Raw genomic sequence first — 226,872 nt, forward strand, 5'->3', positions numbered from 1 at the left:
TCTCGATCTCGGTGAGGAAGTCGCGCGCTCGCGCGCCCCGCAGCACCGTGGCTGTCACGCCGTGGTGTCGGATCACGACGTCGTCGCCGCGCACCACGAAGTCGAATCCGGACGGCGCAGGCATGCAGGAGATCGTATCCCCTGCGGCGCCCGGCGCAAGGCAACGTGTATCAAGGAGTTGACACACAGATGATGCCCTGTGTACCGTTCGAGTGGTACACAAGTGGGAGGTGATCATGGCGGGGATCATGATGGTGGCGTATGCGCTGGGGATCGTGGCTGCGGCGGTCGTGGTGTGGCTCGCGGTGCATCGGCGGCGGGAAGATGCGCCGTCCGCGCGGCTCCTCCCGGTTCTCCGCGCTGCGCGTCGTCGCGCCGTGATCGCCGTGGTGTTCGCGACCGCCGTGTTCATCGCGGGCGCGCTGGCGGGTATCGCGTTGCCCGAGATGCTCGGGCAGCCGTTCGCGGTCGCTCCGCTGGTCGCCGGTGCGGCGGGCATGCTGCTCTACAGTGCCACCCCTCCGCGTCAGGTCGTGCTGCGCGACGACGAGCCGCGGGCCGCACAACTGGTACCGCGCTCCGCCCTCTCCGCCGTGCCCGCGCGATGGGCCGCGGCGTTCCTCCTCTCGGCCGTGGCCTTCCTCGTGCTCGTGCTCTTCTGCGGGATGACGGCCGCGCTCGATGAGCAGGGGCGCTCGCGCACCATCGGCTTCGAGTCGGAGGAGTTCTCCTCATGGTCGAGCCCGTACCCCGGCTGGTTCTACGGCGTACCGGCACTCATCGCCCTCGTCCTCCTGGCGGCGTGCACGCTGATCGCGCTGCAGCGCATCAGTGCCACGCCGGCCTTCCCACGACAGGCCGATGCGCTGCTCGACGGGTTGTGGCGGCGGCGCTCGGTCGAGGTGATCCTGAAGCTCGGTATCGGTGCCGTCCTCTTCTCGTTCGGAGGCATCGCGGCGACGGCCGGGATGGCCATGGGCAACGCGATGATCGCCGGCAGCACGCCGATGGTGTGGTCGATCGCGTCGGGTGCGCTCTGGATCTCGGGTGTCGTGGCGCTGGTGCTCAGTATCGTGAGTGTCACCCTCGCCGGTCTGACCGCCGTGACGATCGGAGAGGCGGCGACCAGGATGGAGAGCGTTCGATGATCACGGTCGACCCGGCCGGCCCCGTCGCCCCGTTCGAGCAGGTGCGCTCGCAGATCGCCGACGGCATCCGCTCGGGCGCACTGGCGGAGGGATTCCGTCTGCCGTCGATCCGGCAGCTCGCCGCCGACCTGCGCGTCGCCGCCGGAACGGTCGCGAAGGCGTACTCGGCCCTCGAGTCCGAGGGACTGATCGAGAGCAGTCGTGCCCGCGGCACACGGGTGCGGGGCGGCAACGCCCATGGGGTGCGCGTGCGCGAGGCGGCTCAGGCCTTCGTGGATGCGACCGACGGCATCACTCTCGACGAGGCGCTCGGCGCCGTGCGTGCGGCATGGGCGACGCGCCGCCACTCCGGCTGAGTGCGCGCTCCAGCTGGACAGTCTGCACAGCGGATGGCGCGCTGCTCGCGTCGGACTGCGCGTGATGCGCACCTTTCGCTGCACCGATTGCCCAGCTGTCGGCATCCGGTCTACTGTTGCGCGACAGCAGGCGTCGCCGCCTGCGCCGCCAGGATCACAGCAAGGATGCTCTGCCGATGCCCCTCCCCACCCGCCGCGGACTCGATGCCGTGCCCGCCTACCGACAGGGGCGTTCGGCTCCGGCCGGTGCGTCCAAGCTCTCCTCGAACGAGTCTCCACATCCGCCGCTTCCCTCGGTGATCGACGCCGTGCACGATCGGCTCGGATCGATCCACCGCTACCCCGACATGAGCGCGGCGGCCCTGCGGGGTCGACTCGCCGAGCGCTACGACGTCGATCCCTCCCTGGTCACGGTCGGCGCCGGATCCGTGGAGATCGCCGCGCAGCTGATCCACGCGGTCGCCGGTGACGGTGACGAGGTCATGTTCGCCTGGCGGTCGTTCGAGGCCTATCCGTCGCTCGTGCGGATCGCCGGTGCCACTCCGGTCGCCGTGCCGCTGACCTCGGAGCATGTGCACGATCTCGACGCCATGCTCGCCGCGATCACCCCGCGCACGCGCCTGATCTTCATCTGCAACCCCAACAATCCGACCGGAACCGTGGTCGGCGCCGACGAGCTCGAGCGCTTCGTGGCCGCGGTCCCGCAGGACGTGCTCGTGGTGATCGACGAGGCCTACGTGCACTTCGATCGCACGATGTACTACTCCGGTGGGACCGAGGGCGCGGGAATCGAACTCTTCCGCCGCCACCCGCACGTGGCCGTGCTGCACACCTTCTCGAAGGCCTACGGTCTGGCGGGTCTGCGCATCGGCTACGCCATCGCGCCGGCGGAGATCGCCGAGAACCAGCGCAAGGTCGCCGTCCCGTTCGGCGTCACCGATCTCGCCCAGATCGCGGCGAGTGCGTCGCTGGATGCCGAAGACGAGCTCGCCATCCGCATCGACGAGGTCGTGCGACAGCGCGACCGGCTGCACACGCTGCTCACCGCGGCCGGATGGCCGGCGGTCCGCTCGCAGGCGAACTTGGTCTGGGTGCCCGCGGGGGAGCGCACCGAGGAGCTCGAGACGCTGCTGCGCGAGGGCGGCGTCATCACGCGTGCCTTCGCGGGCGAGGGCGTGCGCATCTCCTCGGGGTCCGCCGAGGACATCGACCGGGTGGAGGCCGCGCTGGCGGCATCCGCCGCGAACCCCGATCTTTCCGCTCGCAAGGAGGCGACCGTATGACCGAAGTGCCCGTCACCACGACGACGACCAAGGGACTGCGCCCGGGACTCACGCGCCGACAGATCTCGATGATGGGGCTCGGGGGAGCCATCGGAGCCGGGCTGTTCGTCGGCTCCGGCCAGGCGATCGGCCTTGCCGGTCCCGCCGTGCTGATCTCGTATCTGGTCGCCGGCGGGATCGTGATCCTCGTGATGGCGATGCTCGCCGAGATGGTGGCCGCTCGTCCCAGTTCCGGTGCCTTCAGCTCCTACGCGCAGAAGGCGATGGGTCGCAGCGCCGGCAGCGCGGTCGGATGGCTGTACTGGATCCAGCTCGTCGTGGTGATCGCCGCCGAGGCGACGGGGGCCGCGGGTATCGTCGCCGGCTGGGTGCCCGGTGTCCCCGCATGGCTGTGGGTGCTGATCTTCGTGGTCGCCCTCACCGCGGTCAACCTGTTCGGCGTGAGCAACTACGGCCGCTTCGAGTTCTGGTTCGCCGCCATCAAGGTCGCCGCGATCATCGCGTTCCTCGTGGTCGGCGTGTGCGCGATCGTCGGGCTGATCCCGGGGGTGCCGGCGACCGGCATCAGCAACCTCTTCGACAACGGCGGATTCGCCCCGAACGGCATCACGGGCATCGCCGCGGCTCTGCTCATCGTGGTCTTCGCGTTCGGAGGCACCGAGGTCGTCGCGATCGCGGCCGCCGAATCCGATGACCCGGCGCGCAACATCCGCCGCATCGTCCGCGAGGTGCTGGTGCGCATCCTGATCTTCTACATCGGCTCGATCTTCGTGATCGTCGCGGTGCTGCCGTGGGATTCCCCCGCGGTGCTCGACGGACCGTTCTCCGCCGTGCTGGCGACGCTGCACGTGCCCGGCGTCGACCTCGTGATGTCGCTCATCGTGGTGGTGGCGCTGCTCTCGGCCATGAACGCGAACATCTACGGCGCCTCGCGCATGGCGTTCTCGCTCGGTGAACGCGGCCTCGCTCCGCAGGGGATCACGCGCACGAGCCTGAAGGGCGTGCCGTTCGTCGCCGTGCTCTCCTCGGTGGCCTTCGGGTTCGTGACGGTGGGGCTGAACTGGGCGTTCCCCGACGTGGTGCTGCCGGCGCTGCTCAACGTGGTGGGTTCCACACTGCTGGTCATCTGGACCGCGACGGCGCTCGCGCAGATCATCCTGCGCCGTCGGGCCGACCGCGACGGCACTCCGATGCCGATGCGGATGTGGGGCTTCCCGTGGTTGTCGTGGCTGTGCCTCGTGCTGCTCGCCGGAGTCATCGCGTTGGCGATGATCGATGAGGCCGCTCGCATCCAGCTGCTGCTGACGCTCGGCCTCACCGCCGTGCTGCTCATCGTCGCCCGCCTCACGCGGGGCATGGCGCGCGCCGGCGTGGTCAAGGAATAGGCGCGGGCATGCGCATCGATCGCCTCGACGCGGAGCTCATCCGGCTGCTCACCGAGTCGCCCCAGCTGCCGCTGCTGGAGTGCGCGCGGCGGCTGGGGATCGCCCGGGGCACGGCCACGAGCCGACTCGCCCGCCTGCACGAGGGAGGGGTGATCGAGGCGATCGTGCCGCGCATCGATCCGAGCGGCTTCGGCTACGGTGTCGTCGCGTTCTGCCTGGTCGAGATCGATCAGAAGGTCGGGCACGACGAGGTCGCCACAGCCCTCGCCGACGCGGTGCCCGAGATCGTCGACATGCACACCGTCACCGGAGCCAGCGACATGCAGCTGCGCCTGGTCGCGCGCGACGCCACGCAGCTGCAGGAGGTTCTCGACCGCGTGGCACTCGTGCCGGGCGTGGCCAGGACGGCATCGTCGATCGCGATGCGCACGCACCTGTCCGGGCGGGTGCTGCCATTGGTCGAGCACGTCGCCGGGGATGAGCCCGTCACGCGGTGACGCGGATCGAGGCGACGCGGCTCAGACCCAGCCGGGCAGCCAGTTGTGCAGGCGCCAGAACTCGTATGGCACGCTGATGCCCGCCCACAGCGGGTAGAAGAAGGCCGAGACCAGCACCACGAACGCCAGGAAGATGATGACGGTCCGCTCGCCGGATTGACGCCGGTACAGCGGATCCTCCCGGCGTCCGGCGATGACCCGCAACGTCATGGCGAGTGCGATCACCAGGAACGGCACCATGACCACGGTGTAGAACTGGAAGATCGTGCGCTCGGGGAACAACAGCCACGGGATGTACGTCGCAGCGAGGCCCACGAGGGGCACGCTGATCTCCGGTCCGACCGGCTGACGGCGTATCCAGCCGCGCACCAGGAGGAACAGCAGGAACACGGCTGCGGCGACCCCGGCGTACCAGATGAGCGGGTTCGGCACGGCGGAGATCACCGCCATGCAGTGGTCGACGCCGCAGGAGGCCGGATCCGTGCCCACCCACACGGCGGTGGGGCGCAGCAGGAAAGTCCACTCCCACGCGGGGCTCGCGTAGGGGTGCCCGCGGTTCAACCCCACGTGGAAGCCGAGCATCGACTGGTGGTACTTCCACAGCGCGACCAGCGGATTCGCATCGCTCTGCCTGTCGTACCCGCCCGCCGTCACGAACCAACCGGTCCAGCTGATCAGATACACCGCGAGCGCGGGGAACACGAGCAGCAGGAACGACACCGGTCCCTGGCGGAACGCCGCATCCGAGGGCCAGAGGACCACACCGGCGCGGCGGCGGGCGAGGGCGTCCGTCACCACCACGTACAGGCCGAACGCGGCGAGCACGTACAGGCCCGACCACTTCACGGCGCAGGCCGCACCCAGGGCGAGACCCGCGGCGATCAGCCACGGACGGCGCCACAGGATCGGACCCCAGAACGGGTCGGGGGCGTCGGGGTCCGCGCGCTCCAGGAGCGGTATCGTCCGGCGGCGATCGAGCAGGACGAACAGCACCCCGAGCAGCACGAAGAACGTCAGGATGCCGTCGAGCAGGGCGATCCGGCTCAGCACGATGCTGAGACCGTCGAGCGCGATCAAGGTGCCCGCGACGGTGGCGACCACGATCGATCCGCTCAGCAGCCGCGCGATCAGGTACACCAGCAGCACGGAGGCCGTGCCCAGGAGCGCGGTGGCCAGTCGCCATCCGGCGCTGTTGTCCGGTCCGCCGATCGCCATGCCCAGCGCGATCAGCCATTTGCCCAGCGGCGGATGCACGATGAACGAGCCCTGCTCCGACAGCGGCAGCTGCTGCAACGTGACGAAGGCGTCGTTCGCCCCCTCGCCCCAGGTGCCCTCGTAGCCGAGGGTCCATAGCGACCAGGCGTCCTTGACGTAATAGGTCTCATCGAATGCGAGCTGGTGCGGATGGCCGATGTTGATCAGCCGCAGCACGGCCGCGATCGCCGTGACCACGAGCGGGGCGAGCCAACGTACAGAGCGGCGCCAGTCAGGATCGAGCAGGACGCGGTCGCGCAGCTGCCCGTATCGTGTCAGCCGCTCCTCGGGAGCAGGCAGCAGGGGCACGGGCGCGGTCACCGGTCCAGCCTAGACAACGCGCCTATGCTGAGCGGGTGATCATCCTCGCTGCCACGCCGATCGGAAACCTCGGCGACGCCTCGCGCCGCCTGATCGAGGTCCTCGAGAACGCGGAGGTCGTGGTCGCCGAAGACACGCGCACCACCGGACGCCTGCTGCAGGCGCTGCAGATCGCCAATCGGCCGCGGCTGATCGCGCTGCACGACCACAACGAGAAGCAGAAGGCCGCCGAGCTCGCCGCCCTCGCGGTCGAGACCGATGTCGTCGTGATGAGCGACGCGGGAATGCCGACGGTCAGCGACCCCGGCTATGGACTGGTCGCCGAGGCGGTCGCACAGGGGGTCACCGTGACGGCGATCCCCGGGCCGAGCGCCGTGCTGATGGCCCTTGCGATCTCAGGACTCCCCACGGATCGGTTCACGTTCGAGGGTTTCCTCCCGCGCAAGCCGGGGGAGCGGCGCTCGACGCTGCGCGCGCTGGCTGCCGAGCCGCGCACCATGGTGTTCTTCGAGTCGCCGGCCCGACTCGCCTCCTCGCTCGCCGACATGGGCGGCGCCTTCGGCGACGAGCGCCGGATCGCGGTGTGCCGGGAGCTGACGAAGTTCTACGAGGAGGTGCGTCGGGGCACCGCCTCCGAGCTCGTCTCCTGGGCGAAGGACGGCGTCAAGGGTGAGATCGTCGTGGTCGTCGAGGGCGCTCCGCACCGCGACGCCTCTCCGGAGGATGCGCTCGCGCAGGTGCAGCAGCTCGTCGCCGATGGCATCCGCTTGAAGGAGGCGGCCTCCGAGGTCGCCGCGCTCTCCGGGCTCTCCTCGCGCGACCTGTACCAGGCCGCGCTCGCCGCCCGCGTGAAGTGACTGATCCTCTGCGGAGCCGCGCGCAGCGCCGGAAGACGTCGCACGGGTAGCCTGGGTCGACACGCACGGAGGGAGGATGCGATCGTGCCCAAGACAGCCACGGTGTACGACGTCGCCGACCATGCCGGCGTGTCGATCGCGACCGTGTCGCGCGTGCTGCGCTCGCCGGATGCCGTGCGTCCGGCCACGCGCGAGCGGGTGCTGGATGCCGTCACGGCGCTGGGCTACGTGCCCAGCGGCAGCGCGCGCGGGCTCGCGGAGCGGCGCACGGGCGTGCTCGGTCTGTACTTCCCCGGTTTCGACGCCGCGGAAGAGGCCCCGCCGCTCGATGTGCTGACCTCCGGCGCCGCGGCCGCGAAGCCGTTCACGGTCGTGCAGGACGCCGCGGAGCCGGGCGAGGAGCACCACACCCTGCTCTTCCTCGACGAGGTGCTGCGCGGCGCGGAGCTGGAGGCGTGGAAGCAGGGCTTCGTGCTGATGATCGGCGTCGGACGCGATGACCCCTCCCGTGCCACGGTGCGCGACATGGCCGGCAAGGTCGACGGACTGATGGTGCTGGCGGAGAGCGTGCCGGAGGAGGAGCTCGCCGGGCTCTCCCGCCGCATTCCGGTCGTGGTGCTGTCCGGCCCGCCTCGCGGCGACCACTACGACCACGTGACGGTCAGCAACACCGAGGCGATGGCGGAGCTGACGCGCCACGTGCTGGCGCAGATCGGCGACGGCGCGCTCGCGTTCGTCGCCGGCCCTGAGGACTCTCCGGACGGTGCCCAACGCTGGGACGGCTTCGCCGCCGCGCTCGCAGAGGCGGGCAGATCTCTCGATGCCGTGACGGTCGCCAGAGGCGATTTCACCCGCGCCTCGGGTCGGCGTGCGGCCGAGGAGATCCTCGCGCGGACGACACCCTCCGCGCTCGTCGCCGCCAACGACCAGATGGCGCTCGGCGCGCTCGAGGTGTTCCGTTCCGTGGGCCTCCGGGTTCCGGATGACGTGGTGGTGACGGGCTTCGACGGCATCGAGGCGGCGACGCTCTCACGGCCTCCGCTGACCACGATCCGCCAGCCGATGATCGATCTCGGTCGCGCGGCCGTGCAGGTGCTCGCCCGCCGTCTGGAGCGTCCGGACGCCGAGCCGCTCGTGGTGCATCTGCCGCTGCAGATCCTGCTGAGAGAGAGCTCGCAGAGGCCGGATTAGGGGCGCCGTGGCACCGTTCCCACGCCAGTGATGGCAAGGGGACAGGAGGCATCGGCCCGTTGTCAAGGGGTTGCGAGGCAGAAATGTATGCGCTTACACTCGCTCATGCGGCACGGTCCGCAGGGCGTCCCGACCACGTGACGCCCTTCATGACAGAGACGACATGAGGTGGCAGGGTGTCGAAGAAGCACACGCTCCGGCGTTGGCGCAGAGCCGCGATCGTAGGTCTGGCGGCCGCGGCCGTCGTGCTCAGCGGATGCAGCATCCAGATCACATCGCAGCCCGATCCCTCGATCGGCGCCGACACGATGCTCATCAACGCCGACAAGGGCAATCCGTTCTTCACGAAGAACTTCAACCCGTACCTGACGAACACGCGGACGGCCTCGCGGTGGATCTACGAACCGCTGATCCTGGTCAACCCGCTCGACGGCACGCTCAACCCCTGGCTGGCGACCGAGTGGTCGCAGCCCGATGCCCGCACGATCGTGATGACGATCCGCGACGACGTGCAGTGGAGCGACGGCGAGGACCTCACCCCCGGTGATGTGGCGTTCACCTTCCAGCTGCTCAAGGACAATCCGTCGCTCGACATCAAGGGCGCGTGGCAGCACCTGGAGAGCGTCGAGACCGACGGGAACGACGTCATCCTGCACCTGCAGAGCGAGGACGCCCCCTCGCTCTCGATCCTCGGACTGACCATGATCGTGCCGGAGCACCTGTGGGCCGATGTGAAGGACCCGAGCACCTATCGCAACGAGAACCCCGTCGGCACCGGGCCGTTCGTGCTGGGCAACTACAACGACCAGCAGTACTCGATGGACAAGAACCCCGATTACTGGCAGGCGGACTCGATCGAGATCGAGCACATCATCCTCCCGGCGACCAACTCGCAGCTCGACACCGTCAGCCGCGGCTACGACTGGGCCTACGCGTTCATCTCCGACGTCGAGGGCACGTGGGGAGCGGCGAGCGAGCACAACGCCTGGTGGTTCCCGCCGGGTGGCGTGATCGCCCTGATGCCGAACCTCGAGGTCGCCCCGTTCGACGACGTGAACGTGCGCCGCGGCATCGCTCTCTCCCTCGACCGTGAGGAGATCGCCGAAACCGCCTCCGAGGGATACATGAAGCCCGCCGGTCAGACCGGACTCATCCTCCCCAACCAGGAGCAGTATCTCGATCCGAGCATCCCCGATCAGGGCATGATCACTCAGGACGAGGACGCCGCGCTCGCGGCCTTCGCCGAGGCCGGATACACGCTCGACGGCGACCGTCTCGTGAACGCCGACGGCGAGCAGCTCGAGTTCGCGCTCACTACCGCCAACGGCTTCACCGACTGGACCAGGGCCGCGCAGACCGTCCGCAGCCAGCTCGCCGAGGTCGGGGTGAAGGTCACGCTCAAGCTCCCACAGCCGGCGGGATACCAGAGCGCGATCAGCAACGGCGACTTCGAGATGGCGATCGGCGGCATGGGCAACGGCGACGTCTACCAGGCCTACAACAACCTCCTCTCCAGCGAGTTCTACGTGCCGTCGGGAGAGCCCACCGCCAACAACTTCGAGCGCTACAAGTCGGAGAAGGTGGACGGGCTGCTGGCCGAGTACCGCGAGACCGTCGACACCACCCGTCAGGCCGAGATCGTGAAGGAGCTGCAGGGCGTCGTCTACGACGAACTCCCCGTGATCGGGCTCTACTACGGCGGCATCTGGGGGCTGTTCAACGACGCGAAGTTCACCGGGTGGCCCACCGCGGACGATCCGTACATGATCCCGCAGAACTACGACTCGGCGCCGTTGATGATCTTCACGAAGCTCGAGCGAGTGAACGGAGACGACAAGTGAAGTACCTCCTCCAGAAGTTCGGCCTGTTCGTGCTCACCCTGTGGGCCGCGATCACTCTGAACTTCTTCCTCCCGCGGCTCATGCCCGGCTCTCCGGCGGACGCCGCGATCGCGAAGCTCTCGCAGAACGGTCCGGTCTCCGACGCCACCCGCGCGGCCATCGAGGCGCAGCTCGGCGTGCCGACCGGTTCCGTCTGGGATCAGTACGTCACCTACCTCGGTCAGGTCGCCCGGTTGGACTTCGGCGTCTCTTACACCTTCTATCCGCAGTCGGTCGCGAGCATGGTCTCCACCGCACTGCCGTACACGATCGGCCTGGTCGGGATCGTCACGATCCTCGCCTTCGTGATCGGCACGCTGATCGGTGTGGCGGCCGCCTGGCGGCGCGGGACCTGGCTCGACAGCCTGCCCACGCTGACCGGTTCCTTCCTCAGCACCTTCCCGTACTTCTGGACCGCGCTGCTGCTGCTGTTCTTCCTCGGCTACGTGCTCCACTGGTTCCCGACGACCGGCGCCTACTCCGCGACCACGACACCGGGCTTCACGTGGGAGTTCATCTCCGACCTCGCCATACACGCGGTGCTCCCCGCGCTGACGATCCTGCTCACCTCGCTGGGCGGCTGGATCATCGGCATGCGCAACGCGATGATCAACACGCTCGGTCAGGACTACGTGACCTTCGCCGAGGCGAACGGACTGCGCGGGCGCACGATCGCCCTGCGCTACGCCGCGCGGAACGCGATCCTCCCCAACCTCACCGGCTTCGGGCTCACGCTCGGCGGCGTGGTGGGCGGATCCATCCTCGTCGAGCAGGTGTTCGGCTATCCCGGCATCGGATATCTGCTGTTCAACGCCGTGATCGGGCAGGACTACCCGCTCATGCAGGCGCTCTTCCTGATGATCACCGTGAGCGTGCTCATCGCCAACTTCCTCGTCGACATCCTGTACGGCGTACTGGACCCAAGGACCCGCCGATGACTTCCACCATGAACGTCAAGCTTCCTGCCGACCGCATCGCCTCCCCGAGTCCGTGGCGCGCCTTCGGGCGCATGATCGGAACCCTCTGGGGCAACGGCAAGGCCCGACTCGGGCTGTGCCTGCTCGCCTTCTTCGTGCTCGTGGCCGTGTTCGCCCCGGTGATCGCGCCCTACGGAGCCAAGGACAACGGCTTCGAGCGCAATGCCGACGCCTCGGCCGCCCACTGGCTGGGCACCACGGCTGCGGGGGAGGACGTGCTGAGCCAGCTCATCTACGGGGCGCAGATCAGCCTGCTGGTCGGTTTCGCCGCCGGCATCCTCTCCACGATCGTCGCCGTGCTCATCGGACTCAGCTGGGGCTACATGCGCGGCTTCGCCGGTGAGGTGGTCGGCTTCGTGGTCAACCTCTTCCTGGTGATCCCCGGCCTGCCGCTCATGATCGTGATCGCCGCGTACCTGCAGAACGGCGGCATCCTGATGATCATCGCGGTGATCGTCGTCACCGGGTGGGCGTGGGGTGCACGCGTGCTGCGCAGCCAGACGCAGTCGCTGCGCGGCAACGACTTCGTCGCCTCGGCCCAGTTCTCGGGAGACAGTGCGGCGCGCATCGTGTTCCGCGAGATCCTCCCGAACATGACCTCGATCATCGCCGGCACGCTCTTCGGCGCCGCCACCGCGGCGATCCTCGCCGAGGCGGGGCTCGAGTTCCTGGGCCTCGGAGACTCCAGCATCGTCAGCTGGGGCACCATGCTCTACTGGGCGCAGAACTCCAACTCGCTGCTGACCGGGCAGTGGCTGCTGCTGTTCGCCCCCGGTCTGTGCATCGCACTGCTGGCCCTGAGCCTGACACTGATCAACTTCGGCGTGGATGGCATCTCCAATCCGCGCCTGCGAGAGGGGAAGGGCCGATGAACGCCATGAATGCGGATGACGTGCTGCTGGAGGTCGATTCGCTCTCGGTCGAATACGCCTCGCCCGGCGCCGTGCCGGTGACCGCGGTCGAGGACGTCTCCTTCACGCTCCGTCGCGGAGAGTTCGTGGGGCTGGTCGGCGAGTCCGGATCGGGCAAGTCCACGCTCGGCTTCGCGCTCACGCGACTGCAGAAGCCGCCGGCGCGGATCAGCGGAGGCCGCATCCTGTTCGGCGGTCGCGACATCCGCGAGCTGGATGCGGAGGAGCTGCGTCGCCAGCGTCAGGGCGGTTTCGCGATGGTGCTGCAGTCCGGCATGAACGCGCTCAACCCGGTGCGCACGGTCGGTGCGCACTTCCAGGACATCTTCGCCGCGCACGGTCATGTGCCCCGCGACGCCCGTGACGCCAGGGCCCGCGAGCTGATCGGCAAGGTCGGCCTCGATCCCGAGGTGCTCGCCCGTTACCCCGGTGAGCTCTCCGGCGGCATGCGGCAGCGCGCGTCGATCGCGCTCGCCCTGTCGCTGGAACCGCAGCTCATGGTGTTCGACGAACCGACCACCGCGCTCGACGTGCTCGTGCAGCACGCGGTGATGGACACGATCCGCGACCTGCAGAAGGCCGAGCAGTTCACCGCCATCCTCATCAGTCACGATCTCGGGATCGTGCTGGAGGCGACCGACCGCGTGATGGTGATGCATGAGGGGCGCATCGTGGAAGATGCCCGCAGTGAGGACATCCTGCGCGCTCCGAAGGACGAGTACACGCGGATGCTGCTCAGCCACTACGCGGATCCGCGCGCCGAGACCATCTCGATCCCCGGTTTCGTCGACCTCGGCACCCGCCGACGGGAGGGACGGGTCCGCACGGATCTCACCGAGACGCTGCCGACCGTGTCGCAACGCGATCTGCGCCGGGCCGATGCCGCGATCGTGGTGGAGGGCGTGTCGAAGCGCTACCCGGCACCACGCCGCGGTCAGGAGGCCGTGGTCGCTGTGGATGACGTGTCGTTCCGCCTGGAGCCCGGCGAGGCGCTCGCGCTGGTCGGTGCATCCGGCTCGGGCAAATCGACCATCGCGAAGCTGATCACCGGGGTCGAGAAGCCCACCGCCGGCACCGTGAAGTTCGGCGACGTCGACGTGGCCACACTGCGCCGCGGCGGTCTGCGCGACCTGCGCAAGGACGTGCAGATGGTGTTCCAGGACCCCTATGCGGCGCTGAACCCCCTGCACACCGTCGAGTACGCGCTCTCCCGACCGGTGCGCAACTACACGCCGCTGCGCGGGCAGGAGGCCAGGGCGCGCGTCCTCGAGCTGCTGGAGACCGTGGGGCTCACCCCGGTCGAGCAGTTCGCGGCGAAGCTGCCGCATCAACTCTCGGGCGGGCAGCGTCAGCGCGTCGTGATCGCCAGGGCGCTCGCGAGCGATCCTCAAGTGCTCATCGCCGATGAGCCGGTCTCGATGCTCGACGTCTCGTTGCGCGCCGGCGTGCTCGCCCTGCTCGAGGATCTGCGCGAACGCTGGGGCATCAGCATGCTCTACATCACGCACGATCTGCTCAGCGCGCGACTCGTGACCGAGAACATCCTCGTGCTCAACAGCGGGCGGGTGGTCGAACGCGGCGAGACCTCCCAGGTCCTGCAGCATCCGCAGGATCCGTACACGGTCGAACTGCTCGACGCGGTGCCGAACCCCGCCCGCGCCGCACGCTGACTCCCACACCCCGAATAGAAAGGAGCCTCCGTGCTCTCATTCCCTGAAGGCTTCCTCTGGGGCGCCGCGACCGCAGCCCACCAGGTGGAGGGGAACAACACCACCAGCAACTGGTGGGCGATGGAGCATGCGCCCGGCTCGCCCATGGTGGAGCCGTCCGGCGATGCCGCCGACCACTTCCACCGCTACCCGGAGGACATGCGCCTGCTCGCGGAGGCGGGACTCAACTCCTACCGGTTCTCGGTGGAATGGGCGCGCATCGAGCCCGAGCGCGGGTTCGTCTCACGCGCCATGCTCGACCACTACCGCCGCATGATCGACACGGCGCGCGAGAACGGCCTCGACCCGACGGTCACCCTGATGCACTTCACGGTGCCGCAGTGGTTCCAGAAGGACGGATTCTGGCGGGCGGATGACGCGGTCGACCTGTTCGCCCGCTACGTCGAGACGGTGCTGCCGATCCTCGACGGCGTCCGTTACGTCTGCACCATCAACGAGCCGAACATCGCCGCGATGCTCGCCGGGGGAGAGGACGCGGCGAACCTCGTCGCCTTCGGCCTTCCGAATCCGGACCTCGCGGTCGCCGACACCCTGCTCGACGCGCATCACCGGGCATCGGAGATCGTGCACAGCGTCGCCGGAGCACAGGCCGGGTGGACGATCGCCACGCAGGCGTTCCACTCGACGGGGGAGCCGGGTGCGGACGAGATGCTCGCCGAGTACGGCGACCCGCGCGACCACTGGTACCTGGAGCAGTCGGCCGGCGACGACTTCGTCGGCGTGCAGGCCTACACGCGCACCTTCATCGGACCCGAGGGGCCCCGTCCGGTCAGCCCCGACGTGGAGACGACCCTCACCGGCTGGGAGTTCTATCCGGAGGCCCTCGAGCTCGGCGTCCGCAGCGCCTGGGAGCGCAGCGGAGGAGTGCCGGTGCTCGTGACCGAGAACGGCATCGCCACCGCCGACGACACCCGCCGCATCGCCTACACGCAGGGCGCGCTCGAGGGGCTGCACCGCGCGATCTCTGATGGCATCGAGGTGCGCGCCTACCAGCACTGGAGCGCACTGGACAACTACGAGTGGGCGAGCGGATTCGCGCCGACCTTCGGCCTGATCGGCTTCGATCGCGAGACGTTCGTGCGCGCGCCGAAGCCCTCTCTGGCCTGGCTGGGCGAGGTCGCACGGCGCAACGCGCTCTGAACCGGATGCTCCCGCGGCACCTCGCGCGGGGATGTGCGCTTCCCTCGGCCGGATCTCCGCGATTCGGCCGAGGGAAGCGCACAAGGCCGAGCGAAGCGCGCAGGCCGAGTGGGCAACTCCGATGAAACGGGCGCGAACGGAGCCGGGACCACGCGCCGGGGTTACTCTCGGATGATGACGCACGCGATCCGCACGACGCGCGGGGACCGGCTGCGGTCGGCCGCCGCCGGCCTCAGTGCGGCGGTCGTCGCCGTCGGGCTGGCCGAGCTCGTCGCGGCCGTGGTCGAGCCGAGCGCGAGCCCCTTCGCCGTGATCGGGAGCGGGCTGATCGACCTCGCGCCGAGCTGGGCGAAGGACACCGCGATCGCGCTGTTCGGAACCGGTGACAAGGCGGCGCTGATCACGGGGATCGCGCTCGTGCTCGCGGCCCTTGCGGCGGCCGCCGGCATCCTGGAGTCCTGGCGATCCGGCGTGGGCGCCGTCATCGTGGGCGGCCTCGGTGCGCTGACACTGGTTGCGGCGATGATCCGCCCGGGTGCTGGACCCTTCGCGTGGCTGCCGGGCCTCGTCGCCGCCGTCGTCGCGGTCGTCGCACTGCGACTGCTCACCCGCAGGCTGCGCCCGATCGCGGGGTTCGCCCCCGACCACGAGGACCGCCGCCGGTTCCTGCTCTGGACGGCCGGCACGGCGGCCGCGGGACTCATCGCGCTCGCGGTCGGCAATGTTGCGCGCGGCGCGACGCGGTCGATCGACGCGGTGCGCGAGGCGCTGCACCTGCCGAAGGCGGCGGCACCCGCGGCGGCGGTGCCGAGCGCGGCGGAGCTGGCCATCCCCGGGCTCGCCCCTGTCGTCACCCCGAACACGGACTTCTACCGGATCGACACCGCGCTGATCGTCCCTCGAGTCGACCCGGCCGACTGGTCGCTGCGCATCCACGGCATGGTCGATCACGAGGTGACGGTCACGTGGGACGAGCTGCTGGCGCTGCCGATGACCGAGTCGTTCGTCACACTCGCCTGCGTGTCGAACGAGGTGGGCGGCTCCCTGATCGGCAACGCGCGCTGGTTGGGCCATCCGGTGCGTGAGCTCCTCGCGCGGGCCGGAGTGCGATCGGATGCCGACATGGTGCTCTCGACCTCCATCGACGGATTCACCGCGTCCACTCCGCTGGAGGCGCTCACGGACGATCGTGACGCGCTGCTGGCGATCGGCATGAACGGCGAGCCGCTGCCCATCGAGCACGGATTCCCGGTGCGGATGGTCGTGCCGGGGCTCTACGGCTACGTGTCGGCGACGAAGTGGGTGACCGAGCTCGAGGTCACACGCTTCGACCGTGCGATGGGGTACTGGACCCCACGAGGGTGGTCCGATCACGGCCCGATCAAGCTGCAGTCGCGCATCGACGTCCCCCGAGGCGGCCGCGTGATCGAGGCCGGCGATTCCGTGATCGCGGGGATGGCCTGGCAGCAGCACGTCGGCATCGCCGGCGTCGAGGTCCGTGTCGACGGCGGGCCGTGGCGCTCCGCCGATCTCGCGGCGCCGATCTCGGCCGACACGTGGGTGCAGTGGAGCATGCCGTGGGCGGCCGAGAGCGGCAGCCACACGATCGAGTGCCGCGCCCTGAGCGTCGACGGCGACACGCAGGTCGAGCAGCAGGCGCCTCCGGCTCCCGATGGTGCGCAGGGCTGGCACCGCGTCGACGTGACCGTGGACTGAGTGCCGGTCGTGATCGTTTCCGGGCGGCGTAACCAGTCCCTCCATCCCACCTAGAATTGTCCCCATGCCCGCAGGCGAATCGTTCTACATCACCACGCCCATCTACTACCCCTCCGATGTGCCGCACATCGGTCACGGGTACACGACGGTGGCCGTCGACACGCTCGCGCGTTGGCACCGCCAGGCGGGCGATGACACCTGGATGCTGACGGGCACCGACGAGCACGGTCAGAAGATGCTGCGGGCCGCGGCGGCGAACGGCGTGACCCCGCAGGAGTGGGTCGACAAGCTCGTCACCGAGAGCTGGTTCCCCCAGCTGGAGACCCTCGACGTCGCCAACGACGATTTCATCCGCACCACGCAGGAGCGCCACGAGACGAACGTGCAGACGTTCTTCCAGCGGCTCTACGACCGCGGCTACATCTACGCGGGCGAGTACGAGGCGCTCTACTGTGTGGGCTGCGAGGAGTTCAAGCCGGAGTCCGAGATCGTCGACGGCACCGGACCCTTCGAAGGCCTCAAGGTGTGCGCGATCCACTCCAAGCCACTCGAGCTGCTGCAGGAGAAGAACTACTTCTTCAAGCTCAGCGAGTTCCAGGACCGCCTGCTCGAGCTCTACAAGACCCAGCCCGATTTCGTGCGCCCCGATTCGGCGCGCAACGAGGTCGTCTCCTTCGTGAGCCAGGGTCTCAAGGACCTCTCCATCTCGCGCTCCACCTTCGACTGGGGCATCCCGCTGCCGTGGGACGAGTCGCACGTCATCTACGTGTGGGTCGACGCACTGCTGAACTACGCCACCGCGGTCGGCTACGGCTCCGACGAGGAGACCTTCGCGCGCCGGTGGCCCGCCTACCATGTGGTGGGCAAGGACATCCTGCGCTTCCACGCCGTCATCTGGCCGGCACTGCTGATGGCCGCAGGTCTCGATGTGCCCAAGGGCGTCTTCGCGCATGGCTGGCTGCTGGTCGGCGGCGAGAAGATGTCGAAGTCGAAGCTCACCGGCATCGCGCCGACCGAGATCACCGACGTCTTCGGCTCGGATGCCTACCGCTTCTACTTCCTCTCGGCGATCGCCTTCGGGCAGGACGGCTCCTTCTCCTGGGAGGACCTCTCCGCGCGGTATCAGGCGGAGCTCGCCAACGGCTTCGGCAACCTCGCATCCCGGACCACCGCGATGATCGAGAAGTACTTCGAGGGCATCGTGCCCCCGGCCGCCGAGTACACCGAGCAGGACCTCGCGATCCAGAAGATCGTGGCGGATGCCGCAGCGAACGCGGATGCCGCCGTCGAGCAGTTCCGCATCGACGAGGCCATCGCCGCGATCTGGAAGATCGTCGATGCGCTCAACGGCTACATCACCGAGAACGAGCCGTGGGCTCTGGCGCGCGACGAGGACAACCGCGCGCGCCTCGGGACCGTGCTGTACACGTGCGCGGAGGGACTGCGCGCGCTCGCCGTGCTGCTGTCGCCCGTGATGCCGCAGGCCACCGAGAAGCTGTGGCACGCGCTCGGCGCCGTCGCGAGCCTCGGGCGTCTGCAGGACCAGCCGATCCGCGAGGCCGGAGCCTGGGGTGCGCTGCGCCCTGGTGCCAGCGTCAACGGACTCGCTCCGCTGTTCCCGCGGGTGGAGTCCGCCGTCTGAGCCATGGCGGACACCTACGTGCGTGAGCGTTCGGGCGACGGACGCAAGGATCTGCGCTACCCGGCGGCTCCCGAGCCGTTGCGTGTGCCGGTCTACGACAATCACGCGCATCTGGAGATCCTCGACGGTGACGATCCGCTCTCCCTGACCGAGCAGCTCGACCGGGCCGCGGAGGTGGGCATCGCGGGCGTCATCCAGGCATCCGGTGACATCGAGTCGTCGCGCTGGGCCGTGGAGGCGGCAGCGTCGGATTCGCGGGTGCTCGCCGCCGTGGCGATCCATCCCAACGACGCGCCGACCTACGCCGAGGCGGGACGGCTCGACGAAGCGATCGCCGTGATCGACGAGCTCGCCGCGCACCCGCGCGCCCGGGCGATCGGTGAGACCGGTCTCGACTTCTTCCGCACGGAGCCCGAACGGCGGGCACCGCAGTTCGAGTCGTTCGAAGCGCACATCGCGCTGGCGAAGAAGCACGGCATCGCCATGCAGATCCACGACCGCGACGCGCATGAGGCGGTGCTGGAGACCCTGACGCGTGTCGGAGCGCCCGAGCGCACCGTGTTCCACTGCTTCTCCGGAGACGACGTGATGGCGCGTCTCTGCGCGGATGCCGGATATCACCTGTCCTTCGCCGGCAACGTGACGTTCAAGAACGCGCAGAACCTGCGTGATGCCCTGCAGGTCACGCCGCTGGACCGCATCCTGGTCGAGACCGACGCGCCGTTCCTCACGCCGGTTCCGCTGCGAGGACGGCCGAACGCACCCTACCTGGTGCCGATCACGGTGCGGTTCATGGCGGCGGAGCTCGGGATCGAGGTCGACGAGCTCGCGGCACAGATCGCCGCGAACACGCTGCGGGTCTACGGTTCCTTCGACGCCTGACTCTCGTCGGGCATCGGTTCGCTGACGGGTGCCGCACTCACGATCTGCGAGATCGGCTTCCAGACGAAGAGCAGGGTCAGCGCCGCGCCGACGAAGGCGAACCACCACGGGCCGGTGAGGCCCCACACTTCGGCGATCACATCGCCCTACGCCTTCGGCATCCGTCCACAGCAGTAGCGGCCTCGGACACGGCGGTGCCGAGCGGGTCGCCGCGCATAGGCGAGAATGGGGGGATGACCGTCACCCTGCTCGGCGCCACCGAGATCCGCCGCCTCGCCGCCGAGCTCGACGTCACCCCCACCAAGAAGCTCGGCCAGAACTTCGTGGTCGACGCGAACACCGTGCGCAAGATCGTGCATGCGGCCCGGGTGCAGCCGGGGGAGCGCGTGGTCGAGGTCGGACCAGGGCTCGGATCGCTCACGCTCGCGATCCTGGAGGCCGGGGCCGCGGTCACCGCCGTCGAGATCGATCATCGCCTGGCCGCACGCCTCGCGCAGACCGTGGTCGAGCACGGCGTCGCGCCCGAGATGCTGACGGTCGTCGATGCCGACGCGCTGCGCATCACTGAGCTCCCCGGCGAGCCCACGGTGCTGGTCGCGAACCTCCCGTACAACGTCTCCGTCCCGGTGCTGCTCCACTTCCTCGAGAACTTCGACTACCTGCAGCGCGGTGTGGTGATGGTGCAGGCGGAGGTCGCCGAACGCCTCGCCGCGAAGCCCGGCTCGAAGATCTACGGCTCTCCGAGTGTGAAGGCCGCGTGGTACGGAGAGTGGAAGCTCTCCGGCACCGTGTCCCGTCAGGTGTTCTGGCCGGTGCCGAACGTCGACAGCCTGCTGGTCGGGTTCGATCGATCAGAGGGCGAGCGCGGCAGTGAGGACGAGCGTCGCCGCACGTTCCGGATCGTCGATGCCGCCTTCAACCAGCGTCGCAAGATGCTCCGTCAGGCGCTGTCCGGCATCTTCGGCAGCTCGGCGGCGGCATCCGAAGTGCTGATCGCGGCGGGCGTGGCACCCACTGCGCGCGGCGAAGACCTCACGGTCGAGGACTATCAGCGCATCGCCCAGCACGCCGGATCGATCGATGAGGTGGGCATCACCGGCTAATCTGGCACGGTGACCGAGTCTTCGCGCTTCAGCCCCGATGTCCCCGAGCTGCACCGTCCGTACACCGCGGACGAGAGCCGCTACCAGCAGTTCGCCTATCGCCAGGTCGGCTCGTCGGGCCTGTATCTGCCGCCGATCTCGCTCGGACTGTGGTGGAACTTCGGCGACAACATCCCGCTCGACAACCAGCGCGCACTGTTGCGCCACGCCTTCGACCATGGCATCACGCACTTCGATCTGGCGAACAACTACGGTCCGCCCTACGGGTCGGCGGAGAAGAACTTCGGACGCATCTTCGCGGAGGACTTCCGTCCCTATCGCGACGAGCTCATCATCTCGTCGAAGGCCGGCTGGGACATGTGGCCCGGTCCCTACGGCGACTTCGCCAGCCGCAAGTACATCCTCGCGAGCGCGGAGCAGTCGCTGACCCGCATGGGCCTGGACTACGTCGACATCTTCTACTCCCACCGGGTCGACCCCGTGACCCCGATCGCCGAGACCGTGGCAGCGCTCGACGCCCTGGTCCGCCAGGGCAAGGCCCTCTATGTCGGGATCTCCTCGTACAGCGCGGAGCGTACGGAAGAGGCCGTCGCGGTCGCCGAGGAGCTCGGAACGCCGCTCATCATCCACCAGCCCGCGTATTCGATCCTCAACCGCTGGGTCGAGGACGGGCTGACCGACACCCTGCAGGCGCACGGTCTGGGCGCCATCGCCTTCACTCCGCTGGCGCAGGGGCTGCTGACCGACAAGTACCTCGGCGACGGCACCGCCGACCGCGCACAGCAGCGCGGATCGCTGCCGGACGGACCGCTGACCGATGAGGCCGTGCAGACGCTGCGATCGCTCAACGAGGTCGCCCGCGAGCGCGGGCAGTCCCTCGCGCAGCTCGCGCTGCAGTGGACGCTGCGCAACCCGGTCGTCGCCTCGGCGTTGATCGGTGCCTCGCGTCCCGCGCAGCTGGACGAGAACATCGCGGCGGTCGACGGACCCGCGTTCACGAGCGAGGAGCTCGCCCGCATCGATGAGCTCTCGGGGGCCATCGACGTGAACCTGTGGGCGAAGTCCTCGGAGCTGTGACGGGCATCCGATCATGAGCCTCGCCGCGTCGACCGAGTCCGTGCATGTGCGCGCGCCGGGCAAGATCAATGTCTATCTGGGAGTGGGCGGTCGTCACGACGACGGCTATCACGCGCTCGCGACGGTCTTCCAGGCGGTGTCGCTCTACGAGGATGTGATCGCACGCCATGCGGATGACTTCTCGCTCACGGTCTCCGGCGCCGACGATGTCGACGACGTGCCCTTGGACGACCGCAATCTCGCGATGCGCGCCGCGAAGCTCCTGGCCGCGGCGACCGAGTATCCCGGCGGCGTCGCGCTCGAGATCCGCAAGAGGGTCCCGGTCGCCGGGGGCATGGGCGGTGGCTCGGCGGATGCCGCGGCGGCGCTCGTCGCGTGCGATGCGCTGTGGGGCACCGGCCTGTCGGCCGCGCGGATGCATGAGCTCGCTTCTCGGCTCGGCGCGGATGTGCCGTTCGCGCTGCACGGCGGCACAGCCGTCGGAACGGGACGGGGCGATCAGCTCAACCCTGCCCTGGCGCGTGGGCGGTTCGACTGGGTGCTCGTGACGAGCGAACACGGCCTCTCGACGCCGGTGGTCTACGGGCGGCTGGATACGTTGCGCGAGGAGGAGGGCGCACTCGCCGACGATCCGCCGCTGTCGCTCGACGTGCCGATCCCCGTGCTTCAGGCGCTGCGCTCCGGCGACCCTGGGCAATTGGCGGAAACTCTCTACAACGACCTGCAGGCGGCCGCGCTGTTCGAGCGGCCCGACCTGGCACAGACGATCGACATCGGAATCCGCGCCGGCGCTCTGCAGGGCATCGTCTCGGGCTCCGGCCCCACGATCGCGCTCCTGTGCGCCGATCCCGAAGTCGCGCAGGATGTGCAGACGGCACTGCGGCGGTCCGGGCAGGAAGCGCTGCATGTGCACGGCCCGGTGCCGGGCGCTCGCATCATCGTGTGACGCACGACGGGAGTCGAAGCGGGCAGCCCCTCTCGAGTCATCCGGTTCCCCAACCGGTACTCGAGAGGGTGCTCACCACAAGGGACGTGGCTGCTCTGCCTCACTGCGTTCGGCTTCGCACCCCAGATGCTCTGCCTTGTAGCCCCAGCTACTGAATCGACAATAGCGCCACTTTGCTTGTCCCCCAAATGGGGGACAAAGAAAGTCGCTGTGAGTTTGCTGAAGGTTTCCAGCCGAAGGCCGGAGCGAGGCTCCTGAGCTGCACTTCGAGCAGGTGCACCCACGTCAGGATGACCGTGAAACCGATCGCCTCGAACAGGGTGAGGTTGATCCAGCCGAGCGTCATCGCCGCCATGCTGGCGACCATGGTCACGCCGGCGATGGCCGCGAGGCGCGTGAGTCGAGGCGAGAGCTGGCGCAGGAAGATGCGGTGCACGATCAGCAGGCAGGCGAACGAGGAGAGCATGAGGAGCGAGGAATTGTCATGCGCGGCCTTGTCGACCGACAGCGGGAACACGCCGATCGCCCCGAGGCTCATCCCCAGCGTCGCCACGAAGAACGGCACCACGCGGGCCGCGTGACGGTACTTCGCCTCGGCGATCAGCGGCGTGCTGATGAGCCAGATCCGCATCATCACCGCTGATGCCGTGATGACCACTCCTGCGGCGATCAGGCCGCCGTTGAAGAGGGTCGCCGACAGATCGTCGGTCATGCCGAGACGGCTGAAGTACAGTTCCCACCATTCGGGGTCGGTGGTGGTGAGGGTGGCCGCGAGAATGCCTGCGCAGAGGATCATTCCGGCGGTGAGAGTCATAGACGCTCTTCTGGGGGAGCTCATGGCTTTGTCCTGTCGCCATACGCTCGACGGCCGGCCAGGACGAAGTTGAGTCCCTCCTCAGGCGAGCGTTCATCGGGTGCGGAGCTGTGAAAGCCCGCTGGGTAATTGTCATTCTAGCGACAACAGCCGGGTCACGCCGGGTTTCTCTTTTCGATGTGCTAGTCGAGGCCGATTCGCGCCATTCGAGTCCCCGGCGTGCGGTCCACGGCGCCTGCGTACATAATGAAGTAACGATGTGACCGTGCACACGCAAGGAGGCTGCGATGTCCAGCGCCTCTGAGCGTGCCCGGTTGCCGAGCATCCGCGACGTCGCACGGCTTGCCGGGGTGTCTCATCAGACCGTCTCGCGAGTGCTGAACGATCATGCCAGCATCCGTCCCGAGACCAAGGCCAAGGTCCTCGATGCGATCGCCGTGCTGGACTATCGCCCGAATCTCGCGGCCCGAGCGCTGGTGACGAGCAAGTCCAACATGCTCGGCATCCTGTCGGCGACGATCGGCGAGTTCGGCCCCACGTCGTCGATCGCGAGCATCGAGGATGCCGCACGTGAGGAGGGCTACTCGGTCTCGACCCTCAACCTCGCCGCGACCACGCCCGAGGCGATTGGCAGTGCGGTCCGCCAACTGGCCAGGGAGCAGGTCGACGGGATCGTGGTGCTGGCGCCGCAGGTGCGCGTCTTCCATGTGCTGCGGGGGATGGCCGTCTCGCTGCCCTTCGTCAGCCTGCAGACTGCATCGGGGTCGGACGGCGTGAGCCTCTCCGCAGATCAGGTCGCGGGGGCGCGGGCGGCCACCGAGCATCTGATCGGACTCGGGCACAGCGACATCCTGCACCTGGCGGGTCCGCAGGACTGGATCGAGGCGGAGTCGCGGATGCGGGGCTATCTCGACGCGCTGCGCGAGGCCGACCTGCCCACGTTCCCGCCGATCCGTGGCGACTGGTCCGCGGACTTCGGGTACTTCGCCGGCCAGGAGCTCTCCCGAAGACGCGACTTCACCGCGGTGTTCGCGGCGAACGATCTGATGGCGATCGGCCTGCTGCACGGCTTCCGCGACACGGGCATCCGCGTGCCGGAGGACGTCAGCGTCGTCGGGTTCGACGACGTGCCCGTCGCCGCTCACGTCGCGCCGACCCTCACGACCGTGCACCAGGACTTCCCCGAGCTCGGGCGCAGGGCGGTCAAGATCCTGCTCGCGCAGATCCGGGGTGAGCAGGTGCCGTCGTTCGGTCCGTTGCAGACGACTCTGCGCCTGCGCGAGTCGTCCGGGTCACGGTAACGACACGAAATCGCCGCCCGGACTTGACAGCGTCCCGTCCACATTGGACGATGTTACAAATGTGAACGGTCACATCGAAGGTGACCGCACGTCGCGAGGAAGATCCGTGAGCACCACAGCAACGTTGCCGACCGTGTCAGGCCCGATCCTGGAGATGCGCAGCATCACCAAGGAGTTCCCGGGAGTGAAGGCCCTCTCCGAGGTGTCGATCACCGTGCGCGCCGGCGAGATCCACGCCATCTGCGGCGAGAACGGCGCAGGCAAGTCGACCCTGATGAAGGTCCTGTCCGGCGTCTACCCGTACGGGAGCTACGACGGCGAGATCCTGCTCTACGGCGAGGAGCAGCGCTTCCGCGACATCGCGGCCAGCGAGCAGGCCGGCATCGCGATCATCCACCAGGAGCTCGCGCTGATCCCCGAGCTCTCGGTCACCGAGAACATCTTCCTCGGCAACGAGATCCGTCACTTCGGCCGCATCGACTGGCAGGCGCAGAAGGCGCGGGCGATCGAACTCCTCGCCCGCGTCGGCCTGAGCGAAGACCCCGACGCGCAGGTGAAGACGCTCGGCGTCGGCAAGCAGCAGCTGATCGAGATCGCCAAGGCGCTGAACAAGGACGTCAAGCTCCTCATCCTCGACGAGCCGACCGCCGCCCTCAACGAGAACGACTCGCAGCACCTGCTGGACCTGATCCTCGGCCTGAAGGCCAAGGGCATCGCGTCGATCATGATCAGCCACAAGCTCAACGAGATCGAGCAGATCGCCGATGAGATCACGATCATCCGCGACGGCCGCACGGTCGAGACGCTCGACATCTCCCGCGGCGAGATCAACGAGGACCGCATCATCCGCGGCATGGTCGGCCGCTCGCTCGAGAGCCGCTACCCGGACCGCACCCCCGAGATCGGCGAGGTGTTCTTCGAGGTCAAGGACTGGTGGGTCCAGCACCCGACCGTGACCGAGCGCATGGTCGTGAAGGGATCGAACCTCAACGTCCGTCGCGGCGAGGTCGTCGGCATCGCCGGCCTGATGGGCGCGGGACGCACCGAGTTCGCGATGAGCATCTTCGGCCGCTCCTACGGCACATACCTGTCGGGAACCATGATCAAGGACGGTCAGGAGATCGCGCTGCCGGACGTCGCCGCGGCGATCAAGCACGGGCTGGCGTACGTGAGCGAGGACCGCAAGGTGCTCGGTCTCAACCTCCTCGACACCATCAAGCGCGCGACGGTCTCGGCGAAGCTCTCGAAGATCGCGCGACGCGGCGTCGTCGACCCCCGCGCCGAGTATGCCGTCGCCGAGCAGTATCGCAAGGCCCTGCGCATCAAGACCCCTTCCGTGGAAGAGGGCGTCGGCAAGCTCTCGGGTGGCAACCAGCAGAAGGTCGTGCTGGCGAAGTGGATGTTCACGGATCCCGACCTGCTCATCCTCGATGAGCCGACGCGTGGCATCGACGTCGGAGCCAAGTACGAGATCTACGCGATCATCAACGAGCTCGCGTCACAGGGCAAGGGCGTCATCGTCATCTCCAGCGAGCTGCCCGAGCTGCTCGGCATCTCCGACCGCATCTACACCGTCTTCGAAGGTCGGGTCACCGACTGCATCCCGGCCGAACAGGCGACACCCGAGGCACTCATGCGCAGCATGACCTCCGCGACCCAGAAAGCATCCGCATGACCACCGATCTCACGACCGCGAAGCGCGGCTTCCACTTCAAGGACATCACCAAGATGTTCGGCGGCGGACAGTCGACGCTCCGCCAGTTCGGCATCCTCGGCAGCCTCGTCGTCATCCTGGTCGTCTTCCAGCTGCTGACCTGGATCTTCAAGGGCCAGGGACTCACGCTGTCCTCGGGCAACCTGATCAACGTCGTCAACCAGTACTCCTACATCCTGATCCTCGCGATCGGCATGGTGATGGTCATCATCATGGGGCACATCGACCTGTCGGTCGGATCCGTCGCGGCGTTCACGGGCATCATCGTCGCCAAGGCGATGGCGGACTGGAACCTTCCTTGGCCGCTGGCCATCCTCCTCGGTCTCGGGGTGGGCGTGCTCGTCGGCGCCTGGCAGGGGTTCTGGGTCGCCTATGTGGGCGTACCCGCGTTCATCGTGACGCTGGCGGGCATGCTGTTCTTCCGCGGCGCGAACCAGTGGGTCGGCGACTCGCAGTCGATCCCGGTTCCGCAGGGGTTCAAGATCATCGGTGCCGGCTACCTGCCGGAGCTGTCGTTCATCCCCGTTCCGTTCAACGTGCTGACCATGGTCCTCGCCCTGATCGGTGTCGCCTGGATCGTCGTCTCGGAGATCCGCACCCGGCGCGCGCAGGCCAAGATGGGCTCCGATATGGCGCCCGGCTGGGTGAGCGTCACCAAGGTCGTGCTGATCTCGATCGTCATCCTCGTCGCCGGATGGTTGTTCGCGACCGGACGTGAGGGCACCAGCTTCCCGATCTCGGGCGTGATCCTCCTGCTGCTCGTGATCCTCTACACCTTCATCACGAACAACACCGTGTTCGGTCGCCACATCTACGCCGTCGGCGGCAATCGCCAGGCCGCACGTCTGTCGGGCGTGAAGGACCGCTGGGTCGACTTCTTCGTCATGATGAACATGTCGGTCCTCGCTTCGCTCGCCGGAATGATCTACGTCGCCCGTGCCACGGCCTCCGGCCCGCAGGACGGCAACGGCTGGGAGCTCGACGCGATCGCCTCGGTCTTCATCGGTGGCGCCGCCGTCTCGGGTGGTATCGGTACCGTCATCGGATCGATCATCGGTGGTCTCGTGATGGCGTTCCTCAACAACGGACTCGCGCTGCTGGGCGCAGGAGCCGACGTGGTCTCGATGATCAAGGGCCTCGTGCTCCTGTTCGCGGTCGGCGTCGACGTCTGGAACAAGCAGCAGGGTCGCCCGTCGATCATCGGATTCCTCACGCGCCGCTTCGGCCGCAAGGAGGATCCGGCGCTCGCCACCTTCGACCCGAAGGCGAACTACCCCACAGGTCAGAAGTACGAAGCCCCCGCCGTCGACGAGACGCGCGGAAAGTAGGGGTCGAGCCGCGTGCCGCACGCGCGACGAGACCTTCACACACCAGAGAAAGAGATCACATGAAGAAGATTCTTCTGTCGGCGACAGCGCTTGTCGTCGCGGGCGCATTCGCCCTCACCGGCTGCTCCTCGGAGCGTGGCGGTGACGCCGGTACCGGGTCGGGGGAGGAGACCACCAAGGGCTTCGCCGCTGACGCCACGATCGGTGTCGCGCTTCCGGACAAGACCTCGGAGAACTGGGTCCTCGCCGGCCAGCTGTTCACGGACGGTCTCAAGGAAGCCGGCTTCAAGGCCGACGTCCAGTACGCGCCTGCCAGCAACACGGTCGCGGAGCAGCAGAACCAGATCCAGGCCATGGTCACCGGTGGTGCCAAGGTCATCATCATCGGCGCGAAGGACGGCAAGCAGCTCGCGACGCAGGTCGAGGCAGCCCGCGACGCCGGCGTCACCGTCATCGCCTACGACCGTCTGATCGAGAACACCGACGCGGTCGACTACTACGTCGCGTTCGACAACTTCAAGGTCGGTGAGCTTCAGGGCCAGGCTCTGCTCGACGGTCTCGCCGAGCGTGCCGGTCACGACGCTCCGTACAACATCGAGCTGTTCTCCGGTTCCCCGGATGACGCGAACTCGGCCGTGTTCTTCGACGGCGCGATGAGCATCCTCCAGCCGAAGATCGACGACGGCACGCTGAAGGTCGTCTCCGGCCAGACCGAGATCGCCCAGACGGCGACCGAGGGCTGGAAGGCTGAGAACGCTCAGCGTCGCATGGACTCCCTGCTGACGTCGACGTACAGCTCGGAGACGCTCGACGGCGTCCTCTCCCCGAACGACACTCTCGCTCGCGCCATCATCACCTCGGTGCAGGGTGCGGGCAAGGACGTACCGGTCGTCACCGGTCAGGACTCCGAGGTCGAGTCGGTCAAGTCGATCATGGAGGGCATCCAGTACTCCACGATCAACAAGGACACCACGCTCCTCGTCCAGCAGTCCATCAAGATGGTCGGACAGCTCCAGAAGGGCGAAGAGGTCGATGTCAACGACACCGAGTCGTACGACAACGGCGTCAAGGTCGTTCCGGCGTACCTGCTCGACCCGATCATCGTCACGAAGGAGAACGCACTCGAGGCTTACGCCAACGTGCCCAGCCTCCTCGAGATCGTGAAGTCGTACCAGTAAGCAGCATCAGCCCTCGCTGAGGGCACAGTACGAGCCGTCCGGACCTTCGGGTTCCGGGCGGCTCGTCTGCGTTCGGGGCAGAGCGAAAAACCGAGGTGCGGCAGGTCTGAGGGGAGGTCTTCCGGATGCGGTGCGCTAGTTCCAGACCGGGTCGTCGGGGTCGGGGGAGTCCGTGCCGTCGGCATCGGTCATGATGCGCGCCTCAGCGATCCACGACGTCAGTGCGCTGTCGTGGAGAAAAGAAGGGCGCGGCGTGCCGAGGAGATCGGGGGTCGCCACGATGTCCAGCGGCTCATCGCTCGCGAAGATGACGACGTTGCCGAGCGGCCCTTCATCATCTTCCGGCTCTGCGTCGAGAACGACGGCGACGTGGTCGAACACGGAGCGCAGGGTGGCCGCCTGTCGCCGTGAGTACTCGAAAGGATGCCCGTCGAGCAGGTTCACGGCGACGACTCCGGCTGCGGCGGAGCGCGCGGCGACCCGGCGGTAGAACTCCTGGCTGGCCACGCGATGCCGGATGACGGCTGCGTCCCAGAGATCGACGACGGTGAAGCGCGCATCCGCCCAGTCGGTGTCGACCGCAGGGCGACCAGTGGCTGCGGCACCGAGCGTCGGGGCAGGGGACGGCGGCGCCGGCGATCGCTTCTCGCCCGGAAGCTCCGCGTCCGCGACCGTTCGAGCATCGCCGAAGATGACGCGTACGTCAGAGCCGGCAGGGAGGGGCAGCGCGGCGGTCACTGCGGCATAGAGCGTGGGCTCGAATTCGACCACGAGTTGGGGTGATCCGGCGCGGGTTGCCTCGACGTAGCGGGCCAGGGTGAGTGCTCCGGCTCCCAGGTGCACGGTGAACAGCGGCGCACCGGGTTCGGCGGCGGCATCCATTGCGCGGGCGATGTGCTGGGTGTAGGCGTATTCGAGCATGGTGGGCTCGGTCATCGAGACGACGGACTGCGCGATTCCATCCACGCTGAGCTCGTAGCGACCGGGGTGCCGCCTCGACTGCACCAGCTTGGCCTTGCGATTGTCTAGCGAGAGGGAGAACACCCGGCGATTCCATGCCACCCGTCGAGTTTAGGTCGGACGGAAGCCGCCGGAGACCGCACACCCGTGCGTTCTCAGAACGGCACGAGCGCCGATTCGGCCGTCTCGAACTCGACGGGCGTGGACTCGGCGGTTCCGAACGCGGCCGCCTCGAACTCGGCGGGCGTGGACTCGGCGGGCGTGAACCGCGCCGTGTTCTGTGCAGGCGCGTGGTCGATGTACACGTCGCCCGTCGGGCTTCTCCACTCGAGAACCCCGCCGACCCTTTGCTCCACCTGCCAGGGGGAGTGGTGCTTCATCATGTGATGTCGACGGCAGAAGTGCGCGAGGTTGTCTTCGCAGGTCGGCCCGCCTTCGGCCGCGGCATGGGTGTGGTCTATGTCGCACCTGCGCGCCGCAAGACCGCACGTCGGGAATCGGCAGCGCTGATCCCTCGCCCGGAGATGTCTCTTCAACTGATCGCCCGGTCGATATCGGTCGACGGCCAGCAACGCTCCGCTGATCGGGTGGGTCAGAACCCGATCCCACCCGATCGCCGCCCCGGCGATCCTGCGCGCGGTGGCGGCGTCGATCGGGCAGCGACCGTCGAGCTCGGCCGCTGGCAGGTCGGTTCGCGATCCGCACTCGTCCATCAACGTCATGACCGGCACGGTCACCTCCACGCGCGCATGGATCGCATCGAGCAGCGCGTCCTCCGAGTGGTGCCCGGTCGGTGCGCCCGTGAGCACGAGATCTGCGAGCAGGTCCGCGCGCAGCTGGTCGACCGTGCGGTCGTCACTGGGCTCGTCGGAAGAATCGACGGAGGGATCGTCGGAGGCAGGGCGAGCGTCCCTCGCCTTCCGCTCTTTCGCGGCACGGGCGTTCTCCTCGCGCACGCGGTGCGCCATCTGCGACAGACGGTCGTACATGCCGTGGATGAGCGTCGACGGCCCCTGCACGCCCAGCTCGGACATCCCGTCATCGAGGTCGTTCACCCAGACGCGTCGGTTGTCGCGCGCGTCGCGATGACGCTCCGTCAGCGACCGTGCCTGGAATCGTTCAGCGATCCGGCGCGCATGGCGACGCAGGCGGTTCGGCGACTCGGCTTCTGCGATCACGAGGACCGCGGCCGCGTATGCCGCGCGATCGCGGGGATCATCGAGATGTGCCCCCGCCTCGACGATGACTCGCGTGTGCGCGGCGGTGATGCGCCCGGCACCCTGCGCGGCCCATACGTCGGGGAGATCCGTCACGAGACGCGATGCTGCCGCCATCCGACGTTCGATCGTGCGATCGTTCACGCGTTGTGCGGCACCGATCTCGGCGGCCACTGCGCGCGTCGCCATGTCGCCGTAGTCGGGATGATTCGCCTGCCTGGCGATGTCGATGGCCAGCCGAGACGCCATCGCGAGCATGCCGTCTCGGGCGGCCAGCATTCCGCTGATGGTCTCTTTCCGCAGCCTGCAGACCGGCGACCAGATCGGCGAGCATCGCCATCTGGGAGTCGTTCGCATCGAGCAGATCGGGCATGGACACAGTCCACCACCGACCACCGACATTCGAACATAAATGCGACGACGATCGCTCCCGTGACCGTGCGCCCGCGCAGGCTATCCGCACATCGCGGCCCTTCGCTGATGGGGTGAGCGCACATGGGACGGCCCCGCCGCCCGTCCTACCGTGAGGACCACTGATCGACCGACGAGAGGGATGTCTCATGCCGTACGACTTTCGGGGAGGGCGCGGCGTCCGGACCCTCGTCTCTCTCGCAGCAGCCACGACGCTGATCACCGCCGGTTGGGCCGGCACCCACGCGAGTGGAGAGGGTGCCTCTGCGGTCCCCGCTCCTGTCTCTGCATCCGCTCACACCGCCGTCGTCGCGGATGAGCCGGACTCGTTCATCCGCGACGTGAGGACGTGGCTGATGACCTCGGAAGATGGCCGTACATACAAGATCTCGGTGGCGCTCCCGGCCGGCTACACCGAGAGCGGGTCCGCGTACCGCGCGCTCTACGTCACCGATGCCAACGCCGAGTTCGGAATCGCGGTGGAGACCGCGCGGTTGAACGCTCCCGGCACGGTCGTCGTCGGGATCGGATATGACAACCCTGGTCAGGGCTTCGCCGCTTCAGGCGTTCCACGAACCCTCGATCTGACTCCGACCGACATCGGCGCGGCGACTCCTTCCGGCGGTGCACCGGAGTTCCTCTCGTTCCTTCGAGAGGAACTGGTCCCGCGAGTCGAGCGGGACTTCCACGTCGACGCGGGCGACCGCGCGCTGATGGGGCATTCCTTCGGCGGTCTCTTCGCGACCTACACACTGCTGCACAACGAAGGACTGTTCCAGCGCTTCGTGATCGCGAGCCCGTCGCTCTGGTGGGATGAACACACGATCCTCGACGTCGAAAGCGAGTACGCCGCCGCGAACGACGCACTCGACGCACGCGTATTCCTCTCTGTCGGATCGCTGGAGGAGACCACGACCGGTTTTCCGATGACGAGCGATATGACGCGCTTCGCGACGACGCTGTCTGACCGTGCGTATACGGGTTTGGAGCTCGGCGGGCATGTCTTCGAGGACGAGACACACCTGTCGGTGATCGGGGCATCCTTCAGTCGTGGGCTCCGGTTCATCTACGCCGCGCCCGGGACGACGATCCCGGGTACCGAACTGCCTGCAGATCCGGTGGCGGCGGCGCCCCAGATCAGCTCGCATCCCGTCGATGTGCGCGTCGACGAAGGGGAGGACGCGAGATTCACCGCGACTGCGACAGGTGTCCCCGCCCCCACCGTGCACTGGCAATCGCGACTCTCGAGCTCCGGGGACTGGGTCTCGATCCCGGATGCGACGGCCACAGCGTACGTCGTGAGCGGCGCACGCGCGTCGGCGACCGGCACGGAGTACCGAGCGGTGTTCCGGAACACGTCCGGCGAAGCGATCACGGACGCCGCCACCCTCACCGTCGCTGCGACGGGGGAGGAGCCCGGACAGGGGATCCCGTCCGAAGCCGACCTGACGGATGAGATGCGGGGGACCGTGAGCGTTCCCGACTCCGTCGTACGGGGTGAGACGGTCCCGGTGACGGTGGGGGACGAGTTCGCCGGCGAGCAGGTGGACGTGTACCTGTTCTCCACCCCCGTTCCGCTCGGCACGCACACCGTGTCGGCAGATGGCGTCGTCAGCGTCGTGATCCCGGAGGATGCGGCACTCGGCGCGCACCGGATCGCCGTCTCCGCGGCAGGGGGAGCGCTCCTCGGCTGGGACACCACCACGGTCGTCGCCCCGTCCGCAGGAGCGGGGACGGCGGCGCCGGCGACGTTGCCGGACACGGGTGCCGAGATCGACCCGGCGCTCGTCGCCGGAGCGCTGCTGCTCCTGGGCGCGGGTGTCGGACTGGTGGTGACGGCTCGCGCACGCCGCGCCCGGCAGCGTTCCTGACGGGCGCGGGACCGCTTGGATTCGATCCGGCTCCCTCCGAGACGAACGCCCAGTCCGGCGCGACTACCCTGGGGAGTGACATGGCACATCTTCTCGGGGCAGAGTCCCTTCATCTCGAATATCCGACCAGGGTCGTCTTCGACTCCGTGACCCTCGGGATCGAGGAGGGGGATCGGATCGGCATCGTCGGCCGCAACGGCGACGGCAAGTCGAGCCTGCTCGGGATGCTCGCAGGTCTCAAGGAGCCTAATGCGGGACGAGTGACCGTACGCGGCGGCACCACGATCGGTGTGCTGTCCCAGGCCGACACCCTCAGTGACGACCTCACGATCAGCGCGGCGGTCGTCGGTGACACCCCGGAGTACGAGTGGGCGGGGGATCCGCGCGTCCGTGACGTGATCGACGGTCTGCTCAGGGACCTGCCGTGGGATGCCGAGATCGGCTCGCTCAGCGGTGGCCAGCGCCGTCGCGTCTCGCTCGCCAAGCTGCTCACCGGGGACTGGGATGTGATCGCGCTCGACGAGCCGACCAACCACCTCGATGTCGAAGCCATCACCTGGCTCGCCGGCCACCTGAAGAAGCGCTGGTCGCCGAACTCGGGCGCGCTCCTGGTCGTCACCCACGATCGCTGGTTCCTCGACGAGATCTGCACCGAGACGTGGGAGGTGCACGATCGCATCGTCGAGCCCTTCGAGGGCGGGTACGCGGCGTACATCCTGCAGCGCGTCGAGCGCGACCGCATGGCATCGGCCACCGAGGCGAAGCGTCAGAACCTCGCCAAGAAGGAGCTCGCCTGGTTGCGCCGCGGCGCCCCGGCGCGCACGGCCAAGCCCAAGTTCCGCATCGATGCGGCCAACGAGCTCATCGCCGACGTCCCGGAGATCCGCGACAAGGTGTCCCTGCAGTCCCTCGCGGTCTCCCGCCTGGGCAAGGACGTCGTCGATCTGCTCGACGTCGGGGTGACCTACCCGACGCCCGAGGGCGGCGAGAAGACCGTGCTCCGCGATGTCGAGTGGCGCATCGCCCCCGGTGAGCGCACCGGCATCCTCGGCGTCAACGGTGCAGGCAAGTCCACGCTTCTCGGGCTGATCTCGGGCACCGTCGAGCCCACGGTCGGACGCGTCAAGCGGGGCACGACCGTGAAGGTCAAGACCCTCACCCAGCGTCTCGACGAGCTCGAGGACGTGCGGCGCGAGCCCGTGCGCGTCGTGATCTCGCGGCTGCGCACCTCGTACACGATGGGCACGGGTTCCAAGGCGCAGGAGCTCACGCCCGGTCAGCTCCTCGAGCGACTCGGCTTCGACTCCGCGCAGCTCTCCACCCCTGTCAAGGACCTGTCGGGTGGACAGCAGCGGCGTCTGCAGCTGCTGCTGGTGCTGCTGGACCAGCCGAACGTGCTGATCCTCGACGAGCCCACCAACGACCTCGATACCGACATGCTCTCCGCGATCGAGGATCTCCTCGACTCCTGGTCGGGCACGCTGCTCGTGGTCAGCCACGACCGCTACTTCCTCGAGCGGGTCACGGATCAGCAGTACGCGATCCTCGACGGGCGGCTGCGCCACCTTCCCGGCGGCGTCGACGAGTACCTGCGGTTGCGTCAGCTGCAGGATGCTGCTCCGGCGAAGTCGCAGACGGCCGTGAACACTGCCAAGTCCGCAGGGCTCGACGGTGCGGCGCTGCGCTCGGCGCAGAAGGAGATCTCCTCGCTGGAGCGCCGCATCGAGAAGCTCACGCAGCAGGTCGACAAGGCCAAGCACGCTCTCGCAGAGCACGACCAGGCGGACTTCGAAGGCCTGGGCGTGCGGATGAAGGAGATCAGCGCGCAGCAGGACGAGATCGGCGAGCTCGAACTGCGCTGGTTCGAACTGACCGAAGAGCTCGGCTGACCGTCTTTCCCCCGAGAGGGGGTCTGTTGTTCCCCCCTTCCTGGGAATACGGTGGCAGTGCGATGCGCTGTGCTCTGGGCGGGGCCTGACGCCATCCGGTGTCGCACGGCACGATCCTGCGGCATCCGGGAGGTACACATGGAAGGTCTCGAGGTCACGGTCCTGCTCGGGCTGACGATTCTCGCGGGAGCGCTGCTGGCACCCCGCATCCGGCTCGCGCTGCCTCTGGTGCTGGTCATCTTCGGACTCGCGCTCGGCTTCGTCCCCGCGCTCCGCGAGGTGCAGCTGCCCCCGGAGACGGTGCTGCTGCTGTTCCTCCCGGTGATGCTGTTCTGGGAGAGCCTGACCACGTCTCTGCGCGCGATCCGCCGCGATTTCCGCTACATCCTGCCGATGAGCACGCTACTGGTCGTCGCGTCGGCCTTCGCGGTCGCGGGCATCGGCGTGCTGTTCGGGATGCCGTGGGAGATCGCCCTCATCCTCGGAGCCGCCGTCGCGCCGCCGGATGCCACCGCTGTGGCCGCTCTCGGGCGACTGCTGCCCCGGCGCATGTTCATGAAGCTGAAGGCGGAGAGCCTCACCAACGACGGCACCGCCCTGGTCCTCTACGCGATCGCGGTGTCACTGGCCGTCGGCGGCCAGATCACGCCCTGGTCGGTCACCTGGACCGTGCTGGTCTCGTACATCGGCGGCATCGCGGCCGGCACCGTGATCGCCGCGCTGGGCTACCTGCTGCTCAGCCGTGTCTCGTCGACGATGGTGATCAACGTCACGCTCCTGCTGATCCCGTTCAGCGCGTTCCTGCTCGCCGAGATCGTGCATGCCTCCGGCGTGCTGGCGGTCGTCGTGGCCGGACTCATCGTGGCCTACGTCTCGCCCCGTGTCACCACCGCATCCTCGCGGCGGCAGACCGATGCGGCGTGGCCGTTCGGGGTCTTCCTGCTCAACGGCGCGCTGTTCGTGCTGATCGGCCTCGAGGTCCAGTACGTCGTGCACGAGATCTCGGCGGCCGCGATCGGACGTCTGGTGCTGGTGACACTGGCGGTGTGGGCGACCCTCCTCGTCGTCCGCTACATGTTCCAGCTGCTCAGCGTGCCGTTCCAGCGGTCCTCCGCGCCCGCGCCGCCGCGAGGCGTGCGCTCCCGTGCGCGCCTCGTCTCCACCGTCGCCGGAATGCGCGGCGCGGTGTCTCTCGCGATCGCCCTGTCGGTGCCCGCGACGATCGCCGACGGGCCGGATGCCGCGGGGCGCGACGAGGTCGTGTTCGTCACCGCCGGTGTCATCCTGCTCAGCCTGCTCGTGCAGGGACCGCTCCTGCCCGCCCTCGTGCGGTGGGCGCGCGTTCCGGTCGATCACGCCGACGACGAGGAGTACGAGCTGGCCGAACGCGCCATCTCCGGCGCGGCGCTCGCCGCGCTCGACGACCTCGCCGCCGAACACGGCATCGGTCAGGAGGTGCGCGATCGGGTGCGGACCGAGGGCTACATGATGCTCGAGTTCGCGAACGCGAGGGCCCTTGCCCGTGAGCAGGCGATCGTCGACGCGGAAGCGGATGCGCTCGACGAGATGCTCGACGAGCCCGATCCGCTCGCTACGGGCGGCGCGATCGAGGAGAACCTCGGCAGCGGTGCGTCCCTGCCCTCGACGTCGGACAGCGGCGACGGGAACACCCTCCAGATGATCGCCACCTCGGCCGATGTCGACGTGATGCAGCGGTCGCCGCTGATCCGTCACGAGGAGCACACGCGCCTGAAGCTCGCCATGCTCGACCGCAAGCGCGAGGTGCTGCTCGGCCTGCGCCGCTCCGGCACCGTGGATGATCTGGTCGTGCGCAGGATCTCGGCGCGCCTCGACCTCGAACAGGTGCGGCTGCAGGGGATCGAAGAGTTCGACTGAGCGCACGCCGCCACCGGTTTTCCGGGCTGTGACGCTGTGTGACGGCTCGATTCCGCGCCTGCGCCCGAGCCTGTCTAACGTATTCGAGTCCCTGAGAGAGGAACCCGCATCACTATGTCCCGCCGTACCACGTCCATCATCGCCGCGCTCGCCGCGGTCCCGCTCTTCGTCGCCCTCGCAGGCTGCGCCACGGCATCGCCCGAGGCCGGCTCCGGCAGCGGAGAATCGACCACGCCCGAGGTCGTCAAGATCGGCGTCGTCAACAAGGGCGACGACCAGTGGGCGCCGTTCGTCGACGCCGCTGCGGAAGAGGGCATCACGGTCGAGCTCGTCGACTTCGGCTCGTACGAGCAGCCCAACCCGGCGCTGACCGAGGGCGAGATCGACCTCAACCAGTTCCAGCACATCGCCTACCTCGCGGACTACAACGTGAACGCGGGTGCCGACCTCACCCCGATCGGCTCCACCGCGATCTACCCGCTCGGTCTGTACTCGACCAAGTACGACGACGTCGACAGCATCCCCGAGGGCGAGACCGTCGCCGTCCCCGACGACGCGACGAACCAGGCTCGTGGCCTCCTCGTGCTGCAGACGGCCGGTCTGATCGAGCTCAAGAGCGGCGGGTCGATCTTCTCCGACCTCGCGGACGTCGACACCGCGAAGTCCAAGGTGAAGGTCACCGCGCTCGAGGCGGCCCTGATCCCGACGTCGCTGCCCGATGTCGCTGCCGCGATCATCAACAACGACTTCATCGAAGACGCCGGTCTCACTTCCGATGACGCCATCGCGCAGGATGACCCGGAGGACCCGAACGCCCTGCCGTACGTCAACATCTTCGCGGCTCGCGCCGAGGACGCCGACAACCCCACCTACCTGAAGCTCGTCGAGATCTTCCAGACCAACGAGGCCGTCCAGGCCGGGCTGCTCGCGTCTTCGGGTGACACTGCGGTGTCGCTGCAGACGCCGGTCGCCGACCTGGTCGCCTCGCTGAAGAAGGTCCAGGAGGACACCGAAGCACAGAAGTGAGCGCAGGCGGGAGGAATCCCGCCTGATGCGAGAGAATCGGGTGGCGCGTCGCGCGTCACCCGATTCGTCTTTCCCCCGAGATCCAGACCGGAGCAGCACATGCCGATCGTGAGCCTGACGAACGTGTCGAAGGCCTACCCGTCCCGCACGCCGGGTGACGGCGAGGTCGTCGCCGTCGACGACGTGACCCTCTCGATCGAGAAGGGCGACGTCTTCGGCATCATCGGCTACTCCGGCGCCGGCAAGTCCACGCTCGTGCGCCTGATCAACGCCCTCGAGCCGGCGACCAGCGGCACGATCCTGGTCGACGGCGTCGACATCACCGCGCTCCGCGAGAGCGAGCTGCGCAAGGTCCGCGGCGGCATCGGCATGATCTTCCAGCAGTTCAACCTCTTCTCCTCGCGGAACGTGCGGGCGAACATCGCCTACCCGCTCACGCTCGCGGGGTGGAAGAAGCCCGACATCGAGGCGCGCGTCACCGAGCTGCTCTCGTTCGTCGGGCTCTCCGACAAAGCCAAGGCGTACCCTGAGCAGCTCTCCGGCGGGCAGAAGCAGCGCGTCGGCATCGCCCGGGCGCTCGCGACGGGGCCGGCGATCCTGCTCGCGGATGAGGCCACCAGCGCGCTGGACCCGCAGACCACGCACGAGGTGCTCGATCTGCTCAAGCGCGTCAACGAGGAGCAGGGCATCACGATCGTCGTGATCACCCACGAGATGGACGTGATCCAGACCATCGCCACCAAGGTCGCGGTGATGGAGCGCGGCCGGGTGATCGAGCAGGGCGACGTCTTCGACGTGTTCTCCGCCCCGCAGAATCCCGCGTCGCAGCGGTTCGTCGGCACCGTCGTCAAGGGCGTGCCCTCGCCTGCCGAGCTGTCCGTCCTGCGCGAGCGGCACCAGGGCCGCCTCGTCACGTTCTCGTTCCGCGACGGCGACTCGTCGCAGGCGCAGGTCTTCCTCGATCTCGCCTCCGCCGGGCTCGACTTCGAGCTGGTCTACGGCGGGATCAACGACATCCGCGGACGGGCGTTCGGCCATCTCACCCTGGCGATCCGGGGCGAGAGCGCGGCGATCGACAGGGCCCTCGCGGCCATCGGGGAACGCGTCCAGGTGACCGAGATCGCGCAAGAGGAGGCCCGCTGATGGATCGTCTGATCGAACTCTGGCCCGAGTTCTGGGCGGCGGCGCTCGAGACCCTGTACATGACCTCCTTCGCTCTTGTGCTCGGCGGCATCCTCGGTCTCGTGATCGGTGTGATCCTCTACGTGACCCGCCCCGGTGGACTGGCGCAGAACGTCGTCGTCTCGGCGATCGCGAACCTCATCGTCAACTTCTTCCGGCCGATCCCGTTCGTGATCTTCATGGCCGTCGCCCAGCCGCTGGCGCGGGCCGTGATCGGCGTCGGCATCGGCACGACGGCCGGTGCGTTCATCATCGGACTCGCCGCGGCGTTCGCGATCGGACGCATCGTCGAGCAGCACCTCGTGTCGGTCTCACCGGGCGTCATCGAGGCCGCGCGCGCCATGGGCGCGGGCCCGTGGCGCATCCTGTTCACGGTGGCGATCCCCGAGTCGCTGGGACCGCTCATCCTCGGCTACACGTTCATCGTGGTGGCGTTGATCGACATGACGGCCATGGCCGGCCTCGTGGGTGGTGGTGGCCTCGGTGCCTTCGCCCAGATCTACGGCTTCCGCAAGTTCGAGCCGGTCGTGATGTGGGCGGCGATCATCCTGATCGTGGTGTTCGTGCACTTCATGCAGCTGCTCGGCACGCGCCTCGCCCGCAAGGTCATGCGCCGCTGACGGGAGCGTCCTGCAGGGAGCGCGTGGTGGTGAACACGCGCTCCTCTCCGCTGATCGGGTCGACGAAGCGCAGCTCCCGCGCGAGGAGCTGCAGGGGCCGGTCGTGGTCGTCGGGGAGCTCTCCCCGCAGCCTCGGGTAGAACGGGTCGTTCAGGATGCCGATGCCGAGCGCGGCCAGATGCACGCGCAGCTGGTGCATCTTGCCGGTGTGCGGACGCAGCAGCGTGTGCACGACCCGGTCGTCGCTGCCGATCAGCTCGATCAGCGTCTCGGCGTTCGGCTCGCGGACGTCATCGACCTGCACGAGCAGCTCGCCGCGATCCTTGCGGATGTGGTTCCGGTACACGAGCGGGAACGACTGCCCGCGCAGCATCGGGGCCGCGGGATCCCAGCCCTCGGGCACGGCCGACACCGCTTCGTAGACCTTCTCCACCTGACGGTTCTGGAGCATCAGCTGGTAGGGACCACGGCTCTGCGGTCGCGTCGAGAACATCAACAGCCCGGCGGTGGCGCGGTCGAGCCGGTGCACCGGCGCCAGGTCCGGGATGTCGAGCAGGTTGCGCAGACGCACGAGCGCCGAGTTCTGCAGGTATTTGCCGCCCGGGGTGGTCGGCAGGAAATGCGGCTTGTCGACCACCAGCAGATCGTCGTCCTGATACAGCACCTCGACCGCGAACGGGATCTCGGTCTCGACCGGGGGCTTGCGGTAGTACCAGATGAACTCCTCGGCACCCAAGGGGGTGTCCCTGGCGAGCGGGCGACCGTCTCGGGCGACGATCTCCCCGAGGTCGAACCGCTCGTACACCTGCTCAGGTTCGAGGTGGAAGAAGCGCTCGATCATGTAGTCGGCGACCGTCGGCCACTCGCCGCTCATCGGCAGGTGCAGTCGGGTGGCACCCACGCCGTCGCGCATCGGCAGCGGGGAGAGCATGGCCATCAGCGGTCGCCGTTCACGCGTCGAAGCTCAGGCTGAGCTTGCGCAGCAGCCCGGCGAGCCGATCGCGGTCTCCGCGCGACAGCGCCTGCAGCAGGTCGGCTTCGACGTCGACCAGGCGGGTGATCGCGGCATCCACGCGGATGCGCCCGTCGTCGGTCAGGATCACCAACACGCTGCGTCCGTCACCCGGATCGGCCTCGCGGCGCACGAAGCGGCGACCGACGAGGCGGTCGATCCGGTTGGTCATGGTGCCGCTGGAGACGAGCGTCTGCTGCAGCAGCTGCTTGGGGGAGAGCTGGAAGGGAGCTCCGGCGCGGCGCAGCGCCGACAGCACGTCCCATTCCCACGGCTCGAGATCGCTGCGACGGAAGACATCGCGGCGGGCGCGATCCAGGTGTCGCGACAGGCGGTCCATGCGGGACAGCACCTCGAGGGGGGAGAAGTCGAGGTCGGGCCGTTGCGTGTTCCACGCGCCGACGATCCGATCGACCTCGTCCGTTGCGCTCATCCCTCCATTATCGCGCGCGCTCGCCCCGTGGCTCGCCGCCGGTGCCCTCCAGTGACAGCGTCATGAACGTGCTGTGCGGATCGGGGAGGTAGCCGCCGAACGGCGCGCACTCCACGAACCCGGCGCGTGCGTACAGCGCGCGGGCCGGCAGGAAGAAGTCCTGGCTGCCCGTCTCGAGCGAGATCCGGCGGATGCCGCGGGCGGCGGCATCCGCCTGCAGGAACGAGAGCATCGCCGTCGCGAGCCCTCGCCCGCGCTGCGCGGGATCCGTGCGCATCGACTTGAGCTCCTCGTGCTGCTCGTCGATCGTCGCGAGCGCGCCGGTCGCGATCGGATGCCCGTCCTCCACCACGGCGAAGAGTCGCACGCCCGGCGCCAGCAGACCCGTGAGCGGCAGCGCGTGCTGGCTCTCCGGCGGCGCTGTGCCGTCCATGTCCCGGTGGTGGGCGAGCAGGAATGCCGCGAGCTCGGGGGTGGCGGTCTCGATGCGTTCGATCACGATGTTCACGGAGAAATCATCGCGGGGTCGTGTTTCGCGCGGATGACGACCCGCGCGCTCGTTTCGCCGGTGCGCCGGGTCGGAGAGCCCGGGCGTGGCAGAATTGACCCGTGGCGTCCCTCGCGGACGGCACGGTCCGCCGTGGTGTAATGGCAGCACGACAGCCTTTGGAGCTGTTAGGTCTAGGTTCGAGTCCTGGCGGCGGAGCATGACAGAGAACAATCTCGCCATCATCATCCTCGCAGCGGGCCAAGGCACTCGCATGAAGTCCCGCCTGCCGAAGGTGCTCCACGCGATCGGCGGACGCCCGCTGGTCGGGCACGTCCTCACCACCGCCGCCGTGCTGCAGGCCGACCACATCGAGGTCGTGGTGCGTCATGAGCGCGACCAGGTCGTCGCCGCCCTGAGCAAGGACTATCCGGACGCGATCTTCATCGATCAGGATGACGTCCCCGGCACCGGTCGCGCCGTGCAGGTCGCGATCGACGCGCTCCCGGCGGATTTCGACGGTGACGTGCTCGTGCTCTCGGGCGATGTCCCGCTCCTCGAGGCGAGCACGCTCCAGGCGCTCGTCGCCGGGCACCGGGCCGCTGCTGCCGCCGCCACGCTGCTGAGCGCCCTGGTCGATGACCCGAGCGGATACGGCCGCGTGATCCGCGACGCCGACGGCACCGTGCAGCGGATCGTCGAGCAGAAGGATGCCACGGCCGAAGAGGCCGCGGTCACCGAGATCAACGCCGGCGTCTACGTGTTCCGCGCGCCGGAGCTGCGCACCTACCTCGCGCAGGTCGGACAGGACAACGCCCAGGGCGAGATGTACCTCACGACCGTGATCGAGCTGCTCCGCGGTGCCGAGCAGCGTGTCGCCGCCGAGATCGCGCTCGACACCGCCTCGACCTTCGGGATCAACGACCGCGTCCAGCTCGCCGAGGCCGGCCGTGTGCTCAACGACCGCATCGTGCGCAAGTGGCAGCGCGAGGGCGTCACCGTCATCGACCCGGCGACCACCTGGATCGATGACGACGCGACGCTGGCCCCCGACGTCACGATCCTCCCGAACACCCACATCCTGCGCGCCACGATCGTCGGTGCCGGGGCGATCATCGGACCGGACACCACCCTCGTCACGTGCGAGGTCGGCGAGGATGCGAGCGTCCGTCGCACCGACGCCACGCTGTCCGTGATCGGCGCGGGGGCCACGGTCGGTCCGTTCTCGTACCTGCGTGCCGGCACGGTGCTGGGGGCGAACGGCAAGATCGGCGCCTACGTCGAGACGAAGAACTCCGAGATCGGCGAGGGCAGCAAGGTCCCGCATCTCTCCTACGTCGGAGACGCGACGATCGGCCGCGGCGTCAACCTCGGCGCGAGCACCATCACCGCCAACTACGACGATGTGAACAAGCACCGCACGGTGATCGAGGATGAGGTTCACACCGGCTCGCACACGGTGCTCGTCGCGCCCGTTAGGCTGGGAGCTGGCGCGAAGACCGGCGCCGGTGCCGTCGTCCGCAAGGACGTCCCCGCCGGAGCTCTGGCCATGACCGTCGCGCCTCAGCGCAACATCGATGGCTGGGTCGAGAAGAACAGGGCAGGCACGGGTGCGGCGGACGCCGCAGCCCGGGAACGATCGGCGGAATAGGCGAACATGGCGCGCAAGAAGAAGACGGTCGAACTGGATCGCGACAACGGGATCGCTCCGGGTCTGGTCGCCAAGACCAAGAAGCGGCTGGTGGTCGCCGGAGGCCGCTCGCATCCGCAGCTGCTCGCCGATGTCGCCGCATCGCTCGGCACCGAGATCGCTCCGACCGAGCACCGCACGTTCGCGTCGGGTGAGATCTACGCGCGCTTCGAGGTCTCGATCCGTGGCTGCGACCTCTTCCTGATCCAGACGTTCGGTGAGCCGGTCAACGAGTGGCTCATGGAGACCCTGATCATGATCGATGCCGCCAAGCGCGCATCGGCCAAGCGCATCACCGTCGTCGCGCCCTACTATCCGTATTCGCGTCAGGACAAGAAGGGTCGCGGTCGCGAGCCGATCAGCGCCCGCCTCGTCGCCGACCTGCTGAAGACCGCAGGCGCCGACCGCGTCATGAGCGTGGACCTGCACGCCGCGCAGATCCAGGGCTTCTTCGACGGCCCCGTCGACCACCTGTTCGCCAAGCCCGTGCTGCTGGACTACTTCAAGCGCACGCTGAGCCCGGCGGACCGCGAGATCCTCACGGTCGTCTCCCCGGACATGGGCCGCGTCCGCGTGGCCGACACCTGGTCGGACAGTCTCGGTGCGCCCCTCGCCATCATCCACAAGCGTCGTGACCCGAAGGTCGCCAACCAGGTCTCGGTGCACGAGATCGTGGGAACGGTCGAAGGCCGCACCTGTCTGCTCGTCGACGACATGATCGACACCGGTGGCACGATCGTCAAGGCCGCGCAGGCCCTCAAGGCGGCGGGCGCCCACCGCGTCATCGTCGCGGCGACCCACGCGATCTTCAGCGACCCGGCATCCGAGCGCCTGCAGGACTCGTCCATCGACGAGGTCGTCATCACCGACACCATCCCGCTGACCGAGTCCCGCCGCTGGGACGGCCTCACGATCCTTCCGATCGCCCCGCTGCTCGCGCGCGCGATCCATGAGGTCTTCGAAGACGGTTCCGTCACGAGCATGTTCGGCGGCGACGCCTAGCACGCGCATCGTCCTCCCACAGCCCGCGCATAGGCCGGCTGCCTACGGTCGATTCACAGGCATACAGTTGTCTCTCATCGAGCCGGGAGGACCATCATGATCCGCACGACCGTACCGACCTCTGTCCGCAAGGGTTCCGCCCTCGTCGGAATCGCAGGGCTCTTCGTCTTGGCAGGCTGCTCCGGCACCCCGGCCGCAGAGGACACCTCGAACTCCGGCGACAGCAGCGCCGCGCCCTCCAGCTCCAGCACCGGTTCCGACAGCGCCTCGGGCACCTACGCCGACGGCACGTACACCGCAGACGGCTCCTACCAGACGCCCGAGACGGTCGAGAAGATCTCGGTGACGCTCACGCTCGCCGACGGCGTGGTGACCGACGTCGAGGTGACCGGCGACCCGCAGGCGCGCGAGACCGAGCAGTACCAGGGCGCGTTCATCGACGGCATCGCCGCAGAGGTCGAGGGCAAGTCGATCGACGAGCTGAACGTCAGCCGCGTGGCCGGGTCCTCGCTCACCAGCGGCGGCTTCAACGACGCCGTGGAGTCCATCAAGGAGCAGGCGTCCGCCTGACCCGGTGACCGGCGTCCCCTCATGGCGATCTGGCAGTTCGACGCGATCGGCACCCGCTGGGAGATCGAGACGGCCCAGGAGCTGACGGCGCATTCCCGCTCCGTGGTCTCCGCCGAGATCGAGCGGTTCGACCGCGAGTGGTCTCGCTTCCGCGCAGACTCCGATGTGACCCGGCTGGGGTCCGAGGGCGGAGAACTCGCCTCGGCCGATGCCGGCGACATGCTCGACGCCTATCGCGAGCTCTCGCGTGCCACGCACGGCGCGGTCAACCCGCTGGTGGCACGGAGTCTCGACGCGCTCGGCTACGACGCGGGCTACTCGCTGACGGCAGGAGCGCCGCGACCGGCACCCGAGGCATGGCAGGAGCGGATCAGCTGGACCGATCGCACGGTCCGAGCCTCCGCTCCTGCTCTCCTCGACGTCGGAGCCCTCGGGAAAGGGCGACTGGTCGACCTCGTGCTGGCCGCGCTGGCACCCGTCGCCGGCCCTGTGGTCGTCGATGCCGGCGGTGACATGCGGGCGCGCGGCGCGGCCACGCGCGTCGCGCTGGAGCATCCCTACGATGCGACCAAGGCGATCGGGGTGGTCACCATCACCGACGGCGCATTGTGCGCATCGGCCGTCAACCGACGTGCCTGGGGCGATGGCCTGCATCACGTGCTCGACGCGCGGACCGGGATACCCATGCGCACATGGGCGGCGACCTGGGCGCTCGCGACGGACGCGATGACAGCGGATGCCGTCGCCACCGCCCTGTTCTTCGACGGCGGACCCGAGCTCGCCTCGGAGTGGGGAGCGGAGTGGGTGCGCATGAGCACGGACGGGCGCGTCCAGCGCTCGCCCGGCTGCGATGCCGAACTGTTCCTCACGGGCGTCACGAACGCCCCTGCACCCCCGAACTAGGGAAGAGTGGACCACGTGATCACCTCATTCACCGCCGCCCGACAGCGGGTCCTCGCACTGCTGGGCGCTCTGTCGATGTACCGTCTGGTGCTGTTCGCCCTGGTCGCGCTGGCCGTGATCGCCTTCCTGCTCTCGCTCGCGGGGGTGATCGTCTCGCCCACGCCTCTCGAGATGCTCGCGTCGTTCGTCGTGCTCGCGGTGGTCATCTCCGGGGTGGACGCCGCGGCGCAGCGCATCATCCGACTTCCCTGGCGCATCGAGTCGTCGCTGGTCACGGCACTCATCCTGCTGTTCGTCCTGCGCCCGGGACTCGAGCTCACCACACTGCTGGGGCTCGCCGTCGCCGGCGCCCTCGCGAGCCTGTCGAAGTACCTGATCGCCTGGCGTGGCCGGCACATCCTGAACCCGGCGGCGTTCGGAGCCGCAGTCGTCTCCATCGTGGGATCGTTCGGCGCCTTCGAGTGGTTGGGCACATCCGCGTCCTGGTGGGTCGGCACGCCGTCGCTCGCCCTCCCCGTGGCGCTGCTCGGGCTCGCCGTGCTGTGGCGCACCGAGAAGGTGAGGGTGGTGCTGCTCTTCCTCGTGGTCGCCCTCGTGACCTCTCTCGTGCGGCAGATCGTGCAGGCGCAGCAGTTCGACGTCGCGTTCGACTTCGCGACCGCGCTGCAGTTCGCGCTGCTGCAGTCGCCGTTCCTGTTCCTCGGCGCCTTCATGCTCTCCGAGCCGCTGACACTGCCGCCGCGGCGGTGGCAGCAGTTCTCGGTCGCCGTGCTCGTCGGGCTGCTGGCCGGATGGCCGATCTCCGTCGCGGGACTGTTCACGCTCGGGCAGGAACGCGCGCTGCTGATCGGCAACCTGTTGGCGTTCGCGTTCGCACTCCGCGGTTCGGTGCGGCTGGTTCTCGAACGCCGGGCCTTCATCACCCCCACTGCGCAGGAGCTCACCTTCCGCGCGAAGGGCAAGCTGGCGTTCCTCCCCGGGCAGTACCTCGAACTGGATGTGCCGCACCACCGGCCCGATGCCCGCGGCACCCGTCGCGAGTTCAGCATCGTGTCGGCGCCGGCGGACCTGCCCACACTGCGCATCGCCTACAAGAACGGCGATCAGAAGCATCCGTCCAGCTACAAGCGGGCACTCGCCGAGGCTGAGCCCGGCGCGGTGCTCGCGGTCACGGGTACCTGGGGCGACTTCATCCTGCCTCGCGGCGACACACCGGTGCTCATGCTCGCCGCCGGGATCGGCGTGACCCCGTTCGTCTCGCAGCTGCGGCAGCTGCAGGCGACGGGGGAGCGGCGTGACGTGGTGCTGGTGTACGTCGCGGCCGAGGCGGCGGAGCTCGCCTTCCGCGACGAGCTCGCGGCGACCGGTGTGCGCACGATCGTGTTCACGAAGGACGAACCCGCCGATCTGCCCGCGCACTGGACCTGGGCGCACGGCGCCCGTCTGGATGCCGAGGGCCTCGAGCGCGCGGTGGGAGATCTCGCTGCCCGCCACGCCTTCATCTCGGGCCCGCCGCGTCTGATCGCCGACCTCGCACCGGCGCTGCAGAAGGCCCACAGCCTCACCACCGACGCCTTCGCCGGCTACTGAGGCGGGCGCGGGGCGGCTCCGCGCGGGGCGGCTCCGCCTGCCGCGGCGCCAGTGCCTGCCTGCTGCCGCACGATGCACGCGATACGCTCGCTCGACGCGAAGGAGATCTCGCGGAATGAAGGACGGATCCTCCGCATTCCTCCTTCATTCCGCGCGATCTCCTGCATTCCGCGAGATCTCCTGCATTCTGCGAGATCTCCTGCATTCCGCGCGAGCTCCGGAAGGTCGGGAGAGAGACGGCCGACCGCGTGATGCGCCGAGTCAGGACTCGGTGTCGGATGCCGTTCCGCGTGCGGGGTTCACCGGGATCCGTACCGTGAAGGTGGTGTCGCCCGGCTCGCTGGCGACGGTGATGTGACCGCCGTGGCCCTCCACGATCGCCTTCGCGATGGCGAGCCCGAGTCCGGTGCCGCCGGTCTGCCTGGCCCGGGAGCTGTCGCCGCGGGCGAAGCGTGCGAACAGTTCATCGCGCACGCCCGGGTCGATTCCCGGTCCGTTGTCGTGCACGCGCAGCACGGCCTCGTCATCCTCCTGGGCGACGCTCAAGGTGATCACGGTTCCCGCGGGGGTGTGCGTTCGCGCATTCGCCAGCAGGTTCGCGACGACCTGGTGCATGCGTCCGGCGTCGCCGACGATGACGACCGGTTCCTCGGGAACCTCGATGCTCCACTCGTGATCGATCGCCGTGGGGCGCGCGTCGGAGAGGCCTTCGAGCGCGAGCTGGGCGAGGTCGACCGTGCCGTAGACGAGTTCTCGTCCTTCGTCGAGGCGTGCGAGCAGCAGCAGATCCTCGACGAGTCGGGTCATCCGCAGGGACTGCGCCTGGATACGCTCGAGCGACGAGGTGGTGCCCTCGATCGCCTCTTCCGGCGACTGCTTGCTCAGCGCCCGGAGCGAGAGCTCGGAGTATCCGCGGATGGATGCCAGTGGCGTGCGCAGCTCGTGACTCGCATCCGCGACGAAGCGCCGCATCCGCTCCTCGTTCTTCTGCCGCGCCGCGAGCGAGGCGTCGACGTGGTCCAGCAACGTGTTCAGGGAGGCGCCCACGAGTCCGGTCTCTGTGCGGGGGTCCGCTTCGGATGCCGGGATGCGCTCCGTGATGGTCACCGCGCCGCGGTCGAGCGGTTGGTTCGCGACCCGCATCGCTGTAGCGGCCACCGCCCGCAGCGGTCGGAGGCTGACCCGGATCGTGATGGCGGTCGTCAGCGCGAGCAGGATGAGTCCGCCGAGCGTCGCCAGCGCGATCACCGTGAGCAGTGTCGCGAGCTGGTTCTGGATCTCGTCGCGGGGGAGTCCGGTCACGATCAGGACGCCACTGGGCGTCGTGCTGACGGCGACCCGATACGACCCCACGTTCTCGATCGTGGCGTTCGCGATGTGATCAGAGCCCAGAGCTGCGGCGATCTGCGCGAGCTGTGCGTTGGTCAGCGTGGTCGCTGTACCGGTGACGGCCCCCTCATCGGTCGAGATGATCACGCCGCTCGCTCCGGTCACCTGGCTGAAGACCGCGAACAGCAGGCCCGGCGCCACGGGCGGGATCTGTGCAGGGAGGACGTTGTCGACCGTCGCCTGGCTCGGAGCGACCTTCTCCACCCACGTGCTGAGGCCGCGGGCGTTCGTGTAGAGCTTCTCATCGAGCTGACGCTCCATGGTGGTGGTCAACAGCGCGCTGGTGATCACGGCCACGATCACGAGGATGAGCGAGACGAACCCGATCACGGCGGTCATGAGTCGCGTCTGCAGGCTCATCGGGCGTCGCATCATCCCCGTCCTGCTCACTGCGGGGCCTTGATCATGTAGCCGACGCCGCGGACGGTGTGCAGCAGCGGAGTGCGTCCCGCATCGATCTTCTTGCGCAGGTACGAGATGTAAAGCTCGACGACGGATGACTTGCCGCCGAAGTCGTAGCTCCACACGCGGTCGAGGATCTGCGCCTTCGACAGCACGCGGCGCTCGTTGCGCATCAGATACCGGAGCAGCTCGAACTCGGTCGCGGTGAGGTCGATCTCGGTGCCGTCGCGCATGACCTCGTGGCTGTCCTCGTTGAGGGTGAGGTCGGCGACGCGCAGGATCGACTGGCCGTCGTCGGCGGTGGCGTGACCGGTGCGACGGATGATGGCGCGCAGGCGTGCGATGACCTCTTCCAGGCTGAAGGGTTTGGTGACGTAGTCGTCGCCACCGGCCGTCAGGCCCGCGACGCGGTCGCCGACGGCATCCTTCGCGGTCAGGAACAGCACAGGGACCAGGCTGCCGGACTCGCGGAGCCGCTTGAGCACGGCCATGCCGTCGAGGTCGGGCATCATGATGTCGAGCACCAGGGCGTCCGGCTCGAATTCACGGGCGACCTGGAGCGCCTCGAGGCCGGAGGATGCCGTGCGCACCTCCCACCCCTCCATCCGCAGCGCCATCGCGAGAAGGTCGGTGAGCATCTGCTCGTCGTCGACGGCGAGGATGCGCAGGGGGGAGCCGTCGGGGCGGCGCAGTTCGGGGAGGTCGTTGCTCATGCGACCATTCTGCGGAATCTCCTATGTGATTTCTATGGAGACTCCTATGTCTTGTCTGTGAGTACGCTCGCGGGAGATGATCGAACACCTGAGGTGGGGCTCAGGCGAGACGTTCGTCCGGCAGCGCGAGGAAGTCGATGCCGTCCTGCAGTGCCAGCCGATCCGACAGGAGTCCCGTCGCGCCGTCGAGATGTCCGGCAGCGCGCACGCTGAGTCGTCGCGGCCCGGCGAGCGCGTGGTAGACGGCGAACTGTCCGCGCGGGTCGACCGCGGGATCGAGCACGGCCGCACTCACGAGGGTGGGGATGCGCACGCGCCGGGCCGCGCTCGCCGCGTCGTAGTAGCCCAACACGGGCCGGACCTGGGGATGGGCGCGAAGGTGGAGGCGCACCGCCTCTCCGCTCCCGGTGCACGGACGGGTGAGTCGGACTCCGTGGTCGCCGAAGCTCGGTACGTCGAGCACGGCGCGGCGGAAGCGCGCATCCCAGGGGAGGGCCATCGCGCCGATCCCGCCGCCGAAGCTCCCTCCGCTGAAGTCGAGCGTGTCGGACGCGGACGGCGCGATCTCCAGGAGGACCGTGGCGGCCCGCCAGATGTCCGCGGCCGCGAACCGGTGCGAATAGGTGTCGCGGTGCGCGATGCCGGCGAGGACGTGCTCGTCGGGAGGGGAGGGGAAGCGGCTGGGAGTCCCCGCGTGGGTGCCGGGAGCGCAGGGGAAGATGGCTGCGGTGTCGGCCGGCACGCGGTCGAGGTCGGGTCCGCTGCGTCCTCCATACCCGTGCCCGACCACGAGGCCGCGCCGCGCGGATGACGGCGCGTGCGGCACCAGGAGATAGGCGACCGCCTGCTCCCCGGCCGACGAGTCGAAGTGGACTTCGCTGACGTGATGCGTAGCGGTGGCGTCCAGCTCGCGGGTACGTCGCCAGGGCACTGCCCCCGTGCCGAACTCGGCGAACGTCGCGTGCCAGAAGTCATCGAAGTCCGCGGGTTCCTCCGGCGCGGGCGGCGCCGCCATCAACGCGCTGAGGGAGTACTCGGTCAACTCCTCCGGCCGATCCTCGGTCATCGCGCGACTTCCTTCCGTGTTGAGTGTCTGCCTGACGACGCTACCGGCAGGCGCGAGGGCATCCGTCGCTCATTGACATGCTCGCATATAGATTGCATTATGTGCATCATGGATTCAAAGATGAATGCCGAGCCCGAAGACGGTTCCCTCCTGTGGAGCCGACGGTCCGTGTTGCGCATGCTCGTGATCGCGGGTGTCCTTCCTCCCGTCGTGGGGGCGCCGTTCGCGGCCGGGGCGCCCGCGTCGGCGACCACGACGACAACCGGGGCCTACCCCGATGCCCTCCGCCGGTTGGCGAAGCCGAACCTGGCGCTGTCGCAGATCGCACAGCTCGTGGGGGAGAACCATCGGATGACGTTCTACCGAGCCCAGTGGGACGGCGGGGAGACGATCGTCCGCGACCTCGAGGTCGCGCATGACGGCGGATGGCTGCTCCTGACCGATCCTGCGCACCGCTTCGACGAGCAGTGGATCGTCTTCGAAGGCACGCTGCCCGCCGGGAGCGCGCCCGAGCTCTACGGCCCGTTGCAGCCGAGCTGGCTGGGCTTCACCTCGCACGAGGTTCTCGGTGCGCAGGCGATCGAGCTGCGCACGAGCACGGATGACATCGACCTCGTCGTCCGCTGGCGGCTGGAAGGCCCCAACCCGGAGGCGCACTACGTGCTCACGGCCAAGACGGCCGGCGACTACATCGTCGGGTACCAGAGCCAGGACGCGAAGGCGCTCGACGATCTCGAGGAAGTGCTCTGCGGGTCCTACCAGCACGCCCTCTCCGTGCTCGACGGCTCGGCGCCGCTCGGGGCCTGGGAGCTCTTCGCGCCCATGGCCCTGACCCAGTACGCGGTCGGGAACGTACCCGTCACCTCCGGCGTCTACCTTCCGTCCGAGGTCGCGGAGTTCGTGCATGAACGTCAGCTGATGTCGGATCGGCAGCCGTACGGGATGAGTCTGCGCAGCGACAGCCTCGACATCGTGCCGTGCATGTACTCGCCGCAGCCGGGTCTGCGCACCACGATGACCGCCGGGCAGCAGCGCGGCTTCGCCTTCGGGCTGGCAGCCCGTGCCGACACCCTCTACGGCACGTACACGCAGCTGTGCCGGGGCGAGTACGGGCTCACGGCGTATCGACACAACGTCTACGATCGCTCCCTAACCGATGCGGTGCATGCCATGGCCGAGCTGATCGCGGTCGAGCCGGACGGCGACGACTCCGTCGACTACATCCCCTCGTACTCCGGATGGTGGAACCGGGCGAAAGGATTCGTCGATGTCGAGAACGAGGATGCCGTGCGCGCCGCAGCGAGCGGAGTGGTGCTCTCCGCGCACTACCTCACCGGCACGGCGGACAGCACACTCTACGACCGCCGCGCTCGCCCGCTCATCGAGTACCAGCTGTCGCGCAAGGGGATCGGCCACTCGCCCGTGATCGGCAGTCCGGTCTACAACGACACCACGCAGTACCGCATCGGGCGCATTCCCACGGATGCGGTGAACCTGACGGCCCTGTATCAGCTCACACACGGCCGGAACGCGGGGATACAGCGCCTCGCCGTGCAGGCGACCAAGGCCGGAACGGTGGGGCAGAGCAGGGCTCCCTTCGCCAACGCCCTGGCGACCTACCGGGCAACGGGCGATCCCGCCTACCTCGCCGAGGCGAAACTCATCGGCTCGCGCTACGTGCAGGAGCAGATCCTCACCCCGTACCGCGGCAACGGGCAGCCTCCAGGGGGCTTCGCCTACAGCTTCTCGAAGTACTGGGTGGATCTGCTGGAGCTGTTCGAGGTCACCGGGGAGGAGGAGTTCCTCGAGGGCGCGTACCGCGAGGTGCAGCGCTTCCTCACGCAGACCACGGTGCGACCGGTGCCGGATGAGACCGTGACCGTGCCGTCCGGTGCCGTGATCAAGCAGCAGTACGACTGGGAGTCGCGCAGCTCACTGCCCGGCTATCCCACGACGACCGTTCCGACCGAGACCGTGCCCGCCTGGTACGTGTCGCCGTCGGGGCTCACCTTCGAGGCCCTCTCCTCCTTCAAGCTCGGGCTCAGCACGCTGGCCAACCCCGGCGGCGGCTATGTCTTCAACCCGTGCTGGGCCGGGGCGCTGCTGCGTCTGGCCCATCACACCGGCGACTCCCTGATCGCGGACGTCGCCCACAACATGGTGATCGGGCGCTTCACGACCTACCCCGGCTATTACGGGCGACAGTTCCAGGTCGCGCACATGAAGCCGGGCTTCGCCACCAGCGGACCTGTCGGGATCACCGGGTACTACTTCCACCACGCTCCCGCCCAGCTCGGCCTCGCGATGGACTACCTCATCAGCGAGAGCTTCTATCGCAGTGCGGGCAGCATCGACTTCCCTCATGTGTTCGAAGCGGACTTCGCGTACTTCAAGTTCTTCGCGTACGGCCACGCTCCCGGTACCTTCTTCGGCGAGGACGGCGTATGGCCGTACTTCCCCGCCGGACTGGTCGCTCTCGACAACCCGCTCGTCAACTGGTTGGCCGGAGTCGGGAACGATTCCCTCTATGTCAGCCTCACCAATTCCGCCGCGAGTGCGCAGCAGGTGGTGGTCGATCTCTCGAGTGATCTGACCGGACTGCCCCGCAACTCGGCCCCGGCCGTCGAGGTGGTCGCCGCCGACGGCAGCCGCTCCACGCAGACCGCGCACGACGGGCGGATCACGGTCAGCGTGCCGGCGCGCGGGCTGGTCGCGCTGGTCGTGCGCGATGTGGAGGTGCAGAAGCCCGCTCTGCCGTCGGACGACATCGCCGATCACGGTCCCGACACCTTCCACGAGGTGGATTCCGACCCGGCGACCGATTACGGTCTCGCGCGAGGCATGCTGCTGATGCGCCCCGGTGGCGACGGCTATGACGCGTATGTCCAGATCGACACCGAGCAGACGGCGACGCTGCGCTATCGGATCGGCGACCAGGCCGTGCAGCAGGCGCCGGCGAAGGGGTACCCCTACGAGTGGACGATCCCGGTCGACGACCTGACCCAGACCTTCCGCTACACGATCACCGCCGGTGGTGTCACGACCTCGGAGGTCACGCTGCGTGTACCCGCGCGCATCAGCGGGCAGAACGCCGCGATCGTCGGAGACGTGGTCGCGCAGGCGACGGGCACCGCGGGCGACCGCGTGCCGCTCGTGATCGAGGTGCGCAACGCCACGGATGAGGCGATCGCGGGCACGGTGGCGCTCACTCTGCCCGGTGGATGGCAGGTGGATGGTGCCGTGCCGGCGGTCTCGGTCGCCGCGGGGGCCTCGGGCAGAGTGGAGACGGCCGTCGTGATCGCGGCGAACGCGACACTCGGCGAGGTCGAGGTGAAGGGATCGCTCTCGATCCCGGGGGAGCCCGCCGTGGCGCTCCGAGCGGCGACGATCGAGGTCATCGACCGGCGCCGGCTGGTGTCGCTGTCGACGGACACCGCGATCGTCAGCGGCCCGGGTGCCGTCGCGAAGCTGACCGCCGTCGTCATCAACACCGGTGTGACCCCGCTGCAGGGCACGCTCGCCCTCTACGGCACGACGGGGTGGATCGTCGGCCCGCAGAGCGCCACCATCACGGTGCCGCCCCGATCCGATCTGACCCACACCTGGACGGTGACGGCCGGCTCCGGTGTCGCGCCCGGCTCATCGACCCGCTTCGAGGCGCGGCTGGACCAGACGCTGCGCCGCGGGGTGCTGGTCCGCATCGCCGACGAGGGCGTGATCACGCACACCCAGTCGCCGTGGCCGGGGTATCTCGAGGCCGGGAACTGGTATCCCAGCGGACTGTCGGGCTGGAACGGCACTCGCACGCGGTACAGCGACAACGACTCCGTCGGCAGCACCGTGACCTGGAACGCGGATCTTCCGCAGGCCGGGTTGTACAGCGTCTCGGTCTGGTATCCGACGAATGCCACCACGACGACCTCCGCCGCGTACATCGTCACGCACAAGAGCGGAGACACCGAGGTGATCGTGAACCAGACGCAGGGTGCCGCGGCATGGCGATCGCTCGGCACCTACCGGTACGACGCCGACGCGGTCGGCACGGTGCGTCTCGAGGTGCGCAACACCAGCATCCATCGGGTGAGTGCTGCGCAGTTCGTGCGTATCGGCGACTGACCCGACCGCATCGGGGCGGACGACAGAACGGGTGGTAGGGCCGGAACGGATCCGGCCCCACCACCCGTTCCTGGTCGCGGGCGAGGGGGGCAGCTCAGTGCCGTACGTACTCCTGGATCGCGGCCTCGTCGACCGTCACGCCCAGGCCAGGGCCGGTCGGGACGAGGAAGCCGCCGTCCGGCTGGACCTCGAGCGGGGTGGTGAGCAGACGGTTGGCAACCGGCAGCGTGAAGGGCTGGTACTCGAAGGCCAGGAGCGAGGTGGCGCTCGCCGCCACATGCACGCCCGCCGCCATCGCGATGCCGAACGCCGCGGAATGGTGCGGGGCCACCGGCACGTGGAAGGCATCCGACACGGCGGCGATCGCGAGTCCCTCGGTGATGCCCGTGCGCCCGATGTCGGGCTGCGTGAGCCCGACGGCGCGACGGGTGAGCCAGTCGGTGAACTCGAAGCGACTCCGCATCGCCTCGCCGATCGCGACCGGCGTGGAGAGCGAGGCGGCCAGGTCGCGGTGGCCCTCGACGTCTTCCGGCGCGAGCGGGGCCTCGAAGAACCAGGCGTGGCGGTCGTCGAGCTCTCGGCCGAGCGTCTTGGCCTCGCCCAGGCGGTACGTCCAGTGCGCATCGAGCGCCAGGTCCAGGTCGGGGTGCACCGCGCGGATCGCGTCGTAGGTCGCGAGGTCCGTGCGGATGTCGACGCCGAGGTGCAGCTTGATGCGACGAACACCGGCCTCGACCAGCTCCGCTGCCTTGTCGGCACGTTCGGCGTCGTCGACACCCCGGATGCCGGAGACGTAGGTCGGGAGGACCTCGGTGAAGCGCCCGCCGGCGAGCTCGGAGACGGAGAGCCCCGTCGCGTGGCCCCACAGATCCCAGAGTGCGATGTCGACCGCGGCCATGGCATCGGCCTGGTGACCGGTGAGGTGTCCGCGCTCGCGCATCGACTCCGACATCCGATGCCACAGGGTGCGCACCGAGCGGGGGTCCTCGCCCAGGATCAACGGCGTGAGCAGGTTGTCGACGATCGCGGCGGCGACCACGGGCGCGACGGGGGCGAGGGCTTCGCCCCAGCCGACGAGGCCGTCATCGGTCTCGATCTTCACCAGCAGCGTCTCGTAGCCGGGGGAGTACAGGCTGCGCCACGGCGGTCGGATGACGTAGCCGCGGTGCTCGACCGCGGTGTCACCCGCGTAGGAGTTGTCGGCATCCTCCTTCGAGAGGTAGAGCGGGAAGGTCTGTACGCGCGCGATTCTCACAAGGGTCTCCAAAGACAGAGCGGGGCGAGCTGCCTACGGCCGGTGCCGCAGCAGTGTGGTCGAGCTGCCGCGTGCGCCGCGGCAGGGGGCTCAGAGGGTCGCGAACGAGCTCGCGGTGCGGGAGGGGCTGTAGCCGAGGGCGACGGAGATCTCGTCGGCGGCCTCGATCAGCTGCAGCGCGAGCTCCTGGTGGGGGGCGTGCAGGTCCAGCACCGAGAGCGGACCGCTGGCCGAGAGGCCGGCGACGATCTCGCCGGCGCGGTTGTGGATCGGCGCGGCGATGCAGGCGCGACCGAAGGCGAGTTCCTCGATCTCGGTCGCGTATCCGCGGCTGCGGGTCTCTTCCAGGGCGATCTCCATCGCGTCGCGGTCGACGATCGTGTGCGGGGTGAACCGTTGCGGAGTCTGGGCGAAGTACTCATCGACCATGGCGCTGGGCATGCCCGACAGCAGGGCCTTGCCCAGGCCCGTGGCGTGCAGCGGTCCGGTGCGACCGGCCATCGCGAACGACTTGGGAGCGAGGGCGCCCTCGAAGTTGCAGAGGTAGGTGAAGGTGAAGCCGCTGAGCTCGGCGACGTTGACGCCGATCTCGATCTTGCGCGCGAGGTTCTGGGCGATCTGACGCGAGGCGCGGAAGATCGGCGAGCCGTTGATCGCGATCGTGCCCAGGGAGACGGCGGCGGGACCGAGTCGGTACAGACCGGTGCGGCCGTCCTGCACCACGAACTTCATGCGGTCGAGCGCGGACATCATGCGGGAGACGGTGGACTGGCCGAGACCGGTCAGGGTGCACAGTTCCGAGACCCGGAGTTCCCCCGACTCCTCGGTGAAGCACGCGAGCAACGACATCGCCCGTTCGACCGTCTGCGTGCCGCCCACGGATTCCGATGCCATCGCGTCTGCTCCTCCACTCTGCCGCCGCTTGTGCGACGCTGCGGCTCCTCGCCGCTGCCAGTCATCCTAATGAGAGAAATGATGCGGAGCAACACAAATGTGGGTGTCTTATGCATTTTGTGGATTTCGCATCCGCATTGTGGTTGACTAAGCGCACGTCACCGCCGACGACTGCGACGACGACGTGCAGGGCCCCACGCGGGGTCTTCCCTTATTCGGAAAGTGAATGCAATGCCACAAGCCACCCTTGAGCGGCCTGCGATTCGCGAGCAGGTCGAGCAACGCTCCGGGCGTCGTTCCACGCTGGGTGCGAAGGATCGCACCTTCGGATTCATGATCGCACTTCCCGCGGTCCTGTTGTTCCTCGTGATCGCGATCTTCCCCCTCGTGTCGAGCATCGGAACGAGCCTCTACGACCAATCGCTGCTGCGTCCGGAGCGCACGTTCGTCGGCTTCGACAACTACGTGGCGATCTGGGACGAGTTCTTCGCACGCCTGGGCACCACCCTCGTGTTCGCCTCGCTCTCGACGGTCTTCCCGCTCGTGCTCGGCGTCGCCCTCGCCCTCCTGCTCAATGCGCGCATGCGGGGACGCAACATCCTGCGGGGCGCGCTGATGCTGCCCTGGCTCCTCCCCGGCGTCGTCGTCTCCTTCCTGTGGGCCTGGATCTTCAACGACAGCTACGGCGTCGTCAACCATGTGCTCTCCACGTTCGGGCTCCCGGAGGTCAGCATGCTGGGTCAGCCCGTCGGTGCGATGGCCGCCGTCGTCATCGCCAAGACCTGGCACTCGTTCCCCTGGATCATGGTCGTCGCGCTCGCGGTGCTCCAGACCCTGCCCAGCGAGCAGATCGAGGCGGCGACCATCGACGGTGCGACCAGGGCCCAGCGCTTCCGCTACATCTCCCTCCCGCACATCGCCGGCCCGGTCACGCTCGTGGCGGTGCTCGAGTTCATCTACAACTTCGGCAACTTCGACACGATCTTCGTCATGACCGGCGGAGGACCGGGCAACTCGACCACCACGCTCGCGGTCAGCCTGTACCACCTCGCGTTCGGCAGCTACGAGCTCGGCAAGGCCTCCGCGATGGGCGCCCTCTGGCTCGTCCTGCTTGCGATCATCTCGAGCGGCTACCTGCTCCTCAACCGACGACTGGAGAAGTGATGCGCCGTTCGCGCGACATCGGCGAGTCGATCATCCGCCCGCATCTGTCCATCCCCGGCCGTGTCCTGCTCCTGCTGCTGGCGCTCTTCGGTCTGCTCCCCATCTACTGGCTGACCGCGACCGCCTTCACCAAGAAGGAGGACGTCTTCGCCCTCGATCGCCCGTTCTTCCCGGTCGACCCGACCATCGAGAACTTCGTCGGGTTCTTCCAGAACGACGCGCTGCTCAGGAATCTCCTCAACAGCGTGATCGTCTCGACGGGCACCGCGGTGCTCGCCGTGCTGGTCGGAGGGCTCATGGCCTACTCGCTGTCGAAGTTCCGCTACCGCGGACGCAACGCGATCATGTTCATGTTCCTGATCGGGCAGCTGATCCCCGGGGCGCTGCTGCTCATCTCCCTGTACCTGATGCTGAGCTCCGCCGGACTGCTCTACACCTACACGGCGCTGATCATCTCGTTCACGACGTTCACGCTGCCGCTCGCGGTGTTCCTGCTGAAGGGCATCATCGACGCCCTCCCCGATGACATCCTCGAGGCGGCGAAGGTCGACGGACTCTCGCGCACAGGGACGATGTTCCGCATCGTGTTCCCGCTCGTGGTGCCCGGTCTCATCACGGCAGGGATGTTCGCGTTCATGCGCGGCTGGAGCGACCTGCTCTTCGCACTGACGCTCGCCGGACCAGACAAGCAGACGCTTCCGGCCGGCCTCACCCAGGCGTTCATCCGCGAAGGCACGGCCGACTGGCCGGCGCTCATGGCAGCCTCGCTGATCACGTCCTTGCCGCTCGTCATCATCTTCATCCTCCTGCAGCGCTACTTCGTCTCCGGCCTCGCCGCCGGAGCCGTCAAGGGGTAGCGATGCGCCGCCCGAATGCACGTACCCCACATCACGAAGGAGCAGTCTCCATGAACCTCTCGAACTCGCAGCTGAGTCGCCGGGCCTTCCTCGGCGGCGGCAGCGCCCTGGCCGCGTTCGGCCTGCTCGCCCTCACCGGTTGCGCCACGCCGACCGCGACAGGCGTCGGCACCGGTGCCGGCGTGAACGCCGCGACCAAGGCCAAGACCATCAACTTCTACGGCAACTCGCTCGGCGAGGAGGCGCTGAAGTCCGCCTGGCAGGGGATCCTTGACGGGTTCTCGAAGGAGGCGGGGGTGAAGGTCGCCCCCGTCATCTACCCCTACGACCAGGCCGCCACGCAGCTCGCCCTCACCGGGCGCTCCGGCAAGCTCCTCGGCGTCGGACAGTCCGGCGGATGGCAGGTGCTCACGCCCATGGACGTGCTGGCCGACCTCACCGATCTCGCGAAGGGGCTGGGCATCCCGCAGGGCGTGCTCGACTCGTACACGATGGACGGCAAGCTGCTGGTGCTCCCGCTGACGGCGGCCGGTATCGGCATGATCACGAACGGCGAGATCGCCCAGAGCGTCGGCATCAAATCGGGCATGAGCGTGGAGCAGTTCGCCACGGCGCTCGAGAAGATCAAGAAGCAGGACTCCTCGCTGATCCCGTACGCCGCGGTCACGAAGAACCCCGACCTCAAGGACGCTGTGCACTGGATGTGGGGCTTCGGCAGCGACGTCGTCACGGACGATTTCACCTGCACCATCGGTGACGCGGAGAGCGTCAAGGCCATCACCTGGTACAAGTCGCTGCAGGACGCGGGGCTGACGCAGACGAACGTGGCCCGCAGCGATGCGCGCATCCTGTTCGCGAGCGGCCGCGCCGCGATCTACGATGACGCACCTCTCGCCTCGACCTTCGTGAAGACGAACGGTGCCGCGCAGAACATCATCGACAACATCGGTGCGATCTCGCGGCCGACCTCCGGTGGCAAGGACTCGTTCAACCGGGCATGGGGCAGCGGTCTGTTCGCGAGTGCCGGCGAGGGCGAGCTCACGAGTCGCGAGTTCATCTCGTACGCCGCGACCAACGTCGAGGCCGCGACGGCGCTCTACGAGAACTCCGCCGTCGCTCCGGCCGCCAAGAGCGTGGCCGACCAGATCCCCGCGCTCGCCGCCGACAAGTTCCAGCAGGCGTTCCGCACCGAGGTCTCGGAGCACGCTCGCGGTGCCGCGTGGGACCGTGTGGCCGTCACGGCGCAGATCGACGCCGCGATCGGTGGCGGTGTCGCCACGATCCTCGCGGGTCAGGTCGACGTGCAGGCGGGCCTCAATGCGCTGAAGAAGGAAGTCCAGGGGCTGCTCGACTCGAACACCTGAGTTCCTGACACACGAAGAAGGCCGCGTCCCTCTGGGCGCGGCCTTCTTCGTGTGTCAGCGACCGAGGTCAGAGCCAGCGCTCGCGCAGCACGGGTTTGAGCCAGGCGGCGGGTGAGGAGATCGACAGGCCGCCGTCCACCGCGAGGGAGGTGCCGGTGACGAACGATGCGGCGTCCGAGGCGAGGAACGCCACGACCGCGGCGACCTCTTCCGGGCGGCCGATCCGACCGAGCGGGTACCCCTCGGTCTCGCCGGTGTCGCTCGCGGAGATGCTGCCGGGCTGTACGGCGTTCACCCGGATGCCACGGGGGCCGTAGTCGAGCGCGAGCTGGCGCACGAGGCCCTCGACGCCTGCCTTGGCGGCCGCGTAGGCGGCGAGGGCGGGGGCAGCGAGCGTCGCATTTACCGAGGTGACGGCGACGATCGAGGAGCCGGGCGCGAGGTGGGGGAGTGCGGCACGCGCCACGAAGAACGCCGAGTCCAGCGTGGCACCGAAGGCGCCGCGCCAGTCGTCGTCGCTCGTCGCATCGGCGCGCGCGATCGGCATCCGACCGGCTGCGAGGACCACCACGTCGATGCTGCCGAGGGTCTGCCGCGCGTCGGCCACCGTGAGCTCGGCGGTCTCGGGCATGCTGCAGTCGGCGGTGACGTACTTCGTGAACACCGCGTCCGTGCACTCCTCGATCCCGACGCCGACGACCGAGTCACCACCGTCGACGAAGGCGCGGGCGATCGCGATGCCGATATCGGAACTGCCGCCGATCAGCAGCACACCGCGGCCGGTCACACGCGCACCGCGACCGGGAGCGGCGGGAGGGCGAGCTCGTCGAGGACCACGTGCACGGCGGCACGGCTGCCGGCGTCGAGGCCGGCAGCGGGGTAGCGGACGGTGGCGTGCTCGATGATGCCGCGCGCGACCAGGATCTCCTTGTGCACCGCCCACGCGATGCCACCCTGCAGTCCGATCAGCACGAGAGGGAGCATACGACGGAACGCGGCGCGCGCATCGTCGACGCGCCCCGCGACGAAGTCCGCGAGCACGGGGCCGAGCAGGTCGGGGAACTCGCACGCCGGCATGGTGCCCACGGCACCCCGCGCGTACTCCTCGAGGCAGAACTGGGCATTCTGCCCGCCGAGAACGGCGAACGCCGGATCGGTGATCGCGTCCACCACGGCGCCCACCTTCGGGGCCGTGGGTGGGGACTCGACCTTGACCGAGTCGACGCCGTCGAGGAGGGCGAGCTCGGCGATGAGCGCGGGGGTCATGGCGACACCGGTGACGCCGGGAGCGTCCTGGACCATCACCGACAGGGAGGTGGCGTCGGCGACATCTCCGTAGAAGTCGATCAATGATGCGGCCGGAGGCTTCACCATGAACGGGGGGAGGACCATGAGTGCGTCCGCGCCGCCGTCCTGCGCGAGCAGCGCCTGCTCGATCGACGTGGCCGTCGAGGTGCCGTTGACGCCGGCGATGACGGGCACGTGGCCGTCGACCACCTCCACCACGTCATCGAGGATCATCCTGCGCTCCTCGGTGGTGAGGGCGAATCCCTCGCTCGCCATCCCGAAGACGGCCACGCCGTCCACGCCGGAGGCGAGCTCGAACTCGACCAGTCGGCGAAGTCCCGCACGGTCGAGGGCCCCCGTACTGTCGAAGGGGGTCGCCAGAATCGGCATCAGGCCGTGGAGTTTCAGAGCCATGGGCTACTTTCCCTGCTTCCGCATTGTCGGTTCGCATTTCTCGCAAGTGTTATGCATATTGTGAGATAGTCTGCCACATAACGGTTATCCGCTACCACTGAAAGCTGTCAACGATGTCGCGTTCCTCGCTCTCACGCACCGTCGAGATCCTCTCCGATGCGCGCTACGTCCAAGCGGAGTCCCCGCGCTGGGACGGACGCGACGGGACGCTCGCGTGGATCGATATGGCGACAGGCGCGTTCCACCGGGGTCGGTTCGCAGACGGCCGGGTCGTCCCCGAGGCGGCGGTCGTCGTCGGCGCCCAAATCGGCGCGCCGGTGCCGCTCGTCGCCGAAGGAGCGGGATGGGCGGTCGCCGTCGACCAGGGGCTTGTGCATGTGAGCGACGCCGGTACGGTCTCTCCGCTCGCGACCGACGTCGCCCGCACAGGTGACTACATGAACGACGGCGGGGCGGATCCGTTCGGCCGCTTCTGGGTGGGCAGCCAGGCGATGCCCCGCGATCCGCACTGCTCCCTGTGGAGCTTCGACTCCCGGGGAGTGCCGACCGAGAGGCTGAGCGGAGTGACCGTGTCCAACGGGCTGTCCTTCGATCGCAGCGGCTCCACCCTCTACTACATCGACACGCTGCCGCACCGGAGCATCGAGGCCTTCGATGTCGCGCCGGACGGTCGGCTCTCGAATCGTCGCACGGTGTGCCGGGTCGATGGCGGCAATCCCGACGGCATGACGATCGATCAGGAGGGCCTGCTCTGGGTGGCCGTCTGGGATGCCGGGGAGGTGCGCCGGTACTCTCCCGACGGTGCGCTCGTGGAGACCATCGCGCTCCCGGCGACCCGCCCGACGGCCGTCGCCCTGGTCGACCGACTGCTGGTGGTCACGACGGCGAGCGTCGGGCTCGCGCACCCCGCCGAAGCGGACGGCGCGCTGCTGGGCGTGGAGGTCGAGGTCGGCGGGTCTCCGGCTCTGCCCTGGGCCGGTACGCCTCCCACCACGGATACGGCCCACTCCGCGGCGGCCGGCGAGGTGGCGCGATGAGCACGGTGGACAACACGCAGCTCCAGCTCCGCCTGGCGTCGAGCAGGATCGTCGCCATCCTCCGTGGGACGGACGTCGATGCCACGGTCGCCGCCGCACGCACGCTGCTGGACGTCGGCATCCTGACCCTCGAGATCACCCTGACCCTGCGTGATGCGGAGGAGGCGATCGCACAGCTGGTGCAGGACGCGCCCGCTGACGCGCTGATCGGGGCGGGTACCGTGCTCGACGAGGGCGACGTCGATCGGGCCGTCTCCGCGGGCGCGCAGTTCCTGGTCACTCCCACCCTCAACGACTCCGTCCCCTACGCCGTGGCGCAGAGCATCGGCATCCTTCCGGGCGTCTACACGCCCACCGAGATCCAGCGCGGCCACGATCTGGGCAGCGCAGCCGTGAAGCTGTTCCCGGCTGCGACCCTGGGGGCGGGGTTCATCCGCGCGGTGCGCGACCCCTTCCCCGGTGCGCGGATCATCCCGGTCGGAGGAGTGACCGCCGCCACCGTCGGCGACTACCTCGCGGCGGGGGCCTTCGGCGTCGGAGTCGGCGGCCCGCTCGTCGGCGATGCGGCCTCACCGGGCGGAGACCTCGACGCGCTGGCGGTGCGTGCGCGGTCGTTCCTCGACGCGCTGCGGGTCGACTGACCGGCAGCGTCATGCGTCCATAGCCTTCTCATCATCCGTCCCTCGAATCCGCATAGCGCTGCTCCTTAACGTCGATCTCGCCCCGCGATGTCCGCGGCAGAAGGAGAGAGATGTACGGAACATATCTGCGGCGCGAACTCGCCGGCCGCAAGAAGCAGACCATGATCGTCGCGATCGGATTGGCGATCGCGATCGCACTCGTGATCATCGTGAACGCGCTCACGGCCGGCGTACGGGATGCCCAGGCGCAGGCCCTGGAGTCCGTGTACGGCGTCGGCACCGACCTCACCGTCACGGGTGCCGCGACGGAACCCGGTGAGGGCGGCGGGCCGCGATTCGAGTTCGACGCGGAATCCGGTGAGACGGACGGTGACACCACGACGCTCAACCAGTCCCGGCTGAGCACCGATGTCATGCGCGGCACCCTGGACGCCTCGGTGCTCGACACGGTCGCCTCCACCGACGGGGTGGCAGGGGCGACCGGTGCGTTGAGCCTCACGAACTCCACGTTCTCCGGCGAGCTCCCCAGCGGTGGCTTCGGCCCGCAGGACGGCGGAGACGGGGGAGAGGGCGCGCCCGCAGAGGGCCAGGCACCCCCGGCGGGAGGAGCGGATGGTGCGGGCGGAGGCGCCTTCGGCGTCGATTCGTTCTCGGTGCTCGGCATCGACCCCGCAGCGACCGCCGTCGGCCCGCTCGCATCCGTCGAGGTCAGCGACGGACGCGCTTTCGACGGCGATGACAGCGGAGCTCTCGTCGCCCTCGTCGACAGCACCTACGCCACCACGAACGAGATCGCCGTCGGAGACACCATCGACGTCGCCGGCTCCGATGTCGAGGTCGTCGGCATCCTCTCCTCCACGTCGGATGCCGCCGACACGGCCGCGAACGTCTACCTCCCGCTCGACACGGCACAGCAGCTCGCCGGCGTCGACGATGTCATCTCCACCGTCTACGTGCAGGCGGACTCGGCCGCATCGATCGATTCCGTGCAGGCGGTGCTCGCCGATGAACTGCCGGATGCGACCATCACCTCCCAGGCGGAACTGGCCTCCAGCGTCTCCGGTTCCCTCTCCAGTGCGACCTCGCTCATCACGAACCTCGGCACCTGGCTCTCGATCATCGTGCTCGCCGTCGCGGTGCTCCTGTCGGTGCTGCTCACCCTGTCCGGCGTCGGACGACGCACGCGCGAGTTCGGCACACTCAAGGCGATCGGCTGGTCGAACGGCCGCGTCGTGCGACAGGTGGCCGGGGAATCCATGGTGCAGGGCCTGATCGGCGGCGCCGTCGGACTCGTGCTCGGCATCGCGGGCATCGTCGCGATCAACATCATCCGCCCGACGGTCGCCGCGACGACCGCGAGCGCAGGACAGGGCGGCCCAGGAGGCATGGGTGGCGGACCCACCGGCGGAGGTGCCGGGGGCCCGATGTTCCAGTCGACCCAGGCGGCAGACATCGTGCTGCAGGCACCGTTCACCCCCTGGGTGCTGGTGGCGGCCGTCGGGCTCGCCGTGCTCGGCGGACTGATCGCCGGGGCGTTCGGCGGATGGCGCGCGGCGCGACTCAGCCCGGCCGAGGCGCTCCGCTCCGTGGCCTGAACATCGCGGACCACGCTCGACACTTCAGACACTCGAATCCAAGGAGACAGACATGACCATCGCAGACCTGGCGCCCACGGCGCCGACGACGGAGGAGAACCGACCGCTGTACCGCGCGACGGGTGTGACCCGCACCTACGCGCAGAAGGGAAGGACGGTGAAGGCGCTGACCGGGGTGGATCTGGAGATCATGCCCGGCGAGTTCGTGACGATCCAGGGGCCGACCGGGGGCGGCAAGTCGACACTGCTGCAGCTCCTGGGCGCGCTCGACTCGCCGTCGGCGGGCTCGCTCCTGCTGAACGGCACAGAGCTCGCGACCGCCTCGGCGAAGGAGCTCGGACGCATCCGGGCCGAGGAGATCGGCTTCGTCTTCCAGGGCTTCAACCTCATCCCCACGCTCACGGCGGCGGAGAACGTCAACATGGCGTTGGAGCCGATGAACCTCGACAGGGCGGAGCGGTCGCGGCGTGTGGCCGAGGCGCTCGCGCACGTCGGACTCGACGACCGTGGTGATCATCTGCCCACTGAACTCTCCGGCGGCCAGCAGCAGCGCGTGGCGATCGCACGGGCGATCGTGAAGCGTCCACGCGTGCTGCTCGCCGACGAGCCGACGGGCAACCTCGATGAGAGCATGCGCGATGAGATCCTCGCGCTGCTCGAATCGCTGTGCGCCGAGGGCATCACCATGATCGTGGTCACCCACGACTCGGCGGTCGCGCGCCGTGCGACGCGCCGCCTCCGCCTCTCGAAGGGCACGGTGCAGGACATCACGCGCTGACGAGCGCCGCAAAAAGGGGGCCCGGCGTCAGCGGGGCCCCCTTCGTGCTGTCCGTGATGGCGTCAGTGGGTGTCTTCTGCTTCGATCTCGGTGCGGTCGCCGGACCACTGGGTGTGGAAGGTTCCGGGCTTGTCGATGCGCTTGTAGGTGTGTGCACCGAAGAAGTCGCGTTGTCCCTGCACGAGCGCGGCGGGGAGCCGGTCGGCGCGGATGCCGTCGTAGTACGACAGCGAGGACGAGAACGCGGGGGCGGGGATGCCGGCCTGGGCGGCGGCGACCACGACGCGGCGCCAGGCGGCCTGGGCGCGGGTGATCGCTTCGGTGAAGTACGGGGCGGTGAGCAGCACGGGCAGTGCGGGCTCGGCGGCGTAGGCGTCGGCGATGCGGTTCAGGAACTGGGCGCGGATGATGCATCCGCCGCGCCAGATCTTGCTGATGGCGCCGAGATCGATGTTCCAGTCGTATTCGGCGGCACCGGCACGGATCTCGTCGAAGCCCTGCGAGTACGCGACGATCTTCGACGCGTACAGGGCCAGGCGCACGTCCTCGATGAACGCGTCCGGGTCGGCGACCGTGAACGCCTCGTCGGGGCCGGGAAGGGCTCCGGCGACGGCGCGCTGTTCCGGGTGGGACGACAGCGAGCGGGCGAAGGTGGCCTCGGCGATGCCGGAGACGGGCACGCCGAGGGCGAGCGCGGTCTGCACGGTCCATGCGCCGGTGCCCTTGGCGCCGGCCTGGTCCAGGATCACGTCGACCAGCGGCTCGCCGGTGGACGCGTCGACCTGGCGGAGCACCTCGGCGGTGATCTCGATCAGGTAGGACTCCAGCTCGCCCCGGTTCCATTCGGCGAAGATCTCTGCGATCTCGGCGGGGGTCTTGCCGGTGCCGCGACGGATCAGGTCGTACGCCTCGGCGATCAGCTGCATGTCGGCGTACTCGATGCCGTTGTGGACCATCTTCACGAAGTGTCCGGCACCGTCGTGACCGACGTGGGTGACGCACGGCTCGCCTTCGGCGACCGCCGCGATGGACTTCAGGATCGGGCCGAGCGTGACCCAGGACTCGTCCGAGCCGCCGGGCATGATCGAGGGGCCGAGCAGAGCACCCTCCTCGCCACCGGAGATCCCGGCGCCGACGAAGTTGATGCCCGTCTCACGCACCGCCTTCTCGCGGCGGATCGTGTCGGGGAAGTACGCGTTGCCACCGTCGACGATGATGTCGCCGGGCTCGAACACCTCGACCAGCGAGTCGATCACGGCGTCGGTGGGACCGCCGGCCTTGACCATGATGATCGCGGTGCGCGGCTTCTGCAGGCTGTCCGCGAACTCCTGGTAGGTCTGCGCGGGCGCGAACCCGGCCTCCGGGTGCGCGTCGAGAAGCGACTGCGTCTTCTCATAGCTGCGGTTGAAGATCGCCACGGTGTTGCCCTCGCGGCTCGCGAGGTTGCGGGCGAGGTTCGACCCCATGACGGCGAGTCCGACGACTCCGATGTTCGCTGATGCTTCGGGCACAGATGGCTCCTCGATCGTGAAGAAGGGTTGCTTTCAGCGTATCGCTGTGTGCGGGGTTCGAGCGCCCCTATGTCACCGAATGCGTCGTCGGGGTCGGGTCGCGGGTTCCGAGCAGACACCCGGGGGCCTCTACGCTGGAAGCGTCCATCGACGTTCCGAGGAGGAATCAGCGTGGCCGAGTCCCAGAACAGGGTGAGAGCGGTCGTGGCGGTACCGCTGCGCGAGGAGCTCTGCCGGCTCATCGAGGAACGCGAACCGCGTCTGCAGGTGATCCGCGATCACACCCTCGTTCCGCCGATGCGAGGCCCAGCGGACTGGTCGGGCGATCCCGCTTTCACGCGGACACCCGCGCAGCAGGCGGCCTTCGACGAGATGGTCGACTCCGCCGACGTGCTCTTCGGCATCCCGGACGTCGATCCGCAGGCGCTCGCCCGCACCGTCTCCGCCAATCCGCGACTGCGGTGGGTCATGACGACCGCGGCCGGCGGCGGCAGCACGATCAAGGCCGCCGGGCTCGCGCGCGCGGACCTCGACCGCATCCTCTTCACGACCAGCGCCGGCGTGCACGGTGGGACTCTGGCCGAGTTCGCGGTCTTCGGTGTCATGGCCGGGGCGAAGGAGCTCCCTCGTCTGCTCGCGGACCAGCATGATCGGGTCTGGCCCGACCGTTGGGAGATGCGGCAGATCGACGAGATGACCGTGCTCATCGTCGGGCTCGGCGGCATCGGCTCGGAGTGCGCGCGACGCTTCCATGCGCTCGGTGCGCAGGTGTGGGGCACGACCCGCTCCGGAGAGCCTGTCGACGGCGTGGATCGTCTGGTTCCGCTCGACGCGCTCGTCGACGCGGTGCGGGAAGTCGACGCGGTCGTGGTGACTCTGCCGGGTACCGCGCAGACGCACCACCTCATCGGTGAGGAGGTGCTCGCCGCGATCAAGCCCGGAGCGATCCTCGCGAACGTCGGGCGCGGCAGCGTGATCGACGAGAAGGCGCTGCTCCCCGCGCTCGACGACGGGCGGGTGGCCTTCGCCGCCCTCGACGTGTTCGAGCACGAGCCCCTGGATGCCGGATCGCCGCTGTGGGGGCATCCGCGCGTGCTGGTGAGCCCGCACACGGCCGCGCTCAGCTCGCGCGAGGAGGAACGCATCGCGCGACGTTTCGCGGAGAGTGCGACCCGACTGCTCGACGGAGAGCCGCTGCGCGCCGTCGTCGACACGGTCGAGTTCTATTGAGTACCGCGTGAGTGCCGCGCGTCACGCGCAGGCGAAGACATTCATCGGAGAGCAGGGAGCAGGATGACACGCATCGTCGTGATGGGGCCGAGTGGTTCGGGGAAGTCCACGGTCGGTCGCGCCCTCGCCGATCGCCTCGCCGTGCGCTTCATCGACGCCGACGATCTGCACCCGCAGGCCAATGTCGAGAAGATGGCCGCCGGTGTTCCGCTCGACGACACGGACCGCATGCCCTGGCTCGCCCTCGTGGGCACCGCGCTGAATGAGGCGGACGACATCGTGATCGCGTGCTCCGCCCTCAAGCGCGCCTATCGCGATGCGATCCGCAGCCAGGCCCCCGATGCGTTCTTCGCGGAGCTGTCCGTCAGCCGAGCCGTGCTGCAAGCGAGGGTCAGCTCTCGAGGGGATCACTTCATGCCCACGTCACTGGTCGACTCGCAGCTGCAGACGTGGGAACCGCTGGAGCACGACGAGGCCGGAGTCCGTGTCGACGAGTCGGCTGACGTGGATCAGGCGACGGCGATCATCCGCGACGCCCTGGAGACGCGCACCGTCTGACGATGCGCGTGTGCGCTCAGTCCTTGCGGTAGCCCGATCGGCCGAGCGAGAACAGCGCGATGAACGACGTCACCGCAGCGCATACCGTCATGGCTCCGATGACCCAGAGGAGTACGTGCGAGAGGAAGGCGCCGTCGAGCATGAGGTCTCCGTGATCTGCAGAAGGGAACGGTGTTCTCAGCCTATCGGGTCATCCGGTACCATTGAGTCTGTACCTCGGCGAGGGATGCTTCAGCGCGTGCGCTGTCATCCGTTATCGACGCGGCGAAGCAAGCCCGGTGGCTTTCCTCACGCGTCCGCGTTCGAGATCACTATTCACAGACCACCGCGCGGCATCTTCGCTGCGTGTCCCGAAGGAGAACCACATGTCTGAAGACACCAAGGTCCACGCCGAGCTCCGCGCGAGCTTCGGCAAGGGCTTCGCCCGTCGCCTGCGCGCTGCCGGCAAGATCCCCGCCGTCATCTACGGTCACGGCACCGAGCCCGTGCACGTCGCACTCCCGGGCCACCAGGTCTCGCTGCTCCTGCGTCGCGCGAACGCGCTGCTCGAGCTCGACATCGAGGGCACGCCGCAGCTCGCGCTGGTCAAGGACGTCCAGAAGGACCCCGTGCACCAGATCATCGAGCACATCGACCTGCTCGTCGTGAAGAAGGGCGAGAAGGTCGCCATCGACGTGCCGATCATCGTCACCGGCGAGTCCGCTCCCGGAACGATCGTCAACCAGGACGCGAACACGATCTCGATCGAGGCCGAAGCGACCCACATCCCGCAGAACGTCGAGGTCTCGGTCGACGGTCTCGAAGACGGTGCGCACATCACCGCCGCCGACGTCAAGCTCCCCAAGGGCTCGTCGCTGCTGACCGACGCCGACGTGCTCGTCATCGCGATCTCGATCCCTGCCGAGCAGGACCTCGGTGAAGAGGGCGAAGCCGCCGCTGACGACGAGGCAGCCGAGGAGGCCGCCGCGGAGTGATCCCCGACAGTTTCACCGCAGAGGGGGCGCGATCCGATCGCGTCCCCTCTGTCGTATCCTGACCGGGTCGTGGAGACGGCCCGGGCCGAGAGGACGAGAACAGCATGACATCGACCTGGATCGTGGTCGGACTCGGAAATCCGGGTCCCCGCTACGAGGCGACACGGCACAACATCGGCCAGATGGTCGTGGACGAGCTCGCCGCTCGCCGCGGCGAGAGCTTCCGTGAGCACAAGGGAGGCGCGCGCGTCGTCGAGACCTGGTTGCGCCCCGGCGCCGACAAGCTCGTGCTGGCGAAGCCCAACACCTTCATGAACGTCTCCGGTACCCCGGTCGCCGCCCTCGCGCGCTTCTACTCCGTCCCGCCGGAGCAGATCGTGGTCGTGCACGACGAGCTCGACATCCCCTTCGACACGATCAAGCTCAAGATCGGGGGAGGCCACGGTGGTCACAACGGCGTCCGCGACATCGCACGGGCGATTACGACCCCCGACTTCCCGCGGGTGCGTGTCGGCATCGGTCGCCCGGTCGGACGCCAGGATCCCGCGGACTGGGTGCTCTCCCCGTTCGGCAAGGACGAGCGGGCGAACCTGCCGATCCTGATCGACGATGCCGCGGATGCGGTGGAGCTCCTCGTCGCCGAGGGACTGGTCGCCGCACAGCAGAAGCACCACGCGCCGCGCTGAGCGCGACACGGGGCGTCTGATCAGCTGTAGAGGCCGGCCGCTCCGGCTGCGCCGCCGAGCGTGAGCGCGATCAGAACCACGAGGAAGAAGATCACCGGGCCGACGCCGGAGATGATCAGGGCGGCGATGCCCTGTCCACGACCCTGCCGGCGGACGATGGCGAGGATGCCGACGACGATCGCCACGATGCCCAGGATCGTGCCCGTCCAGAACGACAGCTCCGCCCACAGGACCTGATCGCGCGCGGGCGACAGCCAGGCGAGCGAATCGAAGTCGTCGACGCGCGTGGCCGCCTCGGGAATGCGGCGACCGATCTCGTACGAGGCGACGCCGACGACGATGGGCGTGACCACGGCCGCGACGAGCGAGAAGATCAGTGCCAGAACCCCGAGCAGTCCCGACCTGCGTGGAGTGGTGTCCGGCACGGAGTACGCACCGGCCGGCTGTGCGTAGCCGCCGACCGGCACCTGGTAGGCCCCGGGAGGAGCCGAATAGGGGGTCGGCGCGACGGCAGAGCCCTGAGCGGGCGCCACCGGATACGCCGGGCCGCTCGGAGGCGTCGGGTACGGCGGTGCGACAGGAGGCGGCGGAACCGCACCGGACGGCGCAGGAGGAACAGGGGGTACGGCGCCGGACGGAGAGGGCAGCTGCGGATCGGTCACGACCCCATCCTAGGGGCGGTGCTCTCAGACGCGGCGGAGCAGACCGACGCGGTCGTAGACGTCGGAGAGCGTCGCGTCGGCGACGGCATCCGCCTTGCCGGCGTTCGCGGCGAGGATGCGATCGAGCTCTGCGGGATCGTCCAGCAGCTCCAGTGCGCGCGCACGGACCGGCTCGAACTCGTGCACGACGACCTCGGCGAGAGCCTTCTTGAAGTCCCCGTATCCACGTCCCGCGTACTCGTTCTCGATCGAGGAGACCTGCTGACCGGTGAGCGCCGCGTAGATCGTGAGGAGGTTGGAGACGCCGGGCTTGTTCTCCCGATCGAAGCGCACAGAGCCCTCCGTATCGGTCACCGCCCGCATGATCTTCTTCGCGGACTTCGCCGGATCGTCGAGCATCCAGATCACGCCGGCGTCGCTCTCCGCGGACTTCGACATCTTGGACGTCGGGTTCTGCAGGTCGTAGATCCGGGCCGTCTCCTTCTGGATCACCGGCATCGGCACCGTGAACGTCTCGCCGAAGCGGGAGTTGAATCGCTCGGCGAGCGTGCGGGTGAGCTCGACGTGCTGCTTCTGGTCGTCGCCGACGGGCACCACATCGGTCTGGTAGAGCAGGATGTCGGCGGCCATCAGCACCGGGTAGGTGAACAGGCCCACGCTGGTGCCGTCCTGCCCGTAGCGGGACGACTTGTCCTTGAACTGGGTCATGCGACCCGCTTCGCCGAAGCCCGTGATCGTGCTGAGGATCCACGCGAGCTCGGCGTGCGCCCGCACGTGCGACTGCACGTACAGCGTGGACAGCGACGGCTCGATCCCCGCGGCGATGTACTGCGCGGCGGTCCGACGGGTCTTCTCGCGCAGCACGGAAGGATCCTGCGCGACCGTGAGCGCGTGCAGGTCGACCACGGAGAAGTACGCGTCATACGAGCTCTGGAGGTCTCGCCACTGCAGGAGCGCGCCGATGTAGTTGCCGATCTGGAGAGAATCGGCGGAGGGCTGCATTCCGGAGTAGAGGCGAGGTTTGGTCACGAGGTCAATCCTATGGTCATCCGAGCGGCCGCTCCTCCCGGGCCGACGGCACGGTTCGTCTAGGCTGACGGGATGTCGGCTCCGTCCCGCCACGAAGGTCGTGCTCCTGTCCGCAGGGATCGCGCGTTGTACGTGGAGATACTCATCGAGGCGCCGCTGGACACCGTGTGGCGCCTGACGCAGGACCCGGTCGCGCATGTGCGCTGGGATGCGCGCTTCACCGATATCCGGCCCGTGCGGCTGCGGCCGGACGGCGCTCAGGAGTTCGACTACGAGCTCGACCTGTTCGTGCAGAGGATCCGCGGCACCGGAGTGTCCCTGGGCACCCGCGAGGGCCCGCGGGGCGAGCGCACCTCGGCGTTGATCTTCGACGCGGCCGATCGGGTCTCTCCGCTAAAGGCGGGGCGCGGCTACTGGCGCTACCTCCCGACCGAGACCGGTGTGCGCTTCATCACGGGCTACGACTACGAGCCGGGGTGGGGACGTCTCGGCAAGGTTCTCGACCGGTTGGTGATCAGACGGTTCGTGTGGTGGCTGACCGCACGCAGCTTCGATCGGCTCAGGATCTGGGCCGAGAGCGACATCGCCCCCGAAAGACTCAGCGGATGGCGTTCGTTGCGCCCTGGAGGACCGCGGGCGCGGCGTTGCCTGTCGCGTCCGCCGCTCCGCAGTCGGCGCACGATCATGCAGGACGCCCCCGAGTCCCTCGAGGTGATCAGCGCATGACGGCGGACGGCGTGTTCGCGCGCGCGCTCGGTGCGGACTTCGCACGTCTGCACCCGCAGCTGCAGCGGCGGTTCGGTGTCGGAGTGGCCTCGGGGTACGGCTGCGTCGGCCGCGGAGTGATGTCCGAGGTGCGGCGCGGTCCGTGGTGGACGCTGCCGTTCCTCGCGATCGGCACGATGCGCAACATCATGTTCCCCGAGCGCGGCACCGACATCCCGTTCCAGATCGACAACCACGCCTACATCGACAGCCTCGGCCGTGAGACCGTCACGTTCGTGCGCACCATGACCGTGCGTCCCGGACGCCGCCGACGCTTCGATGCGACCATGATCTATAGCGAGGCGCGGGGGAGGATCGTCGACTATCTCGGCACGCACCAGCATCTCGCGGTCGACCTGGAGCTCGCGGTGACCGACGACGGCGGTCTGCGTCTCACCTCGGGCGCGCAGCGCTTCTACGAGGGGCCGTTCGCCTTCCGCTTTCCGATGCTGTTCAGTGGGCGGGCGCATCTGACCGAGCGCTTCGATGACGAGCGAGGACGTTTCGTGATCGACCTCGAGGTGCGCAACGATCTGCTCGGCTTCCTGTTCGGATATCGCGGCTCCTTCGAGTGCGAGTTCCCGGCCGACGCCGTGGTGCCGGAGACCGTGAAGCCGTATCGCGAGGAGGCGCGCGAGTGACCGCCAGGGGAGAGGTGTTCCTGCAGGCCCTCGGCGCGGAAGCGGAACGCCTGCATCCACAGCTCCTGGCGCAGATGCGCGCCGTCGCACCGGCGAGGGACCGGGCGGAAGGCGTCTTCGAGGTCGCCGGCAGCCGTTTCGGGCGTCTGTCCGCGCTCGGTCGGCCGGTCGTGGGACCGCGCATGCTGGTGACGCGCTTCGGACGCGAGGTGCCCTTCACCCTGACCCTGCGCTGCGGGGTGACCGCGTCAGGGCGAGCCACGCTCGACACGACCCGGGAGTTCCGATTCCGTGGATCGACGCAGTACATCACGGACCGCCTGACCACGACGGTCCGTCCGGGGATCGTGCACAACGTGCTGGGCGCCCGCGGCCGCGTGGAGATGCTCGAGCACTGCAGCGTCACCGACGACGGCGCCCTGCGCATGCGCACACGCCGCGTCGCTCTTCGTCTCGCGGGACGGCGTATCCCGCTCGGTGGCGTCTTCGGAGTCGACGTCGACCTCGAGGACGGATGGGACGAGAGTCGCTGCCGCCGCACGATCAGGATGCGCGCGACGAATCCGCTGTTCGGCACGGTCCTCGAGTATCGCGGCTGGTACCGGTACGTCGACCGGGAGGACGGCGTGGACCACGCTCCCGGTCGATCGGCGGCTCAGTAGGTGTAGTCGACGACCACGGGGGCGTGATCGCTCCAGCGCTGGTCGTAGGCTGCCGCGCGCGCGACGTGATAGGCGGTGGCACGCTCGGCGAGGGCTGGCGTGGCCAGGTGGTAGTCGATGCGCCATCCGGAGTCGTTGTCGAACGCCTGACCGCGCATGGACCACCAGGTGTACGGCCCGTCGACCTCGCCGTGGAAGCGGCGGCCCACATCGACCCAGCCGAGTCCCGTTCCCACCGTGCCGTCGACGCCGGTGACCTCGGTGCCGGCTTCACCGAGGAAGCGGTCGAAGTAGGCGCGCTCGCGGGGCAGGAAGCCGGCCTTCTTGCGGTTTCCGCGCCAGTTCTTGATGTCCAGTTCACGGTGGCCCACATTCAGGTCACCCGTGACGAGCGCGAGCGCATCGTCGGCCCCGAGCGCGGCGAGCCGCGGGCCGAACGCGTCGAGGAACTTCCACTTCTCCTCCTGCTTCGGGGTGTCGGCCTCGCCCGAGTGCACGTAGGCGCTGACCACTGTGAGGGGACGATCGCCGATCAGGAAGTCGGCCTCGATCCAGCGGCCCTTGGAGTCGAACTCGGCGTCGCCGAAGTCCGTGCGGGAGGCGATCGCCGGGATTCGGCTCGCGATCGCGACGCCGGCGCGGCCCTTGGCCGTGGCCTCGTCGTGCACGAACGTCCAGCCGGGGAGTGCCGCTTCGAGGTGCTCGTCCTGCCCCCGGACCTCCTGCATCGTCAGGATGTCGACGTCGGCGGCATCGAGCCACCCGCTCATCCCGTTGCGGGCCGCCGCCCGGATTCCGTTGACATTGACCGAGGCGATACGCAGATGAGGCATGTGGACAAGCCTAACGAGAGCCGCCGACATCCTTCACGCCACCGGTGTCCCGAGCGCCACGGTTCAGCTCCGACAGGAGGCGCTGCGCGAGCGGCGTGCTCGTGTCGGCGGGAGGGGGCGGCGTCGCTTCCAGATCGGCGAGCTCCGCCTCCGCCGCACGCACGGCCCTTCCTGCCGCCCACGCGCGATGCCAGGGGGCGGTGTCGCGGGCGGCGTGGGCCTCCCGTACCCGGATGCGCGCGGCCGTGAGCAGCGCCTGGTACTCGGCCAGGCGTCGCTCCGCCTCGGTCTGATGGAGCAGCGGGACATCGCGATCCTTCGCGGCGACCGCGATCCAGGAGGAGGCGACGAGCATCACGACGCCGTTGATCCGGAACCACAGCAGGAGACCGATGAAGATCGCGAACGTGGCGAGCAGGGGGTTCGAGGGGGTGTAGCTCAGCAGGAATCCCGCACCGAACTGGAGGATCGTCATCGCTCCGCCGCCGAGGAGCGCGCCGGGCCAGATGATGCGCCAGTGCAGCGATGTGCCCGTGAGGAAGCGGACCATGGCAGCCAGCGCGGCCGACATCAACACGAACGACACCAGCACGGTGCCGATGTGGATGCTGAGATTCAGGCCGTCGGAGCCGGTATCCCACCCCAGCTGGGCCAGCACCCAGCTGAGCACCCCGGCACTCGCCGAGCTGAGGATGGATCCGATGATCAGCGAGATGCCGAAGATCAGTGCCGCCAGCAGGTCGCGCGCCTTCAGGAGCACGTAGCTGCGCCGGTCGGGCGGCAGTCCGAAGATGTCCCTGGTCGCGCGTCGCGAGAACGTCACCCACCCGATGGCGGTCCAGATCACGGTGCCGAGCGCGATCAGACCGGTGATGCTCAGCACCCCTGTCGTGTTGGCGGCGATCTCCTGCACCTGATCGGGCGTGACGACGCCGCCCTCGGGGAGGATCAGATTGGGGATGTAGCTGTTGATCATGTCGATCAGCCCGTTGACGGCCTCTTCACTGCCGCCGAGCCAGAGCCCGGCGATCGCGAAGGCGAGGTAGATCGCCGCGAAGATCGCGAAGAGAGCCTGATAGCTCACGCCCGCCGCGAGGAGGAACCCGTTGTGCTGCAGGAAGTGTCGCCAGACACGGACGGGGAACAGGCCGAGCGTGCGCTGGGTCAGAGCCGTCGCGCGCTCGACGGCGACATCGAGGCGACCGGCTTCGGGCGCAGCGCCATCGGAATCAGACACGCCTCCACCCTATCCAAGGGCGGAGGCGTGTCGAACAGCGGGAGGCGCTCAGCGGCGGCCGCGCAGCACGGCCTGCTTGACCTCGGCGATGGCCTTGGTGACCTCGATGCCGCGGGGGCATGCCTCGGAGCAGTTGAAGGTCGTGCGGCAGCGCCAGACGCCTTCCTTGTCGTTGAGGATGTCGAGGCGCACGGCGGCGTTGTCGTCGCGCGAGTCGAAGATGAAGCGGTGCGCGTTCACGATCGCGGCCGGGCCGAAGTACTGTCCGTCGGTCCAGAACACGGGGCAAGACGAGGTGCACGCGGCGCACAGGATGCACTTGGTGGTGTCGTCGAAGATCTCGCGGTCGGCGATCGTCTGGACGCGCTCCTTGCCCTTCTCCGGCACGGAGTTGGCGACGAGGAAGGGCTGGACCTCGCGGTAGGAGGCGAAGAACGGCTCCATGTCCACGACGAGGTCCTTCTCGAGCGGGAGGCCCTTGATGGCTTCGACGTAGATCGGCTTGGAGATGTCCAGGTCCTTGATCAGCGTCTTGCAGGCGAGCCGATTGCGGCCGTTGATGCGCATCGCATCCGAGCCGCAGATGCCGTGCGCGCAGGAACGGCGGAAGGTCAGCGAGCCGTCGACCTCCCACTTGATCTTGTGCAGGGCGTCGAGCACGCGGTCGGTGGAGTACAGCTCCACGTCGTAGTCGACCCAGTGCGGCTCCGCGTCGACCTCGGGGTCGAACCGGCGGATGTTGAACGTCACGATGAAGGACTGGATCGCAGCCTCTTGGGTCGTGTCGGCAGGTGCTTCTGCGATGGCGGTGGACATGCTCAGTACTTCCTCTCCATCGGCGGGTAGTTGAACTCGCCCTGCTCGTTCTTGGTGAAAACGACGGGCTTCCAGTCGAGCTTGATGTGGTCGCCCGGGTCGGACGAGTGCGCATCTCCGGTCAGGTACGCCATCGTGTGCTGCATGTACTTCTCGTCGTTGCGCTTCGGGAAGTCGTCGCGCATGTGGCCGCCGCGGCTCTCCTCGCGGTTCTGCGCGGCGTAGACGACGACCTCGGCGATGTCGAGGAGGAAGCCCAGCTCGACGGCTTCGAGCAGGTCGGTGTTGAACCGCTGGCCCTTGTCGTCGACGTGCACGTTCTTGTAGCGCTCGCGCAGCTCGGCGATGACGCCGAGCACGTGCTGGAGGGAGTCGTGCGTGCGGAACACCTGCGCGCCCTTGTCCATCTCGTCCTGCAGCGTCTTGCGCAGCACGGCGATGCGCTCGGTGCCCTGGTTGTTGCGCAGGCCCTCGAGCATGTCCGACACGAAGGCGGCCGGGTTCTCGGGCAGCGGGACGAAGTCGGCGGTCTGGACGTACTCCACCGCGTTGCGGCCGGCGCGCTTGCCGAACACGTTGATGTCGAGCAGCGAGTTGGTGCCGAGACGGTTGGCGCCGTGCACCGAGACGCACGCGCACTCGCCCGCGGCGTAGAGGCCGGGGACGACGGTGGTGTTGTCCGCGAGGACCTCGCCGTCGTTGTTGGTCGGGATGCCGCCCATGGCGTAGTGCGCGGTCGGCATCACGGGGACGGGCTCGACGACCGGGTCGACACCCAGGTACGTGCGGGCGAACTCCGTGATGTCGGGGAGCTTGGTCTCGAGGACCTCGGCGCCGAGGTGCGTGCAGTCGAGCAGCACGTAGTCCTTGTGGGGACCGGCGCCACGCCCGTCGAGCACTTCCTGCACCATGCAGCGCGCGACGATGTCACGCGGGGCGAGGTCCTTGATGGTCGGGGCGTAGCGCTCCATGAAGCGCTCACCCGAGGCGTTGCGCAGGATCGCTCCCTCGCCTCGTGCGCCTTCGGTGAGGAGGATGCCGAGCCCGGCGAGCCCCGTCGGGTGGAACTGGAAGAACTCCAGGTCCTCGAGGGGGAGGCCCTTGCGCCACACGATGCCGACGCCGTCACCGGTGAGGGTGTGCGCGTTGGAGGTGGTCTTGAAGATCTTTCCGAAGCCGCCGGTCGCGAAGATCACGGCCTTGGCCTGGAAGACGTGCAGCTCGCCGGTGGACAGGTCGTACGCGACGACGCCGGAGACCTGGGTCTTGCCGTCAGCGTCCTTCACCGTCAGCAGGTCGAGCACATAGAACTCGTTGAAGAAGTTGATGCCGAGCTTGACGCAGTTCTGGAACAGCGTCTGCAGGATCATGTGACCCGTGCGGTCAGCGGCGTAGCACGCGCGACGGACCGGCGTCTTGCCGTGCTCCGCCGTGTGACCGCCGAAGCGACGCTGGTCGATCTTGCCCTCGGGGGTGCGGTTGAAGGGAAGGCCCATGTTCTCGAGGTCGATGACCGCGTCGATGGCCTCCTTCGCGAGGATCTCCGCCGCGTCCTGGTCGACGAGATAGTCGCCGCCCTTGACGGTGTCGAAGGTGTGCCACTCCCAGGAGTCCTCCTCGACGTTCGCGAGCGCCGCCGCCATGCCGCCCTGCGCCGCTCCGGTGTGGGAGCGCGTGGGGTACAGCTTCGAGATCACGGCGGTCTTCGCGCCGGGGCCGGCCTCGATCGCGGCGCGCATGCCGGCGCCGCCTGCACCCACGATCACGATGTCGAACTGGTGGTAGTGCACGCCGTCACGGACGACGGAATCCTGCGTCTGGGTAGTCACTTCTTCTTTAGCCTTCTTCTCAGTTTCCGACCAGTGCGGCGCATTCGGTCCACAGGACGCTGTCCGGCTGCACGCCCAGGCACGGGTCGAAGGTGAACACCACGAGGGTGCCGAGGATGATCAGGAGACCGGCCGCGAGACCGAGCGCCCAGACCAGCGCCTTGCGGGCCTTCTCGGTGGTGACGTAGTCGTTCACGATGGTGCGCATGCCGTTGGCGCCGTGGATCAGCGCGAGCCACAGCATCAGCACGTCCCACCACTGCCAGAACGGCGTGGCGAACTTGCCGGCGATGAAGGCGAAGTCGAGGGCGTGGATGCCCTCGCCGACCATCAGGTTGATGAAGAGGTGGCCGAAGATCAGCACGACGAGCACGATGCCCGAGGCGCGCATGAAGATCCATCCCCACTTCTCGAGGTTGAATCCGCGCTGGCGGCGGACGGGGGCGACGACGGTCTGCGCGGTCATCAGTGACCCCCTCCGAATCCGGCGAATGCGAGCATGAGGTGGCGGGGTACGAAACCGGCCATGATGACGACCCACACTGCGAGAACGCCCCAGAAGAGCTGACGCTGGTACTTGGCGCCCTTCGACCAGAAGTCGACCGCGATGATGCGCAGGCCGTTCATGGCGTGGAACACGATGCCGGCGACCAGCACGACCTCGCCGAGCGCCATGATCGGGTTCTTGTACGTGCCGATGACGGCGTTGTACGCCTCAGGCGAGACCCTGATCAGCGCTGTGTCGAGCACATGCACCAACAGGAAGAAGAAGATGGCGACTCCGGTGATGCGATGAAGCACCCACGACCACATGCCTTCGCGTCCCCGGTAAAGGGTGCCGCGGGGGGTCTTGGACGTGGTTTCCGAAATCGACGGTGTCAAGCGAGCGCTTGTGGACACGGTCGTCCTCCCTGGATCGATGAGCGTCGGTCGCGTGCGCTGCGCTCGTCCAAGAGTGATCCTGTCGAAAGTCAGGCATGCCCGATCGTCGTCCATCCTATTCCTGTCAGATGACTGGGAGCGACGAAGGGGAGCCTAACTCTCGATCTCCGACGGCCACGAGAGCTCGGATGACACGGATGCGTCTCCGATGCGAAGGATGCGCGCAGGGAGCGACGGCGACTCAGCCGATCTGCGCCATCGTGCTCCAGCCCTGACCGACGACCTTGCCGGCGAGGAATCCGCCGCGGCCCGTGCCGCCGTAGAGGACGAGTTTCCCGTTCGCATCGCGGGCGATCACGTCCTGCGTGCCGTTCCCGTCGAAGTCGCCTGCCCCGAAGATCGCCGTCAGAGAGTTCCAGCCCTGCCCGATCTGCACGGGAGCGGCCCAGCCGCCCTTCCCGGTGCTGGGGTACAGCCAGAGCGTGCCGTTGCTGCGGCGCGCGACGAGGTCTCCGCGTGCGTCGCCGTTCATGTCCCCGACGTACGAGACCGCGGTCATGATCTGCCAGCCGCTGCCGATCTTGGCGCCACCGCCGCTCGCGAGCCAGCCGCCGCGGCCGTTGCCGCGGTAGAGATGGAGTTCCCCACCCGCCGTGCGGGCGATGATGTCGGTGAGTCCGTCGCCGTCGAAGTCGATGCCGCCGATGAGCTGCGAGAACTTCGACCAGCCCGTGCCGATCTGGGTCGGTGTCCCGAAGCCCCCGCGTCCGTTCCCGGAGAACAGCATCAGCCTGCCGTCCGCCTCCGTGCGGGCGATGTCGGGGATGCCGTCACCGGTGAAGTCGCCGAGTGTGACGAAAGGTCGGTTCCCCCATCCCTGCAACGCCGTGACGGCGGGACGGAAGGCACCAGATCCGGTGCCGGGGTAGACGAGGAGGTCTCCGTTCGCGGACCGTGCCAGGACGTCGGCTGCACGATCGCTGGTGAGGTCCCCCGCGCCCCCGGGGAGGGCCTTGCGCGGTGTGCCGATGCCGAAGATCTGCACCCAGTAGGTGCGATAGCAGGAGCCGGTCGCATAGCCGACGCCGAGCCCGGTGTACCGCTTGTCGAGGATGTTCGCCTTGTGGCCGGGCGAGTTCATCCAGCTGGTGACGACGGCCGTGGCGTCCGGTTGGCCGGCCGCGATGTTCTCGCCGGTCGCGATCCATCCGGATGCCGACACCCGCGAACTCCGCCACGTCGACGAGCTGTGCGCGAACGTGCAGGACGACGCCAGGTGCCGCGCCCATTCCGCGGCGGCGGCGTCGAGCGCCGGATCCGAGACGAGCGCGGGGAGCCCTGCCTGGTAACGCTGCGCATTGGTCTGCGTGAAGACGCTTCCGGCCGGTCCGCCCGCTGCGGAGGCGGTCGTCGGTGCGAGTGCGGCGGCGGCCACGGCCACGGCGAGAGCGAGTGCTGCGGCTGTGGCGCGCCAACGAGCGGCGGAGCGACCATGGGGGGAGTGGCGCATGGCATCGACCATAGCGGTAGCCGAGTGGCTGCCGAGCGCGCAGGTACGCTGGCAGCATGATCGAGCCGATTCAGGATTTCTACGCTGTGATCCCCGCGGGTGGCATCGGAAGCAGGCTCTGGCCACTCTCTCGTGCCGACGCGCCGAAGTTCCTCCACGACCTCACCGGATCGGGACACTCGCTGCTGCGCGACACATGGGACCGGTTGGAGCCGCTCGCGGGTCCCGATCGCATCGCCGTCGTCACCGGTCGTGCGCACCGCGCCGCCGTGGAGGCGGAACTCCCCGGCATCGACGACCTGAACGTCTTCCTGGAGTCGGAGCCGCGCGAGTCCGCTGCGGCGATCGGACTCGCCGCGGCGATCCTGCACCGCCGCGACCCCGAGGTGATCATCGGCTCGTTCAGCGCCGACCATGTCATCCGCGGCACCCAGGTGTTCGAGTGGGCCGTGCAGCAGGCCGTGCAGGTCGCCCGCGAGGGGTACATCTGCACGATCGGCATCCCCCCGACCGAACCGTCCGTCGGGTTCGGCTACATCCGCAAGGCGGGAGAGCTCGTCGTCGACGGTGCTCCCGAGGCGGCTCTGGTCGAGCGCTTCGTCGAGAAGCCCGACCTCGAGACCGCGAAGGAGTACGTCGCCGACCGCAGCTATCTGTGGAACGCCGGCATGTTCATCGCGAAGGCGAGCGTTCTCCTCGGAGAGCTGGCCGCCAACGAGCCGGAACTCTACGCCGGGCTGTCGGAGCTCGCCGAGGCCTGGGACGACCGCGAGCGCCGGGGCCCGGCCGTCGACCGGATCTGGCCGAAGCTGAAGAAGATCGCCATCGACTACGCCGTGGCAGAGCCGGCCGCGGAGCGCGGGCGGCTGGCGGTCATCCCCGGCCACTTCGACTGGGACGATGTGGGGGACTTCGCCTCCCTCACCAAGCTCATCACGCACGGACGCAAGAACGACCTCGCCGTGCTCGGCCCGAACGCCCGCGTGCTGTCGGACGCCGCCAGCGGAATCCTGGTGAGCCAGACCAATCGTGTGATCAGTCTGGTCGGCGTGCAGGACATCGTGGTGGTCGATACCCCGGACGCGCTCCTCGTCACGACGGTCGAGCACGCGCAGCGCGTCAAGGGTGTCGTGGAGTCGCTCAAGCTGACCGGCCAGGGCGACGTGCTCTGATGAGCAGGCCCTCACGCTCATCGGCTGGCTTGATTTCAGCTTGGTAACCATTCGTTCGCACACGGGTCGCCGGTGTGCGCAAACGTTGAAACACTAGGTAACTTTGATCGATCCGCGATGGCCGCGGTTTCGTTGAGGGAGGCATGAGTTGACCATCTCCACCACCAAGAAGCTGCTCGGCGCGACAATCGCCGCGGGCGTCGTCTTCGCACTCGCCGGCTGTGGCCAGGCACCGACCGACAAGCCTGCAGGCTCAGAGAAGCCGGTCGACTCCGACTTCCTTCCCTGCCTCGTCTCCGACGCCGGCGGATGGAACGACAAGTCGTTCAACCAGTCCGCCAAGGAGGGTATGGACAGCGCCGCGAAGGAGCTGGACATCAAGCCGCTCGAGTTCGAGTCGGCGAACGACAACGACTACGCGCCGAACCTGGAGACCGCTGTCTCCGAGGGCTGCTCGCTCATCGTCTCGGTCGGCTTCAAGCTGTCCGCCGCGACCGTCGAGTCGGCACTGGCGAACCCTGAGATCGACTACGCGATCATCGACGACTGGGCCGACAACGACTTCGACGGCAACGTCGATGCGCCGAACGTCAAGCCCCTCGTCTTCGACACGGCTCAGGCTGCCTACCTCGGTGGCTACGCCGCTGCGGCATGGTCGGCTCAGAGCGGTGTGAACAAGGTCGGCACCTTCGGTGGAATGCAGATCCCGTCCGTCGCCGTGTTCATGGACGGCTACCAGCTCGGCGTCGAGAAGTACAACGAGGACAAGTCGGCGTCGGTCGAGGTCTTCGGTTGGGACGCGGGCACGCAGAAGGGCTCCTTCACCGGCGGCTTCGATGCGAACGACACCGCAAAGCAGACCGCTCAGGGCGTGCTCGACCAGGGTGTCGACGTGATCCTCCCGGTCGGTGGACCGGTCTACCAGAGCGCAGCTGCGGCGATCGCCGACAGCGGCAAGGACACCCTGATGCTCGGTGTCGACAGCGACCTCGCCGTGGCAGACCCGAGCGTGGCCGACGTCACGCTGGTCTCGATCATGAAGGCGATCGACGTGGCCGTCCACGACGCGACCATCTCGGCCGCCGCGGGCGAGTTCGACCCGGCTCCGTACATCGGCACGCTCGAGAACGAGGGCGTCAAGCTCTCCGGCTTCGGCAGCTTCGAGTCGCAGCTCCCGGACGGACTGCTCGACGAGATCGCCGAACTGCAGAAGCAGATCATCGCCGGCGACATCACGGTGGAGTCGAAGAACTCGCCGTGATCTGACGCAGGTCCAAGCGCGGGGCGAGTGGTGAGCAATTCTGCCACTCGCCCCGTGCCGTGGACGGACGATGATTCTCCTGGATGACTCTTCTGGATAAGGTGCAGATATGAAGCTCGAACTTCGCGGCATCACCAAGCGATTCGGTAGCCTCGTGGCGAACGACCACATCGATCTGGTGGTCGCGCCGGGGGAGATCCACGCGCTCCTCGGCGAGAACGGCGCGGGCAAGTCCACGCTGATGAATGTGCTCTACGGCCTCTATCAGGCTGATGAGGGCGAGATCCTCCTCGATGACGAGGTGCAGCATTTCCGCGGTCCCGGTGACGCGATGGCTGCGGGGATCGGCATGGTCCACCAACACTTCATGCTCGTCCCGGTCTTCACCGTGGCCGAGAACGTCATGCTCGGTCACGAGCAGACCAAGGCCCTCGGCACGCTCGACATCGCGAAGGCGCGAGAGCACGTGCGGTCGGTCGCCGCCCGGTTCGGTTTCGACATCGACCCGGATGCGCTGGTGGGGGATCTCCCTGTCGGCGTGCAGCAGCGCGTCGAGATCATCAAGGCGCTCTCGCGTGACGCGAAGGTGCTCGTGTTCGACGAGCCGACGGCCGTGCTCACGCCCCAGGAGACGGACGAGCTGATGGCCATCATGCGCCAGCTCCGCGACGAGGGCACCGCGATCGTCTTCATCACTCACAAGCTGCGCGAGGTGCGCGAGGTCGCCGACAAGATCACCATCGTCCGGCTCGGCCGCGTCGTCGGTGAGGCATCGCCGACCGCCACGAACTCCGAGCTCGCCTCGCTCATGGTCGGCAGGGCCGTCGAGCTCACCGTGCACAAGGAGGCGCCGCGCCTCGGCGAGGGCGGCCTCGAAGTGGCGGGACTGCGTGTCCTCACTCCCACGGGAGCGATCGTCGTCGACGGCATCGACTTCGCCGTGCGCCCGGGGGAGGTCCTCGCGATCGCCGGTGTGCAGGGCAACGGCCAGACGGAGCTCGTCGAGGCCATCGTCGGCCTCGCCGCCCGCGTCGAGGGATCCATCGTGCTCGACGGCAAGGAGCTCGTCGGCAAGAGCGTGCGGGCGATCCTCGATGCCGGTGTCGGATTCGTGCCGGAGGATCGTACCGAGGACGGGCTGGTCGCCGGGTTCTCGGTGGCGGAGAACCTCATCCTCGACCGCTCCGACGATCCCGCCTTCAGTCGCGCGGGCACACTGCGCCGGGCCGCACTCGAGGAGTTCGCGCGTGAGCGCATCCGCGAGTACGACATCCGGACCCAGGGACCGCACACGCCCGCCGGGACGCTCTCGGGCGGAAACCAGCAGAAGGTCGTGATCGCGCGCGAGATGAGCCGCGAGCTGCGACTGCTGGTGGCCGCGCAGCCGACCCGAGGGGTGGACGTCGGCTCGATCGAGTTCATCCACAAGCGGATCATCGAGACGCGCGATTCTGGCATCCCGGTGATCGTCGTGTCGACCGAGCTCGACGAGGTCGCGGCTCTCGCGGATCGGATCGCGGTCATGTACCGCGGCGCGATCGTCGGCATCGTGCCCGGCGACACACCCAGAGAGACACTCGGACTCATGATGGCCGGAGCGGCCGAAGGGGAGGTGGCCGCGTGAGCGGAGCGACGCCCGGCGCGGGAGACGTGACCAAGGGGCTGCCGCCCGAGCAGCTCGCCACCAGCACCGGCACGGTTCCCCGTGACCCGTCCGATGTGCCGCCGCCTCCGCGCGGCAACGTCGTCCTCAAGGAGATGCTCCGCGGCAACGCCGTGACGACGGTCCTCGCGATCGTGCTGGCGCTGATCGTGGGCGGCGTCCTCATCGCATTGACGAACGAGGACGTGCAGGCGGCATCCGGCTACTTCTTCGCGCAGCCCGGCGACACCTTCGTCGCGGCGTGGAACGCCGTGTACAACGGATACGAGGCGCTGTTCCGCGGCGCGATCTTCAACGCCCGCGGCGCGGACTTCGCCGCCCAGATCCGTCCGCTGACGAACACGCTCGGCTTCGCCGCGCCGCTGATCGCGGCCGGTCTCGGTGTCGCGCTGGCGTTCCGCGTCGGCCTGTTCAACATCGGTGCCCGCGGCCAGATGCTCATCGGTGTCGCTGTCGCGGCCCTGCTGACCTTCTCGCTCGACCTGCCGATCTGGCTGCACATCCCGGTGACGCTGATCGCCGGTATCGCGGGCGGTGCTCTCTGGGGCGCGATCGCCGGACTCATCAAGGCGCGCACCGGCGCGCACGAGGTGATCCTGACGATCATGCTCAACTACATCGCGTACTACCTGCTGCTGTGGATGATCCGCACCCCCGGCCTGCTCCAGAAGCCGGGCACGAATCAGGCGCTCGGGTCGGCCACGCCGGAGAGCGCGCAGTTCCCGACGTTGCTGGGACCGCAGTTCCCGCTGCTCGATTTCGGCTTCGTGGTCGTGATCGTGGCGACGCTGTTCGTCTGGTGGCTCATCGAACGCTCGGCGCTCGGCATGCGCATGCGCGCGGTGGGCGAGAACCCGCACGCCGCACGCGCCGCCGGCATCAGCGTGCAGCGCATCTACGTCTACGCGATGCTGTTCGCGGGAGGACTTGCGGGTCTCGCCGGAATGAACCAGCTCCAGGGTGCCGTCACCACGGGTGTCACCGAGACCATCGACGCCGGCATCGGTTTCGACGCGATCACCGTCGCGCTCCTCGGTCGCAGCCGCGCATGGGGCACGTTCGCCGCCGGCATCCTGTTCGGCGCGCTCAAGGCGGGTTCGTTCTCGATGCAGGCGCAGGACATCCCGGTCGACATCGTGCTCGTGGTGCAGTCCCTCGTGGTGCTGTTCATCGCCGCACCGCCACTGCTGCGCACGGTGTTCTTCCTCCCGAAGACCGATATCGAGAAGGCTGCCAGGCTCAGAGCCAAGGCCGCGAAGAAGGCGGTGGCGGCATGATGTCCCTCGTGCAGACCCAGGCCGCTGACGGCACGGTGCAGCTCGCGACCGTGAAGCAGCGGCACCTCAAGGCGCCGATCGTGCTGGCGGGTGCCACGGTCCTCCTCGCCCTGCTGTTCCTGCTCGTGCCGCGTGACGGCATCAGCACCTTCCGGCTCTCCGACCAGTCGTCCGCGTTCGCGCTGCCCGACGTCGCACTGCCGACGGCCTCGACCTTCTGGGTCGTGTTCGGCATCCTGGTGGTGCTCACGGTCGGAGCGTTCCTCGGCGCATGGACCTACCGGAAGCCGTCGCTGTGGCTGGTCGTCGCCTACGGCGTCCTCGCCGTCTTCGCGTTCCTCGTGTGGGCGGCCGCCGGCGGGCTCGTGCCCGTCACCAGCCTCCTGTTCGGTGCGGTGTCGTTGTCGGTGCCGCTGGTGTTCGGTGCGCTCGGCGGTGTGATCGGCGAGCGCGCCGGTGTCGTGAACGTCGCGATCGAGGGCCAGCTGCTCCTCGGCGCGTTCTCTGCCGCCCTGCTCTCCAGCATCACCGGCAACCCGTTCGTCGGACTGGTCGGCGCCATGATCGGCGGCGTCCTGGTCGCCAGCGTGCTCGCGGCGTTCGCGATCAAGTACCTCGTCGAGCAGGTCATCGTCGGTGTCGTGCTCAACGTACTGGTCACCGGTCTCACCGGTTTCCTCTACGGTGCGCTGCTCGCGCCGAACGAGGCCGCGCTGAACACCCCTGTGCGCTTCCCTCGCGTCGAGATCCCGCTGCTGAGCGACATCCCGATCATCGGACCGGTGCTCTTCAACCAGACCTTCATCGGGTACCTGATGTTCATCACCGTCGCCGTCGTCGCGTGGGGCCTGTACCGCACGCGATGGGGACTGCGGCTGCGCGCCGTGGGTGAGCACCCGCAGGCGGCGGACACCGTGGGCATCAAGGTCAATCCCACCCGGTTCTGGAACGTGCTGCTGGCCGGTGCGATCGCCGGCATGGGCGGTGCGTACTTCACGCTCGTCTCCGTGCCGCAGTTCGGCAAGGACATGACCGCCGGCCTCGGATTCATCGCCCTCGCGGCCGTGATCTTCGGTCGGTGGGACCCGATCCGTGCGACGCTCGCCGCGTTGCTGTTCGGGTTCGCGACCAACCTCCAGAATCTGCTCTCGATCCTGAAGACGCCGATCCCCGGCGAGTTCATGCTCATGCTGCCGTACGTCGTGACGTTGCTCGCTGTCGCCGGATTCGCGGGACAGATCAAGGCGCCTGCCGCCGACGGCAAGCCGTACATCAAGTCGTAGGAGAGACATGACTGACATCGACTGGGACGAGCTCCGTCAGGTCGCGACCGAGGCGATGGCCAAGGCGTATGCGCCGTACTCGCGGTACAAGGTCGGAGCCGCCGCGCTCGTCGGCGATGGCCGCATCGTGGCCGGCTGCAACGTGGAGAACGCCTCGTACGGTGTGACGCTGTGCGCCGAATGCGCACTCGTCGGCGATCTGCACATGTCCGGCGGAGGAAAGCTCGTCGCATTCGTGTGCGTGAACAACGACGGACAGACGATCATGCCGTGCGGGCGGTGTCGTCAGCTGCTCTTCGAGCACGCGATGCCCGGGATGCTGTTGGAGACCGTCTCCGGCATCCGCACGATCGACGAGGTGCTGCCCGATGCGTTCGGGCCGCGTGACCTGGAGGATGCACGATGACCGTTGAGCCTTACGACGCGGTGGACGTCATCCGCTCCAAGCGCGATGGCGGCGTCGTCGCCGAACCTGCCCTGCGCTGGATGGTCGACGCCTACACGCGCGGATACGTCTCGGATGCGCAGATGGCCTCGTTCGCGATGGCGATCTTCCAGCGCGGCATGGAGCGCGACGAGATCCGCGTGCTCACCGACGCGATGATCGCCTCGGGAGAGCGGATGAGCTTCGCCTCGCTGGGCAAGAAGACCGTCGACAAGCACTCCACCGGTGGCGTCGGCGACAAGATCACGCTCCCTCTGGCCCCGCTCGTCGCGGTCTTCGGCGTCGCGGTCCCGCAGCTCAGCGGTCGCGGCCTGGGTCACACCGGCGGCACGCTCGACAAGCTCGAGTCGATCCCCGGCTGGCGTGCGGCACTCAGCAACGAGGAGATGTTCGCGCAGATGCAGGGCGACGTGGGCGCGGTCATCTGCGCCGCGGGCTCCGGTCTCGCTCCCGCCGACAAGAAGCTGTACGCGCTGCGTGATGTCACGGGGACCGTCGAGGCGATCCCGCTGATCGCATCCAGCATCATGTCGAAGAAGATCGCCGAGGGCACGGACGCCCTGGTGCTCGATGTGAAGTTCGGCTCCGGCGCCTTCATGCAGGACATCGACCGTGCCCGCGAGCTCGCCCGCACCATGGTCGCGCTGGGCACGGACTCCGGCGTCGCCACCACCGCGCTGCTGACCGACATGAACGTGCCGCTCGGACGTGCGATCGGCAACGCGAACGAGGTACGCGAATCCGTCGAGATCCTGGCCGGAGGCGGGCCCGCCGACGTCCGCGAGCTCACGGTCGCGCTCGCCAGGGAGATGCTCGCCCTTGCGGGGCAGCCGGATGCCGAGGTGGAGGCCGCACTCGACGACGGTCGTGCCATGGACGGATGGAAGGCCATGATCCGTGCACAGGACGGCGACCCCGACGCGGCGCTGCCGACGGCTCGGGAGACGCATGTCGTCACCGCGACCTCCGACGGTGTGATCTCGCGTCTGGACGCTCTCCCGTTCGGTGTCGCCGCCTGGCGTCTCGGCGCCGGTCGTGCCCGCGCGGAAGACCCGGTGATCCTCGAGGCGGGGATCGACCTGCACGCGAAGCCGGGCGACCGTGTGGTCGCAGGCCAGCCTCTCTTCACGCTGTCGGCCGCCGACGAGGCGCGCTTCCCGCGTGCACTCGAGGCTCTCGAGGGTGCGTGGGAGATCGGTGCGGAGGCGCCTGCGGCCGGTCCGATCGTGCGCGAGCGCATCACGGCCTAGGCTGAGGCTGCCGATCCTGCACCACTTCTGAGAGGACCACCATGTCGATCGATCCGAACGGCGACGTCACGATCCAGGGCGTGTCCCTGCGAAGCCTGCCCAAGGTGTCGCTGCACGACCACCTCGACGGCGCCCTGCGACCGGCGACGATCCTCGAGCTCGCGGATGCGGAGGGACTGGCGGTTCCTGCGAAGGACGCGGCGGCTCTCGGGCGCTGGTTCACCAGCCAGAGCGATTCGGGTTCGCTGGTCGACTACCTCAAGACCTTCGACGTCGCGATCGGCGTGATGCAGACCTCGGCCGGTCTGACGCGTGTGGCTCGTGAGTTCGTGCAGGATCTGGCTGCCGACGGCGTGATCTACGGTGAGGTCCGCTGGGCCCCGGAGCAGCACCTCACGCGCGGCCTGACCCTCGAGCAGACGGTCGCGGCTGTGCAGCAGGGGATCGAAGAGGGCGAGGAGGCCGCAGACCGTGACGGCCACAGCATCCGCGTCGGTCAGCTGATCACCGCCATGCGACAGACCGACCGTGCGCGGGAGATCGCCGAACTGGCCGTCGCCTTCCGTGGCCGTGGCGTCGTGGGCTTCGACATCGCCGGCCCCGAAGACGGATTCCCGCCTTCCAACCACCGCGCGGCCTTCGACTATCTCGCCGAGAACTTCTTCCCCGTGACCGTCCATGCCGGCGAAGCAGCCGGCCTCGCGTCGATCCGCTCCGCGCTGGTCGACGGGCGTGCGTTGCGCCTGGGGCACGGCGTACGGATCGCCGAGGACCTGCAGGTCGTCACGGAAGAGGGTGACGAGGTGCAGGTGCAGTTCGGCGACCTCGCCCGATGGGTGCGTGATCGCGAGATCCCCCTGGAGCTGTCGCCGTCGTCGAACCTGCAGACCGGTGCGGTCGCAGCGTGGGGCAAGACCCTCGCTGACCATCCCTTCGATCTGCTCTACCAGCTGGGCTTCTCGGTCACGGTGAACGTCGACAACCGCACCATGAGCGGCACGTCTCTGACGCGTGAGCTGGCTCTGCTCGTCGAGACCTTCGAGTACGATCTCGACGACCTCGAGTCCTTCCAGTTCAACGCGGCTTCGGCGGCGTTCCTCCCGGTCGAGGAGCGGGAAGAGCTCGTCGAGATGATCGCCGAGGGCTTCGCGGACTGACCGCACGATGGCTCGGGGGAGAAGGCGGCGCACCGGCGTCGTGGTCGGCATCGGCGCGGCCGTCGTCCTGCTGGGGGCGGGAGCAGCCGGGTTCGCCTGGTGGAACAGGCCACCGGCGGATCCGACACCGAAGACCGTCTCGCAGCCCATCGAGCGGGTGTTGACCCCCGCGCAGCAGCTGATCGCCGACGCCGACGACCCGCTGGCATGCGCGGCGTCGTTCTCCGGCGACGGCATCGCCGAAGAACCGATGCTGCAGTGGCAGAACGCGTTGTACCAGGCGCTCCCGATCCCCACCCAGGACGGGCGGGTCTTCGCCGGTTGGTATCCGAGCGCGGAGAGTGCGGCCGCTGCCGACCCCGCCGTCCGTGTGAACGGCGCCGATCCGGTCGTCTGCACGGACCAGCAGATCGAGCTCTTCGGAGGGTGGAAGACACCTGACGAGAACCTGGCCGAGGGGACGAACGTCCCGATCCTGATGTACCACCAGTTCACCGCGAACCCGGATGGGGAGAAGGGCTGGTTGCGCGGCAACTATGCGTACATCGGAGACTTCGAGGCGCAGATGGAGCACATCGCCACGACCGGCTTCTACCTGCCGACGTGGGATGAGCTCAGTGCGTTCATCGACGGTCGCCTGTATCTGCCTGCTCGCTCGGTGATCATCACCGACGACGACGCGGATCAGACGTGGTTCGATCTGGCTGCCCCGGTCGTGGAGAAGCACAAGCTGCTCGCGACGTCGTTCATGATCACGGCGTACCGCCAGGATCCGCCGCCATCCATCTACGTGCTGCGCCGCTCGCACACGCACGACATGCACCAGGCGGGGGACGACGGAAAGGGGCGGATGGTCAACTGGACGGCCGAGCAGATCGCCGCCGACCTGAACCTCTCCGGGGACACGCTCGGTGTGCGGGAGGTCATCGCCTACCCGTTCGGACACTACAACGACACGGCCAAGCAGGGAGTCGCGATGGCCGGCTTCGAGATGGCGCGGACGATCGAGCCCGGATTCGTCGGCATCGGCACGGACAAGTTCGCGCTCCCGGTCGTCCGCATCGACTACGGCATGGGGTTGGACGCGCTGGTCTCCCGCATCGGCTGAGGCCGCCGGACGCGGCAGGATGGTGTTCATGTCCGACGCCTCCGTGTTCATCGCCGGCCCTGCGTCGTGGAACCAGATCGTGGTGCTCGATCGGCTTCCCGACCCGGTTCCTCACATGCAGTTCGCCCAGGCGTCGTGGGAGACGGTCGGCGGCACGAGCGCCGGCAAGGCGCTGAGCCTCCGCGGGCTCGGGCGGGCGGCGCTCCTCCACGCCGCGGCGGGCGAGGACGATGCGGGAGGGCGCGTGCGTGCCGCCTTGGACGCGGCCGGTGTCCCCGTGCGGTGGGCAGACAGCGCGGAGACCGAGCGTCACCTCAACCTGATGACCGGGCAGGGTGCTCGTGTCTCGCTGTACCTCTCGTCACCGGCGGCTCAGTCGGATGGCGAGGATTCGGCGATCGCGGCGGCGATGAACGCGTCCGCGGTGATCGTGCTGGATCTGGCGGCCGAGCCCCTGCGGCTCCTTCCGCTCGCGCAGGCGACCGGGCGCCCGATCTGGGTGGACGTGCACGACTACGACGGTACGGCCGAGTTCCACCGCCCCTTCCTCGCTGCGGCCGACGTCATCTTCTGCAACGCCGATCGGCTCGATGATCCACTCGCCTTCCTGCACGGCTGCATCGACGCGGGAGCGTCGCTCGCGGTCTGCACGCTCGGCGCGGACGGCGCTGTCGCCGTCGACGCGCACGGTGGGGAGCATCGTGTGGCCGCCGTCCCCGTCGAGGTCGTCGATACCAACGGTGCGGGAGATGCGTTCTTCGCCGGCGTGCTCGATGCGCGGCTGTCCGGTGAGCCGGTCACGGCCGCGCTCGAAGCCGGTGCACGGGCGGCATCCGTCGTGCTCCGGAGCCGGCACCTGCACCCTCTGCTCGATCCGGTTCTCGGCTGAGGGTTCTGTGCCGGGGCTGCTCGGCTGAGAAGCGTCAGCGTCCGGCGAGCGACTCCTGAGCGAAGGCGTCGACCAGCGCGGTCACGGTCTGGTGCATCTCCTCGTCGGAGATCGTGGGCGTGCCGTCTCCGGCCTGCGGCCCGTAGTCCCCGAAAGACGCGTGGGAGGCGCCGGGGATCTCGACGAGCTCGGCGTCGGCCGGCAGCAGGTGACGGGCGTCGGCGATCTTCTCCGGAGTCGACAATCCGTCCTCGGAACCGGCGATGCTCAGCACCGCGAGATCGGTGTCCGACACGTCCGTGGCGCAGTACGAGCCGAACAAGAGCAGGGCGTCGGCGTCGGCGGCGAGCTGGCATGCGCGGACACCGCCGAGGGAGTGCCCGCCGACCGCCCACGTGTCGATGTCCGGTGCCGCCGAGGTGAAGGAATCGAGGCCTCGCAGGTCGAAGAACGCGAGGTTCAGCCAGGGGCGGGTGATCACGACGGTCATGCCGTCTTCGGCGAGACCCTGCAGGATCGCCGCGTACGCCCAGGGATCGACCTTCGCGCCGGGGATGAAGACGACGCCGATCTCGGAGTCCCCGTCTGCCGGCGCGAGCACGATCCCCTCGGGGGCATCCGTGACGGTGATGTCCGGGTTCTCCCGCACGGTCGCGAGCGGCTCCGGTTCCGCAGCCATCACGCCGACCTGGCTCCACACCAGGATGCCGCCGATGCCGAGCACCAGCACGACGGCGATGCTCCCCAGGATCCAGCGGAGTACTCGGCGGCCGCGCTTCTTCTGCATGGTTCCAGATTATGTGGTCGGTGCGGTGGTGACGCCGGGGTGCGTGGCCAGGTAGGCCTCGAACGCCTGACGGCTCGTGAAGTGCGGGGTGTAGCCGAAGCGCTCCTTCAGGCGCCTGTTGGCGAGCACCGGCCGGTAGCGCAGGAACGGGACCTTCTCGGGGCCGTGGACGGTCAGTCGCAATGCCCGACCGACGCGGAGCGCCGCGGACAGCACGCCGGCCGGGATCGTCACGGTCGGTTTGCCCAGTCTGCGGGCGATCTCGGTGACGGTCATCCGTCCGTCGCCGGCGACGTTGTAGATCCCCGCAGGGCCGTCTGTCGCGGCGCGCGCCATCGCGGCAGCGACGTCGTCGACCCAGACGAACACGAAGGGGGACTCGGAGCCGGTGAGGCGCAGGATGCGTCTGCCGTCCCACAGCGCGGTGATCTGGTTCTGGACGGTCGGACCGAGGATCGTGCCGATGCGGAAGATCACCTGCTCCAGGGCGGGATGCGTCTCCCGGTGACCGGCCAGCATCTCCTCGACGAGCCGCTTGTGTCGCGAGTACGGGAAGGCGTCGTTGCCGCGCAGCGGCTGATCCTCGTCGATCCACTCCGGGTTGTCGCGGTGGTACCCGTACGCGGCCCCTGAGCTGGAGACCACGATCCGGCGCACTCCGGTCTCGACACATGCCGCGAGCACGTGCGTGCTGCCGGTGACATCCACCCGATACTCCAGATCGACATCGCGCCCCGGATTGACGATCGCGGCGAGGTGCACGACCGTGTCGATGCGGTGGGTGCGCAGCAGGGGAGCGAGTGCGTCCGGATCCGTCACGTCGAGGAGGACCTCCACGACTCCCGTGCGCGGCGGCCCTGTGCGCAGGTCTGCCGAGACGATCAGATCGACGTCGTCGCGCGCCGCCAGTGCTGCGGCGACGTGCGTGCCGAGAAAGCCGCCGCCGCCCGTGATCAGCACCCGCGTCACGACGCGGTCTCCAGCGCGGTGCGACCGGTGGCATCGCCGGATGCGGATCCGGTGCGCCTCTTGGTGTGCCGCGCCCAGAGGCCCGCCAGGATGAGACCGGCCACGATGTCCCAGATGCCCCACCATCCGGCGACGATCGCCATCCCGCCGAGGCCGTCGAAGAACAGGAAGACCAGGCCGAGGCCGAGCCCGGCATTGCGGATGCCGACCTCGAAGGTCATCGCCTTGCGCTCTCGCGTGCCCAGGCCACCGACCACCGCCGTGCCGTAGCCGAGCGCGAGCGCCACCGCATCGTGCACGGTCACGACCAGCACGATGATGCCGAGCACCTGGATGAACACCGCCCAGTTGCCGACCAGGGCCGCCACGATGAAGGCGAGCAACGCGATCAGGCTGAACCACTTCACGAACGGCTGCACCCGCCGGGTGAGTGCGGGCGCCTGAGCGCGCAGCAGCAGACCGAGCGCGAACGGGAGGCCGACGATGAGCAGGATCTCCAGCAGCATCTTCCACGGGTCCAGCGCGACCTCGCGGAGAAGGTGGCGTGCGGTCGGATGCAGCGAACCCCAGAAGGTGATGCTCAACGGCATCGCGACGATGTAGACCAGATTGCCCACCGCGGTCAGGGACACCGACAGGGCGACGTTGCCACCCGCACGATGCGTGAGCACCTGCGAGATGTTCCCGGGCGGGCAGCAGGCCACCAGGATCATCCCGAGCGCCATCGAGGCGGACACCGGCAGCACGAGGGTGAGCAGGAAGGTGGCGATCGGCAGCAGCAGAAGCTGCGCGAGGATCGCGATCACGAACGGCTTCGGGTGCTTCGCGACGACCTTGAAGTCCGAGGGCGAGGTGTCCAGCGCGATGCCGAACATGATCAGGCCCAGCACCACGTTCAGGATCGTCAGCGTGCCGGGGGTGAAGCTGAGCACCACATCGTCGACGTTCATGCGCCCGCCTCCAGCTCCTGCTTCGCGTGCCTGACCGCGCCGCGATACGCATCCTTGTTCACGTAGTACGCCATACGGTCGAGCCCGAGGTAGTGATAGCCGCCGGTGAGGTCCGGCCACGGGGCGCCGGTCACGCGGGTGCGGAACCGCGCGGCGGTATCCGGGTCCCGCTCGACGGCGCGCAGGTAGGACGCCAGCAGGTCGGCCTGCTCGTAGCGGCCCTGCCACCCGATGCCCGATGCCTCGATCATGCCCATGACGTAGAGGCCGTTGAACGAGGCGGGGAACATGTTGAGGAACAGGCGGGGCGCCGCTCCCCGCCACTGCAGGTGGGCCCGATCGACGAACGGGTAGTCGAGGGTGTATCCGGTGGCGAGCAGCACCAGGTCGTAGTCGTCGGATGTGCCGTCGCGGAAGTGCACCGTGTCGCCGTCGAAGCGCTCGACATCGGCCCGGATCCGCAGATCACCCTGGCCGAGATGGTTCAGGATCAGGGTGTTCACGATCGGGTGTGATTCGTAGATCCGGTAGTCGGGCTTCGGGAAGCCGAATCGCACCGGATCGCCGGTGAAGGCGCGGAGGACCCGACTGTCCAGCGCCTGCTTGAGCCGAGCGGGCAACGGCTTCCCCTGGTTCAGGGTGTCACTGGGCTTGCCGAACAGGTAGCGGGGGACGAAGTAGTACCCGCGGCGCACACTCATGTCGATCGAGGCGGCATGGTGCACGGCGTCCACGGCGATATCGCAGCCGGAGTTGCCGGCGCCGATCAGCAGCACGCGCTTGCCGGTGAGCTGCGCGGGGGATTTGTAGGCGCTGGTGTGTCGCAGCTCGCCCGTGAAGGTGCCGGGGAAGGACGGGATGTTCGGCTCGGCGAGTGTGCCGTTCGCGAGCACGACACCGGCGTACCAGTGCGTCTGCTCGCCGTCCGGGCCCGCCGCGGTGAGATCCCACCCGCCGTCACGTGGCTCGAGGCGGCTCACGCGGGTGTCGAACCGGAAGAGCGGGCGCAGATCGAAGTGCGCGGCGTAGTCGCGGAAGTACTCGTGCAGCACCCGGTGGCCGGGGTAGTCGACCTCGGAGCGCATCGGGAAGTCCGTGAACTCCGTCGTCGTGCGCGAGGAGATCAGGTGTGCGGACTCGTACATGGTGCTGCGCGGATTCGAGATGTCCCAGAGGCCGCCGACGTCGTGCGAAGCCTCGTAGCCGTCGACGCCGATACCGCGCTTCTGCAGTGCCCTGGCGGCCGCGAGACCGGAAGGCCCCGCGCCGATGACGGCGTATCTGTTCATGCAACTCCCGCACGTCGTTGTGCTCGAAATGTCCCCGCGCGCCGCACGCGACGCGCCCCCGCCCACCGATCGTATCGGGTGGCGGGGCGCGGCAGAGCGTGGCGGGTCAGTCGACTCCGATGTGCTCCTGACGGGCCTGCACGGCGTCGCGGATCGACGCGAAGAGCGGATGCTCGGGGTCGAGCCCGGTCGTGCGAGTGGTGAACGTCACGGCGTCGACGGTGCGCAACAGCTGCTGCAGTTCGACCGACTGCTCGTCCTCGGCGTCGTCGAATGCGAGGGCAGCCGCGATCGCCGCCACCAGCGCGTGCGAGGGGAATCCATGCTCTGCGGCCATGGCGGCGGGGCCGACGAAGCGCTCGTGGCGTGAGATCTTGCGCAACGGCTGACGCCCGACGCGTTGCACCGTGTCGACGAGTGCGGGGTTGCGGAAACGCTCCAGGATCGTCGCCCGGTACTCGGCCAGCTCGGCCGGGTCGAGGCCGTGTGCCGCGACCAGCACGGCAGAGGTCTCCTCCAACGCGGCGGTGACGTTCCCGGCGACCGTGTCGTCGGCGAGGGCATCCGAGATCCGCTCGATCCCGCGCTGCGCGCCGAAGTACGCCGCCGCGGCATGCCCCGTGTTCACGGTGAAGAGCTTGCGCTCGATGTAGGGGGCCAGGTTCTCGACGAAGTGCGCGCCGGGGATGTTCGGCAGCGTGCCGCCGAAGGCTCCGGACTCGATCGCCCACTCGAAGTAGGGCTCCACCGTGACGTCGACACCCGCTCCGGGCGCCTGGGCCGGAACGATGCGGTCGACCGCGGTGTTCGCGAACACCGCGCGGGCCAGGAGCACCTCGGCGTCGGCGCCTGCGGCGTTCTCGACCTCGGCACGCAGCAGATCGGTCGCGCCGATCGCGTTCTCGCACGCCATGACCTGCAGCGGAGCCGCATCGGGGGAGCGCCGGGTGAGACCCGCGACGATCGTGGGAGCGACGAACCGCAGCACGGTCGGTCCGACCGCGGTGGTCACGACATCCGCCGTCGCGATCTCGGACGCCACGGCCTCGGGGTCGGTACGGCTGTTGATCGCACGGAACCCGGTGACCACGTGGTCGACGCCGCCCGGGCCTGCCTCGTGCACGGTGTAGGAGTCGGCCGCATCGATGGCATCCACCAGGGCATCGGCGACGTCGGAGAACACGACCTCGTATCCGCCCTCGTGCAGCAGCAGGCCGACGAATCCACGGCCGATGTTGCCGGCGCCGAAGTGGACCGCCTTCATCAGTCGTTCACCGCCGACAGCAGCGCGAAGAGCTCTTCCGGCGTCTGCGCGGCGTTCAGCTTCGCGACGTCGTCGTCATCCGAGAACAGGATCGCGATCTGCGAGAGGATCTCGAGGTGTTCGTCTCCGCGTCCCGCGATGCCGATCACGAAGGTCGCGGGTTCGCCCGCCCAGTCGACGCCGCCGTCGTAGCGGACGACCGAGAGGGCGGAGGCGAGGATCGCGTCCTTGGTCTCGTTCGTGCCGTGGGGGATGGCCAGGCCGTTGCCCATGTACGTCGACACGGTCTCCTCGCGCTGACGCATCGCATCGACGTAGGCGGGGGTGACGGCACCGGCGGAGATCAGGATGTCGGTGGCCTCCTGCAGGGCTTGATCCTGCGTGGCGCTGCCGGAGTGGATGCGGACCTGGCTGAGGGTGAGAACGCTCATGGTGTGTTGCCTTTCTGGGAATGATGAGGCGGGGCGGATGCCATGGCACCCGCCCCGCCTGGTCTGTCACGCGTCGGAATCGCGCTGTGCGCGCACCATCTCGACGACCTCTTCGTACTTCGGAGAGTTCATGAAGTTGTCGACCGACACGTGGATCGAGTTCGGCGACTGTGCCTTCGCGCGATCCGTCAGCTGCTGCTGCGTGATCACGAGGTCGGCGGTGCCGTCGAGGTTGGCGATCGCCTGGTTGGTGACCGTGACCCCGTCGATCTCGGCCTTCTTGAACTTGTTGCGCAGCACGCTCGCGCCCATGGCGGACGAGCCCATGCCGGCGTCGCACGCGAACACGATGTTCGAGATGCGGCGGTCGGTGGCCACGCTGCCCGCGGCACCCGCTGCGGCAGCGGCACCGGACGAGGTGCGCAGCGCATCCATGGCGGCCGAGGACTTGCCCTTGTTCGCCTCGGTCTGCGCGATCGCGGCGCCGAACGCGTCACCCTCGGCCTCGAGGTCACGCCTGCGCGAAGCCCGCAGGATGACGCCCGTGATGAGGAACGTCACGACGGCGGCGATGACGACCGACAGGTAGACGGTCAGCAGGTTGCCGACGCCCGGACCGATGGCGGCCGCTGTCACGGCGATGATGCTTCCCGGAGCGGCAGGGAAAGCCAGGCCGCCGCCGAGGACCATGTTCGTGGTGACGCCGGCTGCGCCACCCGCGATCAGCGCGAGGATGGTGGTCGGCTTGCTCAGGGCGTACGGGAAGTAGATCTCGTGGATGCCACCCAGGAACTGGATGATCGCTGCGCCGGGCGCGGACGCCTTGGCTGCGCCCACACCGAAGAACGTGAACGCGAGGAGCAGGCCGAGGCCCGGGCCGGGGTTCGCCTCGATGAGGAACAGGATCGACTTCCCGGTCTCGGCGGCCTGCTCGATGCCGAGCGGCGTGAACACGCCGTGGTTGATGGCGTTGTTCAGGAACAGGACCTTCGCGGGCTCGACGATGATCGAGACGACGGGGAGCAGCTGCAACGAGACCAGCCAGTCGACGGCCGAGCCCAGCACGGCGCTGATGCCGAGCATGACGGGGCCGAAGGCGAAGAAGCCCGCGATCGCGAGGAGCATGCCGAGGATTCCGGCTGAGAAGTTGTTCACCAGCATCTCGAAGCCGGGGCGGATCTTGCCGTCCCACAGCTTGTCCATCTGCTTGGTGATCCACGCGGCCAGCGGCCCCATGATCATCGCGCCGAGGAACATCGGGATGTTCGTGCCGACGATGACACCCACCGTGGCGATCGTCGCCACGACGCCGCCGCGCTCGCCGTAGACCATGCGGCCGGCGGTGTTGGCGATCAGCAGCGGAAGCAGGTAGGTGACCATCGGACCGACCAGGCCGACGTAGGCGAGGATGTTCCCGTCGGCGGTCTCGGCCACCGTCGTCATGGCACCCTGCCAGCCGATGATGGACGAATCGCCGCCGCCGCCGATGATCTCGGCGACACCGGCCCAATGCCAGCCCTTGAAGGGGGTCTCGGCGCCGAAGAATCCCTTGGGGATGAACAGCATGGTGATGAAGCCCCACGCGATGAACGCCGCGATGTTGGGCATGATCATGCCGGACAGGAACGTGCCGAAGCGCTGCACGCCCGTTCGGAGTCCGCCCGGTTTCCGGGCGGCTGGTGACGTCGTCGTCATGATGTCGTCTCTTTCTGGTGGGAGGGGAAGGACGCCGTGGCTTCCGCCACGGCGTGGCGTGCACCGGCGGCGTCGTCCGCTGCCAGTGCGATCTCTGCGAGGTTGCGGGCCTCGTCGAGGGTGCGTTCGGAGAGGGTGTGGCGCACGTCGGCCAGCGCGGACGGGGCCATCGACAGGCTCGTCGCCCCGAGGCCAACGAGCACGACCGCGAGCAAGGGGTCAGCAGCAGCCTCGCCGCAGATCCCGATGGGCTTGCCGAGTCGCGCGCCGGCAGTGCCGACTTCGCGCACCAGGCGCAGCACTGCCGGGTGCCACGGGTCCTGGAAGCCGGCGACGGAACCCAGCAGCCGGTCGGCGGCCATGGTGTACTGCGTGAGATCGTTCGTGCCGATCGAGGCGAAGTCGGCATGCGCGAGCACCCGATCGGCGAGCAGCGCGCTCGCCGGGACCTCGACCATGACCCCTGCGGTCTTCAGCCCGTACTCGCGCGCGAGGGCGGTGAAGTACGCGGTCTCCTCGACGGTCGTGACCATCGGCGCCATGACCCACAGGTCCGCCTCGGTCAGCGCTTCCGCCTCGGCGAGCGCCGTGAGCTGTTCGCGGAGGATGTCCTCGCTGGCGCGCAGCGCGCGCAGCCCGCGGAGCCCCAGCGCGGGATTCTCCTCGTGCGCGTCGTTGAGGAAGGCGAGCGGCTTGTCGGCGCCGGCATCGAGCATCCGCACGACGACCTTCTTGCCGGGGAACGCCGCCAACAGCTCGCGGTACGACTCGCGCTGCTGCGCGATCGTCGGCGCCTGCGTGGCGGAGAGGAACAGGAACTCGGTGCGGAACAGCCCGACGCCCTCGGCCCCGCGTTCGACGGCATCGGACGCGTCTGCAGGTTTCCCCAGATTCGCCAGCAGCGCGATCGGCGTGCCGTCGGCGAGGGCGCCGGGGGTCAGGGGGGCCGCGTCCGCCGAGCGCCGCTCGGCTGCCCGCTGCGCGGCGCGATCCTTCTCCTCCTCGGAGGGATCGGCGGTGACCAGCCCGGCCGCGGCATCGACGATGACGGTCTGGCCGTTGGTCAGCGCCGTGGCGTCGACCGCGCCGACGATCGCGACGATGCCCTTCTCGCGGGCGAGGATCGCGGTGTGCGAGGTCGGGCCGCCGTCGGTCGTGATCAGCGCAAGCACCTGATCGAGGTCGAGCAGCGCGGTGTCGGCGGGTGCCAGGTCGCGGGCCACCAGGACGAAGGGGTGCCCGGGGTTCGGGATGCCGGGGGCGTCCACACCCCGCAGGTGCGCCAGCACACGCTGGGCGATGTCGTCGAGGTCGGCCGCACGCTCGCCGAGGTAACCGCCGACCGCCTCCAGGGTGGCGCGGAAACCGGCGAAGGCGTCGTGCACGGCCCACTCTGCCGTGGCGCCGGAGTCGAGACGGGTGTCGACCTCGTCCTGCAGGGTCGGGTCCTCGGCGATCATGGCCTGTGCTTCGAGCACGTCCTGGGCCGAACCGCCGGCGGCGGCACCGCGTTCGTTCAGCTCCCGAGCGACCACGGCCACGGCATCCCGTACCCGGGTGCGCTCCGCGTCGGCCCCGCGCGTGCTGGGCGCCTGGTCGGGTGCCGGCAACGCCTCGGTCATCCGGACGACGGTGCCCTGGGCGACGCCGAGACCGATGCCCACTCCGCGCAGCGTGCTCATCCGGCGGAGTCCTGGTCGTGGTCGGTCGTGAGCAGCTCGGTGAGGGTGTCGATCACGTTCTCGGCGTCGGCGCCGTCACCGTCGACCGTGAGGGTGACATAGTCGCCGTACTCGATCGCGAGCGCGATGACGCCCAGGATGCTGGCGGCGTTGACCGGCTTGCCGGAATCCTTGGCGATCGTGACCGGGACGCCTGAGTCCTTCGCGGCCTGTGCGAACAGCTTCGCGGGACGGGCGTGCAGCCCGTGCGATGAACCGATGCGAACGGTGCGAGAGGTGGTCATGATGTTCCTTTCGGGGTGCTGCTGACGTCGGGGAGAAGGGCGCGGGCGATCGCGAGCGTGCGCTCGCCGGACCGGTCCGCGAAGACATCCGGAGGAAGGAGGGCGACCGGGCTGCTCACCGCGCCACGGATCGCCGTGAGCCGGTCGGCGAGGTGCGGACCGACGAGGACGAGGTCGTGCGCACCGTCGATGACGGAGCTCTCCATGCCCGCGGAGGCGTCCCAGTCGAGACCGACCTCAGCGGCCGCGCGTCGGAGTCGCTGAGCGACGAACGTGCTGGACGCACCGGCGCCGCACACTACGAGGATCCTCATCGATGCCACCTTCCTGAGAACAGTCTGTGAAAGGACGAGGTGCGTCACCACCACGTTCCTTTCCGCCCCTGCGGAACATCGGTTTCCGCGCATGCCCCGCGGCGAACTGACATCATGGAGAGACGTCAGGACAGTGCAGTCAGCACGTGGAGGAGTCGGAGGGATCATGTCGCGCCAGCGCCAGGACCAGCTGCTCTCGACCCTCCTTCGTCAGGGGACATGGGCGACGGCCGGCAGCCTCGCCGATCTGCTCGGCGTCACCCCGCGCAGCGTTCGCTCCTACGTCGCCGCGTTGAACGGCCGCACGGCGGACGGAGACGCCGTCGAATCCGGTTCGGCGGGGTACCGCGCCGGCCCCGGTGCGCGCGCTGCACTCCGCATTCGTCAGACCGGTGAGTCGGCACCCCGCGACCGCCTGCACGGCCTCGTGCGTACGCTGCTCGACGCGCCAACCGGCATCGACGTCTTCGAGACCGCCGATCGTCTGCACGTCAGCGAAGCCACACTCGAAGCCGATCTAGCCCGTGTGCGTGCGCTGATCGACGGCACCGACCTGACGCTCGAGAGGGACCGGGAGATCGTGCGGCTGCGCGGCAACGAGACGGCGCAACGTCGACTGCTCAGCCGACTCGCGCACGACGAGATGGACGCCGCCTCCTTCCATCCGGAGACGTTCCGGCGCGCTCTCGCCGGCAACGCGGTCGCGGCGCACGCCGTCGCGCCGTTCAAGTCCGCGCTGGTGCGGGAGCTCGGAGAGCTCGGCTACTACGTCAACGAGCTCGCGATCTCCGATGTGCTGCTGCACATCGCCATCGCCGCCGAACGCGTGGCCGCCGGTCACGCGCTGGAGTCCGCCCCGTCGGGTGCTCGCGCCGAGATCCCGCAGGTCGGTGCCGTGATCGCGCGTCTGGCCGGCGAGCATTTCGCCGTGGCGCTCGGCGACGGGGACAGCGATCACCTCGCCTCCCTCGTGCTGACGCGCATCGTCGCGCCCGGGGAGGACGCCGCCGGCGATGTCGCCCGCAGCGGTGTGGACCCCGAGGTCGAAGCGGCCGTGCGCGCCGAGGTGCAGCGCGCGGCAGAGGACTATCAGGTCGACCTGGTCGACGAGACCTTCCAGCTCCGGCTCGCGCTGCATGTGCAGAACCTGCTGCGGCGGGCCGAGGAGAGTGCACTCACGCGCAATCCGCTCACCCGATCGCTCAAGACGTCGTACCCGATGATCTTCGAGGTCGCCGTCTCCATCGCCAGTGGGCTGCACGACCGCCTGGGCGCCCCCATCCATGACGACGAGATCGCGTACATCGCGATGCACGTCGGCGGACGCCTCGAGCGCAGTCGCAAGGCCGAGTCGATCCTGACCGCCACCATCGTCTGTCCCGGGTATTACGAGCTCCACGAACTGCTCCGCTCCAGCGTCGACCGCTCACTCGGGTCGGCGATCGAGGTGACCAGCGTGATCACCAACGTCGACCCCGACTGGGCCTCCTTCGACACCGACCTCGTGCTCAGCACGATCGAACCCGGGGCATCCGGTGATCGCTTCGTGCGCATCCAGCCCTTCCTGACCGACTCCGACGTCGATCGCATCCAGTCGGCAGCGGGTCGTGTGCGCCGCGGACGCCGCCTGACACGCCTGCGCGGTGAGCTGGCGCGCTACTTCCACGCCGACGCGTACGTGTCTCCGCTCCCCGACGAAGGCGAGGAGGCGATCATCCGGCGCCTGGGCGGGCTTCTGGTCCAGGCCGGCCTGATCGGTGAGGACTACATCGACAACACGATCGCGCGCGAGCAGATGTCGTCGACAGCGTTCACCGACGCGCTCGCCGTTCCCCACGCGCTGCAGATGACGGCGACCAGGACCGCCATCGCGATCGGCGTCGCCGACGGCTCGGCAGCCTGGGGCGACGGACGGGTGCAGGTCGTCGCGCTCGCCGCTTTCAGCGAGAGCGACCGCGCCGCGTTCCAGACCGTGTTCGAGCAGCTCGTGGAGGTGTTCAGCGAACGCGAGAGCGTGCAGCGGATCGTTCGCAGGGCCACGAGCTTCGAGACCTTCCTCGACGAGCTCGTCGCGGTGATCGACGGCTGATCTCCGTCAGCGTCGCGGCGCGAGGACCTCGCTCAGGGTGTCCAGCACGGCAGCGGCGTCCGAGGACTCCCTGGTCTCGAGCGTGACGGCATCGCCGGGGGCCAGGGCCAGGTCCATGACCGCCAGCACGCTGCTGAGGTCGACGACCACCCCGTCTGCGGTGCGCAGGGTCACCGCATCACCGTGGGCCTGCACGACGCGCACGAGTTCGGCGACCGGTCGCGCGTGCACGCCGTTGTGCGCGGTGATGGTGACGTGACGGCTCAGCATGCTCCGATGCTAGCCGTGGTCCGCGCACGAGTGCCAGCGGACCACGGCAGCGCGTCAGGAGCGCTCTTCGAGAAGGACGCGGACACCGGCCTCGAGTGCGGCCACGACGTCGCGGGCGCCCTCGGCGGAGTCCGCCTTCGCGTCGATGTACACCTTGAGCTTCGGCTCGGTGCCGCTCGGGCGCACGATCACGCGCGAACCGTCGGCCAGGCGGTAGCGCAGCACGTCGCCCGCGGGCTGACCGGGCGCCGCCTGCAGCAGGTCCTCGGCCACGGCGATCGACTGGGTGCCGATGTGTGCGGGCGGCAGGGAACGCAGCGACAGCATCACGGTGCCGATGATCGAGAGGTCCTCGACGCGCACCGAGACCTGGCCGCTCGCGAAGTGGCCGTAGGTGTCTCCGAGCTCGGAGAGCAGGTCGGCGAGCCCGAGGCCACGGTCACGGGCCTCGGCCGCGAGACCGAGGATCGCGACCGCTGCGGAGATACCGTCCTTGTCGCGCACGGTCTCGGGGTTCACGAGATAGCCCAGGGCCTCCTCGAAGCCGAAGACGATGCCCGGAGCGCGGGAGATCCATTTGAAGCCCGTGAGCGTCTCGTGGAAGTCCAGCCCGTGGTGGGCGGCGACCGCGCTGAGACCGGGCGAGGACACCAGAGAGCAGGCGAGCGAGGCACCCGGTGTTCCTTCCGCGGCGCGTGCGGCGCGGGCGCCGAGGAGCAGCCCGACCTCGTTGCCCGTCAGCCGACGCCAGCCGTCCGCTGCGGACTCGTCGGGGATGGCGACGGCGAGGCGATCCGCATCGGGGTCGTTGGCGAGGATGAAGTCGGCCTTGGCCCGACGTGCCCGGGCGAAGGCCAGGTCCATGGCCCCCGGCTCCTCGGGGTTCGGGAACGAGACGGTGCGGAACCGGGCATCCGGGCGCAGCTGCTGATCGACCACAGCCGGCTGCGGATAGCCGGCGGTGGTCAGGATGCGCGACAGCGTCTCCCATCCGACGCCGTGCATCGCCGTGTAGACCCAGCGCAGTCCATCCGCACCCGCCGGAGCGGGGGCGACGGCCGCTGTCGCCGCGACGTACGCGTCGACGACGGCCTCCGGTGCGATCTCGTAGGCGGTGGAGCGGGGGAGCGCCGGTACCCGGAGCGTGTCGGCGACCCGCTGGATCTGCGCGGCGATCTCGGCATCGGCAGGGGCGACGATCTGCGATCCCTGGTCGTCACCGCCGAGGTAGACCTTGTAGCCGTTGTCGTTCGGAGGGTTGTGGCTGGCGGTCACCATCACACCCGCGTCGGCGCCGAAGTGCCGCACCGCGAAGGCCAGCACGGGAGTCGGCAGCAGTCGGGGCAGCAGGATCGCCCGCAGACCGGCCCCGGCGAAGATCTCGGCGGAGTCCGTCGCGAAGACCCGGGAGTTGCGCCGACCGTCATAGCCGATCACGACCGTCGGGGTCGCGCCGTGCGCGCGCTCGCTGAGGTACGCCGCGAAGCCGGCGGCGGCCTGCGCGACCAGCACCCGGTTCATGCGGTTGCTGCCAGCGCCGAGCTCTCCGCGCAGACCCGCTGTGCCGAAGGCGAGACGTGCACCGAAACGGTCGTCGAGCTCGGCGACCGCCGCCTCATCGCCGCCCGAGGCGCGCGTGATGAGCCCGGCGAGCTCGTCCCGGGTCTCGTGGTCGGGGTCCTGCCGCAGCCATGCTCGCGCCTGCGCGAGCCGCTCCTCGCTCACAGCGCCTCGACCACGCGGGCCAGCAGGGCGGAGATCACCGGTTCGGCTTCGCGGCCGGCCTCGATCACCTCGGCATGGCTCAGCGGCGTCTTCTGGATGCCGGCGGCGAGGTTCGTGATGAGCGAGAAGCCCAGCACCTCCATTCCGGCTTCGCGGGCGGCGATGGCCTCGAGCGCGGTCGACATGCCGACGATGTGACCGCCGATGATCTTCGCCATCTGCACCTCGGCCGGCGTTTCGTAGTGCGGGCCGCGGAACTGCGTGTAGACGCCCTCGTCGAGCGAGGGGTCGACGCTGCGGGCCACATCGCGCAGGCGCGAGGAGTACAGGTCGGTCAGGTCGATGAACGTGGCTCCCTCGAGCGGGGAGTCGGCCGTGAGGTTGATGTGGTCGCTGATCAGCACGGGCTGACCGGGCGTCCAGGTCTCGCGGATGCCGCCGGCGCCGTTGGTGAGCACCATGATCTTCGCGCCGGTCGCGGCGGCGGTGCGCACGCTGTGCACCACGCGGCGGACGCCGTGATCCTCGTAGTAGTGGGTGCGCGCGCCGATGACGAGGACGTTCTTGCCGTCGGGCGTGCGGATGCTGCGGAGGGTTCCGACGTGACCCTCGAGTGCGGGCTTCGAGAAGCCGGTGACCTCGGTCGCCGGGATCGTCGCGACCGTCTCGCCGATGATGTCGGCGGCCTTGCCCCAGCCGCTTCCGAGCGTGAGGGCGATGTCGTGGTTCTCGACGCCGGTCAGCCGCGCGATGTCGGCGGCGGCGGTGGCTGCGACCTCGAACGGGTTCGCAGTGGGGTCATCGAGGGGGTTGCTGTGTGTCTCGGGCATGGATCCACTCTAGGAAGGTGCAGGCTCCGGTGCCAGGATTGCGCGAGAATGGTTTTCATGTCTTCCACCACTTTCGAGCGCACTCAGCGCGTCGCCGTCCTCGGCGGCGGTCCCGGCGGTTACGAGGCGGCCCTGGCGGCCGCTCAGCTCGGAGCCGAGGTGACCCTGGTCGAACGCGTCGGTGTCGGAGGATCCGCGGTCCTGACAGACGTGGTGCCGTCCAAGAGCCTGATCGCCACGGCGGACGCCGCCGTCGCGATCTCCGAGGCGAGCGACCTCGGCGTCAACTTCTACGCGAAGGGCGAGAACGGCAAGCCGCTCAAGCCGGAGATCGCGATCAACCTCGCTGCCGTGAACAAGCGCCTGGTCGCGCTCGCCGGGCAGCAGTCCGAGGACATGCGTGCGACGCTCCTCGAGGCCGGTGTGCGGATCCTCTCCGGTCACGGCCGTCTCGAGGGACCGACGGCGATCGTGGTGTCGACCGGTCAGGGCGGCACCGACTTCGACCGCATCGAGGCCGACACGATCATCGTGGCTGTCGGCGCCTCACCGCGGGAACTGGATTCGGCCAAGCCCGACGGCAAGCGCATCCTGACCTGGACCCAGCTCTACGACATGAAGGCGCTCCCCGAGCACCTCATCGTGGTCGGCTCCGGCGTCACCGGTGCCGAGTTCGCCTCGGCGTACATGAATCTGGGCGCGAAGGTGACACTGGTCTCCAGCCGCGAGCAGGTGCTCCCCGGCGAGGACAAGGATGCCGCGAGCGTCCTCGAGAAGGTTTTCAAGCGCGGCGGCATGCAGGTGCTGTCCAAGTCCCGCGCCGACAAGGTGCAGGCCGACAAGGACGGGGTCGTCGTGACCCTGTCGGATGGCCGGACGGTCGAGGGCAGCCACTGTCTGATGGCGGTCGGCTCGATCCCCAACACGGCGGGGATCGGTCTCGAGGAGGCCGGCGTCGAGCTCGACGAATCCGGACACGTCCGCGTGAACAAGGTGGCGCGCACCTCGGTTCCCAACGTCTACGCGGTCGGCGACTGCACGAACTTCTTCCCCCTGGCATCCGTCGCCTCGATGCAGGGACGGACAGCGGTGTTCCACGCGCTCGGTGACATCGTGATCCCGCTCGAGCTGATCAAGATCACCTCGAACATCTTCACCGCCCCCGAGATCGCCACGGTCGGGTACTCCGAGAAGGACGTCGAGGACGGCATCGCCGACGGGCTCGTCTACAAGCTGCCGCTGGCGGCCAATCCGCGCGCGAAGATGATGGGCATCAAGGACGGCTTCGTCAAGATCATCGCCCGCAAGGGGTCGGGCACCGTCATCGGCGGCGTGATCGTCGCCCCCAAGGCCTCCGAGTTGATCTACCCGATCGCCGTCGCCGTCGAGCGGCGACTCACGGTCGACCAGGTGTCCCGCGTGTTCGCGGCCTACCCGTCGCTCTCGAGCAGCATCACGGATGCGAGCCGTGCGATGCACCTGGGCTACATCTCCTGAGGCGCAGCCCGACGACAGGAAAGGCGCCCCACCGCGGTGGGGCGCCTTTCCTGTCGTCTGAGTTCCCGAGCCCGGCGAGGGGCCCTGAGCGTTCGAAGATCAGCTGATCGTGAGCAGCTGATGACCGGCGGACACCGTGCTGCCGGCCTGTGCGTTGATGTTGCCGACGACGCCGTCCTTGTGCGCCTGCAGCGGCTGCTCCATCTTCATCGCCTCCAGGACCACGACCAGGTCGCCCTTGACGACCTGCTGTCCGTCCTCGACCGCGATCTTGACGACGGTGGCCTGCATCGGCGACTTGACGGCATCGCCCGATGCGCCCGCATTCGCCGTGGTCGCATGGCTGCGACGCGACGGCGGAACGACGGCAGGGCGCCCAGCCGTGCCGGCAGCGACCGCGACGCGATCGGGAAGGCTCACCTCGAGTCGCTTGCCGGCGACCTCGACGACGACCGTGTGACGTCCGTCCGAGGCGGCGGCCGGCTCGAGCTCGCCGTCCCACGCGGGGATGTCGTTGTCGAACTCGGTCTCGATCCAGCGGGTGAAGATGGCGAAGTTGCCGTCTTCCGCCGTGAACGCGGGGTCGCGGACGACCTTGCGGTGGAAGGGGAGGACCGTGGGGAGACCGGCGACCTCGAACTCGTCGAGTGCGCGACGCGACCGCTCCAGCGCCTCCTCGCGGTTCTTGCCGGTGACGATGATCTTGGCCAGCAGCGAGTCGAACGCGCCGGAGACCACGTCGCCGGCGGTGACACCGGAGTCGAGACGGATGCCGGGACCGCCGAACGTCTTGAAGACGTTCACGGGTCCGGGCTGGGGGAGGAAGCCGCGCCCGGGGTCCTCGCCGTTGATCCGGAACTCGATGGAGTGGCCCTGCGGCTCCGGGTCGGCGTAGTCGATCGTGCCGCCGGCGGCGATGCGGAACTGCTCACGCACCAGGTCGATGCCGGTGACCTCTTCCGAGACCGGGTGCTCGACCTGCAGGCGGGTGTTGACCTCGAGGAACGACACGGTGCCGTCGGCGCCGATCAGGAACTCGCAGGTGCCGGCACCGACGTAGCCGACCTCCTTCAGGATGGCCTTGGAAGCCGAGTAGAGCAGGCTGTTCTGCTCGTCCGTCAGGAACGGCGCCGGTGCCTCTTCGACCAGCTTCTGGTGTCGGCGCTGCAGCGAGCAGTCGCGCGTCGAGATCACGACGACGTTGCCCGCAGCATCCGCGAGGCACTGGGTCTCGACGTGACGCGGCTTGTCGAGGTACTTCTCCACGAAGCACTCGCCGCGACCGAAGGCCGTGACGGCCTCGCGCGTGGCGGATTCGAAGAGCTCGGCGACCTCGGCGAGCTCGCGTGCCACCTTGAGGCCGCGTCCGCCTCCGCCATAGGCCGCCTTGATCGCGATCGGCAGGCCGAACTCCTCGGCGAACGCCACGACCTCATCGGCGCCTGACACGGGTCCGGGGGTGCCGGGTGCCAGCGGCGCGCCGACCTTCTCGGCGACGTGACGCGCGGTCACCTTGTCGCCGAGGGCTTCGATCGCTTCGGGGGACGGACCGATCCAGGTCATCCCCGCACCGATGATCGCGCGAGCGAACTCGGCGTTCTCGGCGAGGAATCCGTACCCGGGGTGCACGGCGTCTGCTCCGGCGCGGCGGGCGACGGAGAGGATCTTCTCGATCTGGAGGTAGGTCTCGGCGCTGGTGGCCCCGCCGAGGGCGTAGGCCTCGTCGGCGAGCCGCGTGTGCAGCGCGTCGCGGTCCTGGTCGGCGTAGACGGCGACCGAAGCGATCCCGGAGTCACGAGCGGCACGGATGATGCGTACGGCGATCTCGCCGCGGTTGGCGATGAGCACCTTGGCGATAGCAGGCATGGTTGCCAGCCTAGCGAGAAGCCCACCGAACCAATTGACGACTCTCCACAAGAAAGACGTCGAAACGTCGCGCAGAGTCTACGAGTCAGTCGGACTGCGGGATGTTCCAGAGATCGGTCCACGTCACGTCGAGATCCGCGGCCAGACGGCGGATCGTCGACAACGACATTCCGACGACCGTGGACGGATCACCGTCGACGCGTGTGATGAACGCACCGCCGAGACTGTCGACCGTGAACGCACCCGCGACGTACAGCGGCTCTCCGGAGGCGACGTACACGGCGATCTCCTCGTCGCTGATGTCCTCCGCGAAGGTCACGGCCGCCTCGGCGGTCGCGGTCGCCTCGACCGGAGCAGCGCCCGGGGCGATCCGGAAGACGGAGTGGCCCGAGTGCAGGATCCCGGTCGCGCCGCGCATCTCGTGCCAGCGGCGGGTGGCTTCGGCTGCCGTGTGCGGTTTGCCGTAGACGCGGCCGTTCAGCGCGAACATCGAGTCCCCACCGATCACGATGCCGTCGAACCCGGGGTCTTCCGCGGCCACGCGGCGCGCCACGTCGGCTGCTTTGGCCCGTGCGAGCAGCAGCACCAGCTCGGCCGGGGGCAGTTCCGCTCCCGCGGCCTCGGTGGCGGCCGCGGCGACCGCCTCCTCGTCGACGTCCGGCGACGCGGTCAGAGGCTCGATCCCCGCCTGTCGCAGCAGCATCAGGCGGGCGGGAGAGGTGGAGGCGAGGCAGACGCGCATGTTCACCACCGTATCCTCGAAGAATGACTTCTTCCTCTGCCGACGTGCTCGACCTCGACATCACCGGGATCGCGCACGGCGGGACCTTCGTCGCCCGCCATGAGGGACGTGTCGTGTTCGTCTCGGACGCGATCCCGGGGGAGCGCGTCCGCGCCCGGCTGATCGATCCGCAGGACGACGCGGCCGACAGTCGGAGCTTCTGGCGAGCCGAGGCGATCGAGGTCCTCGACGCCTCTCCACACCGTCAGGCGCACATCTGGCCCGAGGCGGACATCTCCCGCGATCCCGCCGAGCGCCCGGGTGGCGCTGACCTGGGTCACATCGAGCTCGGACATCAGCGCACGCTCAAGCGTCAAGTGCTGTCGGAGGCGTTCGACCGGTTCGCCGGAGGCGGGCTGGAGGCCCCCGAGGTCGAAGCCGTCGAATCCGGTGATGGTATGGGTTGGCGCACGCGCGTCACGCTGCACGTCGACGACGCCGGCCGTGTCGGTCCTTTCGCGGCCAGGAGCCATCGCGTCATCCCCGTGCGCTCGCACCCGCTCGCCCGTCCGGCGGTCGCGCAGGCGGCGCTCGCACTGCGTGGGGGAGCGGCGGGGCGTATCGATCTCGTCGAGCCGGCCGATGGTGAGGTGCGCGTGATCCGTCACGAGGACGGCGCGCGTCCCGTGCACCGCGGAGGGCGTCGGCCCGAGCCCGAGGTCGTGTACGAGCAGGTCGGCGACCGTCGCTTCGAGGTCGATGTCAACGGGTTCTGGCAGGTGCACCCTCGGGCGGCATCCGTTCTCGACGGTGCGGTCTACGGCGTGCTCGACGGGCACGTCGACCCGGATTCGACCCATTACGACCTCTATGGCGGAGTCGGCCTGTTCGCGGCGACCCTGGCCGACCTCGGCGCGACGGATGTCGTGACGGTCGAGTCGAGCAAGCGCGCGACCCAGCACGCGGCCGCGAACCTCGCACCGCTGCAGGCGACCGCGGTGACCGCGCGCGTCGATCGCTTCCTGCAGAGTGCCGCCGGACGCACGGGAACCGGGGCGGTCGTCCTGGACCCGCCCCGCGCCGGTGCGGGGCGAGCGGTGGTCGAGGGCGTGCACGCGCTCGACCCCGCAGCGATCGCGTACGTCGCCTGTGATCCCGTCGCCCTCGCCCGTGACCTCGGTACCTTCCGCGGTCTGGGGTGGAACGTGACGATGCTGCGTTCCTTCGACCTGTTCCCGCATTCGCACCACTTCGAGGTCGTCGCCCTGCTCACCCGGTGACGCGCGGCGACAGGGTCCCTCGCCGGGCCCTGCCGACTCACTAGGCTGGGTGGATGAGCACGGTCGCCCTCATCGATGATCACGAGTCCGTTCGCCTCGGCCTTGAGGCCGCGTTCGCGCGCGACTCGCAGACCGTCGTGTTCTCCGGCAGTTCCGTCAGCTCCTACCTCGACTGGCGGAAGAGTTCGGGAGCGGCCCCTGCCGAGGTCGTGGTGCTGGACCTCACGCTCGGTGACGGCACCACGGTCACCGAGAACGTCACGTCTCTGGTCGCCGACGGCGCGAGTGTCGTGATCCACAGCGTGGCCGACCGTCCCGCCGCCGTGCGCGAAGCACTGTCCGCCGGTGCGGCCGGGGTCGTCAGCAAGTCTTCGGCACTCGATGATGTGCTCGATGCGATCCGGACGGTGGCCCAGGGCGAGGCGCTGAACAACGTCGAATGGGCGAGCGCCGTCGACGGCGACCGCGACTTCGGCGACGCCCAGCTGTCGACGCGTGAGCGCGAGGTGTTGCGCCTGTACGCCACCGGACTCCCGCTCAAGGCGGTGGCCGAGCGACTCGGCGTCGCCTACTCCACCGCCAAGGAGAACATCACGCGCATCCGTGTGAAGTACGTCGACGTGGGTCGCCCTGCTCCGACCAAGGTCGATCTGCTGCGTCGCGCGATGGAGGACGGGATCGTCGAGACAGACGGAGATCCGAGTGGCCACTGACGCCCTCGACATCCGCGAGGCCTGGAGTAAGATCCCCTCTCCCGGCACGGCGGAGACCGAGTTCGAGCGCTTCACCGGCAAGCGCATGGAGCGGATCCTGGCGACCGTGGTCGCGATCGGATCGGCGACTCTCGGCGCGCAGGCGTTCGTCGCGGCCGTCGGTTCCTTCTCTCGCGGCGATGTCCCGCAGATCGTCGTGCTCCTCGTCGTCTTCATCCCGTTGGCGGCGATGCTCGTCGCCTGCATCCTCGGTCGCTGGGTCTCCATCGCCGCAGGCTCCTTCGCCGTCTCCTACGTCCTCGCACTCGTGGCGTGGCCGATCGTGGTCCCCCCGGGGGGAGCGGGCGACCAGCCCTGGATCTTCTTCCTGGTCAACGTCTGCGTCGTCGCGGCGATGCTCGCCTTCCCGATCCGCCTCCAGATCGCCTGGGCCGCCGGTCTGCCCTTCATCTATGGATACGTGCGGCTGGTGCAGGGGAGCTTCTCCCGCGACTTCTGGATCACGACGGCGTTCGACGTCTCGTTCACGCTGATCCTGGGCATCGTGATCGTCGCGCTCGGATGGATGTTCCGCTCCGTCGCGGCCGGCGTCGACGATGCGCGAGGGCGCGCCGTCGCCTCGTACGCCTCGGCTGCGGCGGCCGCCGCAGCAGAAGAGGAGCGGGTGGCGATGTCCGCGCTGATGCACGACAGCGTCCTGGCCGCACTCATCGCCGCGGAACGGGCGGAGAGCGAGCGTGCGCGTGAGCTCGCGGTCGCGATGGCGCGCGAGGCCCTGACCCGTCTGGCCAACACGGAGGCCGCGGTGGCCCAGGAGGGCAGCGACGAGCCGGTCGGCATCTCGCAGATCGTGGTCGAGCTGCGCCGCGCGCTCTCGGAGCTCGGCGCCGACGCGATCGTGGAGGAGCGCGGAGGCATCGGCCTGATCCCCGGACGCGTGGCACGCGCTCTCGTCCTGGCCGCACGCCAGGCGATCGGCAACGCGGTGGCGCATGCACAGGGTCGGGGACTGCACATCATCGCGACGGGCCGCGGGGACGAGGGGATCATCGTGGCGATCTCCGATACCGGCGCCGGATTCGACATCGACACGATCGGCCCTGATCGACTGGGCATCAGCGCCTCGATCTTCGCGCGCATGGCCGGCGTCGCCGGTACTGCCGACATCGTCTCCGGTCCGCAGGGCACCACGGTCACACTCGGCTGGGAGCGCTCATGAACCGGACGGTGCGTAGTGTCGCGACGTCGCTCGCCGTCGGCTTCGCCATGTACTTCGTCGCCCGCTCCATCTGGTGGACGGTGCAGCCCACCGCGCCGGTGCTGATGGTGCTGGCGATCGCCGTCTATCTCGTCGCGGTCCTCATCGCGATCCTCTGGGACTCCGCCTCGTCGGTACGGATGCCGCTGTGGACGGCGCTGCTGTCCCTGCTGGCATGCCTGCTCGTACCACCCCTGGTCACGCTCTCGTTGGACGTGACGGCTCGCACCGCGCCGTTCGCGACCTGGTACATCGGCGGGCTCGGCCTGTTCGGCATCGTCTGCGTCGTGCGGCGCCGATTCCTGATCGGATGGCTCACGGTCGCCGTGCTCGTGGCGACGTCAGCGGGCTATCTGGGCTTCGGCGTCGCGCTGAATCTGGGGTTGGTCGGCTCGATCATGTGGGTCGTGGTCGCTCAGCTGCTCGTGCTGTTCTGGGACAAGGCGATCCGCGACACCGCCCGGCTGGCGGAGATCCAGCAGGCGGTCTCCGCGTGGCATGCGACGCAGCTGGTGCGCCAGCGGGAGCGGCGGCTGCGCACGCAGTTCGCGCTCGCTGTGGCAGGGCCGGTGCTCAGTCGCGTCGTGGCTTCCCGCGGCAGCCTGACGGTCGATGAGCGGCTGGAAGCGCGTCTCGCCGAAGGGCGGCTGCGCGATGAGCTGCGCGGCGCGGATCTGCTCAACGACGCGGTGCGTGATGCGATCGAGGATGCGCGACGACGCGGTGTGATCGTCACGGTCTTCGACGAGGGAGGTCTCGACGGCGTCGAAGAGGATCGTCGTGCCGAGATCAGGGATGAGCTCGCCGTGGTCCTGCGCAAGGCGCAGGCAGGGCGATTGATCATCCGCTCGTCCAACGATGAGCGGATCGCGGTGACGGTCGTGGGGCGGGCGAGTTCGGGATCGTCGCGGGATGACGACGAGGTCGACCTGTGGCACGAGATCTCGCGCGAGGTCGCGACGGGCTGACAGCCGCACGGGGCGCGCCCTCCTCGGCTCCGGCCGGGGGAGGAGGTCGGAGTCGAGGATGCAGAGTGGGCGAGGGGCGGCGAAGCCGCCCACCCCTCGCCATGCGGTCAGTTACCCGAAAACCGACCGCTGGTGGCCGTTCTACGTCTATCTACCCTGGGATAGAGAGAACAGCCGAACGCGAAGCGTCCCCATTAGTCTCCTCGGTCGATCAAAGGTTGTCTGTAGGTATTTTGGGGGACACGTTTCGGGCCCGGATGAGGGAGGATTGGACGATGGGAATGCGTCGCGGGACCAACCTTCCACGGATGGGCGACTTCAATCAGTCGGTGATCCTGGAAGCCATACGTCAGTCCGGAACCGGACTGAGCAGAACCGAGCTCGTCGAGGCGACGCGGCTGTCAGCCCAGACGGTCACGAACATCACCCGTCGCCTTCTCGCCGATGGTCTCATCGCCGAGGCGGGGCGCACGATCAACGGCCCGGGCAAGCCCCGTGTCACGTTGCGCATGATCGCGGAGAGCCGCTACTCGGTCGGCGTCCACCTCGATCCCGCGGTGATGACGTTCGTGCTCCTCGACCTCACCGGAGCCGTTGTGCGGCGCATCACCACACGCACTCCTGTGGCCGACCCGCGGCGCATCGTCGATGCCATGGCGGCGACCATCGGGTCCCTCATCGATGCATCCGGAGTCGACCGGAATCTGATCGCGGGGGTCGGCGTCGCGGCCCCTGGGCCCTTGGATGCCGAACGGGGAACCGTGATCGATCCCCCCAAGCTGCCGGGGTGGCATCGTGTGCCGCTGCGCGCGGTGCTCGCGGAGGCCACGGGGTTCGAGGTCACGCTGGAGAAGGACACCACGGCTGCCGCGGTGGGCGAGCTGTGGACCAGACACGGGCCCCCGGACGACTCGTTCGTGCTGATCTACCTCGGCACGGGGATCGGCGCGGCGCTGGCGCGCGACGGCGAGGTCGTGCGGGGGAGCTCGCGGAACCTCGGAGAGGTCGGCCACATCATCGTCGATCCCGACGGACCGGCCTGCATGTGCGGCTACCGGGGCTGCGTAGAGGTGGTCTGCACTCCGCAGGCGATCGTGGAGCAGGCCGAGGCGGCCGGCGTCTTCCCGGACGACCGCGAGGTCAACGATCCCGAGGCTGTCGACACCCGCTTCACCCAGCTGTGCGAGCGCGCCGCATCGGGCGACGTGGCAGCGCAACGCGTGCTGCGACAGGCGGCAGCCCACCTGGCGGTCCTCGTCGCGGCGCTGACCAACATGCTCGATGTCGACAGGGTCGTGCTCGGCGGCCCCTTCTGGTCGCGGTTGGCGCCGGTATACCTGCAGGAGCTTCCGGCGAGGCTGGAACGGTTGAGCGCGACGCGCGCCGTGCACACGCTTCCCGTGGACGGGAGCGTCGTGGGAGACGACGTCGGCGCGGTGGGTGCTGCGTGCGTGGTGCTGGATTCGGTGCTGTCGCCCCGAACGTCCGATCTGCTCCTGGAGACGTGATCGCGCGCTGACACCGTGACGGGAGGACGATCGACGTCGAGAAAGGTCTTGACAGCGATAAGTCCAATCGATGTATTATTTCACATCCCCTCTCGTCGACCGGAAGCGTGTGATGCACGACAACTCCGAACTCGTACAGGCGCGCATTCGCCGTTTCGAACATGAGCGCCTCCGGCCGGCGGTGTACCCGCGGTCCATCGCGCTGGAGCTCGCGGCCTGGGTCGTCCCCGGCGAGCCGGTGCCGTTCGCTGACGCGGTGGCGCAGGAGTTCGTACCGTTCGCTGCGGGAACGCCGTGGGGGCGGGCCTGGAGCACGATGTGGGTGCGCGTCCGCGGAACCGTTCCGGAGGTGGCACCCGGCGAGCGTGCGGAACTCGTCTTCGATCTGGGCTTCGGCGCCGCGGAGCCGGGGTTCCAGGCCGAGGGAACCGTGTATCGGCCGGACGGAACCATCGTGAAGGCCGTCGAGCCGCGGAACGCCCATGTGCCGTTGGATGGTGCGCCGGGAGATCTGATCGAGCTCTACCTCGAGGCGGCCGCCAACCCGGACGTGGCCGACGGCTTCCGTGACTTCCGCCCGACGCCGCTGGGCGAGTGGGACACGGCCGGCGCGGAGCCGCTCTACGTCTTCCGGCGCGCGGACGCGGTGGTCAGAGATCTGACGGTGTGGGAGCTCGTGCAGGACGTCGCCGTGCTGCGAGGGCTGCTCGAGGTGCTGTCGCCGACCTCCCCCCGCCATGCGGAGATCCTCCGTGCGCTCGAGCGCATGGTCGATATCGCCGATCCCGACGACATCGCGGGCACCTCGCAGCAGGCACGGGCCGCGCTGGCCGACGTCCTGGCGCGTCCGGCATCCGGATCCGCCCACTCGGTGCACGCCGTGGGACACGCGCATATCGACTCCGCCTGGCTGTGGCCCGTGCGGGAGACCCAGCGCAAGGTCGCCCGCACCTTCTCCAACGTCCTCTCGCTGCAGCAGGAGGACGCCGACTTCGCCTTCGCCGCGTCGTCGGCGCAGCAGTACGCCTGGATGAAGCGTTTCCAGCCCGAACTGTTCGAGCGGATCCGCGCCGCGGTCGCCGCTGGGCGCTTCCACCCCGCCGGAGGGATGTGGGTGGAATCCGATACCAACATGCCCGGCGGTGAGTCGCTGGTGAGGCAGTTCCTGCGGGGCAAGCTCTTCTTCCTCGAAGAGTTCGGTGTCGAACCTCTCGACGTCTGGCTGCCCGACTCGTTCGGATACTCGGCGGCGCTGCCGCAGATCGCCAGGGCCGCGGGGTCGCGGTGGATGCTGACGCAGAAGATGTCGTGGAACGAGACCAACGTCATGCCGCACCACACCTTCCAGTGGGAGGGGATGGACGGCACGCGGATCTTCACGCACTTCCCGCCGGTCGACACATACAACGCGCAGCTCACGGCCGAGGAACTGGCGAGGGCCGAACGCCAGTACGCCGAGAAGGGGGCGGCGAACACCTCGCTGGTGCCCTTCGGATACGGCGACGGCGGTGGCGGACCCAATCGGGAGATGCTGGCTGCGGCGTCCCGCCTGCGTTCGCTGGAGGGGTCGCCGACGGTCACGCTCTCGACGCCCCGACGCTTCTTCGAGGCGGCAGAGGCCGAGTACGGCGACCCTCCGGTGTGGACGGGCGAGATGTATCTCGAGTTCCACCGCGGCACGTACACCTCTCAGGCGCGCACCAAGCGGGGCAACCGCCGCAGCGAGCATGCGCTCAGGGAGGCCGAGCTCTGGGCGACGGCGGCGGCGCTCCGCGGGGAGCCGTACCCCTACGAGCAGCTGCAGGAGGCCTGGGAGACCGTGCTGCTGCAGCAGTTCCACGACATCCTCCCCGGCAGCTCGATCGGCTGGGTGCACCGGGAGGCAGAACGTCGTTACGCCGAGGTCCTCGCCTCGACGGAGCGCATCATCGCAGGGTCCTTGGCGACCGTGGCGGGTTCGGGTGAGTCCGAGCTTGTCGCCAACGCCGGGCCCTACGCAAGGGAGGGAGCGGCGGCGATGGGGATCGCCGCCGCGCAGAGGACTGGGGTCTCTGCGGCGGTCACGCGGACGACGGACGGGTTCGTGTTGGAGAACGAGTACCTCACGGTCTCGATCGACAACGCCGGCCTGGTGACGGCACTCGTCGTCCGCGCGACCGGGAGGCAGGCGATCGCGGCGGGGGAGCGGGGGAACCTCCTCCAGCTGCATCGCGATACGCCGACGAAGTGGGATGCCTGGGACATCGACGAGCACTACCGACGCCACGTCATCGACGTGACGGACGTGGTCTCGATCGACATCGTCCCGCACGCGTCGGCGGCTGTCGTCTGCGTGGTCCGCGAGCTGGGGGGTTCGCGGATCACGCAGGCTCTGACCCTGACCGCCGACGGGCGCGCTCTCGACATCGAGACGACTGTCGACTGGCGCGAACGTCAGAAGCTGCTCAAGCTCGCCTTCCCGCTCGACGTGCACACCGAGCGGGCGACGTCCGAGATCCAGTTCGGGCATGTGCACCGTCCCACGCATGCCAACACCTCCTGGGACAGGGCGCGGTTCGAGACCGTGGCGCATCGGTGGGTGCACGTGGGCGAGCCGGGGTTCGGGGTGTCGATCGCGAACGACTCCACGTACGGACACGACATCACGCGTGCACCGCGTGCCGGAGGAGGCACGGCGACGACCGTGCGGCTCTCGTTGCTGCGTGCGCCGCTGTATCCGGATCCTGAGGCCGACCAGGGCGAGCACACGTTCCGAGTGAGCGTGCGACCCGGTGCGTCGATCGCTGATGCCGTGCAGGAGGGCTATCGCCTCAACCTGCCCCTGCGCGAGATCACGGGCGCGGGCCCGGTCGCGCCGTTGATCGCGGTCTCATCGGATGCCGTCGTGATCGAGGCCGTGAAGCTCGCCGAGGATCGCAGCGGCGACGTGATCGTGCGGCTCTACGAGGCGCACGGCGGTCGGGCGGCGGCGACGGTCACTCCCTCGTTCTCGTTCGACACGGTCACCGAGACCGATCTGATCGAACGGGAGATCCCGGCGACCGCGTTGGACACCACGACGGCCGGTGAGACTCGGCTGGAACTGCGTGCCTTCCAGCTGGTGACGCTGCGATTCAGCCGACCGCGGCTCTGACGCGCATCCGTCAGCCGGAGAAGCGTCCCCACGGGATGTCACGGCGCAGCGGGCTGCGCAGCGCCCGCTGTGTGCGCGTCCAGGCCGAGACGTGCGGCTCTTCGGCCACCGCATCCTCGGCCTCGTGCGAGTAGGCGTCGGTGACGACCGCGATGAGCGCCGCGAGCTCCTCCTCGGAGGCGGTGCCGCGCGTGATCTGAAGCGCCGGAGGCTGCTCGTCGAGAGGTGCACTCACAGCGGGATGTTCCCGTGCTTCTTCGGGGGCAGGGACGAGCGCTTTCCGCGGAGCGCGCGCAGCGCCTTCGCGATCGAGACGCGCGTGTTGGCGGGCTCGATGATCCCGTCGAGCTCACCGCGCTCGGCGGCGAGGAACGGAGAGGCGACGTTGTACGTGTACTCGTTGGCCAGGCGGGTGCGGACGGCGGCGACGTCCTCGCCGGCCTCCTCCGCCTTCTTGATCTCACCGCGATACAGGATGTTGACGGCACCCTGGCCACCCATCACCGCGATCTCGGCGGTGGGCCACGCGAGGTTGACGTCGGCTCCGAGCTGCTTGGATCCCATCACGATGTACGCGCCGCCATAGGCCTTGCGCAGGATGACGGTCACGAGCGGCACGGTGGCTTCGGCGTAGGCGTACAGCAGTTTCGCGCCACGGCGGATGACGCCGGTCCACTCCTGGTCGGTGCCGGGCAGGTAACCGGGGACATCGACGAGAGTGACGATCGGAATCGAGAAGGCGTCGCAGAACCGCACGAAGCGGCTGGCCTTCTCGCCGGCCTCGATGTTCAGGGTGCCCGCCATCTGGGAGGGCTGGTTGGCGATGATGCCCACCGAGCGGCCCTCGACGCGGCCGAAGCCGATCACGATGTTCGGAGCGAACAGCGGCTGGACCTCGAGGAAATCGCCGTCGTCGACCACGTGCTCGATGACGGTGTGCATGTCATAGGGCTGGTTCGCGGAGTCGGGGACGATCGTGTTGAGCGCGCGGTCGGCGTCTGTCGTCTCGAACTCGAACGCGCTCTCGTACGACGGGAGCTCCGCCATGTTGTTGTCCGGCAGGAAGCTGAGCAGCGTGCGCGCGTAGTCGATCGCGTCGTCCTCGTCTTCCGCGAGGTAGTGGGCGACACCGGAGCGCGTGTTGTGCGTGTACGCGCCGCCGAGCTCCTCCATGCCGACATCCTCGCCGGTCACGGTCTTGATGACGTCGGGGCCGGTCACGAACATCTGGCTGGTCTTGTCGACCATGATGACGAAGTCGGTGAGGGCGGGGGAGTACACCGCGCCACCCGCTGCCGGGCCCATGATGATCGAGATCTGCGGGATCACGCCGGATGCGCGGGTGTTCAGGCGGAAGATCTCGCCGTACTTGCCGAGCGCGACGACGCCCTCCTGGATGCGGGCTCCGCCGGAGTCGAGGATGCCGATGCAGGGCATGCCGCCGTCGAGGGCGAACTCCATGATCTTGATGATCTTCTCGCCGGCGACCTCGCCGAGCGAGCCGCCGAAGGTCGAGAAGTCCTGCGAGTACACGGCGACCGTGCGTCCGTGGATCGTGCCGACGCCGGTGACGACCGAGTCGCCGTAGGGGCGGGAGCGATCCATGCCGAAGGCGGTGGTGCGGTGGCGCACGTACTCGTCGAACTCGACGAAGCTGCCGGGGTCCACGAGCAGTTCGATGCGCTCACGGGCGGTCATCTTGCCCTTGGCGTGCTGCTTCGCCTTCGCCTTCTCCTCGGCGTCGACGACGGCCTCGGTGTAGCGAGCGCGCAGATCCGCGATCTTGCCGGCGGTGGTAAAGAGGTCGGGCTTGTCCGTCACGGATTCCACCCTAGCGTCGCTTCGGCGTCGTCTGTTGGATGCTCGGCACAACGGGTCGCCCGATCCTTTGGCGACCGGCACGAGGCGGATCAGGGCGCGTCGTCGATCGCGGCGGCAGTGCCGATGCCGGAGGGGAGCTCATGATCGCCCTGCAGGTCCTCGATGCGCTCCGTGAGCGGGGCATCCGCGCCTCTGCCGCGCCGCGTGGTCAGTTCGCCGACCTTGTGTCCGGCCCATCCGATCCCTCGGGCCGCGGTGCCTGCCGCGCCCGCCATCGCGTTACCGGCGAAACGCGCCCCCCGCAGCATTCGCATCTCGACCTTCTCCGCGCCGGGCACGGGCTCCAGTTCGAGTGGCAGGTCGATGGGAGCCGCGCCGAAGGCGCGATGCGACGTCGTCAGGACGCGGCGACCGAGGATGTGGTTGCCCGCGCCGCCGATCGCGGCGCCCACCCCGAACGGGAGGGCCTTGCCGAGGAAGGAGGCGCCGCCGCGGGTGGCGAACTGCTTGACGAACATGCTCTTGAGCTGGTCGACGAGCGGTCCGACCGCAGCACGGGGGAGAGATTTGGTGACGAGCTCTCCCCAGTAGGTGGAACGGCTGCCGCCGCGACCGGCGACCTGACCGGCGAGCTGGCCGACCAGGTCGACCCCCTCCTTGCCGAGCATGAGGGTCATCACGAGAGCGCGAGCCCTGTCGGGGTTCGCGATCGCGATGCCATGCACCTCTGCCACGGACTGCGCGAAGAGGGCTGTGGATTCCACGAAGCCCACGGTCTCGACGCCGGAGAGAGCGAGCGTGATTCCTGTGCCGATGCCGGGGACGACGGCGGTCGCGCCGACCGCTGCGCCACCTGTGGTCACCGCGGCGAGGTAACGGCGTTCCAAGATGCGCACGATCTCGGCGGGCGTCGCCTGCGGGTTGCGCAGTCGGATGCTGCGGATGTGCGCGAGGACGAGCGGACGCTGGATCGACAGCACCCGGTCGAGACCGCGCACCATCATCGGGTGCTCCGGAGAGCCCGTGGGTGGCACCCCCTTGTCCCAGGGGGAGTCATCCGGGAGGGAGTGGATCTTGTGCACCTTGGGGCCCATGTGCTGATCCTATGAAGTCCGGCCGCGAAAACGCAGGGAGCCGCACCCCCGAAAGGGCGCGGCTCCCGAAAGCAAGGGGATCAGACGAAGAGGTTCGCCCGCTCCAGGTCTTCCGCGAAGTCGACCTCGACCGCGTACAGGTCGGAGACATCCATCGGCTCGAGCAGCAGGCCGTCTTCGGCGATCGCGAGCTCCAGGCCGCGCTCGAAGTAGTCCTGGTCCTCGACGCGCTGCAGCTGACGCATGAACGCCTTCTTGTGCGCCGCCGAGATGTAGTTGATGCCCACGGCCTCGCCGAGACCGCCCTTGACGGTCTTGGACAGTTCGTTGATGAAGCCCTCGGCCGTGACCGTGTACTTCACCTCTTCGTCGCTCACCTTGGAGGTGTTCACCGTGACGAAGGACTGGTCGCGCTCGATGAAGGCCGCCGCGCGGCCGAGGATCATCGGGTCGAACACCACGTCGCCGTTCATCCAGAGCACGCCGCCCTTGCCGGTCGCGCCGAGTGCGCGCAGCAGGCTCTTCGACGTGTTCGTCTCGTCGTAGCGCTCGTTATGCACGTAGTTCGCGGTCGGGAAGGCATCGATGATCGTCTCGGCGCGGTAGCCGACGACCGTGGTGATGCGTGCATCGGAGCCGAAAGCGGCCTGGATGTTGTCGTGCTGCTGGCGCATGATCGTGCGCCCGTCGCTCAGCTCGGTGAGCGGCTTCGGCAGCGCACGGCCGAGGCGCGAGCCCATGCCGGCTGCGAGGATGACGGTCTGAAGAGTCACGAGTGCTCCTAAAAGAAGGTGTGTTAAGGATCGGTTCACCGATCAGACACTTCTTCGTGCCGAGATTCATGGTAGCGATTCAGCCTGGGAAGCCACGGGGCAGACGGTCCCCGTTGTCATTTCGTGACCGAGTACACACTCAACACACAGACTCGCACGATCGCCGTGATTTCGGGAGGAGTACGTTCTGATTCCGCCAAATGTTGCGCGGAACCACAGGCTCGCCACAGCTCATTGATACCGTAGAACGGTGACTTCCTCCCCTGACGACCGCACCGACCAGGTGGACGACCCCGAGACCCCTCCCGTGAAGGCGACTGCCAAGCGAACGACCGCCGGCGCCGGCGCAGCCGCCGCGAAGAAGCCGCCGGTGAAGCGCGCTCCCGCTGCGGGAAAGCCCGCGGCGCGGGCGACCGCCGCGAAGAAGCCGGCCACGACGAAGAAGCCCGCCGCGACCAAGAAGCCGGCGACGACCTCCGCCGCCCGCGCGAACGCGAAGTCGGCTGCCGAGAAGGCCGCCGCGAACGCCGAGGTCGTGATCGAGCCCGTGACATCGAAAGACGCCGCGGCCGGAGCGACGGAGCCGGCAGCTCCTCCCGTGAAGAAGACGGCGGCGGCGGCGCGCACGGCGGCCGCGAGGAACACTGCGGCGCGCGCGGGTGCGACCAAGCCGGCCTCTCCGCGAGCGAAGAGCGCAGGCTCGGAGAGCACGACATCCCGCCCGGCGGCGGCGAAGTCGGCGACGGCGAAGTCCACGGCCGCCAAGACCACAGCGGCGAAGACGACCGCGGCGAAGTCCACCGCCGCGAAGACGGCGGCGGCCAAGGCGGCAGCGGCGAAGGCGGCGGAGACGAAGTCGACGGCCCGCACCGCGGCAGCGCGCACGGCTTCGGCGAAGACGGTGGCGGCGAAGACCGCGGCGGCCAAGACGGCGGCGTCCAAGGCGGCAGCGGCGAAGGCCGCTGAAGATGCGGAGACCGTCGTCGCGCCCGTCGAAGCGCCGGATGCCCCCGTCGAGTCGGCGCTCATCGACGCGTCTGTCCCCTCCTCCTTCACGGTCCTGGAGGAGCCTCCGATCATCCCCGCCACGGACCCTGCGGTCGATGTGGACGAAGTCTCGACGAGCGTCCAAAACGACGACGCCGCCGCCGACGACACGTCTGTCGCTCCCCCCACGGAGGCGCCACGCGAGATCATCGACACCGGAGCGAGCGCCACCGAGCGCGTCGTCGCCGAGGTGCACGAGGTCTCCGGCACGCCCGCGATCAGCATCCGCGGTCTGGTGAAGCACTTCGGTGACAACCACGCCGTCGATGGCATCGATCTGACGGTACCGGCCGGTTCGTTCTATGGAATCGTCGGCCCGAACGGCGCCGGAAAGACCACGACGCTGTCGATCGTCGCCGGGCTCCTGCGCGCGGACCAGGGCACCGTGGAGATCTGCGGAATCGACCAGGCCGCACAGCCGCTCGCCGCGAAGCGCGTGATGGGCGTGCTTCCCGATCGCCTGCGTACGTTCGACCGGCTCACCGGTCGTCAGCTGCTCTTCTACTACGGCCTGCTCCGCGGCCTCGCCTCGAGCGTGATCGAGAAGCGCACCGCCGACCTGGCGCGGGCATTCGATCTGCAGGAGGCGCTCAGCCGCGTCGTCTCGGATTACTCCGCGGGCATGACGAAGAAGCTCATGCTCGCAGGAGCGATGATCCACTCGCCGCGCGTCCTCGTCCTCGACGAGCCCTTCGAGTCCGTCGATCCCGTGTCCTCCGCGGTGATCCTCGACATCCTCAGGGCCTACGTCGCCCATGGCGGCACGGTGATCCTGTCCAGCCACGGCATGGACCTCGTCGAGCGGGTGTGCTCGCGGGTCGCGATCATCGTCGGTGGTGAAGTCCTCGCAGAGGGGACCATCGACGAGGTCCGCGCCGGACAGACTCTCGAGGCCCGATTCGTCGAGCTCTCGGGCGGTATCGGAGAAGTGGAGGGTCTCGAGTGGTTGCACATGTTCTCCGACTGAGACTCGCGCTCCTGATCGGATCGCTGCGCGGGGACCGTCGAGGACGAACGCTCGTCACTCTGGCCGCTCTCGCCGCCGTGACCGTCGCGGTCTGCATCGCCGTGCACACGCTCGGCGGTGCTCCGGTTCCGGTCGCGCGCACGGTCACCGTGCTCGGCGGCGTCGCCCTCATCATCGGTTTCCTGGTGGGCCCGATCCTGGTGGGTGCCGTCGACCAGCTGGATCCTCGTCGGTTCGCGGTCTTCGGCGTCGACGAACGCAGGATGCCCTGGGTGCTCACGGTCGCCGCCTTCGTGAGCGTGCCGAGTCTGGCGCTGCTCGCGGTGTACGCGAGCGTCTGCGCCGTGGCGATCACGCTCGGCGCTCCCTGGCCGCTCGCTGTGCTCATGACGATCGTGGGACTGCTGAGCACCGTGCTCACCGCACGGATCGGCATGGCCATCAACGCGCTGTTCCTGCCGGAGCGGCGTTCGCGTGAGCTCACGGCGCTGTTCGCGCTGGCACTGATCATCATCGCCTTCCCTGTCGCGGTCTTCTTCGCGTCGATGCGCTGGGACGGTCACGTGCCGGCGTCTCTCGAGACCCTCACGACCGTCTTCGGATTCACGCCGTTCGGTGCATCTCCCGGATTCCTCTTCGCCATCGCCGCCGGCGATACCTCGCTGGCGTGGATCACCGGTCTGATCGCCGTGGTCACGGTGGCGGCGCTCTGGGGGCTCTGGGCCTGGCTGGTCCGGCGCCTGCTCACGACCACCGAGCGGCCGGCTGCGGCCCGAGAGCGCAGCGGTCTCGGATGGTTCGGCCTGCTGCCGTCCAACGCGTTCGGTGCGATCGCCGCACGCAGCCTGGTCTACTGGCTGCGCGACCGCCGCTACATCATGAACATCATCGTCGTGCCCGTCGCGGGCGTGCTGACGGTGTTCCCGCTCCTGGTGGCCGGGGTACCGCTCGAGATCGCGGCACTGATCCCCGTTCCGGTGATGGCACTCTTCTTCGGATGGCTGCCGCACAACGACGTCGCCTACGACTCGACCGCACTGTGGACGCATGTCGCCAGCGGTGTGCGGGGGATTCCCGACCGGCTCGGACGCCTGGTGCCCGTCGTGCTCGTCGCCGTGCCGGTGCTGGCCGTCGCCATCCCGCTCTCACTGGTCTTCATCGGCGACCTGCGACTGCTCCTGCCGCTGATCGGACTGGCGGCGAGCCTCCTGTTCTCCGCGCTCGGCATCTCGAGCATCGTCTCGGTCGTCGCGCCCTACGCCGTTTCGCGGCCAGGCGACAGCCCCTTCCAACAGCCTCAGCGACCGACGTCGCGTGGCGCATACGGCCCGGCGGCGGCGTTCCTCGGAGCGATCGTGTTCAGCGTGCCGACGATCTGGTTGTTCGTCGCGACGATCGCCGACGACGTCCTCTACGCACCGGCGACCTTCTGGGTCGGCATCGCGAGCGGCATCATCGTGCTCGCCGTCGGCGCGACGATCGGCGGTCGCATCTTCGAGCGCAGCGGCGAACGGCTCATGGAGTTCGTCGAGACCGCGTGACGGCCGCCCACGCGGAGCCTGACGCGGCTAGACTCACGGGATGAGTACTCCGCTGGACAGCCCCGATCAGGGCGGCGTGGCAACGCTTGATCGCGAACTGGAAGAGCTCCTCCGCGAGGAGAACCTCGAACCGGGCGACCATGAGCGCTTCTCGCATTATGTGAAGAAGGACAAGATCCTCGAGTCCGCGATCACCGGCAAGCCGGTGCGCGCTCTGTGCGGGAAGAAGTGGACCCCCGGGCGCGACCCGGAGAAGTTCCCGATCTGCCCGACATGCAAGGAGATCTACGAGTCGATGGTCCGCTGACGGGCCCTCCCGTCATGCGCCATCGGCGCGTCACCCGCCGATGAACCGTCAGGCGACGTCGACGTAGACCGTCGGAATCGCCGGGTCCGACTTGCTGAGCGCGAGTGCTCGCACCGGCAGTTCTTCGCGTACCCGCAGGTGATGAGCGCGCGCTGCCGATGTGCCTGCCGGACCTTCGTGGGCGGCATCGATGTCGCCGCCCTCTGCGAACGTGACCTGCAGCGCGCGGCCGTCGGCACGCCCGGCAGGCGACTCGAGCTCCTCGAATCCGTCGGCGACCAGCACGGTCTCGCTCACCGCCACGCCGTCCTCGATCGTGCGGAAAGCCGCCTTGCGTCCACCGTGCGAGGCCTTGTCCGCTGACGCCTTCGCGACGCCCACCCAGGACCCGTCGGAGTCCTGGCGTGCGACCAGCTTGTAGACCATGCTCGCCGTGGGGTAGCCGGAGCCCGTGACGACGGAGGTTCCCACACCGTAGGAGTCCACGGGGGAGGCAGCGAGGGCGGCGATCGCGTACTCGTCGAGATCGCTGGTCACGGTGATGCGCGTGCCGGTCGCCCCGAGCTCGTCCAGCTGCGCGCGCACCTCGGCCGCCACGATCGGCAGGTCGCCCGAGTCGATCCGCACGCCGCCGAGGCCGGTGCCGGCCACGCGGATCGCGGTCTCCACTCCGGTGCGGATGTCGTAGGTGTCGACGAGCAACGTCGTGTCGGTGCCGAGGCTGTCGACCTGCGCGCGGAACGCCTGCTCCTCCGTGTCGTGCAACAGCGTCCAGGAGTGCGCGGCCGTGCCCATGGTCGGGATGCCCCAGCGGCGTCCTGCCTCGAGGTTGCTGGTCGCGCGGAAGCCCGCGATGTACGCGGCACGGGCGGCCGCCACGGCGGACTGCTCGGCGGCGCGACGCGATCCCATCTCTGCGAGCGGGCGCTCGCCGGCTGCGATGCTCATGCGCGAAGCGGCGGTGGCGACGGCGGAGTCGTGGTTGAGAACGCTCAGCGCCAGTGTCTCCAGGACCACTGCGTCTGCGAAGGTGCCTTCGACCGTGAGGATGGGGGAGCCCGGGAAGTACAGCTCGCCCTCGCGGTAGCCGCGGATGGAGCCGGTGAACCGATACTCCTCGAGGTACTTCACTGCCGGCGCGTCGACGATCTGGTTGTCGCGGAGGAAGCGCAGCTCGTCGTCACCGAAGCGGAAGTCCCGCACGAGGCTGAGCAGCCGTCCGGTCCCGGCGACGACGCCGAATCGGCGTCCCCCGGACAGGCGCCGCGAGAACAACTCGAACACGCTGGGGCGGGAGGCCGTCCCGTCGCGGAGCGAGGCAGCGAGCATCGTGAGCTCATAGCGGTCGGTGAGCAGCGCCGTCGACGAGGTCATGCGCCCAGCTTAGTGAGCGCGGTGATGCACGCGGCGGCTTCGACGCAGGTAGGCTGGGGAGTCATGAACGACGCGCCGATCGGGATCTTCGACTCCGGTGTCGGCGGGCTCACGGTGGCACGTGCCATCCGTGCCCAGCTGCCCCGCGAATCGTTCGTCTACATCGGCGACACCGCGCATTCCCCCTACGGACCGAAACCGATCGCCGATGTGCGTCGGTACTCTCTCGAAGTGCTCGATACCCTGGTCGATCAGGGCGTGAAGATGCTCGTGATCGCTTGCAATACGGCGTCTTCAGCGATGCTGCGCGATGCCAGGGAGCGGTACGACATCCCGGTCGTCGAGGTGATCGGTCCGGCCGTGCGCCGCGCCGTCTCGACCACCCGCAACGGCAGGGTCGGTGTCATCGGGACGATCGGCACGATCGGCTCACGCGCCTATCAGGACATGCTCGAGGTGAACGAACGCCTTCAGGTCTTCACAGCCGCCTGCCCGCGCTTCGTGGAGTTCGTCGAAGCCGGCATTACCGGGACGCCGGAAGTGCTCGCCGTCGCCGAGGAGTACCTGGCTCCACTGCGCGATGCCGGAGTCGACACGCTCGTGCTCGGCTGCACGCACTATCCCTTCCTCCGTGGCGCGATCAGCTATGTGATGGGCGAGGGTGTGACTCTCGTCTCCAGCGATGACGAGACCGCGGGCGACGTGTACCGCCAGCTGGTCCGCGGCGATCTCCTCGCCCCACCCGATGCGACGGCGACCTACGTGTACGAGGCGACGGGTGACTCGGCCACGGAGTTCACCGCATTGGCCAACCGCCTCATGGGCCGCGAGGTCCGCGACGTCCAGCTCGTCCAGACCGGCGTCATCACCCTTCCAGAATCCCTCTCCGAGCCGTACTGACGCGGCTCGTTCCTCCCTACCTGAAAGAAGCACATGACCGAAATCGTCCGCGCCGACGGCCGTTCCACCGATCAGCTCCGCGAGATCACCATCGAGCGCGGATGGAGCGCACAGGCCGAAGGATCGGCGCTGATCAGCTTCGGCGGCACGAAGGTGCTGTGCACGGCATCCTTCACCAACGGCGTTCCGCGCTGGCTGACCGGCAAGGGCAAGGGGTGGGTGACCGCCGAGTACGCCATGCTCCCGCGGGCCACCAACAGCCGCAACGACCGCGAGAGCGTCAAGGGGCGCATCGGCGGACGCACCCACGAGATCTCACGCCTGATCGGTCGCGCCCTGCGCGCGGTCGTCGACACCAAGGCGCTGGGTGAGAACACCATCGTGATCGACTGCGACGTGCTGCAGGCCGACGGCGGCACGCGCACCGCGGCGATCACCGGAGCGTACGTCGCGCTGGCCGACGCCATCGAGTGGGGTCGTGCCAAGAAGTTCATCGGCAAGAACGCCACTCCGCTGCTCGACTCGGTCGCCGCAGTCTCGGTCGGCATCATCGACGGCGAGCCCATGCTCGATCTCGCCTACGTCGAGGATGTGCGCGCAGAGACCGACATGAACATCGTCGTGACGGGCCGCGGTCTGTTCGTCGAGGTGCAGGGCACGGCGGAGGGCGCGCCGTTCGACAAGCGGGAACTGGATGCTCTGCTCGACCTCGGTGTCGCCGGTTGCGCGACGCTGAAGGATCTGCAGACGGCGGCGCTGGCAGGCGAGTGATGCGGGTCGTCCTCGCGACCCACAACCCGCACAAGGTCGCAGAGTTCCAGCAGATCGTCGCGCAGACGCGTCCTGACCTGGAGATCGTCGCGTACGACGGTCCGGAGCCGGTCGAGGACGGCGTGACCTTCGCGGACAATGCGCTCCTCAAGGCGCGGGCGGCGTCATCGCACACAGGTCTGGTGGCCCTAGCCGACGACTCGGGAATCTGCGTCGACGTGCTGGGTGGTTCACCCGGGGTGTTCTCCGCGTATTGGGCGGGGCAGCGCAAGGACGCTGCGGCGAATCTCGCGCTGCTGCTCGATCAGCTGCACGACATCGCCGATCCGCATCGCACGGCGCACTTCAACTCGACCATCGCACTCGTCACGCCCGAAGGGCAGGAGCACGTGGTCGTCGGCAACTGGCCGGGGCGCCTGGCCCACGCGGCCTCCGGAGGGGGAGGGTTCGGCTACGACCCGATCTTCATCCCGGACGGTCAGGACGAGGATGCCGAACGCACGGTCGGCGACTTCACGGCGGAGGAGAAGCAGTCGCAGTCGCACCGTGCTCGTGCCTTCGCCGAACTCCTGCCGCTGCTCGAGAAGCTCTGACCCTCCTCATCTAACCACTACGCTTGACGTACTTCATGCGTAGTGGTTACGGTGGACGGCATGCGAGAACTCACCTACTACATCGGAGTGACCCTCGACGGATTCATCGCCGGCCCCGACGATGAGGTCGACTTCTACCCGCTCACACCCGCCTTCGAGGAGACGCTCGGCACCGAGCTCGCCGACATCCAGCCGACGCATGTGCGGGCGGGTCGCGGGGGAGCGGATGCTCCGGTCACGCGATTCGACACCGTGATCATGGGACGCCGCACGTACGAGCCGGCGCTGCAGCACGGCATCACTGATCCGTATGCGCAGTTGCGCACGCTCGTGTGCAGCACGACTCTGGCCGATCCGAGTGAGCCGAACGTCGAGATCGTCCGCACGGATCCGATACGACGCGTGCAGGAGCTCAAGGCGGAGGACGGCCTCGGGATCTACCTCGCCGGCGGCGCGGGGCTCGCCGGGGTGCTGCTCGACGAGATCGACCGGCTGATCGTGAAGAAGTACCCGGTGATCGCCGGCGACGGCATCCCGATGACCCGCCACGGCTTCGCACCGGCGCTGTTCGCGCTGGAGGAAGTCCGCTCCTTCGACAACGGCTGCGTCGTGCTCAGCTACTCGCGACCGTGACGGGGCGGAGGTCGAACTGATAGGTCGGCTCGTCGCCCGTCACGGTCTGTCCGGCGATGAACCACTCCTGCCCTTCGGGTGCGGGATTCTCCGCCGCATAGGCGTGGAGCACCTGCTCATCCGCCGACGCGGACGCATGTCGGGCTGCCCAGCTCTTGAGGTCATCGCTGAAGTTGCTCATCCGCTCACCCTGTCCTCTCCTCGGCGAGAGGTCAACTTCGGTGTCGTTCCGACCGGGACGTGACTCTCCGGGTGCCTCTCCTGAGACTGGTTCTCGTTACCCTTCCCGACTAGGGGAAATCACGCTCTCGGCAGGGATTCCCGGTCTAGCCTGAAGGCATGCACGATCACGCTCCCGCCGCCGGCGGCATCCGTTCCGCAGGCCACCGCCGCCTGTTGACGATCTCGCTGTGCCTGACCGCGACCATCATGGTCGTGCAGGTCATCGGGGCGATCCTGACCGGCTCGCTCGCTCTTCTCGCCGATGCGGCGCACATGTTCACCGATGCCTCCGCTCTCGTCATCGCGCTCGTCGCCGCGGCCGTCGCCGCACGTCCGGCCGACGATCGCCGCACCTTCGGGTACCAGCGCGCCGAGGTGTTCGGGGCGCTGATCAACGCCGTGATCCTGATCCTCCTCGCCGGCTGGGTCGGCGTGGAAGCCGTCGGTCGTCTGCTGAACCCGAGCGACGTCGAGGTCGCCGGTCCGCTCATGCTGGCGGTCGCCGTGGTCGGACTGCTCGCGAACGGCGTCTCGATGTGGTTGCTGAGCCGCGCACAGCGCGCCAGCATCAACGTGCGCGGCGCGTATCTGGAGGTCATGGGAGACCTGATCGGCTCGGCAGCCGTGATCGTGGCGGCCATCGTGATCGTCGCGACGGGATGGATGCCGGCGGATGCCATCGCCTCGATGTTCATCGCGGTGATGATCATCCCTCGCGCGATCTCTCTGCTCCGCGAAGTGTTCTCGGTGCTCTCGGAGTCCGCGCCGAAGGGCACGGCCGTGAGCGACATCCGTCAGCACCTGCTGGACTACCCGGGCGTGACCGGGGTCCACGATGTGCATGTGTGGCAGCTCACGCGCGGTGCGCCGGTGTTCAGCGCGCACGTCAGCGTCGATCCGGCCTACCTGGCGGACGGGCGATCGGCGAAACTGCTCTCCGACCTGCAGTCCTGTCTGGCCGAGCACTTCGATGTGGAGCACTCCACCTTCCAGATCGAGCCGGCCGAGCAGTCGGACTGCGAGCCGCATCACGCCTGACCGCGCTCAGGATTCGCGCACCACGTCTCCGGGTGTCTTGTCCGGACGGAGGCCCCGCCAGCGCGCATGGCGCAGCACGCCGTCGGGAGTCCAGTTCGCGAACTCGACCTCGCCGACCAGCTCCGGACGTACCCAGAGCGCGTCCGAGGCGTCGAGCGCGGGAACCCCGCCGAGCGGAGCCGTGTCGACGCGCAGCGGCTCCAGGCGTGCCAGCAGGTCCCGCAGCGTGCGCTCGGTGAAGCCGGTGCCCACTCGTCCGACATAGCGCAGGGGCCCTCCCGCCGTGTCGGGGACCGCCAGCAGGAGAGAGCCGAGCGTGCTCTCGCGGTCGCCCTTCCCTGGGCGGATGCCGACGATCACCGCCTCCTGCATGAGCGTGTGCTTGAGCTTGAGCCACGAGGGGGAGCGCTGCCCCGGACGGTAGCGCGACGACGGATCCTTGGCCACGACCCCTTCGAGGCCGAACTCCCTGCTGGCGGCGAGGGCGGCGTCGACATCGTCGAACACCGGAGGGATCTGCACCGGGGCGTCGAGTCCTTCGGCCAGGTCATGCAGCAGTGTGCGCCGCTGCCGGAGAGGCATGTCTGTGAGGTCGTGGCCGTCGAGGCGCAGCAGATCGAAGAGCACATACACGATCGGTGTGCGCACGACCTCTCGCTCGATCTCGCGAGGCCTCGTCAAGTGCATCCGGTTCTGCAGGAGCGAGAAGCTCGGTCGTCCCTGGGCGTCGAAGGCGACGATCTCGCCGTCGACGATCGCATCCGAGACGGGCAGGAACGGGGCGCCGTCGGCAGTGAGCTCGGGATACCGCGCGGTGATGTCGATGCCGCTGCGGGCATGCAGCAGCATCCGCCCGTTCGACCAGGTGCCCACGGCCCGGATGCCGTCCCACTTCACCTCGACCCAGGAGGGGTCGCTCAGGCTGCGGGCGAGCGCCGGGGTGCCGTTCTCGGCGAGCATCGGGGCCAGCGTGGCCGCCTGCGCATCGGACGCCGGGGCTGCGGAGGCCCGCGCGTAGCGGTGGGGGTGGCGGGGAGCCGCAGGAGGCACGACGACCGGGGCGTCTCCGCGCAGGCCGGCCAGCGGATCGATGCCGGCTTCGGCGCGGGCGAGCACCGTGTCGAGATCGAGCTGGGTGAGGTCGGGATCGTCGAGTTCCTCCCACGTGCGGGGAGCAGCGACCCAGGGCTGCGCCCGGCCCCGCAGCGAGTACGGCGAGATGGTGGTCTTCTTGCCGTTGTTCTGGCTCCAGTCCAGGAACACCCGGCCGCCGCGCACCGCCTTCGCCATCGTGGCGGTCGCGAGGTCGGGATGCTCGCCCTCGATGAGGCGGGCGAGCTCCTTCACCACGGCCGAGATCTCGTCACTGGTCTGCTCCCCGGGCAGCGCGGCGTAGAGATGGATGCCCTTGGAGCCGCTCGTCACCGGCAACGGGTCGAGCCCCATGCCGGTGAGGATGCCGCGGGCGATCCGGGCGACCGCGGCGCACTGCGCCAGATCGACGCCAGGGCCGGGATCGAGGTCGAGCACGAGCCGGTCGGGCCTGCCGGGAAGCCCATCCGGGGCGAACCTCCACTGCGGCACGTGCAGCTCGATCGCGGCCACCTGCGCCAGCCACACCAGGGTCGGCACATCCTGTACGAGCGGGTACTCCTTCGCGCCGTCGGAGTGCTGGATCTCCCGCCGGGGGATCCACTCCGGAGCACCGCGTTCGAGCTGTTTCGTGAAGAAGGCGTCGGCAGGGGCATCCGTCGTGCCCACACCCTCCACCCAGCGCTTGCGTGTGACGGGACGTCCGGCGAGCAGGGGGAGGAGCTGCGGGGCGATCGCCGAGTAGTAGGCGATGATCTCGCCCTTGGTCGTGCCCGTCTCGGGGTAGACGACCTTGTCGAGGTTGGTGACGCGCAGACGGCGGCCGTCGATCTGCACGATCTGCCCGTCCGTCGCCATGTGGCCAGGCTAGCGGCGCGCGGGTCCTGCCGGGTCTAGCCGTCGTGGGCGCGGCTGGTGTCTACTGGTCACATGAGGACGATCTGGAAGGGCGCGCTGACATTCGGGCTCGTCAACGTGCCGGTGAAGGTGTACTCCGCCACCGAGGACCACGACGTGTCGCTGCATCAGGTGCACGAGAAGGATGGCGGACGCATCCGTTATCAGCGCACCTGCGAGGTGTGCGGGGAGACCGTGGCGTTCGCCGACATCGACAAGGCGTATGTCGACGAAGGGCAGACCGTCGTGCTCACCAAGGATGACCTCGCCGCCCTGCCGGCGGAGAAGAGCCGAGAGATCGACGTGGTCGAGTTCGTCCCCTCGGATCAGGTCGATCTGCTCACGCTCGACAAGCCGTACTACCTCGAGCCCGACTCGAAGTCGCCCAAGGCGTACGTGCTGCTGCGCAAGACGCTCGAACAGACCGACCGCACCGCGATCGTCCGGTTCACGCTGCGGCAGAAGACGCGCCTGGCGGCACTCCGCGTGCGCGGCAAGGTGCTCGTGCTGCAGACCCTCCTTTGGGCGGACGAGGTGCGTGAGGCGGAGTTCCCGGCGTTGGATGAGGACGTCCGGATCTCGAAGAAGGAACTGGAGCTGTCGGCATCCCTCGTGGAGAGCTACTCGTCGGACTTCGACGCCGAGGAGTTCGTCGACGAGTACCAGAAGGAGCTGCGTACGCTCATCGAGGCCAAGATCGAGGCGGGCGACACCTTCGACGTGTCCGACACCTTCGGCGAGAAGGACGCGGACGCCAAGAGCGGTGAGGTCATCGACCTGATGGAAGCGCTGCGTGCGAGCGTGGCGAAGTCGAAGGAGCAGCGGGCGAAGAACGCGGGCTGATCCCCGGTCCTCAAAGCGACGAGGACCGGGTGATGGTCAGTGCTTGCCGTCGCCGTCGAGGTCGGGAGCGCGATCGAACACCTCGGTGTCGAGCACGAGCTCCTCCGCCTCGGCGGCGTCGGTGGTGACGTCCTCACCGGCGGCAGCGGCCTTCTTGGCCTTGTGGCGCTCGGACAGGTAGTGCCACAGGGTGACCAGCGCGGTGCCGCCGACCGCGGCGAGCAGGATCAGGTCGATGTAGCTCTCGACGAAGTGGGCGACCGGAGGGATGAACCCGATGGCGTAGCCGAACATCGTCAGACCGAAGCCCCAGAGGATCGCACCGATGAGGTTGTAGAGCGTGTACCGGCGCCACGGCATGTGACCGACACCCGCCGCGACGGGGGCGAAGGTGCGCACGATCGGCACGAAGCGGGCCAGGATGACCGTGATGCCGCCGAAGCGCTCGAAGAACGCGTTGGTGCGCTCCACGTTCTTCTTGCTGAAGAGCCCGGATTCCTTGCGCTCGAAGACCGCAGGGCCGCCCTTGTGGCCGATGACGTAGCCGACCTCTCCACCGATGAACGCCGAGAGGCCGATCAGCAGCGCCACGAGCCAGACATTGATGCCGAAGACACCGTGCTCCGATCCGGCGATCGGGTGCGACAGCAGGCCGGCGATCACGAGCAGCGTGTCACCGGGCAGCAGGAACCCGACCAGCAGACCCGTCTCGGCGAAGACGATGAAGCACACTACGAGCAGTGCCCACGGGCCGGCGTTGCCGATGATCATCGCGGGGTCGAGCCAGGGGATGAGAGCGGCGTGATGCATGGGTTTCCCGTCGTAGAGATGTGTGCGGCGGTCAAGAGGTCGAGCGCGTACGGTGCGATCGATCAGTGCGGAAGGTGGGACTTGAACCCACACGCCCTAGGGCACAGGAACCTAAATCCTGCGTGTCTGCCAATTTCACCACTCCCGCGCGGTGAAATCAGTCTACTGATCGCGGGAAACGAGATTCTGGGGATCAGCCCGCAGTTGCGCGCCGTCGAGAGCGTCGACGACCGCGCTGTGGATAACTTCGGAGCCGGGTGCGGGAATCTTGCGAGGATGCACGGGTGAATCACCCCTCTGCCGTCGTCGCCGAGCGCGTGCGACTGCGGTTGCGTGCGGAGAGCAGCGACCCGTCGATCGATCCCGAGTCCCTGCGTCGCGTCGCGGTGGCGGAGGTGCGCCGACACAACGATGTGGCGCTGTCGCGCGGCGAGCAGCTGATCGACGACGAGGCGGCGTGCGTGCGCGATGTGCTGGCGGCGGTCAGCGGCTTCGGCGTGCTGCAGCCGCTGTTGGACGATCCCGAGATCGAGGAGATCTGGCTGAACGGTCCGACGCACGTGCACGTTGCTCGCGGTGGGGTCGCGGAGCGGATCGACCTGCGCCTGACGGATGCGACGATGCGCGACCTCGTGGAGCGGATGCTGCAGTCCACCGGGCGCCGTGTCGACATCAGCCAGCCGTTCGTGGATGCCTCGCTGCCCGACGGATCGCGCCTGCACGTGGCGATCGCCGATGTCGTGCGGGGGTCGTGGGCCGTCAACATCAGGAAGTTCCTCCCGAAGTACCGGTCACTCGCCGCGCTCACGGCGCAGGGGGCCATGCCCGAGACGGTCGCGACGCTGCTGCGCACGGCGATGCGCGACGGGGTGAGCGTGATCGTGTCCGGGGCGACCCATGCCGGGAAGACGACGCTGCTCGGTGCGCTCCTGGATTCGTGCGCTGATCGGCAGCGCATCATCACGGTCGAGGAGACCTTCGAACTCGCGGTCACGGGGCCCGACGTGGTCGCGCTGCAGGGGCGGCAGGCGAGTCTGGAGGGGACGGGCGAGATCACCCTGCGCCGGTTGGTGAAGGAGGCTCTGCGTATGCGGCCGGATCGACTGGTGGTCGGTGAGGTGCGCGATGCGGAAGCCCTCGACCTGGTTCTCGCGCTCAACACGGGCGTGCCGGGTGCGGGTACCGTCCACGCGAACTCCGCGACCGGGGCGCTCGAGAAGCTGGCGATCCTGCCGCTGTTGGCCGGCCGCAACATCGACCGCGCGTTCGTCGCCCCGGCACTCGCCGCGGCGGTCGGGCTGGTGGTGCATTGCGAGCGTGATGCGGTGGGGCATCGCCGTGTGCAGGAGGTGATCGCACCGACCGGCGAGGTCAGCGACGGTCGCATCCTCACGCGGTCGATCTACTCGGCCGGCGCACGCGTCTCGGCGCTGCGACGGTCCGAGGTCATGTCGTGACGTTGCTGCTCGGCGCGCTGCTCGCTGCCGGTGTGCTGCTGAGCATCTCGCCCTGGATGTGGCCGCCGAGAGAGAAGGCGGAATCCACCGCACGCCGTGGTCGGCTCATGCGCCTGCAGGAGGAGGCAGGACTCGGGGCTCTCGGACAGCGCACCGTGGTGAGCGCGATCGTGGCGGCGGCGATGATCGCGGCGTCCGTGGTCTGGTTGCTCACGGCCATACCGGTCCTCGCGCTCCTGGCCGGCATCGCAGGCGCCCTGGCGCCGGTGCTGTTCCTTCGGGCTCGTCGCGTTCGCCTGCTGCGGCTTCGACGGCAGCTCTGGCCAGACGTCTGCGATCTGCTCGTCGCCTCGATCCGCGTGGGTCTGTCGCTACCCGATGCGGTGGCCGGGCTCGGCAGTTCCGCACCCGTGATGCTGCGCCCCGCCTTCGCCGTCTTCGCCCGCGACCTGCAGGCGACGGGGCGCTTCGAGGCGAGTCTGGATCGGCTGAAGGTCGCTCTCGCGGATCCGATCGGTGACCGCATCGTCGAAACGCTGCGGATGGCGCGGCAGGTCGGAGGGACAGAGCTCACCAACGTGCTGCGGGCGCTGTCCGCGTCGGTGCGTGCGGATGCAGCTCTGCGCGGTGAGGTGGAAGCGCGCCAGTCGTGGATCCGTGGCGCCGCAGTACTGGGGGCGGTGGCGCCGTGGGTCATCCTGGGGCTGCTCGTGATGCGGCCAGAAGGTGCGTCCGCTTACGGCACGGCGGAAGGGGTGCTCGTGATCTGCGTCGGGGCCGTGGTCTCAGTGGTCGCCTTCCGCATCATGATCCGCATCGGCCGTCTGGCGGAGCCGCGGAGGTGGTTCGGATGAACGGCGTCACGGCGATCGCGAACGCGGTGCTGCTCGGCGGCGCTTTCGGTGCCGGGGTGCTGGCGCTGCTCTCGGCGCTGCCGCGGTGGCGAGCACCGTCGCTCGCCGTGCGCATCGCCCCGTACATCCGTGACGTCGTCGCCGACGAAGCCCTGCCGCGCGGCATCCTCCCCACCTCCGGCGTACTGCCCGCCGGAGGGCGAACCCTCTGGCAACGAGCGCAGAGTGCGTTCGAGCGTCTCGTCGGCGGAGGCGACGCGCTCCGGCAGCGGCTCGCACAGGCTGGATCCCCGATGGAACCTTCCGCTTTCCGCGGTCGGCAGCTCGGGTGGATGGTCGCGAGCATCGGGCTGGGCGCAGTCGTTCTGATAGTCCTGGTCCTCACCGACCGGATGACGGCCCCGGTCGCGCTGATGCCGCTGCTGGCCGGAGCGCTCGCCGGGGTCGCGTACGACATGCAGCTCTCCGCGCGCGTCGCCTCGCGCCGTGCGCGGCTGACGGAAGAGCTGCCGACCATGCTGGAGTTCCTCTCGCTCTGTCTTTCCGCCGGCGAGGGCTTCCTCGACTCGCTGCGGCGGGTGACGACGGTCGGCTCGGGGGAGCTGACCGGGGAACTGCGCCAGGTGGTGCTCGCGGTGAACACCGGCTCGCCGCTCGCGGAAGCGCTCGCCGGGATGGCTACGCGGCTGCAGCTTCCGGGACTCACGCGAGCCGTCGACCAGGTGATCGCCGCTCTCGAACGCGGAGCGCCACTGGCCGGGGTGCTGCACGCCCAGGCCGGAGACGCGCGCGAGGACGCGAAACGGACACTCATCGAGCAGGCGGGGCGCAAGGAGATCCTGATGCTCCTCCCTCTCGTGTTCCTCATCCTGCCGCTGTCCGTCCTCTTCGCGATCTACCCCGGCCTGTTCATCCTGCGGCTCGGCATCAGCTGACCGCTCCGAGAAAGGAACTTCATGACAACTCTTCGACGCCGGCGGACGGATGCGACGATCTGGCTGCGCGACCTCGCCGAGGACGAGCGCGGCGATGTGCCGGGATGGGTGCTGGTGACTCTGATGACCGCCGGGCTGGTCGTGCTGATCTGGGCCGTGGCGGGGCCGGCGCTTTCCGCCCTGTTCGAGCAGGCGATCCAACGGGTGTCCGGACTCTGAGGTGAGCGTTCGTCGCGGGTTCGGGGACGACCGGGGATCGAGTCCGGTCGAGTTCCTCCTCGTCGGGACGCTGCTCACGGTGCTCACGCTTGCGGTGCTGCAGCTCGCGCTCGCGGTCTACGTGCGCAACGTCGTGCATGACTCCGCCGTCGAGGGCGCGTACTACGCGGCGCTCGCCGACACGAGTCTCGCGGAAGGAGCCGAGCGGACCCGGATCGCGATCACGCGGGCCGTCGGAGCCGAGTATGCCGAGGAGATCAGCGTCCGGCGATCCGATGCGCAGGGTCAGGCGACGATCGGCGTGCGGGTGCGCACGACTCTGCCGGTGATCGGCCTGCTCGGCATTCCCTACGGATTGGAGGTCGAGGCGCATGCGCCGGAGGAGAGCCTGGGCGACGAATGACGACGGGTCCGCAGCACTGGAGTTCATTACCGTCGGCGTGATCCTGCTGGTGCCGCTCGTCTATCTGGTGATCCTGCTCGGCGTGATCCAGGAACAGACCCTCGGCGCGGAGGCCGCCGCACGCCACACCGCTCGGGTGATCGCGCTGGCCTCGGATGCCGATGCGGTGCTGGACGGGATCGCGGATGAGTACGGACTCGATCAAGACGCCCTCCAGGTCTCGGTGACGTGTGTGCCCGCGGGCGTGGACTGTCCGTCGTCCGGGGCGACGGTGACCGTGACGATCGGCGCCCGAGTCACGCTCCCGTTCGTTCCCGCGGTGTTCGGACTCGAGCGTGCGCTGTCGATTCCCGTCGAGGCATCGGCGGTGCAGAAGGTGTCGCGGCTCTGGGGTGCGCAATGAGGGCTTCTCCGTCGGAGAAGACGGTGACCAGGGGCGAAGAAGGCAGCGTCCTGCTGCTCACGCTCGGCTACGTGCTGCTCGCTCTCGCACTGTTGTTCGTGTGCGTCTGCGCGACCGACCTCTACATCGCGCAGAAGAGGCTGGACGCCCTCGCCGATGCGGCCGCGCTCGCCGGAGCCGACGGTTTCACGCTCGTGGTCGAGGGGGAGAGCGTGCGAGCACAACTGACCGCCACCGGAGTGCGCGACCAGGCACTGGCGCTGATCGCCGTGATGCCCGGTGATGCGACTCTCGTCGCCGCGGACACCCCGGATGGCGTCTCCGCCCGAGTGACGATGGCCGCGGCGTGGCATCCGCCGCTGTTCGCGCCGTTCGTCCCGGACGGGGTGCCGCTGGAGGCCACGGCGACGAGTCGCACGGCCCTGCGATGACCGGTGGGCCCCACAGCGGGGGCGCTCAGCTCAGAACCAGCCGAGCCAATCGCCGAGGAAGTAGACGCCGACCGCGACCACGAGAAGACCGACGCTGATCGATGACCAGAGCATCGCGCGCGGCTTCGTGTCTTCCTCCGAGAGCTGGCGGAAGGAGGCGCCGAGAGGATTGTCGTTGATGCCGGGCATCTGACTGAACTCCTGCTGATGCGGTTCCATGGTCGACCTCCTTGGACTGTCACTCTCCCACAGATCGCGCCAGAGCGAGTTGCCGATGCTCAGTCGGTGATCGGCCGAACCGGCGGTGGAATGCACGAGTGAGCGCGGTGCGGTCACTGTACCCGTGGTTCTTCGCGATCACGTCGAGCGGCGGCAGAGGGGCGCGTGAGGAAAGCAGCTGCTCGACGGCGGTCAGGCGGGCATCGCGCAGGGCGGCCATCGGGCTCGTACCGATGGTGCGGAACTCCCGGTTCAGGGTGCGTGTGCTGGTGCCGACGGCAGCAGCGAGCGCATCGAGACTCAGGTGATGATCCGCAAGATTCTGATCGAGGTGGCGCAGCGCGGCGCCGAGAAGCGGAGACGTGTTCGCGGATCTCCCACGTGCCTGGACCATCTGCGTCGCCACTTGGGCCACGAGGCCGGCGACGAGGGTCTCGATCGCCTGATCCGTGTCCGTGTCCGGATTCTCGCTCGGCGGCGCGTCGATGAGCGAGTCGATCGCGCTCCACACCGTCGAGGTGAGCGTCGACGGCGGCAGAGGGATGTCGATCGCGGCCACGATGTCCGCGATCTCTGCGGGGGCGAACAGGCGCAGCGCGACCCGCACCTGTGTGAGCTCACCCTCTTCCATCAGGAAGTCGTAGTGTCCGGAAGTCAGGAACAGAACCGACTCGCCGGGGCCGGAGGCAAAGGTGTATCCGTCGTGGGTGGCGCGGAGGCGGCCGCGGAGCATGCGGAACAGCACGATCGCGGGAGGTGAGCTGCGTATCGGCGGCGTCGACGTGACACGGATCGCGTCGCTCGTGGCCCGTTCCACCGCGATCTCGCCATAGCGACGAAGAAGACGACGGGCGCGATAGGACGATGGATCCGGCGACGACGCTCGAGCACGCCCGATGAGGCGGTGGATGTCGGCGGCGCCGATCACAGAACCGTCCAAGAGCCGTCCTTTCGGCAAGGGGATCTCCGCACCAGTATGTCGGCCCACCGATCTGGCGGAGGTCGGATTCATCCTCAGGCGCTGTGTCCCAGGCCGCGCAGGAGGCGTCGACCGCCGCATCGGCGGGCGCCTGCGTCGCCGTGATCTCCGTGGGGATCCTCTCGCGGGGACGCTCGCCATCAGGTCGCTCGGGGATTTGCAGGGTGGGGTGTCGCTCATGTCCTGGTGGAGCGTGAGACGGCGGGAGCGTGCAGGGGAAGGGTCCGGAGCACAGCTGGGGAGAGGCTCCGTGCAACGGATCCCGCCGCCCCACGGGGGACACTCGATCTCACATGAATCGCGCGGATCGAGCGGGCTCGTGTGCGCCGGTCAGGCCGACGCGGGTTCGATGTAGAAGTGATCCGTGACGTTCGGCAGCGGCACTCGAGACCAGCCGGCGCGATAGTCGTAGGGGACACTTCCGCTGGTGCCCGCGGGAATCGTGGACAGGTTCGCGTTGACGTAGGCCCGCGAGTAGAGGATCTGTCCCGGGATCTGCAACGTGCCGTCGACGAAGACACGATCGGCTACGGCGCCGGTCGGAGTCGCCGTGAAGTACACGGTGCTGGACGTCTGACCGGTCGCGAGCGGCAGCTGGTACTGGAACCAGATGGGGTAGGCGGCGTCTACGGCGGGTGCCGCGTGCTGTGGAGTGCCCTTGCCGATGTAGGTCCAGTTGTTGTTGTTCACCGCGGTCAGCGTGAACAGGTCCTGACCGGCCTGGTTCTTGGCGACCGACGTCAGCAGCCCCTGGAGGAAAGCCTCGCCGGGCGCGAGCGGTTCACCGAGGTTGGTGAACGACAAGCCCAGCACGACGGGAGCATACGGCGCGAGCATCTTGCCGACGCCCGACTCCGACGAGTTCCAGGGCGGACTGCCCAACGGCGGGACAGAGACGCGGCTCGACGCCTGCAGGTTCCGCACGGGCGTCGCGCTGGCTGCTGCCAGCGGTGTCGCGATCGTCAGTGCCACGACGGGCACCGACCACGCGGCCGCGGCGATCACCGTGCGGCGGCTGAAGCGGTCGGATCCCTCGTCCGAAGGCGCAGGTGTGTTGTCGGTCATCGTGTCTCCCCCAGATCAGTTGCGGCTCACACCGTATGCGGGGAGGGTGCGCGATGTCGCGCCCGGGAGGCGGATCCGACACTCGATCGCCAGATGTGACCGGACGCGACACGATCGACCGGGCGGGGTGCGCGGGGGAGCGGAGCTACTCGGGCTTCGGCCGCGGGACGAACCGCGGGATCCACCGCAGGAACCCGGCGGCTCCGAGAAGTCCGACGACACCCATGGCGGCGGCGGCGATCGGCAGCGAGGCGACGGCGATGATGCCGGAGATCAGCAGCGGGGCGATCGCGCCACCGGCATCCGTCAGCGTGCGCCATGATCCGAGGAACGGCGCGGGGTCGCGCTTGGGGGCGACGTCGGCGCCGAGAGTGAGCAGGATGCCGCTGGAGAGCCCGTTGCCGACGCCGAGCATCGCGGCGAACATGCCGTACCAGAGCACGGCGGCATCTCCGTCGTGCGTGAACGAAAGGGCGAAGAAGGCGCCGGCCATCAGCACCATCGCGGGCATCGCCGCCCAGAGGCGACCGAATCGGTCCATCACCTGCCCGCTCGCGTAGAACAGGGCGAAGTCGATCGCTCCCGACACGCCGACCACCAAGGCGATCGTGGAGGCGTCGAGCCCGAGAGACAGACCCCACAGCGGCAGCACGACCTGGCGCGCCGAGCGCACCGCCGACAGCGAGGCGGCCGCGAGGCCGAGACGTCCGAGAACCGCGCGCTGCCGCCACATCGTGCGGAAGATGCCGGCACGCCCGACGGTCGGGATCGATCCGCTCACCGGCTCGCCGGAGTCCTCGACGAACGACCGCGCAGACGGGCGGGTGATCGGCGGGATGTCCTTCTCCGGATCCGGGCCGAACAACACCAGCAGAACCATCAACACGAGGCAGCCCATGAAGAACCAGATCGCAGCCGACTCCGCGTCGAAGAGCTGCAGGAGCCCCGCCGCCACGAACGGACCGACGAAGATTCCCAAGCGGAAGCTGCCGCCGAGCAGCGACAGCGCCCGCGCCCGGAACGCGACCGGCACCCGGGTGGTCATGAACGCATGACGGGCGAGCCCGAACGCCGCAGCGCAGAAACCGAGAAGGAAGACGGATGCCGCGAGCACGCCGATCGAAGGGGCGAAGATCATCCCGGCGGCGGCGAGCATCGACACCACTCCGGCGATCACCATCGTGAAACGCTCGCCGATGCGGGCGACGGCCCAGCCGGCGGGCAGATTGCCGCACAGCTGTCCGACGACCAGTGCGGACGCCACGAGGGCGGCGAACGCGACATCGGCGCCCATCCGCGCGGCGATCACGGGGATCAGAGGGATGACCGCACCCTCGCCGAGCGAGAAGAGCACGGTCGGCAGGTACACCATCGGCCCGAACTGTCTCAGGATCGTCGATGCACCGCTCACAGTCCGAGGCTACTCCGCGCGTCCGCCGGATCCGCGCGTCGTCCCCGATCGTGCGCGCGGAGAGAAGCGCCGCGCGCGGACAGCATGTTGGTCGCAGGAGGGTGGATGCACGACACTGAGCGGGGAACGACAGGAGGCTGCCGATGGGGACTCGGCTTTCAGAACAGGGGATGGCGGATCCGCGCACCGACCGACAGGTCGGATGGCTGATCGCTCTGGGGTCGTTGGTCGGCGCGTTCGCGCAGGCGGCTCCGCTCTCCTTCGTGCAGGCAGGGATGTTCGCGTCCTGGTGGCAGGCCGCGTCCTGGATCTGCATCTGTCTTTTCGTCGTGATCGCGGTCGGCGGACGGGTGCTGCCGATGGGCGTGCTCCGGGTGCTCTGGGTGCTGATCCCGGCGTGCGTGATCTCGCTCCAGCTGCTCTCGTTCCTCGCCTACGTCGGCCCGGCGGACGGCGTCGTGCCGTGGGTGTGGATGATCGAGCCCGGGTCCGTCACCCTCCTCGTTCTCCTCGTCCGTCCTGTCATCGCGATCGCGCTCGCCGTCTTCTCCGGCATGTCGGTGGCGCTCTCGGCCTGGATCTTCACGGGCTCCGTGCCCGAGGTGATCGCCGCGGCGACGCCCATCCACGTCAGCAACATCGCGTTCGTGGTGATCTTCATCGGCATCCGCGGGCGATTGACGCAGCTGCGCCGCCTGGAAGAGGACGCACGTCTCGCTGCTGAGCGCCAGGCGCGCCAGGAGGCGGAGGCCGAACGCAACGCCGAGCTCCAGCGTCTCGTACACGACGAGGTGCTCTCGGTGCTCGCCGCGGCGGCCCTGTTCCGGGGCGCGGCACCCCGGGAGCTGCAGGACGAGGCGGCGCACGCCCTCCTGGTGCTCAGAGACTCCGGCGACCCGGATGATACGGGTGGCGCGGGCGCCGTGATCGACACCGCGGAGGCCGCGGAGGAGATCCGCCTGCGCGCAGCGCGCTTCTCATCGGTGGAGCTGCGCATCGATGATCGAGGAGGGTTCCTTCCGGCCGACGTCGTGCAGGAGGTCTCGGCCGCGGCATCCGAGGCGATCCGCAACGCGCGACGCCACTCCGGAGCGGAACGCGTGTTCGTCGACGCGCTCTTCGCGCATGACCGCGTCCGCGTGGTCGTGCGCGATGACGGCATCGGCTTCGTCCTCGCTGCGGTGCCCGGGGAGCGTCTCGGCGTGCGTGACAGCATCATCCGTCGCCTGGCGGACATCGGCGGCCGAGCGGAGATCGTCTCGGTGCCGCGCACGGGGACGGAGGTGTCGCTGTCATGGCCACGATGACCTCGAGCGGCACCGGCGCGGCCGGCCTCGCCACGCGGGGCGCGCGGTGGGCGATGATCGCGGTGTGGTGCTGCGGCATCGCCCAGGGCGTGATCGAGGGGCGGTTCGCGCCGCCGGCTCCGGCCTACCTCGGCGCGCTTCTCGTCGCTCTGCTGGGGGCTGTCGTCCTCACGTACCGCCGCGACGAGCCGCTGCGCGGACTGCGGGCATGGGCGGTGCCGGCGGCGACACTCACCACGACGGCGCTGATGCTGACGGTCGTGGACCAGGCGGATGCCACGTGGGTGATCGACTTCGCCTCCTACCTCGTCGCCCTGCAGATCGGTCGGGGCAACCCGGCGATCGGGGGGATCGGTCTCGCCGCACAGCTCGCACTCGTCGTCGGATGGGGAGCACTCACCGAGCAGTCCGCGTCGGGCATCGGCGCCATGCTCAGCATCCCGATCATGTCGGGGGTCGTCGGCGTGATCTGGCGACTGACGCTGCGCAACATGGTCGCCCGTGAGCGCGCGCACCGTTCCGAAGCCGCCGAGAGCGCGCGTCGGGGAGCCGCCGCGCGCGCGGCTGCAGAGCAGTACCGGGCGGAGCTCGGTGCGATCGCGCGCGAGGTGCAGGACGTGCTGGAACGACTGCGTGATGCGGACGGGATCGACGACGACTTCCTCACCGAGTTGACCGCCCGGGAGGGCACGATCAGGGATCGCATCCGTTCGCCGCGCCTGCACCATCCCGACATCGCCGATGCCGCCGCCGTGGCACGGAGGCGAGGGGTGCGCGTCGCGATACTCGCGAACCACGTCCCGGATGCGCCACGGATCAGCGACCGAGCGGCCAGGGAGGTGGCAGCCGTCCTCGCCGATGTCGGGGAGGGCTCGGTGGTGATCTCGTCGGGAGCCCGGGCGGTCGAGGCGCTCAGCATCGTGATCGACACGGGGAAGGAGCATCGACGTCTCGAGCTCTCGGTGCGGTGAACGGGGTGATCCGAAACCGGAAGCGCGCACGCGCCCGGCAGGATAGGCTCGGATATCATGCTCGAACTCGATCTCTCCGCCGACATCCAGGCGCTCAGGCACACCTTCGGCGACATCAGCGAGGTCGTCGATGTCTCCCGTCTCCGCGACGACATCGCGCGGCTCAGCGAGGAGGCCGGCGCCCCCGACCTCTGGGACGACACCGAGAACGCACAGAAGGTGACCAGCGCCCTCAGCCACCGGCAGTCCGAGCTCGCCCGGATCACCGGGATCGCTCAGCGTCTCGACGACCTCGAGGTGCTCGTCGGCCTCGCGAACGAGATGGGTGACGAGGATTCGGCGCAGGAGGCACGGGCCGAGCTCGCCGCCCTCACCGAGATGATCAACCAGCTCGAGGTGCAGACGCTGCTCGACGGCGAGTACGACGAGCGCTCCGCGATCATCACGATCCGCTCCGGCGCGGGCGGCGACGACGCCACCGACTTCGCCGAGATGCTCATGCGCATGTACCTGCGCTGGGCCGAGCGCCACAAGTACCCCGTCAAGGTCATGGATACGTCGTATGCCGAAGGGGCTGGCATCAAGTCCGCGACCTTCGAGATCGATGCGCCCTACGCCTTCGGCACGATCTCCGTCGAGGCCGGGACGCACCGCCTCGCGCGCATCAGCCCGTTCGGCTCGGCCGACAAGCGTCAGACGTCGTTCGCCGCTGTCGAGGTCATCCCGCTCATGGAAGAGGCCACCGAGGTCGACATTCCCGAGAACGACATCCGCGTCGACGTGTTCCGCTCCTCCGGTCCCGGTGGGCAGTCGGTCAACACGACCGACTCGGCCGTGCGCCTCACCCACCTCCCGACCGGCATCGTGGTGTCGATGCAGAACGAGAAGTCGCAGATCCAGAACCGTGCGGCCGCCATGCGCGTGCTGCAGACGCGCCTCCTGCTGCTGCAGAAGGAGCAGGAAGCGGCGAAGAAGAAGGAGCTCGCGGGCAACATCACCGCGAGCTGGGGTGACCAGATGCGCTCCTACTTCCTCTACGGCCAGCAGCTGGTGAAGGACCTTCGCACCGGCCAGGAGTCGGGAAACCCGGCAGCCGTGTTCGACGGCGACCTCGACGACTTCATCTCCGCCGGCATCCGCTGGCGCAAGCGTCCCAGCGACGACTGAGCAGCGAGACATGAAGAAGGCCCCGGATCCGTCCGGGGCCTTCTTCATGTCGTCCGCGACTCAGGGGACGAGGCAGGCGGGAATCGCCTCGGTGATCTCGTCCGTGAAAGCGGTCACGGCGTCCACGTCCAGGAACGTCTCGTCTGCGCCGCTGGCGATCACGCGCAACGTGTCGTCGGGGATGTCGGAAGCGACGAACTCCCCAGCGACGCAGGTGATCTGCTCGGGAGTCAGGGCCTCGGTCTCCACCGCCTGCAGGATCTCGGTGATTCCGACGGTCACCTCTTCGACGGTCGGGCGGCCGGTGCCGGTCGTCCCTTCATCGGTCTCGCTCGGCGCGGTCGCCTCGATCGAGGGCGAGGAGGTGGGGAGGTTGTCGATCTCGCTGCTCACGCCCTGCGCGAAGGCGAACAGGTAGATGAACGACATCACGATGCCGATGATCGTGCCGACCACCGCGAGGATCAGGCCCGTGATGCCCGGCCACTTCTTGCCCTTCAGGAAGAGCGAGATGAGCGACACGATGAAGCCGGCCGCGAGAACGATGAACCCGATGAAGCCGATGACCGGGATGAAGACCAGGATCGTGCCCAGCACGCCCAGGCCCAGCCCGACCAGCCCCAGGACCGAGACCTTCTTCGGCCCCTCGGGAGCGGCCTGTCCGTAGGGTGCTGCGGCCGGGTAGCCGGTCGGCGCCGCCGAGTAGGCGCCCGGGTACACCGGTGCGGAACCCGGATAGCCCGGCGTTGCGGGACGAGCATAGGCGGCGATGCCGTCGTCGAGCGGCGTGGTCGCCGCGGTCGCACCCTGATCGGCGAACGCGTTGGGGTCGGACGACGCGGCCGGAGCGGTCGACGGCGCGGACCAGTCCTGCGCCGCCGGGGTGGTCGCGGTCTCGTCAGTCGGACGGATCACGGTGTCATCGATCGACGGCTCGTCGAGGGCGGCCGCCTCGTACGCCGGAGCCTCGTACGCCGGAGCCTCGGATGCGGGCGGCTCGTACGCCGCTGCCGCGTCTGTCGTCGGGACCTCAGCCGCAGCGGCGGTCTCCGCCTCGACGGGCGCTGCGGCCTCCGGAGCGAAGTGCTCGGTCCACTGCTGGCCGTCCCACCAGCGCTGACGTCCGGATCCGTCGTCGTACCAACCTGCAGGTGTCGTCATGGTTCCCCCTAGAAGCATTGGGCCGGCCGCGAGTGCGTCACCGGCATCCTCATGTTAACAGGGGCCTGCGACGTGGCAGGGGGTGTCGGATGGGGAGCACTACCCATCCGATCCTGACGCGGACGCACTGCGCGGGGTGTCGCTCGCGGCCAGCCGAAGAGGCGCGCTTAGGCTCGTAGCGCCATGATTCGGTTCGAGAACGTCACGAAACGCTACCGCGGGACGTCGAAGCCCGCTCTGTCCGGAGTCGACTTCGAGGTGCAGCGCGGGGAGTTCGTCTTCCTGGTCGGCGCCTCCGGGTCCGGCAAATCGTCCTGCCTGCGGCTCATCCTGCGCGAGGACGTCCCCACCTCAGGGAGGGTGGCGGTGCTCGGCAGAGACCTGCGCTCGCTCGCGAACCGCAAGGTGCCCTATTTCCGGCGCCACATCGGCTCGGTGTTCCAGGACTTCCGGCTGCTCCCGTCGAAGACCGTCTACCAGAACGTCGCCTTCACCCTGCAGGTCACCGGTTCCTCGCGCGGGTTCATCCAGCAGGCCGTCCCCGAGGCGCTCGCGCTGGTCGGGCTGGACGGCAAGCAGAAGCGGATGCCGCACGAACTCTCCGGTGGCGAGCAGCAGCGCGTCGCCATCGCACGCGCTCTCGTCAATCGTCCGCAGGTGCTGCTCGCCGATGAGCCCACAGGCAACCTGGACCCCGCGACCTCGGTCGACATCATGCAGCTGCTCGCCCGTATCAACGCGGGTGGAACGACCGTGCTGATGGCTACGCACGAGGCTGGTTTCGTCGACCAGATGCAGCGTCGCGTGATCGAGCTCAACGACGGCGAGATGGTGCGCGACGAGGTGCACGGCGGGTACGGCGACACCTCGAACATCCCTCGCCTCGTGCCGGCAGAGGTACGCGGCGCGGCCGCCGTCGCCGCGCTCACCGCGGTGCAGGAGGTGCAGCGCCAGACGGCAGACCTCTCCATGGTCCGAGCCGCACTCGCCGAGGAGCTGAGCGAGCAGCGCAAGGCCGCTGCCGCCGCTCCGGCGCACGAGCCAGCTTCGGCATCCGCACCTGTCGCCGAGAGCACACCCGCGGACACGGTGGTGCCTCTCGAGCCGGTCGTGGCGCCGGATCCCGCTCCGGTCGACCCTCCTGTCGCGGTCGGCCCGCGCACGCATCCGATCGTCCTGCCGCAGGTCGATGTCGCCGAGCTCGGCGTCGCCGATCGCCTGGGACTCTCTGACGGCGACGATGAAGAAGTGGGGCCGACCTCATGAGAATCGGTCTGATCCTCGCCGAAGCCCTCGGCGGTCTCCGCCGCAACATCTCGATGGTGATCTCCGTCGTGCTGGTGACCTTCGTCTCGCTCACATTCGTCGGTGCGGCGATCCTGATGCAGGGCCAGATCGGCGTCATGCGCGGCTACTGGGCCGAGCGCGCCCAGGTCGCCGTGTACATGTGCTCCGCGGTCTCGGAATCCGACACCTGTGTCGACGGCGCGGCCAGCGATGAGCAGGTGGAAGCCGTCCGGGCTCAGCTCGAGGGCGATGCGCTCTCGCCGCTCATCAGCTCGATGACGTTCGACACCAAGGAAGACACCTACGCCAAGCTCGTCGAGCAGCTCGGCGCCGACCAGGCCAGCGTGCTCACGCCCGACCAGGCTTTCGAGGTGTTCTTCGTCACGATGAAGGACCCGGGGCAGTCTCCGGTGCTCGCCGAGGCCTTCAGCGGCCAGGCGGGCGTGGAGCAGGTCAAGGACCAGCTGCAATATCTGGAGCCGCTCTTCTCCGCGCTCACGGTCGCGACGTATATCGCCGTGGGTATCGCGGTGCTCATGCTGATCGCGGCGACGCTGCTGATCGCGACCACGATCCGTCTGTCCGCGTACGCGAGACGCAAGGAGATCGGCATCATGCGCCTGGTCGGCGCGTCCAACAGGTTCATCCAGACGCCGTTCGTCCTCGAAGGCGTGTTCGCGGCGTTCCTGGGGTCTGCGCTCGCCAGCGCCGCGGTCGTCGCCGGGGTGCACTTCGGAGTCAACGGATACCTCCGCGGTCGAGTCCCCTTCATCACGACCTGGATCACGATGCAGGACGCGATGCTCGTGGTGCCTGTGCTGATCGGCATCGGCATCGTGCTGGCGGCCCTGTCCGCCGGGTTCGCGATCAGACGCTGGCTGCGCACCTGACCCGACCGGGTCGGGTGTGCCCTCCGTGCTCGGTATAGACTGAAAGGCTGCTCAGCCGTTTCATGTCGCTGAGCTCATCGACACACAGGAGAGCATCATGCCCAGGGAACGCGGGGAGAAGGTCATCGCGACCAATCGTCGCGCACGTCACGACTACAACATCGAGAAGTCGTACGAGGCGGGGATGGTGCTCACGGGCACCGAGGTGAAGTCGCTGCGCCAGGGGCGCGCGAACCTGAGCGACGGGTACGCGTTCATCAAGGGCAACGAGGTCTTCCTCGATTCGGTGCACATTCCGGAGTACTCCCAGGGTCACTGGACGAACCACACCGCCAAGCGCGTGCGCAAGCTGCTGCTGCACCGCGAGGAGATTGCGAAGCTCGCCCACGCCGTCTCGGCGGGCGGATACACGCTGATCCCGTTGAAGCTCTACTTCTCGGACGGTCGCGCCAAGGTCGAGATCGCCCTGGCGAAGGGAAAGCGCGAGTACGACAAGCGTCAGACCCTGCGTGAGCGTCAGGACACCCGCGAGGCAGACCGGGCCATGCGGTTGCGCAACCGCGTCGGGGAGTAATTAGCCGGACGAATCCGGGATCAGAGTCGCGGAGCGAATCCGAAGACACGACCGAGGAACGTCAGCTCCCGTTCGAGCGCATCGACGACGGTCTCCGCGCGGCGGAAGCCGTGCCCTTCTCCCGGATAGAGCACGTACTCATGGTCGATTCCGCGCGCGGCCAGTGCGTCGCGGATCGCCGCGGACTGCGACGGCGGCACGACACGGTCGTCCTCGCCCTGCAGCAGGAGCACCGGCACCGCGATCCGGCCGGCGGATGAGAGCGGGGAGCGGTCGATGTACAGCTGCTCCGACTCCGGCAGGGGACCCACGAGGCTCTCGATGTAGTGCGCTTCGAAGTCGTGGGAGTCCTCAGCGAGCATCCGCAGGTCGGAGACGCCGTAGCGGCTGATGCCCGCCCCGAACACCCCGCCGCGTACGAGGGCCGACAACACGGTCCAGCCCCCGGCCGAGCCGCCGCGGATCGCGATCCGATCGGGATCTGCCAGGCCGGCGTCGGCGAGCCCCTGTGCGGCGGCGATCACGTCGTCGACGTCGACCACGCCCCATTGCCCCTGCAGTCGCTCCCGATAGGCGCGACCGTAGCCGGTCGAACCGCCGTAGTTCACGTCGAGCACGCCGATGCCACGGCTCGTGTAGAACGCGATCGCGGCGGACGTGGCACCCGTCACGTGGGCGGTCGGTCCGCCGTGCACGAGCACGACATAGGGCGGGAGCGAATCCTCCGGGGCGGAGACCTCCGGGTTCGCCGGTGCGTAGGCGAAGGCGTGCACCGGTCCGTGCGCACCGTCGATGTCGATCTGCTGTGCGGCGGGCATCCATGCGGGATCCACCCGGTCGCCGCCGCGCACCGCCGTCACCTCTCCGGAGTCCAGGTCCACGCACCAGACGCCCGGGTTCACGTGGGAACCGTTGCCGGACAGCAGCACGCGGTGTCCGCGGACATCGTCAACGCTCACATGGCCGTCGCAGGGCACGTCGAGGTCGCGTGTCTCTCCCTCGGTATCGATCACGACGACTCGATCGCGGCCGTTCGTGCGGATGGCGACGGTCCGGCCGTCGGAGAGCGGCCGGAACCAGCGGTTGCCGAGCACCCACAATCCGTAGCCGGTATCGGCATCGGCCGGTGCGATGAGCTCGGCCGGCGCGCTCGGGGAGAGGCCGTCGAGGTGCACGCGATGCAGGAGCCAGCGCCCGGAGGGATCATCGGCGTAGAGCAGTGCATCGTCGGAGACCCATTCGGGTTGCAGAGCAGCCCGACTCGGCAGGGTCGCCACCTCGCGCCCGTCCACGGTGGCGAGGTGCACCGTGGCGGCGTCCCACGGCATCCGATCCCCACTCCACTGGACCCACGCGATCCGCGAGCCGTCGGGGGAGAGCGCCGGATGCGCGAAGAACGCGGATCCCTCGGCGAACACCCGGATCGCTGCCGGATCGCCGGAGGCGGAGCCGTCCAGCGGAACGCCCACGATCGCGCGTCGGTGCGGCGTAGACGTGAGGTCCTCGCGCACCGCGAGCAGACGGCCGTGTTGCCACCGCAGACCGCCGTGGGCCGGCCCCTCAGGCGTCAGCGGCGTCGGCCCGCCGGCCGCGGGGAGGCGGTACACCCGCTGGTCCTTGGCGTCGACGAAGTACAGGGTGCCCTCGTCATCCGCCGTCCAGGCCCCTCCGCCGTATTCGTGCACTCGTGAGCGTGCACTCCAGGGAGCCGGCAGGACCTCTCGTCCGGTCGAGGACCGGACGGTGACACGACCGCCCTCGGCCGGTACGGACTCGCCCCACCAGATGTCGTCGCCGACGAACCGCGCCCCGTCGATGCGCGGCGAGGAGGTGGCCACCGAAGCCGCAGAGAAGGGGGAGGGCCAGGACCCGTAGGGCGAAGTCATACGTCGAGCCTATGCGGGCGTGGAGACCGTCACGGCGTCAGCGCTGCGGGATGAGCCGGGGCAGGACGCGCACCAGCATGACCATCACGATGAGCTCCACCAGCGTCTGGGTGACCACGACCAGCGGTGCGAGTGCGAGGGCCGAGGGAAGCGCGAGCGCGAGAGGGAGGACCACGAGTGAGTTGCGCGTGACGCCGCTGAACGTCAGTGCGCGCGACGACGCCGCGTCGAGACGGGCGATGCGCGCCACGAGGATGCCGAGCACGACGAGGATGACGGCGAACGCGAGGTAGATCGGCGCGACCCTGGTGAGCGCCCCGAGCTGTGCACCCACTGCGCGCACCTGGGAGGCGACGACGATCAGGAGCGTCGCGCTCATGAGGGGCACCGTCGCGGCGAGCAGACCGCTCTCGATCGTGCGGACGAGGGAGTATCGACGTGCCAGCACCTGCACCAGGGCGGCGGCTGCCAGCGGGAGAAGGATCAAGACGACGAAGGCCCGCACGAACGGCGCGCCGTCGATCAGCGCGGCGGCGTCCGGCCCGATGAACAGCAGGAGGTACAACGGCAGCAGCAGGATCTGGGCGAGCATCAGCAGCGGGGCGGCGGCGAGCAGTTTGGTCGCGGACCCGCCGGCCAGTCCGGTGAAGACGATCACGTAGTCGACGCAGGGTGTGAGCAGCACCAGGAGCACGCCGATCAGCAAGGCGCTCTCGTCGGCCACGAAACGGGACAACGCGAAGACGACGATCGGGACCACTACGAAGTTGAGGAGTCCGAGCGCGCCGAGGAAGCGTGCATCGCGCAGGGAACCGCCGATCCGCCGGAAGGGGACGGAGAGGAACGTGACGAACAGCAGCACCCCGAGCACCGGTTCGATCGCGTACTCGAGAGCATCGCTGCCGGGAACGGCCAGGCCGACTCCGACGCCGCACAGGATCGCCGCCAGGAAGAGCGCGACCTGATGACGTTCCATCCAGGAAGTACGAGTCGTCTCAGTCATCACCTCCCACTGTACGGACGACGGCAGGCGGCCGGAGCATGTTGCGCCCGGGGTCAGACGGCGCGGAGCACGGCGACCACCTTGCCGAGCACCGTGGCCTCATCGCCGAGGATCGGTTCGAACGCCGAGTTGCGGGGCAGCAGCCACGTGTGCCCGTCGCGACGGCGGAAGGTCTTGACGGTCGCCTCGTCGTCGAGCATCGCCGCGACGATCTCACCGTTCTCCGCGCTGTTCTGCGAGCGGATGACGACCCAGTCGCCATCGCAGATCGCGGCGTCGATCATCGACTCTCCCGAGACCTTGAGCATGAAGAGATCGCCCTTGCCCACGAGCTGACGGGGGAGGGGGAAGATCTCCTCGACCTGCTGCTCCGCGGTGATCGGCACTCCTGCGGCGATGCGACCCACGAGCGGCACCAGTGCCGCATCGCCGACCGGCGTCGCCACGTCGGCCGGGTTCTCGGTGCTGGAGCCGGGAAGGTCGATCAGCACCTCCATGGCCCTGGTCTTGCCGGGATCGCGGCGGAGGTAGCCGCTGAGCTCCAGCTGCCCGAGTTGGTGGGTGACGCTGGAGAGCGACTTGAGCCCGACCGCGTCGCCGATCTCGCGCATGCTCGGCGGGTAGCCCTGCTGGGCGATCGAGGCCTGGATGACCTCCAGGATCGCCATCTGCTTGGGGCTCAGGCTCTTCCGACGGCGCGTGCGCGGTGCCTCTGGCTCGGGGGCTGAGTTCTCGCTCATGATGCTCCTTCGGTACGCGTTTCCGACGCCGCTCTTCGAATGTCGGTGGCCCGTGGTGGGGTGTTCCTATCGAAACCGTATCCGAGAATCATGCGGATCTGGAAGATCTGTTCGAGCGTGTCGGCGGATTGGCGGGTGTGGTTTCGAAGAAAGCTTGACAGATGTTCGAACTCGAAGATACCTTCGGAACGTAGCTTCGCATTCAGCCCTCCCGGCCGAGAGCAGGATGCGAACGCTACGCCAACTTCCACCGGCCCGTGCGGCAGGTGGCTGATCCTCCCGGCAACGGGGCGACGCAGAGGAGCACACCATGAGCACCATCACCTTCAGCACCGCAGCAGTCATCCCGGCCCGCCCGGCGACGCGTCTTCGGCTGACGGTTCGCGGTCGCCGCGTGCTGCTCGCTCTGGCGGCGGTGCCCCTCGCGGCGGGCATCGCGTTCGCCGCGATCAGCGGCGGCAGCGCCCTCGCCTCGAATGAGAGCACCGGCACGGTCAGTTTCGAGACGGTCACGGTCCTCCCGGGCGACACGCTGTGGTCCATCGCCAGCGAGATCGCGCCGACGGCCGACCCGCGTGAGGTCATCGGAGAGATCACGCGACTGAACGTCCTGCAGACCGGCGAGCTGCAGATCGGACAGTCGCTGTCGATCCCCGCGCAGTACACGAACTGACCGCAATCGAGCGTCACTCTGATCGCCTCGTCCCGCTGAGCGTTCTAGCATGGGAAGGGTGACCGCCTCACTCGATGACCTGCCGCTTCGTGACGACCTTCGAGGGTTGACCCCGTACGGTGCCCCGCAGGCGCCGCTGCCGATCGCCCTCAACGTGAACGAGAACACGCATCCGATTCCGGACGAGGTGGCCAGCGACATCCTCGACGAGATCGCTGTCGCGATCCGCGATGTGAACCGTTACCCCGATCGGGAGTTCACCGCTCTCCGCGAAGGGTTCGCCGCTTACCTGGGCAACGGTCTGGAAGCGGAGGGCATCTGGGCGGGCAACGGGTCCAATGAGGTGCTGCAGCACATCCTGCAGGCTTTCGGCGGTCCGGGGCGCACCGCCTTCGGGTTCGCGCCGACCTACTCGATGTACCCGTTGATCGCGCAGGGGACCGGGGCCCGCTGGGTCGCGGGTACACGCCAACCCGACTACACGATCACGCCGGAGGAGGCGGCCGCGCAGGTGCGGGATGTCGATCCCGATGTCGTGCTGCTGTGCTCGCCGAACAACCCGACCGGTACGCCTCTCGGCCTCGACGTGGTCGAGGCCGTGTACGAGGTCGCGCGCGGTGTCGTGGTGGTCGATGAGGCCTACCAGGAGTTCGCCCCGCGTGACGCCCCCTCCGCGCTGTCGCTTCTGGCCGGTCGCCCGCGTCTGGCGGTCTCCCGCACCATGAGCAAGGCGTTCGCCTTCGCGGGCGCGCGCGTCGGCTACCTGGCAGCGGACCCCGGTTTCATCGACGCGCTCCGTCTCGTGCGGCTGCCGTACCACCTGAGCGCGTTGACCCAGGCGGCGGCGGTCGCCGCGCTGCGCAACGCCGATGTCATGCTAGGGATGGTCGATGAGATCGTCGAGCAGCGTGATCGGATCACGGCCACGCTCGAGGCCCTCGGCTACACGCCGCACGAGTCGTGGAGCAACTTCGTGCTGTTCGGCGGAGTGGCTGACCCGAAGGCGACCTGGCAGAAGCTCTACGACCAGGGCGTCCTGATCCGTGACGTCGGCATCCCCGGACACCTGCGTGTCACGGCGGGCACCGAGGCCGAGACCACGGCGTTCCTCGACGCGCTGGCCTCGATAGACTCGGCATCATGAGCAGCCTCGCCCTGACCCCGCGCACCGCGAGCCGCGTGCGCGGCACGTCGGAGTCCACCGTCGAACTCGAACTCAACCTCGATGGCACCGGTGCGAGCCGCATCGACACGTCCGTGCCGTTCTTCGACCACATGCTCACCGCTTTCGCGAAGCACTCGCTGACCGATCTCACGGTGCGGGCATCCGGCGACACCCACATCGACGCCCACCACACCGTGGAGGACGTGTCGATCGTGCTCGGCCAGGCGATCCTCGAGGCGCTGGGCGACAAGTCCGGCATCTCCCGCTACGGAGACGCCCTGGTACCGCTCGACGAGGCCCTCGCGCAGGCCGTGGTCGACATCTCCGGGCGCCCGTACCTCGTGCACGAGGGTGAACCGGTCGGTTTCGAACACCACCTCATCGGCGGGCACTTCACCGGCTCGCTCGTGCGTCACTCCTTCGAGGCCATCGCCTTCAACGCAGGACTCACGGTGCACGTGCGCGTGCTCGGAGGACGCGATCCGCACCACATCGCCGAGGCGGAGTACAAGGCGTTCGCGCGGGCGTTCCGCCAGGCCAAGGCGCTCGACCCGCTCGTCGAGGGAATTCCCTCCACCAAGGGTGCGCTGTGACGCGCACTCCGAAGGTCGCGGTCTTCGACTACGAGTCGGGGAACGTGCATTCTGCCGTCAAGGCTCTCGCCGCTGCGGGCGCCGATGCGGTGCTCACGCGCAACCGTGCCGAGGCGCTCGAGGCCGACGGCCTGGTCGTGCCCGGCGTCGGCGCGTTCGCGGCGGTGCGTGACGCACTGCACGCGCACGGAGGAGACGAGATCATCGATCGGCGCCTCGCCGGTGGACGGCCGGTGCTCGGGATCTGCGTCGGCATGCAGGTGCTCTTCGCCCACGGCGTCGAGCGCGGCGTCGATTCGGAGGGTCTCGGCGAGTGGCCGGGAGCCGTGACGGAGCTGAACGCGCCCGTCCTCCCGCACATGGGCTGGAACACGGTGAGCCCGGGCGACGACAGCGTACTGTTCCGCGGAATCGAGGAGGAGCGGTTCTACTTCGTGCACTCCTACGGTGCGCAGTCGTGGGAGCTCGACGTCATTCCGCCCTTCCCGCAGCCGGTGCTGACATGGACCACGTACGGCGATCCGTTCCTCGCAGCCGTCGAGAACGGACCGCTCTCCGCCACGCAGTTCCACCCGGAGAAGTCCGGAGAGGCCGGCATCCAGCTCCTGCGGAACTGGATCGGCAGCCTGAGCTGAACCCCGGCGACGCCTGACGGGTCAGAAACCGCGGGCGACGGCTGCTGCGGCGGACAGCCACGCCCGCTGGGCGCGTTTGTTGAGCGCGCCGTACCGCAGGGGACCGTCGACCATCTCGTGATCGAACGGGATGCTGACGACCTCGCGCGACAGGGAGCGGTACCCGCTCGTGACGTGATCGAGCTCGGCGGCCGTCGCCTTCGGATCCGCCTGGGAGACCACGGCGACGGACTCGCGCGCGAGACGCGCGGACCGCTCGTCGCGTTCCTCCAGGGCCTCGATGAGCAGGGCGCCGGCCTCGGCGTGGTCCGCGCGCGTCGTGGTCGCGATGACGAGCTGATCCGCGTGATCGATCATGCGCAGCCACATCGGGTCCGACTCGTCGTTGCCGGAGTCGATGACGATCAACCGGTAGAACTTCGAGGCGACGGCGTGGATCGCATCGACGTCGGTCGGGCTCAGGCGGTTCTCGTGCGCGAGCCTGATCGGCTTCGACCGCAGCACGTCGTACTTCTCGCGCGGCTGATGGTGCATGAAATGCGCGAGATCCGCGGACTGCGCTCCGGTGCCCAGCAGTCTCCCGGCCTCCGGCAGCAGTTCCAGCAGCGTGCGATCATGCGCGCCCGTGTCGGTTCGCCATCCCAGGGTCCCGCGCGTCTGGTTGTTGTCCCACGCGAGCACGCCGGCACCGCCGTAGCGGGCGAACACGGCGGAGAGGAGGACGGTCGTCGGCGTCTTCCCGGCGCCGCCCTTGCCGTTCACGACCGCGATCGTGCGCGGCCCCGGCCAGTGCTGGCTCACCGCGAGTTCGTCGTCACGGGCCGACTGCTCGTCCGCCGAGGGGCGGATGCGCAGGCCGAGGCGGTTGAGGGCGCCACGGGCGCCTTCGCGCGCGGGCTCCTCGGGGCGTTCGGTCTGCAGGAAGGAATCCCGCTCGCGCACCCGCTGTTCCCGACGCGATGCCGGTTCGATGAGCGTGGGCGCGGATGACGCGGGTGCAGGAGAGGTCGGTGCGGAGGATGCGCCCGACATGGGTGTCTGCGCGCCGGGCGTCGGTGGTGACGGCATCCGCGGGACGGGTGCCGTCGGGGTCGCAATGCTGGGCGCGGCCGGACGGCGGGGCACGGTGTCGGTGGGCACGGTGTCGGTGGGTGCGGTCTCGGGCGCAGCGAGAGGCGGCGGCGAAGACGGCACCGCAGGCGAGGCCACAGGTGTCGGGGGCAGCGGGCGCGGGGGAGCGGCGATATCCGGAGCACGGTCCACGCGCGCGTCGGCGCGTGTGCGGCGGTACGGCGGCTGAGCCGGCGGAGCGGGGGTCGTCGTCGGCCGGGGAGGAACCGCAGGGGCGTCGGTCGGGAAGAGCGGGACCGACTCGACGAGCGGGGCCCGGTCATCGCGTCGACGCGCGTCGGCACCCGGCGTGGCTTCTTCGTGCGGTCCGGACATCATGCCTCAGCCTATCCCGTGCCCTTCCGTTGCATTTCTCCTGCATTTGGAGGGGGACCGGGGTCGCGATACCCTCGGTTCTCGTGCGTCCGTGACGGGTGTGCTCGGACCGCTGATCTGAATCCTCACCTTAGGAACCCATGAACGACTTCGCGCAGTCTCCCTCACTCATGCTTCTCCCGGCCGTCGATGTCGCCGGCGGGAAGGCCGTTCGCCTCACGCAGGGCGAAGCGGGCACCGAGACCAACTACGGCGACCCGCTGGACGCCGCAGGGGAGTGGGTCGCGCAGGGCGCGAAGTGGATCCACCTCGTCGACCTCGACGCGGCGTTCGGCCGCGGAACCAATGCGCCCATCCTGCGCAAGGTCATCAAGCAGTACCGCGGCGTCAACATCGAGCTGTCCGGCGGCATCCGTGACGATGCGACGCTCGAGGCTGCGCTCGAGAGCGGCGCGACCCGCATCAACCTCGGCACCGCAGCACTCGAGAACCCGGAGTGGGCGGCCGACGTGATCGGCCGCTACGGCGAGGCGATCGCGGTCGGACTCGACGTGCGCGGCACGACGCTGGCAGCGCGCGGCTGGACCAAGGAGGGCGGTGACCTCTGGGAGGTCCTTGACCGCCTCGAGGATGCCGGATGCAGCCGCTACGTCGTCACCGACGTCACGAAGGACGGCACGTTGCGCGGACCGAACCTCGAACTGCTGCGCGAGGTCGCCTCGCGCACCCCGAAGCCGGTCGTGGCCTCGGGAGGAATCTCGAACCTCGACGACATCGCGGCACTCCGCGAGCTCGTGCCCCTCGGCGTCGAGGGTGCCATCGTCGGCAAGGCTCTCTACGCCGGTGCGTTCACACTGGCCGAGGCGCTGGATGTCGCAGGGGACTGACGACGCCTGCGGGCACGGCGACCACAGTCACAGCGACCACGGTCACGCTCCCGCGAACCCCGGCGACTCCGCAGGCGTCCCGTGGGAGGGGCGCAGCTTCGAGTCGAACCCGCATGCCGCGGATGACGGCTCCGCCGACCCCGCACTGCTCGCGGCACTCCTGCGCTTCCGTGCGGGGCAGGGCAGCCAGGTCGAGGTCGTCGACGCCTTCCGTTCCGCACGCGTACTGATCCCGCTCATCGCCGAGAAGGGCGAGGAGGGCATCGCGCCGAACGGTCTCGCCGTCGACAAGACGCAGGAGCTGTCGATCGTGACCGTGGCCGCTCCCGACGGGCGTCGCGTGCAACCGGTGTTCTCCTCGGTCGAGGCGATGCAGAAGTGGGATCCCGCGGCGCGACCGATCCCGGTGGAGGCGCTGCGTGCCGCCCTGGCGGCGTCCGCGGAGGACACCGATCTCATCGTGCTCGATCCGACCTCGGACACCGAGTTCATCTTCCGACGTCCGGCGGTCTGGGCGATCGCTCAAGAGCACCCCTGGGAGCCGAGCTTCCTCTCTGCCGAGGTGTTCACCGCGCTGCAGGAGAGCGTCGCGCATGAGCTCGCCGTGATCGATGTCGCTGTCGCCCCCGGCGATCCGGATGCCCGCCTGCGTGGGCCCGAGCTCGTCGTGGTCCTGGAGCTGGTCGACGGGCTCGAGCGCGAGGTCCTCGACGCCGTGTTGTCCCGCCTGGCTCAGCGGTGGGCGTCCGACGACAGGATCGCCGTCCTGGCGGACTCCCTGACCGTCAAGCTCCGCCGCAGCGCCTGAAATCTGTTCGCCTGCCTCAGCCCGCTGTCAGCTGATGCGACCGCGAAGCGGGCCGGGACGTCGCGGAGTGAGCATCGGGAGGGGCCCGCGAAGCGGGAGGGTCCCCGTTCTGCGAACGAAGAGACGTCCCGACCCGCGGAGCGAACCGGAAACCTAGTTGACCGGCCCCGTCCACTTCTCGCCCGGTCCCTTGCCGATGGGGTCGGGGATGACGGAGGCTTCGCGGAACGCGAGCTGCAGGGAGCGCAGACCATCGCGCAGCGACCGCGCGTGCATGTCGCTGATCTCCGGGGCGCCGGCGGTGATGAGCCCGGCGAGGGAGTTGATGAGCTTGCGCGCCTCGTCGAGGTCGAGCTGTGCCGCGGCGTCGGGTTCGTCGGCCAGGCCGAGCTTCACTGCAGCGGCACTCATGAGGTGCACGGCGGCGGTCGTGATCACCTCGACGGCGGGAACGTCGGCGATGTCACGGGTGGCGGATGCCGCTGCTTCCTCCTGCCGTGCCCAGCGCTCTTCCCGCTCGCGGTCTGCCTCGTGGCCCTGAGTCGTCACTTCGCCTTGCTTTCTGTTAGACTTTGCCGGGCTCCGGAGCGTCATGCTCTGGACCGAAAGAGGATTCACTTCCCACCCGCGCTTGCCGTTCAAGGCTACCGGGTCTTGCACTCCACCGGCTCCGCTCGTACGAGGGATCCGGCAGGTAGGGTGCAGAGCCGGCGTCTGAATGCCGGTGGGTGGGGGACGATTCCGATTTCGCCCGTGATGCAGACAGCGTCACGGTGGCCGAAACACATCGTCTAAGGAGTTCCGCATCAGCGATCCCCGCACCAATGAGCGCATCCGCGTCCCCGAGGTCCGCCTCGTCGGCCCCGCGGGTGAGCAGATCGGCGTCGTCCGCATCGAGGCGGCGCTGCGCCTTGCGCAGGAAGCCGACCTCGACCTCGTTGAGGTCGCCCCCAACTCGAAGCCGCCCGTGGTCAAGATCATGGACTACGGCAAGTTCAAGTACGAGGCCGCCCAGAAGGAAAAGGAAGCTCGTCGCAACCAGGCGAACACGATCCTCAAAGAGGTCCGTTTCCGTCTGAAGATCGAGGCGCACGACTACACGACCAAGCTCAAGCGCGCCGAGGGCTTCCTCAAGGCCGGAGACAAGGTCAAGGCCATGATCCTGTTCCGCGGTCGCGAGCAGTCGCGTCCCGAGCAGGGTGTGCGTCTGCTGCGCAAGTTCGCCGAGGACGTCGCCGAGTTCGGAACCGTCGAGTCGACCCCGACCATCGATGGCCGCAACATGGTCATGGTCGTGGCTCCGCTGAAGAGCAAGTCCGAGGCGAAGCAGGAGCAGAACGCCGTCCGCGACGCGCAGCGCGCCGCGAACAAGCAGGCTGCCCGTGACGCCAAGAGCGAGTCGGATGTTCCGGCTGAGGCTCCCGCGGAGTAACTCCCGCCCCCAGACTCCCGCACCGCGGGTTGACAACGTCGCCTGAGAAGGCGCATGACGAAGGAAGAGAAGATGCCGAAGCAGAAGACCCACTCGGGTGCTAAGAAGCGCTTCAAGATCACCGGCAGCGGAAAGCTGAAGAAGCAGCAGGCCGGGATGCGCCACAACCTCGAGCACAAGTCGAGCCGTCGCACCCGTCGTCTGAACCAGGACCAGGTGCTGTCGAAGGCTGACACCAAGGTCGCCAAGAAGCTTCTCGGCCGCTGACGCGCCCGACGCACGAATAGGAACATAGGAAAATGGCAAGAGTCAAGCGGGCAGTAAACGCCCACAAGAAGCGCCGGGTCATCCTCGAGCGCGCCAAGGGTTACCGCGGTCAGCGTTCGCGCCTCTACCGCAAGGCCAAAGAGCAGGTCATCCACTCGCTGGTCTACTCGTACCGTGACCGTCGCAAGCGCAAGGGCGACTTCCGTCGTCTGTGGATCCAGCGCATCAACGCTGCGGCTCGCCTGAACGGCATGACGTACAACCGCTTCATCCAGGGCCTCGGCCTCGCGGGTGTCACGGTCGACCGTCGCATGCTCGCCGACCTCGCGGTCAACGATGCAGCGACGTTCGCGACGCTGGTCGAGACGGCGAAGAAGGCTCTGCCTTCCGACGTCAACGCACCGAAGTCGGCTGCGTAAGCATCAGACGCTGCACAGGGCGCTCTCCTTCGGGAGGGCGCCCTTCGTCGTCCGTGCGCGGCCGTCTGCGCGGATTGGCGTTTCCGGCGTCTCGCGCCTTCTAGACTGTGACACGTGCTGGAGAACCCCCGGTCCCCCCGAGTCCGTGCTGTCGCGAAGCTGACCAAGCGCAGTGCGCGTACCGAGACAGGTCTGTTCCTTCTCGAAGGTCCGCAGGCGGTGCGTGAAGCGCTCACCTACCGGCCTGAGTCGATCGTGGAGCTGTTCGCGACGCCGACCGGATGGGAGAAGCATCCGGACATCCGGGCGAATGCCGCCGAGGCCGACATCGATGTCGAGTACGTCACCGAATACGTCCTGAACGCGATGGCAGACACGGTCACCCCGCAGGGGCTGATCGCGGTCGTCCGACAGATGCCGACCTCCGTGCGCGACGTGTTCGCCGCGGGTCCCCGCCTCGTCGCGATCTGCGAAGAGGTGCGCGATCCGGGCAACCTCGGCACGATCATCCGTGCGGCCGATGCCGCTGGGGCGGATGCCGTGGTGCTGACCGGTCGCACCGTCGACCCCTACAACCCCAAGGTCGTGCGCGCGACGACAGGCTCGCTGTTCCACCTGCCGGTCTCCGTCGCCGGTGATCTGGCCGATGTCGTCGACCGCGCCCACGCGGCAGGGCTCAACATCCTCGCAGCCGACGTCAAGGGCGATGACCTGCTCGCGGCGCGCGCCGACGGTCTGCTGGCCGAACCCACCGCCTGGCTTTTCGGCAACGAGGCCAGGGGCCTGGAGGACACGGCGTTGGAACTCGCCGACCGCGTGCTGAAGCTGCCGATCTTCGGTCGCGCCGAATCCCTGAACCTGGCGACCGCCGCCAGCGTGTGCCTGTATGAGAGTGCTTTCGCTCAGCGCGCCGCTGCGGGCTGAGCTGCGCGACGAGAGCCAGGGTCGATGAGGATTCTGATCGTGGAGGACGACGAACGCGTCGCCGCCGCTCTCGATGCCTTCCTCGCACGATCCGGCTATGCCACCGTGCGCGCCGCGGACGGTGCCCAGGCGCTCGATCTCCTCGATGCCGACACCGAAGTGGTGCTGCTGGACCTGGGCCTGCCCGATGTGGACGGCATCGATCTGTGCCGACGGATCCGCGGACGCTCCGACGTACCGATCGTGGTGGTCACGGCGCGGAGCCAGGTCACCGAGCGCATCAAGGGTCTGCGCGCCGGCGCGGACGACTTCGTGGTGAAGCCGTACGACGTGCACGAGCTCCTCGCCCGCATCGAAGCGGTGACGCGGCGTTCGCGCGCGGTGCGCCCGGACTCCGATACGCGGATCGTGGTGCACGAGGGTGAGGTGCAGATCGACCTGGTCGCCCGCCAGCTGATCGTCGACGACGTGCCTGTCGAACTGACCCGCAAGGAGTTCGACATCGTCGCCGTCCTTGCGCGCTATCCCGGTGTCGCGGTGCCCAAGGAACGTCTGATCCGTGAGGTGTGGAACACCGACTGGCGCGGCTTCGGCCACTCGCTCGAGGTGCATGTCGGCGCGATCCGTCGCAAGACCGGCGAACGCACGCTGATCGAGACCGTCCGTGGAGTCGGATATCGGCTGGCGGGCGCCTGAACGATGCGCACCCGCCTCGTCATCGTGTTCCTCGTGCCGTTGATCGCGATCCTGCTGTCCCTGGGCGGAGCCACCGGACTCAGCGCGGCGCGCAGCATCCAGCAGGCGCTGTACACCGAGCAGCTGGGCGACCTCGGCTACTTCGTCACCAGCGCGCGGCAGGCGCTGAGTTCGGGGAGCGCGACCGTGATCGAGGGGGAGGCCCGGCGCTTCCAGGACGTGTACGGGATCGAGGTGGTGGTGTTCGATCTCACGGGTGCCGCCTGGGCGACGAGCGACCCCGGTCTCGAAGTGCTGGCGGACAACGAGGCCGAGCGCGTGCGCCTCGCCCTCTCCGGGCGGAGAGCAGAGGCGCCGGAACCCGCATTCCCGTGGATCATCCCGGACACCGGCATGGTGGAGCCGGTGTTCGATGACGGCGATGTGATCGGTGCGGTCATGATCACGGCCGATGTCGAGGCGCCCCGTGCCGCCATCTTGCAGCAGATGCTGGTGCTGGGGGCGATCGCCGTCGTATCGATCATCCTCGGCGTGCTGCTCGTGTTCCAGCTCGCGCGCTGGGTGCTGTCGCCCGTGCGCCGCCTGGACGAGGCGATGATCGCGATCGAGCGCGGTGAGATGCACGCGCGGGTCTCGGAGGACACCGGTCCGCCGGAGCTGCGGCGCATGACCCGCGTCTTCAACGGGATGGCCGAAGAGATCGAACGTGTGCTCGCGCGGCAGCAGGAGTTCGCGCTGAACGCCTCGCATGAACTGCGCAACCCCCTCAACGCCCTGCTCCTTCGCGTCGAGCACCTGTCGACGGGACTCGGCCCCGAGTGGCAGGGCGACGTGGAGGAGACCAGGGAAGAGGGGCGCCGGATGGCGCGCATCCTCGAGACACTGCTCGGGCTGGCGCGCAGAGGACAGGCGGACTCGATGTTCTCCGCCGTCGATCTGGCGGTCGTCGCCGCCCGGCGCGCCGACGCCTGGCGCGAGGTCGCCGCGCAGCGCGGCATCGTGTTCCGGATCGTCGGTGAGAGCGCGGTCGTGAGCGTGACGGATCGCACGATCGTCGAGAGCGCCCTGGACGCGGTGATCGACAACGCCGTCAAATTCTCGCCGGAGGGCGGAGCGATCGAGGTCGGAGCGCACCGGGAATCCGACACGGCGGTGATCACCGTCCGCGACCACGGCCCCGGGCTTCCGGACGACGAGGTCGGCTCCGCCACCGACCGGTTCTGGCGCAGCGCCGACAGCGGGGATACGCCGGGTTCAGGACTGGGGCTCGCGATCGCCACCGACCTCCTCTCGTCGATCGGGGCGGAACTGTCGGTCTCATCGCCCGAGGGCGGTGGCCTGATGGTCGCTCTCCAGGTGACGGAAGGGGTGATCGCGTGAGGGCGACGGGAAGACGGATCCTCGCCCTGGTCACGGTGACGGCCGTGGCGGTGGCTCTGAGCGCCTGCACGCAGCGAGCGAGCGAGTGGGGGGACGGTACCGCCGTGATCGCCGGCGGAGGATCGACCGGCGTCTACTTCGACTACGGGAGCCACCTCGCCGCGGAGCTCACCGAGACGCTCGGGGTCCGTGCGACGGTCGAGGAGACAGACGGTTCCGTCGAGAATCTGCTGCAGGTGGGCGGCGGTGAGGCGATGCTCGGGTTCGCGCAGGGGGATGCGGCGGCGGATGCCGTGGCCGGCGTCGGCGCTTTCGACGATCCGCTCCCTGTGCGGACGGTGGCGCGGCTGTACGACGAGTATCTGCACATCGTGGTGCGCGCCGACTCGGAGGTGGAGGGCGTCCCCGACCTCGTGGGGAAGACCGTGTCGTTGGGCGCGGAGAACTCCGGAGTCAACGTGATCGCACGCCGGGTGCTCGATGCGGCGGGGGTCGACGTCGCCTCGGTGCGCAATCCGCAGCTGGACCTGCAGGAGTCCATCCGGGCGATGGAGCGGGCGGAGATCGACGGATTCTTCTGGGTGGGCGGGCTGCCGACCCCGGGCATCCAGGATCTCGCGTCGGATCTGCCGGTGCGTCTGCTCCCCGTCGAGCAGGAGTGGGTCAATGCCGTCAACGATCACTACTCCGACGTCTACCGCACTGCGGACTTCCCGGCGGGCACCTACGGGCTCACCGCACCGGCGCCGACGATGGCCGTGCCGAACTATCTCATCACGTCGGCATCCACACCGGACGCGGTGGTGCGCGATGTGCTGAGGACGCTCTTCGACGCCCGCTCGCGCATCGCGGTGGAAGTGCCGGCAGCGGCGCTGCTGAACCGACGACAGGCGATCTTCACGGCACCGGTGGATCTGCACCCCGGCGCGGTGGAGTACTACCGCGAGACCCGGCGCTGAGCGCGCGCGACCACTCCTCAAGAAATACTCAAGAACTCTCACGGAGCGCTCGGGCTCTGTCACTCTGATGTCGATCACGCTCGATTCGACGGAGAATCCCGATGCCCATGAGTTCGTGCCGCACATCAAGGCAGAGGCGTTCTCCCTCCCTCGAAACCGTCGTGTTCGCGCCCGTTCGGGCGCACGCTGGACGGCGACGCCAGGGGGACAATCGCTCCAGCTGCGGGGGTCCCGCGGCCCGTGAGGGACGGTCCGCGGGACACCTGTGCCCGCACGGCGATCACCGGCGTCCTCGGCATTACGAACGTGTAAATCTCGCCCCGTTTGTGTGGAGCGAGCAACAGCACGTGGCTAGTTTGGAGAAATGATGACCTCAGGTACGGCCCTCGTCGTGGTAGAGAACGTCCAGAAGCACTATGGCGATTTCCAGGCACTGACCGACATCGATCTCACGGTGAACTCCGGCGAGGTCGTGGTCGTGATCGGTCCGTCCGGTTCCGGCAAGTCGACGCTCTGCCGCACCATCAATCGGCTCGAGACGATCACCAGCGGCTCGATCCGCATCGATGGCAAGGAGCTCCCCGCCGAGGGCAAGGGGCTCGCGAACCTCCGCGCCGACGTCGGGATGGTGTTCCAGTCCTTCAACCTCTTCGCGCACCTCACGATCCTCGAGAACGTGACGCTCGGACCGATCAAGGTCCGTGGCCTCAAGAAGGCGGATGCCGAGAAGGAGGCGATGGTGCTGCTCGAGCGTGTGGGCATCGCGAAGCAGGCGTCGAAGCTTCCCGCTCAGCTCTCCGGTGGTCAGCAGCAGCGTGTGGCGATCGCCCGCGCTCTGGCCATGCAGCCCAAGGTGATGCTGTTCGACGAGCCGACCAGCGCGCTCGACCCCGAGATGATCAACGAGGTCCTCGACGTGATGGTCGATCTCGCCCACGACGGGATGACGATGATCGTCGTCACCCACGAGATGGGCTTCGCCCGCAAGGCGGCCGACCGCGTCGTCTTCATGGCCGACGGTCGGATCGTGGAAGAGGCCACGCCGGAGGAGTTCTTCACGAACCCGAAGAGCGACCGCGCCAAGGACTTCCTCTCGAAGCTCCTCACGCACTGATCGCACCCAGACCCTGCACACACAGCACACGAAGGAGACGCACATGCGACGCACACGGACACTGGCAGGCATCGGAATCGCAGCCACAGCGCTGCTGGCACTCACGGCCTGCAACAGCGGCAGCCCGTCCAGCCCCGGAGCCGGAACCGGCGGTGAGGAAGGCGGCGGCGAGGAGAGCACCTGGTTCGAGGTCGCCACGGACGTGCAGCTCGAGGGCAGCCCCACGTTCGACGCCATCAAGGAACGCGACAAGGTCGTCATCGGCGTCAAGGAGGACCAGCCCGGTCTCGGATACCTCGACGTCACCTCGGGGGATCGCACCGGCTTCGACGTCGACATCGCCCGCTGGATCGCCGCATCGCTCGGCTACGACGAGGACAAGATCGAGTTCAAGCCGATCGCCTCGGCGAACCGCGAGCAGGCCATCGTGAACGGCGACATCGACTACTACGTCGGCACCTACTCGATCAACGACAAGCGCAAGGAGCTCATCGACTTCGCCGGCCCCTACTTCGTCACCGGTCAGGGCCTCCTGATCGCGGCGGATGCGGAAGACGCTGACGCTCTCGAGGACTTCAACGGCAAGACCGTCTGCTCGGCGACCGGCTCCACGCCGATCCAGAACATCAAGGCGAACTTCCCCGATATCAAGACGCAGGAGTACGACCTGTACTCGGCCTGCGTGCAGGACCTGATCGACGGCAAGGTCGACGCGGTCACCACCGACCAGGCGATCCTGATCGGCTACGCCGCTCAGTACCCGGACGACGTCAAGGTCACCGGTGGTCTGTTCACCGAGGAGAACTACGGCGTCGGACTCGCCAAGGGCGATGACGTGCTGCGCACGCACATCAACGAGCTGTTCACCGACGGTGGCGACATCTGGCAGGCCATCTTCGACAAGAACCTGGGTTCCTCGGGTATCGAGGTCGAGCAGCCGGCAGTCGACGCGTACTGATCTGACACACGGGGCGGCCTTCCTCCGCGGAGGCCGCCCCACCCAGCCTGAAGAAGGGAGGGTGGCGTGGACGTCATCTTCGGCAACCTCGACCTGTGGGGAAAGGCGATCGGCAACACGCTGCTCGTCTTCTTCATCGGCGGCATCATCGCGTTGGTGCTCGGCATCATCGTCGGCGCCATGCGCGTCTCTCCGATCCCGATCGCCCGGGGCGTCGGCACGTTGTACGTCAACATCGTGCGCAACACCCCGCTGACCCTCGTCTTCTTCTTCTTCGTGTTCGGCTACCCGCAGCTCGGCCTGCCGGACCTGTCGAACACCGTGCTCGGCATCCTCGCGATCGGCATCTACACCGCCACCTACGTCGCCGAGGTGCTGCGCGCGGGTATCAACACCGTCCCGGTGGGGCAGGCCGAAGCGGCTCGTGCCATCGGACTGCCGTTCGGGCAGGTGATGACGCTCGTCATCCTTCCCCAGGCATTCCGCTCGGTGGTGCCTCCGATGATGAGCGTGTTCATCGCGCTCCTCAAGAACACCACCGTCGCTGCCGGCTTCTCGATCGCCGAACTCGCAGCACTCCGCTCCACGATCAACGACTCCGCCGACCGACCGGGAAACCCCATGGAGGTCCTGCTCTGGGTCGCCGTGGTCTTCGTGATCCTGGTCCTGCTGATGAGCTGGCTGCAACGCCATCTCGAGAACCGATGGAGGATCGCGCGATGAGTTCCGTACTGTACGACGTCCCTGGTCCTCGGGCGATCGCCCGCAACCGCATCCTCGCCATCGTCACGATCGCCGTCGTGCTCGCCGTGGTGGGCTTCGTGATCCTGCGGATGTTCGAGACCGGGCAGTTCTCTGCCGAGAAGTGGTACGTCTTCACGTTCTCCAACGTGTGGATGGGCATCCTCAAGGCACTGGGCAACACCCTGGCCGCCTTCGCGCTGGCCGCCGTGCTCAGCATCATCCTCGGATTCCTGCTCGCGATCGGTCGGCTCTCGGAGCACGCCTGGGTGCGCATCCCGGTGACCGCGATCACCGAGCTGTTCCGCGCCGTGCCCGTTCTGGTCTTCATGATGCTGCTGTACTACGGGCTCCCCGTCGTCGGAGTGAAGATGGACCCGTACTGGGCCGTCGTCATCGCGCTCATGGCATACAACGGCTCGGTGCTCGCCGAGGTGCTGCGTGCCGGCATCGAATCGCTCCCGCGGGGACAGAAGGAGGCCGGCTACGCGATCGGTCTCCGCAAGAGCGGCGTCATGCGCCTGATCCTGCTTCCGCAGGCGATCCGGGCCATGCTCCCGGTCATCGTCGCCCAGCTGGTCGTCACGATGAAGGACACCGCGCTCGGCTTCATCATCACGTACCCCGAGCTGCTGTACTACGCCAAGCAGCTGACCTCGCAGCAGGGCCGTCCGATCCTGCAGTCGGCGTTCGTCATCGGCGGCATCTACATCATCATGTGCCTGATCCTCTCGGGCATCGCGCGCTGGGTCGAGATCCGCACGCGGCGCTCGCCGAAGATCTCGGCGATCGTCGGGGGCGGGAACCCCGCCGCGGATGATGAGTCGACGCTCACCGAAGTCATCGCACTCCAGCGAGGTGCGGGGAAGTTCGACATGGGGAACGGGCCGGGCGCCGTCTGACCCCGTCGCCCCGCGCCGGTAGACTCCTATCTCGTGTCTGAGTCTCCCGAGATCACCCCAGAAGCCGTCGAAGCGGCCGTCGCCGCAGCGCTCGCCGCGATCGGTGCTGCTGCCGACACCGCCGAGCTGAAAGCCGTCCGTGCCGCGCACGTCGCCGAAGGATCGCCCCTCGCGGTCCTGAACGCGTCCATGCGTCAGGTCGCGCCCGAGAACAAGGCCGCGTTCGGCAAACTCGTCGGTCAGGGCCGCGGTCAGGTCACGCAGGCGCTGGCGGCGAAGGAAGCCGAGCTCGCGGCCGCCGAGGTCACCGCGCGCCTCGAGGCCGAGCGCATCGACATCACGGCCGTGCCCTCGCGCACCCGTGTCGGCGCCCGTCATCCGCTCACACTCCTGCAGGACCAGGTCTGCGACATCTTCGTCGGCATGGGCTGGGAGATCGCGGAAGGGCCGGAGCTCGAGCACGAGTGGTTCAACTTCGACGCCCTCAACTTCGACGTGGACCACCCCGCCCGCCAGGAGCAGGACACCTTCTACGTCGACCCGACCTCGCGTCACCTCGTGATGCGCACGCACACGAGCCCCGTGCAGGTGCGCTCGATGCTCGACCGCGAGGTGCCGATCTACGTGCTGTGCCCCGGTCGCGTGTACCGCACGGATGAGTTCGATGCCACGCACCTGCCTGTCTTCACGCAGTTCGAGGGACTCGTGATCGACAAGGGCATCACGATGGCGCACCTCAAGGGCACCCTGGATCACTTCGCGAAGCAGCTCTTCGGCGCCGAGGCGAAGACGCGTTTCCGCACCAACTACTTCCCCTTCACCGAGCCCTCCGCCGAGCTCGACCTGTGGCACCCGACCTTCAAGGGCGGCGCACGCTGGATCGAGTGGGGCGGCTGCGGCATGGTCAACCCGAACGTGCTCCGCGCGGCCGGGATCGACCCCGAGGTGTACAGCGGCTTCGCGTTCGGCATGGGCATCGAGCGAGGACTCATGTTCCGCAGCGATGTGCAGGACATGCGCGACATGGCCGAGGGTGATGTCCGTTTCAGCGAGCAGTACGGGATGGTGGTGTGATGCGCGTCCCGCTTTCGTGGTTGCGTGAGTACGTCGATCTGGCAGCGGATGCTGCGCCGGAGGACGTGCTGGAGGCGTTGGTGACGGTCGGCTTCGAAGAGGAGGACGTGCACCGCTTCGAGATCTCCGGACCCGTCGTCGTCGGACAGGTCGTCTCGCTCGAGGCCGAACCGCAGTCCAACGGCAAGACCATCAACTGGTGCCAGGTCGATGTGGGCGAGGAGCACGGCGGCATCCGCGGCATCGTCTGCGGTGCGCACAACTTCGTCGCCGGTGACAAGGTCGTCGTGACCCTGCCCGGCGCCGTGCTGCCCGGCCCGTTCCCGATCGCTGCGCGCAAGACCTACGGCCACGTATCCGACGGCATGATCGCCTCGGCGCGCGAGCTCGGGCTGGGGGATGAGCACAACGGCATCGTCGTGCTCTCCGACCTCGGTATCGACGCCCCCGTCGGCACCGACGCCATCGCGCTGCTGGGGCTCGACGACGTCGCGGTCGAGATCAACGTCACGCCCGACCGCGGCTATGCGTTCTCGCTGCGCGGTGTCGCCCGCGAGTACTCGCACGCCACCGGAGCGACCTTCCGCGATCCGGCCGAGCGCGACTTCGCCGAGCTGCAGCCCGGCAGCGGACACACGACCGTCGTCGACGACGTCGCGCCGGTGCGCGGCCGCGTCGGTGCGAGCGAGTTCGTCACCCGCGTCGTGCGCGGTGTCGATCCCTCGCGTCCCACCCCGCCGTGGATGATCGCGCGGCTGACGCTCGCGGGCATGCGCTCGCTCGGCGTGCTGATCGACATCACGAACTACGTCATGCTCGAGCTGGGCCAGCCCCTGCACGGCTACGACCTCGACAAGCTCGACGGCGGCATCACCGTGCGCCGTGCGACGCCGGGCGAGAAGATGACCACGCTCGACGGGCAGGAGCGCGCGCTCCACGTGGAGGACCTGCTCATCACCGACGGCTCCGGTCCGATCGGTCTCGCCGGCGTCATGGGCGGCGGCACGACGGAGATGAGCGAGACCACGAAGAACGTGCTGATCGAGGCCGCGAGCTTCGATCCCACGACGATCGCGCGCACGGCTCGTCGGCACAAGCTGCCCAGTGAGGCGTCCAAGCGCTTCGAGCGCGGTGTCGACCCGCTCATCCCGTTCGTGGCCGCACGCCGCGCCGCCGACCTCATGGTCGAGCTGGCCGGCGGCACGCTCACGGAAGAGGGAGGCGCACTGTTCGCCGAGGTCTTCGTCGCCGACATCGAGCTGCCTGCCGGTTTCGTGCAGGGCCTCATCGGCGTCGACTACACCGACGAGGAGATCACCGGTGCTCTGACCACGATCGGTGCCGAGGTCGAGAAGGCCGACGACGGCTGGACCGTCATCCCGCCCACCTGGCGGCCCGATCTGACGGACAAGTGGACGCTGGCCGAAGAGGTCGCGCGCATCCACGGACTCGACCGCATCCCCTCGGTGCTGCCGACCCCGCCCTCCGGCCGCGGCCTCACGGCGCTGCAGCAGGGCCGCCGCCGGGTCGCGGACGCGCTCGCGGCTGCCGGATTCGTCGAGACCCCGGCATTCCCGTTCACGACGGAGGCGCAGAACGACCTGCACGGCTCCGCCTCCGGAGAGCACCTGCCCAGCATCCGTCTGGCGAACCCGCTCGACGGGCAGGCGCCGTTCCTGCGTCGCTCGCTGGTGCCCGGTCTGCTGCAGACCGCGCACCGCAACATCGCGCGCGGACTCACCGACCTCGCGATCTTCGAGAGCGGCGCGGTCTTCCTGCCCGAGCCCGGCGTGACCTACGGCACCGATGAGGTCCCGCCGCTGGGTGTGCGCCCCTCGGACGACACGCTCGCCGCGCTGAACGCGTCGATCCCGCCGCAGCACCGTCATGTCGCCCTGCTGCTCGCGGGGAACATCGTGGCGCGTCAGCCCGGCCGTCCGGCCGAGCCTGCCGGCCTCTCGGAGGCGCTCGACGCCGCACGGGTCATCGCGAGCGCTGCCGGTGTCGAGATCGACGTCGTGCAGTCACAGCGCGCTGCCCTGCACCCCGGACGCACGGGAACGCTGCAGGTCGACGGTGCCGAGGTCGGCTACGTCGGCGAACTGCACCCCGTGGTCTCGGATGAGGCGGATCTGCCCGGACGCGCCATCGTGCTCGAGCTCGATCTCGATCTGATCCTGTCGCTGGCCGGACGGCGCATCGTCGCCGAGTCGCTCTCGACCTTCACCGCTGCCACGCAGGATGTGTCGCTCACGCTTCCGGCCGATGTGGCTGCCGGAGACGTGCGGGCGGCGCTGGCAGAAGGCGCCGGCGCTCTGCTCGAGTCCGTGCGGCTGGTCGACGACTACCGCGGCGACGGCGTTCCGGAGGGTTCCAAGAGCCTGACGTTCGCACTGCGCTTCCGCGCCGACGATCGCACGCTGACGGCAGCCGAGGCCACCGAGGCCAAGCTCGCGGGCGTCGCGGTCGCCGCCGAGCGCTTCGGCGCGGCACTCCGCGAGTGACCAGCGCTCGCACACGGGCCTGAATCACACCGACGGCACGGCCGCCGGGGTAGCGTGACCGGATGAGCATCCTTCCGCAGAGCACCCCGGCGGCCGTGCCGGCAGGCGCCCGCCCGTTGGGTGAGGGGCCGTTCCTCGCTCCCGGTGCGCAGATCGACTGGCACTACCGCAAGCCGGGCTGGCAGCCGGGGGAGCCCTCGACGATCACTCCCATGCGCGTGGTGCGCGACGACGAGCGCGGCCTGGTCGCCTGGCTCGCCCCTGGCACCCTGCAGGAGGGTCAGGGCGCGCCGGACGGCCAGCGGGTACGCAGCGTACCGCTGGAACGACGGTGGCTCGAACCGCGTACACGCATCGTCGAGGAGTGGTGGGGCAACGGGATCCTGCGCATCGCTCCGGCGGGTGCCGCGTGGTCGGTCTGGTTGTTCTGGAGCGACGTGACCGGGGCGGAATGGGAGTTCGCGGGGTGGTACGTCAACCTCGAGAACGCGCACCTGCGCACGGACCACGACACGTACACCTCGGATCACATCCTCGATGTGGAGATCGACGCGTCGGGCGGCATCCATCTGAAAGACGAGGACGAGGTCATCGCCGCGATCGACCAGGGGCGTCTCAGCGCGGAACAGGCCGCGCAGATCGAGCGGCACGCGGATGCGGCGATCGTGTCGTTCCGCGAGGGTGACTGGCCGTTCGACGCCGAGTGGCGCGACTGGCGACCGGATCCGGAGTGGACGGTTCCGCAGCTGGCCGGACTCGACGACCTCGCCACGCCCTGACGAGGCCGCTGCTCTGAAGGAGCCTCTGCTCTGAGCGGAAGATCTTCCCTGCGGCCCCGGATGCTGGTGACATGGGGTCATGACCGATGTGCTGATCCTGGGTGGAACCGGCTGGCTCTCCGGGCGGATCGCCCGGAGTTGGCGGGATGACGGGGCGGCGGTGACGTGCCTGGCGCGTGGATCGCGCGGTGCTCCTGACGGGACGGCCCTGGTGACGGGCGACCGCGATCACCCCGATGCGTACGACGGCGTCCGGCGTGCCTGGGATCACGTCATCGACATCTCCTCGCGGGCCGATCATGTCGCCGCCGCCGTGGAGGCGCTCGGGGCACATGCGCGGCGGTGGACGTACATCTCGTCGATGTCTGTATATGCCGACGATGCGACCGTGGGTGCCGACGAGTCCGCGCCCGTGCATCAGGCAGCGATGCCCGGCGACACCTACGACTACGCCGCCGAGAAGGTCGCCGCCGAGGAGCATGTGCGCACCCTCGGCGACCGGGCGTTGATCGTGCGTCCGGGACTGATCGTCGGAGACGGCGACCCCAGCGACCGCTTCGGATACTGGGCGGCGGCCTTCGCTCGCGCCGGTGCGGAGTCGGTGCTGCTCCCGCCGGAGGAGGGCCGCATGACGCAGGTGATCGATGTCGACGACCTCGCCGCGTACGTCGTCACCGCGACCTCCGCCGGAGTGAGCGGGTCGGTGAATGCGATCGGGGACCGGCATCCGATCTCGGCGGTGCTCGAACGCGTGCGCGCCGCCACCGGGCACCGAGGCGAGACGATCGTCGCCGACGAGGAATGGCTCACAGGCCATGGCGTGGGGTACTGGGCAGGACACCGTTCGCTGCCGCTGTGGCTGCCTGCCGACATGACCGGCTTCATGACGCGGTCGAACGCGGAGTTCCATCGCACGGGGGGCTTGCTGCGACCGCTCGACGACACGATCGCCCGGGTGGTCGCGGATGAGGTCGCGCGCGGCGTCGACCGCGAAAGACGCGCGGGCCTCACCCGGGCAGAGGAACACGCCCTGCTCGCCGAGCTCGTCTGAGTGGACTCGTCGCTTCGCTAGACTGCGAGCAGTGACACGGGGTGCCGCGACCGCGGCTGAGAACAGACCCGTCGAACCTGATCTAGTTCGTACTAGCGAAGGGATGTCGCATTGAGCGATCGTCTGCGTCCATCGTCCGAATCCTCCGTCGTGTCCGAGGCGGTGGTGCTGCTCGAGAGACTGCGAGCCGCCCCGCCGTTGACGCACTGCATCACCAACGCGGTCGTCACCGGCTTCACCGCGAATGTGCTCCTCGCCACCGGCGCCGCCCCCGCGATGGTCGACATCGTGGGGGAGAGCGGCATGTTCGCCGGCATCGCCTCCGGGGTGCTGATCAACCTCGGCACTCCAACCCCTGAGCAGCAGGCCGCGAGCCGGGAAGCGGCGGAGGGAGCAACGGCCGCCGGGACACCCTGGGTGCTCGACCCGGTGGCGATCGGCGCGCTGCCCGTGCGCACGGCTCTGGCGCAGGAGCTCGTGGCGCTTCGCCCCACCGCCGTGCGGGGCAATGCGTCCGAGATCCTCGCGCTCGCCGGACTCAGCGGCGGCGGCCGAGGTGTGGACGCCACCGACAGCACAGAGGCGGCAGCCGATGCGGCCACAGCGCTGGCCCAGCGGTACGGCAGCGTGGTCGCGGTCTCCGGCCCCGTCGACCTGCTCACCGACGGGGAACGCGTGGTCCGCATCGCGAACGGCGATCCGCTGCTCACGCTCGTCACCGGCGGTGGTTGCGCGTTGGGCGCCGTGATGGCGGCATTCCTCGGCGCTGCGCGCGGCACCGGCATCTCCGCACTCAGTGCCGTCGCCGCTGCCAGCCTCGTGTACACGATCGCCGCCGAACGTGCGGCCGCCCTGTCCGCCGGTCCCGGCAGCTTCGCCGTCGCCCTGCTCGATGCCCTTGCGAGCGTGCAGCCGGACGACCTGGCGGCCGCGGCGCGCGTCGAGGAGAGCATCCGATGAGCGCGGATCTCTCGCTCTACCTCGTCACCGACGCGGCGCTGTGCGGCCCGCGCGGTGTGGTCGACACCGTCCGGCAGGCAGTCGACGGCGGCGTGCGCATCGTGCAGCTCCGCGAGAAGCATGCGTCGGACGGGGAGGTCGTGGAGCAGCTGCTGGCCCTGTCGGCAGCGATCGACGGTCGGGCGCTGCTCGTCGTGAACGACCGCCTGGATGCGGCACTCGAGGCGCGACGTCGCGGAGCCCGGGTCGACGGCGTGCACCTCGGCCAGGGCGATGCCTCGGTGCTGCGGGCGCGGCAAGAGCTCGGACCCGACGCGCTGATCGGGCTCACCGCGAACGCTCCGGAGCACCTCGCGGCCGTCCGCGCACTTCCGGTCGGCACCGTCGACTACCTCGGGGTCGGCGTGATCCGTCCCACGCTCACCAAACCGGATCATCCGCCGGCCCTCGGGATCGAGGGGTTCCGGGAGTTTGTGGCCGAGAGCCCGCTGCCGTGTGTCGCGATCGGCGGCGTCGGCATCGATGACACCGAGCCGCTGCGCGCGGCAGGAGCGGTCGGGATCGCGGTGGTCTCCGCACTCTGCGCGGCCGACGATCCGGCGGCCGCGGCGAGGGACTTCCGTCGGCGCTGGCAGATGGCCTCGGTGCCGCGCGTGCTCACGATCGCCGGCAGCGATCCCTCCGGGGGTGCCGGCATCCAGGCCGATCTCAAGTCGATCGCCGCCAACGGGGGATACGGCATGGCAGCGATCGCCGCGTTGACGGTGCAGAACACCCGCGGCGTGAGCGCGATCCATGTCCCGCCGGCGGCCTTCCTGCGGCAGCAGCTCGACGCGTTGTCGGATGACATCGTCGTCGACGCGGTCAAGATCGGGATGCTCGCAGATGCCGAGGTCGTGCGCACCGTGATCGGGTGGCTCGACGCCGTGCATCCTCCGATCGTCGTGGTCGACCCCGTCATGGTCGCCACGAGTGGTGATCGACTCCTCGACACGGCGGCGGAGTCCGCTCTGCGGGCACTGCTCGAACGCGCCGATGTCGTGACCCCGAACCTCGCGGAGCTCGCGGTGCTGGTGGGCAGGAACATCGCCGACTGGTCCGATGCGCTCGCCGCAGCGGAGGAGCTCTCTGCGCAGGTCGGCGCGGCGGTGCTCGTGAAGGGTGGCCACCTCGAGGGCGCCGATGCGCCGGATGCCCTCATCGACGCGGCAGCAGGGATCCGCCAGGACTACCCGGGTGCACGCATCGACACCGCGAACACCCATGGCACCGGATGCTCGCTGTCCTCCGCGATCGCGACGCTGCTGGCGCGGGGTCAGGATCCCGTGCAGGCCGTGTCCGCGGCACGCGCCTGGTTGCGCGAGTCGTTGCGGGCGGGCGGTGCGCTCGACGTCGGACGCGGCCACGGTCCCATCCACCATTTCGCGGGACTCTGGACCCGCGGCGGGCTGACCACGCGTCCGACGGCTGCCGAGGTGGCCGCCGAGTGGTGGGACGACATCCGCGAGACCAGAGACGAGATCGACGCGCTGCCCTTCATCCGTGCGCTCGCCGACGGCACGTTGCGGCAGGAACCCTTCGTCTTCTACCTCGCGCAGGATGCGCTCTACCTGCGCGAATACGCCCGCGTGCTGGCGGAGGCGGCGCGGCTGGCCCCGACCGCGGCAGAGCAGGCGTTCTGGGCGCAGTCCGCGCACGGCTCGATCGTCGGCGAGCTCGAACTGCACGCCTCCTGGCTCACTCCGGCACAGGGGGTCACGGCGGCCACGTTCTCGGCGGTGCCGGCGCCGGCCACGGTGGCGTACCTCGATCACCTGCGCGCCACGGCCTTCGACGGACGGTACCCCGAGCTGATCGCCGCGATCCTGCCGTGCTTCTGGCTGTACACCGACCTCGGTGAGCGGCTGCGTGACGGCGCATTCGGAACCCTCCCGCAGGATCCGGAACACCCCTACGCCTCGTGGCTCGCGACGTACGCCGATCCGGCCTTCGCTGAGGCGACGGCTCAGGCCATCGTCCACGTGACCGAGGCCGCGGCCGGGGCGGACGATGAGACACGCGCCCGCATGCGGCGGGCGTTCACGTTGTCCAGCACACATGAGCGCGCCTTCTTCGCCGCGCCGGGGAGCACGCACGCCGCCACATGACGGAGCAGATTTGCGGATGCCGTCGCGGGCGCGCTATCGTCGCGGCATGCCTTCGGCTGCATCCGCTTCTCTGACGCTCGTTCCGAGCGTCGTCGTGGTGCGCCGACGCCGGGGCGACCGCCGACTTTAGGCGACCCTGCGCTCCTGCCTGCCGGCGGTCGAGTGCCGGTGTCGCCGCCTCGGCCACCCGACCCCGACCGTTAAGGTAGAAACATGACGTATTCCGTCGCCGTCTCCGGCGCATCCGGCTACGCAGGCGGCGAGATTCTGCGCCTCCTCGCCAGTCATCCCGACATCGAGATCCGCACCGTCACCGCGCATTCGAACGCGGGACAGCCGCTGATCCAGCACCAGCCGCACCTGCGCTCGCTCGCGGGGCTGACGCTGCAGGACACGACCCCCGAGATCCTGGCCGGGCACGACATCGTGTTCCTGGCTCTGCCGCACGGGCAATCCGGGCAGTACACGGATGCGCTCGGCGACACCCCTCTCGTGATCGACGCGGGGGCCGACCATCGGCTGACCTCGGAGACCGCCTGGGACGCGTTCTACGGCGGAGCCTTCCACGAACCGTGGACCTACGGCGTGCCCGAGCTGCTGGTCGGCGGCGCGAAGCAGCGCGAAGCCCTCCGCGGCGCCACACGGATCGCCGCACCCGGCTGCAACGCCTCCACCGTCAGCTTGAGCCTGGTGCCCGGAGTCGCGGCCGGAGTGATCGATCCGGGCGACATCGTCTCGGTGCTCGCGGTCGGGCCCTCGGGAGCGGGCAAGAGCCTGAAGTCGAACCTCCTCGCCAGCGAGATCCTCGGTACCGCCAACCCGTATGCGGTCGGCGGTACGCATCGGCACATCCCGGAGATCCGGCAGGCGCTCGCCGCGGCGACAGGAACCGGGGCGCCTGACAGCATCCGCATCTCCTTCACCCCGGTGCTCGTGCCGATGTCGCGGGGCATCCTCGCCACCTCGACGGCACCGATCGTCGCAGGTGTCACCGACGCCGAGATCCGCGAGGCCTGGGAGAGCGCGTACGACGGCGAGACCTTCGTGCACCTGCTGCCCGAAGGCAGCTTCCCGCGCACCGCCGACGTGCTCGGCGCCAACACGGCGCTGATCGGTCTGGCGATCGACCGCGCCGCCAACCGCGTCACCGTCGTCACCGCCGTCGACAACCTCGTCAAGGGAACCGCCGGCGCCGCCATCCAGTCCATGAACATCGCGCTCGGGCTTCCCGAGGACCGCGCCCTCTCAATCAACGGAGTCGCACCATGACCATCGAGGCAGCACTCATCATCGAGGTGTCGCTGTGAGCGTCACCGCCCCGGCAGGTTTCGAAGCAGCCGGCGTCGCTGCGGGACTCAAGTCGACGGGCAAGCCCGACGTCGCCGTCGTCGTGAACCGCGGCCCGCGCAAGGTCGGCGCCGCGGTGTTCACGAGCAACCGCGCCAAGGCCAACCCGATCATCTGGTCGCAGCAGGTCGTGGCCGACCGGGTCGTCGAGGCCGTGGTGCTCAACTCCGGCGGAGCGAACTGCTTCACCGGGAGCTTCGGCTTCCAGACCACGCATCAGACCGCCGAGAAGGCGGCCGAGCTGCTCGGCGTCAGCGCCGGTGACGTGCTGGTGTGCTCGACCGGGCTGATCGGCACCGGAGACGAGGTCTTCCGGGCCAAGGTCCTCGAGGGTACAGCGCAGGCGATCGCCGGGCTCAGCGCCGACGGGGGAGACCTCGCCGCGCAGGCGATCATGACCACCGACACCGTGGCCAAGACCGCGGTCGTCAGCCGCGACGGCTGGAGCATCGGCGGCATGGCCAAGGGCGCGGGCATGCTCGCACCGGGACTCGCGACCATGCTCGTCGTGATCACGACGGACGCCGACCTCGAAGCGCTCGAGGCGGATGCGGCGCTGCGCGCTGCCACAGGACGCACGTTCGACCGCCTCGACTCCGACGGCTGCATGTCGACCAACGACCAGGTCACCCTGCTCGCGAACGGTGCGAGCGGCATCAAGCCCGACCTGGAGGAGTTCACCGCCGCCCTGGTCGAGCTCTCGCAGGACCTCGCAGTCAAGCTGCAGGGCGATGCGGAGGGCGCGAGCCACGACATCACGATCGAGGTCATCGGCGCGGTGACGGAGCAGGATGCGGTGGAGGTCGGCCGCTCGGTCGCACGGAACAACCTCTTCAAGGCCGCGATCTTCGGCAACGACCCGAACTGGGGGCGCGTGCTCGCGGCGATCGGCACCACGGGAGCGCAGTTCGACCCCTATGACGTCGACGTCTCGATGAACGGCGTGCGGGTGTGCACCGCCGGCGGTCCCGACCGTCCGCGCGAGGAGGTCGACCTCACGCCCCGTGCGACGCACCTGCTGATCGACCTGCGCATCGGCGAGGCCACGGCGACGATCCTCACGAACGACCTCACGCACGACTACGTGCACGAGAACAGCGCGTACGCCTCATGACGGACATCCAGGACACTCCTGCCGAGGTCGCCGCGCAGAAGGCCACGACCCTGATCGAGTCGCTGCCGTGGCTGAAGAAGTTCCGCGATCAGATCGTGGTGGTCAAGTACGGCGGCAACGCCATGGTCTCGGAAGAGCTGCAGGACGCGTTCGCTCAGGACATCGCCTACCTCCGGTACGTCGGAGTGCAGCCGGTGGTCGTGCACGGCGGCGGCCCGCAGATCTCCGACATGCTGCAGCGCCTCGACATCCCCAGCGAGTTCAAGGGCGGCTACCGGGTCACCAACACCGAGGCGATCAGCGTCGTGCGCATGGTCCTCACCGGACAGGTGAATCCGCAGCTGGTCACCAAGATCAACTCTCACGGTCCCATCGCCACCGGTCTCAGCGGCGAGGACGCCGGACTCTTCGGCGGCCGTCGCCGGGGCGTCATGATCGACGGGGAAGAGGTCGACCTCGGCCGCGTCGGCGATGTCGTGGAGGTGGACCCCACCCCGGTCCTCGACCACCTGGCCGCCGGCCGCATCCCCGTCGTCTCCAGCATCGCGCCGGATCTCGACCACCCGGGGCACTCGCTCAACGTGAATGCGGATGCCGCTGCCTCCGCCCTCGCGGTCGCACTCGACGCCCGCAAGCTCGTGATCCTCACGGACGTGCCCGGTCTCTACGCCGACTGGCCCAACCGGGACTCACTCGTCTCGCACCTCACCTCCACGGCACTCATCGAGATGCTGCCCAGCCTCGAGTCGGGCATGATCCCGAAGATGCGCGCATGCCTCGAGGCGGTCGAGAACGGCGTGGACGCCGCCGCGATCATCGACGGGCGGGTGCCCCACTCGGTGCTCGTCGAACTCTTCACCAACAAAGGAATCGGAACGGAAGTGGTGGCAGGATGACCATCTGGCAGGACGACGCAGACCGCGATCTGGTGCTCAACGCGGGGCCGCGCCTCGCGCTGCTCACGCGCGGCGAAGGCTCCTACCTCTGGGACTCGGACGGACGACGCCACCTCGACTTCCTCGCCGGGATCGCGGTGACCTCGCTCGGTCACGCGCACCCGGTGTTCGTGGAGGCCGTGTCCCGGCAGGCGGCGACTCTCGCGCACGTCTCGAACTACTTCGCGACGCCGTCGCAGCTCGCGTTGGCCGCGCGGCTCAAGCGTCTCGCCGGCGCCGGCATCGACGGCCGCGTGTTCTTCTCGAACTCCGGTGCCGAGGCCAACGAGGCCGCGTTCAAGCTGGCCCGTCTGCACGGCGGCACCGAACGCCCGCGCATCCTCGCGCTGGAGAACGGCTTCCACGGACGCACGATGGGGTCCCTCGCCCTCACGGCGAAGGAGTCGATGCGCGCCCCCTTCGAGCCCATGCCCGGTGGCGTCGAGCACATCCCGGCGACGATCGAAGCCCTCGAGGCCGCGATCGACGACCGGGTGGCTGCCGTGATCGTCGAGCCCATCCAGGGTGAGGCCGGAGTGGTCGAACTGCCGGAGGGATATCTCGCGGCCGCGCGTTCGCTGACGCTGAAGCACGGCGCGCTCCTGATCGTGGACGAGATCCAGACCGGAGCCGGTCGTACCGGCGCCTGGTTCGGATTCAGCCACGAGGGGATCACGCCGGACGCGATCACGCTCGCCAAGGGCATCGGCGGCGGCTTCCCGATCGGTGCGCTGGTGACCTACGGGTCGGCGAGTGCGCTGTTCACGCCGGGATCTCACGGTTCCACCTTCGGTGGCAACCCGCTGGCGACAGCCGTCGCGGATGCGGTCCTCGGCGAGATCGAGGATGCCGGACTGGTCGAGAACGCCGCGAAGCGGGGCATCGAGCTGCGCGACATCATCCTCGGCATCGGCTCTCCGCTCATCACCGCGGTGCGCGGTCGCGGACTGCTGATCGGCGTGGCACTGTCCGAGCCGGTCGCCGGCGAGGTCGTCGCTGCGGCACAGGAGCGCGGTCTGATCGTGAATGCCGCCAACCCCGAGACCGTGCGCATCGCTCCGGCCCTCACCATCGGCGACGCCGAGCTGAACGAGTTCCGTGAGCTGTTCACGGCCGTGCTCGCCGACGTCCAGGCATCCCTCCCCGGAAAGGTATCCGCATGACCCGCCACCTGCTGCGTGACGACGACCTGACTCCCGCCGAGCAGGCGGAGATCATCGAGCTCGCGCTGGAGCTGAAGAAGGACCGCTGGGCCGACAAGAGCCTCGCCGGTCCGCAGACCGTCGCGGTCATCTTCGACAAGTCCTCTACACGCACCCGCGTCTCGTTCGCGGTCGGCATCGCCGACCTGGGCGGCTCGCCGCTGATCATCTCGACCGCGAACAGCCAGCTCGGCGGCAAGGAGACCCCCTCGGACACCGCGCGCGTGCTCGAACGCCAGGTCGCGGCGATCGTGTGGCGCACCTACGCGCAGTCGGGACTGGAGGAGATGGCCCGCGGCACCAGGGTGCCGGTCGTCAACGCCCTCTCCGACGACTTCCACCCCTGCCAGCTGCTGGCCGATCTGCTCACGATCCGCGAGCACAAGGGCGAGCTGAAGGGTCTCACCCTCACCTTCCTGGGTGATGGGCAGAGCAACATGGCGCACTCCTACGCTCTCGCCGGTGTCACCGCCGGCATGCACGTGCGGATCGCCTCGCCGGACGACTACGCCCCGCGCGCCGACGTGATCGAGGATGCCGACCGCCGCGCCGCGGAGACCGGTGGCTCGATCACGCTCTACACCGACCCGGTCGAGGCGGCGGCAGGCGCCGACGTCATCGTCACGGACACCTGGGTGTCGATGGGCAAGGAGGAGGAGAAGCTCGCGCGGATCCGCGACCTCGGCTCCTACAAGGTCACCCCGGAGACCATGGCGCTGGCCGACTCCGAAGCCATCTTCATCCACTGCCTCCCCGCCGATCGCGGGTACGAGGTGGACTCCAGCGTGATCGACGGCCCGCAGAGCGTGGTCTGGGATGAGGCGGAGAACCGTCTGCACGCCCAGAAGGCACTGCTGGTCTGGCTGCTCGGCAAGAAGGACGACTGATGACCGACGCCACGCACGAAGGCACCAACGAGGGCGCGCTCTGGGGTGCCCGGTTCGCCACGGGTCCCTCACCGGAGCTGGTGGAGCTCAGCCGTTCCACGCACTTCGACTGGATCCTCGCTCCCTATGACATCGCGGGCTCCCACGCCCACGCGACGGCGCTGGCCGCCGCGGGCTACCTGGAACCGGACGAGGCCGCACGCATGCACGAGGGCTTGGATGCCGTGGCCCGCAAGGTCGCCGACGGCACCCTGCTGCCCGCGCCGACCGATGAGGACGTGCACGGCGCGCTGGAGCAGGCGCTCATCGTCGAACTCGGACCCGAGCTGGGCGGACGCCTGCGCGCCGGCCGCAGCCGGAACGACCAGATCGCGACCCTGGTGCGCATGTACCTGATCGACCACGCGCGGGTGCTCGCCCGCGACATCCTGCGGGTGATCGACGCGCTCGTGGCACAGGCCGAAGCGCACCCCGCCGCGATCCTGCCAGGGCGCACGCACCTGCAGCACGCGCAGCCGGTCCTGCTCGCGCACCACCTGCAGGCGCACGGCTGGCCGCTGGTGCGTGAGCTCGAGCGCCTCGTCGACTGGCGGCGTCGTGCCGGCGTCTCGCCGTATGGCGGGGGAGCACTGGCGGGCTCGACACTGGGTCTCGACCCCGCGCTCGTGGCGACGGAGCTCGGCCTCGACCGTCCGGCCGAGAACTCGCTCGACGGCACCTCGGCTCGCGACGTGGTGGCGGAGTTCGCGTTCATCACGGCGATGACCGGCATCGACCTGTCGCGTCTGTCGGAGGAGATCATCCTCTGGAACACGCGGGAGTTCGGCTTCGTCACCCTCGACGACGGCTACTCGACCGGTTCGAGCATCATGCCGCAGAAGAAGAACCCCGACATCGCCGAGCTCGCTCGCGGCAAGTCCGGCCGTCTCATCGGAAACCTGTCCGGCCTGCTGGCCACGCTCAAGGGATTGCCGCTCGCGTACAACCGCGATCTGCAGGAGGACAAGGAGCCCGTCTTCGACTCGGTGCAGACCCTCGAGGTGGTGCTCCCTGCGTTCGCCGGGATGATCGCCACGCTGCGCTTCGACACCGCGCGGATGGCCGAGCTCGCCCCGCAGGGCTTCTCGCTCGCGACGGATGTCGCGGAGTGGCTCGTGAAGCAGCGCGTGCCGTTCCGCGATGCGCACGAGATCTCCGGCGCGCTCGTGCGGGCCTGTGAAGAGCAGGGGATCGGGCTGGAGGACGCCTCCGACGAGCTGCTGCTCTCGGTGTCACCGCATCTGGTGCCCGAGGTGCGCGAGGTGCTGACGATCGAGGGATCCGTCGCGTCTCGCACCGGTGCCGGCGGAACCGCCCCCGTGCGCGTCGCCGAGCAGCGCGCCGAGCTCGTGGCCCGCGCTCAGGCCGCGGCTCACGCACTCGGACTGTAGTCACCGGTTCGCGGCCGGTTCACGGGCTGCGGGGTTCCTCGGGAACCGTTCGCAGCGCGTGAACCGGGCGCGGGGTGTGAACCCGTCGTCAGTGCAGGTCGACGTCGGCGGCCGAACGCTCCCACCGCGTGAACCGCACGGTGAGGTCGGCGCGCATCGGTGCCGCCAGGAACGGTCCTGCAGCGGCATCCGCCTCGCCGTCGAAGGGGGCGACGCGCACCAGACGCCACGGGCCGTCGTCCGCCTTCGCGCGGATGATCAGCGCATCGGTCCAACGGCTGACCCGCACCGTGATCTCGCTCTCGAGCCAGTCGTCGACGTATCCGACCGACCAGTCCGAGCGGATGTCGGTGACCACGGCACCGAGCCCGAGGTGACCGTCGGCGAACTCGACTCCGGTCTTGACCCAGTGCTCGTCGTCGATGCGGATGAAGACGCCCGCCTGGTCGAACTGGCCGTCCCACGGGGCTCGGAACGACACGTCGATCGCCTCGCCGACCGCGAGCGGGGCGAGGAGGGCGTGCTCGGTGTCGTGCACGAAACCGTAGGCGGTGTGCCGCCAGGCGTCGCTGCCTTCGACGGCGGTGACGTCGAGGTGCGCGTCCGCGGTCTCGAGGGTGTGCTGCGGGGCATGGGTCCACGTGCCATCGGACCAGGGGATGATGTGCGATTCAGGCATGATCACAGACTATAGCCAAATGAGGCATTAATCCAGAAGTAGTCGTGATACGGTTATGTCATGGTCATCGCCGTGATCGCCGACATCGTGGGCTCCCGCAAGCTCGACGATCGTGTCGCCGCGCAGCGCGTGCTGGATGACACGATCGCCCGCGCCGAGCGTGACACCCCGCTGGCGTCGCAACCGCTCACCCCGACGGTCGGAGACGAGCAGCAGGGGGTCTACCGGAACCTCGAGGACGCCATGACCGGCCTGCTCATGATCCAACTGGCGCTGCCGGACGGGATCGCCTTCCGGTTCGGGCTCGGCGTCGGCGCCATCCGCGCTGTCGACTCAACGCACGGCGCGCTGACGGACGGGCCGGGCTGGTGGGCGGCGCGCGAGGCGATCGAGACCGTGCATGCGCGCGAACCCCGTGCCGTGCCGCGGACCCGCTCGTGGATTGTCGGAGCTCCCGGGCAGGATGAGGTCATGAGCAGCACGATCGGAGCATCCAACGCCTATCTGCTCGTGCGCGACGAGCTGGTCGGCGCGATGAACGAACGCGAGCGGCGGCTCACCTACGGGCGTCTGATCGGCGCCTCCCAGCGCGAGCTCGCCGAGCAGGAGGGAATCACGCAGCCGAGCGTCTCGAAGTCCCTGCGCAGTGCGGGTGCTGCGGCGCTGATCGAGGGACTGGCCGCGCTGCGGGGGGAGACGTCATGATCATCGCCGGATTCATCCTGCTCGCGATCGGCGCGGCCGATCTGGTGCGTCAGTTCGCTCCGATCCGCTGGATCGGCTACCTGGCCACCGCCGTACTGCTCCTGCTCCTCGGCAGCGTGAGCGATGCGCTGCTCCCGATGATCGCGGCGCTGGTCGCGGGCGCGGTCTGGGTCTGGTGCATGCCGGACGACCGTCCATCCCCGGCGGGCTTCTGGCCGGCTGTGCTCCTGGCGCTCGTGGTCGTCGGAGCGGTGATCTGGACAGGCGAGAGGGCGGATGCCGGCCTGATCGGCCAGATCTGGCACCTGCGCTCCCCGTTCGGCGAGGTCTCGTTCGATCTCGCGATGCTGGTGCTCGGGCTCGCCGCCTTCCTCCTCGAGTCCGCGAATCTCGTGGTGCGTGCGGCGCTCGACGGCGAGCACACCTGGCGGCCGATGGACTCGGCACGCGAAGAAGCGGCAACGCCGACCGCTGCCGTGACCGACTCGGTCGAGGCAGAAGCGGAGACGCCGGCGCTGGTCGCGCACATCGCGGAACCGGCGGCGACGGTCCCCGATCCCCGCGCCGGATTCAAGGGCGGACGCCTGATCGGTCCGCTCGAGCGGATGCTCGTGCTCATCCTCACGCTCGCCGCGGCCTACCCGATCCTCGCTGCGATGCTCGCGGCGAAGGGAATCGTCCGGTTCCCGGAGATCTCGCGCGACGGCGAGACGGGAGCTCGTGCCGAGTACTTCCTCGTCGGCAGCCTGGTCAGCTGGGTGATCGCGCTCGGCGCCGCCTTCCTCGTCTGGTGGTCGGCGCACAGCTGAGGCGCTGTGCGCTGATAGCCTGGAGCGCGTGTCTGAAACCGCTCTGACGACCGCTGCACCGGCGATCGATCCCACGTTCGAGAACGTGTGGGACGAACTGCTGTGGCGCGGGCTCGTCCACGTGTCCACCGACCAGGAGGCGCTGCGCGCCCTGCTCGCGGGAGACCCCATCACGTATTACTGCGGGTTCGATCCGACGGCGCCGAGCCTGCACCTGGGCAACCTCGTCCAGCTGTTGACGCTGCGTCGCATCCAGCTCGCCGGACACAAGCCCCTCGGCCTGGTCGGCGGCTCGACCGGGCTCATCGGAGATCCGCGCCCGACCGCCGAACGCACGCTGAACACGCGTGAGACCGTGGAGGAGTGGGTCGGCCGTCTGCGCGCGCAGGTCGAGCGCTACCTGAGCTTCGACGGCGACAATGCCGCGCGGATCGTGAACAACCTCGACTGGACGGCGCCGATGTCGGCGATCGACTTCCTGCGCGAGATCGGCAAGCACTACCGTGTCGGCACGATGCTCAAGAAGGATGCGGTCGCTGCGCGGCTGAACTCCGACGAGGGCATCAGCTACACCGAGTTCAGCTACCAGATCCTGCAGGGCATGGACTTCCTCGAGCTGTACCGCCAGTACGACTGCGTGCTCCAGACCGGTGGCTCCGATCAGTGGGGCAACCTCACCAGCGGCACCGACCTCATCCGTCGTGCCGAGGGAGTCTCGGCGCACGCGATCGGCACACCGCTGATCACGAACAGCGACGGCACCAAGTTCGGCAAGAGCGAGGGCAACGCGATCTGGCTCGACGCCGAGATGTGCAGCCCGTACCGCATGTACCAGTTCTGGCTGAGCACCACGGATGCCGATGTGATCGACCGGCTCAAGGTCTTCACGTTCCTCACCCGCGCCGAGATCGAGGAGTACGCGGCGCTGGTCGAGTCCGAGCCGTTCCGTCGTGCGGCGCAGAAGCGTCTCGCGCTCGAGGTGTGCGTCACGGCGCATGGCGTCGACGCGACGGCCGCGGTGATCGCGGCATCCGAGGCGCTGTTCGGTCAGGGAGATCTGACCGCGCTCGATGCGGCCACGCTGCGCACGGCGCTCGAGGAACTGCCGAACGCCACCGTCGAGGCGGGGACGCCCGTGGTCGAGGCGCTGGTCGCGACCACGCTCGTGTCGAGCCTCTCGGAGGCGCGGCGCGCGATCGCCCAGGGCGGTGTCTCGCTCGACGGCGTGCGTGTCGAGGACGAGGCGGCCACGGTGCAGGGAAGCCTTCCGGGCGGTGTCTCCGTGCTGCGTCGCGGCAAGAAGACACTTGCCGGTGTCTTCCTCGCCTGAGAAGGCGCTTTCCACCTCGCTGTTCCCTCGCGCTGCGGCGCGACGACCCCTGAGGAGAGCGGATGCCGTTCACCCCGAGTCATGCGATCGTCGCGTTGCCGTTCATCCGCACGCCTCTGGTGCCGGCGGCGATCGCGATCGGCGCGATGACGCCGGACCTTCCGCTGTTCCTCCGGGGAGTGGGTCTGAACTACACGTTCACCCACACCCCGGGCAACGTGGTGTGGACCGCGTTGCTGGCATTCGTGCTCTTCCTGGTCTGGCGCGTGGTGCTGCGCCCTGCCGTTCCCGAGCTCACGCCGCTCTGGCTCGCCCGACGTCTGCCCGCGGACTGGCGCGACTCCGGCCTCGTGGCGGCGGGGCGCGCGGTCGGCGTAGGACAGAGGCGTGCGTTCCCGGTGCTGTTGGCGGTGTCGCTGATCCTCGGCGTGCTGTCACACATCCTGTGGGACTACTTCACGCATGAGGGGCGCTGGGGCGTGGACCTCTTCCCCGCGCTGGGTGAGATGTGGGGACCGCTGCTCGGCTACAAGTGGCTGCAGTACGGATCCAGTGTCCTGGGCCTCGCCGGCATCGGCCTCTGGGCGCTGCTGCGCGTGCGGCGCAGTGTCCCGCGCCCCGGCACCGTGCAGCGCGTGCCGAACGCGGTACGCGTCGCGTGGTGGGTGTCTCTTCCGGTGATCCTCGTCGCGGCCTGGCTCCTCGGCCTCGCACTGTACGGTCCGCTCACCGAAGTGTTCACGCTGCAGCATCTCGCGTACCGGGTGCTTCCTCCGGCGTGCGCGCTGTGGGGAGCGATCACGCTGGTGCTGTGTGTGACCCTGTCGCTGTCATCGCGACCTCACCAGCGCGGCTGATCCTCGCCCCACGGTCGCGGGGCGGCGAAGTCGAAGCCCGGTATCGCCGGCGCAGCGGTGACGAGTGTCTGCCCGGCCACGTCGAAGTGGGCGACGTGGTGCGCGGGGTCGAACGGAACCTCCGCTGCGGGCTCCGGCCGGCGGGGCATCCCCAGCAGCTCGGCGGCGACGCGTCGCAGCGAGGTCTGCACCTGCCATGATCCGCCTTCCTCGGCACGGCGCCGGATCAGCGTGATGACGGCGGCGGCGAGCAGATAACCGGCGCTGTGATCCAGGGCCTGAGCGGGCAGCGCGCCAGGGCGGTCTCCGTCGGGGGACTCGATCCACGCGATCCCCGACTCCGCCTGCACCAGGCTGTCGAATCCGGCGCGCCGGGGATGCTCGGCCCCCCAGGCGCTCAGCCGCGCGACCAGCAACCCGGGGTACCTCTCGGTCAGATCGCCCGGCGCGAGGCCGAGGCGATCGAGTGCGTCCGGCCGATAACCGAGCACGACGACATCCGCAGCCGAGAGCAGGTCGTGCATGTGCGCGGAGCGTGCATCCAGGAGCGCCGTGCGCTTGCCGTGCCCGGTATCGAAGTGCTGCCACCCTGGCTCGGGCAGGTGAGGCGGGTCGATGCGCAGCACGTCGGCTCCGAGCACGGCCAGTGTGCGGGTGCACACGGGGCCGGCGATGACGCGCGTGAGATCCAGCACGCGGATGCCGTCGAGGGGGCGACCCGTCGATGCGGCCGCTCGGCGTGGGGGAGCGGTCGGGCTGTCGATCCTGCGGACGTCGAGGAGAGGACGGGAGCGCAGCATCGCATCGACGTCGGGATCTTCGAGGAGCACAGGGACGGCGAGACCACCGGCTGCGGTGATCGCGGCGACAGCAACGCTCGACGGACGAACGGCGAGGGCGTCGCGAACCTGATCTGCGCCGGCTGTCGTGTCGAGCAGGAGGGCGGAGCGGAGTCCGGCGGCGTGATGCGCATAGTTGCCATGTGTGCGCACCCACCCGTCGACGGTGCGCCAGAACCCGGAGAAAGGCGACCACACCGGGGGAGCGGTGCCGTCGATCGTGAGGAAGCGGTCGCTCCGGTATGCGGCGGCGATGCGATGAGGGTCCAGCGTGGCGGCATCTCCCTGCGCCGCACAGACGACTGCCGCCACGCTGGCCCAGGCCAGGTCACCGGTGGAGAGCCGGGAGGGGAGGGGGACTGGGATGCTCGCGGCATGGACATCCCGGATCAGTCGGGGATCCGCACCCAGTTCCGTCCACACACGGGAGAGGAGATGGCGGCCCGCGTTCACCGGTCGCTCATCTCGCGAGGACGACCGAGCGCGCGCCAGGCCTGACGCCGTACTCGTTCGACAGGATCATCGGTCAGGGCGTCGACGACACCGTCGGGATCGGGGAGCTGATGCGCCGCGATCACCTTGAGTGCCATCTCCCGCAAGCGCCACGCGTCGTCACCCGTCGCGCGGAGGACGAGGTCCGGCCGTGCGGGAGGGCCGATGTGGAGGAGCGCCCGTGCTCCCCAGACGCGGGACCAGTACGGGGGCCACCCGAGAGCGCCGCGAATCCAGACGATGTCGGGGTAACGAGTGTCGCCGGCGACCGCCTCTCCGGAGAGCAGATCCTCGCACCACGCGAGAGTGAGGTCCCGTCCGAAGTGCTCTTCGGCGAGACGTGCGGCATCGCGCGGATGCAGACGCTGAGTGGGGAGCGGGAGCATGCCGCGATCGTACTCCTGACGGCGATCTGGCGGAAAATCGTTGCTGATCCGGCAAAACCTCGTCTCGTACCGTGACGACACGCCCGGGGGGTGCGCCCCGATTTGCCAGAACCCCGGGATCCGCGTAACTTATTACTTGTTCGCCCCACAGGGAAGCGGAGAAGCCGAGAGCTTCACCCCCCTCAAGTGGCAGAGCCACTCCCGATTCAGATCCTCTCTTGAGGGGATCGGACGCTTGCGTCTAGAATGGGAGGTCCACTCCTTCTGCGGTCTTCCAGACTGCGCTTCGGATCTGAGATCCGGTCGGCGCGTCGATTTGACTTGCGGGGCCGAGTGGGTAAGATAGAGAAGTTGCCCTTCGGGCCTGGTTGTGATGACTGGGTCGTGGGAGCATCCGATCCTTGAGAACTCAACAGCGTGCACTTGTCAAATGCCAAATTATCCTCGTCTAGCTTCGGCTAGTTGAGAATTCCTTTGGATCAAAGACCAATCCCTTCCGGGGGGTTGGCAATGGATGAAGTCAGCAATGAATTTGTCTCTTTGGTCAGCATCAAACTCGCTGCGTCACCGTTTTCCCGGTGGGGTATGCATTTCTTTTTTACGGAGAGTTTGATCCTGGCTCAGGATGAACGCTGGCGGCGTGCTTAACACATGCAAGTCGAACGGTGAACACGGAGCTTGCTCTGTGGGATCAGTGGCGAACGGGTGAGTAACACGTGAGCAACCTACCCCTGACTCTGGGATAAGCGCTGGAAACGGCGTCTAATACTGGATATGTGGCGTGACCGCATGGTCTGCGTCTGGAAAGAATTTCGGTTGGGGATGGGCTCGCGGCCTATCAGCTTGTTGGTGAGGTAATGGCTCACCAAGGCGTCGACGGGTAGCCGGCCTGAGAGGGTGACCGGCCACACTGGGACTGAGACACGGCCCAGACTCCTACGGGAGGCAGCAGTGGGGAATATTGCACAATGGGCGCAAGCCTGATGCAGCAACGCCGCGTGAGGGATGACGGCCTTCGGGTTGTAAACCTCTTTTAGCAGGGAAGAAGCGAAAGTGACGGTACCTGCAGAAAAAGCGCCGGCTAACTACGTGCCAGCAGCCGCGGTAATACGTAGGGCGCAAGCGTTATCCGGAATTATTGGGCGTAAAGAGCTCGTAGGCGGTTTGTCGCGTCTGCTGTGAAATCCGGAGGCTCAACCTCCGGCCTGCAGTGGGTACGGGCAGACTAGAGTGCGGTAGGGGAGATTGGAATTCCTGGTGTAGCGGTGGAATGCGCAGATATCAGGAGGAACACCGATGGCGAAGGCAGATCTCTGGGCCGTAACTGACGCTGAGGAGCGAAAGGGTGGGGAGCAAACAGGCTTAGATACCCTGGTAGTCCACCCCGTAAACGTTGGGAACTAGTTGTGGGGTCCATTCCACGGATTCCGTGACGCAGCTAACGCATTAAGTTCCCCGCCTGGGGAGTACGGCCGCAAGGCTAAAACTCAAAGGAATTGACGGGGACCCGCACAAGCGGCGGAGCATGCGGATTAATTCGATGCAACGCGAAGAACCTTACCAAGGCTTGACATATACGAGAACGGGCCAGAAATGGTCAACTCTTTGGACACTCGTAAACAGGTGGTGCATGGTTGTCGTCAGCTCGTGTCGTGAGATGTTGGGTTAAGTCCCGCAACGAGCGCAACCCTCGTTCTATGTTGCCAGCACGTAATGGTGGGAACTCATGGGATACTGCCGGGGTCAACTCGGAGGAAGGTGGGGATGACGTCAAATCATCATGCCCCTTATGTCTTGGGCTTCACGCATGCTACAATGGCCGGTACAAAGGGCTGCAATACCGCGAGGTGGAGCGAATCCCAAAAAGCCGGTCCCAGTTCGGATTGAGGTCTGCAACTCGACCTCATGAAGTCGGAGTCGCTAGTAATCGCAGATCAGCAACGCTGCGGTGAATACGTTCCCGGGTCTTGTACACACCGCCCGTCAAGTCATGAAAGTCGGTAACACCTGAAGCCGGTGGCCTAACCCTTGTGGAGGGAGCCGTCGAAGGTGGGATCGGTAATTAGGACTAAGTCGTAACAAGGTAGCCGTACCGGAAGGTGCGGCTGGATCACCTCCTTTCTAAGGAGCATCTGACTCTTCGGAGTCCAGAACCCAGATCGAAGGCATACGTTCTTCGCTGGGAGCTCATGGGTGGAACATTTGACATGGCATCGAGATCTGATCTCGGAACTAGTACGCTGCTTCGGCGGTTGGAAGGTTCTGGGTGAGGGGACCGGTGTCTGCACGCTGTTGGGTCCTGAGGGACCGGATGCGGATCCTTTGGGATTCGAGTCTGTACCTCTGGACCTCTTTCTGTTTCCTCTTTTGGGGGGTTGTGGATGGGGGTACCGCCCGTACTTTGAGAACTACACAGTGGACGCGAGCATCTTGCAACAGCCTTCGGGTTGTTGCACAAGATGATCTTAAAGATCATTAGTCAATTTCATGCCGGACCTTTCGGGGTCTGGTGTCGATTCTGATTCAAACTCATGTGATTTCAAGTCTTTAAGAGCAAACGGTGGATGCCTTGGCATCTGGAGCCGAAGAAGGACGTAGCAATCTGCGATAAGCCTCGGGGAACTGATAAGCAAGTTTTGATCCGAGGGTGTCCGAATGGGGAAACCCCGCTGGGCGGCGTGCCGACCTAGTGACTCCCGCCTGAATATATAGGGCGGGTAGAGGGAACGTGGGGAAGTGAAACATCTCAGTACCCACAGGAAGAGAAAGCAACCGCGATTCCGTTAGTAGTGGCGAGCGAAACCGGAACAGGCTAAACCTAGCGTGTGTGATAGCCGGCAGGCGTTGCACGTTGGGGGTTGTGGGACTTTTCAGTCATCTCTGCCGAGATGGCGGCGTTACAAGAAGGTATAGACGAACGGTCTTGAAAGGCCGGTCATAGAGGGTGCCAACCCCGTAGTCGAAATGCCTCTCTTGGCGCGAAGAGTATCCCAAGTAGCACGGGGCCCGTGAAATCCCGTGTGAATCTGTCAGGACCACCTGATAAGCCTAAATACTCCCAGATGACCGATAGCGGACAAGTACCGTGAGGGAAAGGTGAAAAGTACCCCGGGAGGGGAGTGAAATAGTACCTGAAACCGTTTGCTTACAAACCGTTGGAGCCTCCTTAGTAGGGGTGACAGCGTGCCTTTTGAAGAATGAGCCTGCGAGTTAGCGATATGTGGCGAGGTTAACCCGTGTGGGGTAGCCGTAGCGAAAGCGAGTCTGAATAGGGCGATTCAGTCGCATGTCCTAGACCCGAAGCGAAGTGATCTATCCATGGCCAGGTTGAAGCGACGGTAAGACGTCGTGGAGGACCGAACCCACTTAGGTTGAAAACTGAGGGGATGAGCTGTGGATAGGGGTGAAAGGCCAATCAAACTTCGTGATAGCTGGTTCTCTCCGAAATGCATTTAGGTGCAGCGTTGCGTGTTTCTTGCCGGAGGTAGAGCTACTGGATGGCCGATGGGCCCTACAAGGTTACTGACGTCAGCCAAACTCCGAATGCCGGTAAGTGAGAGCGCAGCAGTGAGACTGTGGGGGATAAGCTTCATAGTCGAGAGGGAAACAACCCAGACCACCAACTAAGGTCCCAAAGCGCGTGCTAAGTGGGAAAGGATGTGGAGTTGCTTTGACAACCAGGAGGTTGGCTTAGAAGCAGCCACCCTTGAAAGAGTGCGTAATAGCTCACTGGTCAAGTGATTCCGCGCCGACAATGTAACGGGGCTCAAGCACGCCACCGAAGTTGTGGCATTGATATTTTTGGTAGGCCTTCGTGGTCCAGCCGTATTGATGGGTAGGAGAGCGTCGTGTGGCCAGCGAAGCGGCGGTGTAAACCAGCCGTGGAGGCCACACGAGTGAGAATGCAGGCATGAGTAGCGAATGACGTGTGAGAAACACGTCCTCCGAAAGACCAAGGGTTCCAGGGTCAAGCTAATCTTCCCTGGGTAAGTCGGGACCTAAGGCGAGGCCGACAGGCGTAGTCGATGGACAACGGGTTGATATTCCCGTACCGGCGAAGAACCGCCCAAGCTAATCCAGTAGTGCTAAGTGTCTGAATCCCAGTGACTGATCCCTTCGGGGTGACGCTCTGGGCCTAGCGCACGACCCCATTCTGGTGCGGTTAGCGTATTAACAGGTGTGACGCAGGAAGGTAGCCCAAGCCAGGCGATGGTTGTCCTGGTGCAAGTGCGTAGGCCGAGAGATAGGCAAATCCGTCTCTCACATAGGCTGAGACACGATGCGGATAAAAAGTGGGTGATCCTATGCTGCCAAGAAAAGCATCGACGCGAGGTTCTAGCCGCCCGTACCCCAAACCGACTCAGGTGGTCAGGTAGAGAATACCAAGGAGATCGAGAGAATCGTGGTTAAGGAACTCGGCAAAATGCCCCCGTAACTTCGGGAGAAGGGGGGCCTTCGGCGTATAGGGATTTACTCCCGAAAGCGTTTGGAGGCCGCAGAGACTAGTGGGTAGCGACTGTTTACTAAAAACACAGGTCCGTGCCAAGTCGCAAGACGATGTATACGGACTGACGCCTGCCCGGTGCTGGAAGGTTAAGAGGACCGGTTAGCCGCAAGGCGAAGCTGAGAATTTAAGCCCCAGTAAACGGCGGTGGTAACTATAACCATCCTAAGGTAGCGAAATTCCTTGTCGGGTAAGTTCCGACCTGCACGAATGGCGTAACGACTTCCCAACTGTCTCAACCGCGAACTCGGCGAAATTGCATTACGAGTAAAGATGCTCGTTACGCGCAGCAGGACGGAAAGACCCCGTGACCTTTACTACAGCTTGGTATTGGTGTTCGGTGTGGCTTGTGTAGGATAGGTGGGAGACTTTGAAGCATGGACGCCAGTTCATGTGGAGTCATTGTTGAAATACCACTCTGGTCACTCTGGATATCTAACTTCGAACCGTAATCCGGTTCAGGGACAGTGCCTGGTGGGTAGTTTAACTGGGGCGGTTGCCTCCCAAAAAGTAACGGAGGCGCCCAAAGGTTCCCTCAACCTGGTTGGCAATCAGGTGTCGAGTGTAAGTGCACAAGGGAGCTTGACTGTGAGACTGACAGGTCGAGCAGGGACGAAAGTCGGGACTAGTGATCCGGCAGTGGCTTGTGGAAGCGCTGTCGCTCAACGGATAAAAGGTACCTCGGGGATAACAGGCTGATCTTGCCCAAGAGTCCATATCGACGGCATGGTTTGGCACCTCGATGTCGGCTCGTCGCATCCTGGGGCTGGAGTAGGTCCCAAGGGTTGGGCTGTTCGCCCATTAAAGCGGTACGCGAGCTGGGTTTAGAACGTCGTGAGACAGTTCGGTCCCTATCCGCTGCGCGCGTAGGAAATTTGAGAGGATCTGACCCTAGTACGAGAGGACCGGGTTGGACGAACCTCTGGTGTGTCAGTTGTTCCGCCAGGAGCACCGCTGATTAGCTACGTTCGGGATGGATAACCGCTGAAAGCATCTAAGCGGGAAGCCGGCCTCAAGATGAGATTTCCATACCTTCGGGTGAGAGGCTCCCAGCCAGACTACTGGGTTGATAGGCCAGATGTGGAAGTGCAGTAATGCATGCAGCTGACTGGTACTAATAAGCCGATGACTTGATAACACACCGTTTGTTGGTGCTACGCGTCCACTGAGTGGTTCTCGATGTACGGTCGAGAACCGCATAACAACAATGACTTTGTTATGTGTTTGATTGAAACATCAATAGTGTTTCGGCGGCCATAGCGTGAGGGAAACGCCCGGTTACATTCCGAACCCGGAAGCTAAGCCTCACAGCGCCGATGGTACTGCAGGGGGGACCCTGTGGGAGAGTAGGACACCGCCGGACTTCTTTTAAGCAAATGGCCACCCATCGATGGGTGGCCATTTTGCGTTTACACGAAATACAACAGGGAGCATCATGCCGGAAGAGGAAGAGCGCCGTCCGCGTCGCAACGACGACAGTGGATCGCGCGGTCAGCGCCCCTCCGGTGGTCGTCCCGCATCAAACCGTGACGGCGCCCCGCGCCGTGAGGGCGGCGGGTACAACCGTGATTCCGCGCCCCGTCGTGACGGTGACAATCGTTCCGGCGGTTATAGCCGTGACTCGGCTCCCCGTCGCGAGGGTGGCGGGTACAACCGCGATTCCGCGCCGCGTCGTGACGACAACCGCTCCGGTGGTGGTTACAACCGTGACTCCGCGCCTCGTCGCGACGACAACCGCTCCGGTGGTGGTTACAACCGTGACTCCGCGCCTCGTCGCGACGACAACCGCTCCGGTGGTGGTTACAACCGTGACTCCGCTCCGCGTCGTGATGACAACCGCTCTGGCGGCTACAACCGCGACTCCGCGCCCCGTCGAGAGGGTGGCGGCTACAACCGTGACTCCGCTCCGCGTCGTGATGACAACCGTTCCGGCGGCTACAACCGCGACTCGGCACCGCGCCGTGATGACAACCGGTCCGGTGGTGGTTACAACCGTGACTCTGCGCCGCGTCGCGACGATAACCGCTCCGGCGGTGGTTACAACCGCGACTCCGCACCTCGTCGCGAGGGCGGCTACAACCGTGACTCTGCACCTCGTCGTGAGGGCGGCTACACCCGTGACTCCGCGCCTCGTCGTGATGGTGGTGGCTACAACCGTGACTCTGCACCTCGTCGTGAGGGCGGCTACAACCGTGACTCTGCACCTCGTCGTGAGGGCGGCTACAACCGTGACTCTGCACCTCGTCGTGAGGGCGGCTACAACCGTGACTCCGCTCCGCGCCGCGAGGGTGGCGGGTACAACCGTGACTCCGCTCCGCGCCGCGAGGGTGGCGGGTACAACCGTGACTCGGCACCGCGCCGCGAGGGTGGCGGCTACAACCGCGACTCCGCACCGCGTCGAGACGACAACCGCTCCGGCGGTGGCTTCAACCGTGACTCTGCTCCGCGCCGCGAGGCTGGCGGCTACAACCGTGATTCCGCGCCTCGTCGCGAGGGCGGTGGCTACAACCGTGACTCGGCACCGCGTCGTGACGACAACCGTTCCGGCGGTGGCTTCAACCGTGACTCTGCTCCGCGCCGCGAGGGTGGCGGCTACAACCGTGATTCCGCGCCTCGTCGCGAGGGTGGCGGCTACAACCGTGACTCTGCGCCCCGTCGTGACGACAACCGCTCCGGTGGTTACAACCGCGACTCCGCGCCTCGTCGTGAAGGTGGCGGCTACAACCGCGATTCCGCACCTCGTCGTGAGGGCGGCGACCGCGACCGCGCGCGTTCCTTCCCGCAGCGCGGGGGAGCCGGCCGTGAGCGTCCGGTGCAGGCGGCCAACGAGCGCCCGCGCTCGAACGACCCGCTCATCCCTGAGGACGTCACCGCGCGCGACCTGCACACGTCCGCTCGCAATGAGCTCAAGACGCTGAGCAAGGAGAATGCCGAGGTCGTGGCTCAGCACCTCGCCATGGCTTCGCGTCTGATCGACGAGGACCCGGCGCTCGCTCACGAGCACGCGCTGGCCGCGTCGCGTCGCGCCGGTCGTATCGCCATCGTCCGCGAGACGCTCGGCATCACGGCCTACGCGAACGAGGACTTCGCTCTCGCTCTGCGTGAGCTGCGCACGTACCGTCGCATCTCCGGCAAGGACGACCAGATCGCCCTCATGGTGGACAGCGAGCGCGGCATCGGTCGCCCCGATCGCGCACTCGAGACCGGTCGCGCGATCGATCGCTCCGCGCTGCCCACCCCTGTTCGTGTCGCTCTCGCGATCGCGATGTCCGGAGCGCGCCTCGACCAGGGCGACCTGGAGCTCGCGCTCGGCGAGCTCGAGATCCCCGAGCTCGACCCCGACCGCGCCTTCGAGTGGAGCCCCGCGCTCTTCGCAGCGCGCGCCGCCGTCCTCGAAGACCTTGGACGCGACGACGAGGCTGCCTTCTGGGCGCATCGCGCGGAGGTCGCTGCTGAGGCGCTCGGCGTCGACGAAGCCGGTGACGAGGAGCTCATCGTCGAAGACGGTCTGATCGAAGACGAGTTCCTCGATGACGAGCCCGCAGACGACGAGTCCGCCGTAGCATCCGACTCTTCCGACGAGGACGAGGACGAGGACGAGGACGAGGACGAGGACGCGAGCGAGTCCGCAGACGAAGACGAAGCAGAAGCAGAACCAGACGCAGAGCCGACGGTCGAGGACGAGGTGCGCGAGCTCCTGGGCGAGACCGACGACGCTGCTGACGCTGCTGACGACTCCGACGCTGCTGATGACTCCGACTCCGAGACCGAGGAGCGGAACGCGTAATGGGGCTGTTCTCCCGGGCCCGTCCCACCTCTTCCACGCCGTCCACGCCCCTCGCCGGGGTGGACACGGTCCTCGCGGACCTGGACGGGGTGGTCTACGCCGGCCCGGGAGCTCTCCCCTTCGCGGTGGACAGCCTGAATGAGGCAGGCAAGTCCGCCCGACTCGGATACATCACCAACAACGCGGCGCGGACCGATGCATCGGTCGCTGCGCACCTGAGCAGTCTCGGTCTCGAGGTCGCTGCATCCGACGTCGTCACCAGTCCGCAGGCGGCGATGCGCCTCTTGACGGGTATTCTCCCCGCTCCCGCCACGATTCTGGTCGTCGGCGGAGACGGGCTGGTCGACGAGGTCGAGAAGGCCGGCTACACGGTCACCCGCAGCGCGGAGGATGCGCCGAGCGCGGTCGTGCAGGGGTTCGCTCCCGAGGTGGCGTGGACCGATCTCGCTGAGGCCGCGTTCGCCCTGAAGCTGCCGGAGGACGAAGGCGGCATCCCCTGGATCGCCACGAACACCGACTGGACCATTCCCCGGGAGCGGGGAGTGGCGCCCGGCAACGGCACGCTCGTGTCCGCTGTGCACACGGCGATCGGTCGTCTGGCGACCGTCGCCGGAAAGCCAGAGGCTCCGATCTTCGAAGAGGCATTGGCCCGCTTCGGCGCGACCAAGGCGTTGTTCATCGGCGACCGGCTCGACACCGACATCATGGGTGCCTGCCGAGTCGGCATCGACTCCGCGCTCGTGCTGACGGGGATCGATCGGCCGAAGCACGTGCTGGCGGCACCCGAGGGCTCGCGTCCCACCTACATCCTCGCCGACCTGCGCGATCTTCACCTTCCCTACCCCGAGGCTGTCGAGAAGGACGGCGTCTTCTCGGTGAACGGGGCGGCCGTGCGCGTCACCGGAGCGGATGTCGAGATCGTCGCGGACTCCGGATCGCAGATCGATCTGCTCCGTGCCGGCGCTGCCGCGATCTGGGCATCAGGAACTCCCGTCTTCGTCCTGCGCGTGCCGGAGCGTCTCTACGACGACCCGTTCCACCGCCCCTGACCCGCGCCGCTGCGATGGCGTCGACGTGGCGCCGTCGGCTGTCCGAGGCGCCGCGTACAGTAGAAGCGTGAGTGAAGAGACGAGTGCGCCGACCGACGGCCTGTGGAGTCGTCTGCGTCTGATCGAAGGACAACCGCTGCCCGCGCGTGCCGATGCGTATTCCGCGCTGCACGACGAGCTGTCCCGCCGCCTCGACAGCGGCGCGAAGCTCGATCAGCGCGAGACTCCGGCGCCCCGATGACGCGACTCGACGCCGCCCTCGCCGCGCGAGGCATCGCCCGCTCGCGCACCCACGCCGCCACCCTCATCTCCGACGGTCTCGTCAGCGTGAACGGTCGGCAGATCGTGAAGGCCTCAACGGCTGTGTCCGATGACGCCGAGATCACGGTCGCGGGTGCCGATCACTATGTCGGCCGCGCGGCGCACAAGCTGATCGCCGCACTCGACGGGTTCGGCATCGTGGCCACGGATCGCTTGGCTCTCGACATGGGAGCATCGACCGGCGGCTTCACGCAGGTGCTGCGTGAGCGCGGCGCCCGCCGCGTGCTCGCTGTCGACGTCGGTCACGGCCAGCTGGCTGAGGCCATCGTTGCGGACCCCGGCGTCGTCTCGGTCGAGGGCTACAACGTCCGGTACATGACTCCCGAGAACCTGACGGGCGTCACCGGCGAGCCCGTCGCCCCCGACCTCATCGTCGGCGATCTCTCCTTCATCTCCTTGGAACTGATCCTTCCCGCCGTCGCGGCGGTGGCGGCTGCTGCCCCCGGAGAACCTGACATCGTGCTCCTGGTGAAGCCGCAGTTCGAGGTGGGACGCACCGCGGTGCGCGGAGGACTGGTTACCGACGCGGCGACGCGCGCCGACGTCGTCGCCCGCACGGTCTGGAGCGCGTGGGACGTCGGTCTGGGCATGCTCGGCATCCTTCCCTCCCCGATCCTGGGAACGCACGGCAACGCGGAGTATCTGGTGCATCTCGCGCCGGGGCGCGGCACCAATCCGACAGAATGGTTGGATCGCATCAACGCGTTGGCAGGAGGACGATGAACGAGCGGAACATCCTGGTCGTCGCGCACGCCGGCCGCGTCGACACCGTCAAGGCCGCTCGCCGCGTCGTCGATGCATTGCGGGGCGCCGGGGCGCGCCCCGTGCTGGCCGCTGATGATCGCACCGAGCTCGCCGCCGTCGATGCGGCCTTCGCGGATGTCGACGTGCTGGGCGAGACCGTGGATCCTGCCGACCTCGAGCTCGCGATCGTCCTGGGCGGCGACGGCACCATCCTGCGCGCTGCGGAGCTGGTGCGCGACACCGGCGCTCCCGTGCTGGGCATCAACATGGGACACGTCGGCTTCCTCGCCGAGATCGATCGGGACGACATGGACGATGCGGTGCGCCGGGTCATCGCCCGTGACTACGAGGTCGAGGAACGTCTGGCGCTCTCCGTCCGCGTCAAGGATGCCGACGGCGCCGTCGTGTACGAGACCTGGGCGCTGAACGAGGCGACGGTCGAGAAGGCCAGCCGCGAACGCATGATCGAGATTGTCCTCGAGATCGACGGCCGTCCGCTGTCGAGCTTCGGCTGCGATGGCATGGTGATCTCGACCCCGACCGGCTCCACGGCCTACAACTTCTCTGCCGGCGGACCCGTGATCTGGCCCAGCGTCGAGGCCATCGCCGTCGTGCCGCTCTCGGCGCACGCCCTGTTCGCAAAGCCCCTGGTCGTGAGCCCCGATGCCTCCGTCGCGATCGAGATGCTGGAACGAACGGATGGGTCGGGCATCCTGTGGTGCGACGGTCGACGTTCGCACGAACTCCCTCCCGGCGCTCGTGTCGTCGCGCGCCGGTCGTCACGTCCGGTGCGGCTGGCACGCCTGCACCCCACCGCCTTCACGGATCGTCTCGTCCGCAAGTTCCAGCTGCCCGTCGAGGGCTGGCGGGGGCAGGAACCGGGGAAGCAGCCATGATCGAGGAGATGCGGCTGCAGGGCCTCGGCGTGATCGCCGACGCCGTGCTCCCACTCGGTCCCGGGTTCACGGCCATCACTGGCGAGACCGGCGCGGGCAAGACCATGGTCGTCACGGGCCTGGGGCTGTTGCTCGGGCAGCGTGCGGATTCCGGCGCGGTGCGCGCGGGCGCGACGCAGGCCTCGGTTGCCGGAGTGTGGATCGTTCCCGAGACCGGTGACGTCGCCGATATCGTGACGGATGCCGGGGGAGAGCTCGAACCTGCCGACTCCGGGAATGCGGAGCTCTACGTCTCCCGCACGCTGAGCGCAGAAGGCAGAAGCAGGGCCAGTGTCGGTGGGCGAGCAGCACCGGCGGGTGTGCTGTCCGCCCTCGCCGAGGAACTCGTCGTCGTGCACGGCCAGTCGGAGCAGCTCCGTCTTCGCTCGGCTGCCGCGCAGCGCGACGCGCTCGACAGGTTCGGTGGAGCACCCATCGCCTCGGCGCTTTCGACCTACGCCGCGTCCTTCTCGCGCTGGAAGGAGCTCGACTCGGAGATCGCAGAGATCACCGGTAATCGAGACCGCCGTGCAGAAGAAGCATCGCGGCTTCGGGAGGCGCTCGCCCTGATCGAGGCCACGGCGCCCGAAGCAGGGGAGGACGAGGAACTCGCGGTCCGCGCGGAGCGACTCGCCAATGCCGAAGAACTCCGTCTCGCCGCCTCGCAGGCGCACGATGCCCTGTCGAACGAGGAGGGCGAGCCGGATGCGACCAGTGCGATCGCCGAGGCCCGGCGCGTGCTGGAACGCTCCTCCGACGGCACGCTCACCGAGATCGCTGCCGTCCTGGCCGACATCGGCTACCGGATCGCGGATGCTGCGGGGCAGCTCTCGGCGTACCTCGCCGACCTCGACGAGAGCGGCCCGCATGAGCTCGCCACGGTCGAGGAGCGCCGCGCCGCGCTGAGCGTGCTGATCCGTGCGCACGGCTCGCTCGACGAAGCGATCGCGCTGTGGGAGTCCGGATCCGCCCGTCTCGCCGAGCTCGACGATGACGGCGACCGTGTCGATCGCCTGATCGCGGAACGCGATGCCGTCCGGGCGGAGCTCGACGGGCACGCGCAGATCCTCACGGCCGCCCGCACGTCTGCAGCCGTGACGCTCGGCGCCGAGGTGAGCGAGGAGCTGCACGCCCTGGCGATGCCGGACGCGCGGATCGAGGTCTCCGTCACCGAGGGCGCCGAGAGCGCACACGGCCGCGACGACGTCTCGATCCTGCTCGCCCCGCACCCCGGCGCCGAACCGCGATCCGTCGCCAAGGGGGCGTCCGGGGGAGAGCTCTCGCGGGTGATGCTGGCGATCGAGGTCGTCATCGCCGGAACCGACCCCGTGCCGACCTTCGTGTTCGACGAAGTGGACGCCGGCATCGGCGGTGCGGCGGCGATCGAGGTCGGACGGCGACTCGCCCGGCTTGCCGAGAAGTCCCAAGTCATCGCGGTCACCCATCTCGCCCAGGTCGCCGCGTTCGCCACGAACCATCTCTCGGTCGTGAAAGCCCACGACGGAGCTGTCACCGCCTCCAGCGTCCGCCGATTGGCGGGCTCCGAGCGTGAGGCGGAGATGGCTCGACTGCTGTCCGGATTGACCGATTCGGATGCCGCCCTCACCCACGCCCGAGAACTTCTCAGCCTCGGCGCCTCAGCGAACTGTTAGGATTGAAGCCCGTGATGAACTCTTCTGTAGCGGGACCCAAGAACGACACCACGCAGCGCGATTTCACGACGAAGCACATCTTCGTCACCGGTGGTGTCGTTTCGTCTTTGGGCAAGGGACTGACCGCGGCCAGCCTGGGCAACCTTCTGACAGCCCGTGGCCTGCGCGTCGTGATGCAGAAGCTCGATCCGTACCTGAACGTCGATCCCGGCACGATGAATCCGTTCCAGCACGGCGAGGTCTTCGTCACGGATGACGGGGCTGAGACCGACCTCGACATCGGCCACTACGAGCGATTCCTCGACATCAACCTGTCCGAGGCGGCGAACGTCACGACGGGCCAGATCTACTCGCAGGTCATCGCGCGTGAGCGCCGTGGCGAGTACCTCGGCGACACCGTGCAGGTCATTCCGCACATCACGGACGAGATCAAGCGCCGCATGCGGCTGCAGGCCTCCGAGGAGCCGCGCCCCGACGTCATCATCACGGAGGTCGGCGGCACCGTCGGCGACATCGAGTCCCAGCCGTTCCTCGAGTCCGCGCGCCAGCTGCGCCACGAGCTCGGACGCGACAGCGTGTTCTTCGTGCACGTGTCGCTCGTGCCGTTCATGGGCGCCTCGGGTGAGCAGAAGACCAAGCCGACCCAGCACTCGGTCGCCGCCCTCCGCCAGGTCGGCATCCAGCCGGATGCCCTGGTGCTGCGCAGCGATCGCCCGGTCAGCGAGAGCAACCGCAACAAGATCGCGCTCATGTGCGACGTCGACGTCGAGGGTGTGATCAACACGGTCGACCTGCCCAGCATCTACGACATCCCGTCGACGCTCAACGATCAGGGTCTCGACTCGTACATCGTGCGCCGTCTCGGCCTCGACCAGAAGGCTGCGGTCGATGTCGACTGGACACGCTGGAGCAAGGTGCTGCACGCGGTCCACAACCCCAAGCACGAGGTCACGATCGGCCTCGTCGGCAAGTACATCGACCTGCCTGACGCCTACCTCTCGGTGACCGAGGCCCTCAAGGCCGGCGGTTTCGCGCAGGAGACCAAGGTCAACATCCGCTGGATCCCGTCCGACCTGTGCGAGACCCCGGAGGGGGCACAGGAGCAGCTCTCCGAGCTCGACGGCATCTGCGTGCCCGGCGGCTTCGGCATCCGCGGCATCGAGGGCAAGCTCGGCGCGTTGAAGTTCGCACGCGAGCAAGGCATCCCGACCCTCGGACTCTGCCTGGGCCTGCAGTGCATGGTGATCGAGTACGCCCGCGACGTGGCCGGCATCGCCGGAGCGTCGTCCACCGAGTTCGACCCCGAGACCGCTGAGCCTGTCATCGCGACGATGGCGGAGCAGGTCGAGATCCTCGACGGTGGTGATCTCGGCGGAACGATGCGTCTCGGCCTCTACCAGGCCGCTCTCGCCGAGGGATCGCTGGCCCGCGAGCTGTACGGCTCGGCGGAGGCGTCCGAGCGTCACCGTCACCGCTATGAGGTCAACAACACGTACCGTGACCGTCTCTCCGAGGCCGGTCTGGTGTTCTCGGGTCTGAACCCCGAGCTCGACCTCGTCGAGTACGTCGAGCTGCCGCGCGACGTGCACCCGTACTACATCGCGACCCAGGCGCACCCCGAGCTGCGTTCGCGCCCGACCGACCCGCACCCGTTGTTCCGCGGACTCGTCGGTGCAGCGATCGAGCGGCACCGCGCAAGCGAGCTGTTCGACGTCAGCGCCGATGCCTGAGTCCTCTCCGTTCGACGAGCTGCGCGACGAGCCGTTCGCGCCCGAGGTCGTGAGTTCCGACCTGGTCTTCCAGGGCGCGGTGTGGGATGTGCGCGACGACCGCGTGCGCTACGGCGACGGAGAGATCCGTCGCCAGTACGTGGCGCACACCGGTGCCGTCGCGATCGTCGCGCTCGACGAGCAGGAGCGTGTGCTGCTCATCCAGCAGTACCGGCATCCGATCCGCCACCGCGACTGGGAGCTGCCCGCGGGCCTGCTCGACATCGCGGGGGAGGAGCCGCTGGAGGCTGCGCGTCGCGAACTCGCGGAGGAGGCCGACCTGGTCGCCGCCCACTGGGAGCCGCTGGTGTCGTCGTGGACGACGCCAGGAGGTAACGACGAGCTGATCCACGTGTTCCTCGCCACGGGCGTCAGCGCGGCACCTGCCGTGCATGCGCGTGAAGACGAGGAAGCCGACATCCGCGTGGAATGGGTGCCGCTCGATGCGGCCGTCGACGCGGTGCTCGCCGGTCGGATGCGCAACGGCATCCTGTCTCTCGGAGTGCTCGCGACGTCGCTGAGGCTGCGCGACCGGAGTTGAGCATGCAGCTCGAACGCGCCCTCGACTCCTACCTGCGGCATGTCACGATCGAGCGCGGGCTCAGCGCGCACACCGTGTCGGCCTATCGCCGCGACCTCGGCGGGTACCTCGAGTGGTTGAGCGCGGAAGGCGTGGCGGACACGGCGGAGGTGACGCCGGCGATCGTCGGACGGTTCATCGCGGAGCGCGCAGGCGCAGAGCCGCCCCCCGCCGCGTCGAGTCTGGCGCGTCTGCAGTCCTCCGTGCGAGGGTGGCACCGCTTCCTGACGCGCGAGGGCATCGAGGATGACGATCCGAGCGGTCGCCTGCGTCCGCCCAAGGCGCCGCGACGGCTGCCGAAGGCGTTGACCATCGATCAGGTCGAGCGCCTGCTGTCCGCGCCGTCCCCCGAGGAGCCGCTCGGCATCCGCGACCGGGCACTGCTCGAGCTGCTGTACGCGACGGGTGCACGGGTGTCCGAGGCGGTGGGACTCGATGTCGATGATCTCGCCCATGGCGATGTGCTGCGGCTGCGCGGAAAAGGCTCGAAGGAGCGCATCGTCCCGATCGGCTCCTACGCCCGCACGGCCGTCGACGCCTATCTGACCCGCGTGCGTCCGCAGCTCGCGGCGGCGGGTCGCTCGTCGGCGCGGCTGTTCCTGGGGGCACGCGGAGCGCCGCTCTCCCGGCAGAGCGCGTGGCTCATCATCCGCTCCGCGGCGGAGCGCGCGCAGATCACGGCGGAGGTGTCGCCGCACACGCTCCGGCACTCGTTCGCGACACATCTTCTGCAGGGCGGCGCAGACGTGCGGGTGGTGCAGGAGCTCCTCGGGCACGCATCCGTCGCGACCACGCAGATCTACACGCACGTGTCGGTCGACACGCTGCGCGACATCTACGCGACGTCGCACCCCCGCGCCCGCTGAACCCGGCGCGCCCGGGTGGCGGTGACCCGCCGCGCGCCGGAAAGCCTCGGGCAGGGGTGGCCGCTACAATCGATCAAGCACGAAGGAGCAGGAGAATCGGTGGCTGAGAAAGCGGCAAAGTCCAGGGTGAAGGCGAAGAAGGCCGACGAGACACCCCTCGGACCGACCGGTCGTCCCTATCACGGGTTCGCGACGCCCCCGCCGCTGAAGTCCCACGGCCCGGCGCGCATCATCGCTCTGTGCAACCAGAAGGGCGGCGTCGGCAAGACGACGACCTCCATCAACCTCGCCGCGGCTCTCGCCGAGTACGGGCGCAAGGTGCTCGCCGTCGACTTCGACCCGCAGGGCGCTCTCTCGGCCGGTCTGGGAATCCCGACGCACGACGTGCCGACGATCTACGACCTCCTGCTCGACACCAAGCGTGACGCGCATGACGCGATCGTGCACTCCGGTGTCGAAGGCCTCGACGTCATGCCCGCGAACATCGATCTCTCCGCCGCCGAGGTGCACCTCGTCAACGAGGTCGCCCGCGAGACGATCCTCGCCCGTGTCCTGCGTCAGGTCGCGGGGGAGTACGACGTCATCCTGATCGACTGCCAGCCCTCGCTCGGCATCCTCACCGTGAACGCGCTGACCGCGGCGCACGGCGTGATCATCCCGCTCGAGTGCGAGTTCTTCGCCCTGCGCGGCGTCGCACTGCTGATCGAGACGATCGACAAGGTGCGCGACCGCCTCAACCCGTCCATCACGATGGACGGCCTGCTGGCGACCATGTACGACCCGCGCACGCTGCACTCGCGCGAGGTGCTGGAGCGTGTCGTCGAGGCATTCGGTGACGACGTGCTCGAGACCGTGATCGGTCGTACGGTGAAGTTCCCTGATGCGTCGGTCTCGGGAGTGCCCATCACCGAGTTCGCGCCGGAGCACGCCGCCGCCCAGGCGTACCTGCGGCTGGCGCGGGAGCTGGTCGCCCGTGGCGCCGTCGCCTGACGAGATCCCCCCTGAGGTCGACGCGGTCGTCGCTCCCGTCGAAGCGGCGCCGGAGCCGGCCGCCGACGGATTCCGCGTCTCCCTGTCGAACTTCGACGGCCCCTTCGACCTGCTGCTGAATCTCATCTCGAAGCACGAGATGGACATCACCGAGGTGTCGCTCAGCGCCGTCACGAACGAGTTCATCGCGTATCTCAAGGAGCTCGACGACGACGAGGAGCTGGATCAGGCGTCCGAATTCCTGGTCGTCGCCGCGACGCTGCTCGACATGAAGGTCGCCGGTCTCCTCCCGCAGGGAGAACTGGTGGATGCGGAAGCCGTCGCGCTGCTCGAAGCGCGGGATCTGCTGTTCGCCCGACTTCTGCAGTACCGCGCCTTCAAGGAGGTGTCGGCGTGGTTCGCCCGGTGCCTGCAGCGCGAGGACCGCCGCCACGTGCGCGCCGTGCGGCTCGATGAGAAGCATCGCCGCAAGACACCGGAGCTGGTGTGGTCGTTGAGCGTCGAGGACTTCGCCGCCCTCGCGCTGCTCGCGTTCGCGCCCAAGGAGCTCCCGCACGTCGGCCTCGATCATCTGCACGCGCCGCTGGTCAGCATCCGGGAACAGGCCGCGATCGTCGTCACCCTGCTGCGCAGCGCCGAGTCCGTGAGCTTCCGCGAACTCGTCGCCGGTGTGAGCGAGCCGGGCATCGTCGTCGCCCGCTTCATCTCGGTGCTGGAGCTGTACCGGCACGCGGCGCTCTCCTTCGAACAACTGGAACCGCTCGGCGAGCTGACGCTCCGCTGGGCAGCCGACACCTGGTCGGACGAGACACTGGCGAGCCTGGGAGCCGACTATGACCGATGAGATGACGGCTGCGAGCGACGAGCCCGTCCGCGACACCCCGCTCGCCGAACGCATCGAGGCGATCCTGCTGATCATCGACGAGCCGATCGGACTCGTCGCGCTGGCCGCAGCCGTCGGGTCGCCCGTGCCTGCCGTACGGCAGACCATCGAGACGCTCGTCGAGGACTACGACGGACGTGGGCAGGGCCCGCGCCGCGGATTCGAGTTGCGCGAGGTCGGCGGCGGGTGGCGACTCTATGTCCGCGACGACCACGACGACCTGGTCGCGGAGTTCGTCGGTGGACAGGCTCCCGCGCGCCTCTCGCAGGCCGCGCTCGAGACCCTCGCAGTCATCGCCTACAAGCAGCCGGTGACGCGCAGTCAGGTCGCCTCCATCCGTGCGGTGAACGTGGACTCCGTCGTCCGCACGCTCCTCGCCCGCGGACTCATCACCGAGCTCTTCGCCGACTCCGAGACCGGCGCGATCAACTACGGCACGACCGATGCGCTGCTGCAGCACCTCGGCATCAACTCGCTCGACGAACTCCCTCCGATCTCGCCTCTGCTCGACGATGGTGCCGACGGTTTCGACGAGGGCACCATCCGATGACCGGTTTCCATGAAGGGACCCACCCGATGAACGACTCCGAAACCCCCGACGCTCCCGAAGGCATCCGACTCCAGAAGGTGCTGGCTGCCGCGGGCGTGGCTTCGCGACGCGTGGTCGAGCAGTACATCGTCGAGGGCCGTATCCGCGTCAACGGGCAGACCGTGACGGAGCTGGGCCGCCGCATCGACCCGGAGACCGACAAGGTCGATGTCGACGGCACCGCGATCCAGCTGGATGTCTCGAAGCGCTATGTGATGCTGAACAAGCCGACCGGCGTCGTCAGCAGCATGCGTGACGAGAACAACCGGCCCGACCTGCGCCGCTTCACCGAGGACTACGAAGAGCGCCTCTACAACGTCGGCCGCCTGGACGCGGAGACGAGCGGACTGCTCATCCTCACCAACGACGGCGAGCTCGCGCACGTGCTCGCCCATCCGTCGTTCGGCGTCACCAAGGTCTACATCGCCAAGGTCGAAGGCACCGTGACCGCACAGACGATCGCGAAACTGACCAAGGGCATCGAGCTCGAAGACGGCGAGATCGCGGCCGACAAGGCGCGGCTCCTCGACACGTCCCGTGACTCCAGCCTGGTGGAGCTGACGCTGCACTCCGGCCGCAACCGTATCGTGCGCCGGATGCTCGCCGCCGTCGGTCATCCGGTCACGGAGCTGGTCCGCCGGCAGTTCGGTCCGCTGCACCTGGGAACGCTCCCGGCGGGAAAGAGCCGGGAACTGAGTAAAATCGAACTCGGCGCGCTTCTCACCTTGTCGCGCCGTGATTCCGGTGTCGCCGAGGCGCCAGGCGAGCAGGAGAACGAGTGACCGATACGAGCATGCCCACCGGGCGGCAGGGGGTGTCCGTCGCGCCGCGACTCTCGGGCACCGTCCGCGTCGTCGGCGCGGGCCTGCTCGGCGCCAGCATCGGCCACGCGCTGCGTGCCAAGGGCGTGGATGTCGTGCTCACGGATGCGTCGCCCGCACAGCTGCGCCTCGCGATCGACTACGGCGCCGGACGGGCAGCGGCGGATGACGACCAGCCGTCGCTGATCGTGGTGGCCGTGCCGCCCGACGTGACCGCCGATGTGATCGAGGCCGAGCTGGCCCGCTTCCCCGAGGCGGTCGTCACCGACGTCGCGAGCGTGAAGCTGGAGCCGTTCCGTGAGCTGCAGTCGCGAGGCGTCGACCTCGCCCGCTACATCGGATCGCACCCGCTCGCCGGTCGTGAGCGCGGCGGCGCGATCTCGGCGCGAGCCGATCTCTTCATCGGCCGACCGTGGGTGGTCTGCCGTGACGGCGAGACCACCGCATCCGATCTCGCACTGGTGGAGGCGCTTGCCCTCGACGTCGGTGCGATGCCGCTCGAGATGACCCCGGAAGAGCACGACCGCTCGGTCGCGCTCACCTCGCACGTGCCTCAGGTGGTCGCGAGCCTGCTGGCCGGTCGCCTCGCCGAGGCCGAGGAGGGCGCGCTGCGTCTCTCCGGGCAGGGCGTCCGTGACACCACGCGCATCGCCGCATCCGCCCCGGAGCTGTGGGTGCAGATCCTCGGTGCGAATGCGGGTCCGGTCGTCGAGATCCTGGACTCCCTCGCCGCCGATCTGCGCGAGGTCTCCGATGCCCTGCGTGAGCCGACCGCTCCCGGTGCCCGCCGCGTGGTCGCCGAGACCATCCGGCACGGCAACGACGGGGTCGAACGCCTCCCCGGCAAGCACGGTCAGAACCAGCGCTTCGAATCGCTCATCGTCATGGTCGACGACAGGGCAGGACAGCTCGGTCGCCTTTTCGGCGACCTCGGCGACCTCGGCGTCAGCGTCGAGGACCTGCGCCTGGAGCACTCTCCGGGCGCTCAGTTCGGCCTCGCCGAGATCAGCGTCGAGCCGGCAGCCCTGCACGGTGCCATCTCGGGGCTGCAGGAGCGCGGCTGGCGGATTGCGGGGACCACGAATGACTGACACATCGACGAGCCCAGGAGCTCAGGTGACCACAGACTTCATCGCGATCGACGGCCCTGCCGGGTCCGGCAAGTCCAGCGTGTCGAAGGCTGTGGCGCGCACACTCGGCTTCGGCTACCTCGACACCGGTTCGGTCTACCGGGCACTCGCCTGGCATGTGCTCGACCGCGGGGCTGACACCGCAGATGCCGCCGCGGTCATCGCCGCCGCATCCGACTTCCCGGTGCGTCTCGGACTCGACCCCGATGACCGGACGGTGCGCGTCGGCGAGACGGATGTCACCGATGCGATCCGCGAGACCCGCGTGTCCAGCGCCGTGAGCGGCGTCGCTCGCGTTCCCGAGGTGCGGGCGCAGGTGAACGAGCTGTTCCGTACGCTCGTCGCCGAGGCGCCGTATCCCGCCGTCGTCGTCGAAGGCCGTGACATCACCACGGTCGTCGCTCCCGATGCGCCCGTGCGCATCCTGCTCACCGCGGCGCCCGAAGTGCGCGCCGCCCGACGCGCCGGCGAGCTCGCCGGTGAGAACGCGGATGCCGTCGCCGCTGCACTGCACAAGCGCGACGCATCCGACAGCGCCGTCGTCGACTTCCTGAACGCCGCAGAAGGCGTCGAGGTCGTCGATTCGACGGAGCTCGATTTCCCCCAGACCATCGACGCCGTGCTCACGGTGATCGAACGACTCCGAGGAGCACACCGTGGCTGACGACGAATACGAAGGCGGCCCTGACCAGCTCGCCGAGAAGATGGAGCAGCTCGACGAGCAGCTCGCCGAGCAGCGCGCGGAGACCCTGCGCGCCGGTCTTGCCGACTACGACCTGGATGACGAGGACGCCGCGCTGCTCGCCGGCATCACGATGGGCGAGGACGGCATCCAGTTCATGCCGGCGCTGCCTGTCGTGGCGATCGTCGGACGACCGAACGTGGGCAAGTCCGCGCTGGTGAACCGCATCCTCGGTCGCCGCGAGGCCGTCGTGGAGGACACCCCCGGCGTCACTCGCGACCGCGTGACGTACAAGGCCGAGTGGGCAGACCGCCGCTTCTCGCTGGTCGACACCGGTGGCTGGGAGCCCGACGCCCGCGGCATCGACCGTTCGGTCGCCATGCAGGCCGAGGTCGCGATCGATCTCGCCGACGTGGTGCTGTTCGTGGTCGACGCGATGGTCGGCGCCACGTCGACCGATGAGCACGTCGTGAAGCTGCTGCGCAAGAGCGGCAAGCCGGTGTTCCTCGTCGCCAACAAGATCGACGATGCCCGCCAGGAGCCGGAAGCGGCAGCCCTGTGGAGCCTCGGCCTCGGTGCACCGCACCCGGTGTCCGCGATCCACGGTCGCGGTGTCGCCGACCTGCTCGACGCGGTGCTGAAGAAGCTTCCCGAGATCTCCGCCGTCGCGAAGGCCGAGATCGGAGGACCGCGCCGCGTCGCGATCCTCGGTCGCCCGAACGTCGGCAAGTCCTCGCTGCTCAACAAGGCGGCGGGCGAAGAGCGCGTCGTCGTCAACGAGCTCGCCGGTACGACGCGTGACCCGGTCGACGAGATCGTGGAGCTCGGCGGCAAGCTGTGGCGCCTGGTCGACACCGCCGGCATCCGTCGTCGCGTGCACATGGCGCAGGGCGCGGACTTCTACGCGTCGCTGCGTACCTCTGCGGCACTCGAGAAGGCAGAGGTCGCCGTCGTGGTGCTCGACGTCTCCGAGACGATCAGCGAGCAGGACGTGCGCATCATCGACCTGGTGCTGGAATCGGGCCGTTCGCTCGTGCTCGCGTTCAACAAGTGGGACCGCCTGAACGACGACGACCTCGAGAACGCGGACCGTCGTCGCTACCTCGAGCGCGAGATCGAGCAGGACCTGGCGCACGTCGCCTGGGCACCCCGCGTGAACATCTCCGCCAAGACCGGTCGTCACCTCGACAAGCTCGTCCCTGCGCTCGAGACCTCGCTGGAGAACTGGGACCGTCGTATCCCGACCGGCAAGTTCAACGCGTTCCTGGCCGAGCTCGTCGCCGAGCACCCGCACCCGCTGCGTGGTGGCAAGCAGCCGCGCATCCTGTTCGGCACGCAGGCATCGACGCGTCCGCCGACGTTCGTGCTGTTCACGACCGGGTTCCTCGACCCGGGTTACCGCCGGTTCATCCAGCGCCGCCTGCGCGAGCTGTACGAATTCGACGGCACCCCGATCGTGATCAACATGCGGGTGCGCGAGAAGCGCCAGCGCTGACCTGTTCCGGTCTATGACCGTCCGGATGCCGTCTCATCGATGCTGTGAAAGGCTGGGGGAGTGACGATCGTTCCTCCAGCCCCCGGTGAGCCCCGTCGTCCTGAGGGACCGCGTGACCCGGGCGATGCCTGGGTGATCGCGGATTCCGGCGAGCGGTACTGGGGGCGTTTCGGCGCTGCCGGACTGCTGGTGGTCGACGCCGAGCGCGGAGTGCTGCTGCAGCACCGCGTGGCATGGAGCCACTTCGGAGGTACCTGGGGCCTGCCCGGAGGCGCGCTGCACGAGGGCGAGAGCGCCATCGTCGGTGCCCTGCGGGAGGCGCAAGAAGAGGCCGGCGTGCCTGATGGCGCGGTACGCCCTCGGCTGACCAGCGTGTTGGACCTCGACATCTGGTCGTACACGACCGTCGTCGCCGACGTGCAGGTACCTTTCGACCCGGTGATCAGCGATCCGGAGAGCGTCGCGCTCGAGTGGGTGCCGATCGATGAGGTCGACGCCCGTCCGCTGCACCCGGGGTTCGGGAGCGCGTGGCCCGTTCTGCGGTCTCTGCTCGCGGTGCGCCCGGCGCTCGTCGTCGACGCCGCGAACGTGGTCGGCTCGGTGCCGGATGGATGGTGGAAGGACCGTGCCGGCGCCGCCGGACGTCTGCGCTCTGAGCTCGCCGGCGTCTCGGTGCCGGCCGAGGCGTTCGGGACGGGCGGTACCCGGTGGTTCCCGCAGGTCGCTCTCGTCGTCGAAGGCCAGGCCCGTGCGCTCGAGGATGCGGCTGACGGCATCGACGTCGTCCGCGCTGCGGGCTCGGGCGACGACACGATCGTCGCGGAGGCATCACGCCGCGTGACCGCGGGAGAAGCGGTGCTCGTCATCACGAGCGACCGAGAACTCCGTGCCCGGGCCGAGGCGATCGGTGCCCGTGTGCAGTCCGTCGGCTGGCTGCGCGGACTCCTCGCGGACTGAGCACGCACTCGATCCCCCTCAGACGAACATCACTCGGCGCGGTTGCCGATCCTGATGGACGATTCCCAGAGGACTCGTCCAGGCGATACTCCCGTCGGGTCGCGCGCGAGCGGTCCAGCGGTGTCGATCATCGACGTCGGGATGTTTGAGGGAATGATGCCCTGTGCAGAAGTGACTGAGGTTGTCGACCCTGGTCCTGCCGCCTTTGGCGTGGTCGTGGTTGTGGTCGATCTCGCAGCGGTGCACCGGCATGCGGCATCCGGGGAATCGGCAGTGCTGATCGCGGGCGCGGAGGAACCGCCGCATGCCCTCGGTCGGTGTGTAGGTATCGGTCTCGGTGACCATGCCCTCGGCATCGAGGAAGAGTCGGCTCCAGCCGGTGTTGCGTCCGGCCAGGTCGCGGGCGACATCGGGGTGGAGTGGACCGTGGCCGTCGAGCTCGGCGACTCGATCGTCGATGCCCGCGAGAGCGGTGGCCGCGACCGTGACCTGAATGCGCGCCTGGATGTTGTCGAGCCCGCTGCCGTGCGCCTCGCCAGGATCCGAGGCGAGCAGGAGGTCGGTGAAGAGATCGGCACGGATCTGATCGATCGTGCGGGTGTCGGAGGGGATGTGCTCGACGTCGTCGCTGTTCTCAGGGCTGTCGAGCGGGTCGATGAGTTCGGCCAGCGGGTCGGTCGTGAAGGTGTCAGACTCTCCGAAGATCGCGAAGGCGGGGTGGTCGAGCGCGATGTCTTCCGTGCGGATGAGGTCTTCGGCGTCCGGCTCCGCAGGTTCGAGGACAGGCTCCCGGTCGGCGCGCGCGGGTGATGTGCCGCGCCATCTGTGTGAGACGATCCTGAATCGACACGGCGAGTGCTTCCGGCAGGACAGCTGTCAGCAGCGCCAGTCCGTCATCGAGCGAGCGCACACGCACGCACCGCTCATCTGCTGCGCGAGCGTGCCGGTCCTGGAGCGATTCGCCGACGAGCGCGGCGGCGACCTGGCGTGCATGCGTGCGGGTCCGCGCCGGAGTGTCTTCCTCGGCGACGACCAGGACAGCGGTCTCGAAAAGTGCGAGCGTCGCCGCATCCACCCGGCCGTTACGCATTGCCTCACTCACGAGGGCACCGGCCCTGGCGATCTCCCGCACGTGGGCGGCGGTGATCGAGCCGTGCTCGAATGACGCACGCACAGCGGGGAAGTACTCCTTCACCGCCTGGGCGTCGGCGAATGCAAACTCGACAGAGCCGGTCGAGACGTGGCCGGCAGCCGAGTACTCCGCGACCATCGAGCGGTAGATCGCGTCGCGGTGGTACGGGCTCGCCGCGACATCTTCGTCATACATGATCGCCCGCTCGCTGAGCAGCGCCGCTGACATGGCCTCCAGCGCCGCGATCTGCCTCCGGACCTCCATCCACTCGTCGAGGAGTCGACGGCGCTCTTCGAGGTCGTGGTGCGGATCGCGATGTTCGGACATGATCCCATTTTAGAACATATGTTCGAATCTGGGAAGGGTTAATCCGAGAAGAACTCACTCTCGGGCTCACTGCGCCCCCGGAGTTTGTCGATGTCGCGGCGTTCACGTTTGGTGGGTCGCCCGGCACCGCGATCGCGCAGCCCCAGCGCGGCTTGCGGCTCACGTTCCGGGGTGCGATCGTCATAGGCGACCACAGCGACGGGCGCCCCCACGCGCTTGACGAGCAGTTGGCGGACGATGAGGATCCGGTCGAATCCCGCGATGCGGATACGCACCTCGTCGCCGACGCGCACCGGCTGGGCTGCCTTCACCTTGTCGCCGTTGAGACGGATATGCCCCGCTCGGCATGCGGTGGTGGCGGCAGATCTCGTCTTGTACATGCGCACGGCCCAGAGCCAGCTGTCGATACGTACGGACCCGGTCATTCCGCGTTCCGCTTCTTCAGCGCGATGATCGCGCCGGCGACGATCAGTCCCTGCCCCAGCGTGTAGGTGAGCATGATCGTGGGGTTGCTCCAGGCAGGCAGCGAGTCCGGGAGGAACAGGCGGAAGGCGAGGATCGTGTCGCTCGCGAGGAAGAAGGCGCCGCCGATGGCGATCAGGGGATGGCAGCGCGCGGAGAAGGCCGCAGTCCCGGCGAGGACGAGCCCGTAGACGGCGACAGCGATCAGGAGTCCTCCGGTGTGCGGGCCGAGCACGAGGAGCATCCCGATCCACCATGCGGCGTAGACGAGTGCCCACCACGGGAACGGCCGCCGCGCGAGGTGGCGGGCGAACAGCGCGATATATGCGAGATGTGCGATGCCGAAGAACCCGAGCATCAGCGGCAGCTCCGGCGCGGCCGGGAAGAACGCTCCGACGCTGTCGCCCAGCCAGGAGAACAGGAGCGCGGCGAGCACGAGGATCACCGCGGACCGCGGCCGCAGCCGAGACGCCGTGACCACCACGGGAACCGCGAGCAGCGGCATCAGGAGAAGCTTCGTGGGCCCGGCGATCGGGCTTCCGATCGCGAGCAGCACGACATGCGCGGCAGAGACGAGGATGTACGGAGCAAACCACCAGGCGAGCGGCGAGATCGGGGCGCGGGGCGGCATCTCCCCATCGTATGGTCGGCGCACGTGCCCGGCGGAGGTGCTCACGACTCCACGGTGACCTTGAAGATGCCGTCGTCCGCGCCGAAGTGCACAGCCGGCCAGTAGCCCTCGGGGAAGTGTGTGCCGCACGTGTCGGTCAGGTGCAGGATGACGGTGCCGTCGGCCTCCACCTCGATCGTCTCGAGTGCGAGGTCGGTGGCTGCCTCGTCGAGCTCGGACGGCTCGGGGTCGCCCTGGCTGAACTCGGTGACGACGGCATCCGATGCCTGCCGACGACGCGACGGGAGTTCGGTGACGGCCCGTGCGAGGCGGGGGAGCAGCGCGCGCGCTTCTTCGGACGTGGTGGCCTCGAGCATGAGCTCGAGCTCCGTGCCATCTGCAGACACAGAACCGACGTACCAGTCGTGCGTGAGCACGGTGCCGTCGGTCATCTCGGTCGTCGCGCGAGCAAAGGTGCCGAGTTCGGGGTGGTCGATGGTCGGATGCTCGTCGCTCATGGCTCCACGCTAGTGCTCCGGGTCACGGGGCGAGAGCGCGTCCTTCCTGGTCGAGGTGCTCGCGGAGGATGCGGATGGCTTTCGGACCGACGCCGTGGATCGCGAGGAGGTCTTTCGCGGAGAGTCCGTCGAACTGCTCGAGACGCGTCAGCCCCTGCAGTGCGAGTTCGCGCCGTGCCACCTTGCCCATCGAGGCGGGAAGTTCGGAGCTGTCGGTCATCGAGAGAGGTCCATCGTCACGAGCGTGCGTCCTGGTTTCAGCTCGGCTGTCTCGGTGAAGCCGGCGTTGGTGAAGGTGCTGAGCGTGCCGTGGAAGAGATCGTTGGTGCGCTTATTCTCGCCCGCTGTGTCGACGGGATATCCCTCGATCAGGCGTGCGCCGGAGTCGCGGGCGAAGTCGACGGCTGCGCGGAGGAGCGCGCCGTTGAGGCCGGCGCCGCGGTGTTCCCGGCGCACCACGAAACAGGTCACGGCCCAGACCGATTCGTCGTCGAACGGCTCGGCTGTGGCGGCAGCGATCATGCGTGTTCGTGGGACGCGAGCCTGGCGCGTGCGCGGGCCGATGCGGATCCATCCGGCAGCTTCGCCATCGACGTACGCGATGATGCCGGGAGGCGGGCCCTCGTCGATCTCCTTGTGGAACATCTCGGTGCGCTGGGGCGTGCTCGTCTGGTTCCAGTCCTTATTGCTCAGCACCGGCCAGATGCACTGGCAGCTCGCCCCGTCACCCCCGCCGGTGAGGGCGTGCTGCACGTCATCCCAACGGGCCGCCGTGGCCACCTCGGTCGTGATCGTCACCATGCACGGCACGCTACGCGGGGCATCCGACACTCGCAACGGCTCGGTTCGCGGAGCGCCGCCAGGTCAGGCTAAGATAGGGGAGTTGCCTGCGCGAGAGTGCAGAACAACGGGCTGTGGCGCAGCTTGGTAGCGCACTTGACTGGGGGTCAAGTGCGGTAGCGGCTGGTTCAGCCTGAAAAGTGAACAACGGGATGTGGCGCAGCTTGGTAGCGCACCTGACTGGGGGTCAAGTGCGGTAGCGGCTGTTTCAGCCTGAAAAGTGAACAACGGGATGTGGCGCAGCTTGGTAGCGCACCTGACTGGGGGTCAGGGGGTCGCAGGTTCAAATCCTGTCATCCCGACTGAAGGGCTGTTGGCAATACTGATTGCAGAACAGCTAGAGAAAAGGGAAGGTCACCTGCTTCGAGCAGGTGACCTTCCCTTTTTCGTGTCTGCAAGGTCGGATCCGGGTTCAGATAATTGAGTCCGAATGATTCTGGGGACGAAAACACCAACGCGCCCGGTTTTCGGGTGCGTTCGATTGTCCTGGTGTAGCGGGGAGCGTGCCGGGCGTGCCGCCGGCGGGCGTCGTCAGTGAGTGCAGTGACTCAGGTGCGCATCGCCGTCAGCGATAGTGCGTCATGTCCAGAGGCTCCCGGTGACGTTGAAGACGATGTTCGACCGCCTCGAGGGATGCTGAGGTCGCCGTTGCCCGTGGTCTTCGTGTAGCGGTTAGCCCAGACCCGGTCTCGCCGCCGGAGTATGTACACGCGCGGGGTCGTGCGGGCTCGTTCGATCTCTTGGTCGCTGAGGAACGCGGCGATCTTGCGGAGGTTGTGGTTGACGATGAGGAGTGTCACGAGGATCTGTGCGGCGGCTATTCCTCGGACGCGGCGGCGACCAGCAGTCTCGATGTCTTCGTCGCCGGATGCTTTCAGCTGCTCGTTTCCGGATTCGACGGCGTTGCGGGCGTGGTCATGGAAGGTCTCCCACTCTTCGCTGCCGTAGTCGAAAGCCTGCTGCGGCGCCTGCATCTCAGTGAGGTCGAATGCGGCCGAGTGCTGCTTGCAGATGGTGTCGAGGAACTCTTCTTCGAGCGTCTCAGGCTCGACCTCCGGGCGAGCCTTCTTCGCTGCGGACAGCATCATCTCGCGCAGGGGGCAGGTGACCGTCGGGCTCGGGCCGAGTGAGGGGCAGCGCAGCATCACCTTCCCATCTGGAGTCTTCGCCTTCTGCTTAACGTGGAGCCGGTAGGCCTTGCGCTCCTCCAGCCGTGCACGGTAGGTCTCCGCGTCGATCTTCTTGGCGAGGAAGTCCTTGGTTGCCTCGAGCAGAGTCTTCGGCGTGTTCGGGCAGTAGACATCGCCTTCAACAAACAACCCGCCGTGCTGGCCGCCCTTTATGCCGACGCGGTCGGAGCGGTAGTCCGTGGACGGAGTGAAGCCGGTCTTCAAGGCGGGCTTCAAGAGTCGGAACGGCTTGGCGTTGGCCCAGTACTGCTTGTCGGCGTCAGCGATGCCGGGCGGAAGGTCAAGGCTCGCTGCGGCCTCGAGGAGAAGCGCGGCTTCTTCGGCAACTTCCATGTTCGGGATGCTGAGTGATGCCGCGACCACGAGGCTCGGGAATCGCTTGGATCCGGGCTGCTCGGAGTCGACGCGCACGGCGAGGTTCGCCACCCATCCCCAGTCGTAGTCCGCCCACTCTCCACGGCCGGGGGCGGTATGGTCGATCTCGCCCTTCCGATTGTCGACTCGTTCGGCCTTGCCGCTCTTCACGTGCCATCCGGCGAATGCATCGACGGGGCCTGGGCTCATCTGGCCGAGGTCCGCGGTCTGTTCAGCCTTGACCTTGCTCGTGAGGTTCTTCCGGCTGTAGCCCTTGGTCGTAGGGGTGCCGATGTAGGTCTGGTCGAAGGAGACGTCCATCTGCTTCGTCGCGCGACGGATAGCTCGTGGCTGTTGCATGAAGGACATGCGGATGAACGCGGGTGTACTCGTCCAGACGTGACTTGTACTTCTCTGCGCGCTCCGCGTCATGGTTCCGCAGAATCTCTTGAATCTCGGTGTAGGTCTTGGCCGTGTACAGCTCCTGGGGGTACGGATCCATTAGCTTCTTCATCCGATGGAACGCGCGAATGGTGTTGGTGTACCAGCGCTTCGTCGTCGGGACATGGGTGGCGAAGCTCACCGGCGACTCCGGGAGATCGAGGAGTTCGCGAGACTTCGCTGAGAGCCGGTGCTGCAGCACGTGCGCGGCACGTCGAATGTGCAGCGGAGCGCCCTCATGGGCGAGGAGCAGGAGTGCCACCAGGAGGGCACGGATCGAGATCATGGCGGGCCGGCCGCCCATGCCGTCTGAGTTGGAGTCTTCCGCTGCCCAACGGTCGAACTGCTCGAGGATCCCGGACTGGAGAACACGTGCTTCGGTGCGTGCGACCACATCGTCGTCGAAGCGCTGGAGGTTGCGGCCACGGCCGAGGATCTCTCGCTCAGTGATGCCGCAGTCGTCGTTGCCGTCGAAGGCGTGGTAGTAGTCGATGTCGGTGGAGGTCATCGGGTGACCTCCGCTCCGACGAGCTGGGCGGTGAAGTCGGCGACGTCGAGCACGTTCGCGTGCTCGTAGTACCGGACGAGGGTCGTGTAGTGGTCGAAGCCGGCGACGTCTCGGAGAACGGGCAGGGGCACGTTGTTGTTTATGTGGTGCAGCAGCCATGCCGCCCGAAGCGCTGCCGGGGTAGGACGGGCGGGCGCGGGGTGGTCGGTGAGGAAAGACTGGATGATGCGGGGCGGGTACTCGGCGATACGCGGTCCCCGGAACACACGCTCGCTGGCGTCGACGCGGCCGTCGATGCTGCGCAGCAGCACACGAGCCCAGGCATGGCGCACGGGGACCCGTCGAACCCTCTTGCCGAGGACATCCACGAAGACGACGTCGCCGTCGCGGTGAATGTCGCAGACGCGGACCTCTACGATCTCGGCCGCAGTCAGCCCGGCACCGCCGGCCAACCCGAGGAGCGCCTGAGCGTTCTGTCGCTTCTTCACGGTGGTGAGCGAGTTCGCCCAGCTGTGCATCGACGCGATCTGCTTCGTGGTGAACGGGGAGCGGACCTTCCCTTGTGGTGCCGAGATGGCGATGAGGTCGGCGTCGGCGAGCTCGCGGCCGATCTTCACGAGCTGGCGGGACACGCCCCACCGGTGACCCTCAGAGCGGCGCTTGTGAACCGTCGCGAGGAACCGGTCGATGTTGCTCTGCGTGTAGACCTGACGGATGGTCAGCTCGGTGCCCGTGCGTGCCCAGACCCACATATGGAACGACGCGGACATCGTCATCAGCCGGCGAGTCACATCGAACGAGTGCGGCAACATCAATGCGGCGGTCTCGACGGTGAAGGACCGTGTGGCCGCCCAGGCGCCAGCCATCGTCGCGCTATTCGGGCGGAACTTGACGATGATGGGCGCCGCCAGCTCGGGCAGCTGCGGGTGAGAGGCGAGCAGCGCTGCGGTCTCGTCGAGGATGTCGCTGAGTCGGTGGTTTGGGTTCATGACCACCGTGTACGCGGCTAGTCGCCCGAGCGTGCGTACGGCGTGTCGCACTACCCGAAGCACAGCGCACCGGCCTAGTCCCGAGAGCGTTCGAAGTCGGACTTCGATGGCGGAAGCGGTGCCCGCGGCGGGAGGAACCGTCGAATCCGATCCAGCGCCGCAAGGTGCTCGAGCCCGGCGGTGCGGAGAAGGTCCCGCGGCGGGGTTCCGGCCTGCAAGTGGGTAAGCAGCCAGGTGGTTCGCATCCGGGCCGGCCGAACGTTCAGCTCCGTTGTGTGTCCGCGATGAAGGAAGTCGGTCACCTGCGCTGACCGCACACCGGTGCGCCCGACCCGGAACACCCACTGGTCGTCGCCCAGTTCTCCTATCGCTGTGCGGAGTCCGGGTTGCCACGCAGGGAGCACCGGGACGAGCCGTGGTCGCCCTGACCACACCAGGATATGGACGTCGTCTCCGCGCAGGTCGATGTCCCCGGTGCGTACGGACAGCAGCTCCCGGGTCGCGAGGCCTGCTCCGAACCCCATCGCGAGGAGGGCGGCGGCGTCACGACGGCGGACAGTCGACCCCTGTGCGCTGGCCCAGCTCCGGAGGGCGGCGATCTCGGCTGCCGTGTATGGCGGAGTGGGATCAGACCGAGGGATAGGGAATGGGACGTCTGAGGGTGGAGTCACGGCGTCGACGATGGTGAGGAGGACGGACCGATAGGTGGCCCTGCTGCCGCGGGTGAACGACTCCATTCCTCGGTGGACATACTCTTCGACCACTCGACGCCGGAACATCCGCGCGACGTCGAGTTCCAGGCCCTTGGTCTGCCACGCCCAAAGCACGAACGCCGTCGCGACCGGATACAGCGAGCGTGCCTCTCGACCGGTCCTGCGTGCGGTCTTGTTCACCGCGGCCGTCACTACCGGCTCGAGCGTC

The 226,872-nt window shown here is 68.3% G+C and carries 212 protein-coding genes, 3 tRNA genes, 3 rRNA genes and 1 riboswitch (2 of these 219 only partly in view); of the genes, 143 read left to right on the top strand and 75 right to left on the bottom strand.

Annotation, left to right across the window (positions count from 1 at the left end; translation table 11 throughout):
* Positions 1-124, bottom strand: partial view of a hypothetical protein gene (locus tag FB560_RS04295; protein WP_141871224.1) — the 5' portion only. It extends 95 nt beyond the left edge of the window; 124 of the gene's 219 nt are visible here — the first part of the coding sequence; its start codon is at positions 122-124; its stop codon lies beyond the left edge, outside the window.
* Between the two features lie 112 nt (positions 125-236).
* Between FB560_RS04295 and FB560_RS04300 the strand changes: the two genes are divergently transcribed.
* The 5 genes from FB560_RS04300 (at position 237) to FB560_RS04320 (ending at position 4,669) form a co-directional block, all read left to right on the top strand.
* The gene (locus tag FB560_RS04300) at positions 237-1,148 is read left to right on the top strand and encodes a hypothetical protein (protein ID WP_141871225.1); all 912 of its coding nucleotides are present in this window, start codon (positions 237-239) and stop codon (positions 1,146-1,148) included.
* A complete protein-coding gene (locus FB560_RS04305; protein ID WP_141871226.1) occupies positions 1,145-1,504 on the top strand; it encodes a GntR family transcriptional regulator in 360 nt (119 codons plus the stop codon). Before FB560_RS04300 ends, FB560_RS04305 begins: the two co-directional genes overlap by 4 nt.
* A 176-nt stretch (positions 1,505-1,680) precedes the next feature.
* Positions 1,681-2,787: a histidinol-phosphate transaminase gene (locus tag FB560_RS04310; protein WP_141871227.1), complete on the top strand. Its 1,107-nt coding sequence runs from the start codon at positions 1,681-1,683 to the stop codon at positions 2,785-2,787.
* The gene (locus FB560_RS04315) at positions 2,784-4,172 is read left to right on the top strand and encodes an amino acid permease (RefSeq protein WP_141871228.1); all 1,389 of its coding nucleotides are present in this window, start codon (positions 2,784-2,786) and stop codon (positions 4,170-4,172) included. Before FB560_RS04310 ends, FB560_RS04315 begins: the two co-directional genes overlap by 4 nt.
* 8 nt (positions 4,173-4,180) lie before the next feature.
* A complete protein-coding gene (locus FB560_RS04320; RefSeq protein WP_141871229.1) occupies positions 4,181-4,669 on the top strand; it encodes an Lrp/AsnC family transcriptional regulator in 489 nt (162 codons plus the stop codon).
* A 21-nt stretch (positions 4,670-4,690) separates the two neighbouring features.
* Here the strand turns inward: FB560_RS04320 and FB560_RS04325 are convergent, their stop codons facing one another.
* Positions 4,691-6,244 carry a dolichyl-phosphate-mannose--protein mannosyltransferase gene (locus FB560_RS04325; protein ID WP_141871230.1) on the bottom strand — a complete coding sequence of 518 codons (1,554 nt, stop codon included), beginning with the start codon at positions 6,242-6,244 and terminating at the stop codon, positions 4,691-4,693.
* 35 nt (positions 6,245-6,279) lie between these two features.
* Here FB560_RS04325 and rsmI point away from each other — a divergent pair, with 35 nt between their 5' ends.
* The 10 genes from rsmI (at position 6,280) to FB560_RS04375 (ending at position 19,170) form a co-directional block, all read left to right on the top strand.
* Positions 6,280-7,101 (top strand): 16S rRNA (cytidine(1402)-2'-O)-methyltransferase, encoded by an 822-nt coding sequence (rsmI, locus tag FB560_RS04330; protein WP_141871231.1) that lies wholly within the window; start codon positions 6,280-6,282, stop codon positions 7,099-7,101.
* An 84-nt stretch (positions 7,102-7,185) separates the two neighbouring features.
* Complete coding sequence (locus tag FB560_RS04335) at positions 7,186-8,292, top strand: LacI family DNA-binding transcriptional regulator (RefSeq protein ID WP_141871232.1); 1,107 nt, start codon at positions 7,186-7,188, stop codon at positions 8,290-8,292.
* A gap of 176 nt (positions 8,293-8,468) precedes the next feature.
* Positions 8,469-10,133 carry an ABC transporter substrate-binding protein gene (locus tag FB560_RS04340; RefSeq protein ID WP_141871233.1) on the top strand — a complete coding sequence of 555 codons (1,665 nt, stop codon included), beginning with the start codon at positions 8,469-8,471 and terminating at the stop codon, positions 10,131-10,133.
* Positions 10,130-11,110, top strand: coding sequence for an ABC transporter permease (locus tag FB560_RS04345; protein WP_141871234.1), 981 nt, complete (start codon positions 10,130-10,132; stop codon positions 11,108-11,110). The genes FB560_RS04340 and FB560_RS04345 overlap by 4 nt, the downstream gene beginning before the upstream one ends.
* The gene (locus tag FB560_RS04350) at positions 11,107-12,021 is read left to right on the top strand and encodes an ABC transporter permease (RefSeq protein ID WP_141871235.1); all 915 of its coding nucleotides are present in this window, start codon (positions 11,107-11,109) and stop codon (positions 12,019-12,021) included. The genes FB560_RS04345 and FB560_RS04350 overlap by 4 nt, the downstream gene beginning before the upstream one ends.
* Positions 12,022-12,026: 5 nt before the next feature.
* Positions 12,027-13,730, top strand: a complete 1,704-nt coding sequence (locus tag FB560_RS04355; protein WP_141873117.1) for an ABC transporter ATP-binding protein — start codon at positions 12,027-12,029, stop codon at positions 13,728-13,730.
* Positions 13,731-13,760: 30 nt separating this feature from the next.
* Complete coding sequence (locus FB560_RS04360; protein ID WP_141871236.1) at positions 13,761-14,930, top strand: glycoside hydrolase family 1 protein; 1,170 nt, start codon at positions 13,761-13,763, stop codon at positions 14,928-14,930.
* A 174-nt stretch (positions 14,931-15,104) separates the two neighbouring features.
* Positions 15,105-16,646: a molybdopterin-dependent oxidoreductase gene (locus FB560_RS04365; RefSeq protein WP_141871237.1), complete on the top strand. Its 1,542-nt coding sequence runs from the start codon at positions 15,105-15,107 to the stop codon at positions 16,644-16,646.
* Between the two features lie 64 nt (positions 16,647-16,710).
* Positions 16,711-18,288, top strand: a complete 1,578-nt coding sequence (metG, locus tag FB560_RS04370) for a methionine--tRNA ligase (RefSeq protein WP_141871238.1) — start codon at positions 16,711-16,713, stop codon at positions 18,286-18,288.
* A 3-nt stretch (positions 18,289-18,291) separates the two neighbouring features.
* The gene (locus FB560_RS04375; protein ID WP_141871239.1) at positions 18,292-19,170 is read left to right on the top strand and encodes a TatD family hydrolase; all 879 of its coding nucleotides are present in this window, start codon (positions 18,292-18,294) and stop codon (positions 19,168-19,170) included.
* On the opposite strand, the gene FB560_RS04380 is transcribed toward FB560_RS04375, so the two are convergent.
* Entirely contained in the window at positions 19,149-19,310 is a 162-nt protein-coding gene (locus tag FB560_RS04380) for a hypothetical protein (protein ID WP_188895251.1), read from the bottom strand. The two genes, FB560_RS04375 and FB560_RS04380, sit on opposite strands and share 22 nt — an antisense overlap.
* Before the next feature lie 93 nt (positions 19,311-19,403).
* Between FB560_RS04380 and rsmA the strand changes: the two genes are divergently transcribed.
* Genes rsmA through FB560_RS04395 form a run of 3 tightly spaced genes read left to right on the top strand, consistent with a single transcriptional unit; the run spans position 19,404 to position 22,296 of the window.
* A complete protein-coding gene (rsmA, locus tag FB560_RS04385; protein ID WP_141871240.1) occupies positions 19,404-20,273 on the top strand; it encodes a 16S rRNA (adenine(1518)-N(6)/adenine(1519)-N(6))-dimethyltransferase RsmA in 870 nt (289 codons plus the stop codon).
* A gap of 9 nt (positions 20,274-20,282) precedes the next feature.
* Positions 20,283-21,350 carry an L-glyceraldehyde 3-phosphate reductase gene (gene mgrA, locus FB560_RS04390; protein ID WP_141871241.1) on the top strand — a complete coding sequence of 356 codons (1,068 nt, stop codon included), beginning with the start codon at positions 20,283-20,285 and terminating at the stop codon, positions 21,348-21,350.
* Positions 21,351-21,363: 13 nt separating this feature from the next.
* A complete protein-coding gene (locus FB560_RS04395; protein ID WP_141871242.1) occupies positions 21,364-22,296 on the top strand; it encodes a 4-(cytidine 5'-diphospho)-2-C-methyl-D-erythritol kinase in 933 nt (310 codons plus the stop codon).
* 148 nt (positions 22,297-22,444) lie between these two features.
* Here the strand turns inward: FB560_RS04395 and FB560_RS04400 are convergent, their stop codons facing one another.
* Entirely contained in the window at positions 22,445-23,110 is a 666-nt protein-coding gene (locus FB560_RS04400; RefSeq protein ID WP_170198044.1) for a DUF998 domain-containing protein, read from the bottom strand.
* Between the two features lie 287 nt (positions 23,111-23,397).
* On the opposite strand from FB560_RS04400, the gene FB560_RS04405 reads away from it, so the two are divergent.
* The 4 genes from FB560_RS04405 (at position 23,398) to FB560_RS04420 (ending at position 28,631) form a co-directional block, all read left to right on the top strand.
* Positions 23,398-24,411, top strand: a complete 1,014-nt coding sequence (locus FB560_RS04405; RefSeq protein WP_141871244.1) for a LacI family DNA-binding transcriptional regulator — start codon at positions 23,398-23,400, stop codon at positions 24,409-24,411.
* A gap of 154 nt (positions 24,412-24,565) precedes the next feature.
* The gene (gene mmsA / locus FB560_RS04410; protein ID WP_325058558.1) at positions 24,566-26,086 is read left to right on the top strand and encodes a multiple monosaccharide ABC transporter ATP-binding protein; all 1,521 of its coding nucleotides are present in this window, start codon (positions 24,566-24,568) and stop codon (positions 26,084-26,086) included.
* Positions 26,083-27,453 (top strand): multiple monosaccharide ABC transporter permease, encoded by a 1,371-nt coding sequence (gene mmsB, locus FB560_RS04415; RefSeq protein ID WP_141871245.1) that lies wholly within the window; start codon positions 26,083-26,085, stop codon positions 27,451-27,453. Before mmsA ends, mmsB begins: the two co-directional genes overlap by 4 nt.
* A 59-nt stretch (positions 27,454-27,512) precedes the next feature.
* Positions 27,513-28,631 carry a substrate-binding domain-containing protein gene (locus tag FB560_RS04420; RefSeq protein WP_141871246.1) on the top strand — a complete coding sequence of 373 codons (1,119 nt, stop codon included), beginning with the start codon at positions 27,513-27,515 and terminating at the stop codon, positions 28,629-28,631.
* Between the two features lie 135 nt (positions 28,632-28,766).
* On the opposite strand, the gene FB560_RS04425 is transcribed toward FB560_RS04420, so the two are convergent.
* Complete coding sequence (locus FB560_RS04425) at positions 28,767-29,693, bottom strand: polyamine aminopropyltransferase (protein WP_141871247.1); 927 nt, start codon at positions 29,691-29,693, stop codon at positions 28,767-28,769.
* Between the two features lie 53 nt (positions 29,694-29,746).
* On the bottom strand, positions 29,747-31,087 hold the full coding sequence (locus FB560_RS04430; protein WP_170198045.1) for an HNH endonuclease signature motif containing protein: 1,341 nt from the start codon (positions 31,085-31,087) through the stop codon (positions 29,747-29,749).
* A 281-nt stretch (positions 31,088-31,368) separates the two neighbouring features.
* Here FB560_RS04430 and FB560_RS04435 point away from each other — a divergent pair, with 281 nt between their 5' ends.
* From FB560_RS04435 to FB560_RS04460, 6 genes are all read left to right on the top strand, one after another.
* Positions 31,369-33,090, top strand: coding sequence for an alpha/beta hydrolase-fold protein (locus tag FB560_RS04435; protein ID WP_141871249.1), 1,722 nt, complete (start codon positions 31,369-31,371; stop codon positions 33,088-33,090).
* Between the two features lie 80 nt (positions 33,091-33,170).
* Positions 33,171-34,979 carry an ABC-F family ATP-binding cassette domain-containing protein gene (locus FB560_RS04440; protein ID WP_141871250.1) on the top strand — a complete coding sequence of 603 codons (1,809 nt, stop codon included), beginning with the start codon at positions 33,171-33,173 and terminating at the stop codon, positions 34,977-34,979.
* Positions 34,980-35,117: 138 nt separating this feature from the next.
* Positions 35,118-36,875, top strand: a complete 1,758-nt coding sequence (locus FB560_RS04445) for a Na+/H+ antiporter (protein ID WP_141871251.1) — start codon at positions 35,118-35,120, stop codon at positions 36,873-36,875.
* 114 nt (positions 36,876-36,989) lie between these two features.
* Complete coding sequence (locus tag FB560_RS04450; RefSeq protein ID WP_141871252.1) at positions 36,990-37,901, top strand: MetQ/NlpA family ABC transporter substrate-binding protein; 912 nt, start codon at positions 36,990-36,992, stop codon at positions 37,899-37,901.
* A 99-nt stretch (positions 37,902-38,000) separates the two neighbouring features.
* Positions 38,001-39,044 (top strand): methionine ABC transporter ATP-binding protein, encoded by a 1,044-nt coding sequence (locus tag FB560_RS04455; protein WP_141871253.1) that lies wholly within the window; start codon positions 38,001-38,003, stop codon positions 39,042-39,044.
* On the top strand, positions 39,044-39,703 hold the full coding sequence (locus tag FB560_RS04460; RefSeq protein WP_141871254.1) for a methionine ABC transporter permease: 660 nt from the start codon (positions 39,044-39,046) through the stop codon (positions 39,701-39,703). Before FB560_RS04455 ends, FB560_RS04460 begins: the two co-directional genes overlap by 1 nt.
* Here the strand turns inward: FB560_RS04460 and FB560_RS04465 are convergent.
* The 3 genes from FB560_RS04465 to FB560_RS04475 are packed head-to-tail and all read right to left on the bottom strand — an operon-like array spanning position 39,690 to position 41,656.
* Entirely contained in the window at positions 39,690-40,634 is a 945-nt protein-coding gene (locus FB560_RS04465) for a pseudouridine synthase (protein ID WP_211349977.1), read from the bottom strand. The genes FB560_RS04460 and FB560_RS04465 overlap by 14 nt on opposite strands.
* Before the next feature lie 19 nt (positions 40,635-40,653).
* Positions 40,654-41,148, bottom strand: coding sequence for a MarR family winged helix-turn-helix transcriptional regulator (locus tag FB560_RS04470; protein WP_141871256.1), 495 nt, complete (start codon positions 41,146-41,148; stop codon positions 40,654-40,656).
* A gap of 7 nt (positions 41,149-41,155) precedes the next feature.
* Positions 41,156-41,656 carry a GNAT family N-acetyltransferase gene (locus tag FB560_RS04475; RefSeq protein ID WP_229673266.1) on the bottom strand — a complete coding sequence of 167 codons (501 nt, stop codon included), beginning with the start codon at positions 41,654-41,656 and terminating at the stop codon, positions 41,156-41,158.
* Between the two features lie 126 nt (positions 41,657-41,782).
* Between FB560_RS04475 and FB560_RS04480 the strand changes: the two genes are divergently transcribed.
* From FB560_RS04480 to FB560_RS04505, 6 genes are all read left to right on the top strand, one after another.
* A tRNA-Gln gene (locus FB560_RS04480) sits at positions 41,783-41,854 on the top strand.
* A gap of 1 nt (position 41,855) precedes the next feature.
* Positions 41,856-43,286, top strand: coding sequence for a bifunctional UDP-N-acetylglucosamine diphosphorylase/glucosamine-1-phosphate N-acetyltransferase GlmU (gene glmU / locus FB560_RS04485; RefSeq protein WP_141871257.1), 1,431 nt, complete (start codon positions 41,856-41,858; stop codon positions 43,284-43,286).
* A 6-nt stretch (positions 43,287-43,292) separates the two neighbouring features.
* Positions 43,293-44,327: a ribose-phosphate diphosphokinase gene (locus FB560_RS04490; RefSeq protein ID WP_141871258.1), complete on the top strand. Its 1,035-nt coding sequence runs from the start codon at positions 43,293-43,295 to the stop codon at positions 44,325-44,327.
* A 96-nt stretch (positions 44,328-44,423) separates the two neighbouring features.
* The gene (locus FB560_RS04495) at positions 44,424-44,897 is read left to right on the top strand and encodes an FMN-binding protein (RefSeq protein ID WP_141871259.1); all 474 of its coding nucleotides are present in this window, start codon (positions 44,424-44,426) and stop codon (positions 44,895-44,897) included.
* 21 nt (positions 44,898-44,918) lie between these two features.
* Complete coding sequence (locus FB560_RS04500) at positions 44,919-45,800, top strand: FAD:protein FMN transferase (protein ID WP_141871260.1); 882 nt, start codon at positions 44,919-44,921, stop codon at positions 45,798-45,800.
* 15 nt (positions 45,801-45,815) lie between these two features.
* The gene (locus FB560_RS04505) at positions 45,816-47,390 is read left to right on the top strand and encodes an FAD-dependent oxidoreductase (RefSeq protein ID WP_141871261.1); all 1,575 of its coding nucleotides are present in this window, start codon (positions 45,816-45,818) and stop codon (positions 47,388-47,390) included.
* 261 nt (positions 47,391-47,651) lie between these two features.
* On the opposite strand, the gene FB560_RS04510 is transcribed toward FB560_RS04505, so the two are convergent.
* From FB560_RS04510 to FB560_RS04520, 3 genes are all read right to left on the bottom strand, one after another.
* Positions 47,652-49,139 carry a sensor histidine kinase gene (locus FB560_RS04510; RefSeq protein ID WP_141873120.1) on the bottom strand — a complete coding sequence of 496 codons (1,488 nt, stop codon included), beginning with the start codon at positions 49,137-49,139 and terminating at the stop codon, positions 47,652-47,654.
* A 26-nt stretch (positions 49,140-49,165) separates the two neighbouring features.
* Entirely contained in the window at positions 49,166-49,894 is a 729-nt protein-coding gene (locus FB560_RS04515; RefSeq protein ID WP_141871262.1) for a response regulator transcription factor, read from the bottom strand.
* Between the two features lie 100 nt (positions 49,895-49,994).
* Positions 49,995-50,960, bottom strand: a complete 966-nt coding sequence (locus tag FB560_RS04520; RefSeq protein ID WP_141871263.1) for an acetylxylan esterase — start codon at positions 50,958-50,960, stop codon at positions 49,995-49,997.
* A gap of 108 nt (positions 50,961-51,068) precedes the next feature.
* Here FB560_RS04520 and FB560_RS04525 point away from each other — a divergent pair, with 108 nt between their 5' ends.
* The gene (locus FB560_RS04525; RefSeq protein WP_141871264.1) at positions 51,069-55,076 is read left to right on the top strand and encodes a golvesin C-terminal-like domain-containing protein; all 4,008 of its coding nucleotides are present in this window, start codon (positions 51,069-51,071) and stop codon (positions 55,074-55,076) included.
* A 94-nt stretch (positions 55,077-55,170) separates the two neighbouring features.
* On the opposite strand, the gene FB560_RS04530 is transcribed toward FB560_RS04525, so the two are convergent.
* Both FB560_RS04530 and FB560_RS04535 read right to left on the bottom strand, forming a co-directional pair.
* Entirely contained in the window at positions 55,171-56,331 is a 1,161-nt protein-coding gene (locus FB560_RS04530; RefSeq protein ID WP_141871265.1) for a mandelate racemase/muconate lactonizing enzyme family protein, read from the bottom strand.
* A 90-nt stretch (positions 56,332-56,421) separates the two neighbouring features.
* Positions 56,422-57,225: an IclR family transcriptional regulator gene (locus FB560_RS04535; RefSeq protein ID WP_141871266.1), complete on the bottom strand. Its 804-nt coding sequence runs from the start codon at positions 57,223-57,225 to the stop codon at positions 56,422-56,424.
* A 333-nt stretch (positions 57,226-57,558) separates the two neighbouring features.
* Between FB560_RS04535 and FB560_RS04540 the strand changes: the two genes are divergently transcribed.
* Genes FB560_RS04540 through FB560_RS04550 form a run of 3 tightly spaced genes read left to right on the top strand, consistent with a single transcriptional unit; the run spans position 57,559 to position 60,610 of the window.
* Positions 57,559-58,389, top strand: a complete 831-nt coding sequence (locus FB560_RS04540; RefSeq protein WP_229673263.1) for a carbohydrate ABC transporter permease — start codon at positions 57,559-57,561, stop codon at positions 58,387-58,389.
* A complete protein-coding gene (locus FB560_RS04545; RefSeq protein ID WP_141871268.1) occupies positions 58,389-59,246 on the top strand; it encodes a carbohydrate ABC transporter permease in 858 nt (285 codons plus the stop codon). Before FB560_RS04540 ends, FB560_RS04545 begins: the two co-directional genes overlap by 1 nt.
* Positions 59,247-59,296: 50 nt before the next feature.
* Positions 59,297-60,610 carry an ABC transporter substrate-binding protein gene (locus tag FB560_RS04550; protein WP_141871269.1) on the top strand — a complete coding sequence of 438 codons (1,314 nt, stop codon included), beginning with the start codon at positions 59,297-59,299 and terminating at the stop codon, positions 60,608-60,610.
* Positions 60,611-60,677: 67 nt separating this feature from the next.
* Here the strand turns inward: FB560_RS04550 and FB560_RS04555 are convergent, their stop codons facing one another.
* Entirely contained in the window at positions 60,678-61,397 is a 720-nt protein-coding gene (locus FB560_RS04555) for an SDR family NAD(P)-dependent oxidoreductase (protein WP_141871270.1), read from the bottom strand.
* Positions 61,394-62,311: a dihydrodipicolinate synthase family protein gene (locus tag FB560_RS04560; protein ID WP_141871271.1), complete on the bottom strand. Its 918-nt coding sequence runs from the start codon at positions 62,309-62,311 to the stop codon at positions 61,394-61,396. Before FB560_RS04560 ends, FB560_RS04555 begins: the two co-directional genes overlap by 4 nt.
* Positions 62,312-62,424: 113 nt before the next feature.
* Between FB560_RS04560 and FB560_RS04565 the strand changes: the two genes are divergently transcribed.
* From FB560_RS04565 to FB560_RS04580, 4 genes are all read left to right on the top strand, one after another.
* The gene (locus tag FB560_RS04565) at positions 62,425-63,348 is read left to right on the top strand and encodes an SMP-30/gluconolactonase/LRE family protein (protein ID WP_141871272.1); all 924 of its coding nucleotides are present in this window, start codon (positions 62,425-62,427) and stop codon (positions 63,346-63,348) included.
* On the top strand, positions 63,345-63,989 hold the full coding sequence (locus tag FB560_RS04570; protein ID WP_141871273.1) for a bifunctional 4-hydroxy-2-oxoglutarate aldolase/2-dehydro-3-deoxy-phosphogluconate aldolase: 645 nt from the start codon (positions 63,345-63,347) through the stop codon (positions 63,987-63,989). Before FB560_RS04565 ends, FB560_RS04570 begins: the two co-directional genes overlap by 4 nt.
* 110 nt (positions 63,990-64,099) lie before the next feature.
* Positions 64,100-65,584, top strand: a complete 1,485-nt coding sequence (locus FB560_RS04575; protein WP_141871274.1) for an ABC transporter permease — start codon at positions 64,100-64,102, stop codon at positions 65,582-65,584.
* A 52-nt stretch (positions 65,585-65,636) separates the two neighbouring features.
* A complete protein-coding gene (locus FB560_RS04580) occupies positions 65,637-66,362 on the top strand; it encodes an ABC transporter ATP-binding protein (RefSeq protein WP_188895249.1) in 726 nt (241 codons plus the stop codon).
* A 62-nt stretch (positions 66,363-66,424) separates the two neighbouring features.
* On the opposite strand, the gene gndA is transcribed toward FB560_RS04580, so the two are convergent.
* On the bottom strand, positions 66,425-67,873 hold the full coding sequence (gene gndA / locus FB560_RS04585) for an NADP-dependent phosphogluconate dehydrogenase (protein ID WP_141871275.1): 1,449 nt from the start codon (positions 67,871-67,873) through the stop codon (positions 66,425-66,427).
* A 171-nt stretch (positions 67,874-68,044) separates the two neighbouring features.
* Between gndA and FB560_RS04590 the strand changes: the two genes are divergently transcribed.
* Positions 68,045-69,103: a D-2-hydroxyacid dehydrogenase gene (locus FB560_RS04590; RefSeq protein ID WP_141871276.1), complete on the top strand. Its 1,059-nt coding sequence runs from the start codon at positions 68,045-68,047 to the stop codon at positions 69,101-69,103.
* A gap of 63 nt (positions 69,104-69,166) precedes the next feature.
* Positions 69,167-69,661 carry a gluconokinase gene (locus tag FB560_RS04595; RefSeq protein ID WP_141871277.1) on the top strand — a complete coding sequence of 165 codons (495 nt, stop codon included), beginning with the start codon at positions 69,167-69,169 and terminating at the stop codon, positions 69,659-69,661.
* 16 nt (positions 69,662-69,677) lie between these two features.
* Here FB560_RS04595 and FB560_RS21045 read toward each other — a convergent pair whose 3' ends face one another.
* Complete coding sequence (locus tag FB560_RS21045) at positions 69,678-69,803, bottom strand: hypothetical protein (protein WP_267901898.1); 126 nt, start codon at positions 69,801-69,803, stop codon at positions 69,678-69,680.
* Positions 69,804-70,026: 223 nt separating this feature from the next.
* On the opposite strand from FB560_RS21045, the gene FB560_RS04600 reads away from it, so the two are divergent.
* Together FB560_RS04600 and pth are read left to right on the top strand one after the other, a co-directional pair.
* On the top strand, positions 70,027-70,635 hold the full coding sequence (locus FB560_RS04600; RefSeq protein ID WP_141871278.1) for a 50S ribosomal protein L25/general stress protein Ctc: 609 nt from the start codon (positions 70,027-70,029) through the stop codon (positions 70,633-70,635).
* A 104-nt stretch (positions 70,636-70,739) separates the two neighbouring features.
* The gene (gene pth, locus FB560_RS04605) at positions 70,740-71,321 is read left to right on the top strand and encodes an aminoacyl-tRNA hydrolase (protein WP_141871279.1); all 582 of its coding nucleotides are present in this window, start codon (positions 70,740-70,742) and stop codon (positions 71,319-71,321) included.
* A 20-nt stretch (positions 71,322-71,341) separates the two neighbouring features.
* Here the strand turns inward: pth and FB560_RS04610 are convergent, their stop codons facing one another.
* Both FB560_RS04610 and trpS read right to left on the bottom strand, forming a co-directional pair.
* On the bottom strand, positions 71,342-71,983 hold the full coding sequence (locus FB560_RS04610) for a hypothetical protein (RefSeq protein WP_229673261.1): 642 nt from the start codon (positions 71,981-71,983) through the stop codon (positions 71,342-71,344).
* Between the two features lie 24 nt (positions 71,984-72,007).
* On the bottom strand, positions 72,008-73,012 hold the full coding sequence (gene trpS / locus FB560_RS04615) for a tryptophan--tRNA ligase (RefSeq protein WP_141871280.1): 1,005 nt from the start codon (positions 73,010-73,012) through the stop codon (positions 72,008-72,010).
* A gap of 72 nt (positions 73,013-73,084) precedes the next feature.
* On the opposite strand from trpS, the gene FB560_RS04620 reads away from it, so the two are divergent.
* The 3 genes from FB560_RS04620 to FB560_RS04630 are packed head-to-tail and all read left to right on the top strand — an operon-like array spanning position 73,085 to position 75,080.
* Entirely contained in the window at positions 73,085-73,738 is a 654-nt protein-coding gene (locus FB560_RS04620) for an SRPBCC family protein (protein ID WP_141871281.1), read from the top strand.
* Positions 73,735-74,418 carry a DUF4166 domain-containing protein gene (locus FB560_RS04625; RefSeq protein ID WP_141871282.1) on the top strand — a complete coding sequence of 228 codons (684 nt, stop codon included), beginning with the start codon at positions 73,735-73,737 and terminating at the stop codon, positions 74,416-74,418. Before FB560_RS04620 ends, FB560_RS04625 begins: the two co-directional genes overlap by 4 nt.
* Positions 74,415-75,080, top strand: a complete 666-nt coding sequence (locus FB560_RS04630; protein ID WP_141871283.1) for a DUF4166 domain-containing protein — start codon at positions 74,415-74,417, stop codon at positions 75,078-75,080. Before FB560_RS04625 ends, FB560_RS04630 begins: the two co-directional genes overlap by 4 nt.
* On the opposite strand, the gene FB560_RS04635 is transcribed toward FB560_RS04630, so the two are convergent.
* The 7 genes from FB560_RS04635 to FB560_RS04665 all read right to left on the bottom strand — a co-directional run bounded on the left by FB560_RS04635 (position 75,074) and on the right by FB560_RS04665 (position 82,187).
* A complete protein-coding gene (locus FB560_RS04635; protein ID WP_188895245.1) occupies positions 75,074-75,913 on the bottom strand; it encodes an exodeoxyribonuclease III in 840 nt (279 codons plus the stop codon). The two genes, FB560_RS04630 and FB560_RS04635, sit on opposite strands and share 7 nt — an antisense overlap.
* Before the next feature lie 10 nt (positions 75,914-75,923).
* Positions 75,924-77,150: a YihY/virulence factor BrkB family protein gene (locus FB560_RS04640; RefSeq protein WP_141871285.1), complete on the bottom strand. Its 1,227-nt coding sequence runs from the start codon at positions 77,148-77,150 to the stop codon at positions 75,924-75,926.
* Between the two features lie 48 nt (positions 77,151-77,198).
* Positions 77,199-77,966: a succinate dehydrogenase iron-sulfur subunit gene (locus FB560_RS04645; RefSeq protein WP_141871286.1), complete on the bottom strand. Its 768-nt coding sequence runs from the start codon at positions 77,964-77,966 to the stop codon at positions 77,199-77,201.
* Between the two features lie 2 nt (positions 77,967-77,968).
* On the bottom strand, positions 77,969-79,795 hold the full coding sequence (sdhA, locus tag FB560_RS04650) for a succinate dehydrogenase flavoprotein subunit (RefSeq protein ID WP_141871287.1): 1,827 nt from the start codon (positions 79,793-79,795) through the stop codon (positions 77,969-77,971).
* A 19-nt stretch (positions 79,796-79,814) separates the two neighbouring features.
* Positions 79,815-80,261, bottom strand: coding sequence for a succinate dehydrogenase hydrophobic membrane anchor subunit (locus FB560_RS04655; RefSeq protein WP_141871288.1), 447 nt, complete (start codon positions 80,259-80,261; stop codon positions 79,815-79,817).
* On the bottom strand, positions 80,261-80,695 hold the full coding sequence (gene sdhC / locus FB560_RS04660) for a succinate dehydrogenase, cytochrome b556 subunit (protein ID WP_116636409.1): 435 nt from the start codon (positions 80,693-80,695) through the stop codon (positions 80,261-80,263). Before sdhC ends, FB560_RS04655 begins: the two co-directional genes overlap by 1 nt.
* 223 nt (positions 80,696-80,918) lie before the next feature.
* Positions 80,919-82,187 carry an FG-GAP-like repeat-containing protein gene (locus tag FB560_RS04665; RefSeq protein WP_170198046.1) on the bottom strand — a complete coding sequence of 423 codons (1,269 nt, stop codon included), beginning with the start codon at positions 82,185-82,187 and terminating at the stop codon, positions 80,919-80,921.
* Between the two features lie 56 nt (positions 82,188-82,243).
* On the opposite strand from FB560_RS04665, the gene FB560_RS04670 reads away from it, so the two are divergent.
* The 10 genes from FB560_RS04670 (at position 82,244) to FB560_RS04715 (ending at position 93,692) form a co-directional block, all read left to right on the top strand.
* On the top strand, positions 82,244-83,359 hold the full coding sequence (locus FB560_RS04670) for a mannose-1-phosphate guanylyltransferase (RefSeq protein WP_141871290.1): 1,116 nt from the start codon (positions 82,244-82,246) through the stop codon (positions 83,357-83,359).
* Positions 83,360-83,507: 148 nt separating this feature from the next.
* Positions 83,508-84,620 (top strand): BMP family lipoprotein, encoded by a 1,113-nt coding sequence (locus FB560_RS04675; RefSeq protein WP_141871291.1) that lies wholly within the window; start codon positions 83,508-83,510, stop codon positions 84,618-84,620.
* 109 nt (positions 84,621-84,729) lie between these two features.
* Positions 84,730-86,244: an ABC transporter ATP-binding protein gene (locus FB560_RS04680; RefSeq protein ID WP_141871292.1), complete on the top strand. Its 1,515-nt coding sequence runs from the start codon at positions 84,730-84,732 to the stop codon at positions 86,242-86,244.
* The gene (locus tag FB560_RS04685; protein ID WP_141871293.1) at positions 86,241-87,560 is read left to right on the top strand and encodes an ABC transporter permease; all 1,320 of its coding nucleotides are present in this window, start codon (positions 86,241-86,243) and stop codon (positions 87,558-87,560) included. The genes FB560_RS04680 and FB560_RS04685 overlap by 4 nt, the downstream gene beginning before the upstream one ends.
* On the top strand, positions 87,560-88,843 hold the full coding sequence (locus FB560_RS04690) for an ABC transporter permease (RefSeq protein WP_407662561.1): 1,284 nt from the start codon (positions 87,560-87,562) through the stop codon (positions 88,841-88,843). The genes FB560_RS04685 and FB560_RS04690 overlap by 1 nt, the downstream gene beginning before the upstream one ends.
* Positions 88,844-88,850: 7 nt before the next feature.
* Positions 88,851-89,249, top strand: coding sequence for a cytidine deaminase (locus FB560_RS04695; RefSeq protein WP_141871295.1), 399 nt, complete (start codon positions 88,851-88,853; stop codon positions 89,247-89,249).
* Complete coding sequence (locus FB560_RS04700) at positions 89,246-90,538, top strand: thymidine phosphorylase (RefSeq protein WP_141871296.1); 1,293 nt, start codon at positions 89,246-89,248, stop codon at positions 90,536-90,538. The genes FB560_RS04695 and FB560_RS04700 overlap by 4 nt, the downstream gene beginning before the upstream one ends.
* A 41-nt stretch (positions 90,539-90,579) precedes the next feature.
* Positions 90,580-91,695, top strand: a complete 1,116-nt coding sequence (locus FB560_RS04705; protein WP_141871297.1) for an adenosine deaminase — start codon at positions 90,580-90,582, stop codon at positions 91,693-91,695.
* Positions 91,696-91,702: 7 nt separating this feature from the next.
* Positions 91,703-92,803: a polysaccharide deacetylase family protein gene (locus tag FB560_RS04710; RefSeq protein WP_141871298.1), complete on the top strand. Its 1,101-nt coding sequence runs from the start codon at positions 91,703-91,705 to the stop codon at positions 92,801-92,803.
* Positions 92,804-92,831: 28 nt separating this feature from the next.
* Positions 92,832-93,692: a carbohydrate kinase family protein gene (locus FB560_RS04715; RefSeq protein WP_229673257.1), complete on the top strand. Its 861-nt coding sequence runs from the start codon at positions 92,832-92,834 to the stop codon at positions 93,690-93,692.
* A gap of 34 nt (positions 93,693-93,726) precedes the next feature.
* On the opposite strand, the gene FB560_RS04720 is transcribed toward FB560_RS04715, so the two are convergent.
* From FB560_RS04720 to FB560_RS04760, 10 genes are all read right to left on the bottom strand, one after another.
* Entirely contained in the window at positions 93,727-94,479 is a 753-nt protein-coding gene (locus FB560_RS04720; RefSeq protein ID WP_141871300.1) for an alpha/beta hydrolase, read from the bottom strand.
* A 9-nt stretch (positions 94,480-94,488) separates the two neighbouring features.
* Positions 94,489-95,448, bottom strand: coding sequence for an SDR family oxidoreductase (locus tag FB560_RS04725; RefSeq protein WP_141871301.1), 960 nt, complete (start codon positions 95,446-95,448; stop codon positions 94,489-94,491).
* Entirely contained in the window at positions 95,445-96,398 is a 954-nt protein-coding gene (locus tag FB560_RS04730) for a bile acid:sodium symporter family protein (protein WP_141871302.1), read from the bottom strand. Before FB560_RS04730 ends, FB560_RS04725 begins: the two co-directional genes overlap by 4 nt.
* Positions 96,395-97,687, bottom strand: a complete 1,293-nt coding sequence (locus tag FB560_RS04735; protein ID WP_141871303.1) for a flavin-containing monooxygenase — start codon at positions 97,685-97,687, stop codon at positions 96,395-96,397. Before FB560_RS04735 ends, FB560_RS04730 begins: the two co-directional genes overlap by 4 nt.
* Positions 97,688-97,793: 106 nt before the next feature.
* Positions 97,794-98,951: a mannitol-1-phosphate 5-dehydrogenase gene (locus FB560_RS04740; protein WP_141871304.1), complete on the bottom strand. Its 1,158-nt coding sequence runs from the start codon at positions 98,949-98,951 to the stop codon at positions 97,794-97,796.
* Positions 98,951-99,382 (bottom strand): PTS sugar transporter subunit IIA, encoded by a 432-nt coding sequence (locus tag FB560_RS20775; RefSeq protein ID WP_188895243.1) that lies wholly within the window; start codon positions 99,380-99,382, stop codon positions 98,951-98,953. The genes FB560_RS04740 and FB560_RS20775 overlap by 1 nt, the downstream gene beginning before the upstream one ends.
* A 66-nt stretch (positions 99,383-99,448) precedes the next feature.
* A complete protein-coding gene (locus FB560_RS04745; RefSeq protein ID WP_188895241.1) occupies positions 99,449-101,077 on the bottom strand; it encodes a PTS mannitol transporter subunit IICB in 1,629 nt (542 codons plus the stop codon).
* Positions 101,074-102,759 (bottom strand): phosphoenolpyruvate--protein phosphotransferase, encoded by a 1,686-nt coding sequence (gene ptsP / locus FB560_RS04750; protein WP_141871305.1) that lies wholly within the window; start codon positions 102,757-102,759, stop codon positions 101,074-101,076. Before ptsP ends, FB560_RS04745 begins: the two co-directional genes overlap by 4 nt.
* Positions 102,756-103,043, bottom strand: a complete 288-nt coding sequence (locus FB560_RS04755; protein WP_141871306.1) for an HPr family phosphocarrier protein — start codon at positions 103,041-103,043, stop codon at positions 102,756-102,758. Before FB560_RS04755 ends, ptsP begins: the two co-directional genes overlap by 4 nt.
* A complete protein-coding gene (locus FB560_RS04760) occupies positions 103,040-103,357 on the bottom strand; it encodes a PTS sugar transporter subunit IIB (protein ID WP_141871307.1) in 318 nt (105 codons plus the stop codon). The genes FB560_RS04755 and FB560_RS04760 overlap by 4 nt, the downstream gene beginning before the upstream one ends.
* 166 nt (positions 103,358-103,523) lie before the next feature.
* Here FB560_RS04760 and FB560_RS04765 point away from each other — a divergent pair, with 166 nt between their 5' ends.
* Entirely contained in the window at positions 103,524-105,446 is a 1,923-nt protein-coding gene (locus FB560_RS04765) for a BglG family transcription antiterminator (RefSeq protein WP_141871308.1), read from the top strand.
* Positions 105,447-105,452: 6 nt separating this feature from the next.
* On the opposite strand, the gene FB560_RS04770 is transcribed toward FB560_RS04765, so the two are convergent.
* Genes FB560_RS04770 through FB560_RS04780 form a run of 3 tightly spaced genes read right to left on the bottom strand, consistent with a single transcriptional unit; the run spans position 105,453 to position 108,271 of the window.
* Complete coding sequence (locus FB560_RS04770) at positions 105,453-105,716, bottom strand: HPr family phosphocarrier protein (RefSeq protein ID WP_141871309.1); 264 nt, start codon at positions 105,714-105,716, stop codon at positions 105,453-105,455.
* A 54-nt stretch (positions 105,717-105,770) separates the two neighbouring features.
* Positions 105,771-107,441 carry a phospho-sugar mutase gene (locus FB560_RS04775; RefSeq protein ID WP_141871310.1) on the bottom strand — a complete coding sequence of 557 codons (1,671 nt, stop codon included), beginning with the start codon at positions 107,439-107,441 and terminating at the stop codon, positions 105,771-105,773.
* Positions 107,438-108,271 (bottom strand): purine-nucleoside phosphorylase, encoded by an 834-nt coding sequence (locus FB560_RS04780; RefSeq protein ID WP_141871311.1) that lies wholly within the window; start codon positions 108,269-108,271, stop codon positions 107,438-107,440. Before FB560_RS04780 ends, FB560_RS04775 begins: the two co-directional genes overlap by 4 nt.
* Positions 108,272-108,328: 57 nt before the next feature.
* Here FB560_RS04780 and FB560_RS04785 point away from each other — a divergent pair, with 57 nt between their 5' ends.
* Entirely contained in the window at positions 108,329-109,768 is a 1,440-nt protein-coding gene (locus tag FB560_RS04785) for an NAD(P)H-quinone dehydrogenase (protein WP_407662543.1), read from the top strand.
* 99 nt (positions 109,769-109,867) lie between these two features.
* Here FB560_RS04785 and FB560_RS04790 read toward each other — a convergent pair whose 3' ends face one another.
* Both FB560_RS04790 and FB560_RS04795 read right to left on the bottom strand, forming a co-directional pair.
* Positions 109,868-111,634: an acetyl/propionyl/methylcrotonyl-CoA carboxylase subunit alpha gene (locus tag FB560_RS04790; RefSeq protein ID WP_141871313.1), complete on the bottom strand. Its 1,767-nt coding sequence runs from the start codon at positions 111,632-111,634 to the stop codon at positions 109,868-109,870.
* 85 nt (positions 111,635-111,719) lie between these two features.
* The gene (locus FB560_RS04795; RefSeq protein WP_141873123.1) at positions 111,720-112,376 is read right to left on the bottom strand and encodes a Maf family protein; all 657 of its coding nucleotides are present in this window, start codon (positions 112,374-112,376) and stop codon (positions 111,720-111,722) included.
* A 23-nt stretch (positions 112,377-112,399) separates the two neighbouring features.
* Between FB560_RS04795 and FB560_RS04800 the strand changes: the two genes are divergently transcribed.
* The 6 genes from FB560_RS04800 (at position 112,400) to FB560_RS04825 (ending at position 121,215) form a co-directional block, all read left to right on the top strand.
* A complete protein-coding gene (locus tag FB560_RS04800; RefSeq protein ID WP_141871314.1) occupies positions 112,400-113,635 on the top strand; it encodes a class I SAM-dependent RNA methyltransferase in 1,236 nt (411 codons plus the stop codon).
* A gap of 53 nt (positions 113,636-113,688) precedes the next feature.
* Positions 113,689-114,348, top strand: a complete 660-nt coding sequence (locus tag FB560_RS04805) for a response regulator transcription factor (RefSeq protein WP_141871315.1) — start codon at positions 113,689-113,691, stop codon at positions 114,346-114,348.
* Positions 114,338-115,567, top strand: a complete 1,230-nt coding sequence (locus tag FB560_RS04810; RefSeq protein ID WP_141871316.1) for a sensor histidine kinase — start codon at positions 114,338-114,340, stop codon at positions 115,565-115,567. Before FB560_RS04805 ends, FB560_RS04810 begins: the two co-directional genes overlap by 11 nt.
* Positions 115,564-116,574 (top strand): hypothetical protein, encoded by a 1,011-nt coding sequence (locus FB560_RS04815; protein ID WP_141871317.1) that lies wholly within the window; start codon positions 115,564-115,566, stop codon positions 116,572-116,574. The genes FB560_RS04810 and FB560_RS04815 overlap by 4 nt, the downstream gene beginning before the upstream one ends.
* A 308-nt stretch (positions 116,575-116,882) precedes the next feature.
* Positions 116,883-118,082, top strand: a complete 1,200-nt coding sequence (locus FB560_RS04820; RefSeq protein ID WP_141873124.1) for an ROK family transcriptional regulator — start codon at positions 116,883-116,885, stop codon at positions 118,080-118,082.
* Positions 118,083-118,194: 112 nt separating this feature from the next.
* The gene (locus FB560_RS04825) at positions 118,195-121,215 is read left to right on the top strand and encodes an alpha-mannosidase (RefSeq protein ID WP_141871318.1); all 3,021 of its coding nucleotides are present in this window, start codon (positions 118,195-118,197) and stop codon (positions 121,213-121,215) included.
* A gap of 10 nt (positions 121,216-121,225) precedes the next feature.
* Here FB560_RS04825 and FB560_RS04830 read toward each other — a convergent pair whose 3' ends face one another.
* The 4 genes from FB560_RS04830 to FB560_RS04845 all read right to left on the bottom strand — a co-directional run bounded on the left by FB560_RS04830 (position 121,226) and on the right by FB560_RS04845 (position 124,903).
* On the bottom strand, positions 121,226-121,450 hold the full coding sequence (locus tag FB560_RS04830; protein WP_141871319.1) for an acyl-CoA carboxylase subunit epsilon: 225 nt from the start codon (positions 121,448-121,450) through the stop codon (positions 121,226-121,228).
* Positions 121,447-123,036 carry an acyl-CoA carboxylase subunit beta gene (locus FB560_RS04835; RefSeq protein ID WP_407662544.1) on the bottom strand — a complete coding sequence of 530 codons (1,590 nt, stop codon included), beginning with the start codon at positions 123,034-123,036 and terminating at the stop codon, positions 121,447-121,449. Before FB560_RS04835 ends, FB560_RS04830 begins: the two co-directional genes overlap by 4 nt.
* Before the next feature lie 89 nt (positions 123,037-123,125).
* Positions 123,126-124,130: a hypothetical protein gene (locus FB560_RS04840; RefSeq protein ID WP_229673256.1), complete on the bottom strand. Its 1,005-nt coding sequence runs from the start codon at positions 124,128-124,130 to the stop codon at positions 123,126-123,128.
* Positions 124,131-124,210: 80 nt separating this feature from the next.
* Positions 124,211-124,903, bottom strand: coding sequence for a phosphocholine cytidylyltransferase family protein (locus tag FB560_RS04845; protein WP_141871321.1), 693 nt, complete (start codon positions 124,901-124,903; stop codon positions 124,211-124,213).
* A 250-nt stretch (positions 124,904-125,153) separates the two neighbouring features.
* Between FB560_RS04845 and FB560_RS20865 the strand changes: the two genes are divergently transcribed.
* From FB560_RS20865 to FB560_RS04860, 3 genes are read left to right on the top strand one after another with little or no spacing between them, the layout of a single operon-like run.
* Positions 125,154-126,917, top strand: a complete 1,764-nt coding sequence (locus tag FB560_RS20865; RefSeq protein WP_229673254.1) for an ABC transporter ATP-binding protein — start codon at positions 125,154-125,156, stop codon at positions 126,915-126,917.
* Positions 126,893-128,458, top strand: coding sequence for a hypothetical protein (locus FB560_RS04855; RefSeq protein WP_141871322.1), 1,566 nt, complete (start codon positions 126,893-126,895; stop codon positions 128,456-128,458). The genes FB560_RS20865 and FB560_RS04855 overlap by 25 nt, the downstream gene beginning before the upstream one ends.
* Before the next feature lie 40 nt (positions 128,459-128,498).
* Complete coding sequence (locus tag FB560_RS04860; RefSeq protein ID WP_045253497.1) at positions 128,499-128,765, top strand: DUF3039 domain-containing protein; 267 nt, start codon at positions 128,499-128,501, stop codon at positions 128,763-128,765.
* A gap of 48 nt (positions 128,766-128,813) precedes the next feature.
* Here FB560_RS04860 and FB560_RS04865 read toward each other — a convergent pair whose 3' ends face one another.
* Complete coding sequence (locus tag FB560_RS04865) at positions 128,814-130,139, bottom strand: nicotinate phosphoribosyltransferase (RefSeq protein ID WP_141871323.1); 1,326 nt, start codon at positions 130,137-130,139, stop codon at positions 128,814-128,816.
* 63 nt (positions 130,140-130,202) lie between these two features.
* Here FB560_RS04865 and murI point away from each other — a divergent pair, with 63 nt between their 5' ends.
* From murI to FB560_RS04885, 4 genes are read left to right on the top strand one after another with little or no spacing between them, the layout of a single operon-like run.
* The gene (gene murI, locus FB560_RS04870; protein WP_141871324.1) at positions 130,203-131,039 is read left to right on the top strand and encodes a glutamate racemase; all 837 of its coding nucleotides are present in this window, start codon (positions 130,203-130,205) and stop codon (positions 131,037-131,039) included.
* Positions 131,040-131,072: 33 nt separating this feature from the next.
* Positions 131,073-131,810, top strand: coding sequence for a ribonuclease PH (gene rph, locus FB560_RS04875; RefSeq protein ID WP_141871325.1), 738 nt, complete (start codon positions 131,073-131,075; stop codon positions 131,808-131,810).
* Positions 131,810-132,403 carry an RdgB/HAM1 family non-canonical purine NTP pyrophosphatase gene (gene rdgB, locus FB560_RS04880; protein ID WP_141871326.1) on the top strand — a complete coding sequence of 198 codons (594 nt, stop codon included), beginning with the start codon at positions 131,810-131,812 and terminating at the stop codon, positions 132,401-132,403. Before rph ends, rdgB begins: the two co-directional genes overlap by 1 nt.
* 60 nt (positions 132,404-132,463) lie before the next feature.
* On the top strand, positions 132,464-133,036 hold the full coding sequence (locus tag FB560_RS04885) for a dihydrofolate reductase family protein (protein ID WP_141871327.1): 573 nt from the start codon (positions 132,464-132,466) through the stop codon (positions 133,034-133,036).
* On the opposite strand, the gene FB560_RS04890 is transcribed toward FB560_RS04885, so the two are convergent.
* Positions 133,017-133,217: a hypothetical protein gene (locus FB560_RS04890; RefSeq protein ID WP_141871328.1), complete on the bottom strand. Its 201-nt coding sequence runs from the start codon at positions 133,215-133,217 to the stop codon at positions 133,017-133,019. The two genes, FB560_RS04885 and FB560_RS04890, sit on opposite strands and share 20 nt — an antisense overlap.
* 158 nt (positions 133,218-133,375) lie before the next feature.
* On the opposite strand from FB560_RS04890, the gene FB560_RS04895 reads away from it, so the two are divergent.
* A complete protein-coding gene (locus FB560_RS04895; RefSeq protein WP_141871329.1) occupies positions 133,376-134,296 on the top strand; it encodes a cation diffusion facilitator family transporter in 921 nt (306 codons plus the stop codon).
* Between the two features lie 6 nt (positions 134,297-134,302).
* On the opposite strand, the gene ligD is transcribed toward FB560_RS04895, so the two are convergent.
* Positions 134,303-136,246 (bottom strand): non-homologous end-joining DNA ligase, encoded by a 1,944-nt coding sequence (gene ligD, locus FB560_RS04900; protein ID WP_141871330.1) that lies wholly within the window; start codon positions 136,244-136,246, stop codon positions 134,303-134,305.
* 72 nt (positions 136,247-136,318) lie between these two features.
* On the opposite strand from ligD, the gene ku reads away from it, so the two are divergent.
* On the top strand, positions 136,319-137,128 hold the full coding sequence (gene ku, locus FB560_RS04905; protein WP_141871331.1) for a non-homologous end joining protein Ku: 810 nt from the start codon (positions 136,319-136,321) through the stop codon (positions 137,126-137,128).
* Positions 137,129-137,164: 36 nt separating this feature from the next.
* Here the strand turns inward: ku and FB560_RS04910 are convergent, their stop codons facing one another.
* The gene (locus tag FB560_RS04910) at positions 137,165-137,938 is read right to left on the bottom strand and encodes a DedA family protein (RefSeq protein ID WP_141871332.1); all 774 of its coding nucleotides are present in this window, start codon (positions 137,936-137,938) and stop codon (positions 137,165-137,167) included.
* A 66-nt stretch (positions 137,939-138,004) separates the two neighbouring features.
* Positions 138,005-138,086, bottom strand: a tRNA-Leu gene (locus FB560_RS04915).
* A 136-nt stretch (positions 138,087-138,222) separates the two neighbouring features.
* Here FB560_RS04915 and FB560_RS04920 point away from each other — a divergent pair.
* From FB560_RS04920 to FB560_RS04950, 7 genes are read left to right on the top strand one after another with little or no spacing between them, the layout of a single operon-like run.
* The gene (locus FB560_RS04920) at positions 138,223-139,395 is read left to right on the top strand and encodes a CpaF family protein (protein WP_170198047.1); all 1,173 of its coding nucleotides are present in this window, start codon (positions 138,223-138,225) and stop codon (positions 139,393-139,395) included.
* Positions 139,392-140,249, top strand: coding sequence for a type II secretion system F family protein (locus FB560_RS04925; protein WP_141871334.1), 858 nt, complete (start codon positions 139,392-139,394; stop codon positions 140,247-140,249). The genes FB560_RS04920 and FB560_RS04925 overlap by 4 nt, the downstream gene beginning before the upstream one ends.
* Positions 140,246-141,184 (top strand): type II secretion system F family protein, encoded by a 939-nt coding sequence (locus FB560_RS04930; RefSeq protein ID WP_141871335.1) that lies wholly within the window; start codon positions 140,246-140,248, stop codon positions 141,182-141,184. Before FB560_RS04925 ends, FB560_RS04930 begins: the two co-directional genes overlap by 4 nt.
* Before the next feature lie 21 nt (positions 141,185-141,205).
* Entirely contained in the window at positions 141,206-141,403 is a 198-nt protein-coding gene (locus FB560_RS04935) for a hypothetical protein (protein ID WP_141871336.1), read from the top strand.
* A gap of 1 nt (position 141,404) precedes the next feature.
* Complete coding sequence (locus FB560_RS04940) at positions 141,405-141,806, top strand: TadE/TadG family type IV pilus assembly protein (RefSeq protein ID WP_141871337.1); 402 nt, start codon at positions 141,405-141,407, stop codon at positions 141,804-141,806.
* Positions 141,775-142,209: a TadE family protein gene (locus FB560_RS04945; RefSeq protein ID WP_141871338.1), complete on the top strand. Its 435-nt coding sequence runs from the start codon at positions 141,775-141,777 to the stop codon at positions 142,207-142,209. Before FB560_RS04940 ends, FB560_RS04945 begins: the two co-directional genes overlap by 32 nt.
* A 23-nt stretch (positions 142,210-142,232) precedes the next feature.
* Positions 142,233-142,640, top strand: coding sequence for a pilus assembly protein TadG-related protein (locus tag FB560_RS04950; RefSeq protein WP_229673252.1), 408 nt, complete (start codon positions 142,233-142,235; stop codon positions 142,638-142,640).
* Positions 142,641-142,670: 30 nt separating this feature from the next.
* On the opposite strand, the gene FB560_RS04955 is transcribed toward FB560_RS04950, so the two are convergent.
* The 4 genes from FB560_RS04955 to FB560_RS04970 form a co-directional block, all read right to left on the bottom strand.
* Complete coding sequence (locus FB560_RS04955) at positions 142,671-142,859, bottom strand: hypothetical protein (RefSeq protein WP_141871340.1); 189 nt, start codon at positions 142,857-142,859, stop codon at positions 142,671-142,673.
* A gap of 19 nt (positions 142,860-142,878) precedes the next feature.
* Positions 142,879-143,799 (bottom strand): AraC family transcriptional regulator, encoded by a 921-nt coding sequence (locus FB560_RS04960; RefSeq protein ID WP_170198048.1) that lies wholly within the window; start codon positions 143,797-143,799, stop codon positions 142,879-142,881.
* A gap of 369 nt (positions 143,800-144,168) precedes the next feature.
* Entirely contained in the window at positions 144,169-144,903 is a 735-nt protein-coding gene (locus tag FB560_RS04965; RefSeq protein ID WP_141871342.1) for a hypothetical protein, read from the bottom strand.
* A gap of 145 nt (positions 144,904-145,048) precedes the next feature.
* Complete coding sequence (locus FB560_RS04970; RefSeq protein ID WP_141873126.1) at positions 145,049-146,275, bottom strand: MFS transporter; 1,227 nt, start codon at positions 146,273-146,275, stop codon at positions 145,049-145,051.
* A gap of 209 nt (positions 146,276-146,484) precedes the next feature.
* Between FB560_RS04970 and FB560_RS04975 the strand changes: the two genes are divergently transcribed.
* The 3 genes from FB560_RS04975 to prfB are packed head-to-tail and all read left to right on the top strand — an operon-like array spanning position 146,485 to position 149,759.
* Positions 146,485-147,621: a sensor histidine kinase gene (locus tag FB560_RS04975; RefSeq protein ID WP_170198049.1), complete on the top strand. Its 1,137-nt coding sequence runs from the start codon at positions 146,485-146,487 to the stop codon at positions 147,619-147,621.
* Positions 147,609-148,592: a hypothetical protein gene (locus tag FB560_RS04980; RefSeq protein WP_141871344.1), complete on the top strand. Its 984-nt coding sequence runs from the start codon at positions 147,609-147,611 to the stop codon at positions 148,590-148,592. Before FB560_RS04975 ends, FB560_RS04980 begins: the two co-directional genes overlap by 13 nt.
* 57 nt (positions 148,593-148,649) lie before the next feature.
* On the top strand, positions 148,650-149,759 hold the full coding sequence (gene prfB / locus FB560_RS04985) for a peptide chain release factor 2 (protein WP_141871345.1): 1,110 nt from the start codon (positions 148,650-148,652) through the stop codon (positions 149,757-149,759).
* Positions 149,760-149,819: 60 nt separating this feature from the next.
* On the opposite strand, the gene FB560_RS04990 is transcribed toward prfB, so the two are convergent.
* Positions 149,820-150,920 (bottom strand): DUF2510 domain-containing protein, encoded by a 1,101-nt coding sequence (locus tag FB560_RS04990; protein ID WP_141871346.1) that lies wholly within the window; start codon positions 150,918-150,920, stop codon positions 149,820-149,822.
* A 183-nt stretch (positions 150,921-151,103) separates the two neighbouring features.
* On the opposite strand from FB560_RS04990, the gene ftsE reads away from it, so the two are divergent.
* The 3 genes from ftsE (at position 151,104) to smpB (ending at position 153,671) form a co-directional block, all read left to right on the top strand.
* The gene (ftsE, locus tag FB560_RS04995) at positions 151,104-152,186 is read left to right on the top strand and encodes a cell division ATP-binding protein FtsE (RefSeq protein ID WP_141871347.1); all 1,083 of its coding nucleotides are present in this window, start codon (positions 151,104-151,106) and stop codon (positions 152,184-152,186) included.
* Positions 152,183-153,097, top strand: coding sequence for a permease-like cell division protein FtsX (ftsX, locus tag FB560_RS05000; protein ID WP_141871348.1), 915 nt, complete (start codon positions 152,183-152,185; stop codon positions 153,095-153,097). Before ftsE ends, ftsX begins: the two co-directional genes overlap by 4 nt.
* Before the next feature lie 97 nt (positions 153,098-153,194).
* On the top strand, positions 153,195-153,671 hold the full coding sequence (smpB, locus tag FB560_RS05005; protein WP_141871349.1) for an SsrA-binding protein SmpB: 477 nt from the start codon (positions 153,195-153,197) through the stop codon (positions 153,669-153,671).
* Between the two features lie 20 nt (positions 153,672-153,691).
* Here smpB and FB560_RS05010 read toward each other — a convergent pair whose 3' ends face one another.
* From FB560_RS05010 to lexA, 3 genes are read right to left on the bottom strand one after another with little or no spacing between them, the layout of a single operon-like run.
* The gene (locus FB560_RS05010) at positions 153,692-155,557 is read right to left on the bottom strand and encodes a dipeptidyl-peptidase 5 (protein WP_141871350.1); all 1,866 of its coding nucleotides are present in this window, start codon (positions 155,555-155,557) and stop codon (positions 153,692-153,694) included.
* Positions 155,558-155,594: 37 nt separating this feature from the next.
* Positions 155,595-156,560, bottom strand: a complete 966-nt coding sequence (locus tag FB560_RS05015; RefSeq protein ID WP_229673250.1) for an arsenic resistance protein — start codon at positions 156,558-156,560, stop codon at positions 155,595-155,597.
* 53 nt (positions 156,561-156,613) lie between these two features.
* Positions 156,614-157,300: a transcriptional repressor LexA gene (gene lexA, locus FB560_RS05020; RefSeq protein ID WP_141871351.1), complete on the bottom strand. Its 687-nt coding sequence runs from the start codon at positions 157,298-157,300 to the stop codon at positions 156,614-156,616.
* A 310-nt stretch (positions 157,301-157,610) separates the two neighbouring features.
* Here lexA and FB560_RS05025 point away from each other — a divergent pair, with 310 nt between their 5' ends.
* Genes FB560_RS05025 through hisH form a run of 4 tightly spaced genes read left to right on the top strand, consistent with a single transcriptional unit; the run spans position 157,611 to position 160,366 of the window.
* Complete coding sequence (locus FB560_RS05025; protein ID WP_141871352.1) at positions 157,611-157,973, top strand: LysM peptidoglycan-binding domain-containing protein; 363 nt, start codon at positions 157,611-157,613, stop codon at positions 157,971-157,973.
* A 49-nt stretch (positions 157,974-158,022) separates the two neighbouring features.
* A complete protein-coding gene (locus FB560_RS05030) occupies positions 158,023-159,117 on the top strand; it encodes a histidinol-phosphate transaminase (RefSeq protein WP_188895239.1) in 1,095 nt (364 codons plus the stop codon).
* Positions 159,114-159,731 (top strand): imidazoleglycerol-phosphate dehydratase HisB, encoded by a 618-nt coding sequence (hisB, locus tag FB560_RS05035; protein WP_141871354.1) that lies wholly within the window; start codon positions 159,114-159,116, stop codon positions 159,729-159,731. The genes FB560_RS05030 and hisB overlap by 4 nt, the downstream gene beginning before the upstream one ends.
* Positions 159,728-160,366 carry an imidazole glycerol phosphate synthase subunit HisH gene (hisH, locus tag FB560_RS05040; protein ID WP_141871355.1) on the top strand — a complete coding sequence of 213 codons (639 nt, stop codon included), beginning with the start codon at positions 159,728-159,730 and terminating at the stop codon, positions 160,364-160,366. The genes hisB and hisH overlap by 4 nt, the downstream gene beginning before the upstream one ends.
* Positions 160,367-160,387: 21 nt before the next feature.
* Here hisH and FB560_RS05045 read toward each other — a convergent pair whose 3' ends face one another.
* Entirely contained in the window at positions 160,388-161,812 is a 1,425-nt protein-coding gene (locus FB560_RS05045; protein ID WP_229673248.1) for a MinD/ParA family ATP-binding protein, read from the bottom strand.
* Positions 161,813-161,952: 140 nt separating this feature from the next.
* Between FB560_RS05045 and priA the strand changes: the two genes are divergently transcribed.
* Both priA and FB560_RS05055 read left to right on the top strand, forming a co-directional pair.
* Positions 161,953-162,699: a bifunctional 1-(5-phosphoribosyl)-5-((5-phosphoribosylamino)methylideneamino)imidazole-4-carboxamide isomerase/phosphoribosylanthranilate isomerase PriA gene (gene priA / locus FB560_RS05050; protein ID WP_141871357.1), complete on the top strand. Its 747-nt coding sequence runs from the start codon at positions 161,953-161,955 to the stop codon at positions 162,697-162,699.
* Positions 162,683-163,507: an SseB family protein gene (locus FB560_RS05055; protein WP_141871358.1), complete on the top strand. Its 825-nt coding sequence runs from the start codon at positions 162,683-162,685 to the stop codon at positions 163,505-163,507. Before priA ends, FB560_RS05055 begins: the two co-directional genes overlap by 17 nt.
* Positions 163,508-163,660: 153 nt before the next feature.
* On the opposite strand, the gene FB560_RS05060 is transcribed toward FB560_RS05055, so the two are convergent.
* A complete protein-coding gene (locus tag FB560_RS05060) occupies positions 163,661-164,101 on the bottom strand; it encodes a DUF1844 domain-containing protein (RefSeq protein WP_407662545.1) in 441 nt (146 codons plus the stop codon).
* A gap of 211 nt (positions 164,102-164,312) precedes the next feature.
* On the opposite strand from FB560_RS05060, the gene infC reads away from it, so the two are divergent.
* From infC to argH, 23 genes are all read left to right on the top strand, one after another.
* Positions 164,313-164,939, top strand: coding sequence for a translation initiation factor IF-3 (gene infC / locus FB560_RS05065; protein ID WP_141871360.1), 627 nt, complete (start codon positions 164,313-164,315; stop codon positions 164,937-164,939).
* A gap of 72 nt (positions 164,940-165,011) precedes the next feature.
* Positions 165,012-165,206, top strand: coding sequence for a 50S ribosomal protein L35 (gene rpmI, locus FB560_RS05070; protein WP_017828564.1), 195 nt, complete (start codon positions 165,012-165,014; stop codon positions 165,204-165,206).
* A gap of 32 nt (positions 165,207-165,238) precedes the next feature.
* A complete protein-coding gene (gene rplT, locus FB560_RS05075; protein ID WP_141871361.1) occupies positions 165,239-165,625 on the top strand; it encodes a 50S ribosomal protein L20 in 387 nt (128 codons plus the stop codon).
* A 114-nt stretch (positions 165,626-165,739) separates the two neighbouring features.
* Complete coding sequence (locus tag FB560_RS05080; protein ID WP_141871362.1) at positions 165,740-166,549, top strand: TrmH family RNA methyltransferase; 810 nt, start codon at positions 165,740-165,742, stop codon at positions 166,547-166,549.
* A 24-nt stretch (positions 166,550-166,573) separates the two neighbouring features.
* Positions 166,574-167,245 carry a response regulator transcription factor gene (locus FB560_RS05085; protein ID WP_141871363.1) on the top strand — a complete coding sequence of 224 codons (672 nt, stop codon included), beginning with the start codon at positions 166,574-166,576 and terminating at the stop codon, positions 167,243-167,245.
* Positions 167,246-167,248: 3 nt separating this feature from the next.
* A complete protein-coding gene (locus FB560_RS05090; RefSeq protein WP_141871364.1) occupies positions 167,249-168,625 on the top strand; it encodes a sensor histidine kinase in 1,377 nt (458 codons plus the stop codon).
* Positions 168,622-169,584: a TAXI family TRAP transporter solute-binding subunit gene (locus tag FB560_RS05095; RefSeq protein ID WP_141871365.1), complete on the top strand. Its 963-nt coding sequence runs from the start codon at positions 168,622-168,624 to the stop codon at positions 169,582-169,584. The genes FB560_RS05090 and FB560_RS05095 overlap by 4 nt, the downstream gene beginning before the upstream one ends.
* A gap of 364 nt (positions 169,585-169,948) precedes the next feature.
* Positions 169,949-170,698, top strand: a complete 750-nt coding sequence (locus FB560_RS05100; RefSeq protein ID WP_372491800.1) for an amino acid ABC transporter ATP-binding protein — start codon at positions 169,949-169,951, stop codon at positions 170,696-170,698.
* 43 nt (positions 170,699-170,741) lie between these two features.
* Positions 170,742-171,656 (top strand): glutamate ABC transporter substrate-binding protein, encoded by a 915-nt coding sequence (locus tag FB560_RS05105; RefSeq protein ID WP_141871366.1) that lies wholly within the window; start codon positions 170,742-170,744, stop codon positions 171,654-171,656.
* Positions 171,657-171,722: 66 nt separating this feature from the next.
* On the top strand, positions 171,723-172,379 hold the full coding sequence (locus FB560_RS05110; protein ID WP_141871367.1) for an amino acid ABC transporter permease: 657 nt from the start codon (positions 171,723-171,725) through the stop codon (positions 172,377-172,379).
* Positions 172,376-173,299, top strand: coding sequence for an amino acid ABC transporter permease (locus FB560_RS05115; protein WP_141871368.1), 924 nt, complete (start codon positions 172,376-172,378; stop codon positions 173,297-173,299). Before FB560_RS05110 ends, FB560_RS05115 begins: the two co-directional genes overlap by 4 nt.
* Positions 173,300-173,332: 33 nt before the next feature.
* A complete protein-coding gene (pheS, locus tag FB560_RS05120; RefSeq protein ID WP_141871369.1) occupies positions 173,333-174,373 on the top strand; it encodes a phenylalanine--tRNA ligase subunit alpha in 1,041 nt (346 codons plus the stop codon).
* Complete coding sequence (pheT, locus tag FB560_RS05125) at positions 174,373-176,877, top strand: phenylalanine--tRNA ligase subunit beta (protein WP_141871370.1); 2,505 nt, start codon at positions 174,373-174,375, stop codon at positions 176,875-176,877. The genes pheS and pheT overlap by 1 nt, the downstream gene beginning before the upstream one ends.
* Before the next feature lie 62 nt (positions 176,878-176,939).
* Positions 176,940-177,656 (top strand): DUF402 domain-containing protein, encoded by a 717-nt coding sequence (locus FB560_RS05130; RefSeq protein WP_141871371.1) that lies wholly within the window; start codon positions 176,940-176,942, stop codon positions 177,654-177,656.
* 79 nt (positions 177,657-177,735) lie between these two features.
* On the top strand, positions 177,736-178,707 hold the full coding sequence (locus FB560_RS05135; RefSeq protein WP_141871372.1) for an NAD-dependent epimerase/dehydratase family protein: 972 nt from the start codon (positions 177,736-177,738) through the stop codon (positions 178,705-178,707).
* Positions 178,708-178,734: 27 nt separating this feature from the next.
* A riboswitch (TPP riboswitch) is annotated at positions 178,735-178,828 on the top strand.
* Entirely contained in the window at positions 178,819-179,667 is an 849-nt protein-coding gene (gene thiM, locus FB560_RS05140; RefSeq protein ID WP_141871373.1) for a hydroxyethylthiazole kinase, read from the top strand. (Overlaps the previous riboswitch by 10 nt.)
* Positions 179,664-181,814, top strand: a complete 2,151-nt coding sequence (locus tag FB560_RS05145; protein ID WP_141871374.1) for a bifunctional hydroxymethylpyrimidine kinase/phosphomethylpyrimidine kinase — start codon at positions 179,664-179,666, stop codon at positions 181,812-181,814. The genes thiM and FB560_RS05145 overlap by 4 nt, the downstream gene beginning before the upstream one ends.
* A gap of 213 nt (positions 181,815-182,027) precedes the next feature.
* Positions 182,028-183,083, top strand: coding sequence for an N-acetyl-gamma-glutamyl-phosphate reductase (gene argC / locus FB560_RS05150; RefSeq protein ID WP_141871375.1), 1,056 nt, complete (start codon positions 182,028-182,030; stop codon positions 183,081-183,083).
* A 34-nt stretch (positions 183,084-183,117) separates the two neighbouring features.
* Positions 183,118-184,275, top strand: coding sequence for a bifunctional glutamate N-acetyltransferase/amino-acid acetyltransferase ArgJ (gene argJ, locus FB560_RS05155; RefSeq protein ID WP_141871376.1), 1,158 nt, complete (start codon positions 183,118-183,120; stop codon positions 184,273-184,275).
* Positions 184,272-185,171, top strand: coding sequence for an acetylglutamate kinase (gene argB / locus FB560_RS05160; RefSeq protein WP_141871377.1), 900 nt, complete (start codon positions 184,272-184,274; stop codon positions 185,169-185,171). Before argJ ends, argB begins: the two co-directional genes overlap by 4 nt.
* The gene (locus FB560_RS05165) at positions 185,168-186,373 is read left to right on the top strand and encodes an acetylornithine transaminase (protein ID WP_141871378.1); all 1,206 of its coding nucleotides are present in this window, start codon (positions 185,168-185,170) and stop codon (positions 186,371-186,373) included. The genes argB and FB560_RS05165 overlap by 4 nt, the downstream gene beginning before the upstream one ends.
* Entirely contained in the window at positions 186,370-187,299 is a 930-nt protein-coding gene (gene argF, locus FB560_RS05170) for an ornithine carbamoyltransferase (RefSeq protein ID WP_141871379.1), read from the top strand. Before FB560_RS05165 ends, argF begins: the two co-directional genes overlap by 4 nt.
* On the top strand, positions 187,299-188,729 hold the full coding sequence (argH, locus tag FB560_RS05175) for an argininosuccinate lyase (protein WP_141871380.1): 1,431 nt from the start codon (positions 187,299-187,301) through the stop codon (positions 188,727-188,729). Before argF ends, argH begins: the two co-directional genes overlap by 1 nt.
* A gap of 88 nt (positions 188,730-188,817) precedes the next feature.
* Here the strand turns inward: argH and FB560_RS05180 are convergent, their stop codons facing one another.
* Positions 188,818-189,408 carry a DUF1349 domain-containing protein gene (locus FB560_RS05180; RefSeq protein WP_141871381.1) on the bottom strand — a complete coding sequence of 197 codons (591 nt, stop codon included), beginning with the start codon at positions 189,406-189,408 and terminating at the stop codon, positions 188,818-188,820.
* Between the two features lie 60 nt (positions 189,409-189,468).
* Between FB560_RS05180 and FB560_RS05185 the strand changes: the two genes are divergently transcribed.
* From FB560_RS05185 to FB560_RS05200, 4 genes are all read left to right on the top strand, one after another.
* Entirely contained in the window at positions 189,469-190,113 is a 645-nt protein-coding gene (locus FB560_RS05185) for a SatD family protein (RefSeq protein WP_141871382.1), read from the top strand.
* Positions 190,110-190,922 carry a hypothetical protein gene (locus FB560_RS05190; protein ID WP_141871383.1) on the top strand — a complete coding sequence of 271 codons (813 nt, stop codon included), beginning with the start codon at positions 190,110-190,112 and terminating at the stop codon, positions 190,920-190,922. Before FB560_RS05185 ends, FB560_RS05190 begins: the two co-directional genes overlap by 4 nt.
* A 28-nt stretch (positions 190,923-190,950) precedes the next feature.
* Complete coding sequence (gene tyrS, locus FB560_RS05195; protein WP_141871384.1) at positions 190,951-192,252, top strand: tyrosine--tRNA ligase; 1,302 nt, start codon at positions 190,951-190,953, stop codon at positions 192,250-192,252.
* 62 nt (positions 192,253-192,314) lie between these two features.
* Positions 192,315-193,109: a DUF4184 family protein gene (locus FB560_RS05200; RefSeq protein ID WP_141871385.1), complete on the top strand. Its 795-nt coding sequence runs from the start codon at positions 192,315-192,317 to the stop codon at positions 193,107-193,109.
* On the opposite strand, the gene FB560_RS05205 is transcribed toward FB560_RS05200, so the two are convergent.
* Both FB560_RS05205 and FB560_RS05210 read right to left on the bottom strand, forming a co-directional pair.
* Entirely contained in the window at positions 193,094-194,401 is a 1,308-nt protein-coding gene (locus FB560_RS05205; protein ID WP_229673246.1) for a CoA transferase, read from the bottom strand. The two genes, FB560_RS05200 and FB560_RS05205, sit on opposite strands and share 16 nt — an antisense overlap.
* Positions 194,398-194,826, bottom strand: coding sequence for a HEAT repeat domain-containing protein (locus tag FB560_RS05210; RefSeq protein ID WP_141871386.1), 429 nt, complete (start codon positions 194,824-194,826; stop codon positions 194,398-194,400). Before FB560_RS05210 ends, FB560_RS05205 begins: the two co-directional genes overlap by 4 nt.
* 597 nt (positions 194,827-195,423) lie before the next feature.
* Here FB560_RS05210 and FB560_RS05215 point away from each other — a divergent pair.
* From FB560_RS05215 to FB560_RS05305, 20 genes are all read left to right on the top strand, one after another.
* A 16S ribosomal RNA gene (locus FB560_RS05215) occupies positions 195,424-196,947 on the top strand.
* 416 nt (positions 196,948-197,363) lie between these two features.
* A 23S ribosomal RNA gene (locus FB560_RS05220) occupies positions 197,364-200,468 on the top strand.
* A 108-nt stretch (positions 200,469-200,576) separates the two neighbouring features.
* Positions 200,577-200,693, top strand: a 5S ribosomal RNA gene (gene rrf / locus FB560_RS05225).
* The 16S, 23S and 5S rRNA genes sit together here, the layout of an rRNA operon.
* 72 nt (positions 200,694-200,765) lie before the next feature.
* Complete coding sequence (locus FB560_RS20870) at positions 200,766-203,117, top strand: hypothetical protein (protein ID WP_233444073.1); 2,352 nt, start codon at positions 200,766-200,768, stop codon at positions 203,115-203,117.
* Positions 203,117-204,166 carry an HAD-IIA family hydrolase gene (locus FB560_RS05235; protein ID WP_141871387.1) on the top strand — a complete coding sequence of 350 codons (1,050 nt, stop codon included), beginning with the start codon at positions 203,117-203,119 and terminating at the stop codon, positions 204,164-204,166. Before FB560_RS20870 ends, FB560_RS05235 begins: the two co-directional genes overlap by 1 nt.
* Before the next feature lie 67 nt (positions 204,167-204,233).
* Complete coding sequence (locus tag FB560_RS20660) at positions 204,234-204,407, top strand: hypothetical protein (protein ID WP_170198050.1); 174 nt, start codon at positions 204,234-204,236, stop codon at positions 204,405-204,407.
* Complete coding sequence (locus FB560_RS05240) at positions 204,404-205,210, top strand: TlyA family RNA methyltransferase (protein ID WP_141871388.1); 807 nt, start codon at positions 204,404-204,406, stop codon at positions 205,208-205,210. Before FB560_RS20660 ends, FB560_RS05240 begins: the two co-directional genes overlap by 4 nt.
* Positions 205,207-206,127, top strand: a complete 921-nt coding sequence (locus tag FB560_RS05245) for an NAD kinase (protein WP_141871389.1) — start codon at positions 205,207-205,209, stop codon at positions 206,125-206,127. The genes FB560_RS05240 and FB560_RS05245 overlap by 4 nt, the downstream gene beginning before the upstream one ends.
* The gene (gene recN / locus FB560_RS05250) at positions 206,124-207,818 is read left to right on the top strand and encodes a DNA repair protein RecN (RefSeq protein WP_141871390.1); all 1,695 of its coding nucleotides are present in this window, start codon (positions 206,124-206,126) and stop codon (positions 207,816-207,818) included. Before FB560_RS05245 ends, recN begins: the two co-directional genes overlap by 4 nt.
* A gap of 14 nt (positions 207,819-207,832) precedes the next feature.
* A complete protein-coding gene (locus FB560_RS05255) occupies positions 207,833-209,548 on the top strand; it encodes a CTP synthase (protein ID WP_141871391.1) in 1,716 nt (571 codons plus the stop codon).
* A complete protein-coding gene (locus FB560_RS05260; RefSeq protein ID WP_141871392.1) occupies positions 209,541-210,128 on the top strand; it encodes an NUDIX domain-containing protein in 588 nt (195 codons plus the stop codon). Before FB560_RS05255 ends, FB560_RS05260 begins: the two co-directional genes overlap by 8 nt.
* A 2-nt stretch (positions 210,129-210,130) precedes the next feature.
* Positions 210,131-211,033, top strand: coding sequence for a site-specific tyrosine recombinase XerD (xerD, locus tag FB560_RS05265; protein ID WP_141871393.1), 903 nt, complete (start codon positions 210,131-210,133; stop codon positions 211,031-211,033).
* A gap of 99 nt (positions 211,034-211,132) precedes the next feature.
* The gene (locus tag FB560_RS05270; RefSeq protein WP_141871394.1) at positions 211,133-212,023 is read left to right on the top strand and encodes a ParA family protein; all 891 of its coding nucleotides are present in this window, start codon (positions 211,133-211,135) and stop codon (positions 212,021-212,023) included.
* The gene (locus FB560_RS05275; RefSeq protein WP_141871395.1) at positions 212,007-212,867 is read left to right on the top strand and encodes a segregation and condensation protein A; all 861 of its coding nucleotides are present in this window, start codon (positions 212,007-212,009) and stop codon (positions 212,865-212,867) included. The genes FB560_RS05270 and FB560_RS05275 overlap by 17 nt, the downstream gene beginning before the upstream one ends.
* Positions 212,857-213,456, top strand: coding sequence for an SMC-Scp complex subunit ScpB (gene scpB / locus FB560_RS05280; RefSeq protein ID WP_141871396.1), 600 nt, complete (start codon positions 212,857-212,859; stop codon positions 213,454-213,456). Before FB560_RS05275 ends, scpB begins: the two co-directional genes overlap by 11 nt.
* A gap of 26 nt (positions 213,457-213,482) precedes the next feature.
* On the top strand, positions 213,483-214,277 hold the full coding sequence (locus FB560_RS05285) for a pseudouridine synthase (RefSeq protein ID WP_188895307.1): 795 nt from the start codon (positions 213,483-213,485) through the stop codon (positions 214,275-214,277).
* Between the two features lie 11 nt (positions 214,278-214,288).
* On the top strand, positions 214,289-215,407 hold the full coding sequence (locus FB560_RS05290) for a prephenate dehydrogenase (protein WP_141873131.1): 1,119 nt from the start codon (positions 214,289-214,291) through the stop codon (positions 215,405-215,407).
* Positions 215,400-216,110, top strand: a complete 711-nt coding sequence (gene cmk / locus FB560_RS05295; protein WP_141871398.1) for a (d)CMP kinase — start codon at positions 215,400-215,402, stop codon at positions 216,108-216,110. Before FB560_RS05290 ends, cmk begins: the two co-directional genes overlap by 8 nt.
* A 40-nt stretch (positions 216,111-216,150) precedes the next feature.
* Positions 216,151-217,623, top strand: coding sequence for a ribosome biogenesis GTPase Der (der, locus tag FB560_RS05300; protein WP_229673417.1), 1,473 nt, complete (start codon positions 216,151-216,153; stop codon positions 217,621-217,623).
* A 60-nt stretch (positions 217,624-217,683) separates the two neighbouring features.
* A complete protein-coding gene (locus tag FB560_RS05305; RefSeq protein WP_141871400.1) occupies positions 217,684-218,580 on the top strand; it encodes an NUDIX domain-containing protein in 897 nt (298 codons plus the stop codon).
* An 18-nt stretch (positions 218,581-218,598) separates the two neighbouring features.
* Here the strand turns inward: FB560_RS05305 and FB560_RS21090 are convergent, their stop codons facing one another.
* The 7 genes from FB560_RS21090 to FB560_RS05335 are packed head-to-tail and all read right to left on the bottom strand — an operon-like array spanning position 218,599 to position 222,430.
* Positions 218,599-219,327: an HNH endonuclease signature motif containing protein gene (locus FB560_RS21090; RefSeq protein ID WP_325058559.1), complete on the bottom strand. Its 729-nt coding sequence runs from the start codon at positions 219,325-219,327 to the stop codon at positions 218,599-218,601.
* Positions 219,269-220,039 carry a DUF222 domain-containing protein gene (locus FB560_RS20875; protein WP_229673407.1) on the bottom strand — a complete coding sequence of 257 codons (771 nt, stop codon included), beginning with the start codon at positions 220,037-220,039 and terminating at the stop codon, positions 219,269-219,271. The genes FB560_RS21090 and FB560_RS20875 overlap by 59 nt, the downstream gene beginning before the upstream one ends.
* 38 nt (positions 220,040-220,077) lie before the next feature.
* Positions 220,078-220,464 carry an RNA-binding S4 domain-containing protein gene (locus FB560_RS05315; RefSeq protein WP_141871401.1) on the bottom strand — a complete coding sequence of 129 codons (387 nt, stop codon included), beginning with the start codon at positions 220,462-220,464 and terminating at the stop codon, positions 220,078-220,080.
* Positions 220,461-221,132: a lysoplasmalogenase gene (locus tag FB560_RS05320; protein ID WP_141871402.1), complete on the bottom strand. Its 672-nt coding sequence runs from the start codon at positions 221,130-221,132 to the stop codon at positions 220,461-220,463. Before FB560_RS05320 ends, FB560_RS05315 begins: the two co-directional genes overlap by 4 nt.
* A gap of 41 nt (positions 221,133-221,173) precedes the next feature.
* Positions 221,174-221,629: a hypothetical protein gene (locus FB560_RS05325; protein WP_141871403.1), complete on the bottom strand. Its 456-nt coding sequence runs from the start codon at positions 221,627-221,629 to the stop codon at positions 221,174-221,176.
* Between the two features lie 22 nt (positions 221,630-221,651).
* Complete coding sequence (locus FB560_RS05330; protein ID WP_141871404.1) at positions 221,652-221,849, bottom strand: helix-hairpin-helix domain-containing protein; 198 nt, start codon at positions 221,847-221,849, stop codon at positions 221,652-221,654.
* Positions 221,846-222,430, bottom strand: a complete 585-nt coding sequence (locus FB560_RS05335) for a GNAT family N-acetyltransferase (protein ID WP_141871405.1) — start codon at positions 222,428-222,430, stop codon at positions 221,846-221,848. The genes FB560_RS05330 and FB560_RS05335 overlap by 4 nt, the downstream gene beginning before the upstream one ends.
* Before the next feature lie 267 nt (positions 222,431-222,697).
* On the opposite strand from FB560_RS05335, the gene FB560_RS05340 reads away from it, so the two are divergent.
* Positions 222,698-222,771: transfer RNA gene (locus FB560_RS05340), tRNA-Pro, on the top strand.
* A 246-nt stretch (positions 222,772-223,017) separates the two neighbouring features.
* Here FB560_RS05340 and FB560_RS05345 read toward each other — a convergent pair.
* The 4 genes from FB560_RS05345 to FB560_RS05360 form a co-directional block, all read right to left on the bottom strand.
* Positions 223,018-224,334 (bottom strand): hypothetical protein, encoded by a 1,317-nt coding sequence (locus FB560_RS05345; RefSeq protein ID WP_141871406.1) that lies wholly within the window; start codon positions 224,332-224,334, stop codon positions 223,018-223,020.
* Positions 224,246-224,962, bottom strand: a complete 717-nt coding sequence (locus FB560_RS05350) for a hypothetical protein (RefSeq protein ID WP_141871407.1) — start codon at positions 224,960-224,962, stop codon at positions 224,246-224,248. Before FB560_RS05350 ends, FB560_RS05345 begins: the two co-directional genes overlap by 89 nt.
* Positions 224,959-225,951 carry a tyrosine-type recombinase/integrase gene (locus FB560_RS05355; protein ID WP_141871408.1) on the bottom strand — a complete coding sequence of 331 codons (993 nt, stop codon included), beginning with the start codon at positions 225,949-225,951 and terminating at the stop codon, positions 224,959-224,961. Before FB560_RS05355 ends, FB560_RS05350 begins: the two co-directional genes overlap by 4 nt.
* 74 nt (positions 225,952-226,025) lie before the next feature.
* A protein-coding gene (locus FB560_RS05360) for a phage integrase family protein (RefSeq protein ID WP_141871409.1) crosses the window boundary here: on the bottom strand, positions 226,026-226,872 show its 3' portion. The gene runs 74 nt beyond the window's last position; the window shows 847 of its 921 coding nt (coding positions 75-921); the start codon falls outside the window, past its right edge; the stop codon is at positions 226,026-226,028.

It is taken from the genome of Microbacterium saperdae (assembly GCF_006716345.1).
GTDB classification, from domain to species: domain Bacteria; phylum Actinomycetota; class Actinomycetes; order Actinomycetales; family Microbacteriaceae; genus Microbacterium; species Microbacterium saperdae.

What these genes read in the sequence shown, in the direction of transcription:
- rsmA (WP_141871240.1), top strand. Translation starts at nt 19,404, where the DNA reads ATGACCGTCACCCTGCTCGGCGCCACCGAGATCCGCCGCCTCGCCGCC.
- FB560_RS04620 (WP_141871281.1), top strand. Translation starts at nt 73,085, where the DNA reads ATGTCGGCTCCGTCCCGCCACGAAGGTCGTGCTCCTGTCCGCAGGGAT.
- FB560_RS04440 (WP_141871250.1), top strand. Translation starts at nt 33,171, where the DNA reads ATGGCACATCTTCTCGGGGCAGAGTCCCTTCATCTCGAATATCCGACC.
- FB560_RS04560 (WP_141871271.1), bottom strand. Translation starts at nt 62,311, where the DNA reads ATGGCTCTGAAACTCCACGGCCTGATGCCGATTCTGGCGACCCCCTTC.
- xerD (WP_141871393.1), top strand. Translation starts at nt 210,131, where the DNA reads ATGCAGCTCGAACGCGCCCTCGACTCCTACCTGCGGCATGTCACGATC.
- FB560_RS05255 (WP_141871391.1), top strand. Translation starts at nt 207,833, where the DNA reads ATGAACTCTTCTGTAGCGGGACCCAAGAACGACACCACGCAGCGCGAT.
- FB560_RS04300 (WP_141871225.1), top strand. Translation starts at nt 237, where the DNA reads ATGGCGGGGATCATGATGGTGGCGTATGCGCTGGGGATCGTGGCTGCG.
- FB560_RS05210 (WP_141871386.1), bottom strand. Translation starts at nt 194,826, where the DNA reads ATGCTCCCGCTCCCCACTCAGCGTCTGCATCCGCGCGATGCCGCACGT.
- FB560_RS05100 (WP_372491800.1), top strand. Translation starts at nt 169,949, where the DNA reads ATGATGACCTCAGGTACGGCCCTCGTCGTGGTAGAGAACGTCCAGAAG.
- FB560_RS05085 (WP_141871363.1), top strand. Translation starts at nt 166,574, where the DNA reads ATGAGGATTCTGATCGTGGAGGACGACGAACGCGTCGCCGCCGCTCTC.
- FB560_RS05090 (WP_141871364.1), top strand. Translation starts at nt 167,249, where the DNA reads ATGCGCACCCGCCTCGTCATCGTGTTCCTCGTGCCGTTGATCGCGATC.
- FB560_RS04690 (WP_407662561.1), top strand. Translation starts at nt 87,560, where the DNA reads ATGTCCCTCGTGCAGACCCAGGCCGCTGACGGCACGGTGCAGCTCGCG.
- FB560_RS04510 (WP_141873120.1), bottom strand. Translation starts at nt 49,139, where the DNA reads ATGAGCCTGCAGACGCGACTCATGACCGCCGTGATCGGGTTCGTCTCG.
- FB560_RS04825 (WP_141871318.1), top strand. Translation starts at nt 118,195, where the DNA reads ATGCACGACAACTCCGAACTCGTACAGGCGCGCATTCGCCGTTTCGAA.
- FB560_RS05015 (WP_229673250.1), bottom strand. Translation starts at nt 156,560, where the DNA reads ATGACTGAGACGACTCGTACTTCCTGGATGGAACGTCATCAGGTCGCG.
- FB560_RS04895 (WP_141871329.1), top strand. Translation starts at nt 133,376, where the DNA reads ATGCACGATCACGCTCCCGCCGCCGGCGGCATCCGTTCCGCAGGCCAC.
- FB560_RS04780 (WP_141871311.1), bottom strand. Translation starts at nt 108,271, where the DNA reads ATGCCCGAGACACACAGCAACCCCCTCGATGACCCCACTGCGAACCCG.
- FB560_RS04320 (WP_141871229.1), top strand. Translation starts at nt 4,181, where the DNA reads ATGCGCATCGATCGCCTCGACGCGGAGCTCATCCGGCTGCTCACCGAG.
- FB560_RS04455 (WP_141871253.1), top strand. Translation starts at nt 38,001, where the DNA reads ATGCCGATCGTGAGCCTGACGAACGTGTCGAAGGCCTACCCGTCCCGC.
- FB560_RS05180 (WP_141871381.1), bottom strand. Translation starts at nt 189,408, where the DNA reads ATGCCTGAATCGCACATCATCCCCTGGTCCGATGGCACGTGGACCCAT.
- FB560_RS05145 (WP_141871374.1), top strand. Translation starts at nt 179,664, where the DNA reads ATGAGCGCGGATCTCTCGCTCTACCTCGTCACCGACGCGGCGCTGTGC.
- FB560_RS04570 (WP_141871273.1), top strand. Translation starts at nt 63,345, where the DNA reads ATGAGCACGGTGGACAACACGCAGCTCCAGCTCCGCCTGGCGTCGAGC.
- mmsB (WP_141871245.1), top strand. Translation starts at nt 26,083, where the DNA reads ATGACCACCGATCTCACGACCGCGAAGCGCGGCTTCCACTTCAAGGAC.
- FB560_RS05240 (WP_141871388.1), top strand. Translation starts at nt 204,404, where the DNA reads ATGACGCGACTCGACGCCGCCCTCGCCGCGCGAGGCATCGCCCGCTCG.
- FB560_RS20875 (WP_229673407.1), bottom strand. Translation starts at nt 220,039, where the DNA reads ATGTCCGAACATCGCGATCCGCACCACGACCTCGAAGAGCGCCGTCGA.
- FB560_RS05060 (WP_407662545.1), bottom strand. Translation starts at nt 164,101, where the DNA reads ATGACGCTCCGGAGCCCGGCAAAGTCTAACAGAAAGCAAGGCGAAGTG.
- FB560_RS04305 (WP_141871226.1), top strand. Translation starts at nt 1,145, where the DNA reads ATGATCACGGTCGACCCGGCCGGCCCCGTCGCCCCGTTCGAGCAGGTG.
- argB (WP_141871377.1), top strand. Translation starts at nt 184,272, where the DNA reads ATGACGGACATCCAGGACACTCCTGCCGAGGTCGCCGCGCAGAAGGCC.
- FB560_RS04945 (WP_141871338.1), top strand. Translation starts at nt 141,775, where the DNA reads ATGCGCCGGAGGAGAGCCTGGGCGACGAATGACGACGGGTCCGCAGCA.
- argC (WP_141871375.1), top strand. Translation starts at nt 182,028, where the DNA reads ATGACGTATTCCGTCGCCGTCTCCGGCGCATCCGGCTACGCAGGCGGC.
- FB560_RS04545 (WP_141871268.1), top strand. Translation starts at nt 58,389, where the DNA reads ATGCGCCGTTCGCGCGACATCGGCGAGTCGATCATCCGCCCGCATCTG.
- FB560_RS05200 (WP_141871385.1), top strand. Translation starts at nt 192,315, where the DNA reads ATGCCGTTCACCCCGAGTCATGCGATCGTCGCGTTGCCGTTCATCCGC.
- FB560_RS04540 (WP_229673263.1), top strand. Translation starts at nt 57,559, where the DNA reads ATGATCGCACTTCCCGCGGTCCTGTTGTTCCTCGTGATCGCGATCTTC.
- FB560_RS04865 (WP_141871323.1), bottom strand. Translation starts at nt 130,139, where the DNA reads ATGACCTCGTCGACGGCGCTGCTCACCGACCGCTATGAGCTCACGATG.
- FB560_RS04310 (WP_141871227.1), top strand. Translation starts at nt 1,681, where the DNA reads ATGCCCCTCCCCACCCGCCGCGGACTCGATGCCGTGCCCGCCTACCGA.
- FB560_RS04795 (WP_141873123.1), bottom strand. Translation starts at nt 112,376, where the DNA reads ATGCGCGTCTGCCTCGCCTCCACCTCTCCCGCCCGCCTGATGCTGCTG.
- lexA (WP_141871351.1), bottom strand. Translation starts at nt 157,300, where the DNA reads ATGAGCGAGAACTCAGCCCCCGAGCCAGAGGCACCGCGCACGCGCCGT.
- FB560_RS05350 (WP_141871407.1), bottom strand. Translation starts at nt 224,962, where the DNA reads ATGACCTCCACCGACATCGACTACTACCACGCCTTCGACGGCAACGAC.
- FB560_RS04790 (WP_141871313.1), bottom strand. Translation starts at nt 111,634, where the DNA reads ATGCCTGCTATCGCCAAGGTGCTCATCGCCAACCGCGGCGAGATCGCC.
- FB560_RS04435 (WP_141871249.1), top strand. Translation starts at nt 31,369, where the DNA reads ATGCCGTACGACTTTCGGGGAGGGCGCGGCGTCCGGACCCTCGTCTCT.
- FB560_RS04575 (WP_141871274.1), top strand. Translation starts at nt 64,100, where the DNA reads ATGTACGGAACATATCTGCGGCGCGAACTCGCCGGCCGCAAGAAGCAG.
- FB560_RS05325 (WP_141871403.1), bottom strand. Translation starts at nt 221,629, where the DNA reads ATGAGCGACGAGCATCCGACCATCGACCACCCCGAACTCGGCACCTTT.
- FB560_RS04815 (WP_141871317.1), top strand. Translation starts at nt 115,564, where the DNA reads ATGAACCGGACGGTGCGTAGTGTCGCGACGTCGCTCGCCGTCGGCTTC.
- ligD (WP_141871330.1), bottom strand. Translation starts at nt 136,246, where the DNA reads ATGGCGACGGACGGGCAGATCGTGCAGATCGACGGCCGCCGTCTGCGC.
- der (WP_229673417.1), top strand. Translation starts at nt 216,151, where the DNA reads ATGGAGCAGCTCGACGAGCAGCTCGCCGAGCAGCGCGCGGAGACCCTG.
- FB560_RS04625 (WP_141871282.1), top strand. Translation starts at nt 73,735, where the DNA reads ATGACGGCGGACGGCGTGTTCGCGCGCGCGCTCGGTGCGGACTTCGCA.
- glmU (WP_141871257.1), top strand. Translation starts at nt 41,856, where the DNA reads ATGACAGAGAACAATCTCGCCATCATCATCCTCGCAGCGGGCCAAGGC.
- FB560_RS05045 (WP_229673248.1), bottom strand. Translation starts at nt 161,812, where the DNA reads ATGTCCGGACCGCACGAAGAAGCCACGCCGGGTGCCGACGCGCGTCGA.
- FB560_RS05130 (WP_141871371.1), top strand. Translation starts at nt 176,940, where the DNA reads ATGAGCATCCTTCCGCAGAGCACCCCGGCGGCCGTGCCGGCAGGCGCC.
- FB560_RS05165 (WP_141871378.1), top strand. Translation starts at nt 185,168, where the DNA reads ATGACCATCTGGCAGGACGACGCAGACCGCGATCTGGTGCTCAACGCG.
- FB560_RS05030 (WP_188895239.1), top strand. Translation starts at nt 158,023, where the DNA reads ATGGGAAGGGTGACCGCCTCACTCGATGACCTGCCGCTTCGTGACGAC.
- FB560_RS04785 (WP_407662543.1), top strand. Translation starts at nt 108,329, where the DNA reads ATGTCTTCCACCACTTTCGAGCGCACTCAGCGCGTCGCCGTCCTCGGC.
- argF (WP_141871379.1), top strand. Translation starts at nt 186,370, where the DNA reads ATGACCCGCCACCTGCTGCGTGACGACGACCTGACTCCCGCCGAGCAG.
- FB560_RS04600 (WP_141871278.1), top strand. Translation starts at nt 70,027, where the DNA reads ATGTCTGAAGACACCAAGGTCCACGCCGAGCTCCGCGCGAGCTTCGGC.
- FB560_RS04890 (WP_141871328.1), bottom strand. Translation starts at nt 133,217, where the DNA reads ATGAGCAACTTCAGCGATGACCTCAAGAGCTGGGCAGCCCGACATGCG.
- rpmI (WP_017828564.1), top strand. Translation starts at nt 165,012, where the DNA reads ATGCCGAAGCAGAAGACCCACTCGGGTGCTAAGAAGCGCTTCAAGATC.
- FB560_RS04665 (WP_170198046.1), bottom strand. Translation starts at nt 82,187, where the DNA reads ATGCGCCACTCCCCCCATGGTCGCTCCGCCGCTCGTTGGCGCGCCACA.
- FB560_RS04745 (WP_188895241.1), bottom strand. Translation starts at nt 101,077, where the DNA reads ATGACGACGACGTCACCAGCCGCCCGGAAACCGGGCGGACTCCGAACG.
- ptsP (WP_141871305.1), bottom strand. Translation starts at nt 102,759, where the DNA reads ATGAGCACGCTGCGCGGAGTGGGCATCGGTCTCGGCGTCGCCCAGGGC.
- FB560_RS05185 (WP_141871382.1), top strand. Translation starts at nt 189,469, where the DNA reads ATGGTCATCGCCGTGATCGCCGACATCGTGGGCTCCCGCAAGCTCGAC.
- FB560_RS04980 (WP_141871344.1), top strand. Translation starts at nt 147,609, where the DNA reads ATGGCCACGATGACCTCGAGCGGCACCGGCGCGGCCGGCCTCGCCACG.
- FB560_RS04740 (WP_141871304.1), bottom strand. Translation starts at nt 98,951, where the DNA reads ATGAAGGCGGTCCACTTCGGCGCCGGCAACATCGGCCGTGGATTCGTC.
- cmk (WP_141871398.1), top strand. Translation starts at nt 215,400, where the DNA reads ATGACTGACACATCGACGAGCCCAGGAGCTCAGGTGACCACAGACTTC.
- FB560_RS05320 (WP_141871402.1), bottom strand. Translation starts at nt 221,132, where the DNA reads ATGCCGCCCCGCGCCCCGATCTCGCCGCTCGCCTGGTGGTTTGCTCCG.
- FB560_RS05235 (WP_141871387.1), top strand. Translation starts at nt 203,117, where the DNA reads ATGGGGCTGTTCTCCCGGGCCCGTCCCACCTCTTCCACGCCGTCCACG.
- FB560_RS05135 (WP_141871372.1), top strand. Translation starts at nt 177,736, where the DNA reads ATGACCGATGTGCTGATCCTGGGTGGAACCGGCTGGCTCTCCGGGCGG.
- FB560_RS04470 (WP_141871256.1), bottom strand. Translation starts at nt 41,148, where the DNA reads ATGAGCGCAACGGACGAGGTCGATCGGATCGTCGGCGCGTGGAACACG.
- FB560_RS04375 (WP_141871239.1), top strand. Translation starts at nt 18,292, where the DNA reads ATGGCGGACACCTACGTGCGTGAGCGTTCGGGCGACGGACGCAAGGAT.
- FB560_RS04705 (WP_141871297.1), top strand. Translation starts at nt 90,580, where the DNA reads ATGTCGATCGATCCGAACGGCGACGTCACGATCCAGGGCGTGTCCCTG.
- FB560_RS04405 (WP_141871244.1), top strand. Translation starts at nt 23,398, where the DNA reads ATGTCCAGCGCCTCTGAGCGTGCCCGGTTGCCGAGCATCCGCGACGTC.
- FB560_RS21045 (WP_267901898.1), bottom strand. Translation starts at nt 69,803, where the DNA reads ATGCTCGACGGCGCCTTCCTCTCGCACGTACTCCTCTGGGTCATCGGA.
- FB560_RS04710 (WP_141871298.1), top strand. Translation starts at nt 91,703, where the DNA reads ATGGCTCGGGGGAGAAGGCGGCGCACCGGCGTCGTGGTCGGCATCGGC.
- FB560_RS04315 (WP_141871228.1), top strand. Translation starts at nt 2,784, where the DNA reads ATGACCGAAGTGCCCGTCACCACGACGACGACCAAGGGACTGCGCCCG.
- FB560_RS05260 (WP_141871392.1), top strand. Translation starts at nt 209,541, where the DNA reads ATGCCTGAGTCCTCTCCGTTCGACGAGCTGCGCGACGAGCCGTTCGCG.
- smpB (WP_141871349.1), top strand. Translation starts at nt 153,195, where the DNA reads ATGCCCAGGGAACGCGGGGAGAAGGTCATCGCGACCAATCGTCGCGCA.
- FB560_RS04490 (WP_141871258.1), top strand. Translation starts at nt 43,293, where the DNA reads ATGGCGCGCAAGAAGAAGACGGTCGAACTGGATCGCGACAACGGGATC.
- FB560_RS04450 (WP_141871252.1), top strand. Translation starts at nt 36,990, where the DNA reads ATGTCCCGCCGTACCACGTCCATCATCGCCGCGCTCGCCGCGGTCCCG.
- pth (WP_141871279.1), top strand. Translation starts at nt 70,740, where the DNA reads ATGACATCGACCTGGATCGTGGTCGGACTCGGAAATCCGGGTCCCCGC.
- ftsE (WP_141871347.1), top strand. Translation starts at nt 151,104, where the DNA reads ATGATTCGGTTCGAGAACGTCACGAAACGCTACCGCGGGACGTCGAAG.
- FB560_RS04910 (WP_141871332.1), bottom strand. Translation starts at nt 137,938, where the DNA reads ATGCATCACGCCGCTCTCATCCCCTGGCTCGACCCCGCGATGATCATC.
- FB560_RS04680 (WP_141871292.1), top strand. Translation starts at nt 84,730, where the DNA reads ATGAAGCTCGAACTTCGCGGCATCACCAAGCGATTCGGTAGCCTCGTG.
- FB560_RS04885 (WP_141871327.1), top strand. Translation starts at nt 132,464, where the DNA reads ATGCGAGAACTCACCTACTACATCGGAGTGACCCTCGACGGATTCATC.
- FB560_RS05010 (WP_141871350.1), bottom strand. Translation starts at nt 155,557, where the DNA reads ATGACTTCGCCCTACGGGTCCTGGCCCTCCCCCTTCTCTGCGGCTTCG.
- FB560_RS04580 (WP_188895249.1), top strand. Translation starts at nt 65,637, where the DNA reads ATGACCATCGCAGACCTGGCGCCCACGGCGCCGACGACGGAGGAGAAC.
- FB560_RS04655 (WP_141871288.1), bottom strand. Translation starts at nt 80,261, where the DNA reads ATGACCGCGCAGACCGTCGTCGCCCCCGTCCGCCGCCAGCGCGGATTC.
- FB560_RS04735 (WP_141871303.1), bottom strand. Translation starts at nt 97,687, where the DNA reads ATGAACAGATACGCCGTCATCGGCGCGGGGCCTTCCGGTCTCGCGGCC.
- argH (WP_141871380.1), top strand. Translation starts at nt 187,299, where the DNA reads ATGACCGACGCCACGCACGAAGGCACCAACGAGGGCGCGCTCTGGGGT.
- FB560_RS05285 (WP_188895307.1), top strand. Translation starts at nt 213,483, where the DNA reads ATGAACGACTCCGAAACCCCCGACGCTCCCGAAGGCATCCGACTCCAG.
- FB560_RS05315 (WP_141871401.1), bottom strand. Translation starts at nt 220,464, where the DNA reads ATGACCGGGTCCGTACGTATCGACAGCTGGCTCTGGGCCGTGCGCATG.
- FB560_RS04820 (WP_141873124.1), top strand. Translation starts at nt 116,883, where the DNA reads ATGGGCGACTTCAATCAGTCGGTGATCCTGGAAGCCATACGTCAGTCC.
- FB560_RS04400 (WP_170198044.1), bottom strand. Translation starts at nt 23,110, where the DNA reads ATGACTCTCACCGCCGGAATGATCCTCTGCGCAGGCATTCTCGCGGCC.
- FB560_RS05335 (WP_141871405.1), bottom strand. Translation starts at nt 222,430, where the DNA reads ATGGTGACGATCACGACCGAGGTGGCCACGGCGGCCCGTTGGGATGAC.
- FB560_RS04535 (WP_141871266.1), bottom strand. Translation starts at nt 57,225, where the DNA reads ATGGCATCGGAATCCGTGGGCGGCACGCAGACGGTCGAACGGGCGATG.
- FB560_RS04395 (WP_141871242.1), top strand. Translation starts at nt 21,364, where the DNA reads ATGAGCCTCGCCGCGTCGACCGAGTCCGTGCATGTGCGCGCGCCGGGC.
- prfB (WP_141871345.1), top strand. Translation starts at nt 148,650, where the DNA reads ATGCTCGAACTCGATCTCTCCGCCGACATCCAGGCGCTCAGGCACACC.
- FB560_RS04760 (WP_141871307.1), bottom strand. Translation starts at nt 103,357, where the DNA reads ATGAGGATCCTCGTAGTGTGCGGCGCCGGTGCGTCCAGCACGTTCGTC.
- FB560_RS20775 (WP_188895243.1), bottom strand. Translation starts at nt 99,382, where the DNA reads ATGAGCGTTCTCACCCTCAGCCAGGTCCGCATCCACTCCGGCAGCGCC.
- FB560_RS04840 (WP_229673256.1), bottom strand. Translation starts at nt 124,130, where the DNA reads ATGGGCCCCAAGGTGCACAAGATCCACTCCCTCCCGGATGACTCCCCC.
- FB560_RS05245 (WP_141871389.1), top strand. Translation starts at nt 205,207, where the DNA reads ATGAACGAGCGGAACATCCTGGTCGTCGCGCACGCCGGCCGCGTCGAC.
- FB560_RS04635 (WP_188895245.1), bottom strand. Translation starts at nt 75,913, where the DNA reads ATGCCTCATCTGCGTATCGCCTCGGTCAATGTCAACGGAATCCGGGCG.
- FB560_RS05330 (WP_141871404.1), bottom strand. Translation starts at nt 221,849, where the DNA reads ATGACCGACAGCTCCGAACTTCCCGCCTCGATGGGCAAGGTGGCACGG.
- FB560_RS05055 (WP_141871358.1), top strand. Translation starts at nt 162,683, where the DNA reads ATGTCGCAGGGGACTGACGACGCCTGCGGGCACGGCGACCACAGTCAC.
- FB560_RS04965 (WP_141871342.1), bottom strand. Translation starts at nt 144,903, where the DNA reads ATGACCGACAACACACCTGCGCCTTCGGACGAGGGATCCGACCGCTTC.
- FB560_RS04565 (WP_141871272.1), top strand. Translation starts at nt 62,425, where the DNA reads ATGTCGCGTTCCTCGCTCTCACGCACCGTCGAGATCCTCTCCGATGCG.
- FB560_RS04770 (WP_141871309.1), bottom strand. Translation starts at nt 105,716, where the DNA reads ATGCTGAGCCGTCACGTCACCATCACCGCGCACAACGGCGTGCACGCG.
- FB560_RS04525 (WP_141871264.1), top strand. Translation starts at nt 51,069, where the DNA reads ATGGATTCAAAGATGAATGCCGAGCCCGAAGACGGTTCCCTCCTGTGG.
- rph (WP_141871325.1), top strand. Translation starts at nt 131,073, where the DNA reads ATGACCGAAATCGTCCGCGCCGACGGCCGTTCCACCGATCAGCTCCGC.
- FB560_RS04355 (WP_141873117.1), top strand. Translation starts at nt 12,027, where the DNA reads ATGAATGCGGATGACGTGCTGCTGGAGGTCGATTCGCTCTCGGTCGAA.
- scpB (WP_141871396.1), top strand. Translation starts at nt 212,857, where the DNA reads ATGACCGATGAGATGACGGCTGCGAGCGACGAGCCCGTCCGCGACACC.
- rdgB (WP_141871326.1), top strand. Translation starts at nt 131,810, where the DNA reads ATGCGGGTCGTCCTCGCGACCCACAACCCGCACAAGGTCGCAGAGTTC.
- FB560_RS05115 (WP_141871368.1), top strand. Translation starts at nt 172,376, where the DNA reads ATGAGTTCCGTACTGTACGACGTCCCTGGTCCTCGGGCGATCGCCCGC.
- murI (WP_141871324.1), top strand. Translation starts at nt 130,203, where the DNA reads ATGAACGACGCGCCGATCGGGATCTTCGACTCCGGTGTCGGCGGGCTC.
- FB560_RS04970 (WP_141873126.1), bottom strand. Translation starts at nt 146,275, where the DNA reads ATGGTGTACCTGCCGACCGTGCTCTTCTCGCTCGGCGAGGGTGCGGTC.
- FB560_RS04720 (WP_141871300.1), bottom strand. Translation starts at nt 94,479, where the DNA reads ATGCAGAAGAAGCGCGGCCGCCGAGTACTCCGCTGGATCCTGGGGAGC.
- FB560_RS04805 (WP_141871315.1), top strand. Translation starts at nt 113,689, where the DNA reads ATGAGCACGGTCGCCCTCATCGATGATCACGAGTCCGTTCGCCTCGGC.
- FB560_RS04500 (WP_141871260.1), top strand. Translation starts at nt 44,919, where the DNA reads ATGGCGATCTGGCAGTTCGACGCGATCGGCACCCGCTGGGAGATCGAG.
- FB560_RS04495 (WP_141871259.1), top strand. Translation starts at nt 44,424, where the DNA reads ATGATCCGCACGACCGTACCGACCTCTGTCCGCAAGGGTTCCGCCCTC.
- FB560_RS04670 (WP_141871290.1), top strand. Translation starts at nt 82,244, where the DNA reads ATGATCGAGCCGATTCAGGATTTCTACGCTGTGATCCCCGCGGGTGGC.
- priA (WP_141871357.1), top strand. Translation starts at nt 161,953, where the DNA reads ATGAACGACTTCGCGCAGTCTCCCTCACTCATGCTTCTCCCGGCCGTC.
- ku (WP_141871331.1), top strand. Translation starts at nt 136,319, where the DNA reads ATGAGGACGATCTGGAAGGGCGCGCTGACATTCGGGCTCGTCAACGTG.
- pheT (WP_141871370.1), top strand. Translation starts at nt 174,373, where the DNA reads ATGCGCGTCCCGCTTTCGTGGTTGCGTGAGTACGTCGATCTGGCAGCG.
- FB560_RS04860 (WP_045253497.1), top strand. Translation starts at nt 128,499, where the DNA reads ATGAGTACTCCGCTGGACAGCCCCGATCAGGGCGGCGTGGCAACGCTT.
- FB560_RS04715 (WP_229673257.1), top strand. Translation starts at nt 92,832, where the DNA reads ATGTCCGACGCCTCCGTGTTCATCGCCGGCCCTGCGTCGTGGAACCAG.
- FB560_RS04350 (WP_141871235.1), top strand. Translation starts at nt 11,107, where the DNA reads ATGACTTCCACCATGAACGTCAAGCTTCCTGCCGACCGCATCGCCTCC.
- FB560_RS05355 (WP_141871408.1), bottom strand. Translation starts at nt 225,951, where the DNA reads ATGAACCCAAACCACCGACTCAGCGACATCCTCGACGAGACCGCAGCG.
- FB560_RS04765 (WP_141871308.1), top strand. Translation starts at nt 103,524, where the DNA reads ATGTCGCGCCAGCGCCAGGACCAGCTGCTCTCGACCCTCCTTCGTCAG.
- FB560_RS04645 (WP_141871286.1), bottom strand. Translation starts at nt 77,966, where the DNA reads ATGTCCACCGCCATCGCAGAAGCACCTGCCGACACGACCCAAGAGGCT.
- FB560_RS05025 (WP_141871352.1), top strand. Translation starts at nt 157,611, where the DNA reads ATGAGCACCATCACCTTCAGCACCGCAGCAGTCATCCCGGCCCGCCCG.
- rplT (WP_141871361.1), top strand. Translation starts at nt 165,239, where the DNA reads ATGGCAAGAGTCAAGCGGGCAGTAAACGCCCACAAGAAGCGCCGGGTC.
- FB560_RS04520 (WP_141871263.1), bottom strand. Translation starts at nt 50,960, where the DNA reads ATGACCGAGGATCGGCCGGAGGAGTTGACCGAGTACTCCCTCAGCGCG.
- FB560_RS04365 (WP_141871237.1), top strand. Translation starts at nt 15,105, where the DNA reads ATGACGCACGCGATCCGCACGACGCGCGGGGACCGGCTGCGGTCGGCC.
- recN (WP_141871390.1), top strand. Translation starts at nt 206,124, where the DNA reads ATGATCGAGGAGATGCGGCTGCAGGGCCTCGGCGTGATCGCCGACGCC.
- FB560_RS04755 (WP_141871306.1), bottom strand. Translation starts at nt 103,043, where the DNA reads ATGACCACCTCTCGCACCGTTCGCATCGGTTCATCGCACGGGCTGCAC.
- FB560_RS04930 (WP_141871335.1), top strand. Translation starts at nt 140,246, where the DNA reads ATGAACGGCGTCACGGCGATCGCGAACGCGGTGCTGCTCGGCGGCGCT.
- FB560_RS04595 (WP_141871277.1), top strand. Translation starts at nt 69,167, where the DNA reads ATGACACGCATCGTCGTGATGGGGCCGAGTGGTTCGGGGAAGTCCACG.
- FB560_RS04935 (WP_141871336.1), top strand. Translation starts at nt 141,206, where the DNA reads ATGACAACTCTTCGACGCCGGCGGACGGATGCGACGATCTGGCTGCGC.
- FB560_RS04700 (WP_141871296.1), top strand. Translation starts at nt 89,246, where the DNA reads ATGACCGTTGAGCCTTACGACGCGGTGGACGTCATCCGCTCCAAGCGC.
- FB560_RS04955 (WP_141871340.1), bottom strand. Translation starts at nt 142,859, where the DNA reads ATGGAACCGCATCAGCAGGAGTTCAGTCAGATGCCCGGCATCAACGAC.
- FB560_RS04460 (WP_141871254.1), top strand. Translation starts at nt 39,044, where the DNA reads ATGGATCGTCTGATCGAACTCTGGCCCGAGTTCTGGGCGGCGGCGCTC.
- hisB (WP_141871354.1), top strand. Translation starts at nt 159,114, where the DNA reads ATGAGCAGCCTCGCCCTGACCCCGCGCACCGCGAGCCGCGTGCGCGGC.
- FB560_RS20870 (WP_233444073.1), top strand. Translation starts at nt 200,766, where the DNA reads ATGCCGGAAGAGGAAGAGCGCCGTCCGCGTCGCAACGACGACAGTGGA.
- FB560_RS04445 (WP_141871251.1), top strand. Translation starts at nt 35,118, where the DNA reads ATGGAAGGTCTCGAGGTCACGGTCCTGCTCGGGCTGACGATTCTCGCG.
- ftsX (WP_141871348.1), top strand. Translation starts at nt 152,183, where the DNA reads ATGAGAATCGGTCTGATCCTCGCCGAAGCCCTCGGCGGTCTCCGCCGC.
- FB560_RS04515 (WP_141871262.1), bottom strand. Translation starts at nt 49,894, where the DNA reads ATGAGCAACGACCTCCCCGAACTGCGCCGCCCCGACGGCTCCCCCCTG.
- FB560_RS05345 (WP_141871406.1), bottom strand. Translation starts at nt 224,334, where the DNA reads ATGGACGTCTCCTTCGACCAGACCTACATCGGCACCCCTACGACCAAG.
- FB560_RS04465 (WP_211349977.1), bottom strand. Translation starts at nt 40,634, where the DNA reads ATGCTCTCCCCGCTGCCGATGCGCGACGGCGTGGGTGCCACCCGACTG.
- metG (WP_141871238.1), top strand. Translation starts at nt 16,711, where the DNA reads ATGCCCGCAGGCGAATCGTTCTACATCACCACGCCCATCTACTACCCC.
- FB560_RS04695 (WP_141871295.1), top strand. Translation starts at nt 88,851, where the DNA reads ATGACTGACATCGACTGGGACGAGCTCCGTCAGGTCGCGACCGAGGCG.
- FB560_RS04730 (WP_141871302.1), bottom strand. Translation starts at nt 96,398, where the DNA reads ATGAACGTCGACGATGTGGTGCTCAGCTTCACCCCCGGCACGCTGACG.
- FB560_RS04430 (WP_170198045.1), bottom strand. Translation starts at nt 31,087, where the DNA reads ATGCTGGCCGCCCGAGACGGCATGCTCGCGATGGCGTCTCGGCTGGCC.
- FB560_RS04420 (WP_141871246.1), top strand. Translation starts at nt 27,513, where the DNA reads ATGAAGAAGATTCTTCTGTCGGCGACAGCGCTTGTCGTCGCGGGCGCA.
- mmsA (WP_325058558.1), top strand. Translation starts at nt 24,566, where the DNA reads ATGCGCAGCATCACCAAGGAGTTCCCGGGAGTGAAGGCCCTCTCCGAG.
- FB560_RS05290 (WP_141873131.1), top strand. Translation starts at nt 214,289, where the DNA reads ATGCCCACCGGGCGGCAGGGGGTGTCCGTCGCGCCGCGACTCTCGGGC.
- FB560_RS04990 (WP_141871346.1), bottom strand. Translation starts at nt 150,920, where the DNA reads ATGACGACACCTGCAGGTTGGTACGACGACGGATCCGGACGTCAGCGC.
- FB560_RS04975 (WP_170198049.1), top strand. Translation starts at nt 146,485, where the DNA reads ATGGCGGATCCGCGCACCGACCGACAGGTCGGATGGCTGATCGCTCTG.
- FB560_RS05105 (WP_141871366.1), top strand. Translation starts at nt 170,742, where the DNA reads ATGCGACGCACACGGACACTGGCAGGCATCGGAATCGCAGCCACAGCG.
- FB560_RS04550 (WP_141871269.1), top strand. Translation starts at nt 59,297, where the DNA reads ATGAACCTCTCGAACTCGCAGCTGAGTCGCCGGGCCTTCCTCGGCGGC.
- FB560_RS05190 (WP_141871383.1), top strand. Translation starts at nt 190,110, where the DNA reads ATGATCATCGCCGGATTCATCCTGCTCGCGATCGGCGCGGCCGATCTG.
- FB560_RS04800 (WP_141871314.1), top strand. Translation starts at nt 112,400, where the DNA reads ATGACTTCTTCCTCTGCCGACGTGCTCGACCTCGACATCACCGGGATC.